Source organism: Cryobacterium frigoriphilum (assembly GCF_004403305.1).
Taxonomy (GTDB): domain Bacteria; phylum Actinomycetota; class Actinomycetes; order Actinomycetales; family Microbacteriaceae; genus Cryobacterium; species Cryobacterium frigoriphilum.
This window is the reverse complement of sequence record NZ_SOHE01000069.1, coordinates 1-166,520: the sequence shown is the minus strand read 5'-3', so window position 1 is coordinate 166,520 and position 166,520 is coordinate 1. Positions and strand designations below refer to the sequence as shown.

161 protein-coding genes, 1 tRNA gene, 1 rRNA gene and 4 pseudogenes are annotated in these 166,520 nt (G+C 64.8%); 66 read left to right on the top strand and 101 right to left on the bottom strand.

The features are described from left to right. Together E3T55_RS16700 and E3T55_RS16695 are read right to left on the bottom strand one after the other, a co-directional pair. Positions 1-286, bottom strand: a pseudogene (locus E3T55_RS16700) (hypothetical protein); the annotation flags it as partial. Next, entirely contained in the window at positions 273-680 is a 408-nt protein-coding gene (locus E3T55_RS16695) for a hypothetical protein (RefSeq protein ID WP_134520678.1), read from the bottom strand. The gene E3T55_RS16695 and the pseudogene E3T55_RS16700, both read right to left, overlap by 14 nt. A gap of 122 nt (positions 681-802) precedes the next feature. Here E3T55_RS16695 and E3T55_RS16690 point away from each other — a divergent pair, with 122 nt between their 5' ends. Together E3T55_RS16690 and E3T55_RS16685 are read left to right on the top strand one after the other, a co-directional pair. Beyond that, entirely contained in the window at positions 803-1,537 is a 735-nt protein-coding gene (locus E3T55_RS16690; protein WP_134520677.1) for a response regulator transcription factor, read from the top strand. Then, positions 1,534-2,928: a sensor histidine kinase gene (locus E3T55_RS16685; RefSeq protein WP_134520676.1), complete on the top strand. Its 1,395-nt coding sequence runs from the start codon at positions 1,534-1,536 to the stop codon at positions 2,926-2,928. The genes E3T55_RS16690 and E3T55_RS16685 overlap by 4 nt, the downstream gene beginning before the upstream one ends. A 34-nt stretch (positions 2,929-2,962) precedes the next feature. On the opposite strand, the gene E3T55_RS16680 is transcribed toward E3T55_RS16685, so the two are convergent. Together E3T55_RS16680 and E3T55_RS16675 are read right to left on the bottom strand one after the other, a co-directional pair. Further along, entirely contained in the window at positions 2,963-4,477 is a 1,515-nt protein-coding gene (locus E3T55_RS16680) for an HNH endonuclease signature motif containing protein (RefSeq protein ID WP_134520675.1), read from the bottom strand. A gap of 250 nt (positions 4,478-4,727) precedes the next feature. Next, positions 4,728-5,324 (bottom strand): GNAT family N-acetyltransferase, encoded by a 597-nt coding sequence (locus E3T55_RS16675; protein ID WP_134520674.1) that lies wholly within the window; start codon positions 5,322-5,324, stop codon positions 4,728-4,730. Positions 5,325-5,456: 132 nt separating this feature from the next. Between E3T55_RS16675 and E3T55_RS16670 the strand changes: the two genes are divergently transcribed. Continuing rightward, positions 5,457-6,131 carry a hypothetical protein gene (locus E3T55_RS16670; protein WP_134520673.1) on the top strand — a complete coding sequence of 225 codons (675 nt, stop codon included), beginning with the start codon at positions 5,457-5,459 and terminating at the stop codon, positions 6,129-6,131. A gap of 33 nt (positions 6,132-6,164) precedes the next feature. On the opposite strand, the gene E3T55_RS16665 is transcribed toward E3T55_RS16670, so the two are convergent. Further along, complete coding sequence (locus tag E3T55_RS16665; RefSeq protein ID WP_134520672.1) at positions 6,165-6,401, bottom strand: hypothetical protein; 237 nt, start codon at positions 6,399-6,401, stop codon at positions 6,165-6,167. Between the two features lie 10 nt (positions 6,402-6,411). After that, entirely contained in the window at positions 6,412-6,717 is a 306-nt protein-coding gene (locus E3T55_RS16660) for an ArsR/SmtB family transcription factor (protein WP_134520671.1), read from the bottom strand. Between the two features lie 181 nt (positions 6,718-6,898). Between E3T55_RS16660 and putP the strand changes: the two genes are divergently transcribed. Further along, complete coding sequence (gene putP / locus E3T55_RS16655; RefSeq protein ID WP_134520670.1) at positions 6,899-8,416, top strand: sodium/proline symporter PutP; 1,518 nt, start codon at positions 6,899-6,901, stop codon at positions 8,414-8,416. Positions 8,417-8,468: 52 nt separating this feature from the next. Here putP and E3T55_RS16650 read toward each other — a convergent pair whose 3' ends face one another. The 3 genes from E3T55_RS16650 to E3T55_RS16640 all read right to left on the bottom strand — a co-directional run bounded on the left by E3T55_RS16650 (position 8,469) and on the right by E3T55_RS16640 (position 11,394). Further along, the gene (locus E3T55_RS16650) at positions 8,469-9,533 is read right to left on the bottom strand and encodes a squalene cyclase (RefSeq protein ID WP_241993109.1); all 1,065 of its coding nucleotides are present in this window, start codon (positions 9,531-9,533) and stop codon (positions 8,469-8,471) included. A gap of 38 nt (positions 9,534-9,571) precedes the next feature. Continuing rightward, positions 9,572-10,846 (bottom strand): MFS transporter, encoded by a 1,275-nt coding sequence (locus E3T55_RS16645; RefSeq protein WP_134520669.1) that lies wholly within the window; start codon positions 10,844-10,846, stop codon positions 9,572-9,574. A 68-nt stretch (positions 10,847-10,914) separates the two neighbouring features. After that, positions 10,915-11,394: a VOC family protein gene (locus E3T55_RS16640; protein WP_241993108.1), complete on the bottom strand. Its 480-nt coding sequence runs from the start codon at positions 11,392-11,394 to the stop codon at positions 10,915-10,917. A 205-nt stretch (positions 11,395-11,599) separates the two neighbouring features. Here E3T55_RS16640 and E3T55_RS16635 point away from each other — a divergent pair, with 205 nt between their 5' ends. From E3T55_RS16635 to E3T55_RS16620, 4 genes are read left to right on the top strand one after another with little or no spacing between them, the layout of a single operon-like run. Beyond that, complete coding sequence (locus E3T55_RS16635; RefSeq protein ID WP_134520668.1) at positions 11,600-12,679, top strand: NAD-dependent epimerase/dehydratase family protein; 1,080 nt, start codon at positions 11,600-11,602, stop codon at positions 12,677-12,679. 36 nt (positions 12,680-12,715) lie between these two features. Further along, positions 12,716-14,140, top strand: coding sequence for a 3' terminal RNA ribose 2'-O-methyltransferase Hen1 (locus E3T55_RS16630; protein WP_134520667.1), 1,425 nt, complete (start codon positions 12,716-12,718; stop codon positions 14,138-14,140). 50 nt (positions 14,141-14,190) lie between these two features. Next, entirely contained in the window at positions 14,191-16,752 is a 2,562-nt protein-coding gene (locus tag E3T55_RS16625; RefSeq protein ID WP_134520691.1) for a polynucleotide kinase-phosphatase, read from the top strand. Positions 16,753-16,811: 59 nt separating this feature from the next. Then, positions 16,812-17,912, top strand: a complete 1,101-nt coding sequence (locus tag E3T55_RS16620; RefSeq protein WP_134520666.1) for a tellurite resistance/C4-dicarboxylate transporter family protein — start codon at positions 16,812-16,814, stop codon at positions 17,910-17,912. Between the two features lie 12 nt (positions 17,913-17,924). Here the strand turns inward: E3T55_RS16620 and arfB are convergent, their stop codons facing one another. From arfB to E3T55_RS16575, 9 genes are all read right to left on the bottom strand, one after another. Further along, on the bottom strand, positions 17,925-18,350 hold the full coding sequence (arfB, locus tag E3T55_RS16615) for an alternative ribosome rescue aminoacyl-tRNA hydrolase ArfB (protein ID WP_134520665.1): 426 nt from the start codon (positions 18,348-18,350) through the stop codon (positions 17,925-17,927). A 432-nt stretch (positions 18,351-18,782) separates the two neighbouring features. Further along, positions 18,783-19,166: a DUF1801 domain-containing protein gene (locus tag E3T55_RS16610; protein WP_134520664.1), complete on the bottom strand. Its 384-nt coding sequence runs from the start codon at positions 19,164-19,166 to the stop codon at positions 18,783-18,785. Positions 19,167-19,170: 4 nt separating this feature from the next. Then, complete coding sequence (locus tag E3T55_RS16605; RefSeq protein WP_134520663.1) at positions 19,171-19,404, bottom strand: hypothetical protein; 234 nt, start codon at positions 19,402-19,404, stop codon at positions 19,171-19,173. Positions 19,405-19,509: 105 nt separating this feature from the next. Beyond that, a complete protein-coding gene (locus E3T55_RS16600) occupies positions 19,510-20,616 on the bottom strand; it encodes a DNA alkylation repair protein (protein ID WP_134520662.1) in 1,107 nt (368 codons plus the stop codon). Between the two features lie 188 nt (positions 20,617-20,804). After that, positions 20,805-21,635 carry an MOSC domain-containing protein gene (locus E3T55_RS16595; RefSeq protein WP_134520661.1) on the bottom strand — a complete coding sequence of 277 codons (831 nt, stop codon included), beginning with the start codon at positions 21,633-21,635 and terminating at the stop codon, positions 20,805-20,807. Between the two features lie 11 nt (positions 21,636-21,646). Then, a complete protein-coding gene (locus E3T55_RS16590; RefSeq protein WP_134520660.1) occupies positions 21,647-22,465 on the bottom strand; it encodes an SCO1664 family protein in 819 nt (272 codons plus the stop codon). Then, positions 22,462-23,001, bottom strand: coding sequence for a DUF3090 domain-containing protein (locus tag E3T55_RS16585; RefSeq protein ID WP_134520659.1), 540 nt, complete (start codon positions 22,999-23,001; stop codon positions 22,462-22,464). Before E3T55_RS16585 ends, E3T55_RS16590 begins: the two co-directional genes overlap by 4 nt. Positions 23,002-23,010: 9 nt before the next feature. Further along, positions 23,011-23,718 (bottom strand): histidine phosphatase family protein, encoded by a 708-nt coding sequence (locus E3T55_RS16580; RefSeq protein ID WP_134520658.1) that lies wholly within the window; start codon positions 23,716-23,718, stop codon positions 23,011-23,013. A gap of 52 nt (positions 23,719-23,770) precedes the next feature. Next, the gene (locus E3T55_RS16575) at positions 23,771-23,995 is read right to left on the bottom strand and encodes a helix-turn-helix domain-containing protein (RefSeq protein ID WP_134520657.1); all 225 of its coding nucleotides are present in this window, start codon (positions 23,993-23,995) and stop codon (positions 23,771-23,773) included. A gap of 626 nt (positions 23,996-24,621) precedes the next feature. Here E3T55_RS16575 and E3T55_RS16570 point away from each other — a divergent pair. The 6 genes from E3T55_RS16570 (at position 24,622) to E3T55_RS16545 (ending at position 32,336) form a co-directional block, all read left to right on the top strand. Beyond that, on the top strand, positions 24,622-27,093 hold the full coding sequence (locus tag E3T55_RS16570) for a DEAD/DEAH box helicase (protein ID WP_134520656.1): 2,472 nt from the start codon (positions 24,622-24,624) through the stop codon (positions 27,091-27,093). Between the two features lie 131 nt (positions 27,094-27,224). Then, positions 27,225-27,419, top strand: coding sequence for a hypothetical protein (locus E3T55_RS16565; RefSeq protein WP_134520655.1), 195 nt, complete (start codon positions 27,225-27,227; stop codon positions 27,417-27,419). Positions 27,420-27,483: 64 nt separating this feature from the next. After that, a complete protein-coding gene (locus E3T55_RS16560) occupies positions 27,484-29,961 on the top strand; it encodes a winged helix-turn-helix domain-containing protein (protein ID WP_134520654.1) in 2,478 nt (825 codons plus the stop codon). 117 nt (positions 29,962-30,078) lie between these two features. After that, a complete protein-coding gene (locus tag E3T55_RS16555; protein WP_134520653.1) occupies positions 30,079-30,297 on the top strand; it encodes a hypothetical protein in 219 nt (72 codons plus the stop codon). Between the two features lie 34 nt (positions 30,298-30,331). Beyond that, on the top strand, positions 30,332-31,063 hold the full coding sequence (locus E3T55_RS16550) for a DUF4386 domain-containing protein (RefSeq protein WP_198418590.1): 732 nt from the start codon (positions 30,332-30,334) through the stop codon (positions 31,061-31,063). 175 nt (positions 31,064-31,238) lie between these two features. After that, positions 31,239-32,336: an NYN domain-containing protein gene (locus E3T55_RS16545; RefSeq protein WP_338145134.1), complete on the top strand. Its 1,098-nt coding sequence runs from the start codon at positions 31,239-31,241 to the stop codon at positions 32,334-32,336. 78 nt (positions 32,337-32,414) lie between these two features. On the opposite strand, the pseudogene E3T55_RS21240 reads toward E3T55_RS16545, so the two are convergent. From E3T55_RS21240 to E3T55_RS16525, 4 genes and pseudogenes are all read right to left on the bottom strand, one after another. After that, a pseudogene (locus E3T55_RS21240) lies at positions 32,415-32,906 on the bottom strand (RNA polymerase sigma factor); the annotation flags it as partial. Continuing rightward, positions 32,906-33,652, bottom strand: coding sequence for a hypothetical protein (locus E3T55_RS16535; protein WP_134520652.1), 747 nt, complete (start codon positions 33,650-33,652; stop codon positions 32,906-32,908). The pseudogene E3T55_RS21240 and the gene E3T55_RS16535, both read right to left, overlap by 1 nt. Before the next feature lie 155 nt (positions 33,653-33,807). Then, positions 33,808-34,173: a PIN domain-containing protein gene (locus E3T55_RS16530; protein ID WP_134520651.1), complete on the bottom strand. Its 366-nt coding sequence runs from the start codon at positions 34,171-34,173 to the stop codon at positions 33,808-33,810. Further along, positions 34,170-34,391 carry an AbrB/MazE/SpoVT family DNA-binding domain-containing protein gene (locus E3T55_RS16525; protein WP_241993113.1) on the bottom strand — a complete coding sequence of 74 codons (222 nt, stop codon included), beginning with the start codon at positions 34,389-34,391 and terminating at the stop codon, positions 34,170-34,172. Before E3T55_RS16525 ends, E3T55_RS16530 begins: the two co-directional genes overlap by 4 nt. A gap of 204 nt (positions 34,392-34,595) precedes the next feature. On the opposite strand from E3T55_RS16525, the gene E3T55_RS16520 reads away from it, so the two are divergent. Further along, positions 34,596-36,014: an MFS transporter gene (locus tag E3T55_RS16520; protein WP_134520649.1), complete on the top strand. Its 1,419-nt coding sequence runs from the start codon at positions 34,596-34,598 to the stop codon at positions 36,012-36,014. 276 nt (positions 36,015-36,290) lie between these two features. On the opposite strand, the gene E3T55_RS16515 is transcribed toward E3T55_RS16520, so the two are convergent. Next, positions 36,291-36,728, bottom strand: a complete 438-nt coding sequence (locus E3T55_RS16515; RefSeq protein WP_134520648.1) for a hypothetical protein — start codon at positions 36,726-36,728, stop codon at positions 36,291-36,293. Positions 36,729-36,883: 155 nt separating this feature from the next. On the opposite strand from E3T55_RS16515, the gene E3T55_RS16510 reads away from it, so the two are divergent. After that, positions 36,884-37,909 (top strand): lactonase family protein, encoded by a 1,026-nt coding sequence (locus E3T55_RS16510; protein ID WP_134520647.1) that lies wholly within the window; start codon positions 36,884-36,886, stop codon positions 37,907-37,909. Between the two features lie 9 nt (positions 37,910-37,918). On the opposite strand, the gene E3T55_RS16505 is transcribed toward E3T55_RS16510, so the two are convergent. Beyond that, a complete protein-coding gene (locus tag E3T55_RS16505; RefSeq protein ID WP_134520646.1) occupies positions 37,919-38,386 on the bottom strand; it encodes a GNAT family N-acetyltransferase in 468 nt (155 codons plus the stop codon). Between the two features lie 336 nt (positions 38,387-38,722). On the opposite strand from E3T55_RS16505, the gene E3T55_RS16500 reads away from it, so the two are divergent. The 5 genes from E3T55_RS16500 (at position 38,723) to E3T55_RS16480 (ending at position 44,116) form a co-directional block, all read left to right on the top strand. Beyond that, positions 38,723-40,237 carry an HNH endonuclease signature motif containing protein gene (locus tag E3T55_RS16500; protein ID WP_134520645.1) on the top strand — a complete coding sequence of 505 codons (1,515 nt, stop codon included), beginning with the start codon at positions 38,723-38,725 and terminating at the stop codon, positions 40,235-40,237. A gap of 209 nt (positions 40,238-40,446) precedes the next feature. Further along, positions 40,447-41,502 (top strand): NAD(P)-dependent alcohol dehydrogenase, encoded by a 1,056-nt coding sequence (locus E3T55_RS16495; RefSeq protein WP_134520644.1) that lies wholly within the window; start codon positions 40,447-40,449, stop codon positions 41,500-41,502. Positions 41,503-41,526: 24 nt separating this feature from the next. Beyond that, positions 41,527-42,414, top strand: a complete 888-nt coding sequence (locus tag E3T55_RS16490; protein WP_134520643.1) for a 1,4-dihydroxy-2-naphthoyl-CoA synthase — start codon at positions 41,527-41,529, stop codon at positions 42,412-42,414. Between the two features lie 6 nt (positions 42,415-42,420). After that, entirely contained in the window at positions 42,421-43,437 is a 1,017-nt protein-coding gene (locus E3T55_RS16485; RefSeq protein ID WP_134520642.1) for an MBL fold metallo-hydrolase, read from the top strand. 55 nt (positions 43,438-43,492) lie between these two features. Further along, positions 43,493-44,116 carry a LysE family transporter gene (locus tag E3T55_RS16480; protein ID WP_134520641.1) on the top strand — a complete coding sequence of 208 codons (624 nt, stop codon included), beginning with the start codon at positions 43,493-43,495 and terminating at the stop codon, positions 44,114-44,116. 72 nt (positions 44,117-44,188) lie between these two features. On the opposite strand, the gene E3T55_RS16475 is transcribed toward E3T55_RS16480, so the two are convergent. The 3 genes from E3T55_RS16475 to E3T55_RS16465 all read right to left on the bottom strand — a co-directional run bounded on the left by E3T55_RS16475 (position 44,189) and on the right by E3T55_RS16465 (position 48,478). Beyond that, positions 44,189-45,151: a pseudouridine synthase gene (locus tag E3T55_RS16475; RefSeq protein ID WP_241993107.1), complete on the bottom strand. Its 963-nt coding sequence runs from the start codon at positions 45,149-45,151 to the stop codon at positions 44,189-44,191. Between the two features lie 128 nt (positions 45,152-45,279). After that, a complete protein-coding gene (locus E3T55_RS16470) occupies positions 45,280-46,296 on the bottom strand; it encodes an aldo/keto reductase (protein WP_134520640.1) in 1,017 nt (338 codons plus the stop codon). A gap of 91 nt (positions 46,297-46,387) precedes the next feature. After that, positions 46,388-48,478, bottom strand: coding sequence for an alpha-amylase family protein (locus tag E3T55_RS16465; RefSeq protein ID WP_134520639.1), 2,091 nt, complete (start codon positions 48,476-48,478; stop codon positions 46,388-46,390). A gap of 201 nt (positions 48,479-48,679) precedes the next feature. Here E3T55_RS16465 and E3T55_RS16460 point away from each other — a divergent pair, with 201 nt between their 5' ends. Next, a complete protein-coding gene (locus tag E3T55_RS16460; RefSeq protein ID WP_134520638.1) occupies positions 48,680-50,089 on the top strand; it encodes an MFS transporter in 1,410 nt (469 codons plus the stop codon). Positions 50,090-50,140: 51 nt separating this feature from the next. On the opposite strand, the gene E3T55_RS16455 is transcribed toward E3T55_RS16460, so the two are convergent. Beyond that, positions 50,141-51,043 (bottom strand): LysR family transcriptional regulator, encoded by a 903-nt coding sequence (locus tag E3T55_RS16455; RefSeq protein WP_134520637.1) that lies wholly within the window; start codon positions 51,041-51,043, stop codon positions 50,141-50,143. 118 nt (positions 51,044-51,161) lie between these two features. Here E3T55_RS16455 and mmsB point away from each other — a divergent pair, with 118 nt between their 5' ends. The 4 genes from mmsB to E3T55_RS16435 all read left to right on the top strand — a co-directional run bounded on the left by mmsB (position 51,162) and on the right by E3T55_RS16435 (position 56,114). After that, positions 51,162-52,064 (top strand): 3-hydroxyisobutyrate dehydrogenase, encoded by a 903-nt coding sequence (gene mmsB, locus E3T55_RS16450; RefSeq protein ID WP_134520636.1) that lies wholly within the window; start codon positions 51,162-51,164, stop codon positions 52,062-52,064. Between the two features lie 31 nt (positions 52,065-52,095). Next, positions 52,096-53,580: a CoA-acylating methylmalonate-semialdehyde dehydrogenase gene (locus E3T55_RS16445; RefSeq protein WP_134520635.1), complete on the top strand. Its 1,485-nt coding sequence runs from the start codon at positions 52,096-52,098 to the stop codon at positions 53,578-53,580. A gap of 153 nt (positions 53,581-53,733) precedes the next feature. Then, positions 53,734-54,627 carry a DUF808 domain-containing protein gene (locus E3T55_RS16440; protein ID WP_134520634.1) on the top strand — a complete coding sequence of 298 codons (894 nt, stop codon included), beginning with the start codon at positions 53,734-53,736 and terminating at the stop codon, positions 54,625-54,627. 224 nt (positions 54,628-54,851) lie between these two features. Continuing rightward, positions 54,852-56,114 carry an alpha/beta hydrolase gene (locus tag E3T55_RS16435; RefSeq protein WP_134520633.1) on the top strand — a complete coding sequence of 421 codons (1,263 nt, stop codon included), beginning with the start codon at positions 54,852-54,854 and terminating at the stop codon, positions 56,112-56,114. Between the two features lie 71 nt (positions 56,115-56,185). Here the strand turns inward: E3T55_RS16435 and E3T55_RS16430 are convergent, their stop codons facing one another. After that, positions 56,186-56,500, bottom strand: a complete 315-nt coding sequence (locus E3T55_RS16430; RefSeq protein WP_134520632.1) for a hypothetical protein — start codon at positions 56,498-56,500, stop codon at positions 56,186-56,188. A 277-nt stretch (positions 56,501-56,777) separates the two neighbouring features. On the opposite strand from E3T55_RS16430, the gene E3T55_RS16425 reads away from it, so the two are divergent. Then, positions 56,778-57,965, top strand: coding sequence for a TerC family protein (locus E3T55_RS16425; protein ID WP_134520631.1), 1,188 nt, complete (start codon positions 56,778-56,780; stop codon positions 57,963-57,965). Between the two features lie 12 nt (positions 57,966-57,977). Continuing rightward, positions 57,978-58,460 carry a universal stress protein gene (locus E3T55_RS16420; protein WP_198418589.1) on the top strand — a complete coding sequence of 161 codons (483 nt, stop codon included), beginning with the start codon at positions 57,978-57,980 and terminating at the stop codon, positions 58,458-58,460. Positions 58,461-58,717: 257 nt separating this feature from the next. Here E3T55_RS16420 and E3T55_RS16415 read toward each other — a convergent pair whose 3' ends face one another. The 4 genes from E3T55_RS16415 to E3T55_RS16400 are packed head-to-tail and all read right to left on the bottom strand — an operon-like array spanning position 58,718 to position 62,670. Beyond that, positions 58,718-60,172, bottom strand: a complete 1,455-nt coding sequence (locus E3T55_RS16415; protein WP_134520630.1) for an aldehyde dehydrogenase family protein — start codon at positions 60,170-60,172, stop codon at positions 58,718-58,720. A 32-nt stretch (positions 60,173-60,204) separates the two neighbouring features. Next, complete coding sequence (locus E3T55_RS16410) at positions 60,205-61,086, bottom strand: amidohydrolase family protein (RefSeq protein WP_134520629.1); 882 nt, start codon at positions 61,084-61,086, stop codon at positions 60,205-60,207. Continuing rightward, complete coding sequence (locus E3T55_RS16405; RefSeq protein ID WP_134520628.1) at positions 61,083-61,889, bottom strand: IclR family transcriptional regulator; 807 nt, start codon at positions 61,887-61,889, stop codon at positions 61,083-61,085. Before E3T55_RS16405 ends, E3T55_RS16410 begins: the two co-directional genes overlap by 4 nt. Continuing rightward, positions 61,882-62,670: an IclR family transcriptional regulator gene (locus tag E3T55_RS16400; RefSeq protein WP_134520627.1), complete on the bottom strand. Its 789-nt coding sequence runs from the start codon at positions 62,668-62,670 to the stop codon at positions 61,882-61,884. The genes E3T55_RS16405 and E3T55_RS16400 overlap by 8 nt, the downstream gene beginning before the upstream one ends. Before the next feature lie 227 nt (positions 62,671-62,897). On the opposite strand from E3T55_RS16400, the gene E3T55_RS16395 reads away from it, so the two are divergent. The 7 genes from E3T55_RS16395 to E3T55_RS16365 all read left to right on the top strand — a co-directional run bounded on the left by E3T55_RS16395 (position 62,898) and on the right by E3T55_RS16365 (position 72,454). Further along, positions 62,898-64,817, top strand: coding sequence for a PEP-utilizing enzyme (locus E3T55_RS16395; RefSeq protein WP_134520626.1), 1,920 nt, complete (start codon positions 62,898-62,900; stop codon positions 64,815-64,817). Positions 64,818-64,913: 96 nt separating this feature from the next. Further along, positions 64,914-66,014 (top strand): PEP/pyruvate-binding domain-containing protein, encoded by a 1,101-nt coding sequence (locus E3T55_RS16390; protein ID WP_134520625.1) that lies wholly within the window; start codon positions 64,914-64,916, stop codon positions 66,012-66,014. Further along, a complete protein-coding gene (locus E3T55_RS16385; RefSeq protein WP_134520624.1) occupies positions 66,014-66,514 on the top strand; it encodes an acetyl-CoA carboxylase biotin carboxyl carrier protein in 501 nt (166 codons plus the stop codon). Before E3T55_RS16390 ends, E3T55_RS16385 begins: the two co-directional genes overlap by 1 nt. After that, positions 66,511-67,920 (top strand): ATP-binding protein, encoded by a 1,410-nt coding sequence (locus E3T55_RS16380; protein ID WP_134520623.1) that lies wholly within the window; start codon positions 66,511-66,513, stop codon positions 67,918-67,920. Before E3T55_RS16385 ends, E3T55_RS16380 begins: the two co-directional genes overlap by 4 nt. Then, a complete protein-coding gene (locus tag E3T55_RS16375) occupies positions 67,917-69,497 on the top strand; it encodes a biotin carboxyl carrier protein (RefSeq protein ID WP_134520622.1) in 1,581 nt (526 codons plus the stop codon). The genes E3T55_RS16380 and E3T55_RS16375 overlap by 4 nt, the downstream gene beginning before the upstream one ends. Then, on the top strand, positions 69,494-70,384 hold the full coding sequence (locus E3T55_RS16370) for an HAD-IIA family hydrolase (RefSeq protein ID WP_166791815.1): 891 nt from the start codon (positions 69,494-69,496) through the stop codon (positions 70,382-70,384). The genes E3T55_RS16375 and E3T55_RS16370 overlap by 4 nt, the downstream gene beginning before the upstream one ends. Before the next feature lie 57 nt (positions 70,385-70,441). After that, entirely contained in the window at positions 70,442-72,454 is a 2,013-nt protein-coding gene (locus tag E3T55_RS16365; protein ID WP_134520620.1) for an acetoacetate--CoA ligase, read from the top strand. A gap of 142 nt (positions 72,455-72,596) precedes the next feature. Here E3T55_RS16365 and E3T55_RS20965 read toward each other — a convergent pair whose 3' ends face one another. The 9 genes and pseudogenes from E3T55_RS20965 to E3T55_RS16325 all read right to left on the bottom strand — a co-directional run bounded on the left by E3T55_RS20965 (position 72,597) and on the right by E3T55_RS16325 (position 79,529). Continuing rightward, a complete protein-coding gene (locus E3T55_RS20965) occupies positions 72,597-72,932 on the bottom strand; it encodes an SDR family NAD(P)-dependent oxidoreductase (RefSeq protein WP_255455405.1) in 336 nt (111 codons plus the stop codon). Next, positions 72,929-73,195 (bottom strand): SDR family NAD(P)-dependent oxidoreductase, encoded by a 267-nt coding sequence (locus tag E3T55_RS20960; RefSeq protein WP_255455404.1) that lies wholly within the window; start codon positions 73,193-73,195, stop codon positions 72,929-72,931. Before E3T55_RS20960 ends, E3T55_RS20965 begins: the two co-directional genes overlap by 4 nt. 17 nt (positions 73,196-73,212) lie before the next feature. Continuing rightward, positions 73,213-74,043, bottom strand: a complete 831-nt coding sequence (locus E3T55_RS16355; protein WP_198418588.1) for a glucose 1-dehydrogenase — start codon at positions 74,041-74,043, stop codon at positions 73,213-73,215. A gap of 14 nt (positions 74,044-74,057) precedes the next feature. Next, entirely contained in the window at positions 74,058-75,101 is a 1,044-nt protein-coding gene (locus tag E3T55_RS16350) for a branched-chain amino acid ABC transporter permease (RefSeq protein WP_134520618.1), read from the bottom strand. Next, entirely contained in the window at positions 75,101-75,973 is an 873-nt protein-coding gene (locus E3T55_RS16345) for a branched-chain amino acid ABC transporter permease (RefSeq protein ID WP_134520617.1), read from the bottom strand. The genes E3T55_RS16350 and E3T55_RS16345 overlap by 1 nt, the downstream gene beginning before the upstream one ends. Beyond that, positions 75,970-76,653 (bottom strand): annotated as a pseudogene (locus E3T55_RS16340) (ABC transporter ATP-binding protein); the annotation flags it as partial. The pseudogene E3T55_RS16340 and the gene E3T55_RS16345, both read right to left, overlap by 4 nt. A 68-nt stretch (positions 76,654-76,721) precedes the next feature. Beyond that, the gene (locus tag E3T55_RS16335; RefSeq protein ID WP_134520615.1) at positions 76,722-77,465 is read right to left on the bottom strand and encodes an ABC transporter ATP-binding protein; all 744 of its coding nucleotides are present in this window, start codon (positions 77,463-77,465) and stop codon (positions 76,722-76,724) included. 4 nt (positions 77,466-77,469) lie between these two features. Beyond that, positions 77,470-78,741 (bottom strand): ABC transporter substrate-binding protein, encoded by a 1,272-nt coding sequence (locus tag E3T55_RS16330; RefSeq protein ID WP_166791814.1) that lies wholly within the window; start codon positions 78,739-78,741, stop codon positions 77,470-77,472. A 305-nt stretch (positions 78,742-79,046) separates the two neighbouring features. Then, complete coding sequence (locus E3T55_RS16325; RefSeq protein ID WP_134520613.1) at positions 79,047-79,529, bottom strand: MarR family winged helix-turn-helix transcriptional regulator; 483 nt, start codon at positions 79,527-79,529, stop codon at positions 79,047-79,049. A 113-nt stretch (positions 79,530-79,642) separates the two neighbouring features. On the opposite strand from E3T55_RS16325, the gene E3T55_RS16320 reads away from it, so the two are divergent. After that, entirely contained in the window at positions 79,643-80,605 is a 963-nt protein-coding gene (locus E3T55_RS16320) for an aldo/keto reductase (protein WP_134520612.1), read from the top strand. A 65-nt stretch (positions 80,606-80,670) separates the two neighbouring features. Beyond that, positions 80,671-81,771, top strand: a complete 1,101-nt coding sequence (locus E3T55_RS16315; RefSeq protein ID WP_134520611.1) for an SDR family oxidoreductase — start codon at positions 80,671-80,673, stop codon at positions 81,769-81,771. A gap of 214 nt (positions 81,772-81,985) precedes the next feature. On the opposite strand, the gene E3T55_RS16310 is transcribed toward E3T55_RS16315, so the two are convergent. Further along, a complete protein-coding gene (locus tag E3T55_RS16310; protein WP_134520610.1) occupies positions 81,986-84,109 on the bottom strand; it encodes a GmrSD restriction endonuclease domain-containing protein in 2,124 nt (707 codons plus the stop codon). Positions 84,110-84,314: 205 nt separating this feature from the next. After that, positions 84,315-84,782 (bottom strand): DoxX family protein, encoded by a 468-nt coding sequence (locus E3T55_RS16305; RefSeq protein WP_134520609.1) that lies wholly within the window; start codon positions 84,780-84,782, stop codon positions 84,315-84,317. Between the two features lie 211 nt (positions 84,783-84,993). Here E3T55_RS16305 and E3T55_RS16300 point away from each other — a divergent pair, with 211 nt between their 5' ends. After that, the gene (locus tag E3T55_RS16300) at positions 84,994-85,494 is read left to right on the top strand and encodes a MarR family winged helix-turn-helix transcriptional regulator (RefSeq protein ID WP_134520608.1); all 501 of its coding nucleotides are present in this window, start codon (positions 84,994-84,996) and stop codon (positions 85,492-85,494) included. A 121-nt stretch (positions 85,495-85,615) separates the two neighbouring features. Here E3T55_RS16300 and E3T55_RS16295 read toward each other — a convergent pair whose 3' ends face one another. Both E3T55_RS16295 and E3T55_RS21235 read right to left on the bottom strand, forming a co-directional pair. After that, positions 85,616-86,137 carry an MDR/zinc-dependent alcohol dehydrogenase-like family protein gene (locus E3T55_RS16295; protein ID WP_134520607.1) on the bottom strand — a complete coding sequence of 174 codons (522 nt, stop codon included), beginning with the start codon at positions 86,135-86,137 and terminating at the stop codon, positions 85,616-85,618. Further along, entirely contained in the window at positions 86,095-86,565 is a 471-nt protein-coding gene (locus E3T55_RS21235; protein WP_134520606.1) for a MarR family winged helix-turn-helix transcriptional regulator, read from the bottom strand. The genes E3T55_RS16295 and E3T55_RS21235 overlap by 43 nt, the downstream gene beginning before the upstream one ends. A gap of 164 nt (positions 86,566-86,729) precedes the next feature. Here E3T55_RS21235 and E3T55_RS16280 point away from each other — a divergent pair, with 164 nt between their 5' ends. The 6 genes from E3T55_RS16280 (at position 86,730) to E3T55_RS16255 (ending at position 90,759) form a co-directional block, all read left to right on the top strand. After that, a complete protein-coding gene (locus tag E3T55_RS16280) occupies positions 86,730-86,924 on the top strand; it encodes a tautomerase family protein (protein WP_134520605.1) in 195 nt (64 codons plus the stop codon). A 103-nt stretch (positions 86,925-87,027) separates the two neighbouring features. Continuing rightward, a complete protein-coding gene (locus tag E3T55_RS16275; protein WP_134520604.1) occupies positions 87,028-87,606 on the top strand; it encodes an NADPH-dependent F420 reductase in 579 nt (192 codons plus the stop codon). A gap of 57 nt (positions 87,607-87,663) precedes the next feature. Continuing rightward, complete coding sequence (locus E3T55_RS16270) at positions 87,664-88,578, top strand: VOC family protein (RefSeq protein WP_134520603.1); 915 nt, start codon at positions 87,664-87,666, stop codon at positions 88,576-88,578. Continuing rightward, on the top strand, positions 88,575-89,228 hold the full coding sequence (locus E3T55_RS16265) for an alpha/beta hydrolase (protein ID WP_134520602.1): 654 nt from the start codon (positions 88,575-88,577) through the stop codon (positions 89,226-89,228). Before E3T55_RS16270 ends, E3T55_RS16265 begins: the two co-directional genes overlap by 4 nt. Continuing rightward, complete coding sequence (locus E3T55_RS16260; RefSeq protein WP_241993106.1) at positions 89,225-90,316, top strand: LLM class flavin-dependent oxidoreductase; 1,092 nt, start codon at positions 89,225-89,227, stop codon at positions 90,314-90,316. Before E3T55_RS16265 ends, E3T55_RS16260 begins: the two co-directional genes overlap by 4 nt. A gap of 179 nt (positions 90,317-90,495) precedes the next feature. Further along, complete coding sequence (locus E3T55_RS16255; RefSeq protein WP_134520601.1) at positions 90,496-90,759, top strand: hypothetical protein; 264 nt, start codon at positions 90,496-90,498, stop codon at positions 90,757-90,759. Between the two features lie 502 nt (positions 90,760-91,261). Here the strand turns inward: E3T55_RS16255 and E3T55_RS16250 are convergent. Beyond that, positions 91,262-93,844, bottom strand: a complete 2,583-nt coding sequence (locus E3T55_RS16250; protein WP_134520600.1) for an ATP-dependent Clp protease ATP-binding subunit — start codon at positions 93,842-93,844, stop codon at positions 91,262-91,264. Between the two features lie 229 nt (positions 93,845-94,073). Between E3T55_RS16250 and E3T55_RS16245 the strand changes: the two genes are divergently transcribed. The 3 genes from E3T55_RS16245 to E3T55_RS16235 all read left to right on the top strand — a co-directional run bounded on the left by E3T55_RS16245 (position 94,074) and on the right by E3T55_RS16235 (position 98,967). After that, entirely contained in the window at positions 94,074-95,975 is a 1,902-nt protein-coding gene (locus E3T55_RS16245; protein ID WP_134520599.1) for an ABC transporter ATP-binding protein, read from the top strand. A 1,246-nt stretch (positions 95,976-97,221) separates the two neighbouring features. Continuing rightward, positions 97,222-97,929: a hypothetical protein gene (locus E3T55_RS16240; RefSeq protein WP_134520598.1), complete on the top strand. Its 708-nt coding sequence runs from the start codon at positions 97,222-97,224 to the stop codon at positions 97,927-97,929. A gap of 570 nt (positions 97,930-98,499) precedes the next feature. Then, entirely contained in the window at positions 98,500-98,967 is a 468-nt protein-coding gene (locus tag E3T55_RS16235; RefSeq protein ID WP_134520597.1) for a hypothetical protein, read from the top strand. A gap of 98 nt (positions 98,968-99,065) precedes the next feature. On the opposite strand, the gene E3T55_RS16230 is transcribed toward E3T55_RS16235, so the two are convergent. Then, a complete protein-coding gene (locus E3T55_RS16230; protein ID WP_134520596.1) occupies positions 99,066-99,593 on the bottom strand; it encodes a hypothetical protein in 528 nt (175 codons plus the stop codon). On the opposite strand from E3T55_RS16230, the gene E3T55_RS16225 reads away from it, so the two are divergent. Further along, the gene (locus tag E3T55_RS16225) at positions 99,585-99,815 is read left to right on the top strand and encodes a hypothetical protein (RefSeq protein ID WP_134520595.1); all 231 of its coding nucleotides are present in this window, start codon (positions 99,585-99,587) and stop codon (positions 99,813-99,815) included. The two genes, E3T55_RS16230 and E3T55_RS16225, sit on opposite strands and share 9 nt — an antisense overlap. A gap of 251 nt (positions 99,816-100,066) precedes the next feature. On the opposite strand, the gene E3T55_RS16220 is transcribed toward E3T55_RS16225, so the two are convergent. From E3T55_RS16220 to E3T55_RS16180, 9 genes are all read right to left on the bottom strand, one after another. Further along, entirely contained in the window at positions 100,067-100,288 is a 222-nt protein-coding gene (locus E3T55_RS16220; RefSeq protein WP_134520594.1) for a hypothetical protein, read from the bottom strand. Positions 100,289-100,309: 21 nt separating this feature from the next. Continuing rightward, on the bottom strand, positions 100,310-101,386 hold the full coding sequence (locus E3T55_RS16215; RefSeq protein ID WP_134520593.1) for a sugar kinase: 1,077 nt from the start codon (positions 101,384-101,386) through the stop codon (positions 100,310-100,312). Then, positions 101,383-102,108, bottom strand: coding sequence for a bifunctional 4-hydroxy-2-oxoglutarate aldolase/2-dehydro-3-deoxy-phosphogluconate aldolase (eda, locus tag E3T55_RS16210; protein ID WP_134520592.1), 726 nt, complete (start codon positions 102,106-102,108; stop codon positions 101,383-101,385). Before eda ends, E3T55_RS16215 begins: the two co-directional genes overlap by 4 nt. Next, a complete protein-coding gene (locus E3T55_RS16205) occupies positions 102,105-102,953 on the bottom strand; it encodes a fumarylacetoacetate hydrolase family protein (RefSeq protein WP_134520591.1) in 849 nt (282 codons plus the stop codon). The genes eda and E3T55_RS16205 overlap by 4 nt, the downstream gene beginning before the upstream one ends. Then, positions 102,953-104,005 carry a D-2-hydroxyacid dehydrogenase gene (locus tag E3T55_RS16200; RefSeq protein ID WP_134520590.1) on the bottom strand — a complete coding sequence of 351 codons (1,053 nt, stop codon included), beginning with the start codon at positions 104,003-104,005 and terminating at the stop codon, positions 102,953-102,955. The genes E3T55_RS16205 and E3T55_RS16200 overlap by 1 nt, the downstream gene beginning before the upstream one ends. Beyond that, positions 104,006-104,731 carry an amino acid ABC transporter ATP-binding protein gene (locus E3T55_RS16195; protein WP_277613506.1) on the bottom strand — a complete coding sequence of 242 codons (726 nt, stop codon included), beginning with the start codon at positions 104,729-104,731 and terminating at the stop codon, positions 104,006-104,008. A gap of 73 nt (positions 104,732-104,804) precedes the next feature. Then, on the bottom strand, positions 104,805-105,443 hold the full coding sequence (locus E3T55_RS16190; RefSeq protein WP_134520589.1) for an amino acid ABC transporter permease: 639 nt from the start codon (positions 105,441-105,443) through the stop codon (positions 104,805-104,807). A gap of 10 nt (positions 105,444-105,453) precedes the next feature. Continuing rightward, positions 105,454-106,107 carry an amino acid ABC transporter permease gene (locus E3T55_RS16185; RefSeq protein ID WP_134520588.1) on the bottom strand — a complete coding sequence of 218 codons (654 nt, stop codon included), beginning with the start codon at positions 106,105-106,107 and terminating at the stop codon, positions 105,454-105,456. A gap of 3 nt (positions 106,108-106,110) precedes the next feature. Then, on the bottom strand, positions 106,111-106,959 hold the full coding sequence (locus E3T55_RS16180) for a transporter substrate-binding domain-containing protein (RefSeq protein ID WP_134520587.1): 849 nt from the start codon (positions 106,957-106,959) through the stop codon (positions 106,111-106,113). 146 nt (positions 106,960-107,105) lie between these two features. Here E3T55_RS16180 and E3T55_RS16175 point away from each other — a divergent pair, with 146 nt between their 5' ends. Then, positions 107,106-107,879 (top strand): IclR family transcriptional regulator, encoded by a 774-nt coding sequence (locus E3T55_RS16175; protein ID WP_134520586.1) that lies wholly within the window; start codon positions 107,106-107,108, stop codon positions 107,877-107,879. A 62-nt stretch (positions 107,880-107,941) separates the two neighbouring features. Here E3T55_RS16175 and E3T55_RS16170 read toward each other — a convergent pair whose 3' ends face one another. The 10 genes from E3T55_RS16170 to E3T55_RS16125 are packed head-to-tail and all read right to left on the bottom strand — an operon-like array spanning position 107,942 to position 117,134. Beyond that, entirely contained in the window at positions 107,942-108,712 is a 771-nt protein-coding gene (locus tag E3T55_RS16170; RefSeq protein ID WP_134520585.1) for an SDR family NAD(P)-dependent oxidoreductase, read from the bottom strand. 16 nt (positions 108,713-108,728) lie between these two features. Further along, on the bottom strand, positions 108,729-109,502 hold the full coding sequence (locus E3T55_RS16165; protein WP_134520584.1) for an SDR family NAD(P)-dependent oxidoreductase: 774 nt from the start codon (positions 109,500-109,502) through the stop codon (positions 108,729-108,731). Further along, the gene (locus E3T55_RS16160; protein WP_134520583.1) at positions 109,492-110,364 is read right to left on the bottom strand and encodes a fumarylacetoacetate hydrolase family protein; all 873 of its coding nucleotides are present in this window, start codon (positions 110,362-110,364) and stop codon (positions 109,492-109,494) included. The genes E3T55_RS16165 and E3T55_RS16160 overlap by 11 nt, the downstream gene beginning before the upstream one ends. Before the next feature lie 23 nt (positions 110,365-110,387). Further along, positions 110,388-111,914, bottom strand: a complete 1,527-nt coding sequence (locus E3T55_RS16155; protein ID WP_134520582.1) for an aldehyde dehydrogenase (NADP(+)) — start codon at positions 111,912-111,914, stop codon at positions 110,388-110,390. 35 nt (positions 111,915-111,949) lie between these two features. Beyond that, positions 111,950-113,125, bottom strand: coding sequence for a fumarylacetoacetate hydrolase family protein (locus tag E3T55_RS16150; protein ID WP_134520581.1), 1,176 nt, complete (start codon positions 113,123-113,125; stop codon positions 111,950-111,952). Between the two features lie 4 nt (positions 113,126-113,129). After that, positions 113,130-114,125, bottom strand: coding sequence for a mannonate dehydratase (locus E3T55_RS16145; RefSeq protein ID WP_134520580.1), 996 nt, complete (start codon positions 114,123-114,125; stop codon positions 113,130-113,132). A gap of 38 nt (positions 114,126-114,163) precedes the next feature. After that, complete coding sequence (locus tag E3T55_RS16140) at positions 114,164-114,925, bottom strand: amino acid ABC transporter ATP-binding protein (RefSeq protein ID WP_134520579.1); 762 nt, start codon at positions 114,923-114,925, stop codon at positions 114,164-114,166. A gap of 60 nt (positions 114,926-114,985) precedes the next feature. Further along, positions 114,986-115,681, bottom strand: coding sequence for an amino acid ABC transporter permease (locus E3T55_RS16135; protein WP_134520578.1), 696 nt, complete (start codon positions 115,679-115,681; stop codon positions 114,986-114,988). A gap of 2 nt (positions 115,682-115,683) precedes the next feature. Beyond that, the gene (locus E3T55_RS16130) at positions 115,684-116,352 is read right to left on the bottom strand and encodes an amino acid ABC transporter permease (protein ID WP_241993112.1); all 669 of its coding nucleotides are present in this window, start codon (positions 116,350-116,352) and stop codon (positions 115,684-115,686) included. Positions 116,353-116,411: 59 nt separating this feature from the next. Then, positions 116,412-117,134, bottom strand: coding sequence for a substrate-binding periplasmic protein (locus E3T55_RS16125; RefSeq protein WP_166791813.1), 723 nt, complete (start codon positions 117,132-117,134; stop codon positions 116,412-116,414). Here E3T55_RS16125 and E3T55_RS21230 point away from each other — a divergent pair. Together E3T55_RS21230 and E3T55_RS20860 are read left to right on the top strand one after the other, a co-directional pair. Continuing rightward, positions 117,115-117,630 (top strand): annotated as a pseudogene (locus tag E3T55_RS21230) (GntR family transcriptional regulator); the annotation flags it as partial. The gene E3T55_RS16125 and the pseudogene E3T55_RS21230 overlap by 20 nt on opposite strands. Before the next feature lie 9 nt (positions 117,631-117,639). After that, the gene (locus E3T55_RS20860; protein ID WP_241993105.1) at positions 117,640-118,107 is read left to right on the top strand and encodes a GntR family transcriptional regulator; all 468 of its coding nucleotides are present in this window, start codon (positions 117,640-117,642) and stop codon (positions 118,105-118,107) included. Between the two features lie 520 nt (positions 118,108-118,627). On the opposite strand, the gene E3T55_RS16115 is transcribed toward E3T55_RS20860, so the two are convergent. The 4 genes from E3T55_RS16115 to E3T55_RS16100 all read right to left on the bottom strand — a co-directional run bounded on the left by E3T55_RS16115 (position 118,628) and on the right by E3T55_RS16100 (position 121,965). Then, a complete protein-coding gene (locus E3T55_RS16115; protein ID WP_134520575.1) occupies positions 118,628-119,905 on the bottom strand; it encodes a hypothetical protein in 1,278 nt (425 codons plus the stop codon). Between the two features lie 7 nt (positions 119,906-119,912). Next, positions 119,913-120,176 (bottom strand): hypothetical protein, encoded by a 264-nt coding sequence (locus E3T55_RS16110; protein ID WP_134520574.1) that lies wholly within the window; start codon positions 120,174-120,176, stop codon positions 119,913-119,915. 123 nt (positions 120,177-120,299) lie between these two features. After that, a complete protein-coding gene (locus E3T55_RS16105; RefSeq protein ID WP_241993104.1) occupies positions 120,300-120,686 on the bottom strand; it encodes a sulfate permease in 387 nt (128 codons plus the stop codon). A 547-nt stretch (positions 120,687-121,233) separates the two neighbouring features. After that, on the bottom strand, positions 121,234-121,965 hold the full coding sequence (locus E3T55_RS16100) for a potassium channel family protein (protein WP_134520573.1): 732 nt from the start codon (positions 121,963-121,965) through the stop codon (positions 121,234-121,236). Positions 121,966-122,108: 143 nt separating this feature from the next. On the opposite strand from E3T55_RS16100, the gene E3T55_RS20480 reads away from it, so the two are divergent. The 3 genes from E3T55_RS20480 to E3T55_RS16090 all read left to right on the top strand — a co-directional run bounded on the left by E3T55_RS20480 (position 122,109) and on the right by E3T55_RS16090 (position 123,444). Further along, on the top strand, positions 122,109-122,285 hold the full coding sequence (locus E3T55_RS20480; protein ID WP_174775483.1) for a hypothetical protein: 177 nt from the start codon (positions 122,109-122,111) through the stop codon (positions 122,283-122,285). Beyond that, complete coding sequence (locus tag E3T55_RS20475) at positions 122,282-122,518, top strand: hypothetical protein (protein WP_174775482.1); 237 nt, start codon at positions 122,282-122,284, stop codon at positions 122,516-122,518. The genes E3T55_RS20480 and E3T55_RS20475 overlap by 4 nt, the downstream gene beginning before the upstream one ends. A gap of 122 nt (positions 122,519-122,640) precedes the next feature. Then, a complete protein-coding gene (locus E3T55_RS16090; protein ID WP_134520572.1) occupies positions 122,641-123,444 on the top strand; it encodes an AbiTii domain-containing protein in 804 nt (267 codons plus the stop codon). A 110-nt stretch (positions 123,445-123,554) separates the two neighbouring features. Here E3T55_RS16090 and E3T55_RS16085 read toward each other — a convergent pair whose 3' ends face one another. Next, positions 123,555-124,238 (bottom strand): hypothetical protein, encoded by a 684-nt coding sequence (locus E3T55_RS16085; RefSeq protein ID WP_134520571.1) that lies wholly within the window; start codon positions 124,236-124,238, stop codon positions 123,555-123,557. A 73-nt stretch (positions 124,239-124,311) separates the two neighbouring features. Here E3T55_RS16085 and E3T55_RS16080 point away from each other — a divergent pair, with 73 nt between their 5' ends. Beyond that, positions 124,312-124,584, top strand: a complete 273-nt coding sequence (locus E3T55_RS16080; RefSeq protein ID WP_134520570.1) for a hypothetical protein — start codon at positions 124,312-124,314, stop codon at positions 124,582-124,584. 65 nt (positions 124,585-124,649) lie between these two features. Here E3T55_RS16080 and mobF read toward each other — a convergent pair whose 3' ends face one another. Then, entirely contained in the window at positions 124,650-128,165 is a 3,516-nt protein-coding gene (mobF, locus tag E3T55_RS16075) for a MobF family relaxase (protein WP_134520682.1), read from the bottom strand. Positions 128,166-128,504: 339 nt separating this feature from the next. Between mobF and E3T55_RS16070 the strand changes: the two genes are divergently transcribed. From E3T55_RS16070 to E3T55_RS16060, 3 genes are all read left to right on the top strand, one after another. Further along, a complete protein-coding gene (locus E3T55_RS16070) occupies positions 128,505-129,815 on the top strand; it encodes an nSTAND1 domain-containing NTPase (protein ID WP_134520569.1) in 1,311 nt (436 codons plus the stop codon). A 136-nt stretch (positions 129,816-129,951) separates the two neighbouring features. Further along, the gene (locus tag E3T55_RS21095) at positions 129,952-130,332 is read left to right on the top strand and encodes an NINE protein (protein WP_134520568.1); all 381 of its coding nucleotides are present in this window, start codon (positions 129,952-129,954) and stop codon (positions 130,330-130,332) included. Continuing rightward, on the top strand, positions 130,329-130,883 hold the full coding sequence (locus E3T55_RS16060; protein ID WP_134520567.1) for a DUF2510 domain-containing protein: 555 nt from the start codon (positions 130,329-130,331) through the stop codon (positions 130,881-130,883). The genes E3T55_RS21095 and E3T55_RS16060 overlap by 4 nt, the downstream gene beginning before the upstream one ends. 25 nt (positions 130,884-130,908) lie before the next feature. Here E3T55_RS16060 and E3T55_RS16055 read toward each other — a convergent pair whose 3' ends face one another. From E3T55_RS16055 to E3T55_RS16015, 9 genes are all read right to left on the bottom strand, one after another. After that, positions 130,909-132,081, bottom strand: a complete 1,173-nt coding sequence (locus E3T55_RS16055) for a tyrosine-type recombinase/integrase (RefSeq protein WP_241993103.1) — start codon at positions 132,079-132,081, stop codon at positions 130,909-130,911. 21 nt (positions 132,082-132,102) lie between these two features. Then, on the bottom strand, positions 132,103-132,366 hold the full coding sequence (locus E3T55_RS16050) for a helix-turn-helix transcriptional regulator (RefSeq protein ID WP_134520565.1): 264 nt from the start codon (positions 132,364-132,366) through the stop codon (positions 132,103-132,105). Between the two features lie 177 nt (positions 132,367-132,543). Further along, a tRNA-Pro gene (locus E3T55_RS16045) sits at positions 132,544-132,620 on the bottom strand. Between the two features lie 133 nt (positions 132,621-132,753). Next, entirely contained in the window at positions 132,754-134,328 is a 1,575-nt protein-coding gene (locus E3T55_RS16040; RefSeq protein ID WP_134520564.1) for a mannitol dehydrogenase family protein, read from the bottom strand. 47 nt (positions 134,329-134,375) lie between these two features. After that, positions 134,376-135,302 (bottom strand): ABC transporter permease, encoded by a 927-nt coding sequence (locus E3T55_RS16035; protein WP_134520563.1) that lies wholly within the window; start codon positions 135,300-135,302, stop codon positions 134,376-134,378. Next, positions 135,302-136,234, bottom strand: coding sequence for an ABC transporter permease (locus tag E3T55_RS16030; protein ID WP_241993102.1), 933 nt, complete (start codon positions 136,232-136,234; stop codon positions 135,302-135,304). The genes E3T55_RS16035 and E3T55_RS16030 overlap by 1 nt, the downstream gene beginning before the upstream one ends. Next, positions 136,231-137,361: an ABC transporter ATP-binding protein gene (locus tag E3T55_RS16025; RefSeq protein WP_134520561.1), complete on the bottom strand. Its 1,131-nt coding sequence runs from the start codon at positions 137,359-137,361 to the stop codon at positions 136,231-136,233. Before E3T55_RS16025 ends, E3T55_RS16030 begins: the two co-directional genes overlap by 4 nt. Before the next feature lie 3 nt (positions 137,362-137,364). Beyond that, the gene (locus tag E3T55_RS16020) at positions 137,365-138,591 is read right to left on the bottom strand and encodes an extracellular solute-binding protein (protein ID WP_134520560.1); all 1,227 of its coding nucleotides are present in this window, start codon (positions 138,589-138,591) and stop codon (positions 137,365-137,367) included. 140 nt (positions 138,592-138,731) lie between these two features. Then, positions 138,732-139,727, bottom strand: a complete 996-nt coding sequence (locus tag E3T55_RS16015; protein ID WP_134520559.1) for a LacI family DNA-binding transcriptional regulator — start codon at positions 139,725-139,727, stop codon at positions 138,732-138,734. Between the two features lie 276 nt (positions 139,728-140,003). Here E3T55_RS16015 and uxaC point away from each other — a divergent pair, with 276 nt between their 5' ends. Together uxaC and manD are read left to right on the top strand one after the other, a co-directional pair. Beyond that, positions 140,004-141,512, top strand: coding sequence for a glucuronate isomerase (gene uxaC, locus E3T55_RS16010; protein ID WP_134520558.1), 1,509 nt, complete (start codon positions 140,004-140,006; stop codon positions 141,510-141,512). After that, positions 141,509-142,741 carry a D-mannonate dehydratase ManD gene (gene manD, locus E3T55_RS16005; protein ID WP_134520557.1) on the top strand — a complete coding sequence of 411 codons (1,233 nt, stop codon included), beginning with the start codon at positions 141,509-141,511 and terminating at the stop codon, positions 142,739-142,741. Before uxaC ends, manD begins: the two co-directional genes overlap by 4 nt. A 60-nt stretch (positions 142,742-142,801) precedes the next feature. Here manD and E3T55_RS16000 read toward each other — a convergent pair whose 3' ends face one another. Next, positions 142,802-144,403 (bottom strand): UxaA family hydrolase, encoded by a 1,602-nt coding sequence (locus E3T55_RS16000; protein ID WP_134520556.1) that lies wholly within the window; start codon positions 144,401-144,403, stop codon positions 142,802-142,804. An 83-nt stretch (positions 144,404-144,486) separates the two neighbouring features. On the opposite strand from E3T55_RS16000, the gene E3T55_RS15995 reads away from it, so the two are divergent. The 3 genes from E3T55_RS15995 (at position 144,487) to E3T55_RS15985 (ending at position 147,210) form a co-directional block, all read left to right on the top strand. Further along, positions 144,487-145,482, top strand: a complete 996-nt coding sequence (locus E3T55_RS15995; protein ID WP_166791811.1) for a LacI family DNA-binding transcriptional regulator — start codon at positions 144,487-144,489, stop codon at positions 145,480-145,482. A gap of 100 nt (positions 145,483-145,582) precedes the next feature. Beyond that, positions 145,583-146,248, top strand: a complete 666-nt coding sequence (locus E3T55_RS15990) for a bifunctional 4-hydroxy-2-oxoglutarate aldolase/2-dehydro-3-deoxy-phosphogluconate aldolase (protein ID WP_198418587.1) — start codon at positions 145,583-145,585, stop codon at positions 146,246-146,248. After that, positions 146,245-147,210 (top strand): sugar kinase, encoded by a 966-nt coding sequence (locus tag E3T55_RS15985; protein ID WP_241993101.1) that lies wholly within the window; start codon positions 146,245-146,247, stop codon positions 147,208-147,210. Before E3T55_RS15990 ends, E3T55_RS15985 begins: the two co-directional genes overlap by 4 nt. A 219-nt stretch (positions 147,211-147,429) precedes the next feature. Here E3T55_RS15985 and E3T55_RS15980 read toward each other — a convergent pair whose 3' ends face one another. Then, complete coding sequence (locus tag E3T55_RS15980) at positions 147,430-147,798, bottom strand: SRPBCC family protein (protein WP_198418586.1); 369 nt, start codon at positions 147,796-147,798, stop codon at positions 147,430-147,432. A gap of 131 nt (positions 147,799-147,929) precedes the next feature. Here E3T55_RS15980 and E3T55_RS15975 point away from each other — a divergent pair, with 131 nt between their 5' ends. Together E3T55_RS15975 and E3T55_RS20850 are read left to right on the top strand one after the other, a co-directional pair. Next, on the top strand, positions 147,930-148,259 hold the full coding sequence (locus tag E3T55_RS15975) for an ArsR/SmtB family transcription factor (RefSeq protein WP_134520553.1): 330 nt from the start codon (positions 147,930-147,932) through the stop codon (positions 148,257-148,259). 11 nt (positions 148,260-148,270) lie between these two features. After that, positions 148,271-148,567: a hypothetical protein gene (locus E3T55_RS20850; RefSeq protein ID WP_134520552.1), complete on the top strand. Its 297-nt coding sequence runs from the start codon at positions 148,271-148,273 to the stop codon at positions 148,565-148,567. Positions 148,568-148,685: 118 nt separating this feature from the next. On the opposite strand, the gene der is transcribed toward E3T55_RS20850, so the two are convergent. The 16 genes from der to E3T55_RS15890 all read right to left on the bottom strand — a co-directional run bounded on the left by der (position 148,686) and on the right by E3T55_RS15890 (position 164,959). Further along, on the bottom strand, positions 148,686-150,197 hold the full coding sequence (der, locus tag E3T55_RS15965; protein ID WP_134520551.1) for a ribosome biogenesis GTPase Der: 1,512 nt from the start codon (positions 150,195-150,197) through the stop codon (positions 148,686-148,688). Then, the gene (cmk, locus tag E3T55_RS15960; protein ID WP_134520550.1) at positions 150,190-150,882 is read right to left on the bottom strand and encodes a (d)CMP kinase; all 693 of its coding nucleotides are present in this window, start codon (positions 150,880-150,882) and stop codon (positions 150,190-150,192) included. The genes der and cmk overlap by 8 nt, the downstream gene beginning before the upstream one ends. A gap of 3 nt (positions 150,883-150,885) precedes the next feature. Continuing rightward, a complete protein-coding gene (locus E3T55_RS15955) occupies positions 150,886-151,968 on the bottom strand; it encodes a prephenate dehydrogenase (protein WP_134520549.1) in 1,083 nt (360 codons plus the stop codon). Positions 151,969-152,044: 76 nt separating this feature from the next. Beyond that, positions 152,045-152,920, bottom strand: a complete 876-nt coding sequence (locus E3T55_RS15950; RefSeq protein ID WP_134520548.1) for a pseudouridine synthase — start codon at positions 152,918-152,920, stop codon at positions 152,045-152,047. Continuing rightward, complete coding sequence (gene scpB / locus E3T55_RS15945) at positions 152,917-153,537, bottom strand: SMC-Scp complex subunit ScpB (RefSeq protein WP_134520547.1); 621 nt, start codon at positions 153,535-153,537, stop codon at positions 152,917-152,919. The genes E3T55_RS15950 and scpB overlap by 4 nt, the downstream gene beginning before the upstream one ends. Continuing rightward, on the bottom strand, positions 153,527-154,372 hold the full coding sequence (locus E3T55_RS15940) for a segregation and condensation protein A (protein WP_134520546.1): 846 nt from the start codon (positions 154,370-154,372) through the stop codon (positions 153,527-153,529). The genes scpB and E3T55_RS15940 overlap by 11 nt, the downstream gene beginning before the upstream one ends. Continuing rightward, positions 154,356-155,240 carry a ParA family protein gene (locus E3T55_RS15935; protein ID WP_134520545.1) on the bottom strand — a complete coding sequence of 295 codons (885 nt, stop codon included), beginning with the start codon at positions 155,238-155,240 and terminating at the stop codon, positions 154,356-154,358. Before E3T55_RS15935 ends, E3T55_RS15940 begins: the two co-directional genes overlap by 17 nt. Before the next feature lie 136 nt (positions 155,241-155,376). Next, positions 155,377-156,294 (bottom strand): site-specific tyrosine recombinase XerD, encoded by a 918-nt coding sequence (xerD, locus tag E3T55_RS15930; protein WP_134520544.1) that lies wholly within the window; start codon positions 156,292-156,294, stop codon positions 155,377-155,379. Between the two features lie 3 nt (positions 156,295-156,297). Next, on the bottom strand, positions 156,298-157,005 hold the full coding sequence (locus E3T55_RS15925; RefSeq protein ID WP_134520543.1) for an NUDIX domain-containing protein: 708 nt from the start codon (positions 157,003-157,005) through the stop codon (positions 156,298-156,300). Then, the gene (locus E3T55_RS15920) at positions 156,998-158,734 is read right to left on the bottom strand and encodes a CTP synthase (RefSeq protein WP_134520542.1); all 1,737 of its coding nucleotides are present in this window, start codon (positions 158,732-158,734) and stop codon (positions 156,998-157,000) included. The genes E3T55_RS15925 and E3T55_RS15920 overlap by 8 nt, the downstream gene beginning before the upstream one ends. Beyond that, entirely contained in the window at positions 158,715-160,487 is a 1,773-nt protein-coding gene (gene recN, locus E3T55_RS15915) for a DNA repair protein RecN (RefSeq protein WP_134520541.1), read from the bottom strand. The genes E3T55_RS15920 and recN overlap by 20 nt, the downstream gene beginning before the upstream one ends. 9 nt (positions 160,488-160,496) lie before the next feature. After that, a complete protein-coding gene (locus E3T55_RS15910; RefSeq protein WP_241993100.1) occupies positions 160,497-161,438 on the bottom strand; it encodes an NAD kinase in 942 nt (313 codons plus the stop codon). Then, positions 161,435-162,238 (bottom strand): TlyA family RNA methyltransferase, encoded by an 804-nt coding sequence (locus E3T55_RS15905; protein ID WP_134520540.1) that lies wholly within the window; start codon positions 162,236-162,238, stop codon positions 161,435-161,437. Before E3T55_RS15905 ends, E3T55_RS15910 begins: the two co-directional genes overlap by 4 nt. Then, positions 162,235-162,414, bottom strand: coding sequence for a hypothetical protein (locus tag E3T55_RS15900; RefSeq protein ID WP_134520539.1), 180 nt, complete (start codon positions 162,412-162,414; stop codon positions 162,235-162,237). The genes E3T55_RS15905 and E3T55_RS15900 overlap by 4 nt, the downstream gene beginning before the upstream one ends. 612 nt (positions 162,415-163,026) lie before the next feature. After that, positions 163,027-164,064: an HAD-IIA family hydrolase gene (locus tag E3T55_RS15895; protein WP_134520538.1), complete on the bottom strand. Its 1,038-nt coding sequence runs from the start codon at positions 164,062-164,064 to the stop codon at positions 163,027-163,029. Further along, positions 164,039-164,959 (bottom strand): tetratricopeptide repeat protein, encoded by a 921-nt coding sequence (locus tag E3T55_RS15890; protein ID WP_174775481.1) that lies wholly within the window; start codon positions 164,957-164,959, stop codon positions 164,039-164,041. Before E3T55_RS15890 ends, E3T55_RS15895 begins: the two co-directional genes overlap by 26 nt. Here E3T55_RS15890 and E3T55_RS15885 point away from each other — a divergent pair. Beyond that, positions 164,906-165,961: a hypothetical protein gene (locus tag E3T55_RS15885; protein ID WP_134520537.1), complete on the top strand. Its 1,056-nt coding sequence runs from the start codon at positions 164,906-164,908 to the stop codon at positions 165,959-165,961. The genes E3T55_RS15890 and E3T55_RS15885 overlap by 54 nt on opposite strands. Positions 165,962-166,119: 158 nt before the next feature. Here the strand turns inward: E3T55_RS15885 and rrf are convergent. Beyond that, positions 166,120-166,236, bottom strand: a 5S ribosomal RNA gene (rrf, locus tag E3T55_RS15880). Positions 166,237-166,520 lie beyond the last annotated feature (284 nt).

The following is a 166,520-nucleotide window of genomic DNA, read 5'->3' as shown; positions in this document are numbered from 1 at the left end:
GAGCCGGAACCGCTGCGGCCGGCGCTGGAACCGCTGTGGCCGGCGCCGGAACCGCTGTGGCCGGCGCCTCAAGCGTGCGGGCCGGAGCGCTTACGGCCGGGGCGCCGGCACCGGTCGGCTTCGCTGCGGCCAGGTCGGCCGCCTGAGCGCTCGCCGAAAGCTGAAAGCCGGCGACCATGCCCATCAGGGCCATCGCGGACAACGCCCCGGTGATCACACGAGCATTGCGGGCGGGGTGCACGCGTCGAAAGCGGGATCGATCAGCCGCGGATTCAGTCATCATCATCGCTGTCCTCTTCATCGCTGTCCTCTTCATCGTTGTCCTCTTCGTCGTGCTGCTCCGACTCGTGCTCGCCGTCATCATCCGAGTCATCCGAGTCGGGGTAGCCGCCCGACCCTCCCGAGGTTGCATCGATCGCCGGAGTGCTCGGGGCTACCACGATGGGTGCCGGCGAGGTTGGCGGCGAAGAGGGCTCGGCGGAAGGCACCGCCGTGGACTCGGCCGTGACCGGCGCATCGACGCTGGCCGGTACGAGCACATCCGTGGCCCGGCCGATCGTGCCGTTGTTCGCCGAATTCAGCGTGTCGGCGTTGACCGCCATGGCCACGGATGCCGTTCCCAGCACTCCGAGGACGGACAGAATAGTGATCGTTTTCGACTTGGTGAGATTCAGCTTCATGCTTCGAGACTACGAATCCACCGTTCTGGTTTCGGCCCGCGAACGTCCAAGACTTGTCCAAGAAGATCCCGCCGACAACCAGATGGTTCGCCGACCGGCAGCGCACCCGGCACACTGAAGTCATGCGAGTACTGCTGGTGGAAGACGATGCGTCCGTCGCGGACGGCATCATCGACGGGCTGGGGTCTGCCCAGTTCACGACGAGTCATGTCACAACCGGCGCTGCCTGCCTCGCGGCGATGAACACGTTCCGGCCCGACCTGGTGTTGCTCGACCTGGGTCTGCCCGATATGGACGGCATCGACGTGTGCCGGGCCATCCGTGCGCGCCACGACACTCCGATCATCGTGGTCAGCGCTCGGGACGGCGAAATCGACCGGGTGATCGCCCTCGAGATCGGTGCCGATGACTACGTCGTGAAGCCGTTCGGGATGCGAGAGCTGGTGGCCCGCATCCGCGCCGTGCATCGTCGGTTCGGAGCCTCGGCGGAAGCTCTAGAGACCGAGCAGGAACCGACCGAGCGGCGCTTCGGCGACCTCGTCATCGATACTCGCGCGCAGCGGGTCACGCTCGACAACTCCCTTGTCTATCTCACGCCCAAGGAATTCGCTCTGCTCGTGTATCTCTCCGACGACCCAGGCGCGGTGTTTCGCCGGGCGGACATTCTGCATGATGTCTGGGACACCAACTGGTATGGCACCACGAAGACCCTCGACGCGCACATCGCGGCGATCCGCAAGAAACTCGGCAACCCGGGCTGGATCGAGTCGGTGCGCGGGGTCGGTTTCCGTTTCGAACAGCCGGCCCCAATCGTGCCGTCACAATCCGCGCCGTCACAATCGGCGCCGTCACAATGAAGTGGCGGCTGATGGCCGCCTTCGTCGGCGTCACCCTGCTCGTACTGCTCGTGCAGGACGTGCCGCTGAGCTTCTACCTGCGGGGCGTCGAGAACGACCGCATCATCACGGCCCTCGAGCGTGACGCGTTCGTGCTTGCCGGACGCAGTGAGGAGGCCCTCGAAAGCGTTGATATCGCCGACGATGCAGCCCTGACCGCTGTGGCCCGCACCTACCGGGATGCCGGCGGCGCCCGCGTGGTCATCGTCAACAATCGGGGCGAGGCTGTCGTGACGAGCGATGATGACCAGTCTCGGGTGGGTGTGTCGTACGCGTCGCGGCCGGAGATCATCGACTCCCTGACCGGTGCGATCACAACCGGCACGCGCTACTCCGACACCCTGCAGGAGGACCTGCTCTACGTGACCGTGCCCGTGTTCAGCGGCGACGAGGTTCTCGGCGCCGTGCGGCTCACCTATCCGTCGCAGGTGGTGACGGATGCCGTCAACGACCAGCTGCGCATGCTCGGCCTCGTCGCGCTCACGACGGTGCTGCTCGCCGGCGTCGTCGGGTTCATTTTTTCGAGCACGGTCACGCGGCGCCTGCACCTGTTGCGCCAGGCCACCGAGCGCCTCGCCGAGGGTGACCTGGCATCCCGAGCCGACGAGACCGCCGGAGCCCCCGAGATTCGTGCGCTGTCGCGCTCCTTCAACCGCATGGCCGAGCGCCTGAACACCCTCATTCAGCAGCAGCGCACATTCGCGGCGGATGCCTCCCACCAGCTGCGCACGCCGCTCACCGCCTTGCGGCTGCGCTTGGAACGAGCCCGCGAGCTGATGAACGCCGACCCGCGCGGCGCCGCCGAGCGGCTCACCGCCGCCGAGGGCGAGGTCGACCGCCTCGGCAACATCGTCGAAGGCCTTCTGCTGCTCAGCCGCACCGAGGGGCACTCTGCACCGCTCATCACGGTCGACCTCGCCGACATCGCGCGCCAGCGGGTGGAGCAGTGGGCGGCGCTCGCGGCGGAAATCGGTGTGGACATCCGCTTCGAGGGGCCGGCCTCGGCGCCGATTCAGGCGACCGCCGAGGCCGCGGAACAGATCGTCGACAATTTCATCGACAATGCCCTCACCGTGAGCCCGCCCGCGAGCACCCTGATCGTGCGGGTGTCCGTCGACGGCGACACGACCGCCGTGCACGTGCTCGACGAGGGCTCGGGGCTCTCGCCAGAGGACTGCTCCCGGGCCTTCGACCGGTTCTGGCGCGCGACCTCCGACAGCGCAGGGAGCGGCCTCGGCCTCGCCATTGTCGCTCAGCTGGCCGTGGCGAGCCGGGCCAGCGCGCGTCTCACGCCGCGAGCCGGGCCCGGTCTCGACGCATCCGTCACCTTCACGACGGCCCTCGTACGGTAGCCCGCACGCAAGCCCGCGGCGCAGTTCTTGCACACTAACTCACGGCGCGGTTGGCGCGGTGGTTTTGTGCGGGCCGCCACGTTTGGCTCGGATCAATCCAGGCGGGGCCGAGTACTTCGGGCCGTCCGTGGGTCATGCGGATTTGCCAACCCGAGGTGTCGATGGCGTGGTGATGTCGATAACAGAGGCACACCCCGTTGGCGACTTCGGTTTTGCCGCCCTGGGCGTAGCTTTTCACGTGGTGCAGTTCGGTCCAATAGGCCGGAATGTCGCAACCGGAGATGATGCAGCCGCCATCGCGAGACATGATGGCTTTGGTCATCGCTGGGGAGAACGCCCGCCGCTTATCGCCAACGCGCAGCACCTCATTGTTCGGGCCGAACAAGATCGGGATGAACCCGCCACTGCAGAGGGCCTGGTCGACGGTCGTGAGTGAGACCGGGGCCTCAACTCCATCGATCCAGCCCACGCCGCGCCCGGCGTTGAGATCAACCGCGTTCACGTGCACCGTGACGGTGGGGGCCGAGCCGCCCATCACTCCGGCTTTGGGGTCGCGGGCCGCTTCACGGACCATGTCGCGCAGAATATCGGCCCGCTTCTCCCCACCGGGGCGACGGTCGATATCAACGACCTCGGCGTCAGGCACGACCTCGGCCCCGTCGGACCCGGCCAGCTCGGTGTCAGGCACGACATCGGCCCCCTCGGCCCCGTCCAGCTCAGCCGGCCCGGCCGTGGGGAGAAACTTCACCGTCGCCCGCGCCGACAGCCGCGACGCGAAATACGTCTCGAACTCCCCGCGCAGGTCGGGGGTCACGCCGCCGAAGATCCGGTACAGGCCTCGTTCGAATGAGCCGAAGCTGATGCTGCTCTTGGCCTCCCGAGCCTCTTCCTGGGGTGCGATGCCGTCGGGGTCGAGGCGGGCCTGCCACTCGTGTACCAACACCCGCATCCGATCAGCGGGCAACGCGATACCGGCACCGGGGAGACCGGCGGTGTCGTCGTTGAGGGCGCCCGTCGCGTTGGCTACCAAGACTCGTTCGGCGAGGTGCAGGTCCGAGGGGTCGGCCTGCCGGATCACCTCCTGCAAGCCTTTCACGATGATCTCGGCCGAGTCCACGCCAATCTCCCCGGCGGCCAGTGCCGCACTCACGGTGGGAAACACCGCCGGTCGCAGCTGTCCCACCCCGGGCCGCGCGCTGGTCAGCGCCCCCAGGCTGATGCGTCGCTTCACTTCTCGCACGGACACGTGGGTGACGCTCATGATGAGGTCGAGCTTGCCGGTGCACCCCATGCGCTTGGAGAGGCTGGCGGTGCCGCCGTAGAGCTCGACGTCGGCGCGGCGGGCGACCTCCGCTGTTGATGCAACGCGGGCACCATCGACGCGGCGGCCGAGCTGCTCAAGACCATCAAGAAGGGCGAGTGACAAGGCATCATCTTGTAGTGAGTAGGTCAGCCCGGTCAGGGCCTTGGCGAGTTGCTCGGTGATGTAGGCGAGCTGGTCTACCGGATTGTGGTCGGCATCTGTGTCCGACGGGAGTGTCTGTGACATATTCTCAGTTTACTCCCGCATGAAGAAAAATACCAGAGAATCTCAAGAACTTTTTCTGAGTCTGGTATTTATCGACGCCCCGAGTAGCGGCCTGTTCGGCCGGGTGATCGTGCTGCACCAGCTCCATCTGTCGGAGTCTGAAACGCATCTTTTCAACCCGAGCCTCTCACCACCCACCGACACTCCACTCCCCCTGCGGACAGCGCCGCGGCACAACCGCGCGTCTCTGGAAACCGCTATGGGTCCTTCTCTATTTCGGCATCGCGAGGCTGAGCCAGCGTTCCTCGATGGCATAGCCGAGATGTTCATTCATGCGGATGCTGCCGGCATTGACCTGAGCACCACCCGTGCCGAAGATCCTCACGCCATCGTCGGCCAAGGCCGTGATTGATGCCGCCTTGACGGCAACGGCGAGCCCTCTGCGGCGGTAGGAAGGGTGGACGGACGTGAATTCAGTTTCCGCACGCGCGGTCGTCAGGCTAATGACGGTGACAGCCACGAGCTGCCCAGCATCGATTGCACCAAACAGGCGGTACCCCGATCTCCACAGTTCGAGTACCTCGGACTCGTCGCGCTGCGGCACGGCTGTCGCCGGCGTGTAGGGGTAGTCGGCGTGGTTCACGGCTTCCAGCGCCGTGACCTGGGGCGCCCAGCTGTCATCGAGTTCCTTGATCAGGAATCCCTGATCCGTCGCCGCAACGACGGCCGCGGTCAGCACCGCTCGGTGAGGTGGCTCGCTGAGCCGCAGGCGGGCACCCCACGATTCGCCGACAACGACGTAACCCGCCTCGATTAGATGCTGCAGGCGTGGGTCGTTGAGTTGGACTATCTCTATATCCGCGGTCACGAAGACAGCTTGTCAGAGTCACCTTCCTCAATCCGATCCGAGGCTTCGCCGTATCCGTCGCCACACGGCTACCCTTTCTCGCAGAGCGCAAAATCGCAGACGCGGGACTTCACGAGTGGGAGGCTGAGGTTCATGTTCAATCTCAGTGCTGCGGCACCCGGAACGATCGTCTTATTTGACTCCGCGGATGAGGGCGGCAAGCGGATGGTGGCGACCCTCATTCCCGGAGTCGTCAACGAAAACGGTGTTCTCACGGACCTGTTGTGGACCGACTCGCATGGCGGCACGTGGCCGCTTCAGGTCATAGAGAATGGGAATCCGTTCGTCATTGTGCGCCCGGTCGGCTTCGACCTGGCGCACCCCGTACCCGGGCTCATCGTCACGTTCGACAATCCGCACGGCGATGATCACCCGTTGGTTGCGACGTTCGCTCCCGGGCGCCTCGGGCAAAACGGGGAGTTCCTGGACGTGAGTTGGGTGGACTCGGCCGGCAGGCGGTGGGCGTACGAGGTGATCCTGCAAAACAACCCGAGGGTCTTCGGTGACGCCGTCAACCAGCCAACGAATCTGGCTGAGCTCCGCGTGCTGCTGGAGGCACACATCATGGCCTCTGCCTACTCCATCAACGGCGCCGCAAACGGCGAAGCATATTACCTGGAGCAGCGTGACGGCCAGTGGACTTCATACTATTTGGAGCGCGGCCGCCGACACACCGTTCACGAATTCGACTCCGAGTCGCAGGCCTGCTCTTACTTCTGGGACTGGCTCCAAAACGAACGCGGTGTCCGCACATCCACCGATTCCTAACCCCCGCGCTTGCGCGGCAGCGAAGAGCTGAAGTCAGCCGACCTCGCTGAGGGTGCGCTCGATGGAACCGAGACGAGCGTCCATCGAGTCCAGCTTGGCGAGCAGCCGGGCGTTGGTCTCGTTGCTGGTGGCGAGCGCGTCGCGCAGGGCAGAAACGCTGCTCGAGTCAGAAGTGTGACGACGAGACTTGAAGTACATCGCGAAGATCCCGTAGGTGATGCCGCCGACGATTCCGGCGATCGGAATCAGATATGCCCAGTCGAACCCCATGATGATTTCCTTACTCGTGTGTGGTCGCGGCGTTCGCCACGGCCTGTGTAATGACTGCGATATCCACCGTCAGCGAAAACGGAGCGAGCGAGACGTGCTTCAGCGCGGTGCCCTCCGGGGAGAGCTCCAGTGCTGTCGTCACAAACCCGGTCGCTTCGAGCTTGGCCAGATGCATGTAGAGCAACGCCCGGGACATCCCCACCCGCCGCGCCAACTCACTCACATGCACACGCCCGGCGCTCAATTCGGTGAGAATCAGCATGCGCTGCGGGCTCGCGACCGCCGCGAGTGTTGCGCTGAGTTGCTCCACATTCATGCTTCGCCTCCTGACAGGTGTAACTATATTCTTACACCTGCAAGATATGCAAGATTTTGAGCTGTGAATGTGTGCCGCCACATGAAATCCGGATGTCTGCGATACTAGAGATCTGATATATGGCCTGTACTCATAGCCATCCGAAGACCCATACAACGGGCATCCACTTAGAGGAAACCCAATGACGGATCAGACTTTTCAGTTAATTGCTATCGTTTTATACCTCGCCGGCATGGTCGCGATCGGCTACTTCGCCTTTCGCCAAACCAAAGACCTCGACGATTACATGCTCGCAGGCCGAGGCCTGAAGCCCGGCACCGCAGCGCTCAGCGCGGGTGCGTCCGACATGTCCGGCTGGCTTCTGCTCGGCCTTCCCGGCGCAATCTACGTGTCCGGTCTCGTTGAGGCCTGGATCGCCATCGGCCTCACCATCGGTGCCTGGCTGAACTGGAAGTTCGTGGCCCCGCGGCTGCGCTCCTACACCGAGGTGTCGAATAACTCCATCACCATCCCGAGCTTCTTCGAGAACCGCCTCAAGGACACGTCCCGCCTGTTGCGGGTCGTCTCCGGCGTCATCATCCTCGTGTTCTTCACGTTCTACGTCTCCTCCGGCATGGTCGCCGGCGGAGTGTTCTTCGAGGAGTCCTTCGGCTCGACCTTCGTGGTCGGCATGCTGATCGTCGCCGGCGTCACCCTGCTCTACACGCTGTTCGGCGGCTTCCTCGGCGCTACCCTCACCGACGTCGCTCAGGGCATCCTGATGCTCGTCGCCCTCGTCGCCGTTCCGCTCGTGGCCCTCAACGCTACCGGCGGCGTCACGGCTACCCTCGACTCGATCCGCGAGATCGACCCGAACCTGCTCTCTCTGACCGCCGGCGGATCCGTACTCGGTGTCATCTCCGCGGCAGCGTGGGGCCTCGGCTACGTCGGTCAGCCGCACATCATCGTGCGTTTCATGGCCATGCGCACGCCGCAGGACGCCAAGGCCGGACGCCGTATCGGCATCGGCTGGATGATTATCACCGCCCTCGGCGCCATTGCCACGGCCCTCATCGGACTCGCGTACTTCCAGCAGAACCCCGACCTGACCCTCGCGAACCCGGAAACGGTCTTCCTGCTGCTCTCGCAGACGCTGTTCCACCCGTTCATCGCCGGTCTCGTGCTGGCCGCCGTGCTCGCTGCCATCATGAGCACGATCTCCTCGCAGCTGATCGTCTCCTCCTCCGCCCTGGTGGAGGACCTCTACAAGATCGTCGGCAAGAAGGATGCGTCCCCGAAGCAGCTGGTCATGCTCGGCCGTCTCGGAGTGCTGCTCGTTGCCATCGCAGCGGGCGTCATCGCGCTGCAGCAGAACTCGACCATTCTCGACCTGGTCGGCTTCGCCTGGGCCGGCTTCGGTGCCGCGTTCGGCCCGGTCGTGCTTCTCTCCCTGTACTGGAAGAAGCTCTCCACCTGGGGAACGCTGGCCTCCATGGTCACCGGTGCCGTCGTCGTGTTCATCTGGGGCAACTCCCCGCTGGGCGACGTGCTCTACGAGATCGTGCCCGGCTTCGGCGCCAGCCTCTTGGTCGCCATCGTCGTGTCGCTCGCCACCTACAAGCCCAACTCTGAGATCGACGCCGAATTCGACGCCGCTGCAGAGCAGGCTCACCCGAACTACAAGGCTCCGAAGAAGGCCTCAGAGAAGGCCTCGGTCTAACTCCCGAGCACGACCAGCAGCACTCACGACGAACGGCATCCGTTCCCGGCCCTCATGGCCGAGAACGGATGCCGTTCGTCGTTCTGCCGTCGGGCACACCCTCAGGCCCTGCCGGGTACGCGGCGTCCCACCAGGCGAGCGCTCGGATGCCGTAGAACGTCAGCCACTTCGATGGCTCTCCGGCCGCAACGTCGGTTTCGAACCAGACCCGCCCGGGGTGGCGTCGCTCCTGAAGCCAGGTTCCGTCGGGCAGCCGCGCGGCGCGAATCAGCTCGATCGCCTCGCCGAGCCTCTCATCGGGCGACGTGCCGTCGCGCATCGACGCCGCACGAAAGTAGTCCACCGCGGCGAGCGCGCTGTAGAACCAGCGAAACGGATGCGCGAACCGCGGCGCCCACGGCCCGACCAGCTCGTCCGTCGAAAGCCGATGCAGCAGCCGACGCTCGAGCAGGTACTCCTCCCCGGCCCGCCGAGCCGCGCGAAGTTCCTCGCGGTGACCGCCGACATCTCCCCCGGTCGCCTCCTCGTAGTACAGCAGCCCCCGCAGCGAGTTGAGCGTGGAGTGGAACGATGAGCGGGCAGACCCCTCGACCCACTCACAATTCCACCCGCCCTCGGTCATCTGATGGTCAAGAAACCACTGGGCGATTCCGGAGACATCCGCGCCGAGCCAGACACCGTTGGCCAGGGTGAACGCGTTGATGCAGGCGTCGACCTCACCGCCCCAGTACGGCAGGTTCTCGTATTCCCAGCGGCTGTTCACCGCGAGCAGCTCGGCCGTGCCGGCCAAGGCTTCGGCGTCGAGGCCCCAGTCACGCAGTGAGTTGAGCGACCAGGTCGTTGCCGTGTACGGTTGCCCCGCACCATCCGCTGCCTCGGGGCCGTCGAAATCAAAATCTTTGGGAAAGTACGCCCCACCGGCCCACTGGCCGTCGGCATCCTGCAGCGCAAGCAGGCGCACGCCGAAGCCCTCGGAGCCCACCCGGGCCCGGGTCTCGGCCCAGACAGCCCGGGGCGAACCGGCGAGGTCACGCTGCACCTGCCAGCGCAGCGCAGGGTCGGAGTCCAGCAACCATTCGAGGCGTGCCTGGTCGTGCGCTACCGGGTCGAGGGTCATGTGCAGCAGATTACCCTCCGATTGCGAGACGGTGTCGGCTACACAACATCGAAGTCGGGGCCAGCGGCCTGGCTTGTCGCCGTGCGGGCATCCGCGGGGTCACGCTGGCGGCGGCTCGCCCACAGAAACGGCACGCCGATGAGTTGCACGAGGCCGCCGATCACGAGCGAGGTGCCATACCCGCCGAGGTCGGCGGCGCGGCCGAGCGCCGGCTGAATGAAGACGCCGCCGAGACTGCCGAACAGCGAGTCGAATGACAGCACGGTCGCCCGCTGCTTCGAGGGGATCATGTCGTTCAGGTAGGCCTGCCGTACCGGCCCGGCCACCGCGAAGACGAACCCCCAGAGCACCAGCAGAACGACCGCGAGCCAGAAGATGCTGTTCACGCCGAGCAGCACGAGCACGATCACGCTGGCGACGGATGCCACAATCACCATGGTCGTTCTTCGTGCGAACAGTGCACGCACGCGCGATGCCAGCACTCCCCCGGCGATCTGCGCGAGCGACAGCGCGGCCGCGGCCAGCCCCGCGACGGAATAGGCAGAGGGGTCACCGTACAGTTCGAGCAGATATGGCTGCAGAGCGTAGAAGGCGTAGAAGCCGACCCCGGCGGCAAACGGCGCCGACAAGATCATGTAGCGCACCGAGCGCCGCTTGAGACCGTGCTCGATCGACTCGGACAGAACGGCGCGGGTCGCTTTCAGGGGCCCGGCGGAGCGGTCGGCGGTGAAGCCGAGGTCTTTCATCACGACGAAGGCGAAGACGAACATGGCCACGAGCACCGCGGCCCGCACCACGAACGGCACACCGAGGTTGCTCACCTGGGCGATCACACCGCCGAGCACCGAGCCGACGAACATGGCGATCCCGGTCACGACGAGTCCCCGGCCGAAGACGGCCTCGAGACTGCCGGTGTATTTTGTGAAGGCGAGCGCATCGACCAGCCAGGCCTCGACTGCACCGGAGAAGAAGGTATAGCCGAGCCCGAGCAGCACCGACACGATCGCCCACCACACGAAGGGTGCCTGCCAGACCCACAGCATCCAGTACAGCGCCGTGGTGACGGACAGCGTGATGGTGCCGAGCAGGTACGACACCTTGCGCCCTACCGTGTCGGCGACGACACCGGTGGGAATCTCGAAGATCACCATGCCCGCCGTGAAGAACGCGTTGGCCGCGAAGGCTTCAAAATTCGTCAGGCCGGCATCGAGCAGAAAGAGCGTGTTGATGCCCCAGATGAACGACGCCGCGAGGGTGTTGCCGAGCATCAACGTCAGGTAGATGCGCTGCACGCGCCGGGATGCGACGTTCACGAGCCGGCGCCAGGCAACACGTTTCGCTGCGTCATACCCGCCATGATCGCCCCGATCACACTCGAGGGCTAGGTGTCCGTGCTCTGCTGGGCCAGATACGCCTCCGGGCCGATCTCGGCTGCGACCGGGTCCATCCAGAGGGCACTGAACAGGTTGCCGTCGGGGTCTTCGAAGTCCCGCGCGTACATGAAGCCGTAGTCCTGGGCCGTGCGGTGCTCGATTCCACCGGCGACGATGACCTTCTCGAGAAACGCGTCGACCTCGTCACGGGAGTCCACGCTGAAGGCCGTCTCAACCTGTACGCACGCGTGGGGCTCGGCGATCGGCTTGTCGGTGAAGGTAGCGAAAAAGTCCCTGGTGAGGACCATCAGAAAGACATTCTCGTCGATGACGACACACGCGGCGTTCTCATCGGTGAACGCCGGATTGATGCTCCAGCCGAGCGCGGCGTAGAACACCTTGGCTCGGTCGAGGTCGCTTGTCGGGAGGTTGACAAAAATACTGGTGACCATGATGACTCCGTATCCGTCGATGGCTCGGCCCACCATCTGCGGGTCACCAACATGCTGGTGAGAGGCAAATCACTTGTCAAGGGCTGTTTCGTAGTCAGCACGAGTCGGAGCTGCCCGCCGCGGGGTCGACGAAAGTGGCCGTGCCGCTCGGCACGGCCACAGCAGACACCCTCGTCGCCTCGCTCACCGGCACCGTGTCACGATGACCCGCCCGAGTCCCTCCCGGCCCTACGCTTGAAGCATGCAGCGAGCCATCATTCTCGGAGGAACCGGTGCGCTCGGGCGCGCCACCGCCCGCCGCCTGGTCGCCGCCGGGTGGAGCGTCGATATCACCGGCCGTCAGGAGTCCCACCTGCCCGGCGACCTCAGGCAGTCCGGCGCCCGCTTTCACCCCATCGATCGACATGACACCGGCGCACTCGCCGCCCTGCTCGGTGACGGCGCCGACCTGCTCGTCGACGCGCTCTGCTTCACGCAAGCGAATGCCCGCGAGCTCATCCCCCTGCTCGGCGATGTCGCCTCGACGGTCATGCTCTCGAGCAAGGCGGTGTACGCCGACGAGCACGGCAACCACGTCAACTCCGACGTCGCACCGCGCTTTACCGGCCCGATCCGTGAAAATCAGCGCACCATGGCCGCGGGCCACGGCGACCACGACTCGCGCGAGGGCTACGGAGCCAACAAGGTCGCGGCCGAGCAGGCGTTGCTGAACAGCGGATGCCCCGTCACCGTCATTCGCGCATCGAAGGTTCACGGAGATGGTGCGGCCCGCCCGCGTGAGTGGATGTTCATCAAGCGCGCCCTCGAACAGCGCCCGGCCGTGTTCCTCGCGCACGGCGGAGCAGGCATCGACCACACCACGGCCGCCGTCAACACCGCCGCGCTGATCGCGCGGGTCGCCGAGGTACCGGGAACGCGCATCCTGAACAGCGCCGATCCCGATGCGCCGAGCGCACTGCAGATTACCCGGGCCATTGCCGCGCACTTCAACCAGTTCGAGTACTACAACCACGCGTGGGAAGAAATCCTGCTCGACGACTCCGTACAGACATCGGCCGACCCCGATCTCGGGCAGCACCCCTGGGATGCCCGGCCGCCGATCATCCTCGACACCACCGCATCCATCGAACTCGGCTACACCCCGGTCGGCACCTTCGCCGAGACCATTGCCGGCGAGATCAACTGGCTGTTGTTCCTGGATCGCGTCGGTTTCGCGCCCGGCGCGGAAGACCCGTTTTTCGGCCCGCTGCTCGACTATGCCGCCGAAGACCGCTACCTCGCCGCTCGGGCCAGCGACAGGCAGGCGAACGGGCGTCAATAGACTGGCGGTTACCGTTCGCCCAATCGAAGGAGCCCCGTGCTCGTCACCATCACCTCGACTGCGCCGACCGCATCCAATCTGAGCCACCTGCTGCGCAAGCATCCAGACCGGGCGCAGGAGTTTTCGCTCAGCGTCGGCACGGCACACGTCTTCTACCCCGAGGTCAGCGACGAGCGCTGCACCGTTGCCCTGCTGCTCGAGGTCGACCCCGTCGGGCTGGTGCGCGACAAGCGCTTTCGGGGAAGCGACGCGGCGACGCTCGCCCGTTACGTGAATGATCGCCCCTACGCGTCTTCCTCCATGGTCGCGGTCGCGCTGGGCCAGGTCTTTCGCACGGCGATGAACGGCGCGAGCGAGTCACACCCCGACGTGGCCTGGTCCGAGCTCGCGGCATCCGCTCTGCCGCTCGAGATCACGGTGGCGGCCGTGCCGGCCAGGGGCCGCGACACCGCCGGCCTCGTCACGCGCCTCTTCGAACCGCTCGGCTGGTCCGTCACTGAGACGCCGATCCCGCTCGATCCCGAGTTTGCCGAGTGGGGCGATTCCGTCTACGTCGACCTCGTGCTGCGCGGCGATGTTCGGCTCAGCGACGCGCTCCGGCACCTCTACGTGCTGCTGCCCGTGCTCGATGACGCCAAGCACTACTGGGTGTCGGACGACGAGGTCGGCAAGCTCCTGCGCGCGGGCGCAGGCTGGCTGCCCGACCACCCGGAGCGCGAACTCATCACGCGCCGCTACCTGGCGCATCAGCGCTCGATGGTCGACGAGGCGACCGGGCTGCTTTCCGCGGATGCCGCGCTGAGCGCTCTCGACGACGTGCCGGCCCCCGAGCAGAGCGCCCCCCGCCCGGCGCCCCTCGCCCCGCAGCGTGCAGACGCTGTGCTCGCGGCCCTGCGCGACGTCGGCGCGCACTCGGTGGCCGATGTCGGGTGCGGCGAAGGTGCTCTGCTGAAGCGGATGCTCGCCGACCCGGCGTTCACGACGATCATCGGTTCCGACGTGTCGGCCCGGGCTCTTCTCAAGGCTGGTCGAACGCTCAACCTGCGTGAGGCCAGCGACAGAACCCGTGAGCGGGTACAGCTCGTACAGTCGTCGGTGACGTACCAGGACGACCGCATCGCGGGCCTCGACGCGATCGTGCTGATGGAGGTCATCGAGCACATCGACCTGGAGCGGCTGCCCGCGCTCGAGTCATCCGTCTTCGCAGCAGCCGCCCCCGGCGCGGTGATCGTGACGACGCCCAACGCCGACTACAACGCCGTGTTCGAGTCCCTGCCGACCGGCGCGTTGCGGCATCACGACCACCGATTCGAGTGGTCCCGGTCCGAGTTCGGTGCCTGGGCGGATGGCGTCGCGTCTCGCCGCGGCTACACCGTCGAATACCGCACCGTCGGCGACGTCGACGTTGATCTCGGCTCCCCGACCCAGCTCGCCCTGTTTCGAAAGGTCACCCACTCATGACGCCACTGCCCGGTCCAATCACGACGCAGCCCATCACGACGCAGCCCATCATGACGCAGCCCGTCATGACGCTGCCCATCATGTCGCTCGTGGTGCTGGTCGGCGTCTCGGGCAGCGGCAAGTCGACGTTCGCCGCCACCCACTTCGCGCGGTTCGAGACGCTGTCGAGCGACTTCTTTCGCGGGCTCGTGTCGAACGATGAGAACGACCAGGCGGCGACCGCGGCGGCCTTCGAGGCGCTGCGGTTCGTCGCGGCCAAGCGGCTCGACGCCGGACTGTTGACCGTCATCGACGCCACCAACGTGCAGGCCGACGCCCGCCGCTCTCTCGTGGCCCTCGCCCGTGCGCACGACGTTCTGCCGGTCGCGATCGTGCTCGACCTGCCGCAGAGTGTCTGTGTGGAACGCAACGCCGCGCGCGCGGACCGCACGTTCGGGGCATCCGTCGTCAAACGCCAGCACGACCAGCTGCGACGCTCTCTCAAACAACTCGGCAAAGAGGGTTTTCGCCGGGTGCACGTGCTCTCCGGGGCGGAAGAGATTGCGGCCGCGGAGTTCGTGCGCGAACCCCTTCTCAACGATCGCAGCAGCGAGACCGGCCCGTTCGACGCCATCGGCGATGTGCACGGCTGCCGCTCGGAACTCGAGACGCTGCTGGGCGCCCTCGGCTACGCACTCACGCGCGACGACGAGGGGCGACCGGTCGACGCCGTGCACCCGGAAGGCCGCCGCGCAATCTTTCTGGGCGACCTCGTCGACCGGGGTCCCGACACCCCCGGTGTGCTGCGACTCGTCATGGGCATGGTCGCGGCCGGCCACGCCCTGGCGGTGCCGGGAAACCACGAGGCGAAGCTCGTGCGCGCCCTCGAGGGCAAAAAGGTGCAGACGAGCCACGGGCTCGCCGAGACACTCGCCCAGCTCTCGAGCGAGACGGAGCAGTTTCGCCGGGACGTTCTGCACTTCTGCCGGGAGCTGGTGTCGCACCTCGTTCTCGACGACGGCCAGCTGGTAGTCGCGCACGCCGGGCTGATCGAGAAATACCACGGGCGAGCCTCGGGTCGCGTGCGCGCGTTCTCGCTCTTCGGCGACACGACGGGCGAGACCGACGAGTACGGGCTGCCGGTGCGGCTGCCCTGGGCCCAGGAGTACCGCGGCAAGGCGACCGTTCTCTACGGCCACGTTCCGACCCTGACGGCAGAATGGGTCAACGGCACCATGTGCCTCGACACCGGGTGCGTGTTCGGCGGCAAGCTCAGCGCTCTGCGCTATCCCGAGAAAGAGGTGGTCGAGGTGCCGGCCGAAGAGGTCTGGTACGAGCCGGTCGTGCCCCTGGGCGTGCGAGCTCCCGGTGCAGACCCCGGGGCGCAAACCGCGGCGCGTGACCCTGCGCTCCTGCGGATCGACGACGTGCTCGGCAAGCAGATCGTCGAGACTCGGGTGTTCGGCAAGGTCGGCATCCGCGAAGACTCCGCCGCCGGAGCCCTCGAGGTCATGAGCCGGTTCGCCACCGACCCCCGGCGTCTCGTGTACCTGCCGCCCACCATGAGTCCGCCCCACGTCTCTGATCGAGACGGCTTCTTGGAGCATCCGGCCGAAGCGTTTGCCGCTTACCGCCGTGAGGGCCTCGAGCGGCTGATCTGCGAAGAGAAGCACATGGGGTCCCGGGCGGTCGTGCTGCTGACCCGCGATCCTTCACGATTCGGCGCGCCAGACGGATGGCGCGGCGCCGTGTACACGCGTGCCGGCCGGCCATTCTTCGACGACGCCACGACCGAGGACTTTCTGGCCCGCCTCGACCGAGCCGCCGAGACGGCTGGGTTGTGGACGCAATTTCAGACATCCTGGCTGCTGTTCGATGCCGAGCTGCTGCCCTGGTCGCTCAAGGCCGGGCCGCTGATTCGCGAGCAGTACGCGAGCGTGGCAGCGGCGGCGACATCCGCTCTGCCCGCGGCGGTACGCACCCTGCAGGCCGCCGCCGATCGTGGTGTCGACGTCACCGACCTGCTCACGCGCACCACACGGCGTGCGTTCAATGCCGAGGCCTACCGCGACTCATATCGGCGCTACAGCCAGCCCGTGTCGGGACTTGACGGCGTGCAGCTCGCCCCCTTCCAGCTGCTCGCCTCCGAGGGGGTCAGCCACCTCGGCCGGGACCATTCCTGGCACCTCGGCGTCGCCGACCGGCTCGCCGTCGCCGATGAGAAGCTCATTCGACGCACCCGACACATCGAGGTCGACCTCACGTCGGCCGAGTCGGAAACCGCGGCCACGACCTGGTGGGAGCGTCTCACCGACGCCGGCGGCGAGGGCATGGTGGTGAAGCCGATGGCCGGCCTCGTGCGCGGAACGCGATCGCTGGCGCAGCCGGGCATCAAGGTGCGCGGGGCCGAATACCTGCGGATCATTTACGGTCCGGACTACCTGGACGCCGCCAACCTGTCGCGCCTGCGCGACCGGGACGTGGGGCACAAGCGCTCCATGGCGCTGCGCGAGTATGCGCTCGGCGTCGAAGCCGTCGAGCGATTCGTCGCCGACGAGCCGCTGTGGCGGGTGCACCAGGCCGTCTTCGGCGTGCTGGCGATGGAATCGGAGCCGGTAGACCCCCGGCTGTGACGACGGCACCGCGCCTGCTCGTGAATCGAGTCGACGCCCGAGAGGGCTAGCCTAGATTGATGGCCGTTAATCGTGGTGCGCACCTGGGCGCCGCTGTACGCGAGATGTCCCCCGGGTATTTCGCGCTCGTCATGGCGACGGGCATCATCTCCGTCGGCATGACGCTGATCGGGTTCCAGACCCTCAGCATCGTTCTCATGATCGTGTGCGGCGGGGCGTACCTTGTGCTGCTGCTCCTCACTGCCTGGCGCTTCATCGCCTATCGAGCAGCCTTTCTCGCCGATCTGCACGACCCGCATCGAGGATTCCAGTTCTTCACCTTCGTGGCCGGCACCAATGTTCTCGCGGCGCGGCTGGCCATCGAGGGCTGGTACGGCGCCGCAACGGCGCTTCTCGCGCTCTCGGGCACAACCTGGGTGGTGCTCGGCTACGCCGTGCCGTGGTTCGCGGTGCTCGGCCGCACCGCACGCCCGGTGCTGCGTTCGGCCAACGGCACCTGGTTCATCTGGGTTGTCGCGAGCCAGTCGGTGGCCATCGTGGCGGCGTCACTCGAGCCCGTAGCCGATGATGCCCGGGCGTTGCTCGCCGTGCTCGCGATCCTGTCCTGGTCGGTCGGCATCTTTCTCTACGGCGCTGCCGGTGTTTTCGTCTCACTGCGGCTGATGCTCTACGAGATCAAGCCGGTCGAAATGGACCCGCCCTACTGGGTGTCCATGGGCGCCTGCGCCATCACGGTACTGGCCGGCGCACGGATCGTGGAAATGGCCGATGCCCCGATGGTCGATGCGACCCGCGGGCTTGTCGGCGGTGTCTCGGTCATGTTCTGGGCCTTCGCGACCTGGCTGATTCCGGTGCTCGTCGCCGTCGGGGTCTGGCGCCACGTCAGGCATCACGTACCTCTGACGTACGGGGCCTCGCTGTGGAGTATCTCGTTCCCGGTCGGGATGTATGCCGTCGCCGGCATCTATCTCGGCCAGGCCGACCAGCTGCCGCTGGTGGGGCAGATCGGCACGGTGGTTCTGTGGGTGGCCCTGGCCGTGTGGCTGATTATCTTCGTCGCGATGGCCCGCCAGCCGCTCAGAAGGGGAGGGTTGCTCCGGGCAACACCCGAGACGCAGCCCGCGAATGAGGCGGCTGGCCCCCGGCCCGCACTGCGCTAAAGCCGCCCTCGCCTACTCGCCGCTGGGCGGACGTTTTCGCTGCGTTTTCGTGGCCGAACGCTGCTGCTTGGCCGCGAGGTGGCGCCGGGCCGAGCCCCGGGTGGGTTTGGTCGCCCGGCGGCTCGCTGCATCCGGTGCCAGAGCGTCGGCCACGAGTTCGCCGAGCTTGCGCAGGGCGATCTCGCGATTACGCAGCTGGGAGCGCTGCTCCGACGCCTTCACGGTGATTGCCCCGGCGACCAGACGCCGGCCGAGACGGGCGACCAGCAGCATCCGCTGATCATCGGAGAGTACAGCCGATTCGGTGACGTTCCAGATCAGTTCGGCGCGGCTATCCGAGGTGTTGACGTGTTGGCCGCCCGGGCCGGACGACCGCGAAAACCGCCAGCCGAGTTCGCGCTCTGGAATCGTGAGCGCGGGCGACACCTCCAGATCCATGCCCCCAGCCTTGCACGATAGTGGGTGACCAGGGGGCGAAAGCGGGCGTACGTCGTTCGCAGAACCGTAGCCGGTGGAGCGACCCGGAGTGAAAGATGCCCGCGCCGCGAACCGCACCGGCAGCCCCGACGCGCGCGGCTCCGGTCCCGACGGGTGGCTCAGTGCCCTGAGCGCGTACGTTCGGGGCTTCTGGTCCCCGGACTCAGGTGCGTCGCCTCCGCGCAGCGGCGCAGCTACCGCGCAGCGAGGCCGGGATCACGCCAGCCTCGGCCCCCGAGGGTCGAGCGCGGTACCTGCGCCGCTGCGCGGGTGGCACGCCTACCGCGCAGCGGCGCAGCTACCGCGCAGCTCGACCATGCTCACCCAGCGCCTCGGCGCGGCTACCGCGCAGCGGCGCAGCACCCCTCAGCTCGGTACCGCGGCGCGAGCGGCTCAGGCGTTGATCCAGGCGTGCACCAACACCAGCAATGCCTGCTGTTTCGCGCGCGCAGTCGCGGCGTCAGAAAACACGACCTGGCCGCGCTCTTCGGTGATCTTCACGAGCAAGCCTGTGGCGTCGTCGAAGCGGAACGGCGTCGCATCCGCCATCGGTTTGGCCCCGCGGTGAAAGATCAGCTGCACCCGATCGATCGGACGCAGGTTGAACGTGACGCGGTCGATGCCGCCGCGGCAGAAGCTCGGAGCATTCCACTTGATGTGCTCGGTCAGCTCGGGTTCCGCCTGCAGAATGGCCAGCCGAAGCTGCTGCACGAGGGCGCCCACGGGGTGGTCGAGCGCGGTCATGAAGGCGTCGACGTCGGCCGAACGGTTGCTCATGCGGTCACGATCCCGCGAGCGCGTCGCCGGCGATGCGGCTGCGGAACCGGCGGTGCACGGCCTGCCGCGACACTCCGAGAGCGGATGCGATCCCCTCCCAGCTCACACCCAGGGCGCGGGCCTGCAGCACGTGAAAATACTCGCGGTCATCGAGGTCGCGACGCGCTTCGGCCACCACCCGCAGGGCGACGAGGTGCACGACCGGGTCGTTCGGATCGGGTGTTCGGGTATCAACCATGGCGTCAGCATACGTTGACGCTTGTCGTACGTCAATGCCAGTTGACACTTGCCGAACGTGCTCCCGGCGCTGTGCCCACGCCACCGGCGGACGCGAACCGCCGGGTCAGCCTGCGGGCAACAGCTCGAACTCGACCCGGCCCGAGACCACGCCGTTCACCTGCACTTCGAGTGCGTGCGCGCCCGGGTGGTAACGCCGGGTCGTGATCGCCCGGAACGAGTGCGACCGGGCGAGCTCGACGCGCTCCCCCGGCGCGAGCGTCACGGTCGTGAGCTTGAAGGTCTTGCCGGTGAGGGCGCCGTTGGCTTTCTGGTGGTGCATCACATAATCGACGGCCAGCCGGGCCGGTTCGGCACCGACGTTGCGGATGCCCACCCGAAAGCCGATCACGCCGCCGAACGCGACCGCAGCCGCGTCGAGGACCGGGCCGACGACATCCACTTCGGCCGGATGAAAGCCCTGCTGGGCGAGCGCCTGCGGGTTGCCCTTCTTGACCAGACTGCGCAGGGCGTGCCGCACCAGCCCGGCCGTGTCGGCATCGGGCACCGCCAGCCAGGTGGCGGTCGTCGCCACGACCAGCTCGGGCTGCTGCCGACTGAGGTCGTTGAGGTGGTTGGCCACCGAGCGGCGCACGACCTCGTTCTCGTCGCGGTACAGGGCGTGCAGCACCGGCAGGGTCGCGGCGGGGTCGGCGAGAATGGCCGGCACGCGAATCGCCCACGGCAGAAATGGGCGGGTTCCCTCGGAGGCCAGCCGGCGCACATGCGGATCGGTCGAGGAGGTCCACTCGAGCACGATCGACATCGCCCGAGCGAAATCGTGCGCGAGCAGCAAACGGATGGCGAATTCCGAGGTGAGCCGTGGAGTGAGGGCCGCAAGCATCCGCATGCCGTCGTCGAAGGCGGAATCGGTGCCGGCGGCGATGGCCTTGACGGCGATTGCGCTCGTGACCGGCCAGATCAGCCAGCCGCTGAACGGTGCGGCGCCCGCTTCGGCCGAGCGGATGATGCCCGCGAACGTCTCGTAGTCGCCGGGCAGGTCGGTCAGCAGCGCGTCCCGCAGCAGATCGCTCCGCTCTCGCAACGAGAGCGGAGCGAGGTCCGACGCGGCGGCGTGCAGTGCCGTGAGATCGGACCGCGGCGCGGCTGCGTGAATGGCCGCAGCCAGCGCGTGGGCGGTCGGGACTCCGATGAGTTCGTCGGCGAAGGGCATGAGACTCCAGTAAGCGAGGTGAGCGAGATACCCTTCAGCCTGTCACGCACTCGTCAGCTTCTGACGAGATCGCCCCGTACCATTCGACGGTGTTGAGCACCGGTTTGCGCCCGAACAAGCTGTTTTCGCGGGCGATGTCCGTCGAATGGTACGGGGTGGCGGGCGAATGCGCGCGCCTGGGGCGAGCCTCAGGGCGCGGGCAGCAACCGCACGGGGTCGCCGCGACCGACGAGTCCCGGGCGAACGACCCGGGCGTAGACGCCGAACATGATCTCGCCCGAGTCGAGGCGGTAATCCGCGAGTATTTTCAGCAGGCCTGCGCCGCGGGCTCCGGTGTGCGGGTCAAGGTCGATCACCGCGCAGCGCGGGATGCCCGCCCCCACCAGCAGCCGGGCGCCGCCAACCTCGAGTTCGCGGCCGGCCCAGCAGTCCTCGAGGTGGGCATCCGCTTCCCCGGTATCGATCGTGAAGGTAGACCGAAACCGGCGCGGGTCGACGGGGGTCCCCGATTCCCGAGCGAGGCGCTCGAGCGAGCTCGTCGTCGCCAGGGTGACGGTGTCGCCGTACACGACCTCCCCCGGAAAATCGACGCGAGCCAGAGCGACCGGGCGACCCAGCAGACGACTGAAAGCCGGCGACCAGGGCCCCCGGACGTTCCGCATCGAGACCGGTCGGCCCCAATAGTCCAGGGTGAGCGGGGTGGCATCCGTCGTCGGAGTGCCCGAGATCTGCTGCCCATCGATGCTGATCGACAGCACGCCGCACTGCCAGCGCGCGTCGCAGCCGACGAGCGACGGATGCTCCACCGTTTTCAACACGCGGCCGTCGGCGAGATCGACGACGGCGAAAACGCGGTCCCCGACCGGGCCGAGAGCGCTGAGCGCGATGCGGGTCCGGGGCCTGTGCCGGCCGCCCTTGAGCGCCGAGACGCCGATTTCGCGAACCCGCATGACCGAGGGCTTGGCGTCGTTCACGACAGCGCGGTTCAGAACAGCGCGGTTCAGAACAGCGTCGTTCACAACAGCGCGGTTCAGAATAGCGGCCACGGCACGGCGGGCATCTCACCCTGTGGCGCCGGAAACCAGCCCTCGGCGCGCAACCGGTCGCAGCGCTCGGCGAGGGCGCCGAGTTCCGCGGGGGTCAGCAGCCCGGCGAGGGTGTCGCCGAGTTCCTCGCACAGTCGGGTGCTGATGCGGTCGACACCGGCGAGTTCGTCGGCGGACAGGTCGGCGCCGATCCAGCCCCAGAGCACCGTGCGCAGCTTGTGCTCCGTGTGGAAGGTCAGTCCGTGGTCGACTCCGTGCCGATGCCCGTTCGGCATCGCCAGTATGTGGTCGCCCTTGCGGTCGGCGTTGTTCACGATGATGTCAAAGACGGCCATCCGGCGCAGCGCAGCGGAATCTTCGTGAATCAGCGAGACCGCCCGGTCATTCTCGTCTACCCCGTCGAACACGTGACGCCAGCCGGCTTCGGGCAGGGAGTTCGCCTCGACCAGGGCGACGGCGGCCTGTTCAGCGTCAACGTGTTGCCAGAGCTGCACCATGCCGAGGCCCATCGGGCCCTCGCGCAGCCAGGTACGGGGAACGATGTTCCAGCCGAGGGCCTCCGAGACCTGGTAGGCCGCGGATTCACGGCCCGCGAGGTTGCCATCGGGAAAGTCCCAGAGCGGATGCTCCCCCGCGATCGGCTTGTACACCACCGTGACGCCGCAGATGCTGCCGAGAAACGTCGCGTTCGACGCCGTACGGATGCGCCCGGTCAGCTCGATCTCGCCGCTCGGTTCGATACCGCTCGGTTCGATACCGTTCCGTTCGGCGTCGCTGGCCGGCACCGCGGCATCCGTCGTCATGGAAAGTCGAGAAGTGAGCAGCTATGCCCGGCGGCATCGATCGGATCGCCGCATAGGGGGCACATCGGCCGGCCCGCTCCCACGACCTCGCGGGTGCGTTTCGCAAAGGCCCGGGCGGTGCCGACCGGAATGAGCAGCACGAGCCTTTCGGTCGGTTCGGCCGGGGCGACGTCCATTTCTTCCTCGGCGAGAGTCGCGTGCACGTGGATGATGAACTGCGCCGTTCGGGAACTCCACCCGACTCCCATGTCGCCGGCCCGAAATTGCTCCACGACCGGCTCGAGCGGTTCATTGTCGACAAGCTCGATCGGAGTGCCGCTCGGAACGCTGAACGGGTTGCCCGTGGTGGACATCATTTCATCGAGCACCGCGTCGATTCTGTTGGACAAAAGCGTGGACTGCTGTTTTTCCAGGGCAATGCTCACGAGCCGGGAGCCGGAGCGCACCTGCAGATAGAAGGTGCGTTCACCGGGCAGGCCGATGGTTCCGATGACGACCCGGTCGGGCCAGTCGAACTCGTGCACGATTGAGGTCATGCGGGTATTTTACGCGCGCGCGGCGTGCTCAACCTGATGCCCGGCACCGCCACCGATCGGCGCCTCGGTCGTGGGCACGGTCGACGCCAGCCAGGACAGGTTGCCGGCGTCGGTGTTGGTGGCGTACACGTTCGGCCGTTGACTGCCATAGTGCACGATCGAAACGGATGCCGGCCCCACGTTGATGCGCTGGAACAGGTCCAGGTGCATCCCGAGAGCATCGGTCAGCACCGATTTGATGATGTCGCCGTGACTCACCGCCACCCAGACCGCGCCGGGTCCGTGCTCGGCTTCGAACGCCGCGTCGTGGCGGCGAACCGCGGCAACCGAGCGGGCCTGCATGCCGGCCATCGACTCACCGCCCGGAAACACGACCGCCGAGGGTTGCGTCTGCACGACCGACCAGAGTTTCTCCGTGCTCAGTTCCGCGAGGGTGCGGCCCTGCCAGTCGCCGTAATCGCACTCCGTGAGGTCGTCGTCGACCGGCGTCACGAGCGAGCCCGACTGCTGGTCGAGAATCAGCTGCGATGTCTCACGGCAGCGTTCCAGCGGGCTCGAGACCAGGCCGACCAGCGGTACGACGGCCAGCCGAGTGCCCAGCAGGGCGGCCTGATCACGCCCGACCTGATCGAGCCTAATTCCGGGAGTGCGCCCGGCGAGCACTCCGGTGGCGTTGGCGGTGGTGCGGCCGTGCCGCACGAGGATGACTGTGGCCATGGGTTCCAGCCTATCGATCGTGCGCCCGGCACCCCACGAGCGCCAAACCGAATCAGGTCTTCTGCATCCGCTGATCGTGGTTCATGACCGCTGTGAGCTCAAGGCGCAGTCCGAGCACGTGCAGCGTCGCTGCGAGCTTTCGCACCGTGATATTCCGTTCACCGGCGAGGCGGGCCGTCACCTCGCTTCTGCTCACACCGAGGGCACGGGCCAGGTCTGCCCGGGTCATGCCGCTTCGCTCCAGAGCGGACGCTATGAGCTCACTTGCATCAACCATCGCGGATTCCTCCGCGTACGTTGAGTCGTAGTGGGGGTCACCAACAGGAAAAACCGGGTGTTCCGTCACGGGGCTCCTTCAAATCCGTCCCAGAAAATCTGGAGTGCTTTCTGGACCTCTTGATTGACCTGATGGTCTGTGGGCTTCATTCGGCCATGCGTGGCGTACCAAACGGAGCGAAACCGCACTAAATACAGGCGAAACTTGTCCACTTTGATTTCATAAACGATCGCCTGCGAAGGCTCTGAACTCAACCTCCGAAAGTTCTCGGGGGACTTGATCGGGATGCCTTCGTGAAGGTACTCAAGATAGCGCTGGTATCGCGCCAAGAACCGGCTATCCAAACCTCGTAGAAACTCATGTGCGTGGCATCTGCCGGTCGGGCCTACGATACCGAGCACCACACGGCTATTTCGGAGCAGTGGAACGGGCGATCGTTCAGTCATAACTTAACACATCCCATCGACCGGCTGCAAGTGCGACAAATAGACCAACGCGATCTCAAACCTGCCTCCCCACGCTGGCTCCTCGGGACACAGGTGCCGCAGACCGTCTACCCATACTGACCGAGACCACCGACATTGCGGGTCGTCGCTTAAATCCTGCGGCTCGTGCACACTGTCAGAATGAACGCCGACCAGCTCGCTGCCGAGATTGATGCGATGCAACGACGCATCACCGAACTCGAAACCAGATTGGCACAGGCGCGCCGCACCGTGCGGGAGCTCCTGGCCCAGCGAACGGCCGCGACTGTAGTGACGCACGAGTTAGCGACACCAGCCTCAACGCTGTACCGGGCCAGCATCGGTGATAATCCCCAGCGTCCCGTCACGCGGGACTCTCCGGCACCAGACAAGATCGCCCTGTTCCGCGACCTTTTCGCCGGCCGAACGGATGTCTACGCGAGCCGGTGGACCAGCAGCAAGACCGGCAAGAGCGGATGGAGTCCCGTCGTACGCGGTGGCTTCTACACCGATGCGGTTACTACCAAGGATCTCCTTCCCGTCTCCGATGAGGTGATCGCCACGCATCTGATGGGTAGCCGCAGCGGCGGTGACGGTCTGCATGCTGGCCTCTACCCCATGCTGGCCAACGACACCTGTCGGCTGTTGGTCTGTGATTTCGACGATGGTTCCTGGAAAGCGGATGCTGCGGCCTACGCCGACGCCTGTTCTCGTCACGGCGTCGGATCGGCTACGGAGGTCTCTCGGTCCGGTGACGGTGCCCATGTGTGGTTGTTCTTTGCGCAGGCCGTCTCCGCGCAACTGGCGCGAAGTCTGGGACTCGCTCTGCTGCGCGATGCCATGGCCCATCAAAACGGCATGAGCCTCACCAGCTACGACCGACTCTTTCCGTCGCAGGATCTGCTGCCCACACGGTCACCCGGCCGCATGCGATTGGGCAACCTCATCGCGTTGCCTCTTCAGGGAGCATGCCGACGACGCGGGACAACGGTTTTCGTCGACCCGAAGACCTGGCTCCCCTTCGAGGACCAATTTGCGTTTCTCTCCAGCATCGTGCGGTTGTCCACTGACGCGCTCGAGACGGCCGCGAGCACCCTGCGCCCCGTGCGAATGGGGCCTGTCGACCTCAGCTCCGGCCTTCGAAAACGCTCACTTTCCTCGACGCAGCGCACCAATGCCCAGCCGATCGATTCCACAGCACCCGTCCCGACAAGTGTTCGGATCAACCTCAGCTCGGTGCTCTCGATTCCAACTCTCGGTCTTCCCTCGGGCCTTATCGCCGAACTGAAACACGCGGCCTCGCTTGCGAACCCCGAATTCTATCGTCGCCAGGCCCAGCGATTCAGTACCTTTGGCACACCGCGCTTCGTTTACTGTTTTGAACACGATGACACGACGCTACGACTCCCCCGCGGCCTGCTCGATTCGGTCAGGCAGATCATGAAGTCCGCAGGAATCAAAATTGAGGTCGTCTCGGACCTGACCGAAGCCAAGCCCATCGACGTCGAGTTTCGCGGCGAGCTGACAGCGCCTCAGATCGAAGCCGTCGCTACGATGCAACGGCATGACACCGGAGTCTTGGTCGCCCCTCCTGGCTCGGGGAAGACCGTCATTGCCTGCGCACTGATCGCGAACCTGGCCGTGACGACCGCAATTGTCGTCAACCGCGCAGAACTGGTCCAACAATGGCGTGATCGGCTCGCGGAATTCCTCGACATCGACACGGCCCAAATCGGCCAGCTTGGGGGTGGCCGCCGCAAGAGAACCCACATCATCGACATCGTTATGCTGCAGAGCATTGCCCACCGAGCGGCCGATCCCACGGTCCTCAGCGGCTACGGCCTGATAGTGGTCGACGAGTGCCATGCGTTAGGCGCTGCGGCCACGGAAGCCGCCGTCCGACAAATCGCTGTGCAACGATGGATCGGCCTGACGGCCACGCCCTATCGGGCCGACCAGATGGACGACATCATCACGATGCAATGCGGCCCCATCCGTCACACGATCGACGACAGCGCACCGTTTGCGAAGGAGCTGATCGTGCATGAAACCGTGTTCGAGACTGCTGAGAGCGGCGCCGATGACATCCAGGCGATCTACACCGAACTCGCATCCGACATCGATCGAAACCGGCTCATCGCAGACGATGTTGTGAATGCCTGCAAGACTGGCAGGAACTGCCTCGTTCTCTCCACCCGGGTTGAGCACGTGGAACAACTGGCGGAGCTTCTTCGAGCCGAGGCTGCGGCGGTCTTCGTGCTGCACGGCCAGCTCGGGATCAAGGAACGCCGTCGCATCCGCGCCGAGCTCGATGGACGATCCGCCGCCGATCCGTTCATTCTCGTCGCGATCGACAAGATTGCCGGCGAAGGATTCGATCTGCCGAGCCTCGACACCCTTTTTCTCGCCGTTCCGATGGCGTTCAAAGGGCGGATCGTGCAGCAGATCGGACGCATCTCGCGAGCCACGCGAAAAACCGCGGCTACCGGCGACCCCGTCGCCTCGCAGGTTCACGACTACTGGGATGCCCAGGTGCCCGTCTTCGATCGTATGTATCGCAAGCGCCAGCGCATCTTGTCGAAGCAGGGTTTTGTGGCACACCACGACAAGCCTGACCCGGTGATTCCTGCGTGAAACACTGCCCACAGGCCGGCCGTCTCGCACTCGGTGGTCCCTCGAGCGCACCCGGAATTCCGGAGGGGCAACCAGCCATTTCGCCACTGGTAGGCATGCGGGAAACGGATGGCTGACCCTATGATGTCGTCATGTCGACGCCGGTCCTGGCCACGAAGCTCTTCATTGCCGCACGGCGACCTGAAACGGTCGCCCGCCCACACCTGATGGCGCGCCTGCAGCAGGCGCTCGACTCCGGCCGCAAGCTGACGGTCATCGCGGCAGCGGCGGGCAGCGGCAAAAACGACTCTCGTCGCCGACTGGATCACCACGCTTCGCAGCAGTGACCCGCCCGTTCGAGTCGCCTGGCTCTCTCTCGACGCCGGCGACAATGATCCGGCACGCTTTCTGATGTACCTCGTGGCCGCCCTGCAGCGTGCCGACGCCACGATTGGGTCTGAGGCCCTCTCCCTCTATTCTCATCACCCCGAGGCCATCGAAACCGCCTTGACTGCGCTGATCAGCGACATCGCGCAGGCGGCGCCAGCATCCGACAGGGTAGTTCTGGTGCTGGACGACTTCCATGTCATCGATGCCCTGCCGGTTCGGCAGGCCCTCGGTTTTCTGCTCGACAACCTGCCGGAGCGGCTGCATCTGCTCGTCGCGAGCCGCTCCGATCCCCCGCTGCCACTGGCCAGGCTGCGGGCCAGAGGCGAGCTGACCGAGTTGCGTGCAGCCGATCTGCGATTCACGCCGGCCGAGACATCCGCTTTTCTGACCCAGGTCATGCACCTGCAACTCGAGGCCACCGATATTGCCGCCCTGGACACGCGCACCGAGGGCTGGATCGCTGGCCTGCAGCTGGCCGCTTTGTCATTGCAGGGCCGCCCGGACACGGCCGCCTTTGTGCAGGCGTTCACGGGCAGTCACCGCTTCGTGATCGACTATTTGGCCGAGGAGGTGCTGCAGCGCCTGCCCGAGCCGGTGGTCGATTTTCTGCTGCAGACTTCGATTCTCGACCGGATCAGTGGCGACCTGTGTGATGCCGTCACCGGGCAGACCGACGGTGCCAGCATGCTTGAGAATCTCGAACGCGACAACCTGTTCGTGATTCCGCTCGATGACCGACGTGAATGGTTTCGCTACCATCACCTGTTTGTCGACGTTCTGCGCGCACGGATGCTGCGGGGCGGCAGGCACAGCCCGCCGGCTCTGCATGGGCTCGCGAGCGGCTGGTACGAAAACCACGATCTGCCAGAAGAGGCGGTTCGTCATGCTCTGGCGGCCGCCGATTTCCAGCGGGCGGCGCGACTGATCGAGCAGGCCCTGCCCGTGATGCGCCGGCAACGCCAGGATGTCACGCTGCTCGAGTGGATCAGGCGGCTGCCCCGCGAGATACTCGTTCAGCGCCCGGTGCTCAGCCTCTACTACGCCTGGTCGCTGCTGCTCGCGGGCGATCTCGAGGGCGTCGAGCTGAGGCTGGCCGACGCCGAGGCCGGTCTGCGGGCCGACGACGGCGACAGCCACCCCGACCTTCACACCGACAGGGATACCGAGGAATTTCGAACGCTGCCGGTCATGATCGAGGTCTACCGGGCCTCGCTTGCTCAAGCCCGCACTGATGTGCCCGGCCAGCAGCAGCACGCCCGGCGTGCCCTCGAACTCTCCGGGCCGGGCGACCACTTCGGACGCGCGGCGGCCGGCGGATTTCTGGGTCTGGCCGCCTGGGCCAACGGTGATCTCGAGGACGGGCTGCGGGCCTTCGGTGAGGTCAGAACCAACCTCGCCCTGGCCGGCAACGCCACCGATGTGCTCGGCACCACGGTCGTGCTGGCGGAGATGCTGATTGCGCTGGGGCGGCTGCAGGAGGCCCGCCAGGCCTACGAGCAGGCCGTCGCGGTCGCGACCGCGCCGGGGGAAGCATCCCGGCAGCCGCTCGCCGACCTGCACGTGGGCCTCGGTGACTTGCACCGCGAGCGTGACGAGCACGGTCTCGCCACCGAACATCTGCTGGCCGCACGCGCACTCGGCGAGCGCGCATCGCTGCCCGAGAATCGATTCCGGTGGTTCACGGCGATGGCGAAACTCCAGCAGGCCGACGGCGATTTCGAGGCCGCACTCGGCTCGCTCGCCGAGGCCGAACGCCTGTATGCGCCCGGGTTCTTTCCCGACCTCGCACCGATTGCGGCCATGACGGCACGCATCTGGATCCGTCAGGGTCGGTTGACCGAGGCTCGCCGCTGGGCGCAGACCCGGGGGCTCGCGGCAACGGATGCCCTCGGCTACCTCACCGAGTTCGAGCACGTCACCCTGGCCCGGCTGCTGCTGGCCGAGTATCGCGCCGCTCACGCCCCGGCCGCACTGCACGCGTCCCGCGAGCTGCTCGACCGGCTGCTTCAGGCCGCAGAAGCGGGCGGGCGAACCGCAAGCACGAACGAGATTCTGATGCTGCAGGCACTCACCCACGAAGCAGAGGGGCGCCTCGACCGTGCCCTCGTGCCGCTCGAACGAGCGCTCACCCAGGCCGAGCCAGAAGGCTATGCGCGGCTGTTCCTTGACGAGGGGGCGCCGATGGATGCCGTGCTGCGCGAGGCCCTGCACCGCGGCATCCGCTCAGACTACGTTCGCCGACTGCGCCGGGCGATGCTCCCCACGGCTGCCGGTGCCCCTGATCCGGGCACCCGCGAGTCGGGACCGGTGGCGCTCAGCGACCGCGAACTGCACGTGTTACGGCTGTTGACGACCGAGCTGAGCGGCCCACAGATCGCCGGCGAGCTCTTCGTTTCCGTCAACACCCTGCGCACCCACACCCGGCACATCTTCGGCAAACTCGCCGTCAACAGCCGGGTCGCGGCCGTGCGCCGGGCCGACGAACTCGGCCTGCTCTAACCGACGCAACCCCACGCGAATCACCAGGCCGATCACCAGATCTGGTGACGCGCCCTCACCATGCCTGCTTCTACCGTGCAGGCAGATCAAAAAAACCACCATCGGCAGGAGCAACGAATGAGCGACAACGCGGGGTACGACATCCGCCTGGCCGGTCATCTCGATTCTCGCTGGGCCGACTGGTTCGACGGATGCACCATCACCAACGCGAGCGACGGCACCGCTGTCATCCATGGCCGGGCACTCGACCAGGCCGCGCTGCACGGACTGCTGCAGAAGGTGCGCGACGTCGGCCTGCCGCTTCTGTCGGTCACCCCCGTCGAGTACCTCGACTAGACCGCACACCTACACATATAAAAGGAGACCCATCATGACCACCATCCGCACCGCGACCGGCAAGCGAACCCCCATGACGTCGCTGCGCAAGACGTCGCTCGTCGCCGGCGTTCTCTACCTGATCACGTTCGTCTCGATCCCCACGCTGGCCCTGTTCGCGCCGGCGCTGGCCCCTGGCTATCTCACCGGGCCGGGCCCCGACACTCCCGTGCTGATCGGCGGTGTGCTCGAAGTCATCGTGGCCCTCGCCGGCATTGGCACTGCCCTCGCGCTCTACCCGGTCGTGCGTCGACAGAATGAGGGACTCGCGCTGGGCTTCGTCGCAGCGCGCACCCTCGAGGCCGCCCTGATCTTCGTCGGCGTCGTCACCCTGCTGGCCGTGGTCACGCTGCGCCAGGCCGGAGTCGGAGCGGATGGCGCGATCACCGCCCAGGCGCTCGTGGCGCTCCGGGAATGGACCACGCTGCTCGGGCAGGGCTTCATCCCCGCGATGAACGCCCTGCTGCTGGGAACCCTGCTGTACCGCTCGCGCCTGGTGCCACGCATTCTGCCTCTCGTGGGGCTCGTCGGAGCCCCGCTCCTCGTCGCGTCCGACATCGGCGTGCTGTTCGGGTTCTGGGAACCGGTCTCCACGGTGACCGGTCTCGCCGTCATCCCGATCGCGCTCTGGGAGCTCTCGCTCGGCGTCTGGCTGGTCGCCAAGGGGTTCCGTCCCTCCCCCATCACGGCCGGCCTGACCGCATCCGCTGACCGAGTGAGCCTGTAGGCGCCTACCGGGCGCAGGTTCGTTACGCGGGCGCAGATTCTACACTGCGCCCGTGTACCGGGCCTGCGCCACGAGCGCTCAACCCCCGCGCGGGGCTCAGTGCCGCACCGCAGACCGGCCGGATCAGCCCCGGCTGGGCACAAGACGTGATGCGTGACCGAGACCCGAGTTGCCCTTGCCGTGTCGCTCCGCGCACACTAGAGGTACCGGATCGCTACTGAGTCTTCCGCCCGCGGCTGAGGAGCTCACCATCACTGAACCAAACGACGCCCGCGTCGGCCTGTACATCGACTTCGACAACATCGTCATCTCGCGCTACCAGCAGCTGCACGGCCGCAACGCCTTCCAGCGTGACGGCATCCGCGATTTTGATAAGTACAGCCGGGATGCCGACCCCGAGGTTGCCGCGAAGCTCGCCGCCGCGACGGTGGACTTCAACGCCATCATCGACTTTGCCGCGTCATTTGGCACGCTGGTCGTCAACCGCGCCTACGCCGATTGGTCGGTGCCGGTCAACGCGGCGTACCAGCGCCAGCTCATGTCTCGAGCCGTGGACCTGACCCAGCTGTTCACCACGACGACCCGCGGAACCAAGAACGGCGCCGACATCCGTCTGGCCGTCGACGTCGTGGAAGACCTCTTTCGCCTGCCCGACCTGACCCACGTGATCATCATTGCCGGCGACTCCGACTACATCGCACTCGCTCAGAAGTCCAAGCGTCTCGGCCGTTTCGTCGTCGGTATCGGCGTCGCCGGGTCGACGAGCACGTCGCTGGCCGCCGCGTGTGACGAGTTCGAGGACTACGACTCGCTGCCCGGAATCGACAAATCCGCCGCAACGGCCGCCGTTGCCGCAACCGCGGCCGAACGACCCAAGGCGAACGTCAGGGCGAACGAGCCTGCCGATGCTGCTCCCACGACGGTCCCGACCGAGGCGCGCAAGTTCACCCGCATTCCCCTGTTCTCGCACCTCGAAGACGCGCCCTTCGATGAGCCCGGCGCCGGCGACGACATCGACCCGCAGCTGCTGGCCACCGAGCTGCTCGTGCGCGCCCTGCAGATCGCTCAGGCCAAGGGCGACGGCGACGAATGGCTGAACACGGGCATGATCAAGAATCAGATGCGTCGTATGGACCCGTCGTTCAACGAGAAGCCGCTCGGTTTTCGGTCGTTCACGGACTTTCTCTCCTCGCACAGCCATTTGGCCGAGCTGAAAGAGGATGGCCCGCAGCGGCTCATCCGTCTGCGTCCCGACGCCGACACCAAAGGCTAAAAGCGGCTTCCCGCCGCCGTCGCCGCGTCGCGGCGCCACAAACTTAGGAAACCGCGACAAGAAGCCGAGGCGTGCTCGCAGGGTGCGCCGCGCGCGTGAGTACCGTGCCCGGGCGGCGTCGGGCCGAACACCGATGATCCCGCCGGCCTCGGCGATGCTCAGACCTTCCCACACGACGAGTGAGACCAGCTCCCGGTCCCGGGCCGAGAGCGAGGCGAGCGCCGCGATGGCGCGGTCATCGTCGGATTCCGGTGCGATCGGCACGACTCTCAGTTCGTCGCGCAGTCGCGAGCTGAGCGCCAGGCGTCGCATCCCGCCACGCCGGTGCGCAGCCAGCACGTTGTGGGCGACGCCATATGCCCAGGCTCGTCGTTCGTCACTGGCCGACGGCAGGCTGTCGCGCCGGCGCCAGAGAACCAGCAGCGTCTCCGAGAGACAGTCCGCGGCATCCTCGTGCGGTGTCACCCGCCGGGCGAAGTAGGCGAGCAGTTCGTCGGCGACCGACCGGATGAACTCCTCGACGGATGCCGCCGCCTGCGCGGGCGCATCGGTGGTCGATTCTGCGCCCATCATTGGGCGTCTCCGAGCCGCACAGCGCAATCGTTTTCTGTGTACGTCCCCTTGACGATGCCCGGATTGCCCGCGGCGGCCCCCTGAGCGATGACCGTCATTCTGTCCCGGATGCTCACCGAACTCGAGACCGCGCGGTAGTTGTCAAAATCACCGATCCACGCCGTAGCGAGCGCCTCGGCGGCCGCGTCAGAGGATGCGTGCGCACCAAGCCACACGTCGGTCCAAGCGCAAATCGCGAAGGTCTCGTAGACCTGCGTCACGTAGCCCTCCTGCACCACGGCCTGGCCAACCTCGTGTTCGGCGCCCATTCTGCCCATCAATCGTGAGGTATCGGCGATCGCCATATTCTCGGGCATGCCCGGCGGCAGCGTCAGGTAATCGGGGTACGCGTCGATGATGACCTGCGGCAGATCGTCGGCCCCCGGGTCGATCCATTCGGTGTCATCCACCTCGGTGCTCGTCGCCGGGTCGCCGAATTCTCCGGTGCGCGCGAGCAGGGAGGTAGCGACCGCCGGCACCCCGACACCGATGCCGAGCAGCGCTACGAGGCTGCCGACGACCAGCCGGTGGCGGCGTGAAAGCCCGGCGAACCGCCGCCGAGGTTCCGGTGCTATTGCGTCACGCACCGCCGGGTCGTCGAGCGTCATCGTCAGAGCCCGCGTCGCGTCGCGGGCTCCGGCCGAGATCCGCACCTGCCCGAGCGCCCGCATCCGGTCTTCACTGTCGTGCGTTAAATCGTCCATACCTGCCCATGTCGAGATCCGGTCCAAACGTGACAAAGTGCTTCGCACGAGCGAACTCTGCGCTGGCGCGGTGGCAACACGTCACGGCCCTCCAACGTCGGCTACGAGGACGAAGCGCGCGCTTACGGTGGCCGGGATGGGCCTCTTCGCAGGTTTCAGCGGATCTGATGGATGCCGTCGGCCTCGCCCCAGGCAGCATCACACGTCCACACGTCGGAATCCAGCCGGTGCGCGAGCGCGAGACATAGCCGATCGCCGAGCGAGAGTCCCTCGCCTGCACGCCATCGCTGAGCGGCCCACTCCGCGTCATCGAGGGTGACCGGCTCTACGATCAGTGGGTAACTGCCCAGGAGCGCCCGAGCGAGGTTCCAATCTCGGCCAGCTTGACGCACTTTCTGTGCTACCTCGGACCAGTTGGCGGCTCCGCAGGCGCCTCCGCTGGCCAACTCCCGTGCGACGTCTTCTGCGCCGCCTTCACCCTGAAGGAAGGCCAACAGGGCAGACGCGTCGAAGACCGTCACGCCGCGTCTTCGGCGCTGGCCTGCTGACGCCGCTCGGCAAGCAGGGAACTCACGAGATCGACTCCAGCCACATCTGCGCGAACGCGTTCGCGCAGTTGGTCGCGAGTCAGCAAGACGAGCCCTGCGGGGGTGTCGAGCAGGACAAGTGGGGTGCCCTCGGCCAGGTGGAGTCGGGTGCGTAATTCAGCGGGGACGACAAACCGCCCCCGGTCTCCCATGACCACTTGGTATGTCCCATTCATGCAATCAAGCTACCACTGAGGCAGACGTGTGGGATAGGTCGAACGGGTCGCCTTCGGCGTGGATTCTGGTCGTAGGGAACGCCCGCGGAATCCTCGGCGAAGGCTACCCGCGACACGGTCTCGCTGTCTACGCTGGTGTCATTGATCCCGAAGTCTGCCTTCACCCGGGAGGAGGATGACATGGCGTCCACGAACGACGCAGCCGCGACATCCCAGAAAAATACCCACCCCACATCCGGCGGCGGTGCGCGCACGTTCGCGCAGGTGTTGGTGAACACGGCGGTCGCCAACGTCACCACGAGCTTTCTCTGGTTCGCGCTCACCTTCTGGGTCTATCTGGAGACTCGTTCGGTGCTCGCGACTGGCATAATCGGCGGCGCGTACATGCTGCTCGTCGCCGTGTTCTCGATGGCGTTCGGCACCATCGTGGACCGGCATCGCAAGCACCTCGTGATGGTGTTCGCCGGCGCTGTCACCCTGGTCGCCTTCAGCATCGGCGGCGGCCTGTATCTCGTGTTCCCGGAGTCGACCCTGCTCGACCTCGGCGGGCCCTGGTTCTGGCTGTTCAGCGGCATTATCCTCTTCGGGGCGGTCATCGAGAACATGCGCAACATCGCTCTCTCGACGGTCGTCACGCTGCTGATCCCCGTCGAGCGGCACGCCAAGGCGAACGGGCTCGTCGGCACGGTGCAGGGGATCGCCTTCATGGTGACGAGTGTCTTCAGTGGGCTCGCGATCGGAATGCTCGGCATGGGCTGGACGCTGGTCATCGCCATCTCGCTCTCGGCGGCGGCCCTTGTGCACCTGCTGTTCCTGCGCATACCCGAGGACCAACCGCAGCACGATGGCCAGCGGCGCCCGCTGATCGACCTGCGCGGCAGCATCACGGCCGTGCACGCGGCCACCGGGCTGTTCGCGCTGATCATCTTCTCGACCTTCAACAACTTCATTGGCGGCGTCTACATGGCGCTCATGGACCCGTACGGTCTCGAACTCTTTCGGGTGGAGGCGTGGGGCATCGTGCTCGGTGTCAGCTCGACCGGGTTCATCATCGGTGGTCTGCTGATCGCGAAGTTCGGCCTCGGCCGCAACCCGATTCGCACGATGCTACTGCTCATCATTCTCATGGGCGTGCTCGGGGCGCTGTTCACGATCCGCGACTGGTGGTGGCTGTATGCCACGGGCATCTGGCTCTACATGACCCTCATCCCCGCCGTCGAGGCCGCCGAGCAGACGGTCATCCAGAAAGTAGTGCCATTCCGCGAACAGGGCCGCGTGTTCGGGTTTGCGGCGGCATTCGAGTCGGCAGCGGCCCCGATCACCGCGTTCCTCATTGCACCGATCGCCGAGTTCATCATTATTCCGTTCATGAACTCGGATGCCGGCCGTGCAGACTTCGGTTGGCTCCTGGGCGACGGTCAGTCGCGGGGCATCGCGCTCGTGTTCCTGATCGCGGGCCTCGTGATGGTCTTCGCGGCCATCGCCGCGTTCTTCACCAGGTCGTATCGCCGCATTTCGGCGCAGTATCTCGACCAGACCGAATCGGTGCCGCCGGACGCCGCTGTCGATCCGACGACGGAGGCGCAGCTGCGGCGCTAGATGTTCCCGTGTCCTGAACGTGGCGTGATCCAGGCTCGACAATGGCGTAGGCGACGGGCCAGACCTCGTCCAGGGCGGCCTGCCGCTACTGCAGCCGAGCGCCACGGTCGGGTCCTCGGAGGTCTCTATCTAAATCCCAACGAAGGGCCACAGCAAAAGCGACGGCGATCGGACTCCGCGCCAGAGTTGTCCGGTGCGGTCACGGCGGCCCGTGCCCCTGCTGATGCGGGACGACGACTAAATCAGGTCGACGGGTGCGTACTGTTTCGGACCGAGCTAGGCGACCGCGCGTTTGACCAGCACACGTAACTGGGTCTCGGCGGCGGGAGTCATCTCGATGACGGCGTAGGCGACCGGCCAGATCTCGCCCTCATCCAGCGCCGCGTACTCCTCAAAGCCGACCGTGCCATAGCGTGCACCGAATTTGGCTGCCGGTTGGAAAAACACGATGTTCCTGCCGGCCTTGGCGTAGGTGGGAAATCCGTACCAGGTCTTCGCGTCAAGCTGCGGCGCCTCCTCCACGACGATCATGTGCAGTCGTTCAGCGATGATGCGATCGGTCCCCGTGAGTTTCTCGATCGCCGCAAGACAGGCCTCGAGTTCTTTCGCCTTCTTGGCCGAGCCCTTGACCCCCTTCATCGCCTTGAGTTCGGCGGCGCGCTGCTGCATCGCGTCGCGCTCGGCCTCGCTGAAGCCGGTGTGCGTGTCGCTCATCGCAGTTCCTCTCGGTCGTGGTCGAAAATCGGATCATTGCACGACGCAGGCACGGCGGCAAGTGCCGCATTCCGCCCCATCCTGGGAGTGCTGCCGACTGGATGCTCCTGAATCTGGTGAGGCGCACCGGTCACACGGCCTCGTACGATAGCCAGATGACCGCATCCCTCGTCCTCGTCGCCAATGCCGGCGACGGAACCATCACGTCCTTCCGTCTGTCCGGCGACTCACTCACACTTCTCGCCACAGCCCATGGGCTCACGGGCTGCTCGAACTTCGTCGTCGACCCCTCGCGTGATCTGGTGCACGCCGCCGTGAAGGGCGATCCCTCTGGCATCGTGACGCTCGCGCTGGACCGGGACAGCGGCGTGCTGACCCAGATCTCACGTCGCGATCTGCAGGGCGGCGGTCTCAACTATGTGGCGCTGACGCGCGGAGGATCCGCACTCCTCGGCGTATCCTACGGCGGAGGCTACGGCATCAGCGCGCCGGTGGGGCAAGGCGGAGTCGGGGAACCGGTGACGCGAATCTCGTACCCGAACTTGCATTCGGTACTCCCGAGCGAGGACGGGAAATTCGCCTACTTCGTCTCCCTCGGAGCGGATCTGGTGGCACAGTACGCGATCCAGGACGACCTCTCGCTCGCGCCGCTCTCACCGGCCACCGTGGCCGCACCCAGCGGGAGCGGACCTCGCCACCTCGTGCTCAACGAGGCACAGAACGCCGTCTATGTTCTCACCGAGTTCTCCGGTGAGGTGTTGCACTTCTCCCGTGACCGCACGAGCGGCGTCCTGGCTCTGCGCAGCTCTCCCGCAGCGTTCGACACCTCTGCGGGCCTCGGACACGGCCGCATCGGGGTAGACCCACGCCCAAATCACCTGATCTGGGGTGCCGATCTGCATCTCGGGACGGGCGGGCGCACGCTGTGGGCGTCCGAACGCACCGAGAGCACCCTCGGTGCACTGTCTGTCGCGGCCGACGGCACCCTCGCACCCCCTCGACGCTTCACGGCAACCGAGACACAGCCGCGCGGCTTCGCACTCAGTACCGACGGCCGTCACCTGGTCGCGGCGGGGGAAGAATCCACCACCGTTTCGGTCTATACGGTCGACGAGGACGACCTTCGCCTCTCGCAACGGGTGCAGACCGGGCACGGGGCGAACTGGGTCCGCTTCGTTTAGTCCAGCGCGTCAGGCGGGCGAGCCGTAGGCGAAGGTCGTCGTGGCCATCTCGGCCATGCCGATGGCCCGGTAAAACGCGAGAGCGTGCGAATCGGCGGTTTCGGCCACGAGAAAGATCTCGTCGATGCCCTCCACCTGGGCCGACTGACGCGCGGCGCTCATCAGGCGGGTTGCCACGCCGCGGCGTTGATACGCGGCATCGACGGCGAGATCATAGATGAACAGCTCGCGAGCAGCCGTGCGGGCCATGGGCAGCGTGTAGCCCGTGAGCCCGCCAACCACGCGACCATCGATGGTCGCCGTGAAAGCCCAGAACTGCGGCGACCGCAGCAGGTCGACCAGATGCGCGTCGCGGTCGTCGACGGCATCCGTTTCGAAGACCTTTGCCATCACATTGAGCGTGATGCGAGCGAGGCTGAGATCGCCAGCGCCCAGACGGCGGGTGTGGCATTGAGTAACGGATGAGCTCTGCGACATGGGTGAATATCCTGTCCCGGGTTCGAATTTCAGCCTGGATCACGCGCGGTCGCGGTCGACAGCCACATAATCGCACGGAGGCGATCCGGCGGCTAGTGCGCGCCTGTCGAATAGGCATGGACGCCCGGATAGGCATGGACGCCGCCGGAGTCTGGAGTGTCGGTGGGTGGTGAGAGGCTCGGGTTGAGGCGAGGCGATTTCCGGCAGGTGACGGATGTTGCACCTCGTTCAGCCGACAGGAATGGGCCGCTACTCGAGGTGTCGATAAGTACCAAAGTCATGAAAAATTCTTAAGATTCTCTGGTATTTGTCTTCATTCAGGAGTAAACTGAGAATATGTCACAGACACTCCCGTCGGACACAGATGCCGACCACAATCCGGTAGACCAGCTCGCCTACATCAACGAGCTGCTCGCCAAGGCCCTGACCGGGCTGACCTACTCACTACAAGATGATGCCTTGTCACTCGCCCTTCTTGATGGTCTTGAGCAGCTCGGCCGCCGCGTCGATGGTGCCCGCGTTGCATCAACAGCGGAGGTCGCCCGCCGCGCCGACGTCGAGCTCTACGGCGGCACCGACACCCTGTCTGAGCGCATGGGGTGCACGGGCAAGCTCGGCCTGATCATGAGTGTCACCCACGTGTCGGTGCGGGAAGTGAAGCGACGCATCAGCCTGGGTGCGCTGACGTCGGTGCGGTCCGAGGTGGGCCAGCTGCGACCGGCGGTGTTTCCCACCGTGAGCGCGGCACTGGCCGCCGGGGAGATCGGCGTGGACTCGGCCGAGATCATCGTGAAAGGCCTGCAAGAGGTCATCCGGCAGGCCGACCCCTCGGACCTGCACCTCGCCGAGCGGGTGCTCGTCGCCAACGCGACGGGCGCCCTCAATGCTGATACCGCAGGGCTGCCGGGTGCCGGTATCGCGTTGCCGGCTGATCGGATGCGGGTGTTGGTGCATGAGTGGCAGGCCCGCCTCGACCCCGACGGCATCGCACCCCAGGAAGAGGCTCGGGAGGCCAAGAGCAGCATCAGCTTCGGCTCGTTCGAACGGGGCCTCTACCGAATCTTCGGCGGCGTGACCCCCGACCTGCGCGGGGAGTTCGAGACGTATTTCGCGTCGCGGCTGTCGGCGCGGGCGACGGTGAAGTTTCTCCCCACGGCCGGGCCGGCTGAGCTGGCCGGGGCCGACGGGTCCGACGTCGTGCCTGACACCGAGCTGGCCGGGTCCGACGGGGCCGAGGTCGTGCCTGACGCCGAGGTCGTTGATATCGACCGTCGCCCCGGCGGGGAAAAGCGGGCCGACATACTGCGCGACATGGTCCGCGAAGCGGCCCGCGACCCCAAAGCCGGAGTGATGGGCGGCTCCGCCCCCACCGTCACCGTGCACGTCAACGCGGTCGACCTCAACGCCGGCCGCGGCGTCGGCTGGATCGACGGGGTTGAGGCCCCGGTCTCGCTCACGACCGTGGATCAGGCACTCTGTAGCGGCGGGTTCATCCCCATCTTGTTCGGTCCGAATAACGAGGTGCTGCGCGTTGGCGATAAGCGGCGGGCGTTCTCCCCAGCGATGACCAAAGCCATCATGTCTCGCGATGGCGGCTGCATCATCCCGGGTTGCGACATTCCGGCGTACTGGACCGAACTGCACCACGTGAAAAGCTACGCCCAGGGCGGCAAAACCGAAGTCGCCAACGGGGTCTGCCTCTGCTACCGACATCACCACGCCATCGACACCTCCGGATGGCAAATCCGCATGACCCACGGACGGCCCGAAGTACTCGGCCCCGCCTGGATAGACCCCAGCCAAACGTGGCGGCCCGCACAAAACCACCGCGCCAACCGCCCCGTGAACTAGCGGCCGTGCGGGCCATATTCCCGAACGCGCGATCGGCCCTCTGGGCGGCATGAGTGCACCGGGCGGACGTCGTGGGAGGGCCTATCAGTACCCCCTTCAGACCCATTCAGATCAGCACTTTGCCGGGCACACCACGTAGCGTCGAAGCAGCGGGTGTCGTGGGGTGGCACGAAGAACCCCGCCTTCCCCAACCCGCATTGGACGTTCTTTTGACTCTCACCGTTTCCGCCCTCGCCGCCCCCGCGGCCAACCAGCCCCTCGCACGCACCACGGTCGAGGTGCGCACACCAGGCGCCAACGACGTGGCGATCGACATCAAGTTCGCCGGCATCTGCCACTCCGACATCCACCAGGCCCGCGACGAGTGGGGCGTTGGCCTCTTCCCCATGGTTCCCGGCCACGAGATCGCTGGCATCGTCAGCGCCGTCGGAACCGAGGTCACCCGCTATCGGGTGGGCGACCGCGTCGGTGTTGGCTGCTTCGTTGACTCCTGCCGCGAGTGCGCCAACTGCCTCGCCGGCGAAGAGCAGTACTGCCTGAAGGGCGAGGTCGGCACCTACAACTCGCGATACTACGACGGCACCCCCACCAACGGTGGCTACAGCACCGCCGTCGTCGTCGACGAGAACTTCGTGCTCGGCATCCCCGAGGGCATCGAACTCTCAGAAGCCGCTCCCCTGCTCTGCGCCGGCATCACCCTGTACTCGCCGCTCACCAACTGGAAGGCCGGCCCCGGCAAGAAGGTGGCCATTCTCGGCATGGGCGGGCTCGGCCACATGGGCGTGAAGATCGCCCACGCGCTCGGCGCCGAGGTGACCGTGCTCAGCCAGACCCTCAGCAAGCAAGAAGACGGCCTGCGTTTCGGCGCGGACCACTACTTTGCCACGAACGACCCGGCCACCTTCACCGAGCTCGAGAACCACTTCGACCTCATCGTGAACACGGTCGCCGCGAACCTCGACCTGGAGCGCTACCTCGGCCTGCTCGCCCTCGACGGCACCCTCGTGCACGTGGGCATCCCGACCGAGCCCGACCAGGTGAAGATGTTCTGGCTCGCCTCCCAGCGCCGGTCGATCGCCGGATCGAAAATCGGCGGCATCCGTCAGACGCAGGAGATGCTCGATTTCTGCGCCGCCCACGGTATCGGCGCCGACGTCGAGATCATCAGCGTCGACCAGGTCAACGAGGCCTACGAGCGCGTCATCCGCAGCGACGTGCGCTACCGCTTCGTCATCGACGTGGCCACCTTCGGCTCCGACGCCTGAGCAACCCGCACCTAAGCTGAAACCATGACCCAGGTTTCCGAGATCTTTGACCCGTCCCTGTGGAAGCCCGTCGACGGCTTTTCCGCGCTGCAGGACATCACGTACCACCACGACATTGCCGGCCGGGTCGCCCGGGTCGCCTTCAACCGGCCGGAGGTACGCAATGCCTTCCGCCCGCAGTCGGTCGATGAGCTCTACCGGGTGCTCGATGATGCCCGGCAGAACACCCGCATCGGCGTCGTTCTGCTCACCGGTAACGGACCGAGCCCGAAAGACGGCGGCTGGGCGTTCTGCTCGGGCGGAGATCAGCGCATCCGTGGCCGCGACGGCTACCAGTATCGTGACGGAACGGTCAGCACCGGGCGCCTGCACATTCTCGAGGTGCAGCGTCTCATTCGATTCATGCCCAAGGTCGTCATCGCGGTCATTCCGGGCTGGGCCGCGGGCGGCGGTCACTCGCTGCACGTGGTCTGCGATCTGTCCATCGCCAGCAAGGAACACGGCATGTTCAAGCAGACGGATGCCGATGTCGGGTCCTTCGACGGCGGTTACGGCAGCGCGTACTTCGCGCAACACGTCGGGCAGAAATTCGCGCGAGAGGTCTTCTTTCTCGCTCGTCCCTACGACGCGCAGCGCGCCTACGAGATGGGTGCGGTCAATGCTGTGGTGCCGCACGCCCAACTCGAAACGACGGCGCTGGACTGGGCCAACACGATTCTGACGAAGTCGCCCACTGCGATCCGCATGCTCAAGTTCTCGTTCAACGCCGTCGACGACGGGATGGTGGGCCAGCAGATCTTTGCCGGTGAGGCCACCCGGCTGGCGTACGGAACCGATGAGGCCGTCGAGGGTAAGGACGCGTTCCTGGAACGGCGCGAACCGGACTGGTCGCCCTTCCCCTGGCAATTCTAGGCAGCGATGCACGCGACAAGCGCCGCACAGTTCGCCTCAAGCACCACGCGGATCGCACCCGACCTCGAACAGGTCCGTGACGACGTCTGGGCGCTCGGCATGCCCATGCCCGGCGGTCATATTCCGTACTCACTGCTGTATCTGCTGCGCGACTCGGCCGACGGTATCCACGTGATCGACCCGGGATGGGACTCGAAGAGCAACCTGCAGCGGGTGCTGCGCGCCCTGGCCAGCCTCGGCGCCGCGGCCACCGACATCCGCTCGATCACGGCAACGCATCTGCACCCCGACCACATCGGTATGGGGCCCCGGCTGAAGCAGGCCTCGGGCGCCCCGCTGCAGGTGCACGCCACCGAGAAGGAGGCGCTGTACGCGCGCGGCGTCGGCGGGTGGTCACCGTCGGTGTTCTCACACGTGCTCGACGACTGGGGCGTTCCGGCGAACCGACGCGCAGAAATCGAGGCGATACTCAGCGCTACTCCCCCGCACCCCGACGTGCACGTTGACCGCGTACTCGCAAACAACGAGCGCCTCGACATCCCCGGATTCGACCTCGTGGCCATGCTCACCCCCGGTCACACGCCCGGGCACCTGAGCCTGCGCGATGACGCGCGGTCGATCATGTTCACCGGTGATCACCTGTTGCCGACCATGCATGCCGGTCTCGGTCTCGGCGGTCCCACGAACACCAACGCACTCACGGACTATCTCGATTCACTCGACACCGTGAGCGTCTACCCCGACCACGAAGCGCTGCCCGGGCACGGCTATCGCTTCTCCGGGCTCGCCAAGCGCGCCGGCAAGTCGGCCAGGCACCACCTCAAGCGCTCACGCGAAGTCGCCGAGGTGGTGGCCGACAGCCCCGACTCCACCATCTGGCAGATCGCCGAGCGATTGACCTGGACGGCCGGATGGAACAGGCTCGAGGGGTTCTTCTTGTTTTCTGCGCTCTCCCAAACCGCCATCCACCGCGATTTCGTAGCGGCCGACGGCCTGGCCAGGATCGCCGCCCACCATCGCTGAGTCCGCAGAGCGCGTGCGGTGACGGGCACCGCACGCGCCCGCGATACGCTGGCGTGTGCAACTCTCCCTGTGGCTGGCCCTCGCGGGCGCCGGCGTACTCATCAGCTTCACCCCCGGCGCGGGCGCCATCAACACCATGAACAACTCGCTGAATTCTGGGTTTCGACGCTCCATCTGGGGAATCCTGGGCCAGCAGGCCGCGCTCGTCGTGCACGTGATCGTTGTTGCGCTCGGTGTCGGAGTTCTTGTGGCCGGGTCCCCCGTGCTCTTCAACATCATCCGCTACGCCGGAGCCGCGTACCTGGTGTTTCTGGGCATCCGTCTCTTCGTGCAGAAACCGCAGGCCGAACGCGACCTGACGACTCTGCTCACCCGAGTGCCGGCCTGGTCGATGTTTCGCCGCGGTCTCTGGGTCAATCTGCTCAACCCCAAGGCACTCGTGTTCTTTCTCGCCTTCATGCCGCAGTTCATCCGGCCCGAGCAGCCACTGCTGCCCCAGTACGTCGTCTTGACCATCACGGTGGTGGCGATCGACATCGTCGTGATGTGGCTATTTTTCGCGGCGGCGGCGAAGTCGTTTCAACGCTTTACGAACACCGTGCGCGGGCAGACTATTCTCAACCGCACCTTTGGGTCGCTGTTCATGGCCGTCGCCGTCCTGCTGGTCCTGATGCACTGATGCACTGATGCACTGATGCGCTGATGCGCTGATGCGCTGATCATCGACAGGCCGGCACGACAGGCCAGCGCGTCAAGCCTCGCTGCCGAGCGGAAGCGTGCGCACGCAGTCGAACTGCCGCGCCTCCCCATCGATGGGGTCGGTGAACCTCACCTGGCTTGCCAGCAGCTGCAGCGGGCGAGAGAAGTCGTTCACCGCAATATCCTGAACGATGGGGTACAGCGGATCACCGCTGATGGCAATTCCCAGGCCGAGCATATGCATGCGCAGTTGATGGGTGCGCCCGGTCTGGGGCGTCAGCTTGTATACACCCATCGCGCCGCTGACGGTCTCGAGTTCAATCAGCGATTCGGCGTTGAACGGTGCATCGGGCACAACCTCGGCCTGCCACTGACCGCGCCGCGTGGTGAGGTGGTTGCGCACGGTGACGGGAAGTTCGAGGCCCGGCAGCAGCGGGGCCAGTGCCCGGTAGGTCTTGCCGACTTCCCGGCGTTGAAACATCGACTGGTACGCACCGCGCCAGCGTCGCTCGGTCGCCAGAATCACCAGCCCCGACGTCACCCGGTCGAGGCGATGCAGCGGCGACAGCTCGGGCAGCTCGAGCTGGTCGCGCAGGCGCACCACGACACTCTGCACGACATGCCGGCCGCGCGGAATCGTGGAGAGAAAGGCCGGCTTGTCGATCACCACGATTCGTTCATCGCGGTAGATCAGATGGATGTCCCCCGGCACGACGGTCTCGCCGGCCAGGTCGCGATAAAACCAGATAAAGGTGTGCGGCCGGTAGGGGTCACGGCCACGTACCGGAGCTCCTGTCCCGTACACAAATCGTTCAGCGCCCAGAAACCCCGTCACGTCGACGACGTCCGACATTCGCTCGTTCAGCCAGTGCGCCATCGTCGCCCAGGGCTGGTGCTCGGATCGTTCTGGGGTGACCACCCAGGCCGCATCCAACCCGTGTCGTTGTGGCAGAGGAGAACGCGGGGGCACCCCCCGATCGTACGCGGCCCCGGCAACGAAGAGAATCGGATTCACATGACGCATTCGGGCGGTACAGCAGAGGTTTCTGGCAGCATGCGCGGCGCCATCATCGACCTCGTGGCCTCGAGCCTCGCGTGGAAGGGCGTAAGCCTCTGGCGTGCGGCGAAAGACGACCGGGCCGGTCAGCGGCGGCGGGCGGCGCACGCCAGCTCGGCCGCGCCGTAGCTGTTGTCGCCCGGGTTGATCGTGACGCCGGGCGGCACCAGCTCGTCGATCCGGTCCAGAATCTCGGGGCTCAACCTCACGTCGGCGGCCGGCAGCTGCGAGACGAGCTGCTCCATCGTGCGCGGCCCGATGATCGCGGAGGTGACCCCCGGATGGTTGATGACGAACGCGATCGCCAGCTCGATCAGGCTGATGCCGGCTTCGTCGGCGACCTGGGTCAGCGCCTCAACCACCTCGAGCTTCTGCTGGTTTGCGACACTCGTCATATCAAAACGGATGCGGGGGCGCGCCGATGAGGTCGGCCTGGGCGGGGCATCCGCTCGCCACTTGCCCGAGAGCCAGCCGCCGGCGAGCGGGCTGTAGGTCAACGCGCCCATGCCGTGGCGCTGAACCGTCGGCAGGACGTCCGCTTCGATGCCACGCACAAGAATCGAGTACGGCGGCTGCTCAGTGACGAATCGGGCGAGGTGGCCGTCACGGGAAGCAACCTGCGCCTCGACGATCTGGCTGCCGGAGTAGGACGATGAGCCGATGTAGCGCACCTTGCCCTGCCGCACGAGGTCGGTCAGGGCGCCGAGTGTTTCGTCGACATCCATGAGGGCGCTCGGGCGGTGCACCTGGTACAGGTCGAGATAGTCGGTGTCGAGGCGCCGCAGCGAGTCTTCGACGGCTGTCATGATGTACCGGCGAGATCCGCCGCTCTGGTTGGGGCCCTCCCCCATCGGCATGCAGAACTTGGCCGTCAGCACGACGTCGTCGCGGCGCCCTTTCAGAGCCTGACCCACGATCTGCTCGGACTCACCGCCCGAGTAGACATCGGCGGTGTCGACGAAGTTGATGCCGGCGTTGAGGGCATGGTGGATGACGCGGATCGAGTCGGCCACGTCGGGGTTGCCCCAGGGGCCGAACATCATCGTGCCGAGGCACAGCGGGCTGACCTGAACGCCGGTGCGTCCGAGTAGGCGGTAGTCCATGAAACTCTCCTTCTAACGATGGGATCGTTTCCACGCTACGGCGCGGCCCAGCGTCCCGGGAGTGCCTGACAGTACCCGTCAGAGCTGCCGATCAGACCACCCGCTCGAGCTGCAGCGCCTGAATCTGGTTCGGCTGCAGTCCGATGCCGAGGCCGGCGTCGAGCAGCTGTTGTCCCAGCAGGGGCCGGCTCCACAGGTAGCGGCCCGGATCGAAGCCGATCAGATCCCGCACCTGGTAGTAGTCGGCGGGATGCTGCAGCAGCCAACTGCGGGCTGAGCCGCCCACGTCGAACACCCCGGTGGCCCACCTCGCTCGGTCGAGGCTGCTGACGAAGAGAAGCGGTGCGTCGGCAGCATCCGTTCCGGACCGGCTCCAGGCCAGCATCGGTTGGGGACCGCCCGCAGTGATTTGCGCGAGTCGCTCACGGCGGGAGCCCCGCAGGGCGGGGTGCTCGTTTCTCAGCTGCGCTCCCCGGCCGACCCAGTACGCGAGATTGGCGCACTCGATCGGCAGCAAGCCCTGGCGTTTTTGCCACACCGTGGGGATACCGCCCTTGGATTTGAAGGCGAGTTGCTGCCGTTCGCCATACTCGTCACCGGTGAGCGTCAACAGTGCACCGCCGAGCAACTGCATGGTCATGATCGCGTTACCGAAGGCCAGCAGGTCGCCGCCGAAGAATTCGATTCCGCGCCGTTCGTCGTGGTTGCCGGTGGCCAGAAATTCGTGCGCGTGCTCCACCGCGGTCAGAGCGCCCCACACCCGATTGATGTCTCGGTCGGCGAAGGCCTGCAGCATGCCCATGTAACCGGTGGCCTGAATCACGTCGCTGACGCAGCTCGTATAGTCCTTGCGATTGTGATCCTCCGCCACCCAGATCATGGATGCGGCCGGCCCGCGTTGTTCGCGAACCTTCATCTCCACCCACGGCAGTGTCTGCTCGAAGAAGTGGAACGGCATGCCGAAGACGTGGTCGATTCGAAATCCGTCCACCCCGAATTCCTTTGCGGCCCAGGCCATCGCGCGGCCGATGTAGGCCAAAACGTGAAAATTCTGTGGTGTCGACGCGGTCCAGATGCCCTGTCCGCCGTGGCCACCGTGGTTGAGGTGTTTGACGTCGGCCCAGAGCCCCGCCCAGTCGGGCGAGTAGGTCTCGTAGACCGAGTTCGCGCCCTGGGGGTTGTAGCGCCCGTCGGAGTAATGCGCGGCGTACATCTGCGGCAGCATGTACTCGGCATAGTTCTTGAGCTCGTCCGGATAGTCGCCCGATGCCAGTCGCTGTCCGATTTGCGCGCGCTGGGCCACGTCGATCGCTGACTGCGCATAGTCGCGGCGCGGAACATCCGTTCCCGGGCCCGCCCCAAACGCGTCACGGTAGATGAAATTGTGCCCGACGTGGTTGGGGGCGATCTCAAGCAGCACCTTCAGGCCCAGGTCGTGCGCCTTGTCGACCAGACGTTTCATAGCGATGTTGGCGAGTCGGTGCTGGCGGTCCAGGTCCCACGGCGGCACACCGCGCGACTCGCGCGACAGGTCGGGGTCAATCGAGAACCAGTCGTTGCTCGCGTAGTCGCTTCCGGCGTCGTCGTGGGTGTCCCGACCGTCCCAGGGATCCAGCCGATACGGCACCTGCAGCCAGACACAGTTCACACCCTCGTCGTGCAGCTTCTGCAGCGTGTACCAGTTGGGCTGGTCGTCGATGAGGTCTTCAATCAGGGAAATGTCCGTGCTGTCCGACCTCGCGTTGACCTTGTCGATCGGAAGCTCTCGAACGTTGAGGTGAACGATGGCCGGGTCAGATACCCGAAAGACCAGCCGGTTTACCAACCCGTATTCGGCACCGCGGGTGCCGGGGGCGGCGAATTCGGGTGCCCAGTAACAGATGCCGTCGAGCACGACGAAGGCGGTCGCAATGACGGTTCCGGGCACCGCGGGGTCGAGCGTCAACGCGAACGCCTGCTGGTGGGCATCCGTCGGCGGGGTTGACGTCATCGGAAGCGCCGAAAAGTTGCCGGGATTCTGGGCGCCGTAGTTCGTCCAGACGAACGCCGCCGCACCGGCCAGTTCGGCCGGTGACGTGGCCGTGACGCCGAGGCCCACGGTCAGCGACTCCCCCAGCGACAGCCGCACCCGAAAGGTACCGGAATCGACCTGACCCGTTCCAAAGCCGATGCGCTCTATCACGGCGACAGTATGCCATGGCGAGCGGCACCGAGACCAGAGCGAAGGGCCCTGTGCATTTTTGCACTGTACCTCTGTGCGAATCGCCTTTGACAGCACCGTCCGCAGCGCGCAGTCTAAGACAAGCCAGACGACGTGTGTCACGGCGGTGATGATGTGAGCCCGCCGAGCACGTTGTGTCAATGACGACACGAGGGAACACCCATGAGCACGACCAGATCCACTGCCCGAGACGATTCCGGTAGCCCACGAGAAACAGAGACGTCGGGACTGAAAAAGGTCGTCGCGGCCTCCATGGCCGGCACGGTCGTCGAATGGTATGAATTCTTTCTCTACGCCTCGGCGGCCACCCTGGTCTTCGGCACCCTGTTCTTTCCGAACGCCGGCAGCGAACTCGAGGGCATCATCGCGGCGTTCGCGACCTACGCGGTCGGATTTCTGGCCCGCCCCATCGGCGGCATCGTGTTTGGACATTTCGGTGACAAATTCGGCCGCAAACGACTGCTTCAGTTCAGCCTCGTGCTCGTCGGCGTCGCCACCTTCTTGATGGGCTGCCTGCCCACCTTTCAACAGATCGGCTACCTGGCACCGATTCTGCTCGTGCTCCTGAGGTTCATCCAGGGTTTCGCGGTCGGCGGTGAATGGGGTGGCGCCGTGCTGCTCGTCGCCGAGCACAGCCCGGCGAAATCACGTGGGTTCTGGGCCAGCTGGCCCCAGGCGGCCGTGCCGATGGGCAACCTGCTCGCCACCGCCGTGCTGTTCGTTCTCGCTTCGGCCCTGTCCGACGAGGCCTTTTTGAGCTGGGGCTGGCGCGTCGCGTTCTGGCTCTCGGCCGTGATCGTTCTCGTCGGCTACTACATTCGCACCAAGGTCAGCGATGCCCCGATTTTTCTCAAGGCACAAAAGGAGGTCGTCGCGGGAGACCAGGGCTACGGCATCATCGAGGTCTTCCGCCGTTACCCGCGTGGCGTGTTCACCGCCATGGGCCTGCGCTTCGCCGAAAACATCCTGTACTACCTCGTCGTGGTCTTCTCCATCACCTATCTGAAGATCATCGTGCAGATGGACACCTCCCGCGTGCTGCTGCTCTTGCTCATCGCCCACGCCATCCATTTTCTGGTTATCCCGGTTGTCGGCCACCTCTCCGACCGGGTGGGCCGCCGCCCGGTGTACTTCGTGGGCGCCGTACTCGCCGGCACCTGGGGCTTCTTCGCCTTCCCCATGATGGATACCGCGAACGACGTCATCATCATCGTCGCGATCATGATGGGCCTGTTGTTTCACGCACTCATGTACGCCGGACAGCCCGCCATCATGGCCGAAATGTTCCCCACCCGCATGCGTTACTCCGGCGTCTCACTCGGCTATCAGGTCACCTCGGTGATCGCGGGCTCCATCGCCCCGATCATCGCGGTCAGCCTGCTCTCGAGCTTCGAGTCCTCGGTGCCGGTGGCCATCTACCTCGCGGCAGCCTGCCTCGTGACGGCCCTCGTGGTGCTGACCCTGAAAGAGACGCGCGGGCTCGCTCTTCACGATATCGATGCAGCGGATGCCGCGGATTCGGCCGATCGCGCCGCCGCGGCCGCCGATCTGGTCGGCACCCCCGGCCGGTAGTTTCTGGTAGCCAGGCAGACCCCGGTCATGCCCACTGCACCGGCGGCCGGATCAGGCGGTGAACGCCGCCGGTCGCTCGGTGATCTCGAGGGTGATCGCCTCGATCGCTGCGCGCACCACGGGTGAGCGCAGCGATTCGGCCCGGGCGACGGCCCAAATCGGCAGCTGTCGCTGAAAGTCGTGCGGCAGCACCGGCACGAATTCCGGCCGATCATGTACGAGAAAGTTCGGCAGTAGACCTATTCCGGCGCCCGCCTGCACCGCCTCGAGCTGGGCGAACAGGCTGGTCGACTGAAAGGTCGTCGCGGGTTCAGGCAACTGCGACGAGCGGTAGCCGAGTTCGGCCACGAGCAGGGCGCTCTCGACGTACGACACGAAGCTGTGCGACCGAATATCGTCGAGCGATTGCGGCACACCGTGGGCCAGCAGGTACTCACGGCTTGCGTAGAGGCGCAGAAAATAGTTCGTGAGAAACATCGCCTCCGCCTTGTCGACGTCGTTGCGTCCGGCCACGATCTCCAGGTCGACCCCCGATCGGTTCTGGCTCACCTTGCGGGTGGCACTGAACATCTCGATATTGATGCGGGGGTGGCCCTGCTGCAACTTCACGAGCGCCGGCGTGACGATCTCGGCCCCGAAGCCATCGATCGTGCTGATGCGCAGCAGACCGGACAGCGGGTCTTTCTGGCTGATCGCCGTGGTGAGCGCGCCCAAGCGGTCTTCGATCGCCTCGGCCGCACCGACCGCGTGCCGCCCCAGTTCGGTGAGTTCCCAGCCGTGCGCACTGCGTTCGAGCGTGCGACCACCCAGCTCCCGGTCGAGCGAGAGAATTCGCCGCGAAATGGTCGTGTGCGTGGTACCGAGCGCCTCGGCGACCGCGTTGAACCGGCCCAGCCGGGCCACGGTCAGCAGCACGAGCAGGTCGTTCGGGCTCGGAAGCTGGTGTGAACTCACGAATCAATCCTCTCGAGCATGTGCATCTGCGCACATGCCCCGTGTGAAATATTGCCTTGATCGCACTCTATCGGGCTGCGAGGGTAGAGGCAGCGCACACAAGCAAAGGAGCTTCGTCATGTCGGTAGTTGCATGGATCGGGTTGGGCAACATGGGCGGACCCATGTCGGCAAACATGGTGGCCGCCGGCCACGAGGTACGCGGGTTCGACCTGAGTGCGGAGGCCCTCGCGACCGCCGTCACGGCGGGCGTCACCGCCGCCCACAGCATTGCCGACGCCGTTGCGGGCGCCGATGTCGTGTTCACGATGCTGCCCAAGGGCGAGCATGCACGCTCGGTGTACTTCGGCGCCGACGGGGTACTGGCGAACACCGATACGGCCACCCTTCTGGTGGATTCCTCCACCATCGACATCGAAACCGCCCAGGCCCTGCATGATTCAGCGGCGGCAGCGGGCTTTCGCTTCGTCGATGCCCCGGTCTCCGGTGGAATCAGCGGCGCGAAGGCAGCAACACTGACCTTCATGATCGGCGGCGAGGCGACAGCGGTTGCCGACGCCACGACATTCATCGAGCCGATGGCGGCGAACATCATCCCCACCGGAGGCGCGACGACCGGACAGGCCGCCAAGATCTGCAACAACCTCATGCTGTTCATCAACCTCGCCGCGACAGCCGAAGGGGCGGTGTTGGCCGATCGGCTGGGACTGGACAAGCAGGTGTTCTGGAACATCGCATCCGTCTCATCGGGAGACAGCTGGGCGCTGCGCACCTGGTATCCCGTCAAGGACGTCGTCGCGACGGCCGCCGCCAACCGCGACTTCGCCCCGACGTTTACGACCGAACTCGCGAGCAAGGACATCGGTCTCGCGATCGCCGCAGCGCGGGCGACCGACACCCCGCTCGAGATCGGCGAACACGTTGCCGAGCTCTTTCAGCGCCTCATCGATGAGGGCGAGGGCGGCAAGGACTGCTCGATGATCGTCAAGCTCGTCGACGGCACCCTGCAGCCACGCGCCTGAAACCCGTCACCGACCTGAAATGAGCACTCCCATGCACACAATTCCCCACTACATCAACGGCCAGCGCGTCGACACGGCCGAGCGATTCGGCCCGGTTTTCAATCCGGCGACCGGCGTGCAAGACAAGCAGGTCGTGCTGGCGTCCCGCGCTGTTGTCGTCGACGCCATCGATGCCGCCCGGGCCGCCCTGCCCGAGTGGCGAGCCAGCACCCTCGCCAAGCGCACGGCCATCTTCTTCAAGGTGCGTGAACTGCTCGCCGAGCGCACGGACGAGCTCGCCGCGATTCTCACGAGCGAGCACGGCAAGGTACTGTCCGACGCCGCCGGTGAGATCACCCGCGGACTCGAGAACATCGAATTCGCCACGGGCCTCGCGCAGATGCTCAAGGGCGATTTCTCGCAGCAGGTCTCCCATGGAATCGACGTGCACTCGGTGCGCCAGAGCGTCGGTGTCGTCGCGTGCGTCACCCCCTTCAATTTTCCCGCCATGGTGCCGCTGTGGATGATCGGCAGCGCCCTCGCCTGCGGTAACACGGTGCTGCTCAAGCCGAGCGAGAAAGACCCGTCATCGGCCATTTTCATCGCCGAGATCTTCACGGAGGCCGGCCTGCCCGCCGGCGTTCTCAATGTGGTGCAGGGCGACAAAGAGGCCGTCGATGAGTTGCTCGATAACCCAGAGGTCAAGGCCATCAGCTTCGTCGGATCCACGCCGATCGCGAAGTCCATCTACGCCAGGGCGGCCGCGAACGGAAAGCGAGTGCAGGCCCTCGGCGGTGCCAAGAACCACATGGTGGTGCTGCCCGACGCCGACCTGGAGATGGCAGCGGATGCCGCGATCAACGCCGCATACGGCTCTGCCGGCGAACGCTGCATGGCCGTCAGCGTGCTCGTGGCGGTCGGCGGCATCGCCGACGACCTCGTGGCAGCGATCGCGAAGCGCATGAAAACCCTCCACGTCGGACCGGGAACCGACCCGTCTTCGCAGATGGGCCCGCTCATCACGGGTGAACACCGTGACCGGGTCGCGTCCTACCTTGCCGGAGCAGCGGATGCCGGCGCCACGATGGTCGTCGACGGCCGCGCCCAGAATTTCGATGGCGACGGCTTCTTTCTGGGCGTCAGCCTGATCGACCATGTCACACCCGGCATGAAGGTCTATGACGACGAAATCTTTGGCCCGGTGCTCTCGGTCGTGCGCGTAGACACGTTCGACGAGGCCGTGAAACTCGTCAACGACCACGAGTTCGGCAACGGTGTCGCGCTGTTCACGCGCGACGGCGGGGCGGCGCGGCAGTTCGAGTTCGAGATTGAGGCCGGCATGGTCGGCATCAACGTGCCGATCCCCGTGCCGGTGGGATCGTTCTCGTTCGGCGGGTGGAAGAACTCCCTCTTCGGCGACGCGCACATGTACGGGCCCGACAGCATCCGCTTCTACACGCGGGGAAAGGTCGTCACGACCCGGTGGCCCGACCCGGCCACGTCGGAGATCGACCTTGGCTTTCCGCAAATGGCCTAGCCGCCAGGTCGGCTCGCCGGCCGGGCCCGGGGCGGGCATCCGTTCTTGGGCTCAGCGACGGCCGTGCACCGGGATGCACCATGGCGACAGGTACTGTGGACACCATCGCCGTCGACCCGCACGAGGTTGACGCTTTCATCCGAGGAGAACCACATGTCGGTCGGCCTACTCGCCGTTGTCGATGACATTCTGACTGCCGCCCTCAAGGCGAGTGCCAAGACCGCGGGCGTCGTCATCGACGACGCGGCCGTCACGCCGCAGTACGTTCAGGGGCTGTCGCCGGCCCGCGAGCTGCACGTGGTCTGGCGCATCGCGCTCGGCAGCCTGTTCAACAAGTTCGTCATCATCATTCCGCTCGCACTGCTGCTGTCCGCGTTCGCGCCCTTGGTGCTGCCGTATCTGCTGATTTTCGGCGGCACCTACCTGTGCTTCGAGGGTGCGGAGAAGGTCACCGAATGGTTCGGCGTGCATCACGCCGCCGAAGAGACCGAGGCGCGCGACGAGGGCAAGCTCATTTTCGGGGCCATCCGCACCGACCTCATTCTGAGCACCGAGATCATGCTCATCGCACTGGCCAGCCTCGATCCCGACTTCGGCATCTGGATGACGCTGGGCGCGTTGGTCGTGATCGGTCTGGTCATGACCGTGATCGTTTACGGCGCCGTCGCCGTGCTGGTCAAGATCGACGATGTCGGGCTGTCACTCATGCAGAATCCGGCCCGACGGGTGCGACGCATCGGTGCCCGCATCGTGGCATCGATGCCCACCGTCTTCACGGTCATCGGCATTATCGGAACGGTCGCCATGTTGTGGGTGGGAGGCCACCTGGTGATCGCCAACCTCGCCGAGACCTTCTGGCACGGACCCTACGATCTGCTGCACGCGGTGACCCACGCGGTCGAAGCCGCCGGCCCCGTCATCGTCTGGGTCACCGACACGGCGATATCGGCCGTGTTCGGGCTGGTTCTTGGCCTGATCATTGCCGCGATCGTTCTCGGAGTATCACGTCTGCGCAGCAAGAACCAGCCCGCCGGCATCGCGCACTGACCCACGCGGCGGAGCTTGTCGACGGCGGGCCTGAGGCGTACAGTTCCACCGAGCAGCGGCGGCCACGGCTGAAATGAGCAGATCGCCGGAGCGGTAAGGCAACGAGGGCGCGATGACGTGCCCTGAAACCAACCTGTGCCAACGGCGCGCTCGGCCGCGTGGCAGCGCGAAAGCGAGAAGCCATGATCGGTCCAGTCGCTCAGATCCCCGCAGGGAACGGAATCTTGCTCGACCTCTATCTTTTGAGGTTCGGAAAGGATGGGCGTCTCGAGAGCCCCACGACCGCGAAGCTCGCCGTGGACGCCGCACGCGCAGCCAGCGATGTCTTCATTTTTTCCCACGGATGGAACAACACCTATGGGGATGCGCTGCACAATTACACCCGTTTTGCGGAAGGCTTTATCGCCCAGCGCGCGGAGTTTCAGCTCGCGGTCCCGCAGGGCTATCGTCCGGTGCTGATAGGGATTGTCTGGCCGTCCACGTGGTTTGTGCTGAACTCCGAGATGGGCCCGATCATTTCCGTTCTCGACGATTCGGTTAGCGACCACACGGGTTCCGGTGCGACCGAAGCGATGCTTTCCGAAGTGACGGACGGATGGGAGGCCGAGACCCGTGTGCACCTGCTCGACCTGGTCGACGGCGTCGACAGGCTCACCTCGGCCGAGGCTCGTGAGATGGCGGCGATCATTCTCGACCAGTGGCCCGTCGATGATGACGGCCTGTCTGCGCAGCCCGACATCGAGAACATCCTCGACGCCTGGAAGGAGATCGAGGGTGGTGAACAGTCGTCGAACGGCCTGGCGGATGCGACAGAGAGTGTCTCGTTCGACCCGCGCGGGCTTCTTCGAATGGCGAGCGTGTGGAAGATGAAGGGCCGCGCCGGCGAGGTCGGCAAGCTGGGCGTTGGTCCGTTGCTCACCCGAATCGCCAAGCCCGGGCTGCGCATCCATCTCATCGGACACTCGTTCGGGGCGCGCGTGATGCTCTCGGCGGTAGCGCACTGCCCACTTCTCGACGACCACCCGGTGCAGTCTCTGCTGCTGCTGCAACCCGCGGTCAACCGTTGGTGCTTTGCACGCGACGTGGCAACGAGCGGGAGAGCGGCCGGGTACGCGATGGTGCCTGACCGCGTCGTGCGCCCGATCATGGCAACCCGGTCGGACTTCGACCAGCCGCTGCATGACTTCTTTCATCACGCGCTGCGTGGAGACAATTTCGCGGAGTTTAATGCCGCCGTGCGGGCGGACACTGACGCGTGGGGAAACACCGACAAGTATGGAGCACTCGGTGGATATCGTCCGCACGGAATCGCCTTCACGGATGAGACGGCGAAGAAACCCGGTACCAAGTACAAACTCAACGCAGACGCACGAGTTATTTCGATCGACGGCTCAGGAGCCATCGACGGCAAGGCCGCGATTGCTGACCACGGTGATGTGAACACGCCAGTGACGTGGTGGGCGCTGCACAACCTCGCCGCGGAATGATCGGCGGTGTCGGGCTTGCGCCCCTCTGTCGCGCGCTCCGCGAACAGATCGTGATGGAGAAGCGCCTACTCCTAACCGGCTGCGGAGTGCTCGCTCAGAGCGGCGATTCGCTCCGCAATGTCCTGTCGACCGGTCTCGGCCAGCGTGAGTTCCTCGGCCGCCGACTTCACCATGCCCGTGATGAACAGTCCCGGTCCCCCGATAACGAGCGCGCCCGCGGCGCGGATAAAGTCGGTGACGTTTAATGCTTGGGTCAACTGGTAGGCGAGCCAGAACACCAGGAGCACGGCGATGAGCACAAGCGCGTTCCGCACCAGTTTCATAAACCTCCAGGTGCGGGTCGCAGAGGAAATCTTGATCTCGGCCTGCGCGAGCAGCATTGTCACGCGAGCCTCGCGGCACCCATGTCAGTCAGCTTGATGCGTCGTGGCTGGATGGCATCACGTATCACTTTGATCATTGGCTCGAAGCGCAATTCACCTTCGAGCAGGGATGACACCGCTGAAATACCTCACGCGGGAGCCACGGCTCGCTTAACCGGGACCCACCGCTCGCTACCCGTGCACAGATGAACGGGTTATCGTATCGCTAACGGCGGTAATTGATCGACCGCGCCATGTCACTGCTCGATGCTCGGCCACCACCACTGGAAAGCAAGGTCTCATGACTGTTTCACCCCTCGTCTGGGGCATGACCATCGTCGTCATCCTGGCACTGCTCGCCTTCGACTATTTCTTCCACATCCGCAAGGCCCACGTTCCCACGCTGAAGGAAGCGGCGCTCTGGTCTTCCATTTACGTCGGGCTTGCCATCGTGTTCGGAATTCTGGTTCTGATCTTCGGTGGGGGCACGATGGGGTCGGAGTACTTCGCCGGCTACATCACGGAGAAGGCGCTGTCGGTGGACAACCTGTTCGTCTTCCTGATCATCATGGCGAGCTTTCGGGTGCCCCGCGAGGACCAGCAGAAGGTGCTGCTGTTCGGAATTGTCTTCTCACTGATCGCCCGTACCGGGTTCATTTTTCTGGGCGCGGCCCTGATCAATTCCTTCGCGTGGGTGTTCTACATTTTCGGCCTGATCCTGCTGATCACGGCGGGCAATCTGCTCAAGCCCGAAGCGCATGGTGACAGCCAAGCCGACAACGTGATGATCCGTCTGGCCCGGCGACTGTTCCACACCACCGAGCACTACGACGGCGACAAACTGTTCACCATGCACAACGGCAAGAGGGCACTCACGCCCATGCTGCTGGTCATGGTGGCGATCGGCGGCACCGACATCCTCTTCGCGCTGGACTCGATACCCGCGATTTTTGGCCTGACGCAGAATGTCTACATCGTCTTCACCGCCACCGCCTTCTCGCTCATGGGCCTGCGCCAGCTGTACTTTTTGATTGACGGACTGCTGGACCGCCTCATCTACCTTTCTTACGGCCTGGCAGTCATCCTGGCCTTCATCGGTGTCAAGCTCGTGCTCCACGCTCTGCACGAGAACAACCTGCCGTTCATCAATGACGGCGAACCGGTGCCGGTCGTCGAGATCAGCACGGGCCTGTCCCTGAGCGTCATCATCGGCACGCTCATCGTGACCGTTGTGGCCTCGCTTCTGAGCAAGGCCGGCAAAGCCCAGACCGCCATCAACAACGCACGCCGCCATGCCGGCAGCTATCTGGACCTGGCCTACACGGCCGATCACGCCGAGCGCGAGCGTATCTACCAGCTGCTGGCCGACGAAGAAACTCAGATTCTGAAAATGGACCTGAAGTACCGCAACAAGGCCAAGGACGTTGACACGATCCGCGAGCAGGTAGCGGATGCCCACCGACAGCACGCAGAATATCTGGCCCGGTAAGGAGAACCGTCAATGCGCTTCGACGGCGCAATGAACAACTCGGATCTGGTGCCAGCTCCGAGCGAAAGCATCGTGGTCGGACACGATGGATCCGCGGGTGCGGACACCGCACTGGCCGTGGCACTGGAGCTTGCCGATGAGCTGTACGTCCCCATCGTTCTCGTCCGGGCTTGGTCCATCACGACCGCGCCGCGGCCATCCGTCTGGGAGTTCGGCTACGTGTCTTCACTCGAAGAGTATGAGGCCGCCGTGCACGACGAACTCGAGCAGGATTCGCGCGCCCTGATCGAGAGATTTCCTCTGGTGTCGATTTTCTACCGGCCCGTCTATGCGGCGCCCGCACAAGCGCTCATCGCCCTGTCACACGACGCCCGTTTGCTGGTCGTTGGCACGCGCGGGCGCGGTGATTTCGCGGGAATGCTGCTGGGGTCCGTGAGCAGGCAGTGCTTACGGCACGCAGCGTGCCTGGTCTTGGTGGTACCGCCACGGCCCTAATGCCTCAGACGGATGCCCAGACGGATGCTCAGAAGCCACCGAAGTACGCCGCGGGACGACCGTCAAATTCCATCATCTTGTCGCAGAAGCGACAGCCGTAGTACCTCGGCGCATCCCGTGAGTCCTGCTTGAGGACCCATCGGTGCAACCCAACCCGACAACGAAGTCGTCGCATCATCTTCTCCACCTCCTCAGAACGAGGTGACGCCGTTTCTTTTTAAGCTACGCCTGACCCAGAGCGGCAACAACCCCGAATGCTAGAACGGGTAGGGGGCAATCTCGCCTTGAATGGTCACCCACTGGGTCTCCGTAAAAGCCTCAATATTCGCGTCGTGCCCGCCGAAGCGAGCGCCCGTTCCCGAGTCGCCGACCCCGCCGAACGGCGCCTGCGCTTCGTCGTCGACGGTCTGATCGTTGACATGCAGGATGCCGCTCGGCATCCTGTCTGCGATCTCGAACGCGCGGTAGGCGTTGCCCGTCAGCAGCGACAGGGAAAGCCCGAATTTCGAGCTGTTGACGAGCTGGACGAGGTCATCGATCGTCGAGAAACTCGTGACCGGGGCGACCGGTCCAAAGATCTCCTCAGCGAACGCGCGGTGGTTCACGCTCACATCAGCCAGCACCGTGGGCCGGTAGAACAGTCCGTCGTAGGCACCGCCAGCCGTTAGCCGCGCGCCAGCCGCGACGCTGTCTGTGACGATCGAGTGAACCTTGTCGCGCTGTCCGGCGTCGATGATCGGCCCCAGAGGAGCGCCGCTGGCGGGAGCCCCGACCGGGATGTTGAGTGCCTTTTCGGTCAGCAGATCGACGTATCGGGCATAGAGGCTCTCATGAACGAGGTGGCGACCGGTCGTCATACAGACTTGCCCCTGGTGCAGGAACGAACCCCAGGCACCGGCAGATGCGGCGGCTTCCACATCGGCATCGTCCAGCACGACCAGAGCGTTGTTTCCACCGAGCTCAAGGTGCACGCGTTTGAGCAATTCGCCCCCGCGCGCGCCGATTGCGCGACCGGCCGGAGTCGAGCCGGTGAAGGAGATCACGGGCACACGGGGCTCGTCGACCAGCGCCGAGCCGACATCCGCGCCGCCGGGGACGACACTGAACAGGCCCACCGGCAACCCGGCTTGCTCGAGCACCTCGGCGAAGAACAAACCTCCCGTGATGGTCGTGCGAGGGTCGGGCTTAATGATGACGGCGTTACCCAACGCGAGGGCCGGTGCTATCGACCGGGCAGAGAGGATGGAGGGAAAGTTGAACGGTGAGATGATGCCGACCACTCCGACGGGGAGACGGCGAGCCATGCTCAGACGAGGACGCCCGGTTCGCAGAAGTTGACCGTACGGCATCAGTGCCGTGGCCGAGGCGAGGTGGAACTCCGCGGCGACGAGTCCGGCTTCAAAGCCTGCCTTGCCGCTCGCGGACCCTGCCTCATCGGACAGCCACTGGGCGAGGACGCCAACGTTCTGCTCGATGAGCATCGCGGCCCGTCGCAGCACCGCCGAGCGAACCTCCGGCGACGTCGTCGCCCAGAGCTGCTGGGCGTTGACGGCCAGATCTGCTGCCGCCGCAATGTCCGCGGCCGAGCCCGTGGCATACGCGCCGATCCGCTCACCCGACGCCGGAGAGACGACGGCTGTCGTTCCCGCGAGGCTGGTCCATCCACCCAGAAAGGTCTTGCCGTCCCATTTTGACTGTTCAAAAAACACCATTGTCATCCTTTCGAACCGGGCCGCGCGGGGCGCTAGAGCCCCAGCAACCGCACGGCGTTGTCCTTGACGATTTTCATGCGAACCGCGTCATCGAATTCGAGCAGGGCAAAATCCTTCATCCACCGGTCCGGGGAGATAAGCGGAAAGTCGGAGCCGAAGAGGACCTTGTCTTGCAGAATTGACTTGGCCTGGCGCACCAGGCTGGGGGGAAAGTACTTTGGCGACCACCCCGAGAGGTCGATCCAGACGTTCTTCTTGTGGGTTGCGACCGCCAACGCTTCGTCCTGCCAGGGCACGGACGGGTGAGCCATCACGATCTGCAATTCTGGAAAGTCGGCCGCGACCGAGTCGAGCAGCATGGGATTCGATAGTCCCAGCTTGATCCCGAATCCTCCCGGCAGCCCGGAGCCGATTCCGGTCTGGCCAGTGTGAAAGATCACGGGCAGGTTGAACGACTGTAAGACCTCATACAGGGGGTAGTGCTCTGTATCGCTCGGGTCGAAGTTCTGCACGCTCGGATGAAATTTGAAGCCGCGCACACCGAAATCGCTCACCAACCGTTGGGCTGTAGCAATCGCGGCGGATCCGTGGTGGGGGTCCACCGACCCAAACGGAATCAGAACGTCGTTGTTGCGAGCGGCACCGCGTGCGATCTCTTCGCTGCTGTTCGGCGGATGTCCGAGGTGACTCGACGCATCGACGGTGAACACCACCGCCGCCATCTTGCGTTCCCGGTACATGTCGGCGATCGCATCGAGTCCGGGCCGAGGCCCGGCAGCCTTGAAGTACTTACTGGCCGCGTCGACCAGTTGTTGCGGTAATGCGTGGTGACCATGATCATCCACTTCCACATGCACGTGGGTGTCAATTGCGACCAGCGCGTCGATGTCGAGCCGGGGTTCGTATGGCACTATTCAGCACTCCTTATGGGGTCTTTGATGCTCGGGTACGCGACTCCGGCCGCATCTTGCAAACGCTGGGCCAGCCTGCTCGCCACGCCGAGCAACGCCGGTGCGTACTGAACCAGGTCGGTCCTGAGTTCGTAGCTGACGATACCGATTGCCGCCTGAACCGTTCCGTTGACCATCACGGGGGCGGCGAGAGAGCTGGCTCCCCGCTGGTATTCCTGATGGCTGAGGCTGAAGCCGCGCTGTCGAATCTGCGCGAGTTGCCGCAGCAGGAGCCGTCGATCGGTGACGGTTTCCGGGGTGTACTGCGTGAGGGGCAGTGCGAGAATCGCCTCCGTGAAGTCCTCAGAACTGAAGGCAAGCAAAGCCTTGCCGACTCCGGAGGCGTGTAACGGTATCCGGGCACCGATACGGCTCTGCACCGGCACGGAAATTTCGGAGGTCAATTTTTCGATATAGATGGCGTTCGTGCCGTCGCACACCGCCAGCTGCACGGTTTCGCGACACTCATACTGCAGATTGAGCAGAAACGGCATGGCTGTCTCGCGTAGTCGACCATGGATGGGGGTGAGGAGGCCCATCTCCCAGAGTCTGACCCCGAGTCCATAACGCCCGGCGCTGTCGCGGTCAAGAAAGCGTCCGTCCTCGAGTTCACCGGCAAGTCGGTACACGGTTGCGACGGGAAGTCCCGCTTTGCGGGCGAGCTGGCTGAGGGAGAGAAGCGGTGTGTCGACATCGAAGGCCGCCAGCACCGCCAGAGCCCGCGCGGTGACGGACTTGGCGGAACTCTTGTACGGCTCATCACTCATGGTCGGATTCCTCTCTTGTCGAGGACAGCACGGCCGCGATGCTGCGGGCGACGCCGCGAAGCTCGGGGATCAGTCTGTCGATGGGTGGCTCGTGGCGGAGTAGAACGGATGTCTCCGACGGCGGCGTGCTGAGCGACAGCGCCATCGGTGGGCGCCCGTCAGAGTAGATGGGTACGGCGTATTCCACGTCGCCATCGTCGTCGGTTCGGCGCGCCCAGCCGCGCTCGCCGATCACGGCCAATCGCTCTTCGAGGCGGGAATACTGCGTTCGAGTCAGCGGCAGTGCGACGCGATCAGCCTGGGACATCTGCACCATGAGAATGTGCCCCACGGCCGAGTCGATCAGGGTGAGCACGGTTCCGGGTCCGGTTCTCGGGGAGCTCGCTCCATTGGCCAGTACCTCCTCAACACACAGGGCCTTCTGTCCGTTGAAGACGAACACCCTGACCATCATGTTCGTCTTGGCGGCCAGCCGAACCAACAGTGGCCGGGTGCCCATTCCGATCACGTCGTGGGTGGGTGCCAGAATGCCCAATTCCCAGATTTTGGGTCCGATTGCGTAACGTCCGCCGGTGTCCCGTTGCACTGCAGAAATGCCTTCGAGGTGGTTGAGCAGTCGAAATGTTGTCGCCAGCGGAAGGCCGCTGCGCCGGGAGATCTGCGAGAGGGTCATCGAGCGGTGCATCATGTCGAAGGACATGAGCACGGCGAACGCCCGCTCGGTGACGGACTTGCCCGGCCCTGCGGTCTGGTCGGGCACGGAGATACCGGACTGAGCCATCTCGACCTCCTCGTCGGACACCAGCGAGTCGCTGATGACCTCACCCTAGTGTCAATTTCATTTGATGAAAAGCCATTTACTGTCACCCGTTCGATTCAGGATGATGACTCGGCATCCCCCGAAGATTCTTTTCATTGAGTGAAAAGATGTCGTGCGACGGGCCGGGGAACCGTTCATACTGACATCCAGTCCCCTCGCCGGGCACCCATGGACGCAAAGGAGCAGTCATGACCACCACGGACAATGCAGTGGAAGAAAATGCAGTGGAAGAAGGTGCAGCAGCAAAACCGTCGTCGTCGGACGTCACCACACCGACGGAACGCAGCTTCCCCGATCCGTACGAGATCGAGACGCCCGAGGGGGCCGAGGGGTGGGAGGACATGTACGCCTACCACAACCGTTTTCTGCCCTCGCGTCAGGCCGAGGATTCCGCCAAGACCTGGTTTCGCAACTCCCTGCACTACCCGGAAGTCTCGTATCCGTTCGACCAGGTCACCATCGACGGGGCCTTCACCGGGACCGGGGTGACCAACACCCGCGTCTTCGCCCTGCCGCCGGCCAAGGGTTTGGACGTGCGTGTCATCAACGGCTATACCTACATGTCCACGATCGCCAGCCCCGACGCCGATGAGCAGGCTCGCCGGGCGGAGGAGTTCGGCAAACGCGCCGGCTACTACTTTCAGAACTGGGACGCCCTGTACGCCGAGTGGGAAGGCCGGGTCACGACCGCCATCCGGGCCGTGCGCGACATCGAAGTTCCACCGCTGTCGGAGTTTGAATCCTTGGAGCGTGTGACGGAAGATCGCGGGCCGACCCAGGCCAATCAGCTCCTGGTCGCGTATCACCGGTTGCTGGAACATGGCGATCAGATCTGGACCCTGCATTCAGAATTCCTGAACCTGGGTTACGCCGCGTACCTCCAATTCCTCACTCTGTGCAAGGAACACTTTCCGGAAATCGACGACCAGACCATCTCCCGCATGGTGAGCGGCGTCGACGTGCTGCTGTTTCGTCCCGATGACGAGCTGCGGGCGCTTGCGCGCCGGGCCGAGGAGCTCGGAGTCGGCGAGCTGGTGATCGCGGCCACGACCGAGGCCGAGCTGCTGAGCAACCTCGCAGACTCCGAAGCCGGCCAAACCTGGCTGAGCGCTCTGGACGTGAGCAAGGACCCGTGGTTCTCCTTCTCCTATGGGTCTGGCATGTACCACTCCCACCGGAGTTGGATCGACGATCTGCGCCTACCCATCCAGGCCATCGGCGACTACATCCACCGCCTGCGCGGTGGCGACGACCTGACCCGACCCATCGACAAGCTCCAAAAGGAACGAGACGAACTCGTCACGCACTACCGCTCGCTGCTCGACGAGGAAGACCTTCCCGCCTTCAACGAGACCCTGGCCCTGTCCCGAACGGTTTTTCCGTACGTGGAAAACCACAACTTCTATATCGAACACTGGTTCCTGACCAACTTCTGGAACAAGGCACGCGAATTCAGCAGCCTGATGCAGAAGTGGGGATTCTGGAACGACGTGGAAGACATTTTCTTTCTGCGTCGGGCCGAGGTCGAAGAAGCCATCGTCGACCTGCAGATGGCCTGGTCGGCCGGCGGCAACCCGCAGGGTGGGCATCACTGGCCCGCGATCATCACACGGCGCAAACAAATCTATGAGGCTCTCAGCAACTGGAATCCGCCGCCCGCCCTGGGTCCGGTTCCCGGTGAGGTCAACGAGCCGTTGACCATCATGCTGTGGGGCATCACGCCGGAAACCGTCGAACGCTGGCTGACCGCACAGGACGGCGGTGGCAGCCGAACCCAGCTGACGGGCTTCGCCGGCTCCCCCGGCATCGCCGAGGGTCGCGCCCGCGTCGTGCTGCGCCCCGACCAGCTCGACACCGTGCAAGACGGTGAGATCCTGGTTTCTCCGGTCACGAGCCCCAGCTGGACGCCGGTCTTCGGACGAATCCGCGCCTCGGTCAGTGACATCGGCGGCATCATGTGCCACGCCGCCATCGTGTCGCGCGAGTACGGCCTGCCGGCCGTCGTCGGTACCGGATTCGGGACCACCACCATCAAGACCGGCCAGCTGATCCGTGTCGACGGCAACGCCGGCACCGTGACGATTCTGGACGAGCCCACCGGCGTCTGACCCGACCGAGGCGCTCCCCCGCCACCACACACCTCCACAGGCCGCCGAACGGCGCGCTGCCTGTGGCCTCGACACCCACCTAGAAAGAAGAAGACCGTGGGAAAGTACACCAGAAAATTCACCGAACTCAATCGTCATGATCGTCCCCTCGTGGGCGGTAAGTGCGCCAGCCTGGGCGAAATGGTGCAGGCCGGCCTGCCCGTGCCCGACGGCTTCGCGGTCACCGTGGATGCCTATGAGGACTACCGCGACGCGTCGAACCTGCGCCAGGAACTGCTCAGGATCGTGCTGGGCGCGGACGCGCAGAACCACGCATCCCTGCAGCAGGCCCACAACGAATCCGTCGCCCTGATCCTCGGCAGCGAGCTGCCGGCCGCGATCGAGCAGGAGATCCGTACGGCCTATCTCGCACTCTCCCGCGAGACGGCGACGCGGCGGGGCACCGACGACGCCGACCGCATCCCCGTGGCCGTGCGTTCCTCGGCTACCGATGAAGACGGCGATGCGGCCAGCTTCGCCGGCCAGCAGGAGACCTACCTCTGGGTCGTCGGAGCGGATGACGTGATCGACAAGGTGCGCGAGTGCTGGGCCAGCCTGTACACCCCGCAGGCGATCGCGTACCGGTCTGAGCTGTCCGTCGCCGACGCCTCCGAGGCATCCAAGATCTCGGTAGCCGTACAGCTGATGGCCACCGCCGACGTGGCCGGTGTCACCTTCACCGTCAGCCCGCGCACCGGCGATCGATCCGTCATCGCCATCAACGCCAGCTGGGGCCTCGGCCAGTCCGTGGTGTCCGGCGAAGTCACCCCGGATGAATACTGGCTCAACAAACTGGGCCCAACCCTGACCACCACCCGCATCGCCTCCAAAGCGCACGAGTACGTGCCGGCCCCGGGCGGAACCGGTGTGCTCTTTCGTGACGTCGAAGTGGAACGGCGCGACATCGCCTGCCTCACCGAAGCAGAGGTGTTGCAGTTGGCCGAGATCGCCCTGCGAGTGGAAAAGCACTACGGCTGCCCGCAGGACATCGAGTGGGCTCTCGAGCACCACGCCGACGGTACCGCCAAGGTGATGCTGCTTCAGTCCCGGCCCGAGACGAACTGGAAGAAGCGCAAGGAAGAAAAATCCAAGAACACGACGAAGGGCACCGCGAACCTGCTGGGCTTCGTCGCCGCCGCAACGAAGGGTGACAACTGATGACTACCTCCGCGACCCCGAGCTGGCAGGACGTTCTGGACCTGGTCACGCAGCTCGATGACGGTTCCTTCGAATCAGCCACCGTCGAATTCGGCGACGTCAGCGTGCGCCTCGGGCGTTCGACCGAGGTCGTCACGCCGGCGGCATCGGCCGCGCCGGCCCTCGCTGTTCCCGTCGCTGCTCCCGCGCTGACCACCGCGCCCGCCGCAGCCGTTCCGGTCGCCATCGTTCCGGCCGCACCGGTGCAGAACGGCACGATTGTCACGGCACCCATCATCGGTGTCTTCTACCGCAGCCCCACCCCGGGCGCCGCACCCTTCATCGAGGCCGGTGCCACGGTGAGCGCCGAGACCACGATCGGAATCATCGAAGTGATGAAACTCATGAACCCGGTTGCCGCTGGCAGCGCGGGAATCCTGAGCGAATACCTGGTCGCCGACAACGCCCAGATCGAGTTCGGCCAGCCGCTCGCCGTCATCATCGAGAACACCCCCTCATGACGAGTGCACCAGCGGCGAAAATTCCCGTCGTGCTCGTCGCCAACCGCGGCGAAATCGCCGTGCGCATCATCGCGGCGGCGCGTCGCATCGGAGCCAGCCCCGTGCTGGCGGCGAGCGCTGCTGACGCCGACTCACGGGCAGCCCGTCTGGCTGACCGGGTCATCATCATCGGCCCGGCACAGGCCACGAAGTCCTACCTGCGGCCGGAATACGTGGCCGAAGCAGCCATGCACGCCGGCGCCGACGTAGTTCACGCGGGCTACGGATTTCTGAGCGAGCAACCCGAGTTGGCCGAACTGCTCGAAGCCGAGAACATCGCCTTCGCCGGCCCGCGGCCGGAAACCCTGCGCGCCGTCGGCGACAAGACCAGTGCGCGCCGAGTCGCGGTGGCCGCCGGAGTTCCCGTTGCCGTCGCCGTGGAGATCAGCGACCCCACCTCCGCAGCCGCCCTCGGCGATTCCCTGGGCTATCCGCTGCTCATCAAGGCGGTTCACGGCGGCGGCGGGCGCGGCATCCGTCTCGTGCGGAATTCGTCTGAGCTTGCCGAACTGGCCCCACAGGCCGCGGCCGAGGCGCAGGCAGCCTTCGGAAATGGCGCCCTCTACCTGGAACGTTTCTATCCCGCCGCCCGCCACGTTGAAGTGCAGGTGTTCGGCGACGGAGACGGCGGCGTGCAACTGTTCGGCGACCGCGACTGCTCGGTGCAACGCCGGCATCAGAAACTCGTCGAGGAGTGCCCGGCTCCCGGACTATCCGAGGCCCGCCGGCAGGTACTGCACGATGCCTCCCGGGCGCTCGTCAAGGCGCTGCGCTATCGTGGCGCCGGAACCGTCGAATTTCTGGTCGACACCGAGTCCGACGACGTCGTCTTTCTCGAGATGAACGCCCGTATCCAGGTGGAACACCCCGTCACGGAAGAAGCTTTCGGCATCGATCTGGTGGCCGCCCAGCTGCGCCTCGCGCTCGGCCTGGACCCGCAATTGCCCGACGTTCCCCCTGTGCCGCCGGTGGTGGCAATCGAGGTGCGGATCAACGCAGAAGACCCCGACCAGGACTTTCGGCCGAATCCTGGTCTGATCAGCCGCGTCGAGTGGCCGGTCGGTCCCGGCATCCGCGTCGATACCCACATCGAAAACGGATACCAATTTCCGCCCTTCTACGACAGCCTGATGGCCAAGCTGATCGTTCGCGCCCACAGCCGCACCGCCGCCGTCGAGGCCCTGCGCTCCGCCGCCGCAGCGGTGGTAATCGAGGGAGTCACAACCACGCTCCCCCTGCACGATTTTGTACTCTCACACCCAGATTTCATCCGCGGAGGCGTCAGCACCACGTGGTTTGCCCCCGCCTGGGAACACCGCAACGATCCGTCGTTCCACGACGCTCAGCTGAAGGAGGCCGTCTCATGACCGCAACCCCGCAGAACAACGCCAAAACCGGGCAGGATCGTGCCGCGCCTCGACAGCCGGTGCGTCTGTTGGACACCAGCCTGCGAGACGGCAACCAGAGTCTGTGGGGAGCCACCGGGCTGACCACCGGAATGGTCGAAGCGGTCGGGCCGCTGCTCGACCAGGTGGGCTACGAAGCCATCGACTTCACCAGTTCGACGAACCTGTCGATGGGCGTGAAGTGGCATCAGGAGAGCCCCTGGGAACGCATTTCGCGCATGAAAGATGTCATGCCCAATACCCCGCTCTCGGCGATTTCGACCGGAATGCGTTTCATGTCCTGGGACAAGGCCTCCGAGACCGTGATGCGCATGGCGCTGCGGTTGATGGCCAGCCACGGCCTGGGCCGGCTTCAGATTGCCGAGCCCATGAATGACGTCGAGTCCGTGCTCAGGGTGGCCGAATGGGCCAACGATGAGGGAATCACCCAGGTCGTCGCGGCCGTGACGTTCACCGAAAGCCCGGTGCACACCGACGAGAGTTACAGTCGCAACGCGCGGCTGTTCAGTGCCAGTCCCTTCATCGATTCCGTGTATCTCAAGGACCCCGGCGGATTGCTCACCATCGACCGCACCCGCCAGCTGATCCCGGGCATCCGAGCTGCCGTGGGGGCCAAATCCCTCGAACTCCACAGTCACTGCACCACCGGCGCTGCATCCCAGCTCTATCTCGCCGCAGCGGAACTCGGCGTCGACGTGCTGCACACCGGACTCGGCCCGTTGTCCAACGGGACCGCTCAACCCAGCCTGGAAAACCTCATCACCAACCTCGACGCCCTCGGCATACCGGTTCAGGTCAACCGCGACGCGGCGGCCGAGGCAGCGGACATCCTCTATGCCATTGCCGCCTCTCAGGGGCTGAAGGCCGGAGTTCCGACCGAGTATGATCTCAGTCCCCACGTGCACCAGGTACCCGGCGGCATGATGTCGACCCTGCGGCGCCAACTCGGCGAGCTGCGCATGCTCGATGACCTGCCCGCCGTCATCGAGGAGGCCGGGCGGGTGCGGGCCGACCTGGGTTACCCCATCATGGTGACCCCGTTCAGTCAGTTCGTGGGCAGCCAGGCGCTCATGAACGTGCTGGCCATCAAGGCCGGGGAAGAACGCTATAGCCGCATCCCGGATGAGGTCGTCAGATTCGTACTCGGAAACTTTGGCGCACCGGAGGGCGAGATCGCACCCGAAGTGCTGCAGAGGGTTGCCTCGCTGCCCCGCGCGAAAGAACTCGCCCAACCACCAGTAGAGCGATCCCTGGCCGATCTGCACGATGAGTACGGTAAGAAATTCGGTCGTCGCCTCAGCGAAGAGGAACTGCTGCTGCGCATGGTGCTGCCGGGCGATCAGATCGACGCCATGCTCGCCGCCGGTCCGGCGCCGAGGTGGAGCGCCACCGGAGCAACTCGTGCGGCGACCCCCGTGACGAGCGTCACGGACTTCATCGCAGCCGCCCACAAGCTGCCCAAATGGAAATACCTCGCCGTGCGTCGGGGAGCCGAGAACGTGGAATTGCGCCGCGAGCCGGCCGGAGGAGCGTCATGAATACAGCCGAAGTTCAATTACGTCTCGCGGAGGTACGCGGTGTCATGTTTGACATCGACGGATGCCTCGTGCTCTCGGACGGTCCCAGCGGCCACGGCGGCAGCGTGCTTCCCGGGGCATCGGAAGCGATCGAGCTCGTGCGTTCGTCCGGGCGCAGTCTCGCAGCGTTCACGAACGGCTCGATGCAGACATCCGCTCAGATCGCTGCGTCGCTTCGCTCAATGGGCCTGGATATCCACGACAGCGAGGTGCTGACCCCCGCGGTCGTCGCCGCGGAAACGATGCAGGAACTGTACGCAGACCTGCCGCTGCTCGTTTTCGGCGGAAGCGGAGTCGTGGATGACTTCGAACGTCGTGGCCTCAACCTCATCGACATTGACCGGGCGCTGGCTGGCGCACCCACGAACGCGGCGGCCGTCGTGATCGGCTGGGACACGGAGTTCGGCAAGGACAAAATTCAGCTTGCCGCCGAGGCTGTGCTCGCCGGTGCCAAGCTCTACTGCACCTCCGATGCCCCCTCCTTTGCGTCGAAGGAACGTCTGAATGTGGGCGTCTCGGGATTCATCACGGTCGGTCTCAGCCACGTCACCGGACGCCCGTACCGGGTTCTCGGCAAACCCTCGGAGGAAGCGATCAAGGTCGTCTCCCGCCGGTTGCAGGTGCACCCCTCTCAGATGCTCATCGTGGGCGACGACCTCACGCTTGAATGCCAGATGGCTCGCCGTGCGGGTGCACTTGGCTGTCTCGTGACGACCGGCACCCACTCGGCTGCGGATGCCGCGGCCGCACCCGCGGAGCAACGCCCCGATTTTATTGTGGACAGCATGATCGAACTGGTGCAGTGGTTCGCGATGGCATCCGCGGCCCCCGCTGCCGGGCGCAACTGACTGCTCAGGATGCGCCCGGCCAGCCCCACACCACTTCTACCCACGAAAAGGACAGCGATGTCAGTACAGAGCCCAGCAACAGCGACGGCAGCCCCCCTCACCTGGATTCCCACGGTCGAACAGCAGCACAAAACACGCCTGTGGGATTTCATGACCTGGGTCGGCGAACACCGGCAGATCGGTCTCACGACGTACCGGGAAGCCTGGCAGTGGTCCGTCGACGACCTGTCCGGATTCTGGGATGCCGTCCGCGAGTACTTCGACGTCGTGGGCGAGGGCTTCGACGGGCCCGCACTCGCGGAGGAACGGATGCCGGGCGCGGTCTGGTATCCCCGCGCGAAACTCAACTTCGCCGAAAACGTGCTGCGTCACGCCGCCAACCCCGAGCTCGCAGATTCCACCGCCATCCTGACGATCCAGGAAGATGACGCGATGACCGAACTGACCTGGCGAGAGCTGGAGTCCCGGGTGTCTTCGCTTGCCGACCACCTGCGCCGGCTGGGAATCGGCGAGGGTGACCGCGTCGCCGCCGTCTTACCCAACGTGCCCGAAGCGATCATCGGCTTGCTGGCGACGGCCTCCCTCGGCGCCATCTGGACGATTAATTCACCAGACCTGTCGGCCGCAGCCACGCTCGAGCGTCTTCGCCAGCTGCAGCCGAAACTGTTGATTGGCGTGGACGGTTACCAGTTCAACGGCAAGTACTTCGACCGCCTCGACTATCTGGCCGAGGTCGAGGCCGGCCTGCCCGAACGCACGCACACGATTCTGCTGCGCAGCCCCCACGGCACCGGCCAACTCGGGGCTGGTCGCCTCGATTTCGCGGGCCTGCTGACTGACACGGTCGAGCCCCGGTACCAGCGCGTGGCGTTCGGACATCCGCTCTGGGTGCTCTTCTCGTCCGGCACGACAGGAAAACCTAAGGGTATCGTGCACGGCCATGGCGGCATCACGCTCGAGGCTCTGAAAGGCACCGGGCTCAACCAGGACATGGGGCCGGGTGATCGCTATTACGTCGCGGCGAACACCTCGTGGATGGTCTGGAACACCCTGGTCAACAACCTCATGTCGGGGGCCTCGGTCGTCACCTATTCGGGATCCCCCATGTTTGGGCGCACGGATCGTCAGTTCGACGTGATTGCGCTGACCCGGGCGACGATGTTCGCCACCGGTGCCGCGTACCTGTCTCTGGTCGAAAAATCCGGCATCGCCCCGGTGCCCTCACGGGACCTGTCCAGACTGCGGTCGATTCTGTCGACCGGATCCCCCCTCCCCGATTCCACGTGGCTCTGGGTACATGACCACCTCAAGCGCGACGTTCATTTGGGCTCCGATAGCGGTGGTACCGACATCTGCAGTGGTTTCATCGGGTCGAACCCGCTGGAACCGGTGCGTCTGGGCGAGCTTCAGGGCCCGCTTCTGGGTGTTGCGGTCGAAGCGTGGTCGGAATCTGGGCAACGGGTCGTCGGTGAACTGGGCGAGATGGTTATTCGCCGCCCCATGCCGTCGATGCCCGTATTCTTCTGGGGTGACGGCGACGGCTCCCGCTACCGAAGTTCCTATTTTGAGACGTTTCCGAACGTCTGGGTGCAGGGCGACTGGATCACAGAGACACCGACCGGTGGGTTCGCCGTGCATGGCCGGTCAGACGCCACACTGAACCGCGGCGGGGTGCGCCTCGGCAGCGCAGACATCTACGCGGCACTCCAGCACGTGCCCGAGGTCAAGGAATCCCTGGTCATCGGGCTTGAGCAAGCGGATGGTGGCTACTACCTGCCGCTGTTCGTCGTGCTTGATGCGGGGAGCGAGCTAACCGACGAGCTCACGGCCACCATAAGCAGCACCATCCGGCGGCTGACCTCGGCCCGACACGTGCCGGATGAGATCGTTCAGGCGCCGGCGGTACCCGTCACCCACGCCTCGAAGAAGATCGAGGTGCCGATCAAGAAGCTGTTCACGGGCCACAGCCCCGAGACGGCCATCAACCGCGGCTCTCTAGCCAATCCCGATGCCGTCGACTGGTTCATCGACCGGGCCCGGAACTACCTGGCCCAGCAGCAGCAGCAGTAGCAGTAGCAGTAGCAGACGCACAGCACGACAACACAGAGAACACGACAACACAGAGAAGGGGATGCGATCCAACAGATCACATCCCCTTCTCTCTGTTGTCGCCCGGCGTGACTTGCCCGTGCGGTACGGCTCGGTCGACCGCTTACCGCGTCAGGTATCCGCCATCAACGGGAAAATAGCCGCCGTTGACGAAGGACGCGCGATCACTGCTCAACCAGGAGACCAGCTCGGCGACCTCCTTCGGTTCGCCCATCCGCCCGGCGGGATGCAGGGCCACCAGACCACGCCGGGACACCTCGTCGAGTTGATTCTCCAGACCCGTCGTGATGAATGCCGGGCCCACGCTCACCGCGCGAATGCCCTGTGCCGCGTATTCCAGCGCCACACTCTTCGTGAGTCCGACGACGCCGTGCTTGGCGGCGATATAGGGGCCGACGCCCGTGAAGGCGACCTGGCCCAGAATGCTCGAGATGTTCACGATGGCCTGCAGGCGATGTCGAGTCTGCCCCAGTGGTCCAGAGCGGCGGCGACCAGACTCTCGTTGTCACCGAGGGAGCTCACATCGGCATGCTGGTAGACCGCAGTCCCACCCTCCGCCCGGATCAGGTCGACGGTTGCCGCTCCCCCCTCGTCGTCGATATCGGAAGCGAGGACCCGGGCCCCCTCGGCCGCATGCCTCAGGGCGATGGCACGACGGATCCCTGCCCCCGCCCCCGTGACGAGCGCTGTTTTGCCTTCCAAGAGCAGCAGAGTTCCTTTCAGACGTTGATCGTGCGTGAGGTCTCGGCATCGACCACCGCTGACGATGGCGGGCTGTTCTCACTGCTGTACGACTGGGCATTCGACGTCGCCCCGCCATCAATGGACAGGATGGCGCCGACGACAAAGGATGACCGGGACGATGCCAGCCAGAGAACGGCATCCGCTACCTCGTCGGCCGTTCCGAAACGGTGCAGTGGCTGGGGTGCCAGCAGGGAATCCCGAGCCTGCTGGGGAAGGTCGGTGATCATCGGCGTCTCAATGGCTCCGGGTGCGACGGCATTGATGCGTATATTCTGATTCGCATATTCGCCGGCCGCAGTCTTGGTCAAACCGACAACCGCGTGCTTGGCCGCGACGTAGGGACCCGCGAGGGGCGTGCCCACCAGACCGGCCTCCGACGCCGTGTTCACGATTGCTCCGCCACCCTGCTTCTGCATCTGTAGGATCTCGTATTTCATGGCCAGCCAAACCCCTTTGAGGTCGACCGCGATGATCTGGTCGAAATCGGCCTCGTCAATCTCCGCCGTGAATCCAACCTTGAGAATGCCCGCGTTGTTGTGCGCGAAATCAAGGGATCCGTAGGTTTCGACCACCGCGTTGACGAGTGCCTCGACGTCTGCGGCTCGAGTGACATCGGTCGGCACGAAGATGGCCGAACCGCCGCTGCTGGTGATGAGGCGCACCGTCTCCTCGGCCTGCGGCCGGAGCGCTTCGAGGTCGGCGACGACGACGCTGCCCCCCTCCCGGGCGAAAGCGAGCGCGGTTGCGCGACCGATTCCCCCGGCCGCACCCGATACCAGGCCGGCCTTGCCGTCAAAATCTCCCATTGTGTCCCGCTTCCTCATACGTCGGCATTGCTCAGAACTTTCGTCGGAATGTGGTCGGCAATGGGCACGATGCGGTGGCCGACCGGGAACAGGGAGATGTTGAACCGCTCATGGATGGCGCCCCAGATGCCCTTCGGAAGGAAGAGCGTGACCAGGATGGCCAGTAGGCCGAGAACAACCAAATACCACAACCCCAGCTGGCTGAAGTAGAAATCCATCACGAAGTAGATGACGGCTCCGACGATCGGGCCTTCGATGGTGCCGATGCCGCCGATCAGGACCATGAAGATCATGAACGCCGAATAGCTCACGCTGAAGATCTGGTTCGGGGAGGCAACCCCGATGGCCTGGATACAGATGACGGAACCGGCCAGTGATGCGCCCATGGCCGCGATCGTGAAGACGATACGCTTCGTGCGGCTGACGTTGATTCCCAGCGCGCGCGCCGCCACCTCGTTGTCACGGATGCTCTGCAGGGCGATTCCCATGCGGCTGCGCAGCAGATAGAAGGTGACGATGAGTGCGAGAGCCAGGATGCCCAGGGCCAGCCAGTACGTGAACAGGTTGCGAAAAACAGGGTCGCCGGTATAGGTCGAGATGCTGCGCCCGCGACCGGCACCGAGTTCATCGAAGCGGATGATGATCTGCCGCACGGCCTCCGCGATCACCCACGTTCCGATGGCGAAGTACCCGCCGCGAAGCCGGAAGGCGACAAAGGACAGCGGCAGCGCAATCGCACCGACGGCGATCGACGCGATGAGAGCGCTGCTGTAGGCGTCGAATCCCAGGTCGTTGAAGACGAAGACCCCGTAGGCACCGAGGCCGATGTAGGCCTGCTGCCCCACGGAGACCATTCCGGCGTACCCGGCGAGCAGGTTCCACATGGTGGCGAGGGTGATCAGGTAGAACAGTTTGATCCAGGAACTGGTGATAGCGGGGTCGAGCAGATACGGCGCAGCGGCGAGCGCGACGAAGATGGCGGCGGAGACACCCCCCGCCATGAGCGCTCGCTTCTGGTACCGGTCGACGCGAAAGGATGCAGCGGTGAGAGTAGTCATTATGCGGCCACCTTGCTTCGGACGATGCCGGTCGGACGGAAGACGAGAATGGCGAGGAACACCAGGTTCCCCACCAGGAGTGGAAGGTCGGGGCTGATCTGCCCGGCCAGTGAGTGCGCGACACCGAGCACGATGCCGCCGGCGAGGGTCCCCCAGAGCGATCCGAGTCCGCCGATGATCACGGCCTCGAAGGCGAACAGCACGGTGAGCTGGCCGTCGAACGGCGTCACTCCCCCCTGGCGGATGCCGAAGAAGACCCCGGCCAGCGCCGCGATACCGAAGGCGATGGCCATCGCGAAGGCATAGACCTTGCGGTAATCGATACCCATCAGGCGCAGGGTGTCCGAGTCGTCGGCGGCAGCGCGCATGTAGCGCCCCATTTTGGTACGGGCGAGGAAGAGTTGCATGCCCGCGATGAGGACGACGGCGACAACCAGCGTGAGCAACGGCAGCACACCGACCGTGATGCCATCGACGATGGTGATGCTCTGCACGGCCAGGTCCCCTGTGGGGAGGGGCTTTTTATTGTTGGAGAAGACCTCGACGAGCGCGTTCGGAATCATGATCGCGAGACCGAAGGTGACCAGGAGCGGCGACAGCTCACTGAGGCGCAGAGCACGCTGGAGCATGAGCCTTTGAACCCAGTAGCCGACCACGCCCATGGCCGGCACCACGATCAGCAGGCTCATCCAGACGTTGAGCCCGAGGGCCGACAATGACAGGTAGGCCAGATAGGCGCCGAGCGTCATGATCTCGCCGTGGGCGAGGTTCACCACGCGCAGGACACCGAAGGCGATGGAGAGTCCCAGTGCTGCCATGGCGAAGAGGCCACCCAGCAGAATTCCCTGGATCAGTGCGTTGAGAAAAATCATGCCTGCAGGCCTTCCTCGGTTGTCAATTCAGGGTTGGAGAATGAGCTGATCGAATGTCCGAAATATGCGTCGGTGATCTGCTCGTGTGAAAGATCGCCGGCTGCCCCCTGCAGAACGACGTGGCCTTCCAACAGACATATGATTCGATCGGCCACGGCGACGGTGCGCGAGAGGTCCTGTTCGACCAGAATGATGCCGAGGCCGCTCTGGCGAACAACAGCCAGGGACTCGTAGAGCTCGTCGATGATGATCGGTGCCAGGCCGAGAGAGACCTCGTCGAGCAGCAGCACCTCCGGGTTGGACATCAGTGCCCGTCCGATCGAGACCGCCTGCTGTTGACCGCCCGAGAGTCGTGAAGCGTTTCGTTTCAGGAGCGGCTTGAGCATGGGGAGCGTGTCGACGACGCGGTCGGCTGTCCACTCGCCGACCCGGCCGGACCCCGCTCCAACCATCAGGTTCTCCAGCACGGTCAGGCTGGCGAACAGCCGGCGGCCTTCGGGCACGAGCGAGATGCCCAGCCGGTTACGTTCAAAATCAGTCAGGGGTGAGATATCGACGTCCTTCAGCCACACGGATCCTGAAGTGGGCTTGTGCGCTCCGGCGAGCACCCGCAGAAGCGTCGATTTGCCGGCACCGTTCGCGCCGACCAGGGCCAGGAGCTCACCGGGCGCGAGGGTGAGAACGATGTCGCTCACCGCCCGGGAATCTCCGTAGCCGGCGCTGACCAGTTGTGCGCTGAGGAGTGACATCAGATCCCACTTCCGAGGTAGACACGTCGAACTTCGGTGCTGCTCATGACAGCATCCGGTTGCCCGTCGGCGATGAGCGTTCCGGAGGCCAGACAGACGAGTCGATCGACGACGGCGAGCAGCGCCTTCACGACGTGTTCGATCCAGATGATGGTGATGCCCGAGGCGTGAAGCCCCGCGATGGTCTCGACGAGGCTGTCGCACTCTGCTTCTGTCAGTCCTCCGGCAATCTCGTCGAGCAACAGGAGTCTCGGCCGCGTGGCCAGCGCACGAGCGAGTTCGAGTCGCTTGCGCGCCAGCAGCGGCAACTTGCCCGCGGGCGTGTTGGCTAGATCCAGCATCCCGGAGAGCTCGAGCGCATGCAGCGCCTGCTCATCGGCTGCTTTGCCGTACAGACCGGCGCCATAGGAGGCTCCGGAGAGGGCATTTTCAAACACGGTCAGGTGGGTGAACGGGCGGGGGATCTGAAAGGTGCGTCCCATGCCCGCCCGGGCCCGGACTTCCGGGCCCAGGTCGGTCACGTCACATCCGTCGAACAGCACGGAGCCGGCGGTTGCCCGCTCCGTGCCGTTGATGACGCTCAGCAGAGTGGACTTACCGGCTCCGTTCGGGCCGACAATGCCCACCGCCTGCCCAGTGGGGACAGCAAAGTTGATCTCGGTCAAGACCTGAAGGGCACCATAGGACTTCGCGACCGCATTCACCTCCAGGAGGGACTTTTCTGTGCTCACTGATTCACTCATGCGACTAGTTGAGCGGCTCGATCGAACGCTCCACCGGCAGGTTTGGAATCTTGCTGTTCTCGATGACAACCCATTCCCACTCGCCGGCCGACGTCTTCTGCCACTGGCCGACGGCGGTCGGAATTGTCGCTACGCCCTGCAACGGACCGGTCGTGAAGTCGACCGTGCCGGCCAGGGTCATCATGTTGATCGTGTCGAAGGCCTTGTTGACGGCGGCCTTGTCCTGGGGGTTCCCCGAGGCCTGGAGCGCAGCGGAGGCAACTTCGAACAGGGATTCATTCTCGGGGGTCGCCTGGTTCCAGGTGAGGTCCGCGCCATCCGGACTCGCCTCGAAGTTCGAGATCCACTGTTCCGGCGTCGTGCCGTCGAAGCTGGATTCGTACGGGAAGGTCGGTCCCCACCAGGTGGTGAACGCCAGGCCATCGCCGAGGTCGTTGGGAATTGACGGCACGGTGGCTGGGAAGAACAAGGCCTTGCCGATCGTAGCGACCTTGGGCTTGAACCCCTGCTGGGCCGCCTGGGTCCAGAACGTGACGAAGTCCGGGGGCGTCGGGACACCGGTAATGACTTCTACGCCTTCGGCCTTGAACTTCGAGATGATCGCCGTGAAGTCTTGGTTGCCGTTCTCATACGCGCCGGGATCGACGATGGTGTATCCGGCCTCCTCCGCGAACGGCGTGTATCCGGTCGCCGGGTCGCGGAACGCGCCACCATCAGCATCATTGGGCCACAGCACTCCCACCTTCTTGTTGGTCTCGACCTGGTCCCAGGCCGACGGCTCGACGCCGGCGAAGCCCTCGATCCCGAAAAAGTAATGGTGCGACCAGGCCATCGGCTTGTCGGCGCTGAATCCACCCCCGAAGACGACCGCCTGCCAGGGGGCAAGGGTCGTGAGGCACGGAGTGGCGTTGGCCTCACACTGGGCGATGACGGGGTTGACCGTTTCCGGAGTCGACGTCGCCAGGAGCAGGTCGACCTTGTCGGTCGTGATGAGTTGTTGGGCCAGCTCCCCCGCTTTGGCCGGGTCGGAGCCGGAATCGCGATCGAGGATCTCCACGCTGTAGTTCGTGCCGTCGATGTCGATACCGTCGGCAAACTGCTCGCGCACCACGCCCAACATGTAGGCGTCACCGTCACTGAACCCGGCATAGGCGCCGGTCACCGGTGAGATGTAGCCAATCTTGATGACAGAGTCGCCTTCTGCGCCGCTCGACGCCGAACCCGCCGGAGCACAGCCGGTCAGCACGAAGGCGGTAGCAGAGAGGGCAGCAACCACGGCCAGACCCCTGCGGGCAGACACTGGCGTTAGCGAGCCGGTAGATGGGATTTTCATAATCCGCCAATCAGTCAGTGTTCACATCGAGGTGAACGGCTCACATCGTCGTGAACGACTCCAGACTAGGGACGCTCGGACCTACTGAAGGCGAACCTTTTCACTGAATGAAAGACTTTATTTCGGAACCTGAACCCCGCTCCTCGTGGTTCAACGGGGCGAATACCCCGAAAATGCCCTTTCACCCAGTGAAAAGGCTGACGTGACCAGCGTGAATCGGATGCGCCAAGTTCAGCCGCACGCGGCCGCTACTCCCGGGCTGACCCGGTCGGCGCGGCCGCGCTGGCGACAACGGCTGCCGCCGCTCCGAGAGCTCGCGACTCCTCGGCCGACAGGTTGTCAAACAGGTAGCGCCGCACCGCCTCGACGTGGCCAGGGGCCGTCGCCACCACCTTCGCCCAACCACCATCCGTCAAGTGCGCGAGCGTGGACCGACCGTCAGTCGGGTCCGGGTAACGCACAACCCAGCCCAGCGTCTCGAGGCGCGACATCACTCGCGACAGGTGCGACAGCGTCATGTTGGTCGAAGCGGCGAGCTCACTGAGCCGCACCGTGTGATCCGGTGCCGCCGAGATCTCGGCGAGGGCGTTGTAGTCGGCGAGGCTCAGGCCCGCGTCGGCGCGCAGTTGAGCGTCGAGGCGCGCGGGCAGCCAGGTCATCAGCTTCCAGACGGCATGCCAGGTGCGGTTTTCATCCTGATCCAGCCAGCGAGCTTCGGGTATCGAGGTCATGGCAGGACTCTACCGAAAACTTGACGCGGAAAGTAATCTCACGTAGATTACTTTCCACGGCAAGTCATTCGCAATGAGTGGATTTACCACCAGTCACCAGGCAAGGAAGTTCCATGAACCGCATCCCCCGCACCGTCCTCGACATCTTTCCTCTGAACCTGGGCGGCAACACCTTCGGCTGGACCTCCGACCAGGCGGCCTCGTTCGCCGTTCTCGATGCGTTCGTCGCCGCCGGCGGCAACTTCGTCGATACCGCCGACGCCTACTCAATGTGGGCCGACGGCAACGAGGGCGGCGAGTCCGAGAAGATCATCGGTGAGTGGATGCGCGAGCGCGGCAACCGCGACCAGATCATCCTCGCCACCAAGGTCGGCGGCCTGCCCGCCCGCGCCGGCCTGTCGGCCGACAACGTCGACGCCGCGCTGAACGAGTCGCTCGAGCGCCTGCAGACCAGCTACGTCGACCTGTACTACTTCCACTTCGACGACGAGACCGTCTCGATCGACGAGCAGGTGCGTGTCGCCCACGGTCTGGTCGAATCGGGTCGGGTGCGCCACATCGCGCTGTCGAACTTCACCCCCGAGCGCATGCGCGAGTGGTTCGAGGTCGCGACCAGCGCCGGCCTCACCGTACCCGTCGCGATCCAGCCGCAGTACAACCTCATCCACCGGGCGGACTACGAGCAGGGTTACGCGCCGATCGCCCGCGAGTTCGACGTCGCGGTCTTCCCGTACTTCGCGCTCGCCTCCGGTGTCCTCACGGGCAAGTACCGCACGGCGGCCGACCTCGACGGTCGAGCACGCAAGGGCTTCGCGGCAGATCTGCTGACGACCGACGCGATCACGGTCATTGACGCCCTCGTCGAGGTCGCCGATGCACGCTCCACGTCCCCCGCGACCATCGCCCTCGCCTGGCTGCTGGCCAAGGGAATCACCGCGCCGATCGCATCCGCCAGCAGCACCGAGCAGCTACCGGCCCTGATGGCCGCCACCTCGCTCGAGCTCACGGCCGCCGAGGTCGCCGTGCTCGACGCCGCCTCGCAGCCCTTCGCACTCAGCCCGGCCGCGGTCCGCTAGCACCGCCGCGATAACAGCTTTAGCGGCGCCAAGACGGATGCCGCACCCCAGACTTGGAGACATCAATGACCACCACACCCGGACTCGACCTCACCGACTTGCCGACCGGCGGCGGCACCGTACTCGTCACGGGAGACGGCGGCCTGATCGGCAGCTATGTCGCCCGCGCCTACGCCGAGCTGGGGTGGACGGTGCACGGCGTCAGCCGTCGCGATCTGCCCGAGGCGATCTGGCAGCACCATAGCGTCGATCTGCTCGACCCCGAGGCGGCCGTGGCGGGACTCGCCGCGCTGAAAGACGTGACCCACCTCGTCTTCGCCGCGTACATCGAGAAGCCCACCGACCCCGAACTCATCGAGGTCAATGACGCCCTGCTGCGCAACACCCTCGATGCGCTGGCCGCCGCTGGCGCTCCCCTGCGTCACGTCACCCTGTACCAGGGCGGCAAGGCATACGGACATCACCTGGGCTTCTTCAACACCCCGGCGAAAGAGACCGACCCGCGCCTGATCGCTCCGCACTTCTACTACACGCAGGAGGACCTGCTGCGGCGCGCCGCCGCCGAACGCGGCTTCGCTTTCACCGCGCTGCGCCCCGAGGCCGTCACCGGCTATGCGATCGGCAACCCCATGAACCTGCTGCTGGTGATCGGGGTCTACGCGGCGATCAGCAAGGAGCTCGGGCTGCCCATGCGGTTCCCGGGCACTCGCGGCTCCTACGACGTGCTCTACCAGACCACGGATGCCGAATTGCTCGCGCGGGCCACCATCTGGGCCGGCTCCTCGGACAACGCCGCCGACCAGATCTTCAATGTCACCAACGGCGACCAGTTTCGGTGGGCCGGGTTGTGGCCGCGATTCGCTGAGCACTTCGGCATGGACTACGCGCCGTCGCAGCAGATGCACCTGGTCGAGGCCATGCCCGCCCTGGCACATGTCTGGCAGCGCCTCGTGGAGCGTCATGGTCTGGTGCCGACCCCATTCGAGAAGCTCGTCGGCTGGGGCGTCGGCGATTTTCTCTTCCACCACGAAGCCGACAACATCAGCTCGACGGTGAAGATCCGTCAGGCTGGCTTCGCCGATGCGCTCGACACCGAATCGCGCATGCTCGACCTCTTCGACCAGCTTGTGGAGCAGAAGGTTCTGCCGCCGCTGCGCGCACACTGACTCGCGCACCCGGTGGGGCTGCGGGTTCCCGCATCCGGGCGACCGCGGCCGGCGGCGGATGCCCGGGCGCACCTTCGTCTCCCGGGCGCAGGTTAGAACCTGCGCCCGCGAATCTAACCTGCGCCCAGCCGCGGAGCAGGCCGCACACCTGCGCCCGGACGCGCGCTGTCCAGCCGAGGACCGTGCCGTGCTGGGCGCCCCCGAGAGCGGTGGTCTACGTGCCGTCTGTTCCGACAGCGTGCTCGGCTCGAAGATCCGCCATCGTGCGACTCAAGGCCGGGTCCACGCACCAGAAGTGCCATCCGGCGACCGTTCCACCGCCCTGCAGCTGCCGAGCAGCCCCGCTCAGCGTCGCAAAGGTCGCACTGCCCATGAGGATGCTTCCGTCTAGATTGACGGATGCGACATTCCCGCGGTGGGCCGCAGGTTTCGCGTAGAGCGTCGACCCCGGCGGGAGAATGCCCGAGCGGATGATGTCGACGACTTCCGTGCGGTACTGGGCTCGCTCGACGGCGCTGGCGGTGGGCGCACGATGGCCCTCCGGAACAGGCCACGTTGCGATGAGCACCTCGATGAGGTCGTCCGTACGGGCACCAATGTCACGATCAGACCAGGTGTCGGAATGCACGACGTCGCGGGTCAGCAAGAGCGTGTCGTGCCTGATGAGTGCCGCGCGCTTACCGTTGGGTGCGGCCCAGGCGGCGTTGGAGAGTCGGGCGTTGAGACTCTGCGTCACGAGGGTGAGATTGCCCAACGTCTGAATCAGGCCGTCGCGCGCGTTCTCGGATTCAGCGTCCACCCCGACGTTCCAGTTCGCGCGCCATTCCTGGGGCATGATGTGCTCAATGGTGCACACGCCACGTGACACCGGTGAAACCGAGAAGGTACGACCACCGGGAAATCCCCGCAGCCTGTCCTCAACGGCCTCAAGAAGCATTCTCAATCGGCCCTTGCGCAGCTTCTTGTAGGCCTGCAATCCGGTGAGTTCACGTCGTATTTCAGCATCATCGGGCCAGTAGCCCGTGGTCGACGTTTGGGCGGCGAGAAACTCCTCCGCGGCGCAAGCCAGGGTGGGTGCGGCGCCGCTCTTCGCCAGCTGGATGAGCAGATCCAACATCAACCGGTTGGTGCCCTGCGACGGTGCACGCACGAGCGCGCGTCGCACGAACCAACTCTCGACGATGCCGAGCAACCGATCGTGATCGCCGGAGTCCAGAGCGACCTGCTGAGCCTCACCTAACCAGATCAGCAACGGTTTTGCGATTTCTGAGTCCAGCGTGCCCATGCGATACACGAACAGGTCGAGCCTGCTGAGTACCCCGTCTCGCGTTGCGGCGCTCTCGGTAAACGCTCGGTATCGATCGGCGGCTGAGCGCAGCGCGCGCAGCAGGCTGAGGATGTCCGTGCCGGACGAGCTCGCGTAACGCTTGAATTCCATGAAAACCTGGCGCGCAGGAATCTCTTTCAACATTCGCGCCGTGAGCCATTGCGTCAGAAAGAGCGAGCTCCGGGCATATTTGATGCGCCCGGCCGAAACCTCGGCCTCCCAGAACGGCGTCTCGAAGTCTGCCCAGTACTCGTGATATGCCTGCTCCGCCGCCGTTTCATCCGCGCCCAGGCGTTGGAACAGATAGTTTTTGATGAGGTCTGCGGCGGTCAACGGAGTCCCCCGTGCGTTGAGCGTCTCGAATATTTCCTGCGCGTCTTCGTGGGCGAGCAACTGGATCGACACAAGCTGCAACCGGGTGGTGATGGCGGGCACGAGCAGGCCGGCGCGCCGCTCGGATTCCGCGGGCTCCACGTCCAGCCACTCCCCGATGACCGAGGAGAAGTACCGGTGCGCGTCCACCAATCGACCGGCGGGCTGACCGGCATACTCGATCGGTGCATCCGCGGACATGACGGCCGAGAAGGCGGCCCGATCCCGGTTTGTTGGCCATACCTTGAAGCGATCGTCAGGTCCCTGCCGGAACGACGCCGGGTTCTCGACCAGGGTGAGGACTTGACCGGCCAGGTGGGTGAATCCTCGTGTTTCCAGCTGAGCGTGGAGGGCATCAAGAAGAATCTGCAGCGTGGTCAGACGCTGCTGCCCGTCGATCACCACGTACTGCGGCAGGTCGCCAAGCGCGGTCGCCTGGGCCTGCAGCACAACCGCGCCGAGGAAGTGCGTCGCCTGACCGTCACCGTCAGCGATCAGTTCGATGAGACGGGTCAGGTCATTCCACAGTGGCTCCCATTGCACGTCTCTCGACCAAACATATGGCCGCTGAAACAAAGGAACGACCAGGCGTTGCGGGGAGAAGAATACCTGCTGGGGAGACATGACCTGGGTGAGCATCAGAAGCTATTCCTTGGATCGACCGAACACAGCGGATATTGACCTGTTCCTACGATAAACGATGCGGTCCCGTGCACGAGGAACGGGCCGTCGCCGGTCGTGAGCCGCGGGTCGATGAAACCGTACTCTGGCTGCGCCACCCCTCTGAGGGCGTCCCAGAGAGCAGCCGTACCCAGTCCGGTTCAGACCGTGCCGGCGCGTAACGTCACCGGCCTTGCGTCACTACACCATCGATCGAGAACCGACCGGCACCCGCGAAGACCAGTGCAATCGCAGTCGCTGCCAGGGCAAGCGTCAGCTCGTACCCGCCTTCTGCCGCGAAGATACCGAAGGGCAGGTGCACCAGGATTGACGCGATGGCCATGTCTGCAGCGAGGGCTAGTGCGACGACCCGAGTCGCCAGGCCAATAACGAGAAGGGCCCCTCCGAGCAGTTCCAGCAGGCCTACCAAGGGCCCGGCGATCGACGCGAGGGGTACTCCCATTTCAGCGAATGAACCGCTCGTCCCCGCGAAGCCATAGACGAAGACCTTTTGGGCGCCATGGGCAATGAACACTGCGCCGACGGCGATGCGGAGGACGAGCATGGCGATTGCCGGCGACGCCGGCCAGGAGCGGAGACGCGATGGGGAACCCTGCTGGATGCTTGTGGCGGAACTGGTGGATGTAGTCATAATGTGTCCTCGAGAGCAATGGAAGTTTGGTTGTATGAATTTCGCGGCCGCCGACCGGCGTACCAGCGCTCTAACGGCTCCGTGCGCTTCTGCGCGGGCATTGAGCGAACGATTTTTTGTGCCCGTGAGACGAGCCGAGCAAAAATTACTTGCTTGTACAACCAACGTAACCGGGGTTGGTTGTATCTGCAAGTTTCGATAGAATCGAGTCATGATCGAGACGAAATGGCTATCGGCAGCCGAGCGCAGCACATGGGTCAAATTCACGGCCGTTCTCGAACTGCTCCCGGCCGCACTCGACCTGCAGCTGAGCAGGGACGAGGCCCTGACCCATTTCGAGTACTTCACTCTGGCCATGCTGTCGGAGGCACCGAATCGCGTGCTCCGAACCAGCGCCTTGGCTGCCCGGACCAACGCGACTCTGCCGCGACTGTCTCGGGTGGTGACCCACCTCGAGTCCGCCAGCCTCGTCAAACGATCCCCCTGCTCGGAGGATCGTCGAGCCACGAATGTGGAACTCACCGAGGCTGGTTGGCAAAAAGTTGTCGCGGCCGCCCCCGGCCACGTTGCGGCGGTCCGCAGGCTCGTGATCGATGCGCTGACCCCGACGCAGGTTGAAAACCTGTCGGAAATCTTCACCGTCGTGCTGAAACAGCTTGATCCGGATGGCCGCATGCTCGCCAGCGACTCTGAGGCTGACGGTCGCCGCTGAGACGGCTAATTCAGGCCCGTTAATCATGAACAGGCAGCCCGGCCATCGTTGGCACTCCAACGATGGCCGACCTGCCCGAGCGACGGCGCCGTGTACGCCACGTACTACATGACCGGGCAGATCAGAATGATCGACGGCGGCATGGTCTTGGCCTAAGTCCGGCCTGAAACCCTCGTGCACGAAAGAGCACGATCTGCCGAACCTGTGCGGCAGTGTCGCCGTCATGGATGATGACGTGGTGCACACCGGCGGCCTCGAGCAGTGCCCGGCTCGCCGGGTTGCGAGTGGTGGCCAGCACGGTCATTCCGCGAAGCTCACCGAGGGTGGCCAGAGCCAGTCCCACCGACGACGCTTCACCGCGGATGAGCAGACTCTGCCCACCGACTGCCTGCAGGCCGACGCGCAGAGAGCCCGCCGCGGTCTGCAGCATTTCCGGCACGGCGCCGAGAATATCCCAGCCGAGTGAGCCGGAGAAGGGTACGACGCTGCCGGCAGGAACGGAGACGAATTCCGCATAGCCACCGTCGAAACCCCGGCCCATGCCGCCCATCATCGCTGCGACGCTCGCGCCAACCGAGAACTCGCCGCCGGGCGCATCCGCTACCGTGCCGACACCCGGCCGGTCGATAACGACGGCACGCATCGTCTCGATCGTGCTCTCACCGCCGCCCTGGAGTGCGCGCGAAGCGCAGATAGCTGTCCGCACAGGAGATCGGCTCGGTCGGCCGGAAGGATGTCGCCCAGCACCCGAAGATGGGCCTCGGCGACCTCGGCGACCGCCATCAGGGAGGTCAGGCCCCGGTCGCTGAGAGAGACAACCGAAGACCGTCGATCACGGGGATGGGCGGAACGCACGGCGAGGCCAGCCCATTCGAGCCGGCCGACGAGCTTGCTCGTCGCCCCGACCGTGATCGACATCTCGGCGGAGATGTCCTGTACGCGGGCAGTGGTCGCCCGTTCTTTCTCTCGTCCTCGCCCATATATGTTCCTGAGAATAGGTTGTACCGGCAATAGTTCTGTACTCTGGATTTTTTCGACGCGTCCGCCCGAGTCCCCCCAACGAAAGGCCATCGAATGACCTCCCCCATGACCACTGCCCTCCTCATCATCGACATGCAGAACGACACCGTGCACCCCGATGGCGCATACGCCGGCGGCGCCGCATCCGCCGCCGCTGCGCTGCGCAACTAGGCCACCGCAGATCATTTTCTGACTGATTGAGTACGGGAGACAGCATGCCACTGGTTGAAATCACCCTCACCGAGGGGCGCACGGAGGAGCAATTGCGCGACCTCATGCGCTGCGTCCACACAGCGATCGAAGAATGGGGAGCGCCACGCTCGAGCATCCGCGTGCTGGTCCGAGAGATCCCGCCAGCGCTCTGGCTCTCGGGCGGCGTCACGCTGGCCGAGCAGCGGGGCTTGACGTAAAGCGACCAATTTTCGTCAATAGTTGTATCTACAAGTAGCTTGTGTTAGTTTGAGGTACAAGTAATCCACAGACGTGGAGACGACGACAGAAAAGGGTCAGATCATGACGAGCTTCACAATCATCGGTACCGGCAACATGGGCAGCGCAATCGGCGGCGTCCTTGCCGCTGGCGGGAGTGACGTCACACACATCGCACACGCCAATGTCGGTACCGCGCCGCTGACCGGGGATATCGTCATCTTGGCCGTGCCGTACGCCGCCGTCGACGACATCGTCACCGCCTACGCCGAGCAGCTTCAGGGCAAGATCGTCGTCGATATCACCAACCCGCTGAACTTCGAGACCTTCGACTCGCTGGTCGTTCCCGTCGGCAGTTCCGCCACCGCAGAGATTCAGACCAAACTGGCCGGAAGCACGGTTCTCAAGGCATTCAACACGACGTTTGCCGCCACGCTGGCAAGCGCACAGGTCGGCGGATTGAAGACGACCGTTCTGATCGCGGGAGACAACACGGATGCCAAGAACACGCTCGCTGCGGCAGTGACGGCCGGTGGCGTGGCCGCTATCGACGCTGGATCGCTGGCTCGTGCTCACGAGCTCGAAGCCCTCGGCTTTCTGCAGCTCACGCTTGCCGTCGGTGAAAAGATCACCTGGGCCGGCGGCTTCGCTGTAGCCAACTAGCCGACTCGCTGACTCGCCACCAAACCACTCGCCACCACACCTCAATCGGAGCACCAGATGACCGCCGTGAATGATGATCGAGTTCTGAACGCCCAGACATCGATGGGCGCCGTGACCCTCCGGGTCGGCGACCTGGAAAGCATGTCCGATTACTATTCACGGGCCTTCGGCCTGGATCCGCTCGAGGACGTTAGCCGCGAGCGGGAGGTCCACCGTGTGCTCGGCCGCGGGCGGACCCCCTTCGTGCGGCTCATTCACACTCCCGATCTGCCGGCGGTGAACCCCCGTCAGGCAGGCCTGTTCCACACGGCGTTTCTGTTCGAGACCGCCGAGAGCCTCTCAGCCACGGTGTACCGCGCAGCGCAGGACCCGCGCAGCCGATTCGTCGGAGCGAGCGACCACCTGGTCAGTGAAGCGTTCTACTTCACGGATCCGGAGGGAAACGGCGTGGAACTCTCCACCGACCGGGACCGCGACCAGTGGGTTCACCACGGTTCAGAAATCCAGATGACGACAGAATATCTAGACCCTCAGGCCTACCTGCGCAGTCATCTGGCGCAGGACACCCTGGACACGGTTTCATCACTCGCCGGCACGGTCGGCCACGTGCACCTGCAGGTGGGCGACCTGGCCGTGGCGAGTGCTTTCTATGTCGATGCGCTCGGCTTCGAGACCACACAAACCCAGTACCGCGGTGCGCTGTTCGCGTCGGCGGGCGGGTACCACCACCACATCGCGATGAACGTGTGGAACAGCGCCGGGTCCGGACCGCGAGCGGCGAGCCTTGGGCTGGGAAGCGTGTCGGTGACCGTACCGGAAGCCGCGGACATCGAAGCGCTGACAACGCGCCTGCGTGCACGCTCGATTCCGTTTCGCGGTGACGGCCGCTCGGTCAGCGTCACCGATCCCTGGGGCACCCAGGTCACCGTTGCACTACCCGACCTGTCGCTTGAGGAGCTGATTGCCCGATGACCGTGGCATTGAGAGACATCCGCTCACCGGCATGGGCAATGGAAGCGGCGACCGCCCCCGCCGTCGTCATATTGCTGCACGGTTACGGCTCGAACGAGGCCGACCTCACCGGGCTGGCCGCACCGCTCAAGCTCGCGATGCCGTGGGCATCGCTGCGAGCGCCGCTCGAGGCCGGGAACGGCGGAGCCGCGTGGTTCTCCATCGTGACCCCCGGAAATCCCGACTCCGCACCCGTCGCCGAGGCGACCGATGCCATTTGGGCCTGGGTCGACGAGAACCTGGACCCGTCTACGAAGGTGGTCCCCCTCGGGTTCTCGCAGGGCGGGCTCATGGCCAACCAGCTTCTGCGCACCCGACCGGAGCGGGTACTTGCCCCGGTCGTTCTCGGCGGCTTCGTTCAGGCCGCGTCGCAGCCGGGCGATGACGCCCTCACCCACTCACGCCCCGCCCTGTTCTGGGGACGCGGCGCGGAGGACCGGGTCATCGGGGAGCCGTCGATCGGGCGCACCCGTGCCTATCTGCCCCAGCACTCCACCCTCGTGGAGAAGGTGTATCCCGGCCTGGCGCACGGCATCAGCGCCCAGGAGATCGACGATGTGCACGACTTCCTCGCCCGCGAAGTGGGCGCCGGCGCCGTGAGCAACGAGTGACCATCCCCACGCCCTTTGAGATCGGAATCTTCACCTTCGGTGAGCTCACTCGAGGTGGCGACGGCAGCCCCATAGCCCCCGAGCAGCGGCTGCGCGACCTCCTGGAGTGGGCACGAGTCGCGGACGAGGCCGGCCTCGACGTCTTCGGCGTCGGGGAGCATCATCGGCCGGATTTTGCGGTGTCTTCGCCCGCCGTGGTGCTTGCTGCCGCAGCTGCGCAGACGCACCGAATCCGCCTGACGAGCACGGTCACCGTGCTCTCCAGCGCCGACCCGGTGCGCGTGTTCGAAGACTTCGCCACCCTCGATCTGCTCAGCGCTGGACGGGCCGAACTGACCGCGGGCCGTGGAGCCTATGTCGAGTCCTTCCCCCTGTTCGGCCAGGATCTGAACCGCTATGACGAGTACTTCGAGGATCGCCTTGATCTCCTCCTGCGGCTGCGCGCCGAAAACCCGGTCACGTGGTCGGGAACAACCCGCGCGCCACTCCAGAATGCGGGGGTCTGGCCGCGCCCGACCAGTGGCGGGTTGCCGATCTGGCTGGCCGTCGGCGGCACGCCCGCCTCGGTGGTACGGGCCGGAACTCTCGGCCTGCCAGCCTACTTCGCCATCCTGGGCGACCCTGCGCGCTTCGCTGCCTTCGCTGATCTCTATCGCCGGTCCGCGGCGGATGCCGGTCGCGTTCCGGGCCGGATCGGGGTGACCTCCCATTTCTACGTGGAGGCAACCTCGCAAGGCGCCCGCGATACCTTCTACCCGCACTACTCCTCGTACATCGGCCAGAATATGCCGCGCGCGGGGCACCTCGACAGGGACTCCTTCGACGCCTGGGCGAGCCCCCGCGGAGCGCTTTTCGCCGGCAGTCCCGCGGAGATCATCGACAAAATCCTCTGGGAACACGAGATCCTCGGCCACACCCGCTTCCTCGCTCAGGTCGGCCTCGGCGGCCTCTCTCAGGCCGACACGCTTCGCTCTATCGAACTTCTTGCCACCGAGGTGCTCCCCGCCGTGAGAGCGGCAACCGCCAGGGCTACCGCTACCGCGCGCGACGTGCGGCGACAATCCGTGCCTGAGGTACCGGCGCTGTGATGAACAACCTCGGATCCAGGCTCGACGCTGATTTTCTTGAACTGTGCGCCGGCCCAGACTCCGCATTTGTCCGTCTGTCGGTGCGCGTCCAATCCAATTTCACTCCGGTTCCGAACCCTTCTCAGTAAGCCAACAGCACGACCCCCCCCTCGCAAGCTGACCTACAAAGGAGAATTTCAATGAAGAAATTTCTGAGCTACTCGTTCGTCGTGGCCGCTATCGCCTTCGGCGTTGTCGGAGGAACCACTACGGCCGCATCGGCAGCGCACTGTCAAAATACCGAGATGACCTCTCCCGGCTTCTCCTACTTCGGCAATGACCACGTCAAGGAGGCGACTCACGCCGAGGGCGGCAACCCCGGCCCGCACGCTGGAACTTCCGGTGCCTCGAACTGCCGCGACACCACGGGTAGCCCCTCGACGCGCGCCCCTGGCCGCAGCTGATCTCGGTCGGCGACGGTCCCTGCCCCGGTCGGGGCGGGGACCGTTTTTCGTACCGGTCATGGCGCCATGGGCCGTCGCCTCAGCGTTGGTACGTGCAGTCTCGATCGGCATTGGGTGCGCGAATGCCGCCCACATCTCGGACACCACGGCAGAGCGGATGGCGGCCACGGCTCAGGAGTCGCATTCTTCTGTAGCCCAAACGAGAGAAAAAGCGCTCGTGAAGTCGCTTGGGACGCAACCTCATTGAGGCTGAGCGGCGTAGAACTGTCACAATTCTGGCGGGATGGTTCTGTCATGGATGTGGACGAGGTCGCGAAGCGAAACGGAATCGGTCCGCGCCCCGTCCGCGCGATGATCGCGTCTGGTGACGTGAAGGCCAGAAAGGTCGGCCCGGACCCCTCGAGTGTCAACATGTTCACACGCGGGTCTCGGCAAACCCGGGGACCAACGACTCCATCTGCTCCATCACGAGCCCGGTCGTGTGTGCCGACGTCTGTTTGCGCTATGCGGCCAGCGGCATCCGCTCACGTTCTGCCGTCACGACGAGCGCGTCGCCGCCCACGGCGACCGTCACGTGCCCGCCGGCCTCGAGATCCGAGGCCACGAGCAGATCGGCGATGCGGTCGTCGAGCTCGCGCTGGATGACCCGGCGTAGCGGACGGGCACCATACTCGGGTTCGTAGCCGTGGGCGGCGATCCAGTCCACCGCCTCGTCGCTCACCTGGATACTGATCTCCTGCGACGCCAGGCGTGCCTGGGTCTGCTCCAGCAGCAGTCGCACGATCTGCCGCAGTTGGGGCTGGTCGAGCTTCTGGAACAAGACGACCTCATCGATGCGATTGAGGAACTCGGGCCGCATGGCTTCGCGGAGCTTGCCCATCACGCGGTCGCGCAGTGCCTTCTCCGAGCCGAAGCCGTTGCCGGATCCCTCGGTCTCGGCGACAAACCCGAGTGCGCCACTGCGGCTGGCCAGGAACTCAGAACCGAGGTTCGAGGTCATGATGATCACCGTGTTGCGAAAGTCCACCGTGCGCCCCTGGCCGTCGGTCAGGCGTCCGTCGTCGAGCACCTGCAGCAGCAGGTTGAAGACGTCGGGGTGTGCCTTCTCGATCTCGTCGAGCAGCACCACCGAGTAGGGGTTGCGCCGTACGCGTTCGGTCAGTTGCCCGGCTTCGTCGTAACCGACGTATCCGGGAGGGGAACCGACCAGCCGGCTCACGGTGTGCCGTTCGCTGAACTCGCTCATGTCGAACCGCAGCATCGCGTTCTCGTCGCCGAACAGCGACTCGGCCAGGGCTTTAGCAAGCTCGGTCTTGCCGACCCCGGTGGGGCCAAGGAAAAGGAAGCTGCCGACGGGACGTCGAGGGTCACCCATGCCGGTGCGGCCCCGCCGCACCGCCTTGGCGACCTTGGTCACGCCGTCGTGCTGCCCGATGACCCGCTGGTGCAGCTCGGCTTCGAGTCGCCCGAGGCGTTCCCGGTCGCCCGCAGTGAGCCGGGCAGCCGGGATACCGGTCGAGCGCGAGATGATCTCGGCGATTTCAACCTCGTCGACCACCGGCACATCGGCCGGACTGACGGCATCCGTCGTCGCAGCGACCAGCGCCTCGTTCACCGACTCAACGTCGTCACGCAGGCTCGCGGCCTCCTCGTACTGCTCTGCGGCGACCGCGGCGTTCTTGGATGCCTCGAGTGTCGCAAGCTGCTCTTGCAGTGCGTCGATATTCGCGGCGGCATCAGCCGGGTTGGCCAGGACGCCGAGCTTCAGACGCAGCCGGGCGCCGGCCTGGTCGATCAGGTCGATCGCCTTGTCGGGCAGGAACCGATCGGTTACGTATCGCGCCGACATTTCGACCGCGCCGCGAATGGCGGCGTCGGTGTACCGCACTCCGTGGTGCTCCTCGTATGAGCCCTTCAGCCCGGCGAGAATCAGTACCGCGTCCTCGATGCTCGGCTCTCCCACGCTGACTGGTTGGAACCGGCGCTCAAGCGCCGGGTCCTTCTCGACCCTCCGGTATTCCTTCAGCGTCGTGGCGCCGATCACGTGCAACTCGCCGCGCGCCAGCCGGGGCTTGAGGATGTTACCGGCGTCCATTCCGCCCTCACCGGACCCTCCGGCGCCGACGACGGTGTGAAGTTCGTCGATGAAGATGATGAGCTCGCCAGTGTGCGCGCTGATCTCGTCCATCGTCTTGGTCAGGCGCTCTTCGAAATCGCCGCGGAAGCGGGTTCCAGAGACCATGGCAGGCAGGTCGAGGGCAATCACGCGCTTGCCGCGCAGCTGCTGCGGAACCTGGCCGTCGACGATCGCTTGGGCCAGCCCGTCCACGATCGCGGTCTTGCCGACGCCGGCTTCACCGATCAGCACCGGGTTATTTTTCGTACGTCGCGACAGGATCTCGAGGGTCTGGGCGATCTCGTCGGCCCGGCCGATCACCGGGTCAAGCTTGCCGTCGCGGGCGTGCTGGGTAAGGTCGATGCCGTAGGTGTCGAGCATCGGCGTGTCCGAATCAACGGATGCCGGCTGCGGGCCTTGGTCTGCGGATTCGCCGTTGGCGGCGTTCACCGCGCCCGCCTGCAGAGACGCGGGGGTCACTCCGGCCGCGGCCAGCACGCGACCGGCGGGCGAATCCTGGTTGAGGACTAGCGCGAAGAACAAGTGCTCCGGGTCGATGTAGGTGGAGCCGAATGCGCGCGCCACCTGATGCGCGTCGAGCAGGGCTCGTTGCGCGGACGGCGTTAGCGCCGGCGCAGGGTCGTCGCTCGGTGACGAGTTTCCCGGCAAGCGCTGGTCGGCGGCCTCGATGATCGCGACGGGGTCTGCTCCGGCATTGCGTACCGGCTCGTCGATGGGCGCTTGATCAACCATGACCCGCAGGATGTGCAGGGCATCGACATCCGTGTGGCCGTGCGCAATGGCGAAACGGGCAGCATTGGCGAGCACCTCGTGGGTGCGCCGGCTCAGCAGCCGGGTGAGATCGATTGGGCGAGCTGATGGTGCAGAACGCTGACCTTGCAGGTACCGTGCGATGAACTCGTCGAACGAGCCGTCTCCTGAATTTTCGGGGCTGAAGAATGTTGGCATGTGTCCTCCTGTGAAACTTGAGTGCCATTGACTCAACTTAACGCGGAGGGGCGGAATTCATTCCCGCGTTCAGATCGGCGGCCAGCTTCCCCAAGCGGATTTCCGTCCGTTAGGCCGCGTAGGAGGCATCCGTCATCGCCTCTCCGTGACCATCAAGCAACCCCCCGCAGGTATGACCGAAGCGCAACTCGCCGTCTAAACTGGGCTGTTGCCCACGGAAGGAACCTCAATGAGCATGGAAGGCGCGGCCTGGAGCTCGCTGCACAAGATCTCGACCGCTAGGGACGGCAAGCACGGCTTCTCCCGTGAATCCGTTCGGCGGATCATGACGTTCGCGGTGCCCTACCGATCCAAGCTGCTCATCTTCATCACCCTCTCCACCGCGGGAGCTTTCCTCGCGGTCGCGACGCCGGTACTCGCCGGCCAGGTGGTCGACGTCATCGTCGCCCAGGGCGAGGTCACCACGATCGTGTGGCTCGCCGTCGTCATCGCCCTCGTGGCCGTGGCCGACGCCGCCGTGTCACTCGTGACGCGCTGGTACTCGGCGCGGATCGGTGAAGGCGTGATCCTGGACCTCCGCACAGCCGTCTTCAACCACGTGCAGAAGATGCCGATCGCTTTCTTCACCCGCACACGCACGGGCGCCCTCGTGAGCCGCCTCAACAACGATGTGATCGGCGCTCAGCAAGCCTTTAGCGGCACGCTGTCCGGTGTTGTCACAAACCTCGTGGCGCTGATTCTCACCCTGATCGTCATGCTCAGCACGTCCTGGCTCGTGACGGTTCTCGCCGTGATCATGCTCCCCATCTTCCTGGTACCCGCGCGCCGCATGGGCAGCCGCCTCGCCGCGTTGCGCCGCGAGGCCGCCGATCACAATTCCGCCATGAGCACGCAGATGACTGAGCGCTTTTCGGCGCCCGGCGCCACCCTCGTCAAGCTGTTCGGCCGGCCCGACGAGGAGGCCGAAGAGTTCCGCGTGCGCGCCGCCCGTGTCCGCGACATCGGAGTCCGGGCCGCGATGCTGCAGTTCGTCTTCTTCACCGCACTGATGCTCGTCTCCGCTCTCGCCCTCGCGCTCGTGTACGGGCTCGGCGGCTTCCTCGCACTGGCCGGTCAGCTGAATACCGGTGACGTGGTCACCCTGGCACTCCTCCTCACCCGCCTCTATGCGCCGCTCACCGGCCTCGCAAACGCGCGGGTGGAAATCATGAGCGCGGTGGTCAGCTTCGAGCGCGTCTTCGAGGTGCTGGACCTCGACCCGCTCATCAAGGAGAAGCCCGACGCCGTCGCCGTGCCCGAAGGCCAGGTGGCCGTCGAGTTCGACAACGTCCGCTTCGCCTACCCGTCCGCGGACAAAGTGTCCCTCGCCTCTCTTGAGGAGGTTGCCACGCTGGACACCCGCGGCGGCGACGAGGTGCTGCACGGCGTGTCCTTCAGGATCGAGCCAGGGCAGACCGTTGCCCTCGTTGGCAGCTCCGGTGCCGGCAAGTCCACGATTGCGCAGCTCCTCTCGCGCCTGTATGACGTCGACAGCGGCGCCGTGCGCCTCGCGGGGACGGATGTCCGCGATGTCACTTTCGCCTCCATGCGGCACAGCCTGGGCATGGTAACGCAGGACGGCCACCTGTTCCACGAGACCATCCTCTCCAATCTGCGCCTCGCGAGGCCGGAGGCGACCGACGACGAAGTATGGGACGCCGTCCGCCGTGCGCGGCTCGAGCCGCTCATCCGATCCCTGCCGGACCAGCTGGACACCATGGTGGGAGAGCGTGGCTACCGACTGTCCGGGGGTGAGCGCCAGCGGATGACCATCGCGCGTCTGCTGCTCGCCCAGCCGCGCGTCGTTATCCTCGACGAGGCGACGGCGGCGCTGGACTCGACGTCTGAGGCCGCCGTGCAGGCGGCGCTCAGCGAGGCGCTCGAGGGACGCACGGCGATGGTCATCGCACACCGCCTCTCCACCATCCGCAGCGCGGACCTGATCCTCGTGGTTGAGGACGGCTCGATCGTGGAGCGCGGTACGCACGAGGAACTGCTGGCTATGGGTGGGCGGTACGAGGAATTGCACCGGACCCAGTTCGCCGTGGAGAAGAATGTTGCGGCCGATGTGGAAGCACTGAGCAGGACCTAGTCGCTGAGCTCGGTGCCCCGCCCCGAGCGTCTCGGGGGCTGTACCCGAGCCATGCACTTGCTTCATTTGAACCCGTGACAGGGGGCCACGGATATTGCCTTGAGGTGCCAGGCAGTCGCTCGGTGTGTTTCGTCAGTTGGGAACCGGCCAAAAGAGCGCTAACTTTCCTGCCATCTGAGCGCCCGGGAATCTGCTGAGCTCAACGTCGGTAGCGACAGCTAGCGGCGTCTCTGTGCACGCCCAGAGCATGGCCGCTGCTCCGTCCAGCCCTGCTCTCGCGCCGATTTAGCCGCTGCGGCAGGTGCAGACGACCATCACTATTCGGAGTCGCGCAGGCCAGCACGGGCGGGCACTGAAATGGCCGGATGTAGGTGATGAAATGGCCGGAATGACGTGCTGAAATGGCCGGTCCCTGAGTGCTCAAACACACGCTCGGTCGGGGGCCAGTGGTTTCCGACCGCGCAAGGGGCTCGAATCTCGACTTGGCCGGCGGCGAGTTCGAGCACATCTTGGCCCGCCGGTCTCAGCCCGAAGCGTACTGTGCACGATGGCGTCCATGATCGCGTCGGCGTGACGCCGGAACCTAGGATGGCCCCCACCAAAGATATCCGGTGGCCCCAGAACAAGCTGCTAGCACTTTTGACCAGTGGCCCCGAAGGTCAAAAACACCGGCCCCCAGGAGAGCGAATATTCACAAGCCTCTCCGCACTGCCAACGATCCAACGCGCCCCAAACCACAAAAAGCCACCGGCGACATGGCCCCGGCCTACGAATCGCCGACATAACCCGACGCACACACGGCTTGAACCAGAAGTCGCTCCTGAGAATACTCAGGAGCGACTTCTTTTTGTTCCAACCAGACCGTTTCGTGAACGGCCCTTTGGTCGGGCTGCCAGGATTTGAACCTGCGACCCCCTGAAGGATCAGGCCTTAATCTGAACGTCAACGAATGTTCTGGAATCTCGCGGATTCCCTTGTCTTCACAGGCAACCGAGCGGTTCGCTGTTTCCGATCATAGTCGGCATTCTTGGGTCCGCCGCGGTTGATTTCGGTGGGTAAACGGTGGGGCACCGCCACGACTCGAAGTGTGCACGCCGCCGCCGCGGCGGATGTGGCCGTCCGCCCGGTCGCCTCGGCCAGCCGGCTGGCAGATGTAGAAGACCATGGGTGTCAGCGACGGTCTCGGCTGCGTGGACGCTGAAAAAGTGCCAACTCAGCAGCGACTTCATTGCTCTATGCTCATCGCATGTCCTACGTCGTCACCGGAAACACAGTGAAGGTACGCTCAGAGTTATTGCGCCTCAGATTCGCTGAAGAGTCCGGCGCTGCCCCCGCGTCCCTCCGACAGTCGATGTTGGATCTTGAAGATCTCCTAGACGTCGCCGGTGATCTTGCGGGAGAACAACCGGAGAGTTACCGGGTCAAAGTCCCAGCGCCGCGTGCCATCCAAAGTGCTTCGTCGACGGGATTCCGCATTCGGTCGCTTCGCTATGGTAGTCCATTCGATGCTGAAATCGAGCTGCTGGTAGTCGCTGGCCCACAGCTCCTCGTCGGCGCCTTGTCGGTCGTGTCCGTGTTTACCGCGCTCGCCACGGCGCGCCTCATCTGGAAGCGCGGTGACGTAAAGACTGCGGAGGCACACAAGCTTCATGCGCAAGCGAACAAGGCGAATGCGGAAGCGGAGAACCTGCGCCGAGAATATCGCGCGCCGGACCCTACACCGTTAAAGTTAGCTGAATTGGCTCTCGAAATCATGAACGGTAACGACGGCGTACGTTTCAGTCGATGGCTTTCTAGGGCCCAGGCTGAGCCTCATTTGTGGCAAGGGGCTAAGACGATCAAGCGTAGACGCGGTATCAGACCAATTGCGGGCCGCACGAAAATCCAGCAACTATCGGGGATCGTTCGACTGGCAAGCAAACCCGACGCGATCCTAAGGATTGAAGAGGACTAGCTGCATCGACCCGACTGGTGTCCTTTGGAAGGCTACAGCCCTACCTAGGTGTATTGGAGTGTTTACGACAAGTCGCGGGTTCCCGATGTCAGGGACAACCGGCTCGTGGCCTGACAGCCGCTTGCCGTGCAACGACGGCATAGGTCCTACTGGGGCGTGAGAGCGGGACCCTACATCCAGGAATCTGGTGACGGTCCAACAACTCAGGGTCAGACAGTCGCCGGATAGAGGCGCGCCACACACGCTCGCCATATCTAGTGGCAAGCGCGTCGTATTCCTCCCCCTCGACGGTGGCAGCGATAGCAGCGTCTCCATGACCCACCGGCAAAGGACTGGGAGACATCCACGACCTAGTCAATACTCTCCGAGCTCGTCAAACCAGGACGAGTGGGTTGTGGTCGAGGCAGCGCCCGCGCACAACGGCATCCGGACGTGGCAGAGGAAGGCTTCAGCGGCCGGATGTCACTCGGCGGCCTCGGTCAGTCGGGCACCTGTGGGGCGGCGCACGAATCTGGAGAGGTGGATCACAAAGCGCACCTTTTGGGCAGACCCAATCGTCGAGGAGGACCGATGCCCACGTTCCAGGACCCCATCTCCATCGGTGACGCAGCGAGCGAATCGATGCGCACTTTGGCACACGCGACCCGCGTCTTTGATGATCCAGCGCAAACCTACGATGTGCTCGGCGACGTGATCGCGGTTGTCCGTTCGCTGGGTCAGGTGCTCAACCAGGTCGCATCTGCTCATCTCGACTACCGCGACCGGGCGTTCACTGACTTGGGCGACAGCGCGGCTGGCGCCGCATCCGCGGACCGGGCCGCCGAGGCACTGCGCGACGCGGCCCAGCACCTGACGTCTATCGACAATGATCTGGATGCCGCATCACGGCATTCAGGACGAATCGCCTGGCACCCCATGGTCGCACCGACGAATCCTGGCCGAACACCCGGCAACAAGCCTCTGGCGGCCAGATGTGAGTCTGACCGCCGATTCGATGGCCTCCCTGATGAGACGCCACGACGAGGAATCTCTTTCTGATCGCGACAGGCGGTTAGCCCGGCTTGACTCCCCCGCCCATCTGGCATTCCAAGCTGCTGGGATCGATTGCGCCAGGGAGCCGTAGCTCTGTTGATCCTTTATCGGGCCCCGAGTGAGCGCCCTTGAGTTAGCGCCCCCGCCCAAACGTGGCGAGCTTCAGGCATTGTCGAAACGTGGAGCCCGATGATGCGGGCGGCCCCGCGTGCATCGTCCACGGTCAGTCGGTTCGTGGGCATGCTCTCGCTGACTTGCTTCATCGCGATCTCCACCACCAACGACTCGGCCGGCACCTGCGGCTTCCCTCGATGTGCCCTGGCCTTGTTCTCCATCTTCGCGTCGCCGGCGAGTCGCACCTGGTAGCGGTCCCCATGCGCCATGACGCTCTTCACGATCTGGTCGAACTGCTGCTGCCGTGCAATGCGCAGGACCTCGGCCTGGGTGCTCCTGACCACGGCGGCGACGTCGCGGCCTGTTAGGAGGTCGACCCGGCGCATCCCCTGCGTGACTAGTTCAACGGCTCGGCCGTAGGCGATGGTCTCGGCCGAGACCGGTGGGAGGCCCATGCGCGCGCGTTTGGCGACGTACGCGGTGGCAAAGTCCAGCATGCGGGTGCCGTTGTGGAGCATGAGTTTCGTCAGCCTCTCGGCGAAGACGGTGAATTGGCGCAGGTGCTCGGGCAGCGCGGGGTCGGTGAAGTAGGCATCCGCGTCGCGATCGTGGGCCCGGCGCTCGGCAACGGTGGCCAGGTGCAGCTGCTTGGACGGCAGGCCCCGGTGGCTGAGCTGGCGCTTGAAACGGCGCGCGGCCGCGTTGGCCGTGAGCTCCGCCTGGTAAACGTTCGGGCATAGTAGTTTTGCTACTAGTGGGCCACGTTGTTGGTATTGCTGTTCCGGGAAGGTGGAACTCGCTGGGCTGGCGATGTCGCCAATCCGGCCAGGCCCTCTCGAGGAAGTTCGGGACGTTACTCCCAGGAGTCCGGGGAGGTCTTCGCTTCGTAATTGCGTCGGCGTCGCATGTCGACCTCGCCGAGGTTGACAGTACGGGCTTGGCTGGCGGGTGGTTGAAGGTGGAGTCGTCGGCGATCCGGTCGGGTAGGGCCTCAACCCAGTAGCCCGGCCCGGATTCGCTGACGATAATCGTCGGCACCGGTGAGCATGGTTCGCCAGAATCGAGAAGAGAAAGGTGGCTGCGTTGGGGTCGATGCCACCATCAGAAAGTCGTCGATGATCGTCAAATTAACATCACCGAGCTTGCTGAGCATATTCTGATGCCCGATCCCGTCGCCGCGGGCGACGGCCAGCTGGCGGGCCAGATCATCCATCCGGGTGAAGTGAACGCTGTGTTAGCGCTGCACGTGGGAACCGTTCCCGCCAACCAGCGCCTCGACCTCGGCGCGCGTGGCCATCGAGTTGTCACCGGGCGTCGTCATCGCCAGAGCACCGTGGGCGGCTCCGTACTCGACGGCACTCGCCAGATCGTGTCCCTCCAGCAGCCCGTAGACCAGCCCGGCGACGAAACCGTCGCCGCCACCCACCCGGTCCATAATCTCCAGCCGGTCGTACTGCGTCGACGTGAGCGCCCGCTCGGTGCGGGCTTGCGCCACCACACTCCAGTCGTTGACGTTCGCCGAGTGCACGGTGCGCCGCGTCGAGGCGACCAGCCACAGGTTCGGGAAGCGGGCCAGAACCCCGTCGAGCTGCCCAGACTCCACACCGAGCCGATCCACGAAATCGGTCGTGCCGCCGACCAGCACGTCAGCGTGCTCCGCCAGCGAGGTGAAGACCTCACGGGCCCGAGCCCGCGCAGCCTCACCGCGCCACAGACTCGGACGATAGTTCAGATCGACGGATACGACGGTGCCGTATTTTCGTGCCGCGGTCATCGCCGCGATCGCGGTCTGCGCCGTCGACTCCGACAGACCGGCGAAGATTCCGCCGGTGTGCAGCCACCGCACCCCCAGGGTGCCAAAGAGATGATCCCAATCAATCTCCTCCGGCTGCAGCAGGGATGCGGCGCTGTGGCCACGATCGGAGACTCCCATCGCCCCGCGCAGGCCGAACCCGCGCTCGGTGAAATTGAGCGCATTGCGTGCCTCGCGGCCCACGCCGTCGAAATCACGCCACACGATCAGCGACGCATCGACACCGCCGGCCAGAATGAGGTTTTCGGTCAGCCGGCCGATCTCGTTGTCGACCAGGGAGGTCGCGACGGCCGTGCGCAGGCCGAAGGTGCGCGACAGCCCCCGGGCCGCGTTGTACTCACCGCCGCCCTCCCAGACCGAAAAATTACGAGCGCTGCGAATGCGGTTCTCCCCCGGATCCAATCGCAGCATCACCTCACCGAGCGAGACGACGTCGAACCGGCAGTCCGCGGCCGGCCGCATCACCGGCCGCACTCCCGGCCGCACCCCCGCACTCATCGCGCCACCTCCGACCCCGCCCCGGCCGAGCCCCGCACCAGTGCGCTCGCTTCCCGGCTCAGCCGGGCAATGTCGTCAAAGCGCTTCTCGGCAATGAGCGACTTCGACGCCATCCAGCTGCCGCCCGCGGCGAAGATCGCCGGGCTCGCGAGGTAGTCGGCGACGTTCGCGGCGCTCACCCCGCCGCTCGGCATGAAGCGCACCCCGGCAAACGGTTCCGCAAAGGTCTCGATCATCGGGCGCCCGCCGAGCTTGCCGGCCGGGAAGAATTTGACGTGGCTCAGGCCCGCGGCGACGGCGGCCTGCACTTCCGTCGCCGTCGCGACGCCCGGTACCACGCTCACGCCGTGACGGTGGCATCGCTCAACGACCTCGAGGCTGAAGCCGGGGCTGACCACGAAAGACGCTCCGGCGTCGACGACCTGGTCGACCTGGTCGGCGGTCAAGACCGTCCCGGCGCCGACGAGCATGTCCCCGCGGGCGGCCATGCGCCGAATGGTGTCCAGCCCGGCAGCGGTGCGCAGGGTCACTTCGGCCACCGGCAAACCCCCGCTCACGAGAGCATCGGCCAGGTCGCCGGCACCGGAGACGTCATCGGCGACCAGCACGGGAACGATGCCGACGCGCTGCAGCCGGGCCAGCACCCCATCCTCGGCGGTGCCACCGCTTGGGCCGGCCACGCCAGAGGCAACGGCGTTCCTATATATAGGTGTGAGGCTCATGCGTACTCCCGATCTGTTCGTATCGTGTTCTCGTTCGTGTTCTCGTTCTCGTTCTGTGACGTCCAGTCGCCGGCCAACGCGGCGACGGGGTTGTGCAACGTGCCGAGCCCGCCGAGGCTGATCGCCACCTCATCGCCAGGCTCGACGATCGCCGAGGTGTGCGGCGCCCCCATCAGCACGACGTCGCCGGCCCCGAGGGTCATGATCGAACTCAGGTAGACGAGCTGTTCGATCACGTTGTACGCCAGATCCGCTGTGGTCCCTTGGGCGCGCACGAGGCCGTTCACCGAGACATCGATGCTCACCGCCCGCCAGTCGAGCGCGGTCGTGATCCACGGACCGAGCGGAGTGAACCCATCGCCGTTTTTGACCTGGGTCATTTTTTCATCGAGTGCGACCTGATCGATCGCGGTCACGTCGTTCCCGATCGTGTAGCCGAGAATGACGTCGCTGACCTCGTCGGGCCGCAGGCACCGCGCGGTGCGACCGAGCACCACGGCAAGTTCCCCCTCGACGTTGACGGCGCCGACCCGCGAATCCAGCATGATCGCGGCCTGCGGGCCCACCGCGGTGCGGGCCGATTTCAGAAACGCCTGCGGCGGCATCCCTCGATCACCGGGGCCGTTGTGGGCCATTCCCACGATGACTCGCGGCTCGCACGGCGCCAGCAGCGTCACCTGGGTGCCATAGGTGCGGCCGGTCAGCTCCGGCACGCGCGCGAACGGGTCGCGGATGCCGCACCACTGATCACCCTGCCAGGTCACCGCGCGCGGGCCCTCGGCAGTGCGGATGCGGGCGAGACGGGTCGGAACGGCCACCACGGACGGTCCCGCGGTTGACGGCATCAGTAGAACTCCACGGTGTCGACGAGGTTGAGCATCGGTTGTCCGTCGAGCAGATGGCCGGCATTTCGGGCGAAGAGTTCGGCGATCAGCCGCGGTTCGGCGGCGGTCAGCGCCGCCGTGTGCGGGCTGACGAGCACATTGGGCAGGTCCCACAACGGGCTGGAATCGGCCAGTGGTTCGTGTTCAAAAACGTCCAGCGCGGCGTAACCGATCTGGCCGCGCCCCAGTGCGGCGAGCAGCGCACGCTCGTCCACCACGGATCCGCGCCCCACGTTGACCAGGGTCGCACCGGGCTTGATGGCAGCGAGCAGGGTCTCACCGACAAGGCCGGCGGTGGCATCGGTGCCGGGCAGGGTGACCACCAGGCCGTCGACCTCGGGCAGCACCCCGGCGAGGTCGTCGGGGTGCACGACCTCGTCGACACCGTCGATCGCCGTGGCCTGCCGGCTCGTGGCCAGCACGCGAACGCCGAAGGCGCCCAGCAGGCGAATCACCTCACGGCCGATGCCCCCGGTGCCGAGCACCAGAATCGTCTGCTCGGCGAGGTGGTGCATCTCGCGGCGGGCCGGCCAGTCATGGTTGCGCTGCTGGGCCTGCAGCGCGGGCAGCATTTTGGCACCGGCGAGCAGCCCGAACAGGGCGAATTCGGCCAGCGGGCGGCCGTGCACTCCGGCCGAGGTCGTGAAGCGCACCCGCTGCAAATCGTCGATCGACAGCGCGGCAGCCTTCACCTGGCCGCCGCCGCCGGCCGCCATGGTCTGCACCCAGCGCAGGCTCGGGTTCGCGTTGACGGTGCGGTGCAGCGCCGTCGCGTTGAGGTCGGGGATGCCGTAGAGCGCATCGGCCGAATCGATCAGGCTCTCGTAGCGGTGTTGTTGATCGGGCGTGCGCCGAAAATCGGGGTCCCCCCGGTAGTCCGTGGCAAACCGGCTGACCGGCAGCAGGCTCGGCTCCCACACCAGGTCGATCCGTGGTTCGAGCGCGACGATCAGGTCGCACAGCTCTTGATCGAGCGGCGTGGCCATCACGACGCGCAACCGCGAGGCGCTCATTCAGAGCAACTTACTGAGGAACGTCTGCGTGCGCACGTGCTGAGGCGATTCGAAGATCTGGGCGGGGGTGCCCTCCTCCACGATGACACCGGCGTCCATGAACAGCACCCGGTCGGCGACTTCGCGGGCGAAACCCATCTCGTGGGTGACGACCACCATGGTCATCCCCTCCTCGGCGAGCGTCTTCATGACGTCCAGCACATCGCCGACGGTTTCCGGGTCGAGCGCCGAGGTGGGCTCGTCGAAGAGCATGACGGTGGGTTCCATGGCCAGGGCTCGGGCGATGGCGACCCGCTGCATCTGGCCGCCGGAGAGGGTGCTGGGGTAGACATCCGCTTTATTGGTGAGGCCGACCTTCTCGAGCAGGGCCATGCCGCGGGTGCGCGCCTCGGTGCGGCTGACTTTGCCGACCTTCATGGGGGCCAGCATGATGTTGTCGATCACCTTCATGTGCGGAAACACGTTGAAGCCTTGAAAGACCATGCCCACGTCGCGGCGCACCGCGTTGAGGTTCGTCTTGGGTCCGGTCAGATTGTGGCCACCGATGGTGACCTGCCCCTCGGTGAACGACTCGAGAAAGTTCAGGCACCGCAAAAAGGTGCTCTTGCCGGACCCCGACGGCCCGATCACGCAGAGAACCTCGCCGACCGAGACCTCGCAGTCGATGCCCTTGAGCACCTCCAACTTTCCGAAACTTTTGTGCAGGCCTTCGACCGTGATGATCATGCTGAGCTCCGTTCGGAGGGTAAGACAACTGAAACTGCTGACACCAGGACAACGTGGGCAACGGGCGCTGCGGTCATGCCAGCTTCCGTTCGTACCAGGTTCCGAGCAGCGAGATGGGGTAGGAGATGACGAAGTAGAGCGCACCTACGATCAAGAAGGTCAGCAACGGCTCCTGGTTGAGAGTCGTGACGATTCGCCCCGCGCGGGTGAGGTCGACGAAGCCGATCACCGAGACGAGAGAGGATGCCTTCACCAGCGCGATCAAAAATCCGATGCCCGGCGGCACCGCGATCTTCATCGCCTGCGGAAAGATCACGAAGCGCAAGCGGGCGAAATAGTGCATGCCCAGCGCCTCGGCCGCCTCGGATTGTCCCTTCGGTACGGCCTGGATTCCGCCACGCACGATTTCGGCCATGTAGGCCCCCGCATAGACGGAGAGTCCGACGACCGCCGTGAAGCCGCGCGAAAAGGTGAGCGCGGGCAGCAGCAGCGGCAGGGCGAAGTAGGTGAACAGGAGGATGATCAGAATCGGCACGCCGCGAATGAAGTTGATGTAAATCGACGCGACGAAGCGGGCGATCCAGTTCGGTGACGCCTTGGCGGTGCCGAGCACGACCCCGATCAGGCTGCCGAGCACTCCGGCGGCGATGCAGATGACCAGGGTGAGTCCGGCGCCGCGCAGCAGGGGCGGGAGATATTCGATGAAGTCCATCAGCGCTGCCCTACCATCTGAATGCCAGCCTCTCGGTGATGCGGGACGCCACAGCAATTGCTGCCGAAGTGAGGAAGTAAAGCAGTGCGCCGACCGAGAAGATCTCCAGCGTGCGCAGGGTTTGGGAGTTTAGGTTCTGCAACGTGGAGGTCAGCTCGCCGAGCGCGATGACCGACCCGATCGAGGAGAACAGGAACAGCACGATGAACTGGTTGGTCAGGGCCGGCAGCACGTTGCGAATTCCCGGTTTGAGAATCACGTAGCGAAAGGTCTGGTGAAACGGCATGCCCAGGGCGGTGCCGGCTTCGCGCAGGCCCTTCGGCACGGCACTGATGCCGGCCCGAAAGATCTCGGCCGTGTAGGCGGAATTGTTCAGCGTCATGCCGATCAACACCGACCACAGCGGGTTGAAGTTGATGCCGATCGAGCCGAGCCCGAAGTAGATCAGGTACAGCTGCACCAGCAACGGGGTGTTGCGAATCACTTCGATGTAGCCGTTGCTGATCAGCTTCAGCGACCGGAACCGGCTCGCCTTCGCGAGGTAGATGAAGATACCGAGCACGCCACCCGCCGCGAAGCTGATCAGCGTGACGTAGATGCTCACCCACAGGGCTTCGAGCATCACGGGTAGGTACGGCAGAATGTCGCCGAAGTAGAGGGTCATGACCTAACCGACGATGTCGGGCAGGTCTGCGTTGCCCCACTTCTGGAACAGTTCCTGGTTCGTGCCCGAGGCGTTCAGGTTGCGGATGAAGTTGTTCAGGTAGTTGATCCAGACCTGATCCTCTTTCAACGTGCCCATCGACACCAGGGCGGGGAACAACGAGGGGCCCTCGACGACGCTGTAGCTCGGGTCGTCCTCCGCCATCTGGGCCACGGTGGAGTCGCCCTCGACGAGGGCATCGACCTTACCGGCCTGCAGCGCGGCCATGGCGTCGGCGATGGTCTCGAAGCGCTCGACCGACGTGTCGGGAAAGTTCTTGGTCATGATCGAGTCGTTGGTGCTGCCCCGGGCGACCGAGACGGTCTTGCCGGCGAGCTCGTCAAAGCTGGCGATGGGGTTGTCGACATTGAACAGCACCCCGGCGCCGTGGGCGACGTAAGGGATGGTGAAGCCGGCCTCCTTGGCGCGTTCGTCGGTGGCGGTCCATTCGGAGATGTTGACGTCGACCCGGTCAGAGGTCAGCAGCGGCAACCGGCTGGTGCCATCCGTGCTCACCAGCTCGAGTTCGACCCCGAGGGCTTCGGCGAGCTTCTCGGCGATGTCGATGTCGTAACCCTCGAAGTCGCCATCCGGGGTCTGCACACTCCACGGCGGGTAGTCCGGCAGCACGGCCACTCGAACGGTGCCGCTTTCGATCACCTTGTCCAGCTGGCTACCGGAGGCGGAAGCGCCGCCAGCACTATTCCCGGGTGACGTGCACCCGGTCAGCAACAGCGCGCCGGCCAGCACGGGGATGAGGACGAGTTTGGGATTCAATCGACGCATGTGCACGATCTCCAGAGTTAGCTTCATTGGTATCTACCCGGATGCTCCCATATTGCGGGAGCACTTCTTACTATGTGAGAATATAGCATCCTCTCTTCGATAGAGCGAAACCCCGTAGGCTCAGGCCGCAACACACCGCCACACACCAGACAGCACCGAGAGGTTCAGGACACATGCCCGACACACCAGCAGAGGCTCCGGCTCGCGACATGGTCGGCAAGGCGCTGTCGCTGTTGACCCTGCTCGGGGACCACCCGCACGGCATTGCCGCATCGGCCTTGGCCCGGCAATCCGGCTTTCCTCTCAGCACCGCACACCGCCTGCTCGGCACCCTGGTGCGCGAAGGCTACGCCAAGTTCGAGCAGAGCAGCCGGCTGTACACCGTGGGGCTGCGCATCTTCCAGCTCGCCCAGACCGTGTCGGTCGCGTACGGCTTTTCGGGCATGACCCGCCCCATTCTGGAAGGGGTCTCAGCCCTCAGCCACGAGGCCACGCTCTTGGCCGTGCTCGACGGAAACCAACAGCTCTACGTGCATACGGTTCAGGGGCCCCAGCAGGTACGCGTCGTCGGCGAACCGGGAACCCACGGCCCCCTGCACTGCGCCGCCGTCGGCAAAGTGCTCATCGCCTTCTCCCCCGACGCCGTCCGTGCACGCCTGACCGAGACGCTCGCCCTCGACAGCTTCACGGCGAACACCATCACTGACCGCGCGGCCTTTCGCGCCGAGATCGACGCCGTGCGCGCACAAGGCTATGCCGTCGCCGACGAAGAGCATGAGGCCGGCATTCGCGCCATCAGCGTACCCGTCTTTGTGAACCAACAGGTCGTGGCGGCCGTCGCGATCGCCGCCCCGGCCTTCCGCACCAGCATCATCAACCTTGAAAACCAGCTGCCGCAGCTCGAAGAGGCGGCCCGATCGCTCTCAACGGTGATGGCCCTGCGGTAGTCCTCGACAACGCCTCCGGATAGCCTGCCAGCTGCTGCAGTCGGGAAAGGCTGCTTCGGTTTCTACCGCGCGGTCCACCCAGCGTCAACTGCCAACGCAGCACCCGTGACCAGCGACGAGGCATCGCTCGCCAAGAACACGATCGGCCCCATGATTTCCTCTATCCTGCCGATACGGCCGAAGGCCGTTTGCGACTCAGCCCATCTACGCACACCGGAACGCGCCAGAATCGGAGCGGACAGCGACGTTTCAATAAAAGTCGGGCATACAGTGTTCGCGCGGATACCATATATCCCTGCCTCCCACGCCAAGGACTTGGTCATACCCTCGAGGGCATGCTTCGTGGCGGAGTACACGCTGCGGTCAACATTTCCGACAAGCCCCATCTGCGATGAGATTGTAACAATGGAACCCGGGAGACCTGCGGCCCGCATCGTGCGAACAGCCGCGCGTGCAATGTAGAAAGCAGTTTTCACGTTCAGTTCAAGCATCGCATCTAGGTCAGCGTTTGTTACATCGACGAGTGGAGCGAGTCGATTGGAACCCACGCTGTTCACCACGATGTGGAATGGGCCGTGCGCAGCGAACAGAGTATCGATCGCCTCCGAATCAGTGGCATCAACCTCCACTGCATAGGCTTGGTGCCCGTGCTCGCGCAGGCCGTGACAGAGCTCTTCCAGATCCTCAAGCGATCGTGCCGCGGCGAAGACCTCAGCTCCTGCCTGCGCCAAGGCCGCTGCCGCCGCGAGGCCAATCCCGCGGCTGGCTCCAACCACGAGAGCTCGCTTTCCACGCAGATCGAATCCTGGAGTTTGTGGAATCTCGATCGACATAATTGCTGGATTCTCTCTAGGCTCGCGTGAGAGGTTCAGTGGCTGGTAACCGAAGGCTGGTCAGTCCGCCGTCGACAGTGAGCGATGTGCCAGTTGTGGATAGAGCACGGGGACTGGCTAGGTACGCGACGGCCTCAGCAACCTCCTCCGGCGAGACGAGACGCCCATGGGGCTGTCGCGACTCCAGGATCTTCCTCTCGAGCACTGGATCTTCCGCAGCACTCAGGAGACGTTGAACCCATGGGGTGTCTGCCGTTCCGGGCTCGACGGAATTGAACCGAATTCCTTCATGAAGATGATCTGCCGCCATCTGCAGAGTCAATGACGACAAGGCCCCTTTCGTAGCTCCATAGAGTGCCCGTTCGCTCAGCCCAACACTCGCGGCCACAGAGCAGATATTCACCACTGCGGGCCGAGCCGACCGACGCAACAGCGGAAGAGCGGCCCGCGTCACCCGCACGGCGCCAAGCACGTTTACATTGAATACTTCATGCCATTCATCGTCTCCATTGTCTTCAACCGTGCCTTTAGCACCGATAGCAGCGTTGTTCACCACGATGTCTATGCCCCCGAAAGATAGTTCGACATTTCGCACAGCATCGTTGACGGCATCAGTATCTCCAATATTCGCCGAGACGAAGAACAGGCCTTCTGCGTCGCCCGGAGGATTGATGTCGAGTACAGCCACTTTTGCGCCTCCGCTGCGCAGTCGCCGCGAAATAGCAAGGCCCAGACCGGAGGCACCACCGGTGACTAGGGCATTCAGCCCGGTGAACTCTTCAGACTGCATATTCGACTCCTTTGGTAGTGAATGGCACATACATCTGCTTCTGCTTCCCCAGTCCTTCGACTTCTATCTCGACGACGTCGCCATCCTGAATAAAGGCAAACTTTCCGGACAGGGCAACGCCTTCAGGTGTCCCGGTGAGGATAAGGTCTCCCGGCTCGAGGTTCATGTACTGGCTCAGCTCCCACACGATATGCGAAGGATCGAAAATCATATCCGACGTCTTCGAGTCCTGGCGCGGCTCCCCATTCACCCAACTTCGCAACCGAAGATTCGAGGCATCGATGCAGTCGGTAGTGACGAGCCACGGTCCCACTGGCGCGAAACCTGGCGCAGATTTGCCCTTGCCCCACTGTGCGCCCGACAGTTCCAGCTGCCAAGCACGTTCAGAAAGGTCGTTGACAGTCACGAACCCTGCAATATGGTCAAGGCTGACCTCTGGGCTTGCAAGCCGCGATGCTGGCTTGCCGACAACTAGGCCTAGCTCGACTTCCCAGTCCGTTTTCACACTTCCGGGAGGAATGACCACGTCGTCGTTCGGCCCGGAGAGGGTGTTGGGGTGCTTATTGAAGATCACCATGTGTTCAGGGGGTGCCGAACCGGCTTCTGCCGCATGTGCTGCATAGTTCATTCCGATGCAGATAATGGCGCTCGGACGAGCAATCGGGGATCCGACCCGGAGCGAATCTGCCCCGTGAAGCAGGGGAAGCTCGTCGGCCGCGAGAAGATCAGCGACTGTCTCGATGCCCCCTTGAAGGAAGACACCATCGATTTGGTCTGTGATAGACCGCAAATCGTAGACTTTTCCATCATGCATGACGACGGGAATTTCGGAACCTCGAGTTCCGAGCTGTGCGTACTTCACTTGTCTATGTCCTTTCACTTCTGTTAGATCACACCGAGCCGAGTTCCCCAGGCAGTAGAACGGCCCGCGGGCGCGAGGGCCTGCGGCACGCGCAAGGGATTCTCGTCGCGTAGCGATGCCGGTAGAAAGGCCGCAGGCGCATCTTGAAACGCGACGGGACGGAGAAATCGACTAATTGCAGCTGTCCCCACTGAAGTGCTCGAATCATTCGTCGTGGCCGGCCATGGGCCTCCATGCTGTTGTGCCGGGGTGACTGCCACGCCTGTTGGCCAGCCGTTGAACAGGACTCGACCAACCTGTTGTGCGAGCTGGGCTACGAGCGCCTGCAGTTCGTCGGCGTTCTCGGTCTCCCCTGTGGCTTCAGCACGTGAAAGGTGAAGCGTCCCGGCCAAGTTGCCCTCATAGAACTCGGGGAGCAGCGCTGCGAGGTCGGTGCCAAACGGCATTTCCACGATGATGGAAAGGGGGCCGAAAGCTTCCTCAGCCAGCACGTCATATCCGAATCGAAAGTCGTTGAGCGAAACGGATACTACCGTCGGAGTTACCCAGCCCTGACCGTCCGCATCGAAGCGGACACTACCTACGATGGTCGGCGTCACCCCCCGAGACGCCAGGATCGCTTCACGACGCACGGCGTAGTTTTCCGCAATGCGACGATCAAGCAGTCTGTGCTCAGCCATATCTAGGGACAACGCAGCCGATCGCACTGCGACGACCAAATCGGCACCCTCCTGCACGAACACGAATCCAGGTTTGGTGCACAGTTGGCCCGCGGACCCGGCAACACTCGCAAGGTAACCAGCAGCGATCTCGGAACCGCGTTCAGCAACAGCATCGCCAGTGATGAAAACAGGATTGACGCTTCCCAACTCACCGAAGAACGGGATCGGGGTAGGCCGCGCCGCAGATATATCAGCGAGTTGTCGCCCGACTCGGATTGAACCGGTGAAGGACCCAGCCTTAACGCGAGAATCCTTGAGCACTGCGACACCAGCCTCACGCCCATGGATGACCTGAAAGATCCCATCAGGCAAACCCATTTTTCTCAGTACATCTCGAGCAAGCTCGCCAGTGGCATCGCTCAATTCAGGGTGCCCAGAGTGGGCCTTGACGATGACGGGGCAGCCTGCCGCCAAGATGGCGGCGGTGTCTCCCCCCAGGACAGAGAATGCAAATGGAAAATTGGAGGCTGAGAAGTTTAAGACCGGCCCGAGAGGAACGTGCGTACGGCGCAGGTCAGGACGGGGCCCAAGCACGAACTCGGGATCGGCGTGGTCAATCCGGACGCCACAATAGCTCCCGTTCACAACGGTTTCCGCGAAGAGGCGCAACTGAACCGCGGTGCGCTTGGCCTCACCGTTGAGACGTGCTGATGAGAGTCCAGTCTCGCGCATCGCTATGACGACGAGTTCCGGCGTGGCGGCATCCAACGCATCAGCGAGCAGGCCAAGGGCTCGCGCACGATCTGCCGGTGACGTAGCAGCATACGTTCGAGCCGACGCCGATGCGGCTGCGACAACGGATTCAATTTGAGGAGTGAGACTGGTCATGGAGGAACCTTTCTGAATCGGATGGTGACGAGAAATCAATTCTGCTGATGCCGTTTGAGCAAGTCTCTGAGCAGGTCACCGACACCGTATTTCCACGGAGACGCGTTCTCAGATTGTTTGACGGTATTTACCAACGCCCCTAGTTCTTTGGATTTGATTGTCACAATGTCACCCATGTGGTGCGTGAAGCCGGCACCGGCTTCATCTCGATCGTCAGTGGGCGCGAAGAGCGTTCCCGTGAACAAGACGAATCCATCCGGATACTGGTGATGATCGCCCCAGGTTGCCTCAACGAGTTCTTCGAACGGGCGGCTGATTCGGCTTACCGTATTGGATCCCTGAAGTTCGAAACCGTCCGAACCCTTCACTGAGAGGTCAATCTGCATCGCACGAGCGTCATTCAACGTGAATGTCTCATCAAACAGCCTGATGAAAGGGCCGATCGCTGTCGAGCGGTTATTGTCTTTGGCGCGTCCGAGCAGTAGTGCACTACGTCCTTCAACGTCTCTCAGATTGACGTCGTTGCCGAGAGTCGCACCCACAATCTCACCCTGAGACGTGATCACGAGGACGAGTTCCGGTTCCGGGTTGCTCCAGTTCGACATCCGCGAAACACCGATGGTACTCAGCGTCCCTACCGAGGAAAGGATCGGAGCTTTCGTGAATACTTCAGGATCCGGACCAAGGCCAACTTCGAGATATTGCGACCATAGTCCCTGCTCCATCAGACGTTTACGAATGGCCAGTGCTTCCGGGGAACCGGCCTTAATCTCAGAGAGCTTGCGCGTTTCCCCGCCTAAGCTTCCGCTCGAAAGTTCCATCCTGAATTTCTCAGCTCTAGCCGGGTCGCCATGGCTTCGTTCCTCGACCAGGCGCTCAAGCATGCTCTCGACGAAGGTCACGCCGCAGGCTTTCACCACTTGCAGGTCGATAGGGCTTAGCAGAGTAAATTCTCCCGAGGCTCCATCCTCACTGCCCAAGCTCTCGATCCCGCAAAGGTACGTCAGCCTGCTTGTGTCGCGAATCAAATCATAGAAGTCTGTGCGATCCAACAGGCCAGCCACCGTCGGGGAGAGCGACTGCAGATCATAGACCACGTTCTCGTAGAGCAAGACCGGGAGTGGCGCCTCGCCTCGCACTGCGACTCGACCAATGAGACGGGCGGTAGGATCCTCCGGCAAGACTGCCGAAACCGTTCGCACGGAACTCATGCGGTCAATTCTTCGGCGCATAGGCCGCTTCGCGCAGCCCAGTCATGTAACCGATCGCGAAGTGACGGCTAAGACGTCCGTACCCGGGTACTTCCTGAGTATCACCCGACATGAGCGGCACATGGTCGCTTCGCATGACCCCGTCGTATCCGACATCCTTGTAGGCCTGCATGCACGCAAGCATGTCGGTCGGTCCTTCATCGTGGAAAGTCTCAACAAAGTGCTCCGGTGTGCCCTCCACGTCGCGGAAATGCACAAACGCGATGCGGTCCTCGTTCCCGAACTTTCGTATAGTTGCAGGCAGATCGGACGTCATGAGCGTGAAATTACCCTGGCAAAGGGTCATCGCGTTCGCGTATGAGGGAAACTCCTCGAAAAGGCGCTCGTACCCAGCGACGGTGCTCATGATGCGCGAAATGCCGCGTACCTCCGGCACGGGTGGATCGTCGGGGTGCATCGCTAGGCGGACTCCGGCATCCTCCGCAACGGGGAGGACTCGTTCCATGAACCAGCCAAGGTTCGCCCAGAGAGTTTCGTTCTCGACCCGACCGTACTTCGTATAAGCAGTGTGATCGAGCGTGCTGTGCCGGTAGCCCGCGACCAGAGCGCCGCCGCGCCCAGCGACTGCCTGCTGCGTGCGAAGCCATTCCGTGGCGCCGTTCCAGTTGTAGCACCAGGTCGGTATGTTTAGGCGCCCCATTGCTTTGATCATTTCGATCACGTGCTCAACCGATTCTTCGCGATCTTTAGTGCCGAAGCGGATCGAGTCCATCGCCGGGCTGTCCTCAACGACAGAGATGTCAAGTTCCCACTCTGCAAGGTTCTCCTGATGGATCGCGAGCGCCGTGTACGACCACGGGTTGTCGGTGGGCGGTAGGTTGCGCCAGTCCATCGATCCCCGAGGCAGCGACGATACGGCTTTCGTGATGTTCATTTGCCGCAGATTCCTCCAGAAGTCCTGAGGATCAGCGCCGGTCACCATTTCTGAAAATTTGATCATAATATCTCTCACTACTCTCTGACTATTGATCTGCTGGTTCAGTCGAAACTTGACGCATTCAGGCTCGAAAGGAACCGAATGGTGCGTTTGTGTTGGGGGTTGCGCAGTAGGGAGTCACCGTCACCCTGCTCGACGACAACACCCGCATCCATGAAGACAATGCTGTTCGCGACCTGAGCGGCGAAGGTGAGCTCGTGCGTCACGACGATCATCGTCACGCCGTCGTGTGCGAGGTCTTTCATGACGCCGAGGACGTCCTGAACCACTTCGGGATCGAGGGCGGAGGTCGGCTCATCGAACAGCATGACCTTCGGTTTCGTGGCCAAGCCGCGCGCAATCGCGACACGTTGCTGCTGCCCCCCGGAAAGCTCGCTGGGATAGCGCGATTCGAATCCTTTGAGTCCCACCTTTTCGAGGAGTTCCATGCCGTGCGCCTCAGCATCGAGCCGCGAAACGCCCTGTCTGCGCCTCGGTGCAAGCGTGATGTTATCGAGGGCACTCATGTAAGGAAACAGGTTGAACTGTTGAAAGACCATTCCCACGTCATTTCGGACGTCGCGAATACTGCTCTTCGACCCATCGAGAGTCACACCGTTCACCACGATTTCGCCGCCATCATGGCTTTCGAGCCCATTGATGGTGCGTATCACCGTCGACTTGCCGGACCCAGATGGCCCAATGATCGCCACTGTCTGACTCTCAAAGACCTCCAGATCCACACCATTGACGGCAACCACGGAACCATATTTCTTGATGACGCCTTTGAGGCTCACTACCGGCGTCTTCAGCATTTCTGACATACTTCAGTCCATTTCTTGTCTAAACACAACGACGTTCACAGGTTTGACGTCTGCACAGAGTCAGACCAGGGCTGCCCGGCTCTGAGCACGACTAGTCGATCGGGATATCCGCTTCTCAAGCACACTTCCCAACAGCGCCACACCCCGGTTAATGAGAAAGTACGTGACACCGAGCACGAGAAACACGAGCCAGGTTTCACCGGTAGCCTGACGCACGGTCAACGCGATTGTCGTTGCTTCGACAACTCCAATTCCGCTCGCCAAGGAAGTGTCCTTGATCGTGACAACCCACTGCCCGACCATGGACGGCAGTGCCACGGCGAACGTCGGTCTAGCCTCGACGTACCTCATACGCGAGAAGATGCCCAAGCCGAGCGCGGCCGACGCTTCCGCTTGGCCGCGAGGCACGCTCTCAACGCCGGCCCGAATGTTCTCGGACTGATAGGCGCCGACGAACAAGGTGAGCGCGAGTACGACCGCGGCCGTCATGCTGATGCTCAAATTCATCGCTGCACTGACCCCGAAGTAGAGAAGGAACATCAGCACAAGCGGAGGAACCGATCGGAAAATCCTCACATAGATATCGATGAAGACTCGGGCTGCGCGGAACCAGTGCGGTGCTTCAAGCCGCCGAGCTGACAAGAACCCGAACACCACGCCGACCAGGGTGCCTCCGATAATGCTCATCACACTCAAGGCGATCGTGTAGACAACAGCAGTGAGGAACAATTCTGTGTAGTCGATGACGCTAGTCATATTCACAACCTCCTAGAGGTATTCCGCGCAATTATTTGCGCTCCGAGCTTGCCCCAACAGAAGTTGATTACCTGCACGATCACGATGTAGACGATCGCCACGGTAAGAAATGTCTCGAAGTATCTGAAGGTCGACGCCCCCACCATGTAAGCAAGACCGGTGAGTTCGCCGGCGCCGATCAAAACCGCGAGCGAGGACCCCAGAACACAGGCAACCAGTTGGTTACCGATTGCGGGATACGCAGTTCGCAAGGCTTCGGGAAGTAGGATCCTGGTCCACAGGGTGAAGCTATTCAAGTTCAGCGCCGCGGCAGCCTCATATCGCCCCTGAGGGATAGAGTTCAGTCCCCCACGATAGATTTCAACGAGGTACGCTGTCGAGTTGAACGAGAGCGCAACAATGGCAGCCACCCATGACTCTGTTTTGATGCCAATCTGTGGCAGCGCAAAAAACACCACGTACAAAACCAGTAGAACAGGAATATTTCGTAGCACTTCGACATACAGCCATGTCAGCCTCCGAAGAATTGCGACACTGCTCATGCGCGCCGGCAGCAGCAACGCTGCGAGAACACTGCTTATGGCGAAGCCAGATAAGCTCAACGCCAACGTCAGCCCGAGAGCCTGAACGAAATCCCTGAAGTACGGAATCAAAATACTGAAATCCAGCATCACTGTGCGAACTCCCCCTTAATAGAAGCGTGTGGTCTTCGTCTCAGGTGATGAAGCGGTTATGGGCGTGCCTCGGTAGGCATTTCGAACCCAAACCACTTTTCGAAGGTCGCATCGATTTTTCCGGCTTTTTGGTACTCAACGAGGAAGTCGTTGACGAATGCGGCGAGTTCGGTGCTGCCTTCTTGGAGCCCTACGGCAATGTGATTCGTGCCGAAGGTGCCGTCGAGGATTTTGAACGCGCCAGGATCCTTGTCCATCAAGGGGAGGTAGTAGAAGGGATTCTGGGTCATGGCATGGGCCTGGCCCGATTTCAGTGCCTCGAGGCAGTCGTCGGTACTGGGCAGGAAGAGCGTGCCCACGTTTGGGATGTCCGCGGGAACTAGATCCGTCGACGTGCCCCCCTGTTGGATGCATGCGACCATGGATTCGTCGTTGAGATCTTCGCTGGTCTGGATGCCACTGTCAGCTACAACCATGTACTGTCCAGGATTCAAGATGTAGTCATTCGAGAAGTCAATGACCTCATCACGCTCGGGAGTGGTGCTGAACTCGCCGATGGTTAGATCGACCTTCTTCGATTGCAAGGAAGCGACCCTTCCAGGCCCATCCACCGTCGTGAACTCGACCTCGACTCCGAGCTTCTCCGCAAGCGCGTGGGCCAAGTCGACGTCGAAGCCCTCCTGATCGCCATCAGCTCCGACGCTAACCCAGGGTGCGTCACCGGTGAGAGTCGCGACGCGAAGCACGCCTGCGTCTTGAATGCTCTCCACTGTCGGCACGTCTGTTCCTCCACCGCCAGAACAACCGGTAAGCAGTGCGAGTGCGGAAACAGCGAGAATTGACGTTCCTGTCCTGCGGGATGTAGATCGATTTCTACGAAGCATGAGTGACCTCCATTGGTCTTCACCATTCCTGTCGCATTCGTCTTCGAACGCGATCTCGATCTCTAAGCCTTGGCTTGTCGCCGTCGACTTGATCCACCGTTGCTTGAATACTTGCATACTTGCATACCAGTGTAAAGTGGCAGACATGAAAGCCATTCAAAAGGGCACGTCAGCTAGTGCAGGCTCCCCTCGGTTCACCAGTTCCAGAGTCCGAGCTTCGGACCTAATCTTTGATGACTTGGCCGAGCGGATCTGCCGGCTGGACCTAGTCCCCGGCGCCTCGATCTCCGAAAGTGAACTGGCAACTCACTACGGCGTGAGTCGGACGCCGATTCGCGCCGCAATCGCGTCGCTAGCCGATAGCGACCTGGTACATGTGAGACCCCAAGTGGGGACTCGTGTGTCACTCATCGACCTAGACGAGGTGTCACAGGCACAATTCATTCGCGAAAGTCTCGAGACTAATGCTTTGAGATACGCCTGCGACACAGAAGACCGCGATTTCAGCATCATTCAAGCGACAATTGCCGAACAGCGCAGGATCGCTAGCATCGGCGACTCAGAGGCTTTTTTCCTGGCTGATGAGGCTTTTCACCAACAGACTTTCGATTTGGCCGGGTACAGCGGCGCTTGGTCAGTCGTTGGGCGCAGCAGGTTTCAGCTTGACCGAATTCGCAGGCTCAGTATTGGGCTTGCCCAGCCACAAAAGCTTGCAGAGCTGTGCTCTGAGCACGAAGAAATTGTTAGATGCGTCGTGAGCCGGGATGCTGAACGAGCCGTAGAAAAACTCAGGACTCACATCCGCAGATATATTGTCGACGGCCCGGGGCTACGCAAAGCCTATCCAGACTATTTCGTCTGCAATTGATCGGGCCACGCAACCATCGCAGGACATATCGCCATGGGCAGACGCTAAGTGGGTGGTGTCGTACTTGCGCTGATGCCACCCCCGCGTCATCCTGGAGTGCATCATCCACATCACCGCCTGGGTCTGTCGGCGGCCAGGAGAAGCTGGGGGCTAAGAGGATCGAATACTCAGGTTGACTCATTCCAGGTGAATTTCACACGGAAGTGAGGAAATAGAGAATTCCATGGGGCCGTGCCGCCGAGGCACTGCGCGAGGCGGCCCGGCTCCTGCGCTCAGTCGAGGACGACCTGGATGTCGCTTCCCGGCATTCGGGGCGGATCGCCTGGTGCCCCGCGGTCGCGCCGACGGAGCCTGTGGTGGCCAGGCGTGATTTTGACCGCCGATTCGATAGCCTCCGTAATGAGACGCCACGACGAGGAATCGCGCTCTGATCGTGGCAGTCGGCTGGCCCGGCTCCACTCCCCCGCCCACCTAGCATTCCAGGCTGCTGCCGCCAGGGAGCCGCAGCTCTGCCAACCCCTCACCGAGCCCCGAGTGACCGCCCTTGTGCCGGCGACCCCACCGTGATGCGGCGATCGTCAGGAGTCGTGGAAACATGGAGCCCGATGATGCGAGCGGCCTCGCGTGCGTCGTCCGCGGTCAGCCGGTTCGTGGGCACACGCTCGCTGACCTGCTTCATCGCGATCTGCACCACCAATGTCTCAGCCTGCACTTGCGGCTTTCCCCGATGAGCTCTGGCCTTGTTCTCCATCTTCGCTTCGCTCCCGAGCCGTACCTGGTAGCGGTTCACGTGCGCCACGACGCCCTTCACGAGCTGGTCGAACTGCTGCTGCCGCTCAATACGCGGCACCTCCGCCTGGGTGCTCCGGACCGCGGCGGCGACGTCGCGGCCGGTCAGGAGGTCGACCCGGCGCATCCGCTGCATGACCAGTTCCACGGCACGACCGTACGCGATCGTCTCGGCCGAGACCGGTGGGAGGCCCATTCGTGCGCGGTTGGCGGCGTAGGCCGTGGCGAAATCCAGCATGCGGGTGCCGTTGTGGAGCATGAGTTCGGTCAGCGTCTCGGCGAAGACGGTGAATTGGCGCAGGTGCTCGGGCAACGCCGAGTCCGTGAAGTAGGCATCCGCTTCTCGGTCGTGGGCGCGGCGCTCGGCGGCGGTGGCCAGGTGCAGCTGCTTGGGGGGCAAACCCTGGTGGCTGAGTTGGCGCTTGAAACGCCGCGCGGCCGCGTTGGCCGCGAGCTCCGCCTGATAGATGTCGGGATCACTGCGCCGGGTGCGCTGCCATTCGGCGCGGCGCTCTTTGTTGCGCTCGGCCCACTCTTTGCTGATCTGCTTGGTGCGTTCGGGGTCGGCGTCGCGGCGGGCGATGGCCCGGGCGTTCACCTCGGCGCTGTGATTGTCGTAGTAGCGCCGGTAGTACTCGCGGATCTTGTCCCGGTTCTGCTCGACCCAACGCTGCTGATACTCGCGGTTGCGCTCGGGATGCGCCTCCCGCCAGAGCCTGGCACGCTCCCGCCCCCGCGCGCGCACTTCTTCCTGCTGGCGTCGGCGAACCACCGCTCGACGCATCTGCTCACGATTCTGCTGCCGGGCACTCTCGAGGTGCTCCAGTCGCCAGATCCGATTCAGTTCACGCACGCGGTCCGGGTGTTCCGCCACCCACCGGCGCCGGTTTTCGCGCTGGCGTTCGCGGCGGATGTCCCGAGTTCCGTCATCGTCAACGGGACGGTGCTGAGGCGGCTGGGTGGCCGGCGCCGTCTGCGGCGTGGTGGTCTCGTCGGTGGGGCCGTTCATGATCGCGCTACTCCGACGGCGGGGCCAGCTCGATGACGAGCGCAAGGAGGTCGGACCGGTGCGCCGTAGGGTTCGTGATGACCCGACCGACCGCGGAACGGAGCCGTTCGGCATCCGCCGCGGCGATCCCAGCGACGGGCTCCAGACAGTAGGTGATGTCGTTCTGCAGGTTGTAGTTATTATCGTCGACCGCGATTTCTGGATAGTAGAAGAGCGCCGCGAGCGCGGTGCGGCTGAGCAGATCGTCGAATTGTTCTTGCGGGATCGTCATGGTGGGTCTCCTTCTGCGGGACGTGGGTGTGACGACATCCTGTCGTGAATAACAGGTGCGCACGCCGGGACTGGCCGGGCGAATCGGGCGGGGCCGTCCGAAGCGTGATCGGGCGGTGCAGGTTCAGCGGGACGACAGCGTCAGCTGGCCAAGCGGCTCGGATGCGCTGTCGTCACGAAGCGAGGCCCGAACCGCGTGGCGCCTTGCCCGGGCCTCACGCCAGCGAACTAAGAGCAGGCGCATCAGGGATATCGGCCCGTTGACGACGAGCTTTAGTGTGTTCCAAACGAGCACCAGCACCACGAGGTTCAGCCAGCTGGGGCCACCAGCCTCGATCAGTCGCGTGCAGACCGTCGCACCGACCGCGTACGGGGCCGCGAGCAGCATGGCCGGCACGCCCCATTTGAGTCCGCGTCGCGTGTGGATGGCGTCGAGGAGAATGGTGGTCGGCATGATGCGACGCAGGGCGTAGTAGCTGCGGGCGGTGAGCCCCAAAATCAGATTGAACACGTGGCAACCCTTCAGATCGGCAACGAGAACCTGAAGGGGCTCCCAAGGGGAGCCATGCCAGCGCGACGAGCGAGGGTGCGTATAGAGGTTGCCTAAAAGGGATTCTAAGTGCGGAGGTAACGCGTGACAAGGAAAAACCCGGTCGCATCATGGCTCAAGTCCAGAAAGGCGAAATCCAGGGACTCCTGCTCACCCGTGTAGGGCGCTCCTCGGAAGGAAGCCGATGGCATCCGAGGGAAGCCGACGATCCATCGAGAGACCAGGCTCCGAGAATGTCAGTAGCAGCGACCGCGTTCACCACACAGCTGGCACGAGAAATCCGTGCTCTTCATCAGGCCATATCGACCGACATATTCGCTGCATATTTTGCCGGAGCGAGAGGGGACGGTGTGCTCGCTCGCCCGGTCTACGGTTTGAGATTGAAATATGTTGATCGCGATCCACGCTGACATCGCCTTCCTCGAAATGTCTATGCGCAACGTCACGAACGCGGCCTAGACGATTTCGATCTGAGCCCGCACGTGGTTAGAGCATCGAACGCGCCATGTCATGGCCTTCTGTCCGCGGAAGCGCTCGGCTGCGAATCCAACGTGTCTTGGAGTCGACCGATCTGTTGTCCCAGCGCCCGGATCTCGCCCCGGGTTGCCGCTTGCTCATCCTCTTCTTGACGTGCCACGCGCTCGACGATCCACGAGGCGAGGGTCGCTGTCACGACTCCGAGCAGGGCTACACCGCCGAGCATTAGACCGCCGGCAATCAATCTTCCCTGCGCCGTTACAGGTGCAAAATCACCGTATCCGACAGTTGTCACAGTTACGAACGCCCACCAGAGGGCGTCGCCGAAGTTGGTGATGGTCGAGTCGGCGTTGCTTCGCTCGCTGTCGAGGACAGCGACCGCAGCGACGAACACCAGGAGTGCCGCTGCGCCCGCCACATATGTCACTACCCGACCACGGAATGCGGCACCAGCGGTGCGCTGGAGCACTGCAAGGAGGGTGACTAGGCGCAGTAGTCGCAGAGGGCGCAGCAGCGGAAGAACAACAATCAAGAGGTCCAAGATATGCGTGTAGAACCATTGCCACCGGCGTGGTGCGAGCACAAGATTGATTAGATAGTCCAACGCGAAGATAGCCCACGTGACACCGATAACGATCTCCGCCACCAGTTCGCTCAAGCCGCTAAGGTTTCCGATAACTTCCCACGTGTAAGCGACAAGGAATATCACTGCGGTCGCCGTAAGTGGCCATTCGGAGAGACGCTGCCAGCGAGTTTGGGTCATTCTCCGATGATGCCAGTGCCCATAACCCTCGTCTACCAGTCCGGGCACAGCCGCTCGCTTGTGCCATCGGTCCACTATCTTTCCTGGTGACGTGGTAAATAAGTTTTGAAGGTCGGGTACTGAGCGGCCGATAGGGTTGCGGAATGGACACATCTCAGCGGCTGCAGTATCGACGGGCGGCTTGGTTGCTCATGATCCAGGGCGTACTTATGGAGGGGCTGGTTTTCATTGGTGTCTTGGTTCTTCTCGCTCTCCAGATCCCGCAAGCATCCATCGCTAAACATGCCGATGTTTTCTTCAGGACAATCTTTACCTCATGATGGCGATGAGTGGCGTTTTCGCGCTTCTGCGCATCCTCGGCGCGATCGGCCTGCTGCGGCATCGGCTGTGGGGCCTGGGGCTTTCCCTGGCCAATTGTCTCGTGACGCTCACGCTGATGATCTTCCTCCTTCCCGCCGGCCTCCTGGACGGGGCGCTCTCAGGCACCGCGCTCGTGCTGATGCTCACCGCCCGGCTGGGCCATACGCCCGACGGACAACCGAAGCTGATCTAATAGACGCTATTTGATGCATTGGGCCCCAATGGCCCTCGCGCGTGGTCTACTTGGTCATGCGAAGCGCGAAGATAAATGTCGCCAAACTGATGAGCTCGACCGTTCAATGCAATGATCGCCTTATGCCATTGAAAACTCCGCATACTCTCCTCTCAGAAATTGAGAGGGATCTGCTTGACAATGCGTCTCTTGCAGATGTCTTGCGAAAGTTGATAATTCTTGGGGGCCGCTCGGGATCAAGTGAATTGCGCGACTGGGCATCTCATGAACTTCGAGGTTATGCAGATGCAGGTATCACAGACCTCCCCAGCTACCGCAGAATACCCGGGACACTTCAGCTAGATGGCATTTCAGGCAACACACTGGTCAGACACCAAACCATTGGTGGATTTAACCTCCCCGCAGAAGTGCAGGAACATATTTCAGATCAGGTTGCGTTTCCTCAGGGCATCGGCGAGATCCAATCCCTCGTTCGTGAGGCGGACGAAAGTCGTGGGATTCAGATCTCCCTCCCCTCTGAGCGGATGATCGCGCGTCTTATGGAAAAACAGGTTGGGGACCCGTATCAACACATCAGCGCTCTCTACTGGATAGTGAGCAAGTCGGCCGTGGATGGCATCATCGACCAGGTCCGAACACGACTCGCCGAACTACTCGCAGAGCTTCGCGCCGTCACCCCATCTCGCGCAGACGGACCGACGGCCGACCAAGCTTCGAACGCGGTCAACGTGATTATCAGCGGGAAAGGAAACCGGGTGAACGTTGCCCAGGCCCGCGGGGATGGACCGGCTTCGGCGAACGGCGGTGAGGTGACGGAAAATAGGTTTTGGACCTTAGGCCGACGAATCGGCGCCGTCGTCGTCGGGCTGTCCACGGTGGTTGGTGCTGCAATCGCGTGGTGGCAGACGCAAGGACTCAGCACCTGAATTGCACTCACCGGAACCTGGCCCTCCACGGCCCGCGCCTGAAACGCTGCACCCGCAGGGAGGGGATTCCCGCCCGCCAAGTCGCAGGCGGAGCGAGGCGAATGCAGCGACTACATTCCAGAAAGTTTTGTGAGAAGAACCGTCACAGCTGTAGTCGCCCAGCTTCTCACGGCATCGCCGGTGCCACTCTTTATCGCTGACCCGAGGTCTTCTACGACGCCTTTCGCGGAGTAAAGGGCGCGTTTCACAGCAGTCGGCTTCGCGGAGCCCGACTCGGATACTTCGATTGCTTCCCCGATCGCCTCTTCGAGTTCCTCCAACTCGCTCGATGACAGCGCGTCCCGTGGTACATCTGCGAGGATCGCCCTGAGCACGGCAGCGAGTTCATCGTTGACGGCATTCACCGTCTGATTGAGGGTCGCATTAGCCCCGGCTGCGATCTGATTGTTGCCGCCAGCGACATGGATGTTGTACACGCTTCCGTACTTGCGTTCCGCATGTCCGTTCTCTTTCAAACTGGCGATAGCGTGATCGTTCCCGTGGCCGAAGGGATCTCTGCTTAGCTCGACGTTCGCCACCGTGTACTCAATCACTCCGCCGCGGGGGTCGCCTCGTTCCACGATGTCACCTTCGTAAATCGGTGTCGTAATCGGCACCACCATCTGACTTTTATGAAATTGCGCCTCGATCTCATACGGCTCGACACGCCGCTGGGAACGAACGACGAAGTCCTCACCCCTGTGTCCGCCCAGAAGTCTGCTTGGGCCGCCGAACAATCCTGTGATTCGTTCCATGCCCGCAGCCTAGCTGGGTCCACAGGGGCGCAATGTCTGTGTGTTTTCTGAGTGTTGCATGTAAGCTATTTGGATGAGCAGTTCAGAAGCCGTCCTCGCCAGCGCTCAGGCGCAGTTTCCCAAAGGCGCCAACAAAGTCGTCCGCCTCAAGGCTGCCTTCCGCCCAAGCGACCGAGTAGTCAAGGACGATCAGACAAACGGCTGGGACGGCTGGACGAGCATCAACAAGATCGCATCCCGTCAGGTTGTAGAGGATTTGCGGCTGCAAGGCTTCACAATCGCAAATCTGGAAACGGGCGGCGTGGCCAACCCGTTTCGCGACGTGCCATTGTCGACCTTGACCTAAACACGTTGCGCGAAGGCCGTGCCGTCTCCCAAAAACTTCACAGACGCTCATCCCTTGTCCTAAATTTAGATCCGGATCCCGGCCGACGTAAGCCCCGAAATGGCAGGCGGCCTGATCGCAGCGGTGAGATGAGCGTCGGTATACCGTTGAGCCGCCTCAAGGGCGGCGCAGGCGCGGGCGGCGTCGAGCTTCTGGGCGGTTGATTCCGGGACAGCACCGAGGGGACGCGCGTCTACGATGCCGTAGCGGTCCCGGTAGGCGGCGACGGTGCATCCGCTTTGGCGCCATGCGGCGGCGGCCAAACCGCGGGGTGCTGCGCCGAGCGCTCGGGTCCAGGGCTCTCCTGCCTGCAGCGCTGCGTCGAGCACAGCTGCCGCCCGCGATTCGATCAGGTCGCTGCGCTCCACCAACGCCTGGTGCATGGTTGTGTCCATCGGGCCGAGCGCACGAGGGATGAGGCCGGCGACCAAGCGCGGCGTACGGCGCGAGCGGCCGGCCGCGGCATCCCGCGCCACCGCGCCTGCCACTCGGGCGTGCAGCACAGCCGCGATGTCCTGGGCGTCCTCGAACCCTCGGGCTGCCACCACCCGGGACAGCAACCGAGAAACGTCGTAATGGTAGGCCTCGGCCCGCCGCAGCTCCGCGGTCAACGGCCCGAACGCATCCGACTCAATTACCGCATCCGCCTGGCCCGGCGACAGCCCGCTCCCCCGCACGACCGCGACCCACCGGTCGTGCTGCGCGGCGGCCGCGAGGGTCTCGTACTCCGCAGCGAGCTGCGCCACCGAACCCCAGGCATCCTGCTCGGCCGCCAGAGTCTCGTGCGCCGACAGCTCGGCCCCGACGTGCTGCAAAATGCCGAACAGAACACTGCGCCCCGACACCTCCGGATCATCCCCGGCCCGCGGCCCCACGTGCGCCACATCCGGCCGATCCACGGCGACATAGGCACTGTTCGCCTCGCGCCCGCGCGTCATCGCGACGTAGAAGTTCTCCCGCGGCATGCTCGGCGCCACGACAACATGCGCGGTGTCAGTCGTGAGCCCTTGGGCCCGGTGCGACGTGACCGCGTAGCCCAGCTCGACGTGCTCCGCGACATACGCCGCCGGCAGCACCACCGTGCTCCCCCACCGCCGACCCGGACGCCGCACCTCGACCCCGCCATCACGCCGCACCCCGACCACGACCCACCGGTCGCCGTTGCGCACCCACGTGCGCGACGCACACAGCCGCCGATCGTTGCGACGCGTGATCACCGTGTCGCCAGCTGCGGCACGGGTTCCGTCGTGCAGGTCGGCCTCGCGCCGGGCGTCGACCCGCCCCTCCAGAATCAGTTCCGTGCGCGCCCGCACGTTTAGCGCCGCCACCGCCTCATTGGAATCACTGATCAGCACCGTCGATTTACCCAGCCGGATGTCCGCGCGCCAGGCCGCGTAGGCAGCATCCGTCATCGACTCGGTATCGCCATCAAACAGCCGATCATGGGCGGCGTAGAGGTCGATCGAATCGGGGTCGCCCTGCCGCAGGCCGAGGGATGCCGCCTTCTCCCACTCGTGCACGAAACGGTGTACGTCGAAGAGTTCGGGCGCATCCGCCCGGTCGTGCACCAGCAGCGAGAACGCGCCGCCCGCATCCACCGACTGCAGCTGCGCGTAGTCGCCGACCAGCAGCACCTTCGCGCCAGCAGTGGCGGCCAGCGCCGTGACGCGGTCCAGCGGCAACGTGCCCGCCAGGGAAGCCTCGTCGATGATCACGAGCTGGCCGGCTTGAAACGTCGTGCCGTCGGAAAGGTGGGCATGCCACCACTTCGACAGGTTCTCGGTCGTGATGCCGAGATCCGTCGCCAGCACCGTCGCCGCGGCCGCCGACGGCGCCAGCCCGACGACCGAGCCCGCACCATGCACAGACTCCCACGCCCGCCGCAGCGCGTTCATCGCCGTCGTCTTACCCGCGCCGGCCGGCCCGACCAGCACATCGACGACCCGACCCGAGCCGGCGACCGCAGTCAGCGCCGCGAGCTGGTCAGCGGCGAGCACTCCCCCGCCGGGCAACCGCCGGCGCGCAACCGAAGACGGCACCGCAACCCGCGGCGCAGTCAGCAACCCGGCCCGCGCCAGCAGCCGCGCCTCGGCCTCCAGCAACTCCGTCGAGGTGAACACCACGGAGTGCTTCGGCCGAAACACCGACGTGCCGTCCTTGCGCTGAAACGCCACTGGGCTAACGGCGAGCTCCGGTGGGGTGAGGCGCAGGGAGGCGCGCTCGGCGGCATCCGCTATCAGCCCGACGATGGCCTCGCGATCGCTCGCCGACGCGAACCGGTACGGCATGCTCTGGCGCGCGGCCTCGGCGATCAGGTTCCAGTGCCGCCAGGTAGCGCGCTTCTCGCTCACGGCCGTCATCACTCGAAGCCCGAGCGCCTCGGGAGCTGAAAGCGGCAGGTCCTCAGCGCGCAGCACCACCGGGTCGTCAACCACCACCAAAGCGTCCCGCCCGAGCACTCGCCCGGCCCGTTCCCGCCACGCCGCCGTCAGCTGCGCCAGCGAGTGCACCTGCTTCGCCGGCCGCGTGGCTAGCGTCGCCTGCGCCCGCAGCTTCGTGATCGTCACCGCACTCGGACGCCGCCCTTGACTGGCCACATACGCCTCGATCAGCCGGTCGGTCTCCACGTCGATGTGCTGGGACCGCGTCGAAAACTCCGCCACGAGCGCCTCCGGCACACCCCGCACCGCCCACGCCGGGTGCCGATCGCGCCCCCGCTCCCGCGGTTCCCACCGCACGCCCAGCGAGCGGGTGAGCGCGTCAGCGAACAGGGTCTCATGCAGCTCACTCAGCGCCACCACGGCCTCGTGCATCGGCCGGCCGTCGAGCGAACACCACCTACCGTCGAGCACGGTCTGCACCTTGTTACTGATCACCACGTGCGTGTGCAGGTGCGGATCCCCCGCCCGGCTATCGAAATGGTCAAACGCCGTCGCGATCAGGCCGGTCACGGCCACCTGCGCCACGGCGCCGCCCTGCCCGGTGGTGCCGGTGCGCGTCGCCGCGACCTCCCGCTCCATATACGCGATCACCTCGGCCACCGCCGCATGGTGCGCCGCCGCGATGCGCGCCTGCGTGGACGCGTCGGCCACCCCCCACAGCACACTCGCCGACTTCGGAATCGAAAACGTAAAGTCATACCCCGCCACAGCCCTCCGCCGCTTCGCCCCCGATTCCTCGTCAGCGGATGCCGCGGCGCCCGCGGCCCGCACCGTCGGCCCGTTCTCGAGACTGTTGGCTTCAGCCGCAGCTCGTCCTGCGGCGGTGAGATACACCGGGTACGCGCGCCCGAGCGGTTCGCCGGTGACCGGGTCGCGGCCCAGGCCGACGAGCAACTGCAGCTGGGCCTCGGTGACAACGTCACCCTCGACGATGAGGCCGCCGCCGAGACCGGGAAGGCCGCCGCCCAGCCACCGGCCCGGCGGCGTGCCCTCCGCGGTGTAGTACCGAGTGAGCGGAGTCGACATCAAGCGGTCACCGTCACTGACAGCGACGGTGCGCAGCAGGTACTTGTAACCGTCCCCGGCACTCATCACCCGCATCGACACCGTCACGGCGGCCACCTCCACCTTCGTGACAAAGGTGCGCGCCCTCGATCTGTTTAAGAAGTAGGACTACACGAATAGCTTTCGCGAGCCCCCGAGCCGGGAGGCGAGGCTCGGTCGAAATTGGTGACAAATTGGTATCCATCGCCCTATAGGACCGCCTCGACACCCGGAGGGTGTCCTGTTTTCGGATGGAAGTGCCCCACTCCAAACCTTTGCTAGCCGTATCAACGGCCTCCCCCTGTTCTGGGTTGTTCAACGGCAACTAGAAGCACCGTATGCGAATTCCTGCCGGGTAATGTTTTTGGGAGCGTAATTCAACGGGGGTAAGCGTCAATGATCGACAGAAAAGTCATGCTTAATGCGTTTCTTCCAGCAACGGAGTTAGACGATCCCGAGCGATTCGCAGGCCGGAACAAGCAGGTGCGTGAACTTGCCGATTCCCTGAACTCGAACGGCGCTACACCGCTCATCTACGGCGATCGAGGGCTGGGCAAATCGAGTCTCGCCCTTCAGCTCAGGCTAATTGCTATGGGCGGTGTAGAGCTGCTTCATCAACTCAATGCTGAGCGCCTGGCCCTTCCTGAAGACCGTCATTACCTCACTTTCTATGTCACTTGTACGGACTCGACGCAGACGCTTGACGGTCTACTGCAGGCTCTGGTCAACTCCGCTGAATCCGTAGAGAACGTACTCTCAAACATGGGCGCGAACCAGCTGATTGATCGCGTGACTCGGAAGAAGCTGACTCTTAAGTTCGTGGAGGTCGAGAGTACAAAAAAGTACGAGGTTGAACGCCAGAGGCTGAGTTACCAAGACTTGAACCTTGAGGAGAAACTCGTACAGCTCTGCGAACTATTGACTTCCTCGTACGGTCAGCCTGTCCTTTTCGTGATCGACGAACTGGACAGGATGAGGAGCACAGTCGGGTTGGCCAGTTTCCTGAAAGCTGCTTCTAGTGAGTCACTCAAATTCATGTTGGTGGGCATCGCAAGTAACGTGTCCGACCTCTTGAGCGATCACCAATCTCTCGAACGCCGGCTGCAGCCCGTCAAAGTTCCTCTGATGACCCCCGCTGAACTTGGCCAGATCGTCGCTAAGGCCGAGGGCCATCTCAATGGCGAGGGAGTGGCGATTTCGTTTACTCGGCGAGCGACGGTGAGGCTGACTGAAGTCTCCGCCGGGTTCCCTTGGTTTGTTCACGTGCTTGGCCAGCAGTGCCTCATCGACGCTGACGAAGACGGACGTTTGAAGATTGACCACGTTCATGTTGAGGCGGCGATCCGAGGGATCGTTGATAATCGATTCGCACAGCAATTCTCTGACATGTATCAGGCTGCGGTTCGCGATTCCTCCGCTCGTGAGAAGACGCTCCGCGCTTTCGCCCACTGGACTGACGCAGATATTCCGACTGGCGAAATTTACAAGATCCTGAGCCAGGATCTTGGATTGAATTCTGGATCAACCTATCGCGGGCATCTTTGCAAGCCTGAGTTTGGTGACGTTCTCTTCGTTCCCACCATCCAGAAGCGGGGGTTAGTTAGATTTCGAAATGAAATGTTCAAGGCCTACGTGAGGCTTAGACCATCCATATATTCTGGTTTGGATTTTGATGTTGCGCAGGCGTATTCCAAGCGGCTCGGATGATCACTGGGCGAATCAATGAGGCACTCGGTGCTGACCACACTGGGGCGTCGGCCTGCAGTGTCGAAACTTCAAGTCCGTTGTCCCCACTAGCCTGAACAGAGCGCAATCGCGCGATCCATTGCTGGGGGGCAGAAAAATGACAAACGTTCCACCGCCTGCGGGTTGGTACCTCGATCCCCGCACCGGAGCAGCGAACCGATGGTGGGACGGCACTGCCTGGACGGAGACTTACACACCGCTTGCACCCGTGGGCACCCCGCAGTTGCAGCGTGACGGAAAATCCATGTCGACGACGTACCTGTTGGCCATATTTCTCGGGGGCTTTGGGATCCACCGCTTCTACCTGGGACGCCCAGTCTCTGCCCTGATCCTCTTAGCTCTGACCCTCGTCGCGGTGACGACAGGAACTCTCAGCGAATCAGGAAGCAGCCCTTTGTTCTACGCGGTATGGATCTGGACTATCGTCGACCTCTTCCTGATTCCGGGAATGGTTCGATCGACCAGGAATCGGGCATGACCACCTCCTCCGCTCCTCCCCCAGGCTGGTATCCAGACGAGGCACAGCGCGGACTCACGCGATGGTGGGACGGAGCGCAGTGGACTGACCACCGTCAGTCAGCGCCCGTGCCGCCGCCCCAGACCCAGAAAAAGACTTCAGGCTGCTTCATCGTTTTCGTTGTGCTGGTCCTAGGGCTCGCAGTCGTCAGCACCCTGGCCTTTATCGGCATTGGGACAGCGACGAGCGACCCCAAACCAGCTGATCAAGTGAAGGATCAGTTCGTCGTTGTCTACAACGCCAGTGGCACCGCGGCTGGCGGGTCAATCACTGTGTCCACTCCCAGCGGCATCCAACAACATGATGTCTCACTTCCTCTGAAGTCAACGTCGGGTGAAGTAGGCATGCATTTAACAGTGGGTACCGGTGAGTTCTTGTCAATAATGATCCAGAACCCGGCCGACACAGGCACCGTGACCTGCGAGATAGTCGTCGATGGCGAAACGGTGGCGGAAAACACATCAAGCGCTGCCTACGGGATCGCGAGCTGCGACTACGCGATCCCGTACTAGCGATAGGACACGGCTGCACGTCCGGTTAGTCGTCCTCTGGAGCGAACGCCTGGTCAAGCAGCGCGGCGGTCGCCGGATTCACCTGTTCGCTCCGCCGGATGTAGTGCATCACGGTGATCTTCGTGTCGGTGTGGCCGAGTAACTCCGCCGCCAGCTCAACGGTGGCGTTGTCGTTGACAGCGGTGGCCACCGTGCGGCGGAACAGATGCGGCGTCACCCCCGTGATGCCGGCACTTTCCAGAACATGCCGCAGCTGACGCCGAACATTGGCGGTGGTCAGCGGAGTTCCGTCACGCGATTGGAAGAGCAGCGCGTCCATGTCCAGCATGCCGGCGATGGCAAGACGTCGACGAACGGCGTCCGAGGCGAACGACGGCAGCGCCACGACGCGACGCGACTTGGCGGTTTTGGGGTGATCCTGCCGGAACGTCAGCTCGCCTTTGCGGCTCACGATGGTGATGGCGAGGCGGATCAGGGGCACGGTACTGGTGACGTCCACGTCACGGCGGCGGATGGCCAATACTTCTCCGATCCGAGCGGATGTGCCGAGCATGACCTCGATAATCGCTCCCAGCTGGCCGTCCGGCAGCGGTCCGGACACGTGGTCAACGCCGTTCTCCCAGCTCGTGATCGCCCGTCGGATCGAGTTGACCTCGATGGCCGTGAGTGCATCCGGAATATGGGGCTCGCGATAGAGACGCGAGACGTGGTCCATCGGGTTGCTAGGCAGGATCTCATGCCGCACAGCGAGTTCGAGCGCCAGCCGCAAGACGACCCGGGATTGCTTCGCCCGGCTGTAGGAGATCCGCGCCATCTGCTTGATGAAGTGATCGCAGCGCACGACACCGATTTCCCGCAACGTTAGGTGGCGAAACACCGGCAGCACCAGGGTGCGCATGTTGCGCTCATAGAGGTTGCGAGTGGTCTTCGAGATCCGATTTTCCAGGTCGATGTCCTCAAGCCAGTACGTCACCAGATCGCCGAAGGCACTGTCCGGGCTCAGAAACGAGCTACTGGGCTGGCGCAGCGCTCGCTCGGCAAGTTTCTCCTTGAGATTTCGCTCAGCGGCCCGAGCGGTGCTGCCACTGCTTTGAACCTGGCGGGCTTGGCCGTCCCAGTCCCGGTACAGGGTGCGAGCCTTGAACCCGCCAGAGGCCACGGCTCGGGTGGTGATGTCGCCGAAGGTGCCAATCGTCAAACGCGGCCGCGACATCTCAGTTCACCGCCGATGCGCGGTGCCCGGCTGGCCGGCGGGTTCTTTCTGTTCGGCGATCCAGGCTCGCACATCGGAGATCGCGAACCGGAGGTGCTTGCCGAAGCGGAAAGCCGCCGGCCCGTGTCCGTGCACACGCCAGTCGTAGATCGTGGCGACCGGCACGCCCAGGTAAGCCGACAGTTCGGCAATGCTGATCAGAGCGTCGAGCCCCCACGCTTCGGGAGAGATCGACGGTGGAGTGGACAAGAGTTCGTCGTGAGTAGTCATACTCCTGAGGTGCGCCGATGGCGCCCAACCGACAAAGGAAAACCGGAACGAACCTGTTCACGGCCCCAGAGACGGCCGTTTCGGGGCGGTCTGAGCGGGGTTTAACGTGAGTTTGCGGTAGCAACATTTCTTTACCAACCTAAAAAGTCTCGGAAACCCTTGAGTTTCCGAGACTTTTGGTCGGGCTGACAGGATTTGAACCTGCGACCCCCTGACCCCCAGTCAGGTGCGCTACCAAGCTGCGCTACAGCCCGTGACTTCTTGCTGTGATTCAGAATCGAACCCGCAGAAGGCAACTAGATTAGCTTAGTGCCTCCGGGGAGCTGCTGCGTGCACAGTGCCCCGATTGACCGGTCAGACTGCGAATCCAACCGGTCAGTCGTCACCTCAGGCCTGGGCCCGGGCCGCTCGCATAATGGTTTGCACCGTGAACAACTGCTGCCGAACGGCGTCATGGAACGCGACCGATTGCTGAACCGCTTGCGGAAAGATCTGACCGAGCGCCAGCATCCGCTGCACGACGCCGTTCGGATCTGTACGTACGGCGTCGGCGTCGCCGATGGTCGCCTGCAACAGCTCGGCCAGCGGGTCGTCGAGGATGGTGTCACCGCCGATGGTGGAGGCGACGTAGGTGATCCACGCGGCAACCGCGAGCGCGAGGCCCTCGGGCGTTTCACCCTGCTGCAGGCGATCCTGAACAGAACCCAGAATACGGTTGGGCAGCTTCTGCGACCCGTCCATAGCCACCTGACGGGTCGTGTGCGGCAGGTTGGGATTGCCGAACCGCTTCAGCACGCTGTCCCGATAGACCGCGAGGTCCATCCCGACAGGCGTGACGAGCGTGGGCAGAATGTCCTCGTCAATGACCCGCCGAGCGAGGTCGCGCAGCATCGGGTTCGTCATTGCCTGGGCGATCGTGGAGTGACCGCAAAGTGCGCCGAGGTAGGCCAGCAGCGAGTGGGTCGCGTTCAGGATGCGCAATTTGGCCCGCTCATAAGGCGCCACATCGCTCGTGAGAATTGCGCCGACCTGCTCCCAGCGCGGCCGCGGACCGGCGAACCGGTCTTCGATCACCCACTGCTTGAAGGGCTCGGCGACCACGAGTGCGTCGTCGCGCAGCCCGAGCAGACCGCCCTCGAGCTGCCGGTCGGCCTCCGTCGTGGCGGGCGCGATGCGGTCCACCATGGTCGACGGAAAGGTGACGGATGCCGCGAGCCACGCCAGGAGGTCATCCCGCGCCGCGGCCTGGCCCCGACCCACTGCGGCCACAAACGAGGTCACCAACCGGTGTGTGATGGTTCCGTTGTCGACGAGGTTGTCACACGGCAGCACCGTGAACGGCTCACCGCCCTGCCGAAAGCGCCGAGCGAGGCCCCTCACCAGCAGTCCGAGCGGCGAGATCGAGGCCGGCAGGCCGGCCTCCCCCGCGATCTCACGTTCCAGTAACGCGACGTCGTGTTGCACCACGGGCAGGGACAGGTTCAGGTCGCCGTCGGCCCCGCGCAGGTACCCTTTCTCGGTGATCGTCAGGGTGGCGATGTGCGTGCTGGGCCGGGCCAGCATCTCGATGACCTTCTCGCTGTCCCGACCCGGCCACGCGACATCGCGCACGGCGCCCACAATGCGCAGGGCCGGGGCATCCGCCCCCTTTTCGAGCACCCCATAGAGGCAATTCTGGGGTTGAAGCTGCTCAACGACCGCCTCTGACCTGCCAGTCACCCCGAGGATCCCCCAGCTGGTCTGCCCGGTCGCCGCCATCGCATCCTCAGTGAAGACGGCCTGGTGCGCCCGGTGAAAGGCCCCGATGCCAAAATGCACGATGCCAATCGAGATCAACGCCGGGCCGATCGGCGGCAGGTCAACGTCGGCGCCGACGGATGCCGCGGCCAGCGTGGCTGTGGCCAGCCGCGCGGACTGCGGCGGGTCGGGCTGTGACGTGAGGGGGATCAATGTTGCTGTCATGTGCTTTCTCCTAAAAGACCGGCGGGTGAGGGTGTGCGCGTGACGCGTCAGTCGTCCCGGGAGTCCTTCACCTGCGCCACCAGCTGGGTTGGGTTGATGAAGCGCAGCGCGATGATCAGGATCAGCAGCATCAGCGCGGTATAGATGACGCCCATCGAGGAGATGAGCTGGCGCGATTCTCCGCCGCCGGCGCTCGTCATGGCCCGGTAGATGGCCACCACGAGGGTGTCCGAGGTGGGCCCGGAGACCAAAAAGGTGAGGTCGAACATTCCAACAGTTCGCACCAGCACGAGGATGCTCGCGGCCAGGATTCCGGGGATCAACAGTGGCGCCAGCACCCGGGTGAAGACCTGATACATGTTCGCGCCGCACATTTTCGCCGCATTCTCGATGGCCGGGTTGATCTGCTCGATGAACGGCGTCATCGTGATGATCACGAACGGCACCGACGGCACCAGGTTCACCAGGATCACGGCCAGCACCGTGCGGCCGAGCCCCATGTTGTACATGACGGTCGCCAGCGGAATACCGAAGGTGATCGGCGGAATCAGGATCGGCAGCAGGAAGAGCAGCATGACGAGCTTCTTGCCGGGAAAATTGCTGCGGGCCAGCACATACGAGGCCGGCACCCCGATCACGACCGAGATCACGATGACGGAGAACGCGACAAGCAGCGTGACGCCAATGATGTGCGTCAGGTTGAAGCGTTCCCAGCTCTCCTGATACCAACCGAGGGTGAAGTTCTCCGGCAGCCAGGTGCTGAACCAGGGTTTGCCGAGGGAGTCGACCAGCACGCTGAGAACGATGCCGAACAGAAAGACGAAGAACGCCGCAATGCCGAACCAGACGAACCAGGTGCTCGGCGAGGCGACGAGCGACTTCTCGCCCGGGGCCAGCTTGCCCTTGTTGCGGTTCTTGACGATGTTGACCACCTCGGTGGGTGGGGCCGTGCGCGTACGTAGTGAGTTGGACATCAGCCCTTACCTCCCGTTGAACCCTTATAGAGGAAGGAGCGGCCCAAGAACACGAACGCGATCACGATGAGTTCCACCACCCCCATCATGATGGCGATCGTCGAAGCCATGCTGTAGTCCAACTGCTCCGAGAACGCGCGGTAGGCCATCAGCGCCAGCACCCGGGTGTCACCCGAGGCATCACCAACGAGGCGAGCCGAGGGAAAGACGCTGAAGGCGAGCACGAAGGTCAAAATGAACGTCGTCGCGAGCCCGGGAGCCAGCAGCGGCAGGGTGACGCGCCGAAAGCGCTGCTTCCAGTTGGCGCCGAGTGTCTTTGCCGCCGCCTCGAGCGACGGATCGATGCCCGACAGGTACGAGGAGATCAGCAGGTAGGCGAACGGAAAACCCGAGATGATGAGCGACAGCATCACACCGATGTAGTTGTTGACCAGCTGCAACGGCTGGTCGATGATGCCGTTCTCCATCAGAAAACGGTTGAGCCAGCCCTGACGGCCGGCGAAGATCAGCAGGCCCTGCGCGGTCAACACGGTGCCGAGCGTGATCGGCAGCACCAGCAGAGTCTGCAGCATCCGCTTGCCGCGAAACTTGTTGCGCAGTTTGAAGGCGATGGGAATGGAGACCAGCACGTTGAACAGCGCCGCCGGCAAGGCCAGGCGCAGCGTGAGCCAGACCGAGTCGAAGATGAACGCGTCGCGGAAGAAGGCGACGTAGTTCGCGAAGAAGCCGCCGCCCCACTGTTCCTGCGTCGCGGCGAGGGGCTGGAAGGTGAGCCCGATGCCGTAGGCGAAGGGGTAGACGAACAGCAATAGCGCGAACACGATCGCGGGTACCAGTAGCAGCAGCTTGGTATCTATGCCCCGTTCCGCGAGTCGGTGTTTGAGGCTGGCGGAACCGGCGGTACGGTTCGCCGTCGTGGTCGCGGACGTCACGATCGTGCCCCGGCGAGTTCCCGTCGAGTGCCGGTCTTCTCGAGGCTGCTGCGATAGATCAAGGCCCGCGCGGGATCGACGGACAGCTGCACCGTCGATCCCGGCAGCAGTGCGGTGTACGCGTGCACGAAGAGGTTCTGGCCGGCCGTGGTCGTGGTCTCCACCGCGAACTCGCGGCCCTGGTATTCGACCACGTTGACGGTGGCTTCAATGGTCTCCCTGCCCTGCGGCGACTCGCCGGGGGCCAGTACGACCAGGTCGGAGGGACGGATGGCGACGCGCACGGTCTCGCCGACGGCCGCGGTCTGCGCGAGGGTCGCCATGATCGAAATGCCATGGCCAGACACCCGGGCGAGCGAGCCCGACACGGAGGCGACGGTGAGGTCGACGATATTGCGGTAGCCCATGAAGTCGGCGACGTGCCAGTTGCTCGGGTTGTTGTGGAGCTCTTCGGGGGTGCCGATCTGCTGCACCTGCCCTTCGCGCAGCACGACGAGCCGGTCGGCCAGCGAGAGGGCTTCCTCCTGATCGTGCGTGACGTAGATGGTCGTCAGTCCGAGCGACTGATGCAGACGCCGGATCTCGGTGCGCATCTCGAGGCGCAGTTTCGCGTCAAGGTTGGACAGCGGCTCGTCCATCAACACCAGGCGGGGTTCGAGCACCACGGCGCGGGCGATGGCCACGCGCTGCTGCTGACCGCCGGAGAGCTGTCCGGGCAGTTTTTTGGCCTGTTCCTGCAGCTTGACCAGGGCGAGGCCGTCGGCCACCCGGCGAGTGATCTCGGCCTTGGGCAGGTTGCGCATCTGCAGCCCGAAAGCGATATTCTTCTCCACCGACAGGTGCGGGAAGAGCGCATAGTTTTGAAAGACCATGCCGAAGTCGCGCTTCTCCGAGGGGAGAATGTCGACGCGCTTGCCGTCGATCAGGATCTCGCCGTGGGTGAGCGGCAGCAGGCCGGCGAGGCAGTTGAGGGCGGTGGATTTGCCGCAACCCGACGGTCCGAGCAGGGCGATGAATTCGCCGGCCCGAACCGTCAGGTTCAGGTCGACCAAGGCATTGTGGCCGCCGAAACTGCGTCCGACGTTCTTCAGCTCGAGGGTCTCGAATGTATTAGTCGACGATGCCATTGGTCAGTTCACCTCAAATTTGCCGGTACCGATTTCGCGGTCCCAGATGTCGAACGCCTCAACGAGGGCGTCGGGTGCGAGCGGAGTCGCTTTGGGCATCTCCTCGATCAGGTCGTCATACCAGTCACGGCCGAACTCGGCGATGACGTCCTGGCTGGCCTGCGGGGCCATGTCCAGCGTCGCGCCTTCGATGGCCGGGCCCGGGTAGAAGTAGCCGGTGTCATACGCCATGGCGTTGGTCTCCGGTGTGAGGATGTCCTGCAGGAGCAGCAGGATGGCGCTCATCTTGTCGGCGGTCTGGCCGACGGGAACGACGGCATAGTGGGCATCCGTCACCCAGGTGAAGTCGTCAAAGGGGGCGGCTTCGATACTGGCCGGCTCTTTGGCCGTGGCGCGCGGTTCAATATCCCAGCCGGTGGTGGTCGGGATCATGGCCCAGGTGCCGTCAGCCATGTTGGAAATGACCTGGCCCGTTCCCGTCGGGTAGTTGGTGATGTTGAGGCCCAGCTCGCCGAGGAAGGCCCAGGTCTTGTCCCAGCCCTCGACCGGGTCGGTGGGGTCCTCATCCCCGAGGATGTACGGCAGGCCTTGCAGAAACGTACGGCCGGGGCCGGAGTTGGCCGGGCGGGCGTAGCCGAATTTGCCGGGGTTCGCCTGTGCCCAAGTAAGCAGTTCCTCGGGTGTGCCGGGGACATCCGTCACGACGTCGGGGTTGTACTGCAGCAGCGGGCCGGACGGGTAGTAGGTGGTCACGACGCCGTAGCCCTCGGCCAGTTCCTGCATGTTGGCGGCCGGTTCGATGTAGTCGGCCTGGTTGCTGAGGCGGTCTTCGTAGTCGGTGACGATGGGCACCCAGAGATCCTGGCCGATGCCGGCCGCGAGGCCATCTGTGCCGGTCATCACCAAGTCGATCGAGAGGCTGCCGCTGTCGACCTGCGGTTTGATGGAGCCGACCAGGTCGGGCGCGCCGGCGCTCTCCCAGGTGACGGCGGAGATGATGTCGGGGTTCGCCGCGACGAAGGCGTCGACCATGGGGCCGGTCAGCTTCTGGTTGCCGGCGACGTCGAGGATGTTGAGAGTGACGGGGGCGGAGGGCTTGTCGGGCACATCGGCCGCGTCGGAGACCGGAACGGCCGGAGCTGCCCCGGAATTCGGCGCTGTGCAGCCGGTGAGTGCCAGTGCGGCCACGGCGAAAGCGGCCGTGACATACGTACGTTTCGTAACTCGCATATCGTTGTCATTCCTTCTGTGTTCCCCAAACGTCGGTGTTTGGAAGTCTGTGTGTGCGTGATCGCACGCGGATGCGCCACGGCGGGGCGGCCCGAAGGCCGGCCACAGGTGCTGCGCGAGGGCAAAGGCCGCAGCGGCGGCTAACTCGGCTGAGCCGGTGGCGCCGTGGATTGTCGAACGACGAGTTCGACCGGGATCTCCTGAATCGCAGGCCGCGGGCTCGTGCGGGCCAGAACCGTGTCGAGAAGAGCATCCACGCTCGCCCTACCCATCTGGATCCGTGGAAAGTCCACGGTGGTCAGGTTCGGCCAGACCAGGGCGGAGACCGGCACGTTATCGAATCCGGTGACGCTGATATCGGCCGGTACCTGCAGCCCGCGCTGGCGGAGCCGCTCTATGACGCCCAAGGCGACCAGGTCATTGAAGGCCACGATGGCCGTGGCGCCGCTCGCGACCGCGAGGTCGGCCGCCTGCATGCCGCCGGAGAAGAATGGAGGAAAGTTTCCGAGTTCGATGAGGTCGACGTGATCGGCTTCGGCAGCGAAGGTTTGCAGTGCGAGGGTGCGTTCGCGGTTTGACCACGAGGTGACCGGGCCGGCCACATAGGCGATGCGCCGGTGACCGAGCGCGATGAGGTGCCGCATCACGGCCCGCGCGCCTCCGCCGTTGTCGAAGGTGATCGACGGGATGCCGGGCAAAGCGCGGTTCACGAGCACGAGCGGGCCATCCTGAGCGGCCTGCTGCAGCGCGGCGTCGGTGCTGCGGGCGGAGCAGATGATGACGCCGTCGACCTGTTTGGTCAGGTTGCGCACGGCTTCGTCTTCGAGCGAGGGATCCTCGTCGGTGTCAGCGATAAAAACGGAGTAGCCGGCGGCGCGGGCCCGGGCCTGCACGCCCTTGCAGATCGAACCGAAGAACGGGTTCTCGAGGTCGGGCACGACCAGACCGATGCTGCTGGTGCGCCCGGTGACCAGCCCGCGCGCTGCCCGGTTGGCGCGGTACCCCATGGAGCGGGCGGTCTCCTCGACCAGCAGGCGGGTCGACGCTGAGACCTTGTCGGGTGAGGCCAAAGCCCGGGAGACGGTGGAGATGGAGACTCCGGCTACGTGAGCTACGTCGCGAATTGTTACGACCATCTTGAACACCACCCCGTGTCTGGAACAGCGACCGCGCCGCTGTTTCTCGTCGGCAAGCACTGCTGCGGGCCGTGGTCCTATTCTGCAAACGTTTGCACTGAGATGTCAAGTCACAGATCAATCACGACGAATCCCGGCTCAGTCACCCGCGGGTCACCGCTCGCGCTGAGCATGATTACGTGCATATAGTGGATCTCAACGCATCGGCTCGCTCGGTCCGGGTGCAAGAACGGCACTGCAACAACATTCAATTTTGTTTCAACGAGGAGGCAGAAGATGGCTGAACAGCCACGGGCACTTCACACAGCATGGACGCTTCATCCGGATCGGGCTTTGCCCACCGAACCGACGCAGCGCGCAATCGCCCGGGAGATCTACTCGAGCATTCGGACTCTGCCGATCATTTCCATGCACGGGCACATCGATGCGGGGGCGATCCGGCGTAATGACGCCTTCGGCGACCCTGCCGAGCTGTTCATCATTCCCGACCACTATCTGGTTCGCATGCTGGTGTCCCAGGGCTACCGCAACAGCGATCTGGGCGTGCAGCCGCGTGACGGCGCCTCCGGCAGCCTCGTCGCCGAGACCGACCACCGGCTGATCTGGCGGCGGTTTGCCGAGAACTGGAAGCTCTATCGCGGCACCCCGACGCGGTACTGGATGGAACACGAACTCGTCGAGGTCTTCGGCATCACGCAGGAGCCATCCGCGGCGAGCGCAGACGCGATCTACGACCAGCTGAGCGCCACCCTGGCCGAGCCGGATTTCCGCATCCGCGCGCTCTTCGATCGATTCAATATCGAAATTCTCAGCACGACGGATGCACCGGATTCCGACCTCGCCGAGCACGCGGCGCTGGCCGCGGAGGGGTGGGGCGAGCGGGTCGTGCCGACGTTCCGGCCCGACGGCGTCTTCTACCCGGACCGCGTCACCTGGCGCGCCGCCATTCGGGCACTCGGCGCCCGGTGTGGCCGTGACATCACCTCGTATCGGGGATTTCTCGAGGCACTGCAGGAGCGGCGGTTCGCGTTCGTTGCGGCCGGAGCTCGGGCCACCGACCACGGCCATCTGACGGCCAATACGACTCCACTTGATGCGGCGGATGCCGAACGCATCTTTCAGCAGGCCCTCACCGGCCCGGTCGACGCCACAACCGGCGAAGCCTTCGCCGCAAACATGCTCTTCGAGAGCGCGCGAATGTCGATGGAAGACGGCCTGGTGATGCAACTGCACCCGGGCGTGCAGCGGGACCACTCGGCGGCGATTCGTGACGGCTACGGGCCCGACAACGGCTTCGACATACCGCGCCCAGTGGAGTTCACCCGTGCGTTGCAGCCGCTGCTCACGGCCTTCGGACTCGATCCCCGCTTTCGGTTGATCCTGTTCACCATCGATGAAACCGTGTACTCGCGGGAACTGGCACCGATCGCCGGCGCGTACCCCACGGTGCGACTCGGAGCACCATGGTGGTTTCTCGACTCCCCCGGCGGCATGGCCCGTTTTCGGGAGCTCGTCACCGAGACCGCCGGGTTTTACAACACCAGCGGATTCGTCGACGATACCCGGGCCTTCGCCTCGATTCCCGCACGCCACGATCTGGCCAGGCGAGTGGATGCCGGCTACCTCGCCAAGCTCGTCGGCGAACATCGCCTCACTCTCGATGAGGCTACCGAGACCGCCATCGATCTGGCGTACAACCTTCCCCTCACCGCCTACGCCCGTCGCGGCGCAGTCGCACCGGCAGCGACGCCGGCGCGCACCCAAGCAGAAAGTACAGCACTATGACGGTCATCACCCACGCCGAGGTCTTCGTCACCAGCCCCGGACGCAACTTTGTCACGCTCAAGATCACGACCTCTGACGGCATCACCGGCCTCGGCGACGCAACGCTTAATGGCCGCGAACTCTCGGTCGTCGCCTACCTGCAGGAACACGTCGTGCCATTGCTGATCGGCCGCGATCCGCAGGCGATCGAGGACACGTGGCAGTACCTGTACCGCGGCGCCTACTGGCGCCGCGGACCAGTGACGATGGCCGCGATCTCCGCGGTTGACGTGGCCTTGTGGGACATCAAGGGCAAGGTGACCGGGCAGCCGGTCTATCAGCTGCTCGGCGGCGCATCCCGCACCGGAGCCCTTGCCTATGGCCACGCCTCTGGGTCGGATTTACCCTCGTTGTTCACGTCGATTCGCAACCACCTCGACCAGGGGTTCAAGGCGATTCGCGTGCAGACCGGCGTGCCAGGGCTCGGCCAGGTGTACGGCGTTGCGACTAACCAGAAGCCCGGTGAACGCTATGACTACGAGCCGGCCAAGCGAACATCCGTTCCGACCGAAGAGGAATGGGACAGCCGGGCCTACCTGCGCCACATTCCGACCATCTTCGCCGCGGTGCGCGAGGAGTTTGGCTACGACATTCCCCTGCTGCACGATGGCCACCACCGTCTAACACCGAACGAGGCGGCCATTCTGGGCAAGTCACTCGAACCGTACGATCTGTTCTGGCTCGAGGATTGCACGCCGGGCGAGAACCAGGAGTCGCTGCGTCGGGTGCGCGCCCAAACGACCACCCCGCTGGCCATCGGCGAGGTCTTCAACACCGTGCACGACTACCAGACCCTCATCACCGAACAGCTGATCGACTACGTGCGCAGCGCAGTCACTCACACCGGCGGCATCAGCGCGCTCAGAAAGATCATGGATTTCGCTGCGATCTACCAGATCAAGTCGGGTTTTCACGGCCCGACGGATATTTCGCCGGTCGGTCAGGCAGCGGCGCTGCACCTCGACCTGGCAATCCATAACTTCGGCATTCAGGAGTATATGAAGCACTCCGGCGACACCCTGCAGGTGTTCCAGACCAGCTACACCTTCGAGAACGGGCTGCTGCACCCGGGGGATAACCCCGGACTCGGTGTCGAATACGACGAGGAACTGGCGGCGACCTTCGCGTACACACCCGCCTACCTGCCGGTCAACCGGCTGCAGCGTGACGGCACCATGCACGACTGGTAACCCCACGCTGATCGAAACGGGCCCGGCGCGAGTGCGCCGGGCCCGTTGTGCGCTGTCGGCTCAGGTGACCGTGCCGAATTGCCACGGCACGAATTCCTCCTGGCCTACGCCGAGTTCTTCGCTCACGGTCTGCTCTCCCGAGGCCACGCGAATGATCATCTCGAAGATTTCGGTGCCGACCTCGTCGAGAGTGGCGGTACCGTCGACGATTCGGCCGGCGTTCAGGTCCATGTCATCCGGCATGCGATTGTAGGTCTCGGAGTTGGTGGCGACCTTAATCGACGGGGTTGGTTTGGCCCCGAACACCGATCCGCGCCCGGTCGTGAAGACAACGACCGTGGCACCGCCGGCGATCAGCCCGGTGACCGATACCGGGTCGTAACCGGGCGTATCCATGAAGACGAGGCCGCGGTCGGTGATCTTCTCGGCGTACCCATACACCGCGGCGAGGTCGGCCTGGCCGGCCTTCGCGACGGCACCGAGGGATTTTTCGAGGATGGTGGTCAGCCCACCGGCCTTGTTGCCGGGCGACGGGTTGTTGTCGAGGCTGCCGCCGCCCTGCGCGGCATAGCCCTGCCACCAGTCCAGGCGATCGAGAAGTTGCTGGCCCACCGCCGCGCTCACGGCACGGCTGGTGAGCAGGTGCTCGGCCCCGAAGACCTCAGGCGTTTCTGCCAGAACGGATGTGCCGCCGTACGACACGAGACGGTCGGACGCGATTCCGAGGGCCGGGTTCGCGGTGATGCCAGAGAACCCGTCGGAGCCGCCGCAGTTCAGGCCCAGAATCAGCTCGGATACCGGGGCAGGCTCCCGCTGACGAGAATTCAGTTCGGGTAGCATCGCGCGGATGCGAGCCACTCCCTCCTTGACCGTGGCGCGCACGCCGCCCTCACCCTGAATATTCATGGTCGAGACGATCGTGTCGGCTGGCAGGCCGTGCCCGGCGACGAGGGCGTCGACGGGAACCATCTCACAGCCCAGGCCAACGACGAGCATGCCGCCGAAGTTCGGGTGGGCGGCGTAGCCGCGCAGGGTGCGCATGAGGGTCTGGGCGCCGTCGCTGGTCGGAACCAGGCCGCATCCGCTCTGATGCGTCAACGCCATCACCCCGTCGACGTTCTCGAACTCGTCGAGGGCACCGCCGCGAAACGCGTCGGCAATGAGGTTGGCGGCGGTCGCCGAGCAGTTGACCGAGGTTAGGATGCCGACATAGTTGCGGGTGCCCACTCGCCCGTCGGCGCGCGGGTACCCGAGAAAGGTAGGAACTGGTCCGGTCGGCGCGACGAGGGCGGTGCGCTGGGTGCCAAATTCGTGGGCACGATCGGCGTCGTCCATGCCGAGATTGTGGGAATGCACGTGGTCGCCGGCGGCGATCGGCGCGGTGGCGAGGCCGATCGACTGCCCGTACTTGTGAACCCGGCCGTCCACCGCAATCGGCGCCAGTGCGAATTTGTGGCTGCGGGGTATGTCGCCGGTCAGCACCAGGAATGGAGCAGCGGAACCGGCACCGGGCACTGATCCAGACTGGGTGACAGTCTCAATGCCCGGTTCGAGATCAAGTTCGATCATCGTACCGGCGGCCAACGGACGCAAGGCGATGGCCACCTCGTCCCGCTCACTCAGGTGCAGGGCGACGTTGCTCAATTTCACTGTGGGGGGCATCTGGCGGGATCCTCAGGGCTGCGATAGGGTCAATGTAAACGTTTTCATTGTCTATTCTCGATGTTTCAGGCGGGCGGGTCAAGGTGACCACAACAATCCGGCAGGTCGCCGCGGCGGCCGGAGTATCTCTGGCCACGGCGTCGCGGGCGCTCAGCGGCTCCCCCGCCGTGGTCGAATCCACCCGCAAACGCGTGCAGCAGGCCGCCGACGACCTCGACTACAACCCGAGCCGGCTCGGCCGCAGCCTCGTGACCGGCTCGACCGGCAACATCGGCCTGATCTTTCCCGACATCTCCAACCCGTTCTACACCCAGTTTCTCGCCGAACTGGAATCGGTCGTGGCCGCCCGCGATATCGGAATCCTGATCGGCGACGCCCACGAAGACAGTCACCGCGAGGCCAGTCTGCTGCGTCAGATGGTGACCCAGGTCGACAGTCTGGTGCTCGTCTCCAGCCGCATGACGGATGCCCAGATCACCGCCGCGGCCGTCCGCCTGCCGGTGGTCCTTGCCAATCGAAGACTTGCACCCGGTAGCATCGTGCCCGAGCTGCTGAGCCAGATCGTGATCGACGTGGAACCCGGCTTTAGCGCGGCGGTCGATCATCTCTACGCGCTGGGGCATCGCCGCTTGACGTATTTGGACGGGCCCGCGCGATCCTGGTCGGCGCGCGAAAAGCGCGCGTCCCTCACTCGTGCCTGCGCTCGGCTCGGCGTCGACCTATCGATCGTGCCCGTCGAGAAACCCGACTTTGAATCGGGACGTCAGGTCGCCCGACATCTCGACCCGAATACGACGGTCGTGGTCGCCTTCAACGACCAGGTCGCCCTCGGTGTGCTGTCCACCTGCCGGGATCGCGGAATCGTCGTGCCCGTGAACATGAGCGTCGTCGGATGCGACGATTCACTGCCCATCGGTCTGGCCTGGCCCGCGCTGACCACGATCGACAGCTCGTCGCGCTCTCTGGGTGCGCTCGCGGCGCAGGCGGTACTGAACCCGGCGGTTCACCGTACCGGGAGCGTACCGACCCGGTTAGTCGTGCGGGAGTCGACCGGCCCTGCCCGGCCATCCATGGTCTGACAAGCGCCGTGGGGCGTCACTTGTGGATAGCGTGCCCAGGCGCGGTGTGTGGGCAACCCGGGCCCATTTGTCGTCGTTCGTCACCAACAAAGGAGTTTTTGTGACTACATCTGTTTCTCTCGCCCGCTCCGTGCCCTCGAGCACGCTGCGCGCGACCCCGATCATCGCGGTACTGCGCGCCCAGAACGCGCGCCAGTACGAGCCGGTCGTGCGGGTGCTCGTGGAAAACGGCATCCGCTCGATTGAGCTGACGCTGAGCACGCCCGACACGTTTGAGCATCTCGCTGCGCTGCAGTCGGGGTTCGGCTCGGAGGTCGAAATGGGCATCGGCACCATCGTGAACGTCGACCAGGCCCAGCGCGCAATCGACGCCGGCGCGAGCTACCTCGTGACACCGATCGTGAATCTGGAGGTGATCGCCCTTGCGGTACGTTCGGGCATCCCGGTGTTTCCGGGCGGCCTGACGCCGACGGAGCTGTTCTCTGCCTGGGCCGCCGGCGCAACGGCCGTGAAGATCTTTCCGGCCGAGACCGTCGGCCCCCAGTTCGGCGGCCACCTGCGCGGGCCGTTCCCCGACCTGCAATTCATTCCCTCGGGCGGCATCGGCCTCGGTGACATTTCGGACTGGCTCGCTGCCGGTGCCACGGCGGTAAGTCTGGGCGGTCCACTCATCGGTGATGCCCTGATGGGCGGTTCCCTCAAACTTCTCGCCGAACGCGCCCGGCGCGTGACCGAACTGGCGGCCGAGGCCCGCCGCCGGTCGTGACGAGCCAGGCCGGATCACCGGCGTACGTCGTCACCCTCGGCGAGACAATGGCCCTGATGAGCAGCAACACCGAGGGCCCCTTGCAGCACGCGCGGTCGATGGCACTCGGCATCGGCGGCGCCGAGAGCAATGTCGCGATCGCCCTGGCACGACTCGGAACCCCCATCACGTGGATAGGCCGAGTCGGCGATGACTCCCTCGGCGACCTCGTGCTGCGGGAGATCCGTGCCGAGGGCGTCCAGGTGATCGGCATCCGCGACCCCGAAGCCCCCACCGGAATGATGGTGAAGGAGCGCCGCACCCATAGCGAGACCCGGGTTTGGTACTACCGCCGAGGCAATGCCGGATCGCGGCTTACCGCCGACGACATCGATCCCGCACTCATTCAGAATGCGTCTCTGTTGCACCTGACCGGAATCACTCCCGCCTTGTCGGCAAGCGCCGCGGAGGCGACATTCGAGGCCCTCCGAATCGCGAAGGCAGCGGGCGTGACCGTATCTTTCGACCTCAACTTTCGCGGGAAACTCTGGTCGCGGGAACAGGCACGGCAGGTCTACCGGCGCATTCTGCCCGACGTCGACCTCGTCTTCGCCGGGGATGACGAAGCATCCATCGCGGTGGGTGAAGCGGATGCTCCGATCACCCTGGCGCACCGGCTCATCGACGCGGGAGCCGGACAGTCCGTCGTCAAACTCGGAGAACACGGTGCCGTCGCTGTCGTGGACGGCGTCGAGTACCAGCGGGACGCGATCCGCATCCGTCCGACCGACACCGTCGGAGCCGGTGACGGGTTCGTCGCCGGATATCTGGCCGACTACCTGCTCGGGGCCGACGTGCCCACCCGACTGACGACGGCGGTCTCCGTGGGGGCCTACGCCTGCCTCGTGCCCGGCGACTGGGAAGGGATGCCACGCCGAAGCGAGCTCGCGGGGCTCACCGCGCGCGAGCCGGTCAGCCGCTGACCCCCGGGGGTTGGGCCGCGAGGCACGAGCGGTCGAACCAAGCAGGCGGCGCGCTGCGCCCGCCCGCTGGTTGAGCCGCGAGGCACGAGCGGTCGAAACCACGCGAGACAATCTCAAGACTGCGGGAGGCCGCCCCCTCCCGCAGCCCGAAGTCCGGCCCACTCGGTTTCGACCAGCGCGCTGCGCGCGCAGGCTCAACCAGCGGATGTCCGGGGTGGGTTAGAGGGTGAGGCGGGCCTTCAGCGCGGCAAGGTCGGTGGCGATGGCGGCGGCATCCGCTTCGAAGGCGGTGTCATCGACGTCGGGCAGACGGAAGAGCGTGAAAATTACTTCGCTGCCCGAACCATTGGCGATCACGCGCAGGGGGTTCGCGAAGGTCTCCCCCGTGGGCAGGGTGACGTAGTGATCGAGGATTCCGAACTCGTTCGCCGGCGTGAACTCGATCGTGACGGCGCCCATCGGCGACTGCGTGGTCCAGACTCCGTCGAGAAGCGCGATCGAGTCACTCACACCCGCAGCCCAGAGCGGCAGGTTGGCGGGATTGCTCGCGAAGGAGTAGACATCATGCGGGGCGCGTGCAATCGCCATGGAAATGTGGCGCGTGGGATTCAAAGGCATACGCGCAACGCTACGCGCCATACGCCTTCGAAATTACTGAGAACGATTGTTCATTGCATAAATAGATTGCAATATGTTTATGAAACTGGTTGTCTGTAGCCATGGGAATTGATCGCGGCATCGCCGAGGCGGCCGAACTGTTCAAAGCACTGGCCTCCACGTCACGCCTCACGATCATGCGAGTACTGAGCGAATCACCGGCAACGGTGACTGAGCTGGTGCTGGCAACCGGACAGTCACAGCCCCTCGTGTCGCAGCACCTCAAGGTGCTGCGCACCGCCGGGGTCGTGATTGTGACCCGGTCGGGCCGGGAAGCCACCTACGCGATCGCCGACCAGCATGTCGCCCACGTGGTCGAGGACGCCATCAACCACGTTCTCGAGGCTTCGGATCCCGACTCCCCTGAGACCACATCAACACACTCGCACTAAAGGAGCACCACATGACCCTCATCGACGTTCACGCCGAGCATTCCGTCACCGAGCACGAGCACGGCGAGGCCTGCGGCCACCAGGCCGTGAGCCACGACGGTCACACCGACTACGTGCACGGCACGCACCACCACTCCCTGCACGAGGGCCACTACGACGAGCACGAGTCCGCGGCCGAGCACGCTCCGGCCGACCACGAGCACGGCGCCGCCTGTGGCCACGAGGCCGTTGCCCACGACGACCACACGGACTACCTGCACGACGGCCACAAGCACGCCCTGCACGAAGGCCACTACGACGAGCACTAAGCCGCTCGCCTGACCGACGAGGCCGCTGGTTCTGGAAACAGAACCGGCGGCCTCTGTCCGTTAACGCGAACAGCCCCGCCTTCCGGTCAGGGAAGGCGGGGCTGTTAGACGGGCTGGCCTAGCGCTTGCGCTTCTCGCGCACGCGCATCGACAGGTTGATCGGGCTTCCCTCGAAGCCGTAGATCTCTCGCAGACGACGCTGAATGTAGCGACGGTAACCCGGGTCGAGGAACCCGGTGGTGAAGACCACGAACGTCGGCGGCCGGCTGGAGGCCTGCGTGCCGAACAGGATGCGCGGCTGCTTGCCACTGCGCACGGGGTGCGGGTGCGCCGCGGCGAGCTCGGCCAGGAAGGCGTTGAACTTGCCGGTGGCGATGCGGGTATCCCACGACTCGAGCGCGAGCTCAAGGGCCGGAACGAGCTTCTCCATGTGACGACCGGTCTTGGCCGAAATGTTCACGCGCGGGGCCCAGGCCACGTGGGCCAGGTCCTGCTCGATCTCACGCTCGAGATAGCGGCGACGGTCGTCGTCGATCATGTCCCACTTGTTGAAGGCGAGAACGAGCGCACGGCCCGACTCGATCACGAGGTCGATGACACGGATGTCCTGCTCGCTGATGACCTCGGTGACGTCGAGCAGCACAACGGCGACCTCGGCCTTTTCGAGGGCTGCACTGGTGCGCAGCGAGGCGTAGAAGTCGGCGCCCTGGGCGAGGTGCACACGACGACGGATGCCGGCGGTGTCGACGAAACGCCAGACCTTGCCGCCGAGCTCGACCTGCTCGTCGACCGGGTCGCGGGTCGTGCCGGCGAGCTCGTTGACAACAACGCGCTCCTCGCCCACGACCTTGTTCAGCAGGCTGGACTTGCCCACGTTCGGGCGCCCGAGGATAGCAACGCGACGCGGGCCGCCCACCTCCTGCTTGGCAACGGCCGACACGTGCGGAAGAATTTCAAGAATCGCGTCGAGCAGGTCGGCGACACCGCGACCGTGCAGCGCGGAAACCGGCCAGGGCTGGCCGAGGCCGAGCGCCCACAGGCTGGCCGCTTCAGGCTCCTGGCGCACATCGTCGACCTTGTTGGCGATGACGAAGACGGGCTTGCCGCTCTTACGCAGCAGACGAACGACGGCCTCATCGGTCGAGGTCGGGCCCACGTTGGAGTCGACGACGAACATGACGAGGTCGGAGAGCTCGATGGCGAGTTCGGCCTGCATGGCGACGGAGCGGTCGATGCCCTTGGCGTCGGGCTCCCAGCCGCCGGTGTCGACGAGGCTGAAGTGACGCTCGCCCCACTCGCCCTTGTACGTGACGCGGTCACGGGTGACGCCGGGGGTGTCTTCAACGACCGCTTCGCGGCGGCCGAGGATACGGTTCACGAGCGCGGACTTACCCACGTTCGGGCGGCCAACGATAGCGATGACCGGCAGCGCCGGCAGGTACTGAATCGCGTCGGGGTCGTCGGTGACGTTCGAGAGAACGTCGAGGTCTTCGTCGTCGAGTTCGTACTCGTCGAGGCCGGTGCGCAGCGCGGTCGAACGCCGCGTGGCCAGTTCCTCGTCGAGGTTGGCGAGTCGTTCCGCCAGCTCGGTATCGAGCGCTGTGCTCGTGTCGTCGTATTCGTTACTCATGCAATGCCCGCTTCGTGCGTGTGTTGATGACGTCGATGACCGCTTGAATGGTCTGCTCAAAGTCAAGATGGGTGGAATCGACGGTTATCACACCGTCTGCGGCGCTCATAAAGTCGACAACCTGGGAGTCTGCGCGATCTCGCGATCGCAGCTGTTCTGCCACGGTTTCGGCCGACTGGGTTGTAATTTCCGCGGAGCGTCTATCCATTCTAGCCTGCTCGGACGCCGTGAGCAGAATGCGCACCTCTGCCTCGGGCGCGACGACGGTCGTGATGTCGCGCCCCTCGATGATCACACCGGGGCGATCCACGTTCGTGGCCAGGCTCTGGAACAGATCGGTGAGCTGGCTGCGTACGGCCGGAATGCGGGCGACCGCGCTGACCGCGGCGCTGACCTCGGGTGAGCGGATGGCGTCGGTCACGTCGGTCTGCCCCACCCGCACGTAGTACTCGTCGGGGTCGGTACCGATGGAGTAGTCGAACTCCGGCAGCAGCCGGCGCACGGCATCCGCATCGCTCGTATCAATTTCACGTTCGATGTTGAACCAGGCGAACGCCCGATAGGCGGCGCCGGTGTCGAGGTAGGCGAAACCGAGACGCCGGGCGGCGGCGCGGCTCACGCTGGACTTGCCGCTTCCGGCCGGCCCGTCGATCGCGACGAGGGTGGGGAGGGTGTGTCGGCCCATGCGTTAACCAGCAATCCGCCAGCCGCGGGCGGCCAGCTCTTCGGTGAGGCGCGAAACGGCCTCGGGGAGTACAAAGATTTCGGCGAGCCCGATCTGGGCCCCCGGTGAGTGTTCGAGGCGCAGGTCTTCCATGTTCACGCCGAGTTCGCCGATTTCGGCGAGTAGCCGGGCAACCTGGCCCGGGCGGTCATCGACCATCACGATGATCGAACCGTAGCGGCGGTCCTGGCCGTGCTTGCCGGGCAGTCGGGCGACACCGGCGTTGCCGCCGGCGAGCTCTTCGGCGATGCGCCGCTGTGCTCCGGGCGCGAGCGGGTCGTCGAGGGCGTCAATGACACGGTCGAGGTCGTCGCGGAAGGCCAGCAGAATCTCGCGCACCGGGCGGGCGTTCGCGGCGAGGATCTGCACCCACAGGTCCGGGTCGCTTGCGGCAATGCGCGTCACGTCACGCAGACCCTGGCCGGCCAGGTTCAGGGAGGAGTGCGCGGCATCCGTCAGCCGGTGCGCCATCAGCGTCGACACGAGCTGCGGTGCGTGGGAGACGAGCGCGACCCCGCGATCGTGCTCTTCGGGGGTCATCTCGACCAGGATCGCGCCGAGGTCGAGAATCAGATCGTCAATCGCGCGGGCCTGCTGGTAGCTGATCGCGTCGTGCGCGGCAACGACCCAGGGACGGCCGATGAACAGGTCGGCCCGGCCCGAGAGCGGGCCGCCCTTTTCGCGGCCGGCGAGCGGATGCGAGCCGATGTAGCGGGACACGTCGGCGCCGCTCGCCCGCAGGGCGGTGAGGGGCGCGACTTTGACGCTCGCGACGTCCGTCACGATCGCGTCGGGGTAGGCCGCAAGCTCGCGCGCGACGATGTCGGCGGTCACATCGGGCGGCACGCAGACGACGATCAGCTGCGGCTGGTCGTCGGGGCCGCCGGCGACCCCTGCTCCGTAATCGATGGCGAGGCTCAGGTTCGTGGGCGAGGCGTCGGCGAGGGTCACCGTGATGCCCCGGGCGGTGAGGCCCAGGCCGATGCTCGTGCCGAGCAGCCCGACGCCGACGATGCGAACCGGGCCGGTTAAGCGACTTTCGACCACGGGTCGACTCCTTCGGTGTTACGGGTGTTTCGAGTGTTTCGGGTGTTTCGAGGGTGAAGCGGATGCCGCGGGCGGTCTAGCGGTCGGTGTCGGGCTGTTGTTCGTCGTTGTTGTGCGCTTCCTCGGCCGCGTTGGCGAGGGCAGCGTCGCGGTTCGGGGTCGGAGCCGACCGGGAGACGGTCAGCAGCGCGCCGAGCTCCTCGCGGGTGAGCTCGCGCACGGCACCCTGGCGCAGGGTGCCGAGGTTGAGCGGGCCGAACTGGCGACGAACGAGGTCGACGACGGGGTGGCCGACGGCGCCGAGCATGCGGCGCACGATGCGGTTACGGCCGGAGTGCAGCGACAGTTCGACCATGCTGAAGCCGTCACCGGGAGGGCTCGCGAGGATGCGGGCCTTGTCGGCCTGAATGGGGCCGTCGTCGAGTTCGATGCCGGACTGCAGCTTGCCCACGGTCTGAGCCGAAACGCGGCCCTCGACCTTGGCGATGTAGGTCTTCGAGACACCGAACGAGGGGTGCGCGAGCACGTGCGCGAGGTCACCGTCGTTGGTGAGGATCAGCAGGCCGCTGGTCTGCGCGTCGAGACGGCCGACATTGAAGAGGCGCTCCTCGAACTGGTCGGTGAATTCACGCAGGTCGGGGCGTCCGCTTTCGTCCTGCATCGAGGAGACCACACCGACGGGCTTGTTGAGCATGAGGTAGCGGCGGGTGGTGTCGAGCTGCACGGCGACGTTGTCGACGGCGACCTGGTCGCTTTCCGGGTGCACGCGACGGCCGAGCTCGGTGACGACCTTGCCGTTCACACGCACGCGGCCACTCGTGATCAGGTCTTCGGAAACTCGGCGAGAGGCGACGCCGGCTCCGGCGAGCACCTTCTGCAGGCGCACGCCGTCGGCGGCGGCGTCGGGATTGCCCGCGAAATCGGGGGTGTTGTGTTGGGTGTCGTGTGTCATCGCAGATCCTCGAATCCGTTGGCACCGTCGGAAAGTAACGGTGAGAGAAGTGGCAACTCGTCGAGCGAGTTGATTCCGAGCTGGCGGAGCAGCAAGTCAGTGGTGGCGTAGTTGATCGCGCCGGTTTCGGCGTCGGTCGACGCCTCGGTGATGAGGCCACGGCCGAGCAGCGTGCGCACGACGGAGTCGACGTTGACCGCCCGGATCGACGCGACCGAACCGCGGCTGATCGGCTGCTTGTAGGCGATTACCGCGAGGGTTTCGAGCGCGGCCTGGCTGAGCTTGCTCGGGTTCTGGGTGAGCACGAAATCGCTCAGCAGGTCGTCGTGCTCGGCGCGCACGTAGATACGCCAGCCGCCGGCGACCTCGCGCAGTTCGAAGCCGCGCCGCACGGTGGCCGGCTGGGCCGCGTCACTTGGGGGTACGCCGTCGAAATCGGCCACCAGCCGGGCGACGGATACCCGCACCTCGGCCACCGGGCAGGCCACCGCGGTCGCCAGCAGCGCCAGCGACTGCGGTTCGTCGGCGACCATGAGCAGGGCTTCGAGCTTGCGGTCGAGACGGGGCGCGGCATCCGCTGTCACGGTCTCGGTCGTGGTCGTCGGGTCAGGCGTCATCGTCAACTCCGAGGGTGGCGAGGCTGGTGTCCGACCAGTTCTCGGCGACCCAGCGCAGGGTGAGTTCGCCGAGCGGTTCGGGCTGGTCAAAGTCGAGCGCGCCGTGCCGGTACAGCTCGAGCACCGCGAGGAACCGGGCGATGATGACGCCCTTCTCCCCCGCGTCGGCGATCAATTGGCGGAAGGTGATGCGCTCGTGCCGCGCGGCACACTCCTGCAGCCGGGCGACGACGAAAGCCGCCTGCTCGCGGATGCTGACGAGCGGCGCGTGCAGGTGGTCGAGGCCGACCGTGGGCAGCTCGCGGGGCGTGACGGCCAGTGCGGCGAGGGCCGCGAAGTCGTCGAGGCTGAGCGTCCAGACCAGCTCGGGGGTGTGCTGGCGGTATTTCTCTTCGAGCCGCACCGTGCGGGTGTGGCGCTGGGTTTCCAGCTCGAGATGCTCGGTGAACCACCGTGAGGCCTCTTTGAAGGCCCGGTATTGCAGCAGCCGGGCGAAGAGCAGGTCGCGGGCCTCGAACAGGGCGGCATCTTCGGCGTCGACGAGCTCACCGGCGGGCAACAGCCCGGCGACCTTGAGGTCGAGCAGCGTCGCCGCGACGACGAGAAATTCGGTGGCCTGGTCGAGCTCTTCGGTCGCGTCGAGGCCGCGCAGATAACCGATGAATTCGTCGGTGACCCGGCTCAGCGACACCTCGGTGATGTCCATTTCATGGCGCGAGATGAGCTGGAGCAGCAGGTCGAACGGGCCCTCGAAGTTTCCCTCGAGGTCACCGAGGGCGACCGAGAACGCGGGTCTCGGGACCGTTTTTTCGACGACCTTAGGCGACGGCGCCACGCTGGATCAGTTCCCGCGCCACCGACAGGTAGGCCTTGGCAGCCGCGTGTTCCGGGGCGAATTCGGTGATCGGCACCCCGGCGACACTCGCGTCGGGAAACTTCACGGTACGGCCGACGACGGTTTCGAGCACCCGGTCGCCGAAAGCGTCGACGACCCGCTCGAGCACCTCACGTGAGTGCAGCGTGCGCGAGTCATACATGGTCGCGAGAATGCCGTCGAGTTCGATGGCCGGGTTGAGCCGGTCGCGCACCTTGTCGATGGTTTCGATCAGCAGGGCCACGCCGCGCAGGGCGAAGAACTCGCACTCGAGCGGAATCAGCACGCCGTGGCTCGCGGTGAGCGCGTTGACGGTGAGGATTCCGAGCGACGGCTGGCAGTCGATGAGGATCACGTCGTAGTCGGCGCTGACCTTGCGCAGCACGCGGGCCAGAATCTGTTCGCGGGCGACCTCGTTGACGAGGTGCACCTCCGCGGCGGACAGGTCGATGTTCGCCGGAATCACGTCGAGGCCTTCGACGGATGTCTGCTGGATCGCCTCTTTCGGGTCAACCTTGCCGTTGAGCAGCAGGTCGTAGATCGTGGTGACGTCGTGCGTGGGCACACCGAGGCCGGCCGACAGGGCGCCCTGCGGGTCGAAGTCGATGGCCAGCACCCGGCGGCCGTAGCTCGCCAGGGCCGCACCGAGGTTGATGGTCGTCGTGGTCTTACCCACGCCGCCCTTCTGATTGCAAAGGGAGATGATGCGGGCCGGACCGTGGCGCTTAATGGGCCGCGGATCGGGAAACTCGTGCTTCTGTCGACCGGTCGGGCCGACGGGCTTCTCGGGGGTTTTCTCCACGGTCGTCTCAAAACCGGGAAGAGCCATCCGGTCACTCTGCCTACGCGTCACTGACCCGCCTTCGATACGTGCTGCACCTGTCACTCGGTCGATTCTAGCGGAACGCGGCCCGGCGGCCGCCGCGAACCGCCGACGCGGCGACATCCGGTGCCCACGTCCCGGGTCAGCGGGCGCGCGGGTGAGCCGTGGTGTACATATCGCGCAGGGTGTCGACGGTGACCTGGGTGTAGATCTGCGTCGTGGCGACCGAGGAATGTCCGAGCAGTTCCTGCACGACGCGCACGTCGGCGCCGCCGGCGAGCAGGTGCGTCGCGAAGGAGTGTCGCAGCGTGTGCGGTGACACCGGCACGCCGAGGTCGGCGCGTTCGGCCGCCGCGCGAATGATCAGCCAGGCGTTCTGGCGGCTGACGCGGTGTCCGCGCGCGCCGAGAAACAGGGCGGGCGTCGCGCTGCCGCGCGCCGAGAAGACCGGCCGCGCGCGCACGAGGTACGCGCGCAGTGCCGTGCGGGCGTAGCTGCCGACGGGCACGAGTCGCTGCTTGTTGCCCTTGCCGGTCAGGCGCACCATGGATTGCTCGAGCACCTCCTCGAGCACGTCGTCGACGTTCAGGTCGACGACCTCCGAGACGCGGGCGCCGGTCGCGTAGAGCAGTTCGAGCAGAGCCTTGTCTCGCAGTTGCTGCACCTCGTCGCCGTCGGTCGCGGCGAGCAGCGCGGCAACCTGGTCAATCGAGATCGCCTTCGGCAGGCGCAGCCCCAGTTTCGGCGGTCGGGTGTCGTGGGCGACATCGACCGCCACGATCTGTTCGTCGAGCAGAAAACGGTGAAAACCGCGCACGGTCGAGAGCACACGTGCAATCGACGCCGCGGTCAGCGGCGACTGATCGCGGGTGCCGAGAAACCGCACGAATTCCGAGATCTCGGCGCTTGTCACCGCTGTCAGATCGGTCACCGCCGACGCGTCCAGCCACCCCGTGTAGATCGTGAGATCACGCCGGTAGGCGGCGATGGTGTTGCTGGCCAGGCCACGCTCGATCGAGACGTGCCGCAGAAACGAGTCCACGGCCGCCTCGATCAGCACGGTCTAAGCCTCTGCGTCGGGCAGGTGACGACCCCGCGGATGCCGCGGCCACGGCGCATCCGCCGGCGCGAGCGAGGCCCAACCCCGCGACCGGGCGACCTGGGCGGCGAGCACGCCAACGATCAGGCCCGGATTCTGCAGCCGACGGGCCAGGACCGCGTCGACGACCTCGTCGAGGGGTACCCAACGAATCTCGATGTCGGCCTCCTCTTCGGTGCGTTCGAAAACGTCCGTCGCCGCCGAGACGCCACGGGCCAGGTACACCCGCAGGCATTCGTTGCTGCCGCCGGGTGAGGTGTAGAACTCGGTGAGCACGTTCCAGTCGGTGGCCTGCACGTCGGCCTCTTCGGCCAGCTCGCGCTTCGCGCCGACGAGCGCGTTTTCACCGGCGATGTCGAGCAGCCCGGCGGGCAGTTCCCACTCGCGCATCTGCACGGGGTGACGGTACTGGTTGATCAGCAGCACACGGTCCTGGTCGTCGAGGGCGAGCACGGCGACCGCGCCGGGGTGGTCGATGTATTCGCGGGTGATCGACGATCCGTTGTACTCGAAGTTCTCCTGGCGTACCGCCCAGATGTAGCCCTCAAAGACCATGCTGGTCTGGGAGATCGGTACGTCGACGCGCTGGTCGGCGAGCGGCCGTGCGACAGCGCCCGGGGCGGTCGGGGTCGACGGCAGCAGAGCGTCAGCAACGGTGGCCGCGTCAGGCATCCACGTCTTCCTTGACCTCGAACAGGCGGCTGGCCTGCTGGCGGTCGAGGGCGGCGGCGATCAGGCCACGAAACAGCGGATGCGCATGGTTCGGGCGCGACCGCAGCTCTGGGTGGGACTGGGTGCCGACGTAGAACGGGTGCACGTCGCGGGGCAGCTCGACGTACTCGACGAGCTTGCGGTCGGGTGAGACGCCCGAGAAAGACAAGCCGGCGAGAGCGATCTGGTCGCGGTAGGCGTTGTTGACCTCGTAGCGGTGACGGTGACGCTCTGACGCGACCGGAGCGCCGTAGAGTTCGGCCACGATCGATCCCTCGGCAAGATCGGCCGGGTACAGGCCGAGTCGCATGGTGCCGCCCAGGTCACCACCGGCGATGATCTCTACCTGCTCTTCCATCGTCGCGATGACGGGGGTCTCGGTGTCGGGGTCGAACTCCGACGAGCTGGCGAGCGGCAAGTTGGCCTTGTTGCGGGCATACTCGATGACCATGCACTGCAGCCCGAGGCACAGCCCGAGCACGGGAATGCCGTTCTCACGGGCGAAGGTGAGGGCGCCAAGCTTGCCTTCGATGCCGCGGATGCCGAAACCGCCGGGCACGCAGATGCCGTCGAGTTCGCTCAGCAGCTTGGCTGCGCCCTCGGGGGTCTCGCAATCGTCGGAGCCGATCCACTGCACCTTGACGCGGGTCTGGTTCGCGAAACCGCCGGCCCGCAGGGCCTCGGTGACCGAGAGGTACGCGTCGGGCAGGTCGATGTACTTGCCGACGAGGCCGATGGTGACCTCGTGCTTGGGGTGATTCACGGCCTCGAGCAGGTTCTCCCAGCCCGACCAGTCAACGCTCGAGGCGGTGAGCCCGAGCGCCTTGATGATGTACAAGTCAAGGCCCTGATCGTGCAGCATCGTTGGGATCTGGTAGATGGACGGCACGTCGATCGCGTTGACGACGGCGGCCTCGTCGACGTCGCACATGAGCGCGATCTTGCGCTTGTTCGACTCGGAGACCGGACGGTCGCTGCGAAGCACGAGGGCATCGGGCTGAATGCCGATCGAGCGCAAGGTGGCGACGGAGTGCTGGGTGGGCTTGGTCTTCTGCTCGCCGGCCGCGCCGAGAAACGGGACAAGAGAGACGTGTACGAAGAACACGTTGTTGCGGCCGAGTTCGTGGCGAACCTGGCGAGCAGCCTCGATGAAGGGCTGCGACTCGATGTCGCCGACGGTGCCGCCGATCTCGGTGATGATCACGTCGGGGCGCAGGTCGTCGCTGGCCTGCAGGCGCATGCGTCGCTTGATCTCGTCCGTGATGTGCGGGATGACCTGCACGGTGTCGCCGAGGTACTCGCCGCGACGTTCCCTGGCGATGACCTCGGAATAGATCTGGCCGGTGGTGACGTTGGCGCTCTGCCCAAGGTTGATGTCGAGAAAACGCTCGTAGTGTCCGATGTCGAGGTCGGTCTCGGCGCCGTCGTCGGTCACGAAGACCTCGCCGTGCTGGAACGGGTTCATCGTTCCCGGGTCGACGTTCAGGTACGGGTCGAGCTTCTGCATCACGACGCGCAGGCCGCGGGCCGTGAGCAGGTTGCCGAGGCTCGCGGCCGTCAGGCCCTTACCGAGCGAGGAGACGACACCACCGGTGACGAAGATCTGCTTGACAGTGACCTGTTCGGCGCTGTCGGCCTGATTCGTCGACGCCGCAGCGCCTGATTGAAGATCAAAAGAGTCCGCGTTCATATTTTCCACCACGGGGTTCGATCGTAGCACCTGCTGCTGCGGATACCGCCGAAACGGATGCGGCGGTGCCCGCGAGGGCGAGCAGTTCCCGGGCGTGCTCAAGCCCGCTCTGCGAGTCGGGCAGCCCCGACAGCAGGCGAGCCATTTCGGCCGCACGCGCGTCGCCGGTGAGCTGTTGCACGCTGCTGGCGGTGACGGAACCGTCGCTGTCTTTCACGACGCTGAGGTGGTTGGTGGCGAAGGCGGCGACCTGCGCGAGGTGGGTCACGACGATCACCTGCGCGGTTTCGGCGAGTCGGGCCAGCCGGCGACCGATTTCGATCGCGGCCGCGCCGCCGATTCCGGCATCGACCTCGTCGAAGACGAAGGTGGGTACCGGGTCGGTTGCGTTGATGACGACCTCGATCGCGAGCATCACCCGGCTCAGCTCGCCGCCGGAGGCTCCGCGCCCGAGGGGTCGGGGGCTGGCTCCGGCGTGCGGCTGCAACAGGATCGTCACGAGATCGCGGCCGTTGAGGGTGTACTCGGGCTTGCTCTCGACCGTGACCACGAGCGACGCGTCGGGCATCGCCAGTGCTGCGAGCTCCGCCGTGACGGCGCTGCCGAGCTTCGCGGCGGCCTTCGTGCGCAGGGCGGTGAGCGCGGTCGCGAGCTTGTCGACCAGGGCGTGGTCGACATCCGCTTCGCCGCGAAGCTCGTCGATGCGTTCGGAATCGCCATCGAGTTCGAGCAGGCGGGCGCTGCCGGTGTCGAGATACTCGAGTGCTTCGTCGATGCCGCCGACGTATTTGCGGGCCAGGGCCGTGAGGCCGGCGCGGCGTTCCTGCACTATTTCGAGCTCACGGGCACCGTCGGCGTCGAGGCCGGCGAGGTAGCTCGAGAGCTGCGCGGCGATATCGGCGACCAGAAACCCGGTGTTGGCGAGGCCTTCGGCGAGCGGGGCGAGCTCGGCATCGTGCTCGGCGACCCGTTCGAGCGTGCGACGGGCGCTCTCGAGCAGCGCAACGACGTCGGGCACGTCGTCGGGGTTGTCCTCGGCGCTGATCAGTTGTCGGGCGGATTCGGCGCCGACCCGCAACTCTTCCAGGTTGCCGAGGCGTTCGGCACGTCCGGTGAGTTCGCTTTCTTCGCCGGGTTGCGGGGCGACGGCTTCGATTTCGGCGATCGCCGCGCGCAACTCGTCGGCCTCGCGGGCGCGCAGTTCGCGTTCGGCAACGAGCCGGTCGTACTCGAGCTGGTTGGCCTGCCAGCGCTGAAAGGCATGACTGTACTGCCCGGCTGCGGCCGCGAGCTTGGGCCCGGCGAACCGGTCAAGGGCATCGCGTTGCGCGACAGCGGTGCGCAGCCGAACCTGATCTGATTGCCCGTGCACCACGACGAGTGCACTGCCGAGGTCGCCGAGCACGCTCGCGGGGGCTCCCCGCCCGCCGACGACGGCGCGCGAACGCCCCTCGGCGCTCACCGAGCGGCCAAGGATCAGTTCGGGGCCGTCGAGGTCTCCCCCAGCGTCGCGCACCCGCTCGGCGACGACACCGTCGGGTTCGACGACCCAGCGGCCCTCGACCCAGCTCTGGGCCTGGCCCTGCCGCACGGTACCGGCGTCAGCGCGGGCGCCGAGCAGCAGGCCGAGCGCGGTGACCACCATGGTCTTTCCGGCGCCGGTCTCACCGGTCACGGCGGTGAAACCGGGGCCGAGCGGCAGTGTCGCCTCGGCAATCACGCCGAGGTCGCGAATGGAGAGTTCCTCGATCATGTGGTGCTCCTACCCATGGTCGTCGGGGCCGCGCCATCCGGTGACGGGCAGATTGAACTTGTTAACCAGACGGTTGGTGAACGGTCCGGTGTGCAGGCGTGCCAGACGAACCGGAATCGTGGACCGTTTCACCACCACCCTGGCGTTCGCCGGCAGGGCGTGCGTACGACGCCCGTCGGCGCATAAAACAGCGGATGCCCCGGTACGGCCGAGCACTTCGACCGCGAGTGACGAGTCGGGACCGACCACGAGCGGCCGCGCGAACAGCGCGTGGGCACTCAGCGGCACCAGCAGCAGGGCCTCGACGCCGGGCCAGACAATCGGGCCGCCGGCCGAGAAGGAGTAGGCGGTGGATCCGGTCGGCGTGGACAGCACAACACCGTCACAGCCGAACGAACTCAGCGGCAGCCCGTCGACCTCGATGACCACCTCGATCATGCGTTCCCGGCTGGCTTTCTCGACGGTGACCTCGTTGAGGGCCCACGTTTCGTAGATGACCTCGGTGCCGACCTTGACACGCACGCTGAGCGCCAGACGCTCCTCCACGGCGTAGTCACGCAGCAGGGCACGCCGCACGGCCTCACCCAGGTCGTCACGTTCACTTTCGGCCAGAAATCCGACGTGGCCGAGGTTGATGCCGAGAAGGGGCGCGGAGCATCCGCGCACCATTTCTGCGGCACGCAAAATGGTGCCGTCGCCGCCGAGCACGACGACCAGTTCGAGGTCGTTCGGCTGCACGGTGTCGCCCAGAATGGCGAGGCTTCCGTTCAGCTGCGGCGATGCGGCGAGCAGGTCGGCGCGTTCATCGGTCGTGAAAACGGGTACGGCGCCGCTCGCCATGAGCTGTTCGGCGACGGTCGCGGCGGCCACGAGAGAATCCGCGCGGCCGGTGTGGGCGACGACCAGAATATAGCGCGGGCGCCCTCCCTGCTCGGCGGCGGGCACTGTCACGCGCCCACCAGCACTTCGATTCGTTTCATCCACTCGGTGGGGTTGGTGCCGGCGGTGCTGAGCCAGCAGAGGTATTCGCGGTTGCCGGCAGCGCCCGCGATCGGCGAGGCGACGAGGCCGTTGGTGCCGAGCCCTAAGTCCCAGGCCGCCCACAGCACGCCGGCGATCGCGTCGGAGCGCAGGCCGGCGTTGTGCACGACGCCCTCGCGGATGCCGCCCTTGCCCACCTCGAACTGCGGTTTGATCAGCAGTACGAAGTCGGCGCCCGGCACCGCGGTCGCGGCGAGGGCCGGCAGCACGGTCGTGAGCGAGATGAAGGAGAGATCGCCCACGATCAGGTCGGGACGTTCGGTGACACCGGATGCCCCGGCGACCGTTTCCGGGGTCGCATAGCGGATGTTGAATCCCTCGACGAGTTTCAGCCGGGGTTCCTCCATCAGGCTCGGGGCAAGTTGGCCGTGGCCCACGTCGATCGCGATGACCTGGGCGGCGTCACGTTCGAGCAGCACCTGGCTGAAACCGCCGGTGGAGGCGCCGGCGTCGAGCACCGTGCGGCCGGCGATCGGCAGCGCGAAGGCGTCGAGTGCGGCGATGAGTTTGTGGGCACCGCGGCTCACGTAGTGGTCGGTGGCGGCAACCTCGAGCACTGCTGAGTCGCTGACCCGGGTGCTGGCCTTCACGACGGGTTTGCCGTCGACCGTGACGAGACCGTCGGCGATGAGTCGGGCGGCGACCGTGCGGGAGCGAACCAGGCCGCGCTCCGTCAGGGCGGCGTCGAGCCGCAGATCATCTGCGTTCATGCCCGCACCGCGCCCGCGGATGCACGTGCGTTCGTCGTGCTCTCGCCGGACGAAAGCCGCTCGCGGAGTTCTTCGTGCAGCAGAGCGAACCCGGCGGCCCGATCTTCGAGCGGTTCGGAATCGATGGCGGCGAGACGCGCGGCCAGCGCATCGTGGTCAGAATGTTCGGAAATCACCTGTCTAGGTTATCGCGCCCGGCACCACTCCCGCTGGTTGCCGCCGCGGGCAGCTTTCGGATTCCCATCCGCTGGTTGAGTGGCGAGGAACGAGCGTATCGAACCCCCGCAGGCCGACCCTCGGACCGTAGGTCGGCGCGCCAGGTTTCGACCAGCGGATTTTCCCATCCGCTGGTTGAGTGGCGAGGAACGAGCGTATCGAACCCCCGCAGGCCGACCCTCGGACCGTAGGTCAGCTCGCCCAGTTTCGACCAGCGCGCTTCGCGCGCAGGCTCAACCAGCGAATTTCCCATCCGCTGGTTGAGTAGCGAGGAACGAGCGTATCGAAACCCCGCAGGCCGACCCTCGGACCGTAGGTCAGCTCGCCAGGTTTCGACCAGCGGATTTCCCATCCGCTGGTTGAGTAGCGAGGAACGAGCGTATCGAAACCCCGCAGGCCGACCCTCGGACTGTAGGTCAGCTCGCCCAGTTTCGACCAGCGGATTTTCCCATCCGCTGGTTGAGTAGCGAGGAACGAGCGTATCGAAACCAGGCGCGCCGACCCTCGGACCGTGGGTCTGCGCGCCAGGTTTCGACCAGCGCGCTTCGCGCGCAGGCTCAACCAGCGGATGGCTAGTGCGCTACGTACAACCGCTCGGGCACGTTCAGGCCATAGATCGGGCGTCCACTCGACCAGATGATCGCGCACGCCGCACGCAGCAGATTGATGCCGCCGTCACCCTCGGACACGATCTCGACATCGTTGCCACGGATGCGCACGCTCGCGCCCATCACGGTGGCCGTTGCGCCGTCCTTCGAGAAGGTCGTCGCCGGGTAGGGCTCGTGCAACTGGCTCAGGTTCTCGAGCAGAAACGCTGGGCGCGACGATGCATCGGCCGCGAGGGCCTGCTTGGCCCGGTCGATGCCGGTCAGCACGAGCACGGCGGGAATACCGGCCCGGTTCGCCCCGAGAATGTCCGTGTCGAGGCGATCACCGATGAACAGCGGAGCCTGAGCGCCGAAACGCGTCACTGCCTCCGTGAAGATCGGGATCTCGGGCTTACCGGCTACCTGCGGCAGGCGGCCAACCGCCGTGTGCACGGCCGACACGAGCGTGCCGTTGCCGGGCGCGATCCCCCGGGCCACCGGAATGGTCCAGTCGGTATTGGTGGCAATCCACGGGATGCCGGGGGTGTCGTCGCTGGCGGAGGCGTTGAGAGCGAAGGATGCCTCGGCGAGGTGCACCCAGCCGACGTCGGGCGAGAAACCCTGCACGACGGCGGTCGGGTGGTCCTCGGCCGATCGCGTCACGACGAACCCGGCCTTCTCGATCTCGTCGACGAGTCCATCGCCGCCGACCACGAGCACGCGCGACCCGGCGGGGGCCGCGGCGGCGAGAAGCCGCACGGCCGCCTGGGGGGAGGTCACGACATCCGTCGGCTGCACCGTGAGCCCCAAGGACTCGAGGTGCTCGGCCACGGAGCGATCGGTGCGCGATGCATTGTTGGTGATGTAGCCCACGCGCAACGTTTCGGCGGCGCGGTTCAGGCTCTCGACGGCACCCGGAATCGCGGCGGGGCCGGCATAGACGACCCCATCGAGATCAGCGAGCAGCACATCAATGCCGTCGAGAGGGGTCGTCACCTTACGCTTTCGGCGCAGCGTCAGCATCGGGCGTGGTGTCGGTCTCGGCTTCAGTCGAGTCTTCAGTCGAGTCTTCGTCTGTGGCCTCCGCTTCGGACTCCGCGTGGGCGACGAGTGCGGCATCCGCTACCTCGTCATCATCGTCATCGTCATCGCCGGCGTCGCTCGCGCCGTAGGCCACGTCGTCGTCTTCGTCCTCGTCGATCTCGAGGATCTCAACGGTTTCGTCGCCGTCGCTGTCGGGGTCAATGGCCGAGTTGGCACGGGCGGCGCGCTGCAGCCAGTTTTCGGCTTCGTCGTCGCGTCCGAGCTCGCTGAGTACCTCGGCGTAGGCGGCGAACAGTTCGGCGCTGTAGGTGAAGGCCTTGCTCGGGTCGAGCTGCGGAATCTCCAGCTCGGTCAGTGCAGCCTCGGCCTCACCGAGGTCAAGACGCGCGCCGGACATGGCGATCGCGAGCGATACCTGCACGCCGGCCGGCAGCGTGCTGCGGTCGACGGAACGACCGAGCTCGAGGGCACGGTCGGGGCGTCCGACGCCGCGTTCGCTGTCGACCATGAGCGCGAGCTGGTCGTTGGATCCGGAGATGCGACGGTAGGTGCGCAGCTCGCGCAGAGCAAGGGCGAAATCGCCGGTCGCGTAGGCGGTGATCGCCAGGCTCTCACGCACGACTCCGATGCGGCCGGCGCGGCGCGCGGCGCTCATCACGTGCTGGTGCGCCAGCTGAGGGTTGCTGTCGATGACGCGCGCGGCCATGGCCAGGTGGCGGCCCACGGTCTCGGCGTTCTCTTTGGTCAGGGTCTTGAGCTCGTTGCGGGCGATCCGGTCGAGGTCGTTGGCCGAGATGTCATCGGGCAATTCCGGGTCATCGTGGCGCGGACGCACCGAACGCAGCTCGCGCTGCATGCGCTGCTCTTCGGTCATCTCCTCTTCGACGACACGGGCATCGCGGTCGTTACGGGCCGGGGCGCCGTCACGGGTCCACAGCTTCTTACCGGCGTCGCGCGGCGCTCCGGCGCGGTTCGGGTTGCCGCCACGCTGGGTCCAGGGCTTGTCGCCACTGTCGGAACGGGGTCGATCATTGCTGCGCTCGGGGCGCGCGCCATCCTTGGCCCACGGCTTGCGGTCAGCGGATGCCGCGGGTCGGTCGGAATTGCCCCGGTACGGCGGGCGCTCCCCACCGCTGCTCGGGCGGTCGGAGTTTCCGCGGTACGCGGGGCGCTCACCATCGCGCTGCTGCGGACGATCAGAGTTGCCACGGTAGGGCGGACGCTCACCACCCGAGGAAGGACGGTCAGAGTTGCCACGGTAGGGGGGACGCTCACCATCGCGCTGCTGGGGACGATCAGAGTTACCACGGTACGGGGGACGCTCACCGTCGCGCTGCTGGGGACGATCGGAGTTACCACGGTAGGGGGGACGCTCGCCACCCGAGGACGGACGGTCGGAGTTCCCACGGTACGGGGGACGCTCGCCATCGCGCTGCTGCGGACGATCATTGTTGCCGCGGTAGGGGGGACGCTCGCCATCGCGCTGCTGCGGACGATCATTGTTGCCGCGATAGGGGGGACGCTCGCCAGCCGAGGACGGGCGGTCAGAATTACCACGGTACGGAGGACGCTCACCGTCGCGCTGCTGGGGACGATCATTGTTGCCGCGGTACGGGGCGCGGTCGCCACCGCCGCTGGGACGCTCGTTGTTGCCTCTATAGGGAGGACGTTCGCCCTGCTGCGGGCGGTCGTTGTTTCCGCGATACGGAGCCCGGTCGCCATCCTGGCGAGGGCGCTGCGAGCGGCCTTCATAACCGCCGGAGCGGGGAGCGCCGGTGGCACCGTCGCGCGCGCCCTGGGGGCGTCCGCTCTGGTTACCGCCGGAGCGTCGGTCGTCTCTGCCGTTGTTGCGTGCGTCATCGGCGGGCGGTCGTGAAGGGCTCACTGTATCTCCTGTAATTAGTCCGCTAGTCGTAGACGGACCTACCCAGCCTACTTCCAATCGAACATTCGCCGCTGCCGGCATCTGGTCGTTAACGCAGTAGAGCCACCCCTCAGGAGTGGCTCTACTGTTCGCGCTTCTTACTAAGTGGAGTCCGGCGGTGTCCTACTCTCCCACAGGGTCCCCCCTGCAGTACCATCGGCGCAAAGAGTCTTAGCTTCCGGGTTCGGAATGTGACCGGGCGTTTCCCTCTTGCTATAGCCGCCGAAACATCGTGTGACAGATCAACCTAGAGATGATCGTCAAGCTGTTCCAACATTCTCTTGTTCCACCAGTATACGGGGCGTTCAGGGCCAACGTGACCGATCGCTGTGCCCTGGCTGGTCTGTGGGGGCGAGCCGTGGGTTCCCACACAACCCCTCTCACTCTGGTTTGAACAGGTAGTTAAACCAAGAAAGGCCACCCCGTGGGGTGGCCTTTCATGTTGTTTCTCAAGTTAAGTCCGGCGGTGTCCTACTCTCCCACAGGGTCCCCCCTGCAGTACCATCGGCGC

Excerpts from the sequence above, each read along its gene's own strand:
- E3T55_RS16695 (WP_134520678.1), bottom strand. The coding sequence starts at position 680 with ATGAAGCTGAATCTCACCAAGTCGAAAACGATCACTATTCTGTCCGTC.
- E3T55_RS16690 (WP_134520677.1), top strand. The coding sequence starts at position 803 with ATGCGAGTACTGCTGGTGGAAGACGATGCGTCCGTCGCGGACGGCATC.
- E3T55_RS16685 (WP_134520676.1), top strand. The coding sequence starts at position 1,534 with ATGAAGTGGCGGCTGATGGCCGCCTTCGTCGGCGTCACCCTGCTCGTA.
- E3T55_RS16680 (WP_134520675.1), bottom strand. The coding sequence starts at position 4,477 with ATGTCACAGACACTCCCGTCGGACACAGATGCCGACCACAATCCGGTA.
- E3T55_RS16670 (WP_134520673.1), top strand. The coding sequence starts at position 5,457 with ATGTTCAATCTCAGTGCTGCGGCACCCGGAACGATCGTCTTATTTGAC.
- E3T55_RS16665 (WP_134520672.1), bottom strand. The coding sequence starts at position 6,401 with ATGGGGTTCGACTGGGCATATCTGATTCCGATCGCCGGAATCGTCGGC.
- E3T55_RS16660 (WP_134520671.1), bottom strand. The coding sequence starts at position 6,717 with ATGAATGTGGAGCAACTCAGCGCAACACTCGCGGCGGTCGCGAGCCCG.
- putP (WP_134520670.1), top strand. The coding sequence starts at position 6,899 with ATGACGGATCAGACTTTTCAGTTAATTGCTATCGTTTTATACCTCGCC.
- E3T55_RS16650 (WP_241993109.1), bottom strand. The coding sequence starts at position 9,533 with ATGACCCTCGACCCGGTAGCGCACGACCAGGCACGCCTCGAATGGTTG.
- E3T55_RS16640 (WP_241993108.1), bottom strand. The coding sequence starts at position 11,394 with ATGGTGGGCCGAGCCATCGACGGATACGGAGTCATCATGGTCACCAGT.
- E3T55_RS16635 (WP_134520668.1), top strand. The coding sequence starts at position 11,600 with ATGCAGCGAGCCATCATTCTCGGAGGAACCGGTGCGCTCGGGCGCGCC.
- E3T55_RS16625 (WP_134520691.1), top strand. The coding sequence starts at position 14,191 with ATGACGCAGCCCGTCATGACGCTGCCCATCATGTCGCTCGTGGTGCTG.
- E3T55_RS16620 (WP_134520666.1), top strand. The coding sequence starts at position 16,812 with ATGGCCGTTAATCGTGGTGCGCACCTGGGCGCCGCTGTACGCGAGATG.
- arfB (WP_134520665.1), bottom strand. The coding sequence starts at position 18,350 with ATGGATCTGGAGGTGTCGCCCGCGCTCACGATTCCAGAGCGCGAACTC.
- E3T55_RS16610 (WP_134520664.1), bottom strand. The coding sequence starts at position 19,166 with ATGAGCAACCGTTCGGCCGACGTCGACGCCTTCATGACCGCGCTCGAC.
- E3T55_RS16605 (WP_134520663.1), bottom strand. The coding sequence starts at position 19,404 with ATGGTTGATACCCGAACACCCGATCCGAACGACCCGGTCGTGCACCTC.
- E3T55_RS16600 (WP_134520662.1), bottom strand. The coding sequence starts at position 20,616 with ATGCCCTTCGCCGACGAACTCATCGGAGTCCCGACCGCCCACGCGCTG.
- E3T55_RS16590 (WP_134520660.1), bottom strand. The coding sequence starts at position 22,465 with ATGACGACGGATGCCGCGGTGCCGGCCAGCGACGCCGAACGGAACGGT.
- E3T55_RS16585 (WP_134520659.1), bottom strand. The coding sequence starts at position 23,001 with ATGACCTCAATCGTGCACGAGTTCGACTGGCCCGACCGGGTCGTCATC.
- E3T55_RS16580 (WP_134520658.1), bottom strand. The coding sequence starts at position 23,718 with ATGGCCACAGTCATCCTCGTGCGGCACGGCCGCACCACCGCCAACGCC.
- E3T55_RS16575 (WP_134520657.1), bottom strand. The coding sequence starts at position 23,995 with ATGGTTGATGCAAGTGAGCTCATAGCGTCCGCTCTGGAGCGAAGCGGC.
- E3T55_RS16570 (WP_134520656.1), top strand. The coding sequence starts at position 24,622 with ATGAACGCCGACCAGCTCGCTGCCGAGATTGATGCGATGCAACGACGC.
- E3T55_RS16565 (WP_134520655.1), top strand. The coding sequence starts at position 27,225 with ATGTCGACGCCGGTCCTGGCCACGAAGCTCTTCATTGCCGCACGGCGA.
- E3T55_RS16560 (WP_134520654.1), top strand. The coding sequence starts at position 27,484 with ATGTACCTCGTGGCCGCCCTGCAGCGTGCCGACGCCACGATTGGGTCT.
- E3T55_RS16555 (WP_134520653.1), top strand. The coding sequence starts at position 30,079 with ATGAGCGACAACGCGGGGTACGACATCCGCCTGGCCGGTCATCTCGAT.
- E3T55_RS16550 (WP_198418590.1), top strand. The coding sequence starts at position 30,332 with ATGACCACCATCCGCACCGCGACCGGCAAGCGAACCCCCATGACGTCG.
- E3T55_RS16535 (WP_134520652.1), bottom strand. The coding sequence starts at position 33,652 with ATGGACGATTTAACGCACGACAGTGAAGACCGGATGCGGGCGCTCGGG.
- E3T55_RS16525 (WP_241993113.1), bottom strand. The coding sequence starts at position 34,391 with ATGGGAGACCGGGGGCGGTTTGTCGTCCCCGCTGAATTACGCACCCGA.
- E3T55_RS16520 (WP_134520649.1), top strand. The coding sequence starts at position 34,596 with ATGGCGTCCACGAACGACGCAGCCGCGACATCCCAGAAAAATACCCAC.
- E3T55_RS16515 (WP_134520648.1), bottom strand. The coding sequence starts at position 36,728 with ATGAGCGACACGCACACCGGCTTCAGCGAGGCCGAGCGCGACGCGATG.
- E3T55_RS16510 (WP_134520647.1), top strand. The coding sequence starts at position 36,884 with ATGACCGCATCCCTCGTCCTCGTCGCCAATGCCGGCGACGGAACCATC.
- E3T55_RS16505 (WP_134520646.1), bottom strand. The coding sequence starts at position 38,386 with ATGTCGCAGAGCTCATCCGTTACTCAATGCCACACCCGCCGTCTGGGC.
- E3T55_RS16500 (WP_134520645.1), top strand. The coding sequence starts at position 38,723 with ATGTCACAGACACTCCCGTCGGACACAGATGCCGACCACAATCCGGTA.
- E3T55_RS16490 (WP_134520643.1), top strand. The coding sequence starts at position 41,527 with ATGACCCAGGTTTCCGAGATCTTTGACCCGTCCCTGTGGAAGCCCGTC.
- E3T55_RS16485 (WP_134520642.1), top strand. The coding sequence starts at position 42,421 with ATGCACGCGACAAGCGCCGCACAGTTCGCCTCAAGCACCACGCGGATC.
- E3T55_RS16470 (WP_134520640.1), bottom strand. The coding sequence starts at position 46,296 with ATGGACTACCGCCTACTCGGACGCACCGGCGTTCAGGTCAGCCCGCTG.
- E3T55_RS16460 (WP_134520638.1), top strand. The coding sequence starts at position 48,680 with ATGAGCACGACCAGATCCACTGCCCGAGACGATTCCGGTAGCCCACGA.
- mmsB (WP_134520636.1), top strand. The coding sequence starts at position 51,162 with ATGTCGGTAGTTGCATGGATCGGGTTGGGCAACATGGGCGGACCCATG.
- E3T55_RS16445 (WP_134520635.1), top strand. The coding sequence starts at position 52,096 with ATGCACACAATTCCCCACTACATCAACGGCCAGCGCGTCGACACGGCC.
- E3T55_RS16440 (WP_134520634.1), top strand. The coding sequence starts at position 53,734 with ATGTCGGTCGGCCTACTCGCCGTTGTCGATGACATTCTGACTGCCGCC.
- E3T55_RS16425 (WP_134520631.1), top strand. The coding sequence starts at position 56,778 with ATGACTGTTTCACCCCTCGTCTGGGGCATGACCATCGTCGTCATCCTG.
- E3T55_RS16420 (WP_198418589.1), top strand. The coding sequence starts at position 57,978 with ATGCGCTTCGACGGCGCAATGAACAACTCGGATCTGGTGCCAGCTCCG.
- E3T55_RS16415 (WP_134520630.1), bottom strand. The coding sequence starts at position 60,172 with ATGGTGTTTTTTGAACAGTCAAAATGGGACGGCAAGACCTTTCTGGGT.
- E3T55_RS16405 (WP_134520628.1), bottom strand. The coding sequence starts at position 61,889 with ATGAGTGATGAGCCGTACAAGAGTTCCGCCAAGTCCGTCACCGCGCGG.
- E3T55_RS16400 (WP_134520627.1), bottom strand. The coding sequence starts at position 62,670 with ATGGCTCAGTCCGGTATCTCCGTGCCCGACCAGACCGCAGGGCCGGGC.
- E3T55_RS16395 (WP_134520626.1), top strand. The coding sequence starts at position 62,898 with ATGACCACCACGGACAATGCAGTGGAAGAAAATGCAGTGGAAGAAGGT.
- E3T55_RS16385 (WP_134520624.1), top strand. The coding sequence starts at position 66,014 with ATGACTACCTCCGCGACCCCGAGCTGGCAGGACGTTCTGGACCTGGTC.
- E3T55_RS16380 (WP_134520623.1), top strand. The coding sequence starts at position 66,511 with ATGACGAGTGCACCAGCGGCGAAAATTCCCGTCGTGCTCGTCGCCAAC.
- E3T55_RS16375 (WP_134520622.1), top strand. The coding sequence starts at position 67,917 with ATGACCGCAACCCCGCAGAACAACGCCAAAACCGGGCAGGATCGTGCC.
- E3T55_RS16370 (WP_166791815.1), top strand. The coding sequence starts at position 69,494 with ATGAATACAGCCGAAGTTCAATTACGTCTCGCGGAGGTACGCGGTGTC.
- E3T55_RS16365 (WP_134520620.1), top strand. The coding sequence starts at position 70,442 with ATGTCAGTACAGAGCCCAGCAACAGCGACGGCAGCCCCCCTCACCTGG.
- E3T55_RS16355 (WP_198418588.1), bottom strand. The coding sequence starts at position 74,043 with ATGGGAGATTTTGACGGCAAGGCCGGCCTGGTATCGGGTGCGGCCGGG.
- E3T55_RS16350 (WP_134520618.1), bottom strand. The coding sequence starts at position 75,101 with ATGACTACTCTCACCGCTGCATCCTTTCGCGTCGACCGGTACCAGAAG.
- E3T55_RS16345 (WP_134520617.1), bottom strand. The coding sequence starts at position 75,973 with ATGATTTTTCTCAACGCACTGATCCAGGGAATTCTGCTGGGTGGCCTC.
- E3T55_RS16335 (WP_134520615.1), bottom strand. The coding sequence starts at position 77,465 with ATGAGTGAATCAGTGAGCACAGAAAAGTCCCTCCTGGAGGTGAATGCG.
- E3T55_RS16325 (WP_134520613.1), bottom strand. The coding sequence starts at position 79,529 with ATGACCTCGATACCCGAAGCTCGCTGGCTGGATCAGGATGAAAACCGC.
- E3T55_RS16320 (WP_134520612.1), top strand. The coding sequence starts at position 79,643 with ATGAACCGCATCCCCCGCACCGTCCTCGACATCTTTCCTCTGAACCTG.
- E3T55_RS16315 (WP_134520611.1), top strand. The coding sequence starts at position 80,671 with ATGACCACCACACCCGGACTCGACCTCACCGACTTGCCGACCGGCGGC.
- E3T55_RS16310 (WP_134520610.1), bottom strand. The coding sequence starts at position 84,109 with ATGCTCACCCAGGTCATGTCTCCCCAGCAGGTATTCTTCTCCCCGCAA.
- E3T55_RS16305 (WP_134520609.1), bottom strand. The coding sequence starts at position 84,782 with ATGACTACATCCACCAGTTCCGCCACAAGCATCCAGCAGGGTTCCCCA.
- E3T55_RS16300 (WP_134520608.1), top strand. The coding sequence starts at position 84,994 with ATGATCGAGACGAAATGGCTATCGGCAGCCGAGCGCAGCACATGGGTC.
- E3T55_RS16295 (WP_134520607.1), bottom strand. The coding sequence starts at position 86,137 with ATGCGTGCCGTCGTTATCGACCGGCCGGGTGTCGGCACGGTAGCGGAT.
- E3T55_RS21235 (WP_134520606.1), bottom strand. The coding sequence starts at position 86,565 with ATGGCCTTTCGTTGGGGGGACTCGGGCGGACGCGTCGAAAAAATCCAG.
- E3T55_RS16280 (WP_134520605.1), top strand. The coding sequence starts at position 86,730 with ATGCCACTGGTTGAAATCACCCTCACCGAGGGGCGCACGGAGGAGCAA.
- E3T55_RS16275 (WP_134520604.1), top strand. The coding sequence starts at position 87,028 with ATGACGAGCTTCACAATCATCGGTACCGGCAACATGGGCAGCGCAATC.
- E3T55_RS16270 (WP_134520603.1), top strand. The coding sequence starts at position 87,664 with ATGACCGCCGTGAATGATGATCGAGTTCTGAACGCCCAGACATCGATG.
- E3T55_RS16265 (WP_134520602.1), top strand. The coding sequence starts at position 88,575 with ATGACCGTGGCATTGAGAGACATCCGCTCACCGGCATGGGCAATGGAA.
- E3T55_RS16255 (WP_134520601.1), top strand. The coding sequence starts at position 90,496 with ATGAAGAAATTTCTGAGCTACTCGTTCGTCGTGGCCGCTATCGCCTTC.
- E3T55_RS16250 (WP_134520600.1), bottom strand. The coding sequence starts at position 93,844 with ATGCCAACATTCTTCAGCCCCGAAAATTCAGGAGACGGCTCGTTCGAC.
- E3T55_RS16245 (WP_134520599.1), top strand. The coding sequence starts at position 94,074 with ATGAGCATGGAAGGCGCGGCCTGGAGCTCGCTGCACAAGATCTCGACC.
- E3T55_RS16240 (WP_134520598.1), top strand. The coding sequence starts at position 97,222 with ATGTCCTACGTCGTCACCGGAAACACAGTGAAGGTACGCTCAGAGTTA.
- E3T55_RS16235 (WP_134520597.1), top strand. The coding sequence starts at position 98,500 with ATGCCCACGTTCCAGGACCCCATCTCCATCGGTGACGCAGCGAGCGAA.
- E3T55_RS16230 (WP_134520596.1), bottom strand. The coding sequence starts at position 99,593 with ATGCTCCACAACGGCACCCGCATGCTGGACTTTGCCACCGCGTACGTC.
- E3T55_RS16220 (WP_134520594.1), bottom strand. The coding sequence starts at position 100,288 with ATGGATGATCTGGCCCGCCAGCTGGCCGTCGCCCGCGGCGACGGGATC.
- E3T55_RS16215 (WP_134520593.1), bottom strand. The coding sequence starts at position 101,386 with ATGAGTGCGGGGGTGCGGCCGGGAGTGCGGCCGGTGATGCGGCCGGCC.
- eda (WP_134520592.1), bottom strand. The coding sequence starts at position 102,108 with ATGAGCCTCACACCTATATATAGGAACGCCGTTGCCTCTGGCGTGGCC.
- E3T55_RS16205 (WP_134520591.1), bottom strand. The coding sequence starts at position 102,953 with ATGCCGTCAACCGCGGGACCGTCCGTGGTGGCCGTTCCGACCCGTCTC.
- E3T55_RS16200 (WP_134520590.1), bottom strand. The coding sequence starts at position 104,005 with ATGAGCGCCTCGCGGTTGCGCGTCGTGATGGCCACGCCGCTCGATCAA.
- E3T55_RS16195 (WP_277613506.1), bottom strand. The coding sequence starts at position 104,731 with ATGATCATCACGGTCGAAGGCCTGCACAAAAGTTTCGGAAAGTTGGAG.
- E3T55_RS16190 (WP_134520589.1), bottom strand. The coding sequence starts at position 105,443 with ATGGACTTCATCGAATATCTCCCGCCCCTGCTGCGCGGCGCCGGACTC.
- E3T55_RS16185 (WP_134520588.1), bottom strand. The coding sequence starts at position 106,107 with ATGACCCTCTACTTCGGCGACATTCTGCCGTACCTACCCGTGATGCTC.
- E3T55_RS16180 (WP_134520587.1), bottom strand. The coding sequence starts at position 106,959 with ATGAAGCTAACTCTGGAGATCGTGCACATGCGTCGATTGAATCCCAAA.
- E3T55_RS16175 (WP_134520586.1), top strand. The coding sequence starts at position 107,106 with ATGCCCGACACACCAGCAGAGGCTCCGGCTCGCGACATGGTCGGCAAG.
- E3T55_RS16170 (WP_134520585.1), bottom strand. The coding sequence starts at position 108,712 with ATGTCGATCGAGATTCCACAAACTCCAGGATTCGATCTGCGTGGAAAG.
- E3T55_RS16165 (WP_134520584.1), bottom strand. The coding sequence starts at position 109,502 with ATGCAGTCTGAAGAGTTCACCGGGCTGAATGCCCTAGTCACCGGTGGT.
- E3T55_RS16155 (WP_134520582.1), bottom strand. The coding sequence starts at position 111,914 with ATGACCAGTCTCACTCCTCAAATTGAATCCGTTGTCGCAGCCGCATCG.
- E3T55_RS16150 (WP_134520581.1), bottom strand. The coding sequence starts at position 113,125 with ATGAGTTCCGTGCGAACGGTTTCGGCAGTCTTGCCGGAGGATCCTACC.
- E3T55_RS16145 (WP_134520580.1), bottom strand. The coding sequence starts at position 114,125 with ATGATCAAATTTTCAGAAATGGTGACCGGCGCTGATCCTCAGGACTTC.
- E3T55_RS16140 (WP_134520579.1), bottom strand. The coding sequence starts at position 114,925 with ATGTCAGAAATGCTGAAGACGCCGGTAGTGAGCCTCAAAGGCGTCATC.
- E3T55_RS16135 (WP_134520578.1), bottom strand. The coding sequence starts at position 115,681 with ATGACTAGCGTCATCGACTACACAGAATTGTTCCTCACTGCTGTTGTC.
- E3T55_RS16130 (WP_241993112.1), bottom strand. The coding sequence starts at position 116,352 with ATGCTGGATTTCAGTATTTTGATTCCGTACTTCAGGGATTTCGTTCAG.
- E3T55_RS16115 (WP_134520575.1), bottom strand. The coding sequence starts at position 119,905 with ATGAACGGCCCCACCGACGAGACCACCACGCCGCAGACGGCGCCGGCC.
- E3T55_RS16110 (WP_134520574.1), bottom strand. The coding sequence starts at position 120,176 with ATGACGATCCCGCAAGAACAATTCGACGATCTGCTCAGCCGCACCGCG.
- E3T55_RS16100 (WP_134520573.1), bottom strand. The coding sequence starts at position 121,965 with ATGACCCAAACTCGCTGGCAGCGTCTCTCCGAATGGCCACTTACGGCG.
- E3T55_RS20480 (WP_174775483.1), top strand. The coding sequence starts at position 122,109 with ATGGACACATCTCAGCGGCTGCAGTATCGACGGGCGGCTTGGTTGCTC.
- E3T55_RS20475 (WP_174775482.1), top strand. The coding sequence starts at position 122,282 with ATGATGGCGATGAGTGGCGTTTTCGCGCTTCTGCGCATCCTCGGCGCG.
- E3T55_RS16090 (WP_134520572.1), top strand. The coding sequence starts at position 122,641 with ATGCCATTGAAAACTCCGCATACTCTCCTCTCAGAAATTGAGAGGGAT.
- E3T55_RS16085 (WP_134520571.1), bottom strand. The coding sequence starts at position 124,238 with ATGGAACGAATCACAGGATTGTTCGGCGGCCCAAGCAGACTTCTGGGC.
- E3T55_RS16080 (WP_134520570.1), top strand. The coding sequence starts at position 124,312 with ATGAGCAGTTCAGAAGCCGTCCTCGCCAGCGCTCAGGCGCAGTTTCCC.
- mobF (WP_134520682.1), bottom strand. The coding sequence starts at position 128,165 with ATGCGGGTGATGAGTGCCGGGGACGGTTACAAGTACCTGCTGCGCACC.
- E3T55_RS16070 (WP_134520569.1), top strand. The coding sequence starts at position 128,505 with ATGATCGACAGAAAAGTCATGCTTAATGCGTTTCTTCCAGCAACGGAG.
- E3T55_RS21095 (WP_134520568.1), top strand. The coding sequence starts at position 129,952 with ATGACAAACGTTCCACCGCCTGCGGGTTGGTACCTCGATCCCCGCACC.
- E3T55_RS16060 (WP_134520567.1), top strand. The coding sequence starts at position 130,329 with ATGACCACCTCCTCCGCTCCTCCCCCAGGCTGGTATCCAGACGAGGCA.
- E3T55_RS16050 (WP_134520565.1), bottom strand. The coding sequence starts at position 132,366 with ATGACTACTCACGACGAACTCTTGTCCACTCCACCGTCGATCTCTCCC.
- E3T55_RS16040 (WP_134520564.1), bottom strand. The coding sequence starts at position 134,328 with ATGACAGCAACATTGATCCCCCTCACGTCACAGCCCGACCCGCCGCAG.
- E3T55_RS16035 (WP_134520563.1), bottom strand. The coding sequence starts at position 135,302 with ATGTCCAACTCACTACGTACGCGCACGGCCCCACCCACCGAGGTGGTC.
- E3T55_RS16025 (WP_134520561.1), bottom strand. The coding sequence starts at position 137,361 with ATGGCATCGTCGACTAATACATTCGAGACCCTCGAGCTGAAGAACGTC.
- E3T55_RS16020 (WP_134520560.1), bottom strand. The coding sequence starts at position 138,591 with ATGCGAGTTACGAAACGTACGTATGTCACGGCCGCTTTCGCCGTGGCC.
- E3T55_RS16015 (WP_134520559.1), bottom strand. The coding sequence starts at position 139,727 with ATGGTCGTAACAATTCGCGACGTAGCTCACGTAGCCGGAGTCTCCATC.
- uxaC (WP_134520558.1), top strand. The coding sequence starts at position 140,004 with ATGGCTGAACAGCCACGGGCACTTCACACAGCATGGACGCTTCATCCG.
- manD (WP_134520557.1), top strand. The coding sequence starts at position 141,509 with ATGACGGTCATCACCCACGCCGAGGTCTTCGTCACCAGCCCCGGACGC.
- E3T55_RS16000 (WP_134520556.1), bottom strand. The coding sequence starts at position 144,403 with ATGCCCCCCACAGTGAAATTGAGCAACGTCGCCCTGCACCTGAGTGAG.
- E3T55_RS15980 (WP_198418586.1), bottom strand. The coding sequence starts at position 147,798 with ATGGCGATTGCACGCGCCCCGCATGATGTCTACTCCTTCGCGAGCAAT.
- E3T55_RS15975 (WP_134520553.1), top strand. The coding sequence starts at position 147,930 with ATGGGAATTGATCGCGGCATCGCCGAGGCGGCCGAACTGTTCAAAGCA.
- E3T55_RS20850 (WP_134520552.1), top strand. The coding sequence starts at position 148,271 with ATGACCCTCATCGACGTTCACGCCGAGCATTCCGTCACCGAGCACGAG.
- der (WP_134520551.1), bottom strand. The coding sequence starts at position 150,197 with ATGAGTAACGAATACGACGACACGAGCACAGCGCTCGATACCGAGCTG.
- cmk (WP_134520550.1), bottom strand. The coding sequence starts at position 150,882 with ATGGGCCGACACACCCTCCCCACCCTCGTCGCGATCGACGGGCCGGCC.
- E3T55_RS15950 (WP_134520548.1), bottom strand. The coding sequence starts at position 152,920 with ATGACACACGACACCCAACACAACACCCCCGATTTCGCGGGCAATCCC.
- scpB (WP_134520547.1), bottom strand. The coding sequence starts at position 153,537 with ATGACGCCTGACCCGACGACCACGACCGAGACCGTGACAGCGGATGCC.
- E3T55_RS15935 (WP_134520545.1), bottom strand. The coding sequence starts at position 155,240 with ATGGCTCTTCCCGGTTTTGAGACGACCGTGGAGAAAACCCCCGAGAAG.
- E3T55_RS15925 (WP_134520543.1), bottom strand. The coding sequence starts at position 157,005 with ATGCCTGACGCGGCCACCGTTGCTGACGCTCTGCTGCCGTCGACCCCG.
- E3T55_RS15920 (WP_134520542.1), bottom strand. The coding sequence starts at position 158,734 with ATGAACGCGGACTCTTTTGATCTTCAATCAGGCGCTGCGGCGTCGACG.
- recN (WP_134520541.1), bottom strand. The coding sequence starts at position 160,487 with ATGATCGAGGAACTCTCCATTCGCGACCTCGGCGTGATTGCCGAGGCG.
- E3T55_RS15905 (WP_134520540.1), bottom strand. The coding sequence starts at position 162,238 with ATGAACGCAGATGATCTGCGGCTCGACGCCGCCCTGACGGAGCGCGGC.
- E3T55_RS15895 (WP_134520538.1), bottom strand. The coding sequence starts at position 164,064 with ATGCTGACGCTGCGCCGAAAGCGTAAGGTGACGACCCCTCTCGACGGC.
- E3T55_RS15890 (WP_174775481.1), bottom strand. The coding sequence starts at position 164,959 with ATGACCGAAGAGCAGCGCATGCAGCGCGAGCTGCGTTCGGTGCGTCCG.